207 protein-coding genes, 3 tRNA genes, 3 rRNA genes and 3 pseudogenes are annotated in these 230,686 nt (G+C 52.0%); 148 read left to right on the top strand and 68 right to left on the bottom strand.

The window, feature by feature from the left end:
- Positions 1-606 precede the first annotated feature (606 nt).
- The 23 genes from leuO (at position 607) to mutT (ending at position 27,855) form a co-directional block, all read left to right on the top strand.
- Entirely contained in the window at positions 607-1,554 is a 948-nt protein-coding gene (gene leuO / locus HV345_RS19520) for a transcriptional regulator LeuO (protein WP_016151687.1), read from the top strand.
- Between the two features lie 318 nt (positions 1,555-1,872).
- Positions 1,873-3,597, top strand: coding sequence for an acetolactate synthase 3 large subunit (gene ilvI, locus HV345_RS19515; protein ID WP_016151688.1), 1,725 nt, complete (start codon positions 1,873-1,875; stop codon positions 3,595-3,597).
- A 2-nt stretch (positions 3,598-3,599) separates the two neighbouring features.
- Positions 3,600-4,091 (top strand): acetolactate synthase small subunit, encoded by a 492-nt coding sequence (gene ilvN / locus HV345_RS19510; protein WP_003829566.1) that lies wholly within the window; start codon positions 3,600-3,602, stop codon positions 4,089-4,091.
- Positions 4,092-4,266: 175 nt separating this feature from the next.
- Entirely contained in the window at positions 4,267-5,271 is a 1,005-nt protein-coding gene (gene cra / locus HV345_RS19505) for a catabolite repressor/activator (protein WP_016151689.1), read from the top strand.
- 612 nt (positions 5,272-5,883) lie between these two features.
- On the top strand, positions 5,884-6,342 hold the full coding sequence (mraZ, locus tag HV345_RS19500) for a division/cell wall cluster transcriptional repressor MraZ (protein ID WP_005124560.1): 459 nt from the start codon (positions 5,884-5,886) through the stop codon (positions 6,340-6,342).
- A 1-nt stretch (position 6,343) separates the two neighbouring features.
- A complete protein-coding gene (rsmH, locus tag HV345_RS19495; RefSeq protein ID WP_016151690.1) occupies positions 6,344-7,285 on the top strand; it encodes a 16S rRNA (cytosine(1402)-N(4))-methyltransferase RsmH in 942 nt (313 codons plus the stop codon).
- On the top strand, positions 7,282-7,647 hold the full coding sequence (ftsL, locus tag HV345_RS19490; RefSeq protein ID WP_006686695.1) for a cell division protein FtsL: 366 nt from the start codon (positions 7,282-7,284) through the stop codon (positions 7,645-7,647). Before rsmH ends, ftsL begins: the two co-directional genes overlap by 4 nt.
- A 15-nt stretch (positions 7,648-7,662) precedes the next feature.
- Entirely contained in the window at positions 7,663-9,429 is a 1,767-nt protein-coding gene (gene ftsI, locus HV345_RS19485; protein ID WP_181635948.1) for a peptidoglycan glycosyltransferase FtsI, read from the top strand.
- Positions 9,416-10,903, top strand: coding sequence for a UDP-N-acetylmuramoyl-L-alanyl-D-glutamate--2,6-diaminopimelate ligase (gene murE / locus HV345_RS19480; RefSeq protein ID WP_016151692.1), 1,488 nt, complete (start codon positions 9,416-9,418; stop codon positions 10,901-10,903). The genes ftsI and murE overlap by 14 nt, the downstream gene beginning before the upstream one ends.
- Entirely contained in the window at positions 10,900-12,258 is a 1,359-nt protein-coding gene (murF, locus tag HV345_RS19475) for a UDP-N-acetylmuramoyl-tripeptide--D-alanyl-D-alanine ligase (RefSeq protein WP_181635947.1), read from the top strand. Before murE ends, murF begins: the two co-directional genes overlap by 4 nt.
- A complete protein-coding gene (gene mraY / locus HV345_RS19470; protein ID WP_016151694.1) occupies positions 12,252-13,334 on the top strand; it encodes a phospho-N-acetylmuramoyl-pentapeptide-transferase in 1,083 nt (360 codons plus the stop codon). Before murF ends, mraY begins: the two co-directional genes overlap by 7 nt.
- Before the next feature lie 2 nt (positions 13,335-13,336).
- Positions 13,337-14,653, top strand: coding sequence for a UDP-N-acetylmuramoyl-L-alanine--D-glutamate ligase (gene murD / locus HV345_RS19465; protein ID WP_016151695.1), 1,317 nt, complete (start codon positions 13,337-13,339; stop codon positions 14,651-14,653).
- On the top strand, positions 14,653-15,897 hold the full coding sequence (ftsW, locus tag HV345_RS19460) for a cell division protein FtsW (RefSeq protein WP_181635946.1): 1,245 nt from the start codon (positions 14,653-14,655) through the stop codon (positions 15,895-15,897). Before murD ends, ftsW begins: the two co-directional genes overlap by 1 nt.
- Entirely contained in the window at positions 15,894-16,961 is a 1,068-nt protein-coding gene (gene murG / locus HV345_RS19455; RefSeq protein WP_019078373.1) for an undecaprenyldiphospho-muramoylpentapeptide beta-N-acetylglucosaminyltransferase, read from the top strand. Before ftsW ends, murG begins: the two co-directional genes overlap by 4 nt.
- Before the next feature lie 51 nt (positions 16,962-17,012).
- Positions 17,013-18,488 carry a UDP-N-acetylmuramate--L-alanine ligase gene (murC, locus tag HV345_RS19450; RefSeq protein WP_046275372.1) on the top strand — a complete coding sequence of 492 codons (1,476 nt, stop codon included), beginning with the start codon at positions 17,013-17,015 and terminating at the stop codon, positions 18,486-18,488.
- On the top strand, positions 18,481-19,401 hold the full coding sequence (locus HV345_RS19445) for a D-alanine--D-alanine ligase (protein WP_103766831.1): 921 nt from the start codon (positions 18,481-18,483) through the stop codon (positions 19,399-19,401). The genes murC and HV345_RS19445 overlap by 8 nt, the downstream gene beginning before the upstream one ends.
- A 1-nt stretch (position 19,402) precedes the next feature.
- Entirely contained in the window at positions 19,403-20,236 is an 834-nt protein-coding gene (gene ftsQ / locus HV345_RS19440) for a cell division protein FtsQ (RefSeq protein WP_003018758.1), read from the top strand.
- Complete coding sequence (ftsA, locus tag HV345_RS19435; RefSeq protein WP_003018755.1) at positions 20,233-21,495, top strand: cell division protein FtsA; 1,263 nt, start codon at positions 20,233-20,235, stop codon at positions 21,493-21,495. Before ftsQ ends, ftsA begins: the two co-directional genes overlap by 4 nt.
- A 186-nt stretch (positions 21,496-21,681) precedes the next feature.
- A complete protein-coding gene (gene ftsZ, locus HV345_RS19430; RefSeq protein WP_003018753.1) occupies positions 21,682-22,833 on the top strand; it encodes a cell division protein FtsZ in 1,152 nt (383 codons plus the stop codon).
- Between the two features lie 100 nt (positions 22,834-22,933).
- Positions 22,934-23,851, top strand: a complete 918-nt coding sequence (gene lpxC / locus HV345_RS19425) for a UDP-3-O-acyl-N-acetylglucosamine deacetylase (RefSeq protein ID WP_006686706.1) — start codon at positions 22,934-22,936, stop codon at positions 23,849-23,851.
- Between the two features lie 285 nt (positions 23,852-24,136).
- Entirely contained in the window at positions 24,137-24,643 is a 507-nt protein-coding gene (gene secM, locus HV345_RS19420) for a secA translation cis-regulator SecM (RefSeq protein ID WP_094760769.1), read from the top strand.
- 60 nt (positions 24,644-24,703) lie between these two features.
- On the top strand, positions 24,704-27,409 hold the full coding sequence (gene secA / locus HV345_RS19415; protein ID WP_016151702.1) for a preprotein translocase subunit SecA: 2,706 nt from the start codon (positions 24,704-24,706) through the stop codon (positions 27,407-27,409).
- Positions 27,410-27,465: 56 nt separating this feature from the next.
- The gene (gene mutT, locus HV345_RS19410) at positions 27,466-27,855 is read left to right on the top strand and encodes an 8-oxo-dGTP diphosphatase MutT (protein WP_016155691.1); all 390 of its coding nucleotides are present in this window, start codon (positions 27,466-27,468) and stop codon (positions 27,853-27,855) included.
- An 88-nt stretch (positions 27,856-27,943) separates the two neighbouring features.
- Here the strand turns inward: mutT and yacG are convergent, their stop codons facing one another.
- The 3 genes from yacG to coaE are packed head-to-tail and all read right to left on the bottom strand — an operon-like array spanning position 27,944 to position 29,511.
- Complete coding sequence (yacG, locus tag HV345_RS19405) at positions 27,944-28,138, bottom strand: DNA gyrase inhibitor YacG (RefSeq protein WP_016151704.1); 195 nt, start codon at positions 28,136-28,138, stop codon at positions 27,944-27,946.
- A gap of 9 nt (positions 28,139-28,147) precedes the next feature.
- On the bottom strand, positions 28,148-28,891 hold the full coding sequence (gene zapD / locus HV345_RS19400; RefSeq protein WP_016151705.1) for a cell division protein ZapD: 744 nt from the start codon (positions 28,889-28,891) through the stop codon (positions 28,148-28,150).
- On the bottom strand, positions 28,891-29,511 hold the full coding sequence (gene coaE / locus HV345_RS19395; RefSeq protein ID WP_046275369.1) for a dephospho-CoA kinase: 621 nt from the start codon (positions 29,509-29,511) through the stop codon (positions 28,891-28,893). Before coaE ends, zapD begins: the two co-directional genes overlap by 1 nt.
- A gap of 225 nt (positions 29,512-29,736) precedes the next feature.
- Between coaE and HV345_RS19390 the strand changes: the two genes are divergently transcribed.
- A complete protein-coding gene (locus HV345_RS19390) occupies positions 29,737-30,780 on the top strand; it encodes a GMP reductase (protein ID WP_003829510.1) in 1,044 nt (347 codons plus the stop codon).
- 55 nt (positions 30,781-30,835) lie between these two features.
- On the opposite strand, the gene hofC is transcribed toward HV345_RS19390, so the two are convergent.
- The 4 genes from hofC to nadC all read right to left on the bottom strand — a co-directional run bounded on the left by hofC (position 30,836) and on the right by nadC (position 34,997).
- Positions 30,836-32,038, bottom strand: coding sequence for a protein transport protein HofC (gene hofC / locus HV345_RS19385; RefSeq protein WP_181635945.1), 1,203 nt, complete (start codon positions 32,036-32,038; stop codon positions 30,836-30,838).
- Positions 32,028-33,413 (bottom strand): type II secretion system protein GspE, encoded by a 1,386-nt coding sequence (gene gspE / locus HV345_RS19380; protein WP_181635944.1) that lies wholly within the window; start codon positions 33,411-33,413, stop codon positions 32,028-32,030. Before gspE ends, hofC begins: the two co-directional genes overlap by 11 nt.
- A 9-nt stretch (positions 33,414-33,422) precedes the next feature.
- Complete coding sequence (gene ppdD, locus HV345_RS19375) at positions 33,423-33,860, bottom strand: prepilin peptidase-dependent pilin (protein WP_016151710.1); 438 nt, start codon at positions 33,858-33,860, stop codon at positions 33,423-33,425.
- Between the two features lie 243 nt (positions 33,861-34,103).
- Complete coding sequence (gene nadC / locus HV345_RS19370; protein ID WP_016151711.1) at positions 34,104-34,997, bottom strand: carboxylating nicotinate-nucleotide diphosphorylase; 894 nt, start codon at positions 34,995-34,997, stop codon at positions 34,104-34,106.
- Between the two features lie 87 nt (positions 34,998-35,084).
- On the opposite strand from nadC, the gene ampD reads away from it, so the two are divergent.
- Positions 35,085-35,648 (top strand): 1,6-anhydro-N-acetylmuramyl-L-alanine amidase AmpD, encoded by a 564-nt coding sequence (gene ampD / locus HV345_RS19365; protein ID WP_016151712.1) that lies wholly within the window; start codon positions 35,085-35,087, stop codon positions 35,646-35,648.
- Entirely contained in the window at positions 35,645-36,499 is an 855-nt protein-coding gene (gene ampE / locus HV345_RS19360) for a beta-lactamase regulator AmpE (protein WP_016155697.1), read from the top strand. Before ampD ends, ampE begins: the two co-directional genes overlap by 4 nt.
- 81 nt (positions 36,500-36,580) lie before the next feature.
- Here ampE and HV345_RS19355 read toward each other — a convergent pair whose 3' ends face one another.
- The 3 genes from HV345_RS19355 to aroP form a co-directional block, all read right to left on the bottom strand.
- Positions 36,581-37,531 (bottom strand): family 43 glycosylhydrolase, encoded by a 951-nt coding sequence (locus HV345_RS19355; protein WP_181635943.1) that lies wholly within the window; start codon positions 37,529-37,531, stop codon positions 36,581-36,583.
- A complete protein-coding gene (locus tag HV345_RS19350) occupies positions 37,531-38,937 on the bottom strand; it encodes a glycoside-pentoside-hexuronide (GPH):cation symporter (RefSeq protein WP_016151715.1) in 1,407 nt (468 codons plus the stop codon). The genes HV345_RS19355 and HV345_RS19350 overlap by 1 nt, the downstream gene beginning before the upstream one ends.
- A gap of 157 nt (positions 38,938-39,094) precedes the next feature.
- On the bottom strand, positions 39,095-40,468 hold the full coding sequence (gene aroP, locus HV345_RS19345; protein WP_087121850.1) for an aromatic amino acid transporter AroP: 1,374 nt from the start codon (positions 40,466-40,468) through the stop codon (positions 39,095-39,097).
- Positions 40,469-41,032: 564 nt separating this feature from the next.
- Here aroP and pdhR point away from each other — a divergent pair.
- The 5 genes from pdhR to traT all read left to right on the top strand — a co-directional run bounded on the left by pdhR (position 41,033) and on the right by traT (position 49,057).
- Positions 41,033-41,797, top strand: coding sequence for a pyruvate dehydrogenase complex transcriptional repressor PdhR (pdhR, locus tag HV345_RS19340; protein WP_003018699.1), 765 nt, complete (start codon positions 41,033-41,035; stop codon positions 41,795-41,797).
- A gap of 162 nt (positions 41,798-41,959) precedes the next feature.
- Complete coding sequence (gene aceE, locus HV345_RS19335) at positions 41,960-44,623, top strand: pyruvate dehydrogenase (acetyl-transferring), homodimeric type (RefSeq protein ID WP_016151717.1); 2,664 nt, start codon at positions 41,960-41,962, stop codon at positions 44,621-44,623.
- Positions 44,624-44,637: 14 nt separating this feature from the next.
- A complete protein-coding gene (gene aceF, locus HV345_RS19330; protein WP_047417168.1) occupies positions 44,638-46,530 on the top strand; it encodes a pyruvate dehydrogenase complex dihydrolipoyllysine-residue acetyltransferase in 1,893 nt (630 codons plus the stop codon).
- A gap of 175 nt (positions 46,531-46,705) precedes the next feature.
- On the top strand, positions 46,706-48,130 hold the full coding sequence (lpdA, locus tag HV345_RS19325; protein WP_003018686.1) for a dihydrolipoyl dehydrogenase: 1,425 nt from the start codon (positions 46,706-46,708) through the stop codon (positions 48,128-48,130).
- 195 nt (positions 48,131-48,325) lie between these two features.
- The gene (gene traT / locus HV345_RS19320) at positions 48,326-49,057 is read left to right on the top strand and encodes a conjugal transfer complement resistance protein TraT (RefSeq protein WP_043018444.1); all 732 of its coding nucleotides are present in this window, start codon (positions 48,326-48,328) and stop codon (positions 49,055-49,057) included.
- Positions 49,058-49,117: 60 nt separating this feature from the next.
- On the opposite strand, the gene HV345_RS19315 is transcribed toward traT, so the two are convergent.
- Positions 49,118-49,912 (bottom strand): DUF2950 family protein, encoded by a 795-nt coding sequence (locus HV345_RS19315; protein WP_181635942.1) that lies wholly within the window; start codon positions 49,910-49,912, stop codon positions 49,118-49,120.
- Positions 49,913-49,922: 10 nt separating this feature from the next.
- The gene (locus tag HV345_RS19310; protein ID WP_181626508.1) at positions 49,923-51,524 is read right to left on the bottom strand and encodes a DUF3300 domain-containing protein; all 1,602 of its coding nucleotides are present in this window, start codon (positions 51,522-51,524) and stop codon (positions 49,923-49,925) included.
- A 447-nt stretch (positions 51,525-51,971) separates the two neighbouring features.
- Here HV345_RS19310 and acnB point away from each other — a divergent pair, with 447 nt between their 5' ends.
- The 3 genes from acnB to HV345_RS19295 all read left to right on the top strand — a co-directional run bounded on the left by acnB (position 51,972) and on the right by HV345_RS19295 (position 56,434).
- Positions 51,972-54,569 (top strand): bifunctional aconitate hydratase 2/2-methylisocitrate dehydratase, encoded by a 2,598-nt coding sequence (gene acnB / locus HV345_RS19305; RefSeq protein ID WP_016151723.1) that lies wholly within the window; start codon positions 51,972-51,974, stop codon positions 54,567-54,569.
- 174 nt (positions 54,570-54,743) lie between these two features.
- Complete coding sequence (yacL, locus tag HV345_RS19300) at positions 54,744-55,106, top strand: protein YacL (protein ID WP_016155706.1); 363 nt, start codon at positions 54,744-54,746, stop codon at positions 55,104-55,106.
- 113 nt (positions 55,107-55,219) lie between these two features.
- Entirely contained in the window at positions 55,220-56,434 is a 1,215-nt protein-coding gene (locus HV345_RS19295) for a rhomboid family intramembrane serine protease (protein WP_181635941.1), read from the top strand.
- 13 nt (positions 56,435-56,447) lie between these two features.
- Here HV345_RS19295 and HV345_RS26510 read toward each other — a convergent pair.
- A pseudogene (locus HV345_RS26510) lies at positions 56,448-56,663 on the bottom strand (hypothetical protein); the annotation flags it as partial.
- A gap of 279 nt (positions 56,664-56,942) precedes the next feature.
- Positions 56,943-57,290 carry a YacC family pilotin-like protein gene (locus HV345_RS19290; RefSeq protein WP_181635940.1) on the bottom strand — a complete coding sequence of 116 codons (348 nt, stop codon included), beginning with the start codon at positions 57,288-57,290 and terminating at the stop codon, positions 56,943-56,945.
- A gap of 153 nt (positions 57,291-57,443) precedes the next feature.
- Here HV345_RS19290 and cueO point away from each other — a divergent pair, with 153 nt between their 5' ends.
- Together cueO and HV345_RS19280 are read left to right on the top strand one after the other, a co-directional pair.
- Complete coding sequence (gene cueO / locus HV345_RS19285) at positions 57,444-59,060, top strand: multicopper oxidase CueO (protein WP_046275358.1); 1,617 nt, start codon at positions 57,444-57,446, stop codon at positions 59,058-59,060.
- A 121-nt stretch (positions 59,061-59,181) separates the two neighbouring features.
- Positions 59,182-59,703: a hypothetical protein gene (locus HV345_RS19280; RefSeq protein ID WP_080859360.1), complete on the top strand. Its 522-nt coding sequence runs from the start codon at positions 59,182-59,184 to the stop codon at positions 59,701-59,703.
- Between the two features lie 34 nt (positions 59,704-59,737).
- On the opposite strand, the gene HV345_RS19275 is transcribed toward HV345_RS19280, so the two are convergent.
- Positions 59,738-62,128 carry a glucose/quinate/shikimate family membrane-bound PQQ-dependent dehydrogenase gene (locus tag HV345_RS19275; RefSeq protein ID WP_181635939.1) on the bottom strand — a complete coding sequence of 797 codons (2,391 nt, stop codon included), beginning with the start codon at positions 62,126-62,128 and terminating at the stop codon, positions 59,738-59,740.
- Between the two features lie 203 nt (positions 62,129-62,331).
- Between HV345_RS19275 and hpt the strand changes: the two genes are divergently transcribed.
- Positions 62,332-62,868 carry a hypoxanthine phosphoribosyltransferase gene (hpt, locus tag HV345_RS19270; protein WP_016151732.1) on the top strand — a complete coding sequence of 179 codons (537 nt, stop codon included), beginning with the start codon at positions 62,332-62,334 and terminating at the stop codon, positions 62,866-62,868.
- Between the two features lie 70 nt (positions 62,869-62,938).
- Here hpt and can read toward each other — a convergent pair whose 3' ends face one another.
- Positions 62,939-63,628: a carbonate dehydratase gene (gene can, locus HV345_RS19265; RefSeq protein ID WP_016151733.1), complete on the bottom strand. Its 690-nt coding sequence runs from the start codon at positions 63,626-63,628 to the stop codon at positions 62,939-62,941.
- Between the two features lie 101 nt (positions 63,629-63,729).
- Between can and HV345_RS19260 the strand changes: the two genes are divergently transcribed.
- The 4 genes from HV345_RS19260 (at position 63,730) to HV345_RS19245 (ending at position 67,258) form a co-directional block, all read left to right on the top strand.
- Complete coding sequence (locus tag HV345_RS19260; RefSeq protein WP_046275357.1) at positions 63,730-64,656, top strand: ABC transporter ATP-binding protein; 927 nt, start codon at positions 63,730-63,732, stop codon at positions 64,654-64,656.
- On the top strand, positions 64,653-65,423 hold the full coding sequence (locus HV345_RS19255) for an ABC transporter permease (RefSeq protein ID WP_003829467.1): 771 nt from the start codon (positions 64,653-64,655) through the stop codon (positions 65,421-65,423). The genes HV345_RS19260 and HV345_RS19255 overlap by 4 nt, the downstream gene beginning before the upstream one ends.
- 103 nt (positions 65,424-65,526) lie before the next feature.
- The gene (locus HV345_RS19250) at positions 65,527-65,967 is read left to right on the top strand and encodes a PTS sugar transporter subunit IIA (RefSeq protein WP_181635938.1); all 441 of its coding nucleotides are present in this window, start codon (positions 65,527-65,529) and stop codon (positions 65,965-65,967) included.
- A gap of 61 nt (positions 65,968-66,028) precedes the next feature.
- Positions 66,029-67,258 (top strand): polysaccharide deacetylase family protein, encoded by a 1,230-nt coding sequence (locus HV345_RS19245; RefSeq protein ID WP_181635937.1) that lies wholly within the window; start codon positions 66,029-66,031, stop codon positions 67,256-67,258.
- Between the two features lie 6 nt (positions 67,259-67,264).
- On the opposite strand, the gene panD is transcribed toward HV345_RS19245, so the two are convergent.
- From panD to thpR, 9 genes are all read right to left on the bottom strand, one after another.
- Complete coding sequence (gene panD / locus HV345_RS19240) at positions 67,265-67,645, bottom strand: aspartate 1-decarboxylase (protein WP_000621526.1); 381 nt, start codon at positions 67,643-67,645, stop codon at positions 67,265-67,267.
- 95 nt (positions 67,646-67,740) lie between these two features.
- Positions 67,741-68,595, bottom strand: a complete 855-nt coding sequence (panC, locus tag HV345_RS19235) for a pantoate--beta-alanine ligase (protein WP_016151737.1) — start codon at positions 68,593-68,595, stop codon at positions 67,741-67,743.
- Between the two features lie 125 nt (positions 68,596-68,720).
- The gene (panB, locus tag HV345_RS19230) at positions 68,721-69,512 is read right to left on the bottom strand and encodes a 3-methyl-2-oxobutanoate hydroxymethyltransferase (RefSeq protein ID WP_003829230.1); all 792 of its coding nucleotides are present in this window, start codon (positions 69,510-69,512) and stop codon (positions 68,721-68,723) included.
- 120 nt (positions 69,513-69,632) lie between these two features.
- The gene (gene folK, locus HV345_RS19225) at positions 69,633-70,112 is read right to left on the bottom strand and encodes a 2-amino-4-hydroxy-6-hydroxymethyldihydropteridine diphosphokinase (RefSeq protein WP_049269196.1); all 480 of its coding nucleotides are present in this window, start codon (positions 70,110-70,112) and stop codon (positions 69,633-69,635) included.
- Positions 70,109-71,503, bottom strand: coding sequence for a polynucleotide adenylyltransferase PcnB (gene pcnB / locus HV345_RS19220; protein ID WP_203457720.1), 1,395 nt, complete (start codon positions 71,501-71,503; stop codon positions 70,109-70,111). The genes folK and pcnB overlap by 4 nt, the downstream gene beginning before the upstream one ends.
- A gap of 71 nt (positions 71,504-71,574) precedes the next feature.
- Complete coding sequence (gene gluQRS, locus HV345_RS19215; protein ID WP_181635936.1) at positions 71,575-72,471, bottom strand: tRNA glutamyl-Q(34) synthetase GluQRS; 897 nt, start codon at positions 72,469-72,471, stop codon at positions 71,575-71,577.
- A 70-nt stretch (positions 72,472-72,541) separates the two neighbouring features.
- Positions 72,542-72,997 carry an RNA polymerase-binding protein DksA gene (gene dksA, locus HV345_RS19210; protein WP_003018625.1) on the bottom strand — a complete coding sequence of 152 codons (456 nt, stop codon included), beginning with the start codon at positions 72,995-72,997 and terminating at the stop codon, positions 72,542-72,544.
- Between the two features lie 177 nt (positions 72,998-73,174).
- Positions 73,175-73,879 carry a DNA/RNA nuclease SfsA gene (gene sfsA, locus HV345_RS19205; RefSeq protein ID WP_181635935.1) on the bottom strand — a complete coding sequence of 235 codons (705 nt, stop codon included), beginning with the start codon at positions 73,877-73,879 and terminating at the stop codon, positions 73,175-73,177.
- A 15-nt stretch (positions 73,880-73,894) separates the two neighbouring features.
- On the bottom strand, positions 73,895-74,425 hold the full coding sequence (gene thpR, locus HV345_RS19200; protein WP_016155716.1) for an RNA 2',3'-cyclic phosphodiesterase: 531 nt from the start codon (positions 74,423-74,425) through the stop codon (positions 73,895-73,897).
- Positions 74,426-74,498: 73 nt separating this feature from the next.
- On the opposite strand from thpR, the gene hrpB reads away from it, so the two are divergent.
- The 6 genes from hrpB to fhuB all read left to right on the top strand — a co-directional run bounded on the left by hrpB (position 74,499) and on the right by fhuB (position 85,800).
- Positions 74,499-76,928: an ATP-dependent helicase HrpB gene (hrpB, locus tag HV345_RS19195; RefSeq protein WP_181635934.1), complete on the top strand. Its 2,430-nt coding sequence runs from the start codon at positions 74,499-74,501 to the stop codon at positions 76,926-76,928.
- A gap of 135 nt (positions 76,929-77,063) precedes the next feature.
- Positions 77,064-79,604 (top strand): bifunctional glycosyl transferase/transpeptidase, encoded by a 2,541-nt coding sequence (gene mrcB, locus HV345_RS19190; RefSeq protein WP_016151745.1) that lies wholly within the window; start codon positions 77,064-77,066, stop codon positions 79,602-79,604.
- A 232-nt stretch (positions 79,605-79,836) separates the two neighbouring features.
- Positions 79,837-82,086, top strand: coding sequence for a ferrichrome porin FhuA (fhuA, locus tag HV345_RS19185; protein ID WP_049269202.1), 2,250 nt, complete (start codon positions 79,837-79,839; stop codon positions 82,084-82,086).
- Positions 82,087-82,133: 47 nt separating this feature from the next.
- A complete protein-coding gene (gene fhuC, locus HV345_RS19180) occupies positions 82,134-82,931 on the top strand; it encodes a Fe3+-hydroxamate ABC transporter ATP-binding protein FhuC (RefSeq protein ID WP_101700737.1) in 798 nt (265 codons plus the stop codon).
- Positions 82,931-83,821 (top strand): Fe(3+)-hydroxamate ABC transporter substrate-binding protein FhuD, encoded by an 891-nt coding sequence (gene fhuD, locus HV345_RS19175; RefSeq protein ID WP_049042714.1) that lies wholly within the window; start codon positions 82,931-82,933, stop codon positions 83,819-83,821. The genes fhuC and fhuD overlap by 1 nt, the downstream gene beginning before the upstream one ends.
- Positions 83,818-85,800: a Fe(3+)-hydroxamate ABC transporter permease FhuB gene (fhuB, locus tag HV345_RS19170; protein ID WP_181635933.1), complete on the top strand. Its 1,983-nt coding sequence runs from the start codon at positions 83,818-83,820 to the stop codon at positions 85,798-85,800. Before fhuD ends, fhuB begins: the two co-directional genes overlap by 4 nt.
- Before the next feature lie 100 nt (positions 85,801-85,900).
- On the opposite strand, the gene hemL is transcribed toward fhuB, so the two are convergent.
- Positions 85,901-87,181 carry a glutamate-1-semialdehyde 2,1-aminomutase gene (gene hemL, locus HV345_RS19165; protein ID WP_016155721.1) on the bottom strand — a complete coding sequence of 427 codons (1,281 nt, stop codon included), beginning with the start codon at positions 87,179-87,181 and terminating at the stop codon, positions 85,901-85,903.
- A 168-nt stretch (positions 87,182-87,349) separates the two neighbouring features.
- Here hemL and clcA point away from each other — a divergent pair, with 168 nt between their 5' ends.
- The 3 genes and pseudogenes from clcA to erpA all read left to right on the top strand — a co-directional run bounded on the left by clcA (position 87,350) and on the right by erpA (position 89,197).
- Positions 87,350-88,771: a H(+)/Cl(-) exchange transporter ClcA gene (gene clcA / locus HV345_RS19160; RefSeq protein WP_181635932.1), complete on the top strand. Its 1,422-nt coding sequence runs from the start codon at positions 87,350-87,352 to the stop codon at positions 88,769-88,771.
- A gap of 23 nt (positions 88,772-88,794) precedes the next feature.
- Positions 88,795-88,860 (top strand): annotated as a pseudogene (gene yadW / locus HV345_RS26255) (small protein YadW).
- Entirely contained in the window at positions 88,853-89,197 is a 345-nt protein-coding gene (erpA, locus tag HV345_RS19155) for an iron-sulfur cluster insertion protein ErpA (RefSeq protein WP_003018581.1), read from the top strand. Before yadW ends, erpA begins: the two are co-directional and overlap by 8 nt.
- Positions 89,198-89,316: 119 nt before the next feature.
- On the opposite strand, the gene HV345_RS19150 is transcribed toward erpA, so the two are convergent.
- Genes HV345_RS19150 through mtnN form a run of 3 tightly spaced genes read right to left on the bottom strand, consistent with a single transcriptional unit; the run spans position 89,317 to position 91,469 of the window.
- Positions 89,317-89,940 (bottom strand): TRIC cation channel family protein, encoded by a 624-nt coding sequence (locus HV345_RS19150; RefSeq protein ID WP_006686772.1) that lies wholly within the window; start codon positions 89,938-89,940, stop codon positions 89,317-89,319.
- A gap of 37 nt (positions 89,941-89,977) precedes the next feature.
- Positions 89,978-90,778, bottom strand: a complete 801-nt coding sequence (gene btuF, locus HV345_RS19145; protein WP_016155723.1) for a vitamin B12 ABC transporter substrate-binding protein BtuF — start codon at positions 90,776-90,778, stop codon at positions 89,978-89,980.
- Entirely contained in the window at positions 90,771-91,469 is a 699-nt protein-coding gene (gene mtnN, locus HV345_RS19140; protein WP_016151752.1) for a 5'-methylthioadenosine/S-adenosylhomocysteine nucleosidase, read from the bottom strand. The genes btuF and mtnN overlap by 8 nt, the downstream gene beginning before the upstream one ends.
- Before the next feature lie 83 nt (positions 91,470-91,552).
- On the opposite strand from mtnN, the gene dgt reads away from it, so the two are divergent.
- The 3 genes from dgt to cdaR all read left to right on the top strand — a co-directional run bounded on the left by dgt (position 91,553) and on the right by cdaR (position 95,939).
- Entirely contained in the window at positions 91,553-93,070 is a 1,518-nt protein-coding gene (dgt, locus tag HV345_RS19135) for a dGTPase (RefSeq protein WP_046275348.1), read from the top strand.
- A gap of 129 nt (positions 93,071-93,199) precedes the next feature.
- Positions 93,200-94,633, top strand: a complete 1,434-nt coding sequence (gene degP, locus HV345_RS19130) for a serine endoprotease DegP (protein WP_016151754.1) — start codon at positions 93,200-93,202, stop codon at positions 94,631-94,633.
- Positions 94,634-94,781: 148 nt separating this feature from the next.
- The gene (gene cdaR, locus HV345_RS19125; RefSeq protein ID WP_016151755.1) at positions 94,782-95,939 is read left to right on the top strand and encodes a DNA-binding transcriptional regulator CdaR; all 1,158 of its coding nucleotides are present in this window, start codon (positions 94,782-94,784) and stop codon (positions 95,937-95,939) included.
- Positions 95,940-95,981: 42 nt separating this feature from the next.
- Here cdaR and HV345_RS19120 read toward each other — a convergent pair whose 3' ends face one another.
- The 4 genes from HV345_RS19120 to map all read right to left on the bottom strand — a co-directional run bounded on the left by HV345_RS19120 (position 95,982) and on the right by map (position 100,915).
- Entirely contained in the window at positions 95,982-96,368 is a 387-nt protein-coding gene (locus HV345_RS19120) for a DUF3461 family protein (protein ID WP_003018562.1), read from the bottom strand.
- Positions 96,369-96,477: 109 nt separating this feature from the next.
- Positions 96,478-97,302, bottom strand: a complete 825-nt coding sequence (dapD, locus tag HV345_RS19115) for a 2,3,4,5-tetrahydropyridine-2,6-dicarboxylate N-succinyltransferase (protein ID WP_003829186.1) — start codon at positions 97,300-97,302, stop codon at positions 96,478-96,480.
- A gap of 31 nt (positions 97,303-97,333) precedes the next feature.
- Entirely contained in the window at positions 97,334-100,006 is a 2,673-nt protein-coding gene (gene glnD / locus HV345_RS19110) for a bifunctional uridylyltransferase/uridylyl-removing protein GlnD (protein WP_016151756.1), read from the bottom strand.
- Positions 100,007-100,120: 114 nt separating this feature from the next.
- On the bottom strand, positions 100,121-100,915 hold the full coding sequence (map, locus tag HV345_RS19105) for a type I methionyl aminopeptidase (RefSeq protein ID WP_181635931.1): 795 nt from the start codon (positions 100,913-100,915) through the stop codon (positions 100,121-100,123).
- Between the two features lie 449 nt (positions 100,916-101,364).
- Between map and rpsB the strand changes: the two genes are divergently transcribed.
- The 20 genes from rpsB (at position 101,365) to tilS (ending at position 125,065) form a co-directional block, all read left to right on the top strand.
- Positions 101,365-102,090: a 30S ribosomal protein S2 gene (rpsB, locus tag HV345_RS19100; RefSeq protein ID WP_016151758.1), complete on the top strand. Its 726-nt coding sequence runs from the start codon at positions 101,365-101,367 to the stop codon at positions 102,088-102,090.
- A gap of 134 nt (positions 102,091-102,224) precedes the next feature.
- The gene (gene tsf / locus HV345_RS19095; RefSeq protein WP_016151759.1) at positions 102,225-103,076 is read left to right on the top strand and encodes a translation elongation factor Ts; all 852 of its coding nucleotides are present in this window, start codon (positions 102,225-102,227) and stop codon (positions 103,074-103,076) included.
- Between the two features lie 145 nt (positions 103,077-103,221).
- Positions 103,222-103,947: a UMP kinase gene (gene pyrH / locus HV345_RS19090; RefSeq protein WP_005132114.1), complete on the top strand. Its 726-nt coding sequence runs from the start codon at positions 103,222-103,224 to the stop codon at positions 103,945-103,947.
- A 139-nt stretch (positions 103,948-104,086) separates the two neighbouring features.
- The gene (frr, locus tag HV345_RS19085; RefSeq protein WP_016151760.1) at positions 104,087-104,644 is read left to right on the top strand and encodes a ribosome recycling factor; all 558 of its coding nucleotides are present in this window, start codon (positions 104,087-104,089) and stop codon (positions 104,642-104,644) included.
- Between the two features lie 219 nt (positions 104,645-104,863).
- Positions 104,864-106,060 carry a 1-deoxy-D-xylulose-5-phosphate reductoisomerase gene (ispC, locus tag HV345_RS19080; protein ID WP_046275346.1) on the top strand — a complete coding sequence of 399 codons (1,197 nt, stop codon included), beginning with the start codon at positions 104,864-104,866 and terminating at the stop codon, positions 106,058-106,060.
- A gap of 312 nt (positions 106,061-106,372) precedes the next feature.
- Positions 106,373-107,131, top strand: coding sequence for a (2E,6E)-farnesyl-diphosphate-specific ditrans,polycis-undecaprenyl-diphosphate synthase (ispU, locus tag HV345_RS19075; protein WP_181635930.1), 759 nt, complete (start codon positions 106,373-106,375; stop codon positions 107,129-107,131).
- A 12-nt stretch (positions 107,132-107,143) separates the two neighbouring features.
- A complete protein-coding gene (cdsA, locus tag HV345_RS19070; protein WP_016151762.1) occupies positions 107,144-108,001 on the top strand; it encodes a phosphatidate cytidylyltransferase in 858 nt (285 codons plus the stop codon).
- 11 nt (positions 108,002-108,012) lie between these two features.
- Entirely contained in the window at positions 108,013-109,365 is a 1,353-nt protein-coding gene (gene rseP, locus HV345_RS19065; protein ID WP_181635929.1) for a sigma E protease regulator RseP, read from the top strand.
- Positions 109,366-109,394: 29 nt separating this feature from the next.
- Positions 109,395-111,809 carry an outer membrane protein assembly factor BamA gene (gene bamA / locus HV345_RS19060; RefSeq protein WP_016151764.1) on the top strand — a complete coding sequence of 805 codons (2,415 nt, stop codon included), beginning with the start codon at positions 109,395-109,397 and terminating at the stop codon, positions 111,807-111,809.
- 122 nt (positions 111,810-111,931) lie between these two features.
- Complete coding sequence (skp, locus tag HV345_RS19055) at positions 111,932-112,417, top strand: molecular chaperone Skp (RefSeq protein WP_016151765.1); 486 nt, start codon at positions 111,932-111,934, stop codon at positions 112,415-112,417.
- Positions 112,418-112,420: 3 nt separating this feature from the next.
- Positions 112,421-113,446 carry a UDP-3-O-(3-hydroxymyristoyl)glucosamine N-acyltransferase gene (lpxD, locus tag HV345_RS19050; RefSeq protein WP_003018531.1) on the top strand — a complete coding sequence of 342 codons (1,026 nt, stop codon included), beginning with the start codon at positions 112,421-112,423 and terminating at the stop codon, positions 113,444-113,446.
- 103 nt (positions 113,447-113,549) lie between these two features.
- A complete protein-coding gene (gene fabZ / locus HV345_RS19045; RefSeq protein WP_003018528.1) occupies positions 113,550-114,005 on the top strand; it encodes a 3-hydroxyacyl-ACP dehydratase FabZ in 456 nt (151 codons plus the stop codon).
- Between the two features lie 3 nt (positions 114,006-114,008).
- Positions 114,009-114,797 (top strand): acyl-ACP--UDP-N-acetylglucosamine O-acyltransferase, encoded by a 789-nt coding sequence (lpxA, locus tag HV345_RS19040; protein ID WP_003018525.1) that lies wholly within the window; start codon positions 114,009-114,011, stop codon positions 114,795-114,797.
- The gene (lpxB, locus tag HV345_RS19035; protein WP_003829168.1) at positions 114,797-115,945 is read left to right on the top strand and encodes a lipid-A-disaccharide synthase; all 1,149 of its coding nucleotides are present in this window, start codon (positions 114,797-114,799) and stop codon (positions 115,943-115,945) included. The genes lpxA and lpxB overlap by 1 nt, the downstream gene beginning before the upstream one ends.
- The gene (gene rnhB / locus HV345_RS19030; protein ID WP_019078405.1) at positions 115,942-116,538 is read left to right on the top strand and encodes a ribonuclease HII; all 597 of its coding nucleotides are present in this window, start codon (positions 115,942-115,944) and stop codon (positions 116,536-116,538) included. The genes lpxB and rnhB overlap by 4 nt, the downstream gene beginning before the upstream one ends.
- Before the next feature lie 24 nt (positions 116,539-116,562).
- Positions 116,563-120,045 carry a DNA polymerase III subunit alpha gene (gene dnaE, locus HV345_RS19025; RefSeq protein ID WP_131347710.1) on the top strand — a complete coding sequence of 1,161 codons (3,483 nt, stop codon included), beginning with the start codon at positions 116,563-116,565 and terminating at the stop codon, positions 120,043-120,045.
- A gap of 12 nt (positions 120,046-120,057) precedes the next feature.
- Complete coding sequence (accA, locus tag HV345_RS19020; RefSeq protein ID WP_003018513.1) at positions 120,058-121,017, top strand: acetyl-CoA carboxylase carboxyl transferase subunit alpha; 960 nt, start codon at positions 120,058-120,060, stop codon at positions 121,015-121,017.
- Positions 121,018-121,116: 99 nt separating this feature from the next.
- Positions 121,117-123,255, top strand: a complete 2,139-nt coding sequence (gene ldcC / locus HV345_RS19015) for a lysine decarboxylase LdcC (RefSeq protein ID WP_181635928.1) — start codon at positions 121,117-121,119, stop codon at positions 123,253-123,255.
- Positions 123,256-123,321: 66 nt separating this feature from the next.
- Positions 123,322-123,711, top strand: a complete 390-nt coding sequence (locus HV345_RS19010; RefSeq protein WP_016151771.1) for a VOC family protein — start codon at positions 123,322-123,324, stop codon at positions 123,709-123,711.
- A 61-nt stretch (positions 123,712-123,772) separates the two neighbouring features.
- Positions 123,773-125,065, top strand: a complete 1,293-nt coding sequence (gene tilS, locus HV345_RS19005) for a tRNA lysidine(34) synthetase TilS (RefSeq protein WP_181635927.1) — start codon at positions 123,773-123,775, stop codon at positions 125,063-125,065.
- Positions 125,066-125,119: 54 nt separating this feature from the next.
- On the opposite strand, the gene rof is transcribed toward tilS, so the two are convergent.
- The gene (gene rof, locus HV345_RS19000) at positions 125,120-125,380 is read right to left on the bottom strand and encodes a Rho-binding antiterminator (protein WP_016151773.1); all 261 of its coding nucleotides are present in this window, start codon (positions 125,378-125,380) and stop codon (positions 125,120-125,122) included.
- Positions 125,367-125,567, bottom strand: coding sequence for a YaeP family protein (locus HV345_RS18995; RefSeq protein WP_003018499.1), 201 nt, complete (start codon positions 125,565-125,567; stop codon positions 125,367-125,369). Before HV345_RS18995 ends, rof begins: the two co-directional genes overlap by 14 nt.
- A gap of 188 nt (positions 125,568-125,755) precedes the next feature.
- Between HV345_RS18995 and HV345_RS18990 the strand changes: the two genes are divergently transcribed.
- The 3 genes from HV345_RS18990 to nlpE are packed head-to-tail and all read left to right on the top strand — an operon-like array spanning position 125,756 to position 127,452.
- Complete coding sequence (locus tag HV345_RS18990) at positions 125,756-126,298, top strand: YaeQ family protein (RefSeq protein WP_016151774.1); 543 nt, start codon at positions 125,756-125,758, stop codon at positions 126,296-126,298.
- Positions 126,298-126,720, top strand: a complete 423-nt coding sequence (gene arfB, locus HV345_RS18985; RefSeq protein WP_016151775.1) for an alternative ribosome rescue aminoacyl-tRNA hydrolase ArfB — start codon at positions 126,298-126,300, stop codon at positions 126,718-126,720. The genes HV345_RS18990 and arfB overlap by 1 nt, the downstream gene beginning before the upstream one ends.
- A gap of 30 nt (positions 126,721-126,750) precedes the next feature.
- Positions 126,751-127,452, top strand: a complete 702-nt coding sequence (gene nlpE / locus HV345_RS18980; RefSeq protein ID WP_087121852.1) for an envelope stress response activation lipoprotein NlpE — start codon at positions 126,751-126,753, stop codon at positions 127,450-127,452.
- A gap of 47 nt (positions 127,453-127,499) precedes the next feature.
- Here the strand turns inward: nlpE and HV345_RS18975 are convergent, their stop codons facing one another.
- The 7 genes from HV345_RS18975 to metN all read right to left on the bottom strand — a co-directional run bounded on the left by HV345_RS18975 (position 127,500) and on the right by metN (position 133,971).
- Positions 127,500-128,324, bottom strand: a complete 825-nt coding sequence (locus tag HV345_RS18975; RefSeq protein WP_016151777.1) for a YaeF family permuted papain-like enzyme — start codon at positions 128,322-128,324, stop codon at positions 127,500-127,502.
- Between the two features lie 52 nt (positions 128,325-128,376).
- Positions 128,377-130,095 (bottom strand): proline--tRNA ligase, encoded by a 1,719-nt coding sequence (gene proS, locus HV345_RS18970; RefSeq protein WP_080859349.1) that lies wholly within the window; start codon positions 130,093-130,095, stop codon positions 128,377-128,379.
- A gap of 113 nt (positions 130,096-130,208) precedes the next feature.
- Positions 130,209-130,916 carry a tRNA (N6-threonylcarbamoyladenosine(37)-N6)-methyltransferase TrmO gene (gene tsaA / locus HV345_RS18965; RefSeq protein WP_047417110.1) on the bottom strand — a complete coding sequence of 236 codons (708 nt, stop codon included), beginning with the start codon at positions 130,914-130,916 and terminating at the stop codon, positions 130,209-130,211.
- On the bottom strand, positions 130,913-131,317 hold the full coding sequence (gene rcsF, locus HV345_RS18960) for an Rcs stress response system protein RcsF (protein WP_016151780.1): 405 nt from the start codon (positions 131,315-131,317) through the stop codon (positions 130,913-130,915). Before rcsF ends, tsaA begins: the two co-directional genes overlap by 4 nt.
- 116 nt (positions 131,318-131,433) lie before the next feature.
- Entirely contained in the window at positions 131,434-132,249 is an 816-nt protein-coding gene (metQ, locus tag HV345_RS18955; protein WP_006686809.1) for a methionine ABC transporter substrate-binding lipoprotein MetQ, read from the bottom strand.
- Positions 132,250-132,293: 44 nt separating this feature from the next.
- Positions 132,294-132,947, bottom strand: coding sequence for a methionine ABC transporter permease MetI (locus HV345_RS18950; RefSeq protein WP_003018471.1), 654 nt, complete (start codon positions 132,945-132,947; stop codon positions 132,294-132,296).
- Positions 132,940-133,971: a methionine ABC transporter ATP-binding protein MetN gene (gene metN, locus HV345_RS18945; RefSeq protein ID WP_155574647.1), complete on the bottom strand. Its 1,032-nt coding sequence runs from the start codon at positions 133,969-133,971 to the stop codon at positions 132,940-132,942. Before metN ends, HV345_RS18950 begins: the two co-directional genes overlap by 8 nt.
- 189 nt (positions 133,972-134,160) lie before the next feature.
- Here metN and gmhB point away from each other — a divergent pair, with 189 nt between their 5' ends.
- The 7 genes from gmhB (at position 134,161) to dkgB (ending at position 141,231) form a co-directional block, all read left to right on the top strand.
- Positions 134,161-134,727, top strand: a complete 567-nt coding sequence (gene gmhB, locus HV345_RS18940) for a D-glycero-beta-D-manno-heptose 1,7-bisphosphate 7-phosphatase (RefSeq protein WP_181635926.1) — start codon at positions 134,161-134,163, stop codon at positions 134,725-134,727.
- Positions 134,728-135,091: 364 nt separating this feature from the next.
- Positions 135,092-136,633, top strand: a 16S ribosomal RNA gene (locus tag HV345_RS18935).
- Positions 136,634-136,718: 85 nt separating this feature from the next.
- Positions 136,719-136,794 (top strand) — tRNA-Glu (locus HV345_RS18930).
- A 220-nt stretch (positions 136,795-137,014) separates the two neighbouring features.
- Positions 137,015-139,921, top strand: a 23S ribosomal RNA gene (locus HV345_RS18925).
- Between the two features lie 94 nt (positions 139,922-140,015).
- A 5S ribosomal RNA gene (rrf, locus tag HV345_RS18920) occupies positions 140,016-140,131 on the top strand.
- Together the 16S, 23S and 5S rRNA genes with 2 tRNA genes alongside form the textbook arrangement of a ribosomal RNA operon.
- A 55-nt stretch (positions 140,132-140,186) precedes the next feature.
- Positions 140,187-140,263, top strand: a tRNA-Asp gene (locus HV345_RS18915).
- Positions 140,264-140,427: 164 nt separating this feature from the next.
- Positions 140,428-141,231, top strand: a complete 804-nt coding sequence (gene dkgB / locus HV345_RS18910) for a 2,5-didehydrogluconate reductase DkgB (protein ID WP_181635925.1) — start codon at positions 140,428-140,430, stop codon at positions 141,229-141,231.
- Between the two features lie 20 nt (positions 141,232-141,251).
- Here dkgB and yafC read toward each other — a convergent pair whose 3' ends face one another.
- Positions 141,252-142,166 (bottom strand): DNA-binding transcriptional regulator YafC, encoded by a 915-nt coding sequence (yafC, locus tag HV345_RS18905; protein ID WP_047498515.1) that lies wholly within the window; start codon positions 142,164-142,166, stop codon positions 141,252-141,254.
- Positions 142,167-142,270: 104 nt separating this feature from the next.
- On the opposite strand from yafC, the gene HV345_RS18900 reads away from it, so the two are divergent.
- The 3 genes from HV345_RS18900 to HV345_RS18890 all read left to right on the top strand — a co-directional run bounded on the left by HV345_RS18900 (position 142,271) and on the right by HV345_RS18890 (position 145,225).
- A complete protein-coding gene (locus tag HV345_RS18900) occupies positions 142,271-143,446 on the top strand; it encodes an MFS transporter (protein WP_103284442.1) in 1,176 nt (391 codons plus the stop codon).
- A gap of 131 nt (positions 143,447-143,577) precedes the next feature.
- Complete coding sequence (locus HV345_RS18895; RefSeq protein ID WP_029139415.1) at positions 143,578-144,378, top strand: endonuclease/exonuclease/phosphatase family protein; 801 nt, start codon at positions 143,578-143,580, stop codon at positions 144,376-144,378.
- 76 nt (positions 144,379-144,454) lie between these two features.
- Positions 144,455-145,225 carry a class I SAM-dependent methyltransferase gene (locus tag HV345_RS18890; RefSeq protein ID WP_181635924.1) on the top strand — a complete coding sequence of 257 codons (771 nt, stop codon included), beginning with the start codon at positions 144,455-144,457 and terminating at the stop codon, positions 145,223-145,225.
- A gap of 49 nt (positions 145,226-145,274) precedes the next feature.
- Here the strand turns inward: HV345_RS18890 and mltD are convergent, their stop codons facing one another.
- Both mltD and gloB read right to left on the bottom strand, forming a co-directional pair.
- The gene (mltD, locus tag HV345_RS18885; RefSeq protein ID WP_029139416.1) at positions 145,275-146,633 is read right to left on the bottom strand and encodes a murein transglycosylase D; all 1,359 of its coding nucleotides are present in this window, start codon (positions 146,631-146,633) and stop codon (positions 145,275-145,277) included.
- Positions 146,634-146,704: 71 nt separating this feature from the next.
- Positions 146,705-147,460: a hydroxyacylglutathione hydrolase gene (gene gloB / locus HV345_RS18880; protein ID WP_181635923.1), complete on the bottom strand. Its 756-nt coding sequence runs from the start codon at positions 147,458-147,460 to the stop codon at positions 146,705-146,707.
- A 33-nt stretch (positions 147,461-147,493) separates the two neighbouring features.
- On the opposite strand from gloB, the gene HV345_RS18875 reads away from it, so the two are divergent.
- Positions 147,494-148,216: a class I SAM-dependent methyltransferase gene (locus HV345_RS18875; RefSeq protein ID WP_046275000.1), complete on the top strand. Its 723-nt coding sequence runs from the start codon at positions 147,494-147,496 to the stop codon at positions 148,214-148,216.
- Here HV345_RS18875 and rnhA read toward each other — a convergent pair.
- Positions 148,213-148,680, bottom strand: coding sequence for a ribonuclease HI (gene rnhA, locus HV345_RS18870; RefSeq protein ID WP_016151805.1), 468 nt, complete (start codon positions 148,678-148,680; stop codon positions 148,213-148,215). The two genes, HV345_RS18875 and rnhA, sit on opposite strands and share 4 nt — an antisense overlap.
- Before the next feature lie 64 nt (positions 148,681-148,744).
- Here rnhA and dnaQ point away from each other — a divergent pair, with 64 nt between their 5' ends.
- Both dnaQ and HV345_RS18860 read left to right on the top strand, forming a co-directional pair.
- Positions 148,745-149,473, top strand: a complete 729-nt coding sequence (gene dnaQ / locus HV345_RS18865; RefSeq protein WP_029139417.1) for a DNA polymerase III subunit epsilon — start codon at positions 148,745-148,747, stop codon at positions 149,471-149,473.
- A 134-nt stretch (positions 149,474-149,607) separates the two neighbouring features.
- Positions 149,608-149,684 (top strand) — tRNA-Asp (locus tag HV345_RS18860).
- 156 nt (positions 149,685-149,840) lie between these two features.
- On the opposite strand, the gene HV345_RS18855 is transcribed toward HV345_RS18860, so the two are convergent.
- Positions 149,841-150,359 carry a hypothetical protein gene (locus HV345_RS18855; RefSeq protein WP_016155747.1) on the bottom strand — a complete coding sequence of 173 codons (519 nt, stop codon included), beginning with the start codon at positions 150,357-150,359 and terminating at the stop codon, positions 149,841-149,843.
- 1 nt (position 150,360) lies between these two features.
- The gene (locus tag HV345_RS18850; protein ID WP_223307926.1) at positions 150,361-151,044 is read right to left on the bottom strand and encodes a winged helix-turn-helix domain-containing protein; all 684 of its coding nucleotides are present in this window, start codon (positions 151,042-151,044) and stop codon (positions 150,361-150,363) included.
- Positions 151,045-151,794: 750 nt separating this feature from the next.
- Here HV345_RS18850 and HV345_RS18845 point away from each other — a divergent pair.
- The 9 genes from HV345_RS18845 to HV345_RS18805 all read left to right on the top strand — a co-directional run bounded on the left by HV345_RS18845 (position 151,795) and on the right by HV345_RS18805 (position 160,898).
- Positions 151,795-152,343 (top strand): fimbrial protein, encoded by a 549-nt coding sequence (locus HV345_RS18845; protein ID WP_016155749.1) that lies wholly within the window; start codon positions 151,795-151,797, stop codon positions 152,341-152,343.
- 69 nt (positions 152,344-152,412) lie between these two features.
- The gene (locus HV345_RS18840; RefSeq protein ID WP_181636707.1) at positions 152,413-152,961 is read left to right on the top strand and encodes a fimbrial protein; all 549 of its coding nucleotides are present in this window, start codon (positions 152,413-152,415) and stop codon (positions 152,959-152,961) included.
- Between the two features lie 41 nt (positions 152,962-153,002).
- Positions 153,003-155,474 (top strand): fimbria/pilus outer membrane usher protein, encoded by a 2,472-nt coding sequence (locus HV345_RS18835; RefSeq protein WP_016155751.1) that lies wholly within the window; start codon positions 153,003-153,005, stop codon positions 155,472-155,474.
- 26 nt (positions 155,475-155,500) lie between these two features.
- Positions 155,501-156,277, top strand: coding sequence for a molecular chaperone (locus HV345_RS18830; RefSeq protein ID WP_046275745.1), 777 nt, complete (start codon positions 155,501-155,503; stop codon positions 156,275-156,277).
- Positions 156,278-156,289: 12 nt separating this feature from the next.
- On the top strand, positions 156,290-156,895 hold the full coding sequence (locus HV345_RS18825; protein WP_181635922.1) for a fimbrial protein: 606 nt from the start codon (positions 156,290-156,292) through the stop codon (positions 156,893-156,895).
- Positions 156,892-157,956, top strand: coding sequence for a fimbrial protein (locus HV345_RS18820; protein WP_181635921.1), 1,065 nt, complete (start codon positions 156,892-156,894; stop codon positions 157,954-157,956). The genes HV345_RS18825 and HV345_RS18820 overlap by 4 nt, the downstream gene beginning before the upstream one ends.
- A 9-nt stretch (positions 157,957-157,965) precedes the next feature.
- A complete protein-coding gene (locus HV345_RS18815; RefSeq protein WP_181635920.1) occupies positions 157,966-158,508 on the top strand; it encodes a fimbrial protein in 543 nt (180 codons plus the stop codon).
- Position 158,509: 1 nt separating this feature from the next.
- The gene (locus HV345_RS18810; protein WP_181635919.1) at positions 158,510-160,177 is read left to right on the top strand and encodes an O-antigen ligase; all 1,668 of its coding nucleotides are present in this window, start codon (positions 158,510-158,512) and stop codon (positions 160,175-160,177) included.
- 1 nt (position 160,178) lies between these two features.
- Entirely contained in the window at positions 160,179-160,898 is a 720-nt protein-coding gene (locus HV345_RS18805; protein WP_181635918.1) for an EAL domain-containing protein, read from the top strand.
- A 15-nt stretch (positions 160,899-160,913) separates the two neighbouring features.
- Here the strand turns inward: HV345_RS18805 and HV345_RS18800 are convergent, their stop codons facing one another.
- The 3 genes from HV345_RS18800 to fadE all read right to left on the bottom strand — a co-directional run bounded on the left by HV345_RS18800 (position 160,914) and on the right by fadE (position 164,824).
- Positions 160,914-161,324: a Spy/CpxP family protein refolding chaperone gene (locus HV345_RS18800; RefSeq protein WP_016155758.1), complete on the bottom strand. Its 411-nt coding sequence runs from the start codon at positions 161,322-161,324 to the stop codon at positions 160,914-160,916.
- 177 nt (positions 161,325-161,501) lie between these two features.
- Complete coding sequence (locus HV345_RS18795; protein ID WP_016151813.1) at positions 161,502-162,269, bottom strand: amidohydrolase; 768 nt, start codon at positions 162,267-162,269, stop codon at positions 161,502-161,504.
- A gap of 110 nt (positions 162,270-162,379) precedes the next feature.
- Positions 162,380-164,824, bottom strand: coding sequence for an acyl-CoA dehydrogenase FadE (gene fadE, locus HV345_RS18790; RefSeq protein ID WP_016151814.1), 2,445 nt, complete (start codon positions 164,822-164,824; stop codon positions 162,380-162,382).
- Positions 164,825-165,063: 239 nt separating this feature from the next.
- Here fadE and lpcA point away from each other — a divergent pair, with 239 nt between their 5' ends.
- A complete protein-coding gene (gene lpcA / locus HV345_RS18785; protein ID WP_016151815.1) occupies positions 165,064-165,642 on the top strand; it encodes a D-sedoheptulose 7-phosphate isomerase in 579 nt (192 codons plus the stop codon).
- Positions 165,643-165,791: 149 nt separating this feature from the next.
- Positions 165,792-166,559, top strand: a complete 768-nt coding sequence (locus HV345_RS18780) for a class II glutamine amidotransferase (RefSeq protein WP_016151816.1) — start codon at positions 165,792-165,794, stop codon at positions 166,557-166,559.
- Here the strand turns inward: HV345_RS18780 and dpaA are convergent.
- Entirely contained in the window at positions 166,530-167,270 is a 741-nt protein-coding gene (dpaA, locus tag HV345_RS18775; RefSeq protein WP_016151817.1) for a peptidoglycan meso-diaminopimelic acid protein amidase, read from the bottom strand. The genes HV345_RS18780 and dpaA overlap by 30 nt on opposite strands.
- Before the next feature lie 349 nt (positions 167,271-167,619).
- Here dpaA and HV345_RS18770 point away from each other — a divergent pair, with 349 nt between their 5' ends.
- A complete protein-coding gene (locus tag HV345_RS18770; protein ID WP_370468716.1) occupies positions 167,620-167,814 on the top strand; it encodes a hypothetical protein in 195 nt (64 codons plus the stop codon).
- Positions 167,815-167,816: 2 nt separating this feature from the next.
- Here the strand turns inward: HV345_RS18770 and HV345_RS18765 are convergent, their stop codons facing one another.
- Positions 167,817-168,968, bottom strand: coding sequence for an IS30-like element IS30 family transposase (locus HV345_RS18765; RefSeq protein WP_001254932.1), 1,152 nt, complete (start codon positions 168,966-168,968; stop codon positions 167,817-167,819).
- A 51-nt stretch (positions 168,969-169,019) separates the two neighbouring features.
- Here HV345_RS18765 and HV345_RS18760 point away from each other — a divergent pair.
- Positions 169,020-169,604 (top strand): annotated as a pseudogene (locus HV345_RS18760) (C40 family peptidase); the annotation flags it as partial.
- Between the two features lie 38 nt (positions 169,605-169,642).
- On the opposite strand, the gene HV345_RS18755 reads toward HV345_RS18760, so the two are convergent.
- The 7 genes from HV345_RS18755 to HV345_RS18725 are packed head-to-tail and all read right to left on the bottom strand — an operon-like array spanning position 169,643 to position 175,900.
- Entirely contained in the window at positions 169,643-171,736 is a 2,094-nt protein-coding gene (locus HV345_RS18755; RefSeq protein ID WP_016151819.1) for a flagellar biosynthesis protein FlhA, read from the bottom strand.
- A complete protein-coding gene (flhB, locus tag HV345_RS18750) occupies positions 171,720-172,859 on the bottom strand; it encodes a flagellar biosynthesis protein FlhB (protein ID WP_181635917.1) in 1,140 nt (379 codons plus the stop codon). Before flhB ends, HV345_RS18755 begins: the two co-directional genes overlap by 17 nt.
- Complete coding sequence (gene fliR / locus HV345_RS18745) at positions 172,849-173,631, bottom strand: flagellar biosynthetic protein FliR (RefSeq protein ID WP_046275396.1); 783 nt, start codon at positions 173,629-173,631, stop codon at positions 172,849-172,851. Before fliR ends, flhB begins: the two co-directional genes overlap by 11 nt.
- 1 nt (position 173,632) lies before the next feature.
- The gene (locus tag HV345_RS18740; protein ID WP_016151822.1) at positions 173,633-173,905 is read right to left on the bottom strand and encodes a flagellar biosynthetic protein FliQ; all 273 of its coding nucleotides are present in this window, start codon (positions 173,903-173,905) and stop codon (positions 173,633-173,635) included.
- A gap of 12 nt (positions 173,906-173,917) precedes the next feature.
- Positions 173,918-174,676 carry a flagellar type III secretion system pore protein FliP gene (fliP, locus tag HV345_RS18735; protein WP_137384400.1) on the bottom strand — a complete coding sequence of 253 codons (759 nt, stop codon included), beginning with the start codon at positions 174,674-174,676 and terminating at the stop codon, positions 173,918-173,920.
- Positions 174,673-175,044: a FliM/FliN family flagellar motor switch protein gene (locus HV345_RS18730; protein ID WP_016151824.1), complete on the bottom strand. Its 372-nt coding sequence runs from the start codon at positions 175,042-175,044 to the stop codon at positions 174,673-174,675. Before HV345_RS18730 ends, fliP begins: the two co-directional genes overlap by 4 nt.
- Entirely contained in the window at positions 175,037-175,900 is an 864-nt protein-coding gene (locus HV345_RS18725; protein ID WP_019076071.1) for a FliM/FliN family flagellar motor switch protein, read from the bottom strand. Before HV345_RS18725 ends, HV345_RS18730 begins: the two co-directional genes overlap by 8 nt.
- Positions 175,901-176,494: 594 nt before the next feature.
- Between HV345_RS18725 and HV345_RS18720 the strand changes: the two genes are divergently transcribed.
- Genes HV345_RS18720 through HV345_RS18675 form a run of 10 tightly spaced genes read left to right on the top strand, consistent with a single transcriptional unit; the run spans position 176,495 to position 186,853 of the window.
- Positions 176,495-177,481 (top strand): sigma-54-dependent Fis family transcriptional regulator, encoded by a 987-nt coding sequence (locus HV345_RS18720; RefSeq protein WP_016151826.1) that lies wholly within the window; start codon positions 176,495-176,497, stop codon positions 177,479-177,481.
- Between the two features lie 47 nt (positions 177,482-177,528).
- The gene (locus HV345_RS18715; RefSeq protein ID WP_029139418.1) at positions 177,529-177,891 is read left to right on the top strand and encodes a flagellar hook-basal body complex protein FliE; all 363 of its coding nucleotides are present in this window, start codon (positions 177,529-177,531) and stop codon (positions 177,889-177,891) included.
- Between the two features lie 4 nt (positions 177,892-177,895).
- Positions 177,896-179,575, top strand: coding sequence for a flagellar basal-body MS-ring/collar protein FliF (fliF, locus tag HV345_RS18710; RefSeq protein WP_181635916.1), 1,680 nt, complete (start codon positions 177,896-177,898; stop codon positions 179,573-179,575).
- Positions 179,553-180,569, top strand: a complete 1,017-nt coding sequence (locus HV345_RS18705; protein ID WP_003838846.1) for a flagellar motor switch protein FliG — start codon at positions 179,553-179,555, stop codon at positions 180,567-180,569. The genes fliF and HV345_RS18705 overlap by 23 nt, the downstream gene beginning before the upstream one ends.
- Before the next feature lie 3 nt (positions 180,570-180,572).
- Positions 180,573-181,283, top strand: coding sequence for a flagellar assembly protein FliH (gene fliH, locus HV345_RS18700; protein WP_181635915.1), 711 nt, complete (start codon positions 180,573-180,575; stop codon positions 181,281-181,283).
- Positions 181,276-182,616, top strand: a complete 1,341-nt coding sequence (fliI, locus tag HV345_RS18695; protein WP_046275400.1) for a flagellar protein export ATPase FliI — start codon at positions 181,276-181,278, stop codon at positions 182,614-182,616. The genes fliH and fliI overlap by 8 nt, the downstream gene beginning before the upstream one ends.
- 2 nt (positions 182,617-182,618) lie before the next feature.
- Positions 182,619-183,062, top strand: a complete 444-nt coding sequence (locus HV345_RS18690; protein ID WP_019076076.1) for a flagellar FliJ family protein — start codon at positions 182,619-182,621, stop codon at positions 183,060-183,062.
- Complete coding sequence (locus tag HV345_RS18685; protein ID WP_016151832.1) at positions 183,059-183,463, top strand: adenylyltransferase/cytidyltransferase family protein; 405 nt, start codon at positions 183,059-183,061, stop codon at positions 183,461-183,463. The genes HV345_RS18690 and HV345_RS18685 overlap by 4 nt, the downstream gene beginning before the upstream one ends.
- Before the next feature lie 57 nt (positions 183,464-183,520).
- Positions 183,521-185,560, top strand: coding sequence for a glycosyltransferase family 9 protein (locus tag HV345_RS18680; protein WP_181635914.1), 2,040 nt, complete (start codon positions 183,521-183,523; stop codon positions 185,558-185,560).
- Between the two features lie 36 nt (positions 185,561-185,596).
- A complete protein-coding gene (locus HV345_RS18675) occupies positions 185,597-186,853 on the top strand; it encodes a class I SAM-dependent methyltransferase (protein WP_181635913.1) in 1,257 nt (418 codons plus the stop codon).
- A gap of 52 nt (positions 186,854-186,905) precedes the next feature.
- On the opposite strand, the gene HV345_RS18670 is transcribed toward HV345_RS18675, so the two are convergent.
- From HV345_RS18670 to flgA, 5 genes are all read right to left on the bottom strand, one after another.
- The gene (locus tag HV345_RS18670; RefSeq protein ID WP_181635912.1) at positions 186,906-189,467 is read right to left on the bottom strand and encodes a glycosyltransferase; all 2,562 of its coding nucleotides are present in this window, start codon (positions 189,465-189,467) and stop codon (positions 186,906-186,908) included.
- A 56-nt stretch (positions 189,468-189,523) separates the two neighbouring features.
- Positions 189,524-190,468: a hypothetical protein gene (locus tag HV345_RS18665; protein WP_019076083.1), complete on the bottom strand. Its 945-nt coding sequence runs from the start codon at positions 190,466-190,468 to the stop codon at positions 189,524-189,526.
- 135 nt (positions 190,469-190,603) lie between these two features.
- Entirely contained in the window at positions 190,604-191,032 is a 429-nt protein-coding gene (flgN, locus tag HV345_RS18660; RefSeq protein WP_046275405.1) for a flagellar protein FlgN, read from the bottom strand.
- A gap of 12 nt (positions 191,033-191,044) precedes the next feature.
- A complete protein-coding gene (gene flgM, locus HV345_RS18655) occupies positions 191,045-191,332 on the bottom strand; it encodes a flagellar biosynthesis anti-sigma factor FlgM (protein ID WP_016151838.1) in 288 nt (95 codons plus the stop codon).
- Positions 191,333-191,428: 96 nt separating this feature from the next.
- Positions 191,429-192,199 (bottom strand): flagellar basal body P-ring formation chaperone FlgA, encoded by a 771-nt coding sequence (gene flgA / locus HV345_RS18650; RefSeq protein WP_095715135.1) that lies wholly within the window; start codon positions 192,197-192,199, stop codon positions 191,429-191,431.
- 82 nt (positions 192,200-192,281) lie between these two features.
- Between flgA and flgB the strand changes: the two genes are divergently transcribed.
- The 12 genes from flgB to HV345_RS18590 all read left to right on the top strand — a co-directional run bounded on the left by flgB (position 192,282) and on the right by HV345_RS18590 (position 202,351).
- Positions 192,282-192,629, top strand: coding sequence for a flagellar basal body rod protein FlgB (gene flgB / locus HV345_RS18645; RefSeq protein WP_016151840.1), 348 nt, complete (start codon positions 192,282-192,284; stop codon positions 192,627-192,629).
- Positions 192,630-192,631: 2 nt separating this feature from the next.
- Positions 192,632-193,063 (top strand): flagellar basal body rod protein FlgC, encoded by a 432-nt coding sequence (gene flgC / locus HV345_RS18640; protein ID WP_016151841.1) that lies wholly within the window; start codon positions 192,632-192,634, stop codon positions 193,061-193,063.
- On the top strand, positions 193,063-193,929 hold the full coding sequence (locus HV345_RS18635; RefSeq protein WP_181635911.1) for a flagellar hook capping FlgD N-terminal domain-containing protein: 867 nt from the start codon (positions 193,063-193,065) through the stop codon (positions 193,927-193,929). The genes flgC and HV345_RS18635 overlap by 1 nt, the downstream gene beginning before the upstream one ends.
- 26 nt (positions 193,930-193,955) lie before the next feature.
- Entirely contained in the window at positions 193,956-195,158 is a 1,203-nt protein-coding gene (gene flgE, locus HV345_RS18630; protein ID WP_019076087.1) for a flagellar hook protein FlgE, read from the top strand.
- Positions 195,159-195,167: 9 nt separating this feature from the next.
- Positions 195,168-195,905: a flagellar basal body rod protein FlgF gene (locus tag HV345_RS18625; RefSeq protein WP_137379574.1), complete on the top strand. Its 738-nt coding sequence runs from the start codon at positions 195,168-195,170 to the stop codon at positions 195,903-195,905.
- Positions 195,906-195,935: 30 nt separating this feature from the next.
- Positions 195,936-196,721, top strand: coding sequence for a flagellar basal-body rod protein FlgG (gene flgG, locus HV345_RS18620; protein ID WP_181635910.1), 786 nt, complete (start codon positions 195,936-195,938; stop codon positions 196,719-196,721).
- Positions 196,722-196,789: 68 nt separating this feature from the next.
- Positions 196,790-197,455: a flagellar basal body L-ring protein FlgH gene (gene flgH, locus HV345_RS18615; protein ID WP_049040809.1), complete on the top strand. Its 666-nt coding sequence runs from the start codon at positions 196,790-196,792 to the stop codon at positions 197,453-197,455.
- A 14-nt stretch (positions 197,456-197,469) separates the two neighbouring features.
- Positions 197,470-198,591, top strand: coding sequence for a flagellar basal body P-ring protein FlgI (locus HV345_RS18610; RefSeq protein ID WP_016151847.1), 1,122 nt, complete (start codon positions 197,470-197,472; stop codon positions 198,589-198,591).
- Between the two features lie 8 nt (positions 198,592-198,599).
- Entirely contained in the window at positions 198,600-198,902 is a 303-nt protein-coding gene (locus tag HV345_RS18605) for a rod-binding protein (RefSeq protein ID WP_029139422.1), read from the top strand.
- A gap of 98 nt (positions 198,903-199,000) precedes the next feature.
- Complete coding sequence (gene flgK, locus HV345_RS18600) at positions 199,001-200,377, top strand: flagellar hook-associated protein FlgK (protein WP_047357628.1); 1,377 nt, start codon at positions 199,001-199,003, stop codon at positions 200,375-200,377.
- 17 nt (positions 200,378-200,394) lie between these two features.
- Positions 200,395-201,324 carry a flagellar hook-associated protein FlgL gene (gene flgL, locus HV345_RS18595; RefSeq protein ID WP_181635909.1) on the top strand — a complete coding sequence of 310 codons (930 nt, stop codon included), beginning with the start codon at positions 200,395-200,397 and terminating at the stop codon, positions 201,322-201,324.
- Positions 201,325-201,349: 25 nt separating this feature from the next.
- Positions 201,350-202,351, top strand: coding sequence for a flagellar hook-associated protein (locus HV345_RS18590; RefSeq protein WP_181635908.1), 1,002 nt, complete (start codon positions 201,350-201,352; stop codon positions 202,349-202,351).
- Positions 202,352-202,803: 452 nt separating this feature from the next.
- Here HV345_RS18590 and HV345_RS18585 read toward each other — a convergent pair whose 3' ends face one another.
- On the bottom strand, positions 202,804-203,754 hold the full coding sequence (locus HV345_RS18585; RefSeq protein ID WP_181635907.1) for a transcriptional regulator: 951 nt from the start codon (positions 203,752-203,754) through the stop codon (positions 202,804-202,806).
- Between the two features lie 555 nt (positions 203,755-204,309).
- On the opposite strand from HV345_RS18585, the gene lafA reads away from it, so the two are divergent.
- The 11 genes from lafA to dinB all read left to right on the top strand — a co-directional run bounded on the left by lafA (position 204,310) and on the right by dinB (position 213,594).
- Positions 204,310-205,224 (top strand): lateral flagellin LafA, encoded by a 915-nt coding sequence (gene lafA / locus HV345_RS18580; RefSeq protein ID WP_049040787.1) that lies wholly within the window; start codon positions 204,310-204,312, stop codon positions 205,222-205,224.
- A 196-nt stretch (positions 205,225-205,420) separates the two neighbouring features.
- Positions 205,421-206,746 (top strand): flagellar filament capping protein FliD, encoded by a 1,326-nt coding sequence (gene fliD, locus HV345_RS18575; RefSeq protein ID WP_137366598.1) that lies wholly within the window; start codon positions 205,421-205,423, stop codon positions 206,744-206,746.
- Positions 206,747-206,779: 33 nt separating this feature from the next.
- Positions 206,780-207,172, top strand: a complete 393-nt coding sequence (fliS, locus tag HV345_RS18570; protein WP_003843794.1) for a flagellar export chaperone FliS — start codon at positions 206,780-206,782, stop codon at positions 207,170-207,172.
- A 4-nt stretch (positions 207,173-207,176) separates the two neighbouring features.
- Entirely contained in the window at positions 207,177-207,494 is a 318-nt protein-coding gene (locus HV345_RS18565) for a hypothetical protein (RefSeq protein WP_016151855.1), read from the top strand.
- Positions 207,491-208,666 carry a flagellar hook-length control protein FliK gene (locus HV345_RS18560; protein WP_181632878.1) on the top strand — a complete coding sequence of 392 codons (1,176 nt, stop codon included), beginning with the start codon at positions 207,491-207,493 and terminating at the stop codon, positions 208,664-208,666. The genes HV345_RS18565 and HV345_RS18560 overlap by 4 nt, the downstream gene beginning before the upstream one ends.
- 7 nt (positions 208,667-208,673) lie before the next feature.
- Entirely contained in the window at positions 208,674-209,144 is a 471-nt protein-coding gene (gene fliL / locus HV345_RS18555; protein WP_016151857.1) for a flagellar basal body-associated protein FliL, read from the top strand.
- Positions 209,145-209,164: 20 nt separating this feature from the next.
- The gene (locus HV345_RS18550) at positions 209,165-209,881 is read left to right on the top strand and encodes a FliA/WhiG family RNA polymerase sigma factor (RefSeq protein WP_016151858.1); all 717 of its coding nucleotides are present in this window, start codon (positions 209,165-209,167) and stop codon (positions 209,879-209,881) included.
- Positions 209,882-209,910: 29 nt separating this feature from the next.
- Positions 209,911-210,774, top strand: coding sequence for a flagellar motor stator protein MotA (motA, locus tag HV345_RS18545; RefSeq protein WP_016151859.1), 864 nt, complete (start codon positions 209,911-209,913; stop codon positions 210,772-210,774).
- Between the two features lie 2 nt (positions 210,775-210,776).
- Positions 210,777-211,775, top strand: coding sequence for a putative lateral flagellar export/assembly protein LafU (gene lafU / locus HV345_RS18540; protein ID WP_016151860.1), 999 nt, complete (start codon positions 210,777-210,779; stop codon positions 211,773-211,775).
- Positions 211,776-211,830: 55 nt separating this feature from the next.
- The gene (locus HV345_RS18535) at positions 211,831-212,472 is read left to right on the top strand and encodes a DNA primase (protein WP_181635906.1); all 642 of its coding nucleotides are present in this window, start codon (positions 211,831-211,833) and stop codon (positions 212,470-212,472) included.
- A gap of 66 nt (positions 212,473-212,538) precedes the next feature.
- Complete coding sequence (gene dinB, locus HV345_RS18530) at positions 212,539-213,594, top strand: DNA polymerase IV (RefSeq protein WP_016155765.1); 1,056 nt, start codon at positions 212,539-212,541, stop codon at positions 213,592-213,594.
- Between the two features lie 53 nt (positions 213,595-213,647).
- Here dinB and pepD read toward each other — a convergent pair whose 3' ends face one another.
- A complete protein-coding gene (pepD, locus tag HV345_RS18525) occupies positions 213,648-215,105 on the bottom strand; it encodes a cytosol nonspecific dipeptidase (protein WP_016151863.1) in 1,458 nt (485 codons plus the stop codon).
- A gap of 261 nt (positions 215,106-215,366) precedes the next feature.
- On the opposite strand from pepD, the gene gpt reads away from it, so the two are divergent.
- The 3 genes from gpt (at position 215,367) to crl (ending at position 217,627) form a co-directional block, all read left to right on the top strand.
- The gene (gene gpt, locus HV345_RS18520; RefSeq protein ID WP_003031380.1) at positions 215,367-215,825 is read left to right on the top strand and encodes a xanthine phosphoribosyltransferase; all 459 of its coding nucleotides are present in this window, start codon (positions 215,367-215,369) and stop codon (positions 215,823-215,825) included.
- Positions 215,826-215,923: 98 nt separating this feature from the next.
- Positions 215,924-217,168, top strand: coding sequence for an esterase FrsA (gene frsA / locus HV345_RS18515; protein ID WP_181635905.1), 1,245 nt, complete (start codon positions 215,924-215,926; stop codon positions 217,166-217,168).
- A gap of 57 nt (positions 217,169-217,225) precedes the next feature.
- The gene (gene crl, locus HV345_RS18510; RefSeq protein WP_016151866.1) at positions 217,226-217,627 is read left to right on the top strand and encodes a sigma factor-binding protein Crl; all 402 of its coding nucleotides are present in this window, start codon (positions 217,226-217,228) and stop codon (positions 217,625-217,627) included.
- 57 nt (positions 217,628-217,684) lie between these two features.
- Here the strand turns inward: crl and phoE are convergent, their stop codons facing one another.
- Entirely contained in the window at positions 217,685-218,740 is a 1,056-nt protein-coding gene (phoE, locus tag HV345_RS18505) for a phosphoporin PhoE (RefSeq protein WP_016151867.1), read from the bottom strand.
- A 289-nt stretch (positions 218,741-219,029) separates the two neighbouring features.
- On the opposite strand from phoE, the gene proB reads away from it, so the two are divergent.
- The 10 genes from proB (at position 219,030) to HV345_RS18455 (ending at position 230,490) form a co-directional block, all read left to right on the top strand.
- A complete protein-coding gene (gene proB / locus HV345_RS18500) occupies positions 219,030-220,133 on the top strand; it encodes a glutamate 5-kinase (protein ID WP_003031373.1) in 1,104 nt (367 codons plus the stop codon).
- An 11-nt stretch (positions 220,134-220,144) separates the two neighbouring features.
- Positions 220,145-221,398, top strand: coding sequence for a glutamate-5-semialdehyde dehydrogenase (gene proA / locus HV345_RS18495; protein ID WP_151222924.1), 1,254 nt, complete (start codon positions 220,145-220,147; stop codon positions 221,396-221,398).
- Between the two features lie 281 nt (positions 221,399-221,679).
- Entirely contained in the window at positions 221,680-222,399 is a 720-nt protein-coding gene (locus HV345_RS18490; RefSeq protein WP_181635904.1) for a Crp/Fnr family transcriptional regulator, read from the top strand.
- Between the two features lie 595 nt (positions 222,400-222,994).
- Positions 222,995-223,582, top strand: coding sequence for a common pilus major fimbrillin subunit EcpA (locus tag HV345_RS18485; protein ID WP_181635903.1), 588 nt, complete (start codon positions 222,995-222,997; stop codon positions 223,580-223,582).
- A 53-nt stretch (positions 223,583-223,635) separates the two neighbouring features.
- Positions 223,636-224,313, top strand: coding sequence for a hypothetical protein (locus HV345_RS18480; protein WP_046276284.1), 678 nt, complete (start codon positions 223,636-223,638; stop codon positions 224,311-224,313).
- A 47-nt stretch (positions 224,314-224,360) separates the two neighbouring features.
- Positions 224,361-226,853, top strand: coding sequence for a CS1-pili formation C-terminal domain-containing protein (locus tag HV345_RS18475; RefSeq protein ID WP_047418406.1), 2,493 nt, complete (start codon positions 224,361-224,363; stop codon positions 226,851-226,853).
- A 4-nt stretch (positions 226,854-226,857) separates the two neighbouring features.
- Complete coding sequence (locus tag HV345_RS18470) at positions 226,858-228,474, top strand: fimbrial protein (protein ID WP_181635902.1); 1,617 nt, start codon at positions 226,858-226,860, stop codon at positions 228,472-228,474.
- Complete coding sequence (locus HV345_RS18465; RefSeq protein ID WP_047417050.1) at positions 228,471-229,166, top strand: fimbria/pilus periplasmic chaperone; 696 nt, start codon at positions 228,471-228,473, stop codon at positions 229,164-229,166. The genes HV345_RS18470 and HV345_RS18465 overlap by 4 nt, the downstream gene beginning before the upstream one ends.
- A 144-nt stretch (positions 229,167-229,310) precedes the next feature.
- Positions 229,311-230,042 (top strand): winged helix-turn-helix domain-containing protein, encoded by a 732-nt coding sequence (locus HV345_RS18460; protein ID WP_181635901.1) that lies wholly within the window; start codon positions 229,311-229,313, stop codon positions 230,040-230,042.
- Entirely contained in the window at positions 230,017-230,490 is a 474-nt protein-coding gene (locus tag HV345_RS18455) for a hypothetical protein (RefSeq protein WP_181635900.1), read from the top strand. Before HV345_RS18460 ends, HV345_RS18455 begins: the two co-directional genes overlap by 26 nt.
- Positions 230,491-230,686 lie beyond the last annotated feature (196 nt).

Below are 230,686 nucleotides of genomic sequence, written 5' to 3'. Positions count from 1 at the left end.
GAAGACTGATGTCAACCCCATTCCCTGCAAATGCTCCCGTTAAGGGGGAAAGTTTCTGATAAACTTAAGCGAATTGTGCTGAATTTCCCAGGGTATATAAAATTAATCATCTGATCGTTGAACATGTTTTTCACGGTTTGACATATTTAAGCATATTTATTTGCATTTATGGCAACGGAGAACTGAAGATAACGCCTCGTTTGGGATTTCATATCTTTATGATTTATCAGCTTTTATATTCATTCTGAATGGATGAAACCAATGTGTTACCCAATAATTGATAAATTAATGTTAACTTTTAATGTGTTAATAATAGAAATGTTTAATTAAAACTTAAATACGTATTCACTGTGCGTATGATTGTGTATTTGCCACGCTTATGGTTATATTGTTTTCGAAATTTAAACATATGAATCATCGCGCAGTGACATCTGCCGCACTACGCTTGTGGTGTTCTTTTGTACATTTAGATTTGTGCCTTTATGTTTTCCTAATTTTAATGTTTTTCCTTTTTCTTATTTTATATGCATGGTAAATCATATTAACGGAGATTATTTCTGCACTCCGTCTGGGAAAAGGGAGTTTAGAGTGACAGTGGAGTTAAATATGCCAGAAGTAAAAATAATAGATAAATCTAATCTCATAGAGATGGGGAAGCCACAGCTTCGCATGGTTGATCTTAATTTATTAACTGTTTTTGATGCGGTGATGCAGGAACAAAATATTACGCGTGCTGCACATACGCTGGGGATGTCGCAACCCGCTGTCAGTAATGCGGTCGCACGCCTGAAAGTCATGTTTAACGATGAGCTTTTTGTTCGTTATGGCCGTGGAATCCAGCCGACAGCAAGAGCCTTCCAGCTGTTTGGCTCCGTTCGTCAGGCATTGCAATTAGTGCAGAATGAACTGCCTGGTTCCGGCTTTGAACCTACCAGCAGCGAGCGTGTATTCAATCTTTGCGTATGCAGTCCATTGGATAATATTCTTACTTCGTTGATTTATAATCGAGTTGAACAAGTCGCGCCGAACATTAATGTCGTTTTTAAATCTTCACTAAATCTAAATACCGAGCACCAATTACGTTATCAGGAAACTGAGTTTGTTATTAGCTATGAAGAATTCCGTCGTCCGGAATTTACCAGTGTTCCGTTATTCAATGACGAAATGGTGTTAGTGGCAAGCAAAAAACATCCGCGCATTAGTGGCCCATTGCTGGAAAGCAATCTCTATCATGAACAGCATGCCGTGGTTTCGCTCGATCGCTTCGCCTCATTCAGCCAGCCGTGGTATGACACACCGGATAAACAATCCTGCGTGGCTTATCAGGGAATGGCATTAATCAGCGTGCTTAATATTGTGTCGCAAACGCACCTGGTCTCTATTGCGCCGCGTTGGTTGGCGGAAGAGTTCGCCGATTCTTTAGAACTGCAGATATTGCCTTTACCTTTAAAATTGAACAGCCGCACATGTTATCTTTCCTGGCATGAGGCTGCGGGGCGCGATAAAGGACATCAATGGATGGAAGAACTGTTGGTCTCCGTCTGTAAGAAGTAGCCGCTGGCAGAATAAATCGGGGAATACATCTGGTTTATTCTGCTTTTATCTTTATATCTAAAATTTTGTGCTGAACTCGACTTTTTACGTATGTCCGAAAGTGTAAAAAAATAGACTAATTGCTGTAAGTCCCCCTTTTTAAGCGATTATTTATCATATCAATTGCTTATGCTGGTTTAATTCTCCATTTATTCAATTCTTACCTCCGTTTTATTCTTATTTACTCCAGTGCCACCCCTTCGGAGTCAATTGCCATGCGTCATCGTCAGCGGTTAATGTGTTGTTAAACCGTAATTCATTATAAGAGTGAGGCAAGCCATGGAGATGTTGTCTGGAGCCGAGATGGTCGTCCGATCGCTTATCGATCAGGGTGTGAAGCAGGTATTCGGTTATCCCGGGGGGGCCGTCCTCGATATTTATGATGCATTGCATACGGTCGGCGGTATTGATCATGTGTTAGTCCGTCATGAGCAAGCCGCAGTACATATGGCTGATGGCCTGGCGCGTGCCACGGGAGAAGTGGGCGTCGTTTTGGTCACTTCCGGACCAGGGGCAACCAATGCGATCACCGGGATTGCAACGGCATATATGGATTCCATTCCGTTGGTGATCCTCTCTGGCCAGGTCGCCACCTCCCTGATTGGCTACGATGCCTTCCAGGAGTGCGACATGGTGGGTATATCCCGCCCGGTGGTAAAACACAGTTTTCTGGTTAAACAAACGGAAGATATCCCGCAGGTGCTGAAAAAAGCCTTCTGGCTGGCGGCAAGCGGTCGTCCGGGGCCGGTGGTGGTGGATTTGCCGAAAGATATTCTGAATCCGGCGAAAAAACTGCCTTATAGCTGGCCGGAGTCGGTGAGTATGCGTTCGTATAACCCGACAACGACCGGGCACAAAGGACAGATAAAACGTGCTTTGCAGACGCTGGTCGCGGCGAAGAAACCGGTTGTCTATGTTGGTGGTGGCGCGGTGAATGCCGCCTGTCACGAACAACTGGGGCAAATTGCCGAAGCACTTAATCTGCCGGTTGTCTCCTCGCTGATGGGGTTAGGCGCGTTTCCGGCCACGCATCGCCAGGCGCTGGGAATGTTGGGCATGCATGGTACTTACGAAGCGAATATGACCATGCATCATTCTGATGTGATCTTTGCCGTCGGCGTTCGTTTTGACGATCGAACGACCAATAATCTGGCAAAATATTGCCCGAATGCGACCGTGCTGCATATTGACATCGATCCGACCTCTATTTCAAAAACCGTCACTGCGGATATTCCGATTGTGGGCGATGCTCGCCTGGTGCTGGATCAGATGCTTGAACTGCTGCCGCAGGAGAAATCGCAGCAGCCGCTGGATGATAACCGTGACTGGTGGCAACAGATCGAACACTGGCGCGCTCGTCAGTGCCTGAAATACGACACGCAAAGTGAAAGTATTAAACCGCAGGCGGTGATTGAAACCATCTGGCGTCTGACGAAAGGGGATGCATACGTGACCTCTGACGTTGGCCAGCATCAAATGTTTGCCGCACTTTACTATCCGTTCGATAAACCACGCCGCTGGATTAACTCAGGCGGCCTCGGCACCATGGGATTCGGTTTACCCGCGGCGTTAGGGGTGAAAATGGCGCTGCCGGATGAAACAGTGGTGTGCGTCACCGGGGATGGCAGCATTCAGATGAACATCCAGGAACTGTCGACGGCGCTGCAATATGAGCTACCGGTACTGGTGCTCAACCTTAACAACCGCTATCTCGGCATGGTCAAACAGTGGCAGGACATGATTTACTCCGGGCGTCACTCCCAGTCTTACATGCAGTCGCTACCCGATTTTGTGCGCCTTGCTGAAGCTTATGGGCATATCGGTATCCAGATTAATCATCCAGGCGAACTGGAGAGCAAGCTGGGCGAAGCGCTGGAACATGTGCGTAACCATCGCCTGGTGTTTGTTGATGTCACCGTCGACGGCAGTGAGCATGTCTACCCGATGCAGATTCGTGGGGGCGGGATGGACGAAATGTGGTTAAGTAAAACGGAGAGGACCTGATTATGCGCCGGATATTATCAGTATTGCTGGAAAACGAGTCGGGTGCATTGTCACGTGTGATTGGCCTCTTCGCCCAGCGCGGATACAACATTGAAAGCCTGACCGTCGCGCCGACTGACGACCCGACCTTATCGCGGATGACGATTCAAACGGTAGGGGATGAGAAAGTCCTGGAGCAGATCGAAAAGCAGCTACACAAACTGGTGGATGTTCTGCGCGTCAGCGAACTGGGGCAGGGCGCCCACGTTGAAAGAGAAATCATGCTGGTGAAAATCCAGGCCAGCGGCTATGGCCGGGAAGAGGTGAAACGCAACACGGAGATATTCCGTGGGCAAATCATCGATGTTACGCCGTCGATCTACACCGTACAGCTGGCGGGCACCAGCGATAAGCTGGATGCGTTTCTGGCAACGCTACGGGAAGTCGCCAAAATCGTGGAAGTTGCACGTTCCGGCGTGGTGGGGCTTTCCCGCGGCGATAAAATTATGCGCTAACGCTTACCTGACCTACGCGAGATGCATTGGCTATCGGTTGCTTTTTTTTGCGAAATCAGCAGTAACCAGAGACAAAAGCGGTTGCCGCAGTCATTATTCTGCGCTTAGATGTTAAGAAGTTTAACCCATGCCATCTCAAAGGTTATGGTTTGTACATTTTACGCAAGGGGCAATTGTGAAACTGGATGAAATCGCTCGGTTGGCCGGCGTTTCGCGAACGACTGCAAGCTACGTTATTAACGGCAAAGCAAAGCAATACCGCGTAAGCGACAAAACGGTTGAAAAAGTCATGGCGGTGGTGCGTGAGCATAATTACCACCCGAATGCCGTGGCGGCCGGGCTGCGTGCTGGACGCACACGTTCTATCGGGCTGGTGATCCCGGATCTCGAGAACACGAGCTATACCCGGATTGCAAACTATCTGGAGCGCCAGGCGCGTCAGCGCGGGTATCAACTACTGATTGCCTGCTCTGAAGATCAGCCGGATAACGAAATGCGCTGTATTGAGCATCTTTTACAACGTCAGGTTGATGCCATTATCGTTTCGACTTCCTTGCCGCCTGAACATCCGTTTTATCAGCGCTGGGCGAACAGTTCATTCCCGATTGTGGCGCTGGATCGCGCGCTGGATCGTGAACATTTCACCAGCGTGGTGGGCGCAGACCAGGATGATGCGCAGATGCTGGCGGAGGAGTTACGTAAATTCCCTGCTGAAACCGTGCTCTATCTGGGGGCGCTTCCTGAATTGTCCGTCAGTTTCCTGCGCGAACAGGGTTTCCGTACCGCGTGGAAGGACGATCCGCGTGAAGTGCATTTTCTCTATGCCAACAGCTATGAGCGGGAGGCGGCCGCGCAGTTATTTGATAAATGGCTGGAAACGCATCCAATGCCTCAGGCGCTGTTTACCACGTCGTTTGCCCTGTTGCAGGGGGTGATGGATGTGACCCTGCGCCGCGACGGGCAGTTACCGTCTGATTTAGCGATTGCGACTTTTGGCGACCACGAGCTGCTCGACTTCCTGCAGTGCCCGGTTCTGGCGGTGGCGCAGCGCCATCGAGATGTCGCGGAACGCGTGCTGGAGATTGTGTTGGCAAGCCTGGATGAGCCGCGTAAACCCAAACCAGGTTTAACGCGTATACGGCGTAATTTGTACCGTCGCGGTATTCTAAGCCGTAACTAAGTTGCCTCAATTGATGATGTCGGCGGATAAGCCTCTGACATCATCAATTATCCCGTTCTCGGAAATAACCGCATTATAATTAAGAATATTCTTTAGAATTATCTGAAATTGATTCTTCTATTATGCCGAATTAAAAATGCAACTATCCATTTTTGGGTAATTGAGACGTAACGATGCGTTACGGTTGTATTATTTTGTTACAAGCATGTAGGGATTTGCCGAATTAACAAACACTTTACTGGTGTGTTGCGACAATCTCGCCCTTATCTCGCTCCTGTGCGGCGTACAGACTGATTAACTGGTACTGTTATCTCGCTGCATATTGTCCTAAAATGCCGCTCGCGTCGCAAACTGACACTTTATATTTTTCTTTTGATGATATTCAGTTGTTTTAAACAATCATGAGTTGTTGGATTTTTTCTTACAAATATTCATGACGTTAATTTGCTTCGTTTGCTGTACGGAATTTGTTCAACGCTGATATTAGCCGTAAACAATGGGTTTTTTGCTCCGCTAAGCGCCGTGACTTGCTTGACAAGGTTTTCCTCCGCTCCGTAAACTCCTTTAAGTGGGAATTTGTGGGATAAAGTGGTAATCGGGGGTGAGGCTGGCATGTTCCGGGGAGCAACGTTAGTTAATCTCGACAGTAAAGGGCGCTTATCTGTGCCTACCCGTTATCGGGATCAACTGCTCGAGAGCGCTACCGGTCAAATGGTTTGCACCATTGACATCCATCACCCGTGCCTGCTGCTGTACCCCCTGCCTGAATGGGAAATTATCGAGCAGAAGTTATCGCGTCTGTCGAGCATGAATCCAGTTGAGCGTCGCGTACAGCGCCTGTTGTTGGGTCATGCTAGCGAATGTCAGATGGATAGCGCTGGCCGATTATTGATAGCGCCCATTCTGCGGCAACACGCAGGGCTAACGAAAGAAGTGATGCTGGTTGGGCAGTTCAATAAGTTTGAGCTGTGGGATGAAACGACCTGGTATCAACAGGTCAAGGAAGATATCGACGCTGAGCAGTCTGTTACCGGCGCGCTGTCGGAACGATTGCAGGATTTGTCTCTATAAAATGATGGAAAATTATAAACATACAACGGTGTTGCTGGATGAAGCCGTAAACGGCCTGAATATTCGTCCAGACGGCATCTACATTGACGGGACATTTGGTCGCGGTGGTCACTCACGTCTGATCCTCTCGCAACTTGGCGAAGAGGGGCGTTTACTGGCCATCGATCGCGATCCGCAGGCGATTGCCGTTGCAAAGACGATTACCGATCCCCGTTTTTCCATCGTCCATGGTCCTTTTTCTGCGCTGGCTGATTATGTCGCCGAGCGCGGACTTACCGGTAAGATCGACGGGATTCTTCTCGATCTTGGGGTTTCTTCTCCACAGCTTGATGATGCTGAGCGCGGATTCTCATTTATGCGTGACGGTCCGTTAGATATGCGTATGGACCCAACACGCGGTCAGTCAGCGGCCGAATGGCTGCAAACCGCCGATGAAGCAGACATTGCCTGGGTGATTAAAACCTTTGGCGAAGAGCGCTTCGGCAAACGTATTGCTCGCGCCATCGTAGAGCGCAATCGCATCGAACCGATGACCCGCACTAAAGAGCTGGCGGAAGTGATTGCGGCGGCAATGCCGGTGAAAGACAAATTCAAACATCCCGCGACCCGTACCTTCCAGGCGGTGCGCATTTGGGTGAACAGTGAACTGGAGGAGATAGAGCAGGCGCTAAAAAGCTCGCTCAGCGTGCTGGCACCAGGTGGTCGCCTTTCGGTAATCAGTTTCCATTCGCTTGAAGATCGCATTGTGAAACGCTTTATGCGCGAACAAAGCCGTGGTCCTCAGGTTCCGGCTGGAATACCGATGACCGAAGCGCAGATCAAAAAGCTGGGCGGCCGTGAGTTAAGAGCACTAGGCAAGATGATGCCGGGTGAAGAAGAGGTAGCTGAAAATCCTCGTGCCCGTAGTTCAGTTCTGCGTATTGCAGAGAGGACGAACGCATGATCAGCAGAGTGACAGAAGCCCTCAGCAAAGTTAAAGGATCGATAGGAAGCAACGAGCGCCATGCCTTGCCTGGCGTGATCGGTGACGATCTTTTGCGGTATGGGAAGCTGCCACTCTGTCTGTTCATTTGCATTATTTTGACGGCGGTTACCGTCGTGACAACAGCACACCATACGCGGTTACTGACCGCGCAGCGTGAGCAGCTGGTTCTGGAGCGAGATGCGTTGGATATCGAATGGCGCAACTTGATCCTTGAGGAGAACGCGCTCGGCGACCATAGCCGTGTTGAACGGATCGCAACGGAAAAGCTGCAAATGCAGCATGTTGATCCCTCACAAGAAAATATCGTAGTACAAAAATAAGGATAAACGCGACGCATGAAAGCAGCGGCAAAAACGCACAAGCCAAAACGCCAGGAAGAACAAGCCAACTTTATCAGTTGGCGTTTTGCGTTACTGTGCGGCTGTATTTTGCTGGCACTGGGTTTTCTGCTGGGGCGCGTTGCCTGGCTGCAAATCATCGCGCCAGACATGCTGGTGCGTCAGGGCGACATGCGCTCTCTGCGCGTACAGGAAGTGTCCACATCGCGCGGGATGATTACCGACCGTTCAGGTCGTCCGCTGGCGGTGAGCGTTCCGGTTAAGGCGATTTGGGCCGACCCCAAAGAGGTGCATGACGCAGGCGGCGTAAGCGTTGGTGAACGCTGGAGAGCGCTGTCGACCGCGCTGAATCTCCCGCTCGATCAACTGGCTTCCCGCATTAACGCCAACCCGAAAGGGCGCTTTATCTATCTGGCGCGTCAGGTAAACCCTGAAGTGGCTGACTACATCAAAAAACTGAAGCTGCCAGGCATTCACCTGCGCGAAGAATCCCGCCGTTACTATCCTTCCGGAGAAGTGACCGCTCACCTTATCGGCTTTACTAACGTCGACAGCCAGGGGATTGAAGGCGTTGAGAAAAGCTTCGACAAATGGCTCACCGGGCAACCGGGCGAACGTATTGTACGTAAAGACCGTTATGGCCGCGTCATTGAGGATATTTCCTCTACCGACAGCCAGGCGGCGCATAACCTTGCGCTAAGTATCGATGAGCGTTTACAGGCGCTGGTCTACCGTGAACTGAATAACGCCGTGGCGTTTAACAAGGCGGAGTCAGGCAGTGCGGTACTGGTGGATGTGAACACCGGTGAAGTGCTGGCGATGGCCAACAGCCCGTCCTACAACCCGAACAATCTCACCGGTACGCCGAAGGATGCGATGCGTAACCGTACGATTACCGACGTGTTTGAACCGGGTTCCACCGTCAAACCGATGGTGGTGATGACGGCGCTGCAGCGTGGCGTGGTTCGCGAAAATACCGTACTTAACACTATCCCTTACCGAATTAATGGCCATGAAATCAAAGACGTGGCGCGTTATAGCGAATTGACCCTCACCGGGGTTTTGCAGAAGTCGAGTAACGTCGGTGTTTCCAAGCTGGCGTTAGCGATGCCGTCCTCAGCGTTAGTAGACACTTACTCACGTTTTGGGCTGGGAAAAGCGACCAATTTGGGGTTGGTCGGAGAACGCAGTGGCTTATATCCTCAAAAACAACGGTGGTCTGACATAGAGAGGGCCACCTTCTCTTTCGGCTATGGGCTAATGGTAACGCCGTTACAGTTAGCGCGAGTCTATGCAACGATCGGCAGCTATGGCGTTTATCGGCCACTGTCGATCACCAAAGTTGACCCTCCTGTTCCGGGCGAGCGTATCTTCCCGGAATCAACCGTGCGTACCGTAGTGCACATGATGGAAAGCGTGGCGCTGCCCGGCGGCGGCGGCGTGAAGGCGGCGATTAAAGGCTATCGTATCGCCATTAAAACCGGTACGGCGAAGAAAGTAGGGCCGGATGGCCGCTACATCAACAAATACATTGCTTATACCGCAGGCGTTGCGCCTGCGAGTCAGCCGCGCTTCGCGCTGGTTGTTGTTATCAACGATCCGCAGGCGGGTAAATACTACGGTGGCGCCGTTTCCGCGCCGGTCTTTGGTGCCATCATGGGCGGCGTACTGCGCACCATGAACATCGAGCCGGATGCGCTGACAACGGGCGATAAAAATGAATTTGTGAATAATCAAGGCGAGGCAACAGGTGGCAGATCGTAATTTGCGCGACCTTCTTGCTCCATGGGTGCCGGGTGCACCGGAGCGAGCACTGCGGGAGATGACGCTCGACAGCCGTATGGCTGCATCGGGCGATCTCTTTGTCGCAGTATTGGGTCATCAGGCGGACGGGCGTCGGTATATCCCGCAGGCGATAGCGCAAGGTGTGGCTGCCATTATTGCAGAAGCAAAAGATGAAGCTACTGACGGTGAAATCCGTGAAATGCACGGCGTTCCAGTTATCTATCTCAGTCAGCTTAACGAACGTTTATCTGCACTGGCGGGCCGCTTTTACCACGAGCCTTCTGAAAAAATGCGACTGGTCGGCGTGACCGGGACCAATGGTAAAACCACCACCACCCAATTGCTGGCACAGTGGAGCCAACTGCTTGGTGAAACCAGCGCGGTGATGGGAACAGTCGGCAATGGCCTGCTGGGCAAAGTGATCCCGACGGAAAATACCACCGGTTCAGCCGTAGATGTCCAGCATGTGCTGGCAGGGCTGGTTGCACAAGGCGCAACGGTTGGCGCGATGGAAGTGTCTTCACACGGTCTGGTTCAGCATCGCGTGGCGGCGCTGAAGTTTGCCGCATCAGTATTTACTAACTTAAGCCGTGACCATCTTGATTACCACGGCGACATGGAACATTACGAAGCCGCGAAATGGCTGCTGTATTCCACGCACCATTGCGGCCAGGCCATCGTTAATGCGGATGATGAAGTCGGTCGTCGCTGGTTGGCCAAACTTCCGGATGCGGTTGCCGTATCGATGGAAGACCACATCAACCCGAACTGTCACGGTCGTTGGTTAAAGGCGATTGACGTGAATTATCACGACAGCGGGGCAACGATTCGTTTTACCTCCTCATGGGGTGACGGCGAAATTGAAAGTCGCCTGATGGGCGCGTTTAACGTCAGCAATCTGCTGTTGGCGCTGGCAACGCTGCTGGCGTTGGGATATCCGTTAGCTGATTTACTGAAAACGGCGACACAATTACAGCCAGTTTGTGGGCGCATGGAAGTGTTCAGCGCGCCGGGTAAAACCACCGTTGTGGTTGATTATGCCCATACGCCAGATGCGCTGGAAAAAGCGCTGCAGGCGGCACGTCTGCACTGTACTGGCAAACTGTGGTGCGTCTTTGGCTGCGGCGGCGATCGCGACAAAGGCAAACGTCCGTTGATGGGCGCGATTGCCGAGCAGTTTGCTGATGTTGTCGTGGTGACCGATGACAACCCGCGTACCGAAGAGCCGCGCGCCATTATCAACGACATTCTGGCGGGTATGCTGGATGCCGGACAGGCGAAAGTGATGGAAGGTCGTGCAGAGGCTGTGACAAACGCCATTATGCAGGCGAAAGAAAACGACGTGGTGCTGGTGGCCGGGAAAGGTCACGAAGACTACCAGATCGTTGGCTCGCAACGCCTCGACTATTCTGACCGCGTCACGGCAGCGCGTCTGCTGGGAGTAATCGCATGATTAGCGTAACGCTCAGCCAACTGGCGGAGATCCTCCGTGGCGAACTGAAAGGAGCCGATCTGACTCTTGATGCGGTGACAACTGATACGCGTAAAGTTACGCCGGGTTGCCTGTTTGTCGCGCTGAAAGGCGAACGCTTTGATGCCCACGATTTCGCAGACAAGGCGCAAGAGAGCGGGGCGGGTGCGCTGCTGGTCAGCCGTCCGTTGGACACCAACCTGCCGCAGCTGATTGTTAAAGATACACGTCTGGCGTTTGGTGAACTGGCGGCATGGGTACGCGCCCAGGTTCCGGCGCGCGTTGTCGCGCTGACCGGCTCTTCCGGTAAAACGTCCGTCAAGGAGATGACCGCATCCATTCTGAGTCAGTGTGGCAACACCTTATATACCGCGGGCAACCTGAATAACGACATCGGCGTACCGATGACGCTGTTGCGCTTAAACAACGATTACGACTATGCCGTGATTGAGCTTGGCGCTAATCATCAGGGCGAAATCGCCTGGACTGTTGGCCTGACGCGTCCGGAAGCTGCGCTGGTGAACAACCTGGCAGCCGCGCATCTGGAAGGCTTTGGTTCACTGGCGGGCGTTGCGAAGGCAAAAGGTGAGATTTTTACCGGCCTGCCAGCGAACGGAATCGCCATTATGAATGCCGACAATAACGACTGGCTGAACTGGCAGAGCATTATCGGCGATCGCAAAGTCTGGCGCTTCTCCCCGAATGCGGCCAACAGCGACTTTTCGGCGGCCAATGTTCATGTGACTTCACACGGCACAGAGTTTTCTCTGCAAACGCCAACCGGAAGCATTGATGTTCTGCTGCCGCTGCCGGGTCGTCACAACATTGCTAACGCCCTGGCGGCGGCTGCGCTCTCTATGGCGGTAGGCGCGACGCACGAAGCGATTAAAGCGGGTCTGAAGGAGCTGCAAGCGGTACCGGGGCGTCTGTTCCCGATTCAACTGGCAGAAAATCAGCTACTGCTGGATGACTCCTATAACGCAAATGTCGGGTCAATGACCGCAGCGGTAAACGTGCTGTCCGAAATGCCGGGCTACCGCGTGCTGGTCGTTGGCGATATGGCAGAGCTTGGCGCGGAAAGCGAAGCATGCCACGTACAGGTGGGTGAAGCTGCGAAGGCTGCAGTTATCGACCGTGTGCTGAGTACAGGGAAACTGAGTCAGGCAATTAGCCATGCCAGCGGTGTGGGTGAGCATTTTGCGGATAAAACCGCGTTGACCGCGCATCTTAAGGCGCTGATTGCAGAACATCAGATTATGACGATTTTAGTGAAGGGTTCACGTAGTGCCGCCATGGAAGAGGTAGTACGCGCATTACAGGAGAATGGGACATGTTAGTTTGGCTGGCCGAACATTTGGTCAAATATTATTCCGGCTTTAACGTCTTTTCCTATCTGACGTTTCGCGCCATCGTCAGCCTGCTGACCGCGCTGTTCATCTCTTTGTGGATGGGCCCGCGCATGATCGCCCGCTTGCAAAAAATGTCCTTTGGACAGGTCGTGCGTAACGACGGTCCGGAATCACACTTCAGTAAACGCGGTACGCCGACGATGGGCGGGATTATGATCCTCACCGCGATTGTTATCTCCGTACTGCTGTGGGCATACCCGTCGAACCCGTACGTATGGTGCGTGCTGGTGGTATTGGTCGGTTACGGCATTATCGGTTTTGTCGATGACTACCGCAAAGTGGTACGCAAAGACACCAAGGGCCTGATCGCGCGCTGGAAATACTTCTGGATGTCGGTGATTGCGCTGGGCGTGGCCTTTGCCCTGTATCTGGCTGGTAAAGATACCCCGGCCACTGAGCTGGTGGTGCCGTTCTTTAAAGACGTGATGCCCCAGTTGGGGCTGTTCTACGTGCTGCTGGCGTACTTCGTGATTGTGGGTACTGGCAACGCGGTCAACCTCACCGATGGTCTGGATGGTCTGGCGATTATGCCGACCGTCTTTGTGGCCGCAGGTTTTGCGTTGGTAGCGTGGGCGACCGGTAACATGAACTTCGCCAACTATCTACATATTCCCTATTTACGTCATGCCGGCGAATTGGTGATCGTTTGTACGGCAATTGTCGGTGCGGGGTTAGGCTTCTTGTGGTTTAACACCTATCCGGCGCAGGTCTTTATGGGCGACGTCGGATCGCTGGCGCTGGGCGGCGCGCTGGGCATTATTGCCGTGCTGCTGCGTCAGGAGTTCCTGCTGGTGATCATGGGCGGTGTATTCGTCGTAGAAACACTGTCGGTCATTTTGCAGGTTGGCTCCTTTAAGCTGCGCGGACAGCGCATCTTCCGTATGGCGCCGATCCACCATCACTATGAACTGAAAGGCTGGCCGGAACCGCGCGTAATTGTGCGCTTCTGGATTATTTCGCTGATGCTGGTGCTGATTGGCCTGGCAACGCTGAAGGTACGTTAATCATGGCTGATTACCAGGGTAAAAAAGTCGTCATTATCGGTCTGGGTTTGACCGGGCTGTCCTGCGTGGATTTCTTCCTGGCGCGTGGCGTGACGCCGCGCGTAATGGATACCCGCGCGACGCCGCCGGGCCTGGACAAATTACCGGAAGCGGTTGAGCGTCATGTTGGCAGTCTGAATGATGACTGGCTGCTGGCCGCTGATCTTATTGTCGCCAGCCCTGGTATTGCCCTGGCGCATCCTTCGTTGAGCGCCGCCGCCGATGCGGGAATTGAAATTGTCGGCGACATTGAGCTGTTCTGTCGCGAAGCACAGGCACCGATCGTCGCAATCACCGGTTCCAACGGGAAAAGTACAGTCACTACGCTGGTAGGTGAGATGGCGAAAGCGGCCGGTGTGAACGTGGGGGTTGGCGGTAATATTGGCCTGCCCGCGCTGATGCTGCTGGATGACGAACGTGAGCTGTATGTTCTGGAATTGTCGAGCTTCCAACTGGAAACGACCTCCAGCTTACAAGCCGTAGCCGCTACCATTTTGAACGTCACTGAAGACCATATGGACAGATATCCGTTTGGCTTGCAGCAGTACCGTGCAGCCAAACTGCGCGTCTATGAAAACGCGAAAGTGTGTGTGGTCAACGCTGATGATGCGCTGACCATGCCGGTCCGCGGGGCGGATGAGCGTTGCGTGAGCTTTGGCATCAACATGGGTGACTATCACCTGAACCGTCAGCAGGGCGAAACCTGGCTGCGAGTGAAGGGTGAAAAAGTTCTTAACGTGAAAGAGATGACGCTTTCCGGTCAGCATAACTATACCAACGCCCTGGCTGCGCTGGCGCTGGCGGATGCTGCGGGTCTGCCGCGGGCGTCGAGCCTTAAAGCACTGACCACGTTTACCGGTCTGGCGCACCGTTTCCAGACTGTGCTTGAGCACAACGGCGTGCGCTGGATTAACGATTCTAAAGCCACCAACGTCGGCAGCACTGAAGCCGCGCTGAATGGCCTGCACGTGGACGGTACGTTGCACCTGCTGCTGGGTGGCGACGGGAAATCCGCTGACTTTACGCCGCTGCAACGATATCTGACCGGCGATAACATTCGTCTGTACTGCTTTGGTCGCGATGGCGCGCAGCTTGCCGCTCTGCGACCTGACGTTACGGAACAAACTGAAACCATGGAGCAGGCAATGCGTCTGCTCGCACCGCGCGTGAAGTCGGGCGATATGGTGCTACTGTCGCCCGCCTGCGCCAGCCTCGACCAGTTCAAGAACTTTGAGCAACGCGGTGACGTCTTTACCCGCCTGGCGAAGGAGTTGGGTTGATGCGCTTATCTCTCCCTCGTCTGAGAATGCCGCGCTTACCGGGACTGAGTATCCTGGCGTGGGTCTTCGCGGCACTTAAAGGCTGGGTGATGGCTTCGCGTGATAAAGACGCGGACAGCCTGATCATGTATGACCGCATGCTGCTGTGGTTGACCTTTGGTCTGGCAGCGATCGGTTTTGTGATGGTGACATCGGCATCGATGCCCGTAGGGCAACGCCTGGCGGGCGATCCTTTCCTGTTTGCTAAGCGTGATGCACTGTACATCTTCCTCGCCTTCTGCCTGGCGATGGTGACGCTGCGTCTGCCGATGGAGTTCTGGCAAAAGTACAGTACGACGATGCTGATAGCCTCGATCATCATGCTGCTGATTGTGCTGGTGGTGGGTAGCTCCGTTAACGGGGCGTCGCGCTGGATTGCGCTGGGGCCGCTGCGTATTCAGCCTGCGGAATTTACCAAGCTGTCGCTGTTCTGTTACCTCGCCAACTACCTGGTGCGTAAAGTTGATGAAGTGCGTAACAACCTGCGCGGTTTCTTAAAACCGATGGGCGTGATCCTGGTGCTGGCTATTTTACTGCTGGCACAGCCTGACCTTGGTACGGTGGTAGTGCTGTTTGTCACTACCCTGGCGATGCTGTTTCTCGCCGGAGCGAAACTGTGGCAGTTCATTGCCATTATCGGCATGGGGATTTCAGCGGTCGTGCTGCTGATCCTTGCCGAACCGTATCGTATTCGCCGCGTAACCTCCTTCTGGAACCCATGGGAAGATCCGTTCGGCAGTGGCTACCAGCTGACGCAATCCCTGATGGCATTTGGTCGCGGTGAGGTTTGGGGGCAGGGCTTAGGTAATTCAGTCCAAAAACTGGAGTATTTACCAGAAGCGCACACCGACTTCATCTTCGCCATCATTGGGGAAGAGCTGGGTTATATCGGTGTGGTATTGGCACTTTTAATGGTATTCTTCGTCGCTTTTCGCGCGATGTCGATTGGCCGTAAGGCGTTGGAAATTGACCACCGTTTTTCAGGCTTTTTAGCCTGCTCTATCGGAATCTGGTTTAGCTTCCAGGCACTGGTAAACGTCGGTGCGGCGGCGGGTATGCTGCCAACCAAAGGTCTGACGCTGCCGCTGATCAGTTATGGTGGTTCAAGTTTGTTGATTATGTCGACGGCCATCATGTTTTTGTTACGTATTGATTATGAAACGCGTCTGGAAAAAGCCCAGGCGTTTACACGAGGTGCACGATGAGTGGTCAACCGAAGCGGTTAATGGTGATGGCAGGCGGTACCGGCGGGCATGTATTCCCGGGGCTGGCGGTCGCGCACCATTTAATGGCCCAAGGCTGGCAGGTTCGTTGGCTGGGCACCGCCGATCGTATGGAAGCGGACTTAGTGCCGAAACACGGCATTGAAATTGACTTTATTCGTATCTCCGGTTTGCGTGGTAAAGGCGTCAATGCGCTGCTTGCCGCACCTGTGCGTATTTTTAATGCCTGGCGTCAGGCGCGCGCCATCATGAAGCAGTTTAAACCCGATGTGGTGCTGGGTATGGGCGGCTACGTGTCTGGCCCTGGCGGTCTGGCGGCCTGGTCATTAGGTATTCCGGTTGTACTGCATGAGCAGAACGGCATTGCGGGATTAACTAACAAATGGCTGGCGAAGATTGCCACTACGGTGATGCAGGCTTTTCCTGGTGCTTTCCCGAATGCGGAAGTGGTAGGTAACCCGGTGCGCACTGACGTGCTGGCGCTGCCGTTGCCAAAAGTGCGTCTGGCCGGGCGTGAAGGTCCGGTTCGTGTATTGGTCGTCGGGGGATCTCAGGGCGCACGCGTACTGAACCAGACGATGCCGCAGGTTGCCGCAAAGCTTGGCGGCGCGGTGACTATCTGGCATCAGAGCGGCAAAGGCGCGCAGCAGACCGTTGAACAGGCGTATGCCGACGCGGGACAACCGCAGCACAAGGTCACTGAGTTTATTGATGATATGGCAGCGGCCTACGCGTGGGCTGATGTCGTGGTTTGTCGCTCAGGCGCGCTGACGGTGAGCGAAATTGCCGCCGCAGGTTTGCCTGCGCTGTTTGTGCCGTTCCAGCACAAAGACAGACAGCAGTATTGGAATGCGCTGCCGCTGGAGAAAGCGGGCGCCGCCAAAATTCTGGAGCAGCCGCAGTTTACTGTGGATGCCGTCGCCAGCACCCTTGCCGGGTGGTCGCGAGAAACGTTATTAACCATGGCAGAACGTGCGCGCGCCGCATCCATACCGGATGCCACAGAGCGCGTTGCAAATGAAGTGAGCCGGGCTGCCCGGGCGTAATTGTGGTGATGCCTTTTGCATCGCATGAACTAAGAAGTTAATGGCTAAAGAATGAATACACAACAACTGGCAAAACTGCGTTCTATCGTGCCCGAAATGCGTCGCGTTCGGCACATTCACTTTGTCGGCATCGGTGGTGCTGGTATGGGCGGTATTGCCGAAGTTTTGGCCAATGAAGGTTATCAGATCAGCGGTTCTGACTTAGCGCCGAATCCTGTGACGCAGCAGTTGACGAATCTGGGTGCCACGATTTTCTTCAACCATCGCCCGGAAAACGTGCGCGATGCGAGCGTGGTGGTGGTATCCAGCGCTATTTCTGCGGATAACCCGGAAATTGTTGCAGCGCATGAAGCACGTATTCCGGTGATTCGTCGTGCTGAAATGCTGGCGGAGTTAATGCGTTTTCGTCACGGTATTGCTATTGCCGGGACGCACGGTAAAACCACGACCACGGCAATGGTCTCCAGCATCTACGCGGAAGCGGGTCTGGATCCCACTTTTGTCAACGGCGGTCTGGTGAAGGCCGCAGGCGTGCATGCGCGCCTGGGTCATAGCCGTTATTTGATTGCCGAAGCAGACGAGAGCGACGCGTCGTTCCTGCATTTGCAGCCAATGGTGGCGATTGTCACCAATATCGAAGCTGATCATATGGATACCTACCATGGCGACTTCGAAAATTTAAAGCAGACGTTTATTAATTTCCTGCATAACTTGCCGTTTTATGGTCGTGCGGTGATGTGCGTTGACGATCCGGTTATCCGCGAACTGTTACCGCGAGTTGGCCGTCAAACCACAACCTATGGTTTCAGTGATGATGCCGATGTGCGCGTTGAAGATTACCAGCAGATTGGCCCACAAGGACACTTCACGCTGGTGCGTCAGGGGATAGCCGATTTACGTGTTACGTTAAACGCGCCGGGTCGTCACAATGCACTGAACGCGGCGGCGGCAGTGGCGGTCGCGACGGAAGAAGGTATTGAAGACGACGCTATTCTGCGCGCGCTGGAAAGTTTCCAGGGTACCGGACGTCGTTTTGACTTCCTCGGCGAATTCCCGCTTGAGCCGGTGAACGGTAAAGCCGGGACCGCGATGCTGGTTGATGATTATGGCCACCACCCAACGGAAGTGGACGCTACGATTAAAGCCGCGCGCGCGGGTTGGCCGGACAAAAACCTGGTGATGCTGTTCCAGCCGCACCGGTTTACGCGTACTCGCGATCTGTACGACGACTTTGCCAACGTGCTGACCCAGGTCGATGCGCTGTTGATGCTGGATGTGTATGCCGCGGGCGAAGCCGCGATTCCGGGGGCCGACAGCCGCTCGTTGTGCCGTACGATTCGTGGCCGCGGTAAGATCGATCCGATTCTGGTATCCGATCCGGCCCAGGTGGCAGAAATGCTGGCACCCGTATTAACCGGCAACGATCTGATTTTGGTGCAGGGCGCTGGAAATATCGGCAAAATCGCGCGTTCCTTAGCTGAAATCAAACTGAAGCCGCAAAACCCGGAGGAAGAACAACATGGCTGATAAAATCGCGGTCCTGTTAGGGGGAACCTCCGCTGAACGTGAAGTATCGCTGAATTCAGGCGCGGCCGTATTGGCAGGGTTACGCGAAGGTGGTGTAGATGCCCATCCGGTTGACCCTAAAGAGGTCGATGTCACTCTTCTGAAATCTATGGGGTTTCAGAAGGTGTTTATTGCGCTGCATGGTCGTGGCGGTGAAGATGGCACATTGCAGGGCATGCTGGAGCTGATTGGCCTGCCGTATACCGGCAGCGGCGTCATGGCTTCCGCGATTTCCATGGACAAACTGCGCAGCAAGCTGCTGTGGCAGGGCGCAGGTTTACCCGTCGCCCCATGGGTTGCGCTGACCCGCGCTGAGTTCGAAAAAGGTCTTAGCGATGAAGCAGTTACAAAAATTTCTGCGTTAGGCTTGCCGCTGATTGTAAAGCCAAGCCGTGAAGGTTCCAGCGTAGGGATGTCAAAAGTTGAAGAAGAAAATGCTTTGCAGGGTGCATTAGCATTGGCTTTTCAGCATGATGAAGAAGTACTGATTGAAAAATGGCTCAGTGGCCCGGAATTTACAGTTGCGATACTTGGCGAAGAAATTTTACCGTCAATACGTATCCAACCCGCGGGAACCTTCTATGATTATGAGGCGAAGTATCTCTCTGATGAGACACAATATTTCTGCCCTGCTGGTCTGGAAGTCGAACAAGAGGCCCTTTTACAGGAATTAGTCCTGAAAGCGTGGACTGCATTGGGCTGTAAAGGTTGGGGTCGCATTGACGTCATGCTGGACAGCGATGGCCAGTTTTATCTGCTGGAAGCGAATACCTCTCCGGGTATGACCAGCCACAGCCTGGTGCCGATGGCGGCGCGTCAGGCGGGCCTGAGCTTCTCGCAGTTGGTGGTAAGAATTCTGGAGTTGGCGGACTGATATGTCGCAGGCTGCGCTGAACACGCGAAACGGTGATGAAGAAGAAGTAAACTCCTCACGCCGCAATAATGGAACGCGTCTTGCAGGAATACTGTTCCTGCTGACAGTGCTGTGCACCGTGTTTGTCAGCGGCTGGGTAGTGTTGGGATGGATGGAAGATGCGCAGCGCCTGCCATTGTCAAAACTGGTGTTAACCGGTGAACGGCATTACACGCGCAATGATGATATCCGTCAGTCCATCCTGGCGCTGGGCGCTCCGGGAACATTTATGACTCAGGATGTGAACATCATCCAGAGTCAGATTGAACGCCTCCCCTGGATCAAACAGGCGAGCGTCAGAAAGCAATGGCCTGATGAATTGAAGATTCATCTGGTTGAATATGTGCCAATAGCGCGTTGGAATGACCAACATATGGTGGATGCTGAAGGAAATACCTTCAGTGTCCCAACCGGTCGGGCCAATAAGCAGGTATTACCTATGTTGTACGGACCGGAAGGCAGCGCAAGTGAAGTGCTGCAAGGGTTCCGCGATATGGGGCAGGTGCTGGCTAAGGACAGATTCACCCTGAAGGAAGCGGCAATGACCGCTCGTCGTTCCTGGCAGTTGACGCTGAATAACGATATTAAGCTGAATCTGGGCAGGGGCGATACGATAAAACGTTTGGCTCGCTTTGTGGAACTCTACCCGGTTTTACAGCAGCAGGCGCAAACCGATGGCAAACGGATTAGCTACGTTGATTTGCGTTATGACTCAGGAGCGGCAGTAGGCTGGGTTCCCTTGCCTCCTGAGGAATCTAATCAGCAACAGAATCAGGCACAGGCAGAACAACAATGATCAAGGCGACGGACAGAAAACTGGTAGTTGGACTGGAGATTGGCACCGCGAAGGTAGCCGCTTTAGTAGGGGAAGTTCTGCCCGACGGTATGGTCAATATCATTGGCGTGGGCAGTTGCCCATCGCGAGGTATGGATAAAGGCGGGGTGAATGACCTTGAGTCAGTGGTGAAGTGCGTACAGCGCGCCATTGACCAGGCTGAACTGATGGCAGATTGCCAGATCTCTTCAGTGTATCTGGCGCTTTCCGGTAAACATATTAGCTGTCAGAATGAAATTGGTATGGTGCCCATTTCCGAAGAGGAAGTGACGCAGGAAGATGTGGAAAACGTGGTACATACGGCAAAATCCGTACGCGTTCGCGATGAACATCGTGTTCTGCACGTCATCCCGCAGGAATACGCCATCGACTACCAGGAAGGTATCAAAAATCCGGTCGGTCTTTCCGGTGTGCGTATGCAGGCAAAAGTCCATCTTATTACCTGCCACAACGACATGGCGAAGAATATTGTCAAAGCCGTTGAACGTTGTGGTCTGAAAGTTGACCAACTGATTTTTGCCGGGTTGGCAGCCAGTTATTCCGTATTGACGGAAGATGAACGTGAACTGGGTGTCTGCGTGGTGGATATTGGTGGTGGTACAATGGACATCGCCGTTTATACTGGCGGGGCGTTGCGCCACACTAAAGTTATCCCTTATGCAGGGAATGTCGTGACCAGCGATATCGCGTATGCCTTTGGTACGCCGCCGAGCGATGCTGAAGCCATCAAAGTGCGTCATGGCTGCGCACTGGGTTCCATCGTGGGTAAAGACGAGAGCGTTGAAGTGCCAAGCGTTGGTGGTCGTCCGCCGCGTAGCCTGCAACGTCAGACTCTGGCAGAGGTCATTGAGCCGCGTTATACCGAGCTGCTCAACCTGGTCAACGAAGAAATTTTGCAATTACAAGAACAGCTTCGCCAGCAGGGTGTGAAACATCATCTGGCGGCGGGGATTGTGTTAACCGGCGGTGCTGCGCAAATTGAAGGTCTTGCGGCCTGCGCACAGCGCGTGTTCCATACACAAGTACGTATTGGCGCACCGCTGAATATTACCGGTCTGACGGATTATGCCCAGGAGCCGTATTATTCAACGGCGGTGGGGCTGCTGCACTACGGGAAAGAATCCCATTTAAGTGGTGAGGCTGAAGTAGAAAAGCGCGTAACTGCCTCGGTCGGATCGTGGATCAAGCGACTGAATAGCTGGTTACGTAAAGAGTTTTAATTTTTAAAGAGACCGACGCAAATTAACGGTCTCAGGCGACAGGCACTACACAAAGTCATTCAAGTTGCATCGCGGCGGCAACTGAGCGAATCTCCTGGAGCATAGTTTACTATGTCACGGGAGTGAGTGAAGGCAGCCAACAAAGAGGCGGCTTGAAGGATGAAGTGTAAAACGGAGAGAGAAACTATGTTTGAACCTATGGAACTAACCAACGACGCGGTGATTAAAGTCATCGGCGTCGGTGGCGGCGGCGGTAATGCCGTTGAACACATGGTGCGTGAGCGCATCGAAGGTGTTGAATTCTTCGCGGTGAATACCGACGCTCAGGCGTTGCGTAAAACGGCGGTTGGACAGACCATTCAGATTGGTAGCGGCATCACCAAAGGTCTGGGCGCGGGTGCAAACCCGGAAGTCGGTCGTAATGCGGCAGACGAAGATCGCGAAGCTCTGCGCGCAGCGCTTGACGGCGCAGACATGGTGTTTATCGCAGCTGGCATGGGCGGCGGTACCGGTACCGGTGCAGCGCCAGTGGTAGCTGAAGTCGCAAAAGATTTAGGTATCCTGACCGTTGCTGTCGTGACTAAGCCTTTCAACTTTGAAGGCAAGAAGCGTATGGCATTCGCGGAGCAGGGTATCACCGAGCTGTCCAAACACGTGGACTCTCTGATCACTATCCCGAACGACAAGCTGCTGAAAGTACTGGGCCGTGGTATCTCCCTGCTGGATGCATTTGGCGCAGCGAACGACGTGCTGAAAGGCGCAGTCCAGGGTATCGCTGAACTGATTACTCGTCCGGGCCTGATGAACGTCGACTTTGCAGACGTGCGCACCGTGATGTCCGAAATGGGCTACGCGATGATGGGTTCTGGCGTGGCGAGCGGTGAAGACCGTGCAGAAGAAGCGGCTGAAATGGCTATCTCTTCTCCGCTGCTGGAAGATATCGATCTGTCCGGCGCACGCGGCGTGCTGGTTAACATTACTGCGGGCTTCGACCTGCGTCTGGATGAGTTCGAAACCGTGGGTAACACGATTCGTGCCTTTGCATCGGATAACGCGACCGTGGTTATCGGTACCTCTCTGGACCCGGATATGAACGACGAACTGCGCGTGACCGTTGTTGCGACTGGAATTGGTATGGACAAGCGTCCTGAAATCACTCTGGTGACCAACAAACAGGTACAGCAGCCGGTAATGGATCGTTACCAGCAGCACGGTATGGCGCCGTTGACGCAAGAGCAGAAACCGGTAGCGAAAGTGGTTAACGACAATACGCCGCAAACCACGAAAGAGCCGGATTATCTGGATATCCCTGCATTCCTGCGTAAGCAAGCTGATTAAGAATTAGCTGGAATTTGGGAATTGTGGCTCTTTGTGCTAAACTGGCCCACCGAATGTATAGTACACTTCGGTTGGATAGGTAATTTGGCGAGATTATACGATGATCAAACAAAGGACTCTTAAACGTATCGTTCAGGCGACTGGCGTCGGTTTGCATACCGGCAAAAAAGTCACCCTGACATTACGCCCTGCGCCGGCCAACACCGGGGTCATCTATCGTCGCACCGACTTGAATCCTCCGGTAGATTTCCCGGCCGATGCCAAATCTGTGCGTGATACCATGCTCTGTACGTGTCTGGTCAATGAGCATGATGTGCGGATTTCAACCGTAGAGCACCTTAATGCTGCTCTGGCGGGCTTAGGTATCGATAACATCGTTATTGAAGTTAACGCCCCGGAAATCCCGATTATGGATGGCAGTGCCGCTCCGTTCGTTTACTTGCTGCTTGATGCAGGTATTGAAGAACTGAGCAGCGCCAAAAAATTTGTTCGCATCAAAGAGACCGTTCGTGTCGAAGATGGCGATAAGTGGGCTGAGTTTAAGCCGTATAATGGTTTTACGTTGGATTTCACCATCGACTTTAACCATCCGGCGATCGACTCCAGCACGCAGCGCTACGCGATGAACTTCTCTGCGGATGCGTTCATGCGCCAGATCAGCCGCGCGCGTACTTTCGGCTTCATGCGTGATATCGAATATCTGCAGTCCCGCGGCCTGTGCCTGGGCGGCAGCTTCGATTGTGCCATCGTTGTTGACGATTATCGCGTATTGAACGAAGACGGCCTGCGTTTTGAAGACGAATTCGTTCGTCACAAAATGCTCGACGCGATTGGTGACTTGTTCATGTGTGGTCACAATATTATTGGTGCATTCACCGCGTATAAATCCGGTCATGCACTGAATAACAAACTGTTGCAGGCAGTCCTGGCAAAACAGGAAGCCTGGGAATATGTGACCTTCCAGGACGATGCAGAACTGCCGTTGGCGTTCAAAGCACCTTCGACTGTACTGGCATAACGACATACGCTGTCGCATAAATTCGACTGGTAAATCTGGCACTCTCTCCGGCCAGGTGAGCCAGTCGTTTTTTTATCTTCCGATTGCAAAACCACCTTATCTGAAGCGACTTTTTCCCCACCGACAGATTAAAACACCGTTCGATCGCTGCTTTCTTAAGCATATTTACCCGCGACTTGCTGTCATTACTGCTGTGGAGCGTACGCTTTAATGGTAATATTTATGCGCAAAAAAATGGTTTTGCATTTGTAACCCCAAACGCAGGGTATATCAGGTGGCAATAACGTGAGTGGAATACTGACGCGTTGGCGACAGATAGGCAGACGGTACTTCTGGCCGCATCTCCTGTTGGGGATGGTCGCGGCTAGTTTTGGCCTGCCTGCGCTCGGTAATGCTGCTGAACCTAATACTCCCGCGAAGGCGACCGCCAGCAATCACGATCAATCTGCCAAAGTTAACTTTAGCCAGCTTGCTTTGCTGGAGGCGACCAATCGCCGCCCGAATTTTACCGTTGACTACTGGCATCAGCATGCCATTCGTACGGTCATTCGCCATCTTTCTTTTGCCATGGCTCCTCAGGCGCTGCCTGTTGCCGAAGAGCCGTTGCCAATCCAGGCGCACCATCTTGCGTTACTGAATACGCTCAGCGCGATGCTGACGCAAGAAGGCAGACCGCCCGCGACCGTGAGTCGCGTGACATATGCCCATTTTACCTCTCAGGCCGCATTTAGCGTTCCGGTCTGGATCAGCCAGCTGCAGGGTATCCGCGCTGGCCCTCAACGCCTCAGCTAAAAAAGAACCTTCCAACTTATAATTTTTGACTCCGCACCGCGGGGCGTTTGAGATTTTATTATGCTAATCAAATTATTAACAAAAGTATTCGGTAGCCGTAACGAGCGTACGCTGCGTCGTATGCGTAAAGTGGTCAATGTCATCAATGCAATGGAACCGGAGATGGAAAAACTCTCCGATGATGAACTGAAAGCGAAGACCGCTGAATTCCGCGCCCGTCTGGAAAAAGGCGCCAGCGTTGAAAGCCTGATCCCGGAAGCGTTCGCGGTGGTCCGCGAAGCGAGTAAGCGTGTGTTCGGCATGCGTCATTTCGACGTACAGCTGCTGGGTGGTATGGTGCTTAACGATCGCTGCATCGCGGAAATGCGTACCGGTGAAGGTAAAACCCTTACCGCAACGCTGCCAGCCTACCTCAACGCCTTAAGCGGGAAGGGTGTACACGTGGTTACCGTGAACGACTACCTGGCTCAGCGTGACGCCGAAAATAACCGCCCGCTGTTTGAATTCCTCGGCATGACCGTGGGTATCAACATGTCTGGCCTGCCTGCGCCAGCCAAGCGTGAAGCCTACAATGCCGATATTACTTACGGTACTAACAACGAATACGGCTTTGACTACCTGCGCGACAACATGGCGTTTAGCCCGGAAGAGCGCGTTCAGCGTAAACTGCACTATGCGCTGGTTGATGAAGTCGACTCCATCCTGATCGATGAAGCGCGTACGCCGCTGATCATTTCCGGTCCGGCTGAAGACAGCTCGGAAATGTATAAAAAAGTGAATAAAATCATCCCGCACCTGATTCGTCAGGAGAAGGACGATTCCGACACGTTCCAGGGGGAAGGCCACTTCTCTGTTGATGAGAAAGCGCGCCAGGTCAACCTGACCGAACGTGGTCTGGTACTGATTGAAGAGCTGTTGGTTAACGAAGGCATTATGGATGAGGGCGAGTCGCTGTACTCTCCGGGCAACATTATGCTTATGCACCACGTGACTGCTGCACTGCGCGCGCACGTGTTGTTTACCCGCGACGTTGACTATATCGTGAAAGACGGCGAAGTTATCATCGTCGACGAACACACCGGTCGTACTATGCAGGGCCGCCGCTGGTCCGATGGTCTGCACCAGGCTGTTGAAGCCAAAGAAGGCGTAGATATCCAAAACGAGAACCAGACGCTGGCATCCATTACCTTCCAGAACTACTTCCGTTTGTACGAAAAACTGGCCGGTATGACCGGTACAGCAGATACTGAAGCCTTTGAATTCAGCTCCATTTACAAACTGGATACCGTTGTTGTGCCGACCAACCGCCCGATGATCCGTAAGGATTTACCGGATCTGGTGTACATGACTGAAGCGGAAAAAATTCAGGCGATCATTGAAGATATTAAAGAGCGTACCGCAAATGGCCAGCCGGTGCTGGTTGGTACTATCTCTATTGAAAAATCGGAAGTGGTTTCTAACGAGCTGAACAAGGCGGGTATCAAACACAACGTTCTGAACGCCAAGTTCCACGCCAACGAAGCCGCAATCGTCGCCCAGGCGGGTTATCCGTCCGCAGTGACTATCGCGACAAACATGGCAGGTCGTGGTACCGATATCGTGCTGGGTGGTAGCTGGCAGGCGGAAATTGCCGAGCTGGAGGACCCGACTCCAGAACAAATCGCGCAGATCAAAGCCGAGTGGCAGGTTCGCCATGATGCGGTGTTAGCTGCAGGCGGTTTACATATTATCGGTACCGAGCGTCACGAATCTCGTCGTATAGATAACCAGCTGCGTGGTCGTTCTGGTCGTCAGGGGGATGCGGGGTCTTCTCGTTTCTATCTGTCGATGGAAGATGCGCTGATGCGTATTTTTGCTTCTGACCGCGTGTCCGGCATGATGCGTAAACTGGGCATGAAGCCTGGTGAAGCGATTGAACACCCGTGGGTGACTAAAGCGATTGCAAACGCGCAGCGTAAAGTAGAAAGCCGCAACTTCGATATTCGTAAGCAACTGCTGGAATATGATGACGTTGCCAATGACCAGCGTCGCGCAATCTACACCCAGCGTAACGAACTGCTGGACGTAACTGACGTTAGCGAAACCATTAATAGCATCCGTGAGGATGTCTTCAAAGCGACGATTGATGCCTATATTCCGCCGCAGTCTCTGGAAGAAATGTGGGATATCCCGGGTCTGCAGGAACGTCTGAAAAACGACTTCGATCTGGAAATGCCTATTTCAGAGTGGCTGGATAAAGAGCCTGAGCTGCATGAGGAAACGCTGCGCGAACGTATTCTGGCAAACGCCATCGAAGTTTATCAGCGTAAAGAAGAAGTTGTGGGCGCGGAGATGATGCGTCACTTCGAAAAAGGCGTGATGCTGCAAACTCTCGATTCTCTGTGGAAAGAGCACCTTGCGGCGATGGACTACCTGCGTCAGGGTATCCACCTGCGTGGTTATGCGCAAAAAGATCCGAAGCAGGAATACAAGCGTGAATCCTTCTCTATGTTTGCATCAATGCTGGAATCACTGAAGTACGAAGTGATCAGCACCCTGAGCAAAGTTCAGGTACGTATGCCTGAAGAAGTAGAAGCGATGGAGCAGCAACGTCGTGAAGACGCTGAACGTTTAGCGCAGATGCAGCAGTTGAGCCATAAAGGTGACGATTCTGCCGCGGCAGAAGAGCTGGCAGCACAAACTGGCGATCGTAAAGTGGGTCGTAACGATCCGTGTCCTTGCGGTTCCGGCAAAAAGTACAAACAGTGCCATGGCCGCCTGAGTTAAGAAAATAACTTACTGAAAAGGCGCAGAATTCTGCGCCTTTTTTATGGACGATAAAGATGAAAATACTACAGATCGCCGTCGGGATTATTCGCAACCAGCACCATGAAATTTTTATTACCCAGCGTGCGGCTGATGCCCACATGGCAAATAAGCTGGAGTTCCCCGGCGGGAAAATTGAAGCGGGCGAAACGCCGGAGCAGGCGCTGATTCGCGAGTTACAGGAAGAAGTAGGCATTACGCCGACTCAAAGCTCACTGTTCGAAAAGCTGGAGTACCAGTTTCCGGACCGGCATATCACTCTGTGGTTCTGGCTGGTTGAAAGCTGGGAAGGCGAACCGTGGGGGAAAGAGGGGCAACCGGCGCAGTGGATTGCGCAAGATGCTCTGAATACAGAAGATTTTCCGCCTGCGAATGCGCCGGTAATTGAAAAGCTGATTGCTGGATAAAGGTGTTCGTAGGCCGGATTAGGCAACCCCACCATCCGGCAAATTAGGGCGGGGTCGCTACGCTTGCCCGCCCTACGTTTTAGCTGAATTACTTCTGCTCTTCACTCCAGTCGTCGTTTTCCGACAGATCACCAGAGCTTGGGATACGTTTCTCTTCTGCGGCCCACTCACCCAGATCGATTAACTGGCAGCGCTTGCTGCAGAATGGGCGAAACGGGCTGACTTCACCCCACACTACGGGTTTGCCGCAGGTTGGGCAGTTGACGATGGTTTGTTCAGACATGTTGACTCCTTAACAGCACGCCAGATCAAAATCGAGACGCTCAGGCACCTGGCCATTCTCGCTATCCAGCGGCATAAAGCGAATAGCAAAGCGGCTCTTATGACCAGAAATTTGCGGATAAAGCTGCGAATCAAGCGGCAGCTGCAAGCGAAGCAGATCGGCATCTTCGCCGTTGTCCTGATAAAAACCATTCAAGCTGGTTTGCTTACGGAATGGCGCAGAGTTGCGAATTAAATCCAGCACCAGCGACAGTGCCTGATTGAGCGGATTCAGACTTGCAAGCCAGGTTTCAACCTGCGCGTCGCGATGCGACTGCGGTAGATGTAACCAAATATGCAGGGTCGGCAGATCGAAGCTGCAGCATCCGCCAGGAATGCTTAAACGCTGACGTACAAGGCCAATCAGACGATCTTCGCGCAGCGTCTGTCCAATACGCGGAGCCGAAATAAGAATGCTGCCCGCGCTTTTTAACTGCTGGCGCAATGCGTCGATCCTGTTTTGATCGACGCCGGGAACTTCAACCCAGGCCTGGAGTTTACGCTGTTGTCTTTCCAGCTCTTTGAGGAGTTCGGTACGGACTTCGCCGCGTTCAAAGACATCCAGTAAGTCCCCGATGTTGCGGAAAAAATGCAGTGCGCCTGCATGGTCCGCTATGGGTACATTAACGGAGAGCTGTTGGATTAAAAACTCTATGCGCAGCCATGTACGCATCTTCTCATTGAGAGGGTGTTCAAAAAGGACCTGGGTGTGCATTACGGTTTTTCCTGTGAGACAAACTGCAACGCGCATTGCAGATAGAGCGCGTGCAGGCGGGCGACATCCGAGGCGATGGCCTCCGGTGCGCCATTATTATCAATAACATCGTCTGCCACGGCCAGACGCGCTTCGCGCGTTGCCTGGGCAGCAAGAATTTGTTCAACATGCTCACGCGTGACGTCATCGCGCTGCATAGTGCGTCTGAGCTGTGTCTCGGGAGTAACATCCACCACGAGTACGCGGTTGGCTTTTTTATACAGCGAATTTTCCACCAGCAAAGGTACAACCCACAACAGATAAGGGGAGGTTGCTTGCTGAAACTGGCGCTGCGTTTCCTGCTGAATAAGCGGATGGAGCAGGGCATTCAGCCAGCTTTTCTCCTCAGGACTGGAAAAAATGCGTTCGCGTAAAATGCGTCGCTGCAACGATCCGTCGGTAGCTATAACTTCGGTACCAAAATGTTCTTCGATCGCCTTAAGGGCTGGGGTACCGGGTTCAACCACCTGGCGCGCAATAATATCTGCATCAATGACGTTTATTCCGAGGTCAGCGAACGCATTTGCAACGGTACTTTTACCACTGCCAATGCCACCGGTTAAGGCTACCGTATACCTCATAGATGCAGATCCTGGAGTTTAAGTTTGATTATCAAACAGTTAAAAGTTAAGCGTGCGACGGCGAGGCTGCTGCAGGATTAACCTACTATTCGCCAGGTAAATTTATGGGATTGTAGCGTAAAAAAAGAGAATTTCGCAGTCTTGCGCGGCATTGATTAGTGCGTATGATAGCGTCACTGGAGTTGTGAGTTTCGATTTTTCGCCATTAACCCCAGGAATCCGCACATGCGTATCGAAGAAGATCTGAAGTTAGGTTTCAAAGACGTTCTTATCCGCCCTAAGCGTTCTACTCTCAAAAGCCGTTCCGATGTTGAGCTGGAACGTCAATTTACCTTTAAGCACTCAGGTCAGACCTGGTCCGGTGTACCCATTATTGCCGCAAACATGGACACTGTCGGGACGTTTGCCATGGCAACGGCGCTGGCATCCTTCGACATCCTGACTGCGGTACACAAACACTATTCTGTTGAAGACTGGGCTGCTTTCATCGCAGAGAGCTCTGCTGATGTGCTCAAACACGTAATGGTTTCAACCGGCACCTCTGACGCAGATTTCGAAAAAACCAAACAGATTCTGGCGCTCAACCCGGCGCTGAACTTTATCTGCATTGATGTGGCAAATGGCTACTCAGAGCATTTTGTTCAGTTTGTGTCGAAAGCGCGTGAAGCATGGCCGACAAAAACAATTTGTGCGGGCAATGTGGTTACTGGAGAAATGTGTGAAGAGCTGGTACTTTCCGGCGCGGACATTGTTAAAGTCGGCATTGGCCCGGGTTCTGTATGTACCACACGTGTAAAAACCGGCGTTGGCTACCCACAGCTTTCTGCGGTTATTGAATGTGCCGATGCAGCTCACGGTCTGGGCGGCATGATTGTCAGTGACGGCGGCTGCACAATGCCGGGTGACGTGGCAAAAGCGTTCGGCGGTGGCGCGGACTTCGTTATGCTCGGCGGTATGTTGGCCGGTCATGAAGAAAGCGGCGGCAAAATTGTTGAAGAGAACGGTGAGAAATTTATGCTGTTCTACGGCATGAGCTCTGAATCAGCCATGACGCGTCACGTTGGTGGTGTTGCACAATACCGCGCTGCGGAAGGTAAAACAGTTAAGTTGCCTCTGCGTGGCCCGGTTGATAACACTGCACGCGATATCCTTGGCGGCCTGCGTTCTGCCTGTACCTATGTCGGTGCATCTCGCCTGAAAGAACTGACCAAACGTACAACGTTTATTCGTGTACAGGAACAAGAAAACCGCGTTTTCAATAGCCTGTAAGAACAGGTAGGACTATGACATGCCGGATAAGCAGTGCGCTATCCGGCATTTGAATTTATCCCACCCCGCTCATCGCATCTCCTAAATGAAAAATCGGCAAATACATCGCAACGACCAGCGTACCGATTATCAGCCCCGTAATGACCAGTAACGCAGGCTCTAGTAGTGCAGCCAGATTCTCTGCCTGAGACAATGTTTTCTCGCCGTGGTGATGGGCGAGATTACGCAGCATTGTATCCAGCGAGCCGGAAGCCTCACCTGTTCTGACCAACTGTATGCACAATGGGCTGAATTCACCGCAATTTTTTAGCGCTAACCAGACCGGTTTTCCAGCGCTGATGTCGTGATGTACCTGCGCTAAGCGTTGTGACCAGAAAGGGTTGGCCAGCGTTTCAGTGACGCTCTCAAGACCTTGCAGAAAAGGAATACCTGCATTTTGCGTTAACGCCAGAACAGTGAAGATCTGCGTGAGTTTTTGCCCTCTCACCATCGGCCCTATGACCGGGAAGCCGAGCAGCAATTTCTGGCGCAGAGTGAGCCAGTATGGCTGCTGCTTCATCAGGTGATATGCTGCAACCGCTATCAGGCTGAATGCTCCCGCCAGCCATCCCCATTGGCTGCTAAAATGCGCGATGGCAATAATCCACTGAGTGAGTGCCGGTAGCGGGGTGTTAAACGACTGGTAAATGGCGGCAAACTCAGGGAGTACAAACTGCAGCATCGCGAACACCACCATCACCGCCATCGTGATAATGAAAATCGGATAGCGTAGGGCTTTTTTAACTTTATCCGCCAGCTGCTGTTGATTCTTCTGCTGGCGGGCGAGTTCAAAGCAGCAGTCGTCCAGCTTACCCGTAAGCTCTCCGGTACGGATCATTGCCTGATAAAGAGGCGGAAAAACGTGTTGCCACTGAGATAGCGAGGTGGAGAGAGAAATACCCTGTTCCATATCGTGAGCCAGCGTGCGCAGTAGCGCTTGCCATTGGCTGCTGGGATGCTGTTCAGCCAGCAAAGCTAAACTTGCCGAGAGTGTTAGCCCTGCTTTCAGCAACGTCGCCAGTTGATGTATGGTTTCAGCGCTTTTTTCACGGCTCCAGTGTGAGGCTTTGACACGCATACGATTAATGCGCAGCGGCGTGATATGCCGTTGCTCGAGAGCAAGCATCAATGAGGGGCGGGTATCGGCCCAAAGTACGCCTTCCAGTGGATTACCTTCGTTGCTAATACCCTGCCAGCGCCAAAGCAGTTTAGCTGACATGGGGCATGCCCAGTACGCGTACCAACTCTTCAAATGTTGTTAACCCTTGTTCGACGGCCTTGCAACCATTTTCGAAAAGCGTGCTCATCCCCAGTTGCTGAGCATTCGATTCCACTCCGTCTACGGACGTACCGTTGGCGATGCTCTGGCGCAATGCAGGTGTAACGGGGAGAACTTCAAACAATGCCGTACGGCCATAAAATCCGTGATAGCAATGTTGGCAGCCCGGAGCCTGCCAACGAGGCAGTGGCGTAGGCCAGATCGCTTCCGGGAGCATGATCGGCGTTTCCAGGCGTTGTCGGCAATGGGGACACAATTTTCTCACCAACCGCTGCGCAATAACGAGCGTCAGCGCGGAGGCGATCATCCAGCGTGCAACCCCCATTTGCTGCAAGCGTATTAGTGTTTCTGTGGTGGAATTGGTATGTAGTGTTGATAGAACCAGATGACCGGTTTGTGCGGCTTTAAGGGCTATTTCAGCCGTTTCGCCATCACGGATTTCACCCACCATGATAATGTCGGGATCCTGGCGCAGCAGCGCGCGCAATACTCCCTGAAAAGTGAGACCGGCACGTGGATGAATTTGTGTCTGGTTAAGACCTGCGATCGGGATCTCTACTGGATCTTCCACGCTACAGAGGTTAACGTCCGGAGTGTTTCGGGTCTGCAGCGCACTGTACAGCGTGACCGTTTTACCGCTTCCGGTCGGTCCGGTGACCAGAATCAGCCCCTGAGGCTGCTGCAACGCTTGTGAAAATGCTGCCAGCTGCGCGTCCTGCATTCCCAGCGCGGTGATTTCCAGCGCTTGATCGACCTGATGCAGTAGCCGTAGCACCACTTTTTCGCCAAAGCGACAGGGCAGGGTGGCGATGCGAAACGAGACCGGCTCTCCTGAAATTTCAACGGTAAATTGGCCGTCTTGCGCAAGTCGGTGCTCGGCAATATCCAGACTGCCTAAAACTTTTAGTCTGGCAGTGATGGCGATACCCATCTCGGTCGTGACGTCCGGTAAAGCATGCAGTACGCCATCCACACGTAATCTGATTCGATAGTGATTTTCCGCTGGTTCAAAATGAATATCAGAAGCCCGTTGCACCAGCGCGGATTGAAACGTCTGATTCAGCAAATCTGCTGCGCTGGCGCTGCTTTTCGTGACCACTGCCGGGAGCATTTTCTGTGGCGTATGCGTGTGGCCTTCCATTTGTTGATGCGTCCAGCAGACGATGTCGATACGTCGGGTGGTGGCAAAATGCAGTGCGTCCAGCAATTCGTGGGACGGAGCGTCCACGACGGCGATGTGCACCACTTCATTGTCTGCATCCAGTAATATTCCCTGATGACGTTGGCACAGCGCCGTAAGTTGGGTGGTATTCATCTCTTTTCCTTAATTGATATCGAAACGGAAAACGTCTTCACAGGCCTGTTGCAATGCGCTGTCATTCTGGATAACGCAGTTACGACTCCAGCCGGTAATACCGTTGGCATTGTCCCAACCCGGCGTCATGGTGATGCTTAACCCGTTCAGGCTTTCTTGTCCGCTGAGGCTGACCACCCCTTTTTCAACGCTCATGGCGGAGACATAACGGGTGGTGGCTGGAGAAGGGATGCCATTCGTTCCGGCATCACAGGTTGTTGTTCCGCCATGCTCCAGCGCACAGAGCTCAACCGCCGTGCGATAGGGAACAAAGGTTTGCAGCATGTCTGTTAACGCGGCTTTGCGCAGATAGTTTTGATAAGCCGGAATACCGATGGCGCTAAGGATGGCAATAATGCCAATGACCACCATGAGTTCGATAAGTGTGAAGCCTCGTTGCTTGTCCATCGTTCGCTCCTTGAGTTAGCTGGCGCTACTTTGGCAAACGCTCGGGGTCACGGCGAGAGGCAAAAAACAGAACGGGAAGGCGGGTTCCGAGGATTTTTATGAAATTACAGAGTCAGACAACGTATTTGCGAAGAGGCTCGAAGAAACAGCCGTATGGCGGCGTAAACGCTTATCCGGCCGATAGAAAAAACCGACGTGATGGGCCCGATAAGTGAAAGTACTATCGGGCTAAACCATCAGTAATTAGCGAAAACGCATAGAGAGATCGAGCGCGCGAACATGCTTGGTCAGCGCGCCAACAGAGATGAAATCCACGCCGGTTTCGGCAAATTCGCGCAGAGTTTCATGAGTGACGTTACCCGACACTTCCAGACGCGCCTGGCCGTTGGTGCGTTTTACCGCTTCCCGCATTTGGTCAGTTTCGAAGTTATCGAGCATGATGATGTCGGCCCCTGCTTTCAGCGCGTCGTCCAGTTCATCCAGGCTTTCTACTTCGACTTCAACCGGCACATCCGGGTGCAGCCAGAAGGCTTTTTCAACGGCCTGACGTACCGAACCTGAAGCAATAATGTGGTTTTCTTTAATCAGGAAAGCATCAGAAAGCCCCAGACGATGATTCGCGCCGCCGCCGCATAATACGGCGTATTTCAGCGCGGTACGCAGCCCCGGCAGAGTTTTACGTGTATCCAGCAGTTGGGTTTTTGTTCCCGCCAGCAGGTCGACATATTTACGCACCTCGCTCGCCACACCTGAAAGCGTCTGTACAAAATTAAGCGCGGTACGTTCGCCGGTTAGCAGCACGCGGGAAGGGCCGTCCAGTTCAAATAGCGGCTGATTGGCCTTAATGCTGTCGCCATCTTCGACATGCCAGGTGATGTTGACATCATCGCCAGCCAGTTGAATAAAGACCTCTTCTACCCAACGTTTTCCACAAAAAACGCCATCTTCGCGGGTGATCACGGTGGCGTGGGAGCGCATCTCCGCGGGTAAAAGCTGTGCGGTGATATCGTTATTGGCATCAACTTCTCCGCCTAAATCTTCACGCAGCGCCTGAGCTACAGCGGCAGGGATATCCAGATTTATGCGTTCCAACAGCGCGTCACGTCGGTAGTCAGGGTTATAGCGGCGAGGCGGCATGATAAAACTCCAAATTGCTAACGAATCATAAGGTGGAAACATGCTACCCTGAACCTGATATGAGCACCACCAATAAGGAGATTCTGCATGTTGTTAGACGAGGGCTGGCTGGCAGAGGCGCGACGCGTTCCCTCTCCTCATTACGATTGCCGCCCGGATGACGAAAACCCTTCTCTGCTGGTGGTGCATAATATCAGCCTGCCGCCTGGCGAGTTTGGCGGCCCGTGGATCGATGCGCTGTTTACGGGCACGATTGATCCCAATGCCCATCCTTATTTTGCCGGGATCGCCCATTTGCGCGTTTCGGCACATTGTTTAATTCGCCGTGACGGTGAAATCGTGCAGTATGTCCCCTTTGATAAACGCGCCTGGCATGCTGGCGTGTCGAACTATCAAGGCCGCGAACGCTGTAATGATTTCTCAATTGGTATTGAGCTGGAAGGGACGGATACGCTGGCTTATACCGATGCGCAGTATCAGCAACTGGCAGCCGTGACGAATGCCCTGATTACGCGTTATCCGGCCATTGCCAACAACATGACAGGACATTGCAATATTGCGCCCGAGCGTAAGACCGATCCCGGGCCCTCTTTTGACTGGGCAAGGTTTCGCGCCCTGGTCACCCCCTCGTCGCACAAGGAGATGACATGACGCTGTTTACAACATTACTGGTGTTGATTGTTGAACGCCTGTTTAAGCTGGGTGAGCACTGGCAGCTTGATCACCGGGTTGAAGCTTTTTTCCGCCGGGTGAAGCATTTTTCGATGATGCGTACGGTAGGCATGGCCCTTATTGCGATGGGGGTGACGTTCCTGCTGCTGCGCGCACTTCAAGGCCTGTTGTTTAACGTGCCTTTGCTGGTGGCGTGGATCTTAATTGGTTTGCTGTGCATCGGCGCTGGCAAGACGCGTCTTCATTATCATGCATATCTGAACGCGGCTGCTCGCGATGACGCTCACGCCCGTGAAGCGATGGCCAGCGAGCTGACCCTGATTCATGGGATTCCGCCTGAGTGCGATGAGCGTGAGTTCTTGCGCGAACTGCAGAACGCGCTGTTATGGAACAACTTTCGCTTTTATCTGGCGCCGTTATTCTGGCTGATTGTCGGTGGCCCGTGGGGACCGGTGACGCTGGTGGGTTATGCCTTTCTACGTGCCTGGCAGTCCTGGCTGGCGCGCTATCAGACGCCGCACCAGCGTTTACAATCAGGTATCGATGCGATCCTGCATGTGCTGGACTGGATCCCGGTGCGCCTGGCGGGTGTCGTCTATGCGCTGCTGGGGCACGGCGAGAAGGCGTTGCCTGCCTGGTTTGCGTCGCTGGCGGATCTGCATACTTCGCAATATCAGGTGCTTACTCGCCTTGCGCAGTTTTCTTTAGCGCGTGAACCACATACCGATAAAGTCGCAACGCCAAAAGCCGCGGTTTCGATGGCGAAGAAGACCTCGTTTGTGGTGGTGGTGGTCATTGCCGTGCTGACCATTTATGGAACATTAATTTAAGCCATTATTAGTGGATTGCGCTGCGCTTATCCGTCGAGGAAAAAAATTGGCCCGGTCGCTTTGTGCTTGCGGGCCAATCTTTCAAAGCGTATCAGCAGGTGGGATGCCAAAATCTGGCATCCCGTTTTCGTTCCAGCGTACCAGCTTCAGACGAGTGTGGCGGTTTGGGTCGTACAGCGGATCGCCCTCGATTTCAGTGTAATTTCTCGCGTGGTACACCAGCACATCTTCTCCTTCCGGCGTTTGCGTAAAGCTGTTGTGCCCCGGCCCGTATTGGCGGTTTTCGTAGCTGGTGGTAAAGACCGGGCGCGGCGATTTGTGCCAGTTCTGCGGGTTGAGCGGATCGGCATTGAGATCAATCCACAATAATCCCATACAGTAGTTCTCATCGGTGGCGCTGGCGGAATAGCTGATAAACAGCTTATCGCCGTGAACCATGACGGCCGGGCCTTCGTTGACCCAAAAACCCCGGCATTCCCAGTCATACTCTGGATGACTGAGCATTACCGGCTCGCCTTTAATCGTCCATGGATTTTCCAGTTCGGCGAGATAGATATTGGAGTTTCCGGCGATATCGGGGGATTTCTGCGCCCACAGATACCACTGTTTTCCCTGATGGTTAAAGGTGGTGGCATCGAGCGCGAAGGTATCAAACTGCGTTTTAATCTGCCCTTTCACTGTCCATTGGCCAGTCAGCGGATCGGCGTCTGCACATTCGAGCGCAAACATACGGTGCTGGAACATCCCCAGCTTGTCGAGCGCCTGTGTGTGGGCGGCGGCAAAATAGATGTACCACTTGCCTGCCAGATGATGGATCTCAGGCGCCCAGATCAGCTGGCTCATGGGGCCGTTTTCTGGTTTGCGCCAGACGACAACCGGGACGGCGGTGCGTAACCCTTCCAGCGAGTCTGCCCGGCGGATCTCCAGACGATCGTATTCGGGCACTGAAGCAATGAAATAGTAGTGGCTACCGTCACGTAAAATAAACGGGTCGGCACGCTGTTCAATAAAGGGGTTTGGCCACTGATTCATTAGGCTTTCCTTACGTTTTCAGTCGTTTTTATATCGTGGTACTCATTCAGTTCACGGTAGTTGGCGCGGCGTTTTTCTAAATCTGTCTGGATTTGTTGCATAAACTCGCGGTCAACTTTCAGCAGACGAACTACGCCTGCGGTAATCAGGTAGCCTACACCCGGTATGATGGTAAACAGCAGCATAATACCGTTAATGGCGGAGTCGCTTTGCGCTTTCGCCCCTGCGTCGTAGCCATACCAGGAGAGCAGGAAACCAACCATCGCTCCGGCAATCGCCAGGCCCAGTTTCAGGAAGAACAGGTTGCCGGAGAAGCTGATTCCGGTGATACGTTTACCGGTTTTCCACTCGCCGTAGTCATCGACATCTGCCATCAGCGACCAGTGCAGTGGGGATGGGATCTGATGCAGAATGTTGAGCAGGAAGTAAAGCACCATAATCATCATGGTGGCTTTAGGATCGAAGAAGTAAAACGCGCCGGAGAAAATCGCCAGGATGATATTGGTCCAAAAGAAGACTTTCAGTTTGCACCAGCGATCGGTTAACACCTTCGCCAGCATGCTGCCGATCATCATGCCCACAACGCCAAGGCTGATAAACAACGTTGCGAACTGCGTGCTTTGCTGCATAACCCAGGTTACGTAGTACATGGTGGCAGCCATGCGAATAAAGCCCGGACAGACGTTGCATAGGGTTAACAGCAGGATTTTTACCCACTGATCGTTCTTCCATACGTCTTTCAGGTCGGCTTTTAAATCGTCGTTAGTCGGGACGGCAGGACGTACGCGCTCACGGACGGTTGCAAAGCAAAACAGGAACATACACATGCCGATGAAGGCCAGCACTGCCATCGCCATCTGATAGCCTTTAGCTTTATCTTCCCCGCCAAACCAGTCCGCCATTGGCAGCAAGGTGAGGGAGAGCAGCAGGGTTGCAATTCCTACCAACACAAAGCGATATGACTGGCAGGCGACACGTTCCTTTGGATCGTTAGTGATGACGCTGCCGAGCGAGCAGTATGGGATGTTGATCGCTGTATAGGTGATAGAGAGCAGGAAGTAGGTGACGAACGCATAGATTACTTTGCTGTTATACGTCCACTCAGGGGTGGTAAACATGAGTACGCTAAATAATGCGTATGGGAAAGCCATCCACAAAAGCCATGGACGAAATCGACCATATTTGCTGCGGGTGCGGTCGGCCATCGCGCCCATAATAGGGTCGGTAACGGCATCTATAACGCGTACTGAGAGCAGTAACACGCCGACCAGGGCCGGTGCCAGGCCAAAAATATCTGTGTAAAAATAGTTAACAAACAACATGATGGCGCCAAAGATGATGTTGCATCCGGCGTCGCCCATTCCATAGCCGATCTTTTCTTTCACCGTGAGCTTACTGGTTTCCATCAACTGCACTCCATTAATAAGATATGGAGATAATTATTGTCTGGCAGAGGTGTTTTTGCGTTGCAGGATAACGCCAGTGATATGGACGAAACAGTCGTGAGTGGGAAAGTGTGAGGCAGGTAACAACCCCCACCTGATGCAGGTGGGGGAGGGAGAATTAATGCGCTTTAGCTACTTTGGCGGTTTTCTGTTTGCACAAATAGCCGATGCCAAGAATGGCAATCCATACCGGGATTAAGTACACCGAAATCGCCATGCCCGGCGTCATCAGCATAATCACCAGCACTGCAGCCATGAAAATCAGACATACCCAGTTACCAAGCGGATAGAGCAGCGCCGGGAAACGGGTGGTAACGCCTTGCTGCTGTTTGGCTTTGCGGAACTTCATGTGCGCCAGGCTAATCATTGCCCAGTTGATCACCAGTGCGGAAACCACCAGCGCCATAAGCAGGCCAAAGGCGGATTCCGGGGCCAGATAGTTGATCAGTACACACAGAGCCGTAACCAGCGCGGAGACCAGAATGGTGTTCACCGGTACGCCGCGTTTGTCGACGTTCATCAGCGCTTTTGGCGCGTTGCCCTGCTGTGCCAGACCGAACAGCATACGGCTGTTGCAGTATACGCAGCTGTTATAGACAGAAAGGGCAGCGGTCAGCACTACGATGTTCAGAGCATTGGCAACAAAGGTGTCGCCCAGCTCGTGGAAAATAAGGACAAACGGGCTGGTATCAGCCGTGACGCGCGTCCACGGCATCAGGGAAAGCAGAACAGCCAGCGAACCTACATAGAAAATGAGGATACGGTAGATAACCTGGTTGGTTGCTTTGGGAATGCTTTGCTCCGGGTTATCGGCTTCTGCTGCGGTGATCCCGACCAGCTCCAGCCCACCAAAAGAGAACATAATAATAGCCATCATCATCACCAGACCGGTGAAGCCGTGCGGCAGGAAGCCACCCTGACTCCACAGGTTACTGACGCTGGCCTGCGGGCCGCCGTTGCCGCTAAACAGCAACCAGCCGCCGAACAGAATCATCGCAACCACGGCAATGACTTTGATAATGGCGAACCAGAACTCCATTTCCCCAAACACTTTCACGTTGGTCAGGTTGATGGCGTTGATCAGCACGAAGAAGGCTGCAGCAGAAACCCAGGTGGGGATCTCCGGATACCAGAACTGGATGTATTTACCTACGGCAGTCAGTTCAGCCATGGCAACCAGGACGTACAGTACCCAATAGTTCCAGCCAGAAGAGAAGCCCGCAAAACCGCCCCAGTATTTATAAGCAAAGTGGCTAAAGGAGCCTGCAACCGGCTCTTCAACTACCATTTCACCTAATTGACGCATAATCAAAAAGGCGATAAAGCCGGCAATTGCGTAACCCAGAATAATACCCGGTCCTGCAGACTGGATAACGGATGCGCTACCGAGGAATAACCCGGTACCAATCGCGCCACCCAGCGCGATTAGCTGTATATGGCGGTTCTTAAGACCGCGCTTGAGCTGATCGCCATGCTGTTGACTTTCCATCATTAAACCTCGTGTGTGGTTTTACTCTTCATATTTCGAGTACTTATTTTTTGAACTACGCAGCAATGCGTGTGTAAGTTTGCAATTCCGTTTGTTGTATTTATTTGTTTACAGATGCTTTGGATAAAATGTTGCCTCAATGCTTTTGTCTTGATCAGAATAATGATATGCGAGCGCGAATGCACCTGCTTTATGCGGGCAAGATGACGAGTTGAATAAAAAGAAACCATTTGTAAATGCGAGTTTATCTACCACAAAATTTCCATTTTGAATTTTTATTCACTAATTGTGGCTAATGTGTCGATAAATAATCAGGTGAATCGGTTCAGATGAGATATTTTTTCGTTTCAATTCCGTTAAAACTACCCCGTGGTGGGTAAATTTAACATTTGTGCATAGTTACATGTTTGAAACGTTATTTCTGTAATGTTGTTAAAATATGCCCCCTTTACTGATTTCAATCAAAACCTGTATGGACAGAAGGTGAATACTTTGTTACTTTAGCGTCAAGAACATGAAATTGGTAAGACCAATTGACTCCGGGCAAATGGCTTAAGACAGGAAATCATGGCCTACAGCAAAATCCGCCAACCAAAACTCTCCGATGTGATTGAGCAGCAGCTGGAGTTTTTAATTCTTGAGGGGACACTTCGCCCCGGAGAAAAACTCCCACCGGAACGCGAGCTGGCAAAACAGTTCGACGTCTCCCGCCCCTCCTTACGCGAGGCGATCCAACGCCTTGAAGCGAAGGGGTTACTGCTTCGTCGTCAGGGCGGTGGCACTTTTGTTCAGAGCAGCCTGTGGCAGAGCTTTAGCGACCCACTGGTAGAGCTGCTCTCCGACCATCCTGAATCCCAGTTTGACCTGCTTGAGACGCGCCATGCGCTGGAAGGTATTGCAGCCTATTACGCTGCACTGCGCAGCACGGATGAAGACAAAACGCGTATCCGTGAACTCCACCATGCGATCGAGCTTGCTCAACAGTCCGGCGATCTTGACGGCGAATCTGACGCGGTACTCCAGTATCAAATTGCTGTCACCGAAGCGGCACATAATGTGGTGCTGCTCCATTTGCTAAGGTGTATGGAGCCGATGCTGGCCCAGAACGTTCGGCAAAACTTCGAATTGCTGTATGCGCGTCGCGAGATGCTGCCGCTGGTGAGCAGTCACCGTACCCGCATCTTTGAAGCAATTATCGCCGGGAAGCCTGAAGAAGCGCGTGAAGCGTCTCACCGTCACCTGGCGTTTATCGAAGAGATTCTGCTGGACAGGAGCCGTGAGGAAAGCCGTCGTGAACGCGCCTTACGCCGTCTGGAGCAACGAAAGAATTAGTGATTTTTCTGGCAGAACGTTAACCAGAAGATGTTGTAAATCAAGCGCTATCGAAAGGCGCGGCAACTAAACGCAGAACCTGTCTTATTACGCTCTCTGGTGAGAACGTAATGGGACAGGTTCCAGATAACTCAACGTATTAGATAGATAAGGAATACCCCCATGTCAGAACGTTTCCCAAATGACGTGGATCCGATCGAAACTCGCGACTGGCTACAGGCGATCGAATCGGTCATCCGTGAAGAAGGTGTTGAGCGTGCTCAGTATCTGATCGACCAACTGCTTTCAGAAGCTCGCAAAGGCGGCGTGAAAGTAGCGGCAGGTGCTGGGGCCAGCAATTATGTAAACACTATTGCCGTTGAAGATGAACCGGAATACCCGGGCAATCTGGAGCTGGAGCGTCGTATTCGTTCTGCTATCCGCTGGAACGCCATCATGACCGTACTGCGCGCGTCTAAAAAGGACCTTGAGCTGGGTGGCCACATGGCATCCTTCCAGTCCTCCGCAACGGTATATGATGTTTGCTTCAACCACTTCTTCCGTGCACGCAACGAGCAGGATGGCGGCGATCTGGTTTACTTCCAGGGCCACATCTCTCCGGGCATCTACGCTCGCGCATTCCTGGAAGGCCGTCTGACTGAAGAGCAGATGAACAACTTCCGTCAGGAAGTACATGGCAAAGGCCTGTCTTCCTACCCGCACCCGAAACTGATGCCGGAATTCTGGCAGTTCCCGACCGTATCTATGGGTCTGGGCCCAATCGGTGCAATCTACCAGGCTAAATTCCTGAAATATCTGGAACACCGTGGCCTGAAAGATACCTCTAAACAAACCGTTTACGCTTTCCTGGGCGACGGCGAAATGGATGAGCCAGAATCTAAGGGTGCAATCACCATCGCGACCCGTGAGAAACTGGACAACCTGGTCTTTGTTATCAACTGTAACCTGCAGCGTCTTGACGGTCCGGTCACCGGTAACGGCAAGATTGTTAACGAACTGGAAGGCATCTTCGCGGGCGCTGGCTGGAACGTTATCAAAGTCATGTGGGGCGGTCGTTGGGATGAGCTGCTGCGTAAAGATACCAGCGGTAAACTGATCCAACTGATGAACGAAACCGTTGACGGCGACTACCAGACCTTTAAATCCAAAGATGGCGCATACGTACGTGAGCACTTCTTCGGTAAATACCCGGAAACCGCAGCTCTGGTTGCTGACTGGACTGACGAGCAGATTTGGGCTCTGAACCGTGGTGGTCACGATCCGAAGAAAGTCTACGCTGCACTGAAGAAAGCGCAGGAAACCAAAGGCAAAGCAACTGTAATCCTGGCCCATACCATCAAAGGTTACGGCATGGGTGACACCGCCGAAGGTAAAAACATCGCTCACCAGGTTAAGAAAATGAACATGGACGGCGTGCGTTATATCCGCGACCGTTTCAACGTTCCTGTGACCGATGAGCAGGTTGAAAACCTGTCTTACATCACCTTCCCGGAAGGTTCTGAAGAGCACACTTATCTGCACGCTCAGCGTCAGAAACTGCACGGCTATCTGCCTGCTCGTCAGCCGAACTTCACCGAGAAGCTGGAACTGCCTGCTCTGGAAGACTTCGGTGCGCTGCTGGAAGAGCAGAACAAAGAAATCTCCACCACTATCGCTTTCGTTCGTGCCCTGAACGTGATGCTGAAGAACAAGTCGATCAAAGATCGTCTGGTTCCGATCATCGCTGACGAAGCGCGTACTTTCGGTATGGAAGGTCTGTTCCGTCAGATCGGTATCTACAGCCCGAACGGTCAGCAGTACACCCCGCAGGACCGTGAGCAGGTTGCTTACTATAAAGAAGACGAGAAAGGTCAGATCCTGCAGGAAGGCATCAACGAACTGGGTGCTGGCGCATCCTGGCTGGCTGCTGCGACCTCCTACAGCACCAACGATCTGCCGATGATTCCGTTCTACATCTACTACTCCATGTTCGGGTTCCAGCGTATCGGTGACCTTTGCTGGCAGGCAGGCGACCAACAGGCTCGCGGCTTCCTGGTAGGGGGAACTTCTGGTCGTACGACGCTGAACGGCGAAGGTCTGCAGCACGAAGATGGTCACAGCCATATTCAGTCTCTGACTATCCCGAACTGTATCTCTTACGATCCGTCTTACGCGTACGAAGTTGCGGTCATCATGCACGATGGTCTGGAGCGTATGTACGGTGAGAAACAAGAGAACGTTTACTACTACATCACCACGCTGAATGAAAACTACCACATGCCGGCAATGCCAGCAGGTGCCGAGGAAGGTATCCGTAAAGGTATCTACAAACTCGAAACCCTCGAAGGTAAGAAAGGTAAAGTTCAGCTGCTGGGCTCCGGTTCTATCCTGCGTCACGTGCGTGAAGCAGCACAGATCCTGGCGAACGACTACGGTGTAGGTTCTGACGTTTACAGCGTAACCTCCTTCACTGAACTGGCGCGTGATGGCCAGGATTGTGAACGCTGGAACATGCTGCACCCGATGGAAACTCCGCGCGTTCCGTACATCGCTCAGGTGATGAACGACGCTCCGGCAGTGGCATCTACTGACTATATGAAACTGTTTGCCGAACAGGTTCGTACTTATGTACCGGCTGATGATTATCGCGTACTGGGTACTGACGGCTTCGGTCGCTCTGACAGCCGTGAAAACCTGCGTCACCACTTCGAAGTTGATGCTTCTTATGTGGTTGTAGCGGCCCTGGGCGAACTGGCTAAACGTGGCGAAATCGATAAGAAAGTGGTTGCTGACGCAATCATCAAATTCAACATCGATGCAGATAAAGTTAACCCGCGTCTGGCGTAAGAGGTAAAAGAATAATGGCTATCGAAATCAATGTACCGGACATCGGGGCTGATGAAGTTGAAATCACCGAGATCCTGGTCAAAGTCGGCGACAAAGTTGAAGCTGAACAGTCGCTGATCACCGTAGAAGGCGACAAAGCCTCTATGGAAGTTCCGTCTCCTCAGGCAGGTATCGTTAAAGAGATCAAAGTCTCTGTTGGCGACAAAACTGAGACCGGCAAACTGATCATGATTTTCGATTCCGCCGATGGTGCAGCAGCCGCTGCACCTGCTCCGGCAGAAGAGAAGAAAGAAGCAGCTCCGGCAGCAGCACCTGCTGCTGCAGCGGCGAAAGAAGTACACGTACCGGACATCGGCGGTGACGAAGTCGAAGTTACCGAGGTTATGGTTAAAGTGGGCGACACCGTTGCGGCTGAACAGTCTCTGATCACCGTTGAAGGCGATAAAGCGTCTATGGAAGTTCCGGCGCCGTTCGCGGGCACCGTTAAAGAGATCAAAATCAACACGGGCGACAAAGTGTCTACCGGTTCTCTGATTATGGTCTTCGAAGTTGCAGGCGCAGCGCCTGCTGCAGCACCGGCTCAGGCGGCAGCTCCAGCAGCAGCGGCGGCTCCGGCAGCTTCTGGCTCGAAAGAGGTTAACGTTCCGGATATCGGCGGTGACGAAGTTGAAGTCACTGAAGTGATGGTTAAAGTGGGCGATAAAATTGCCGCTGAGCAGTCACTGATTACCGTTGAAGGCGATAAAGCGTCGATGGAAGTTCCGGCACCGTTCGCGGGCACCGTGAAAGAAATCAAAATCAGCACCGGCGACAAAGTCAAAACCGGTTCTCTGATTATGATCTTCGAAGTTGAAGGCGCAGCACCTGCTGCCGCTCCAGCTGCCGCGGCTGCTCCAGCCTCTGCAGCTGCACCGGCTCAGGCTGCTAAACCAGCCGCAGCTCCGGCCGCGAAAGCGGAAGGTAAATCTGAGTTCGCTGAGAACGACGCTTACGTTCATGCAACGCCGCTGATTCGTCGCCTGGCGCGCGAGTTCGGTGTAAACCTGGCGAAAGTGAAAGGTTCTGGCCGTAAAGGTCGTATCCTGCGTGAAGACGTTCAGGCTTACGTGAAAGACGCTATCAAGCGTGCTGAAGCTGCTCCGGTAGCAGCAGGCGGCGGTATTCCGGGCATGCTGCCTTGGCCGAAAGTGGACTTCAGCAAGTTTGGTGAAATCGAAGAAGTGGAACTGGGCCGTATCCAGAAAATCTCTGGTGCTAACCTGAGCCGTAACTGGGTGATGATCCCGCACGTTACTCACTTCGACAAGACCGATATCACCGATCTGGAAGCGTTCCGTAAACAGCAGAACGCCGAAGCTGAAAAACGTAAACTGGATGTGAAATTCACGCCAGTGGTCTTCATCATGAAAGCCGTTGCCGCCGCTCTGGAACAGATGCCGCGCTTCAACAGCTCTCTGTCTGAAGACGGTCAGCGTCTGACCCTGAAAAAATACATCAACATCGGTGTCGCGGTAGATACGCCGAATGGTCTGGTTGTTCCGGTCTTCAAAGACGTGAACAAGAAGAGCATTACCGAGCTGTCTCGTGAACTGACCACCATCTCCAAGAAAGCGCGTGATGGCAAGCTGACCGCTGGCGAAATGCAGGGCGGTTGCTTCACCATCTCCAGCATCGGTGGCCTGGGTACGACCCACTTCGCGCCGATTGTGAACGCGCCGGAAGTGGCTATCCTCGGTGTCTCCAAGTCCTCTATGGAGCCAGTGTGGAACGGTAAAGAGTTTATGCCGCGTCTGATGATGCCGATTTCGCTCTCCTTCGACCACCGCGTAATCGACGGTGCTGATGGTGCGCGCTTTATCACCATCATCAACAACATGCTGTCTGACATTCGCCGCCTGGTGATGTAAGCGAAAAAGCCGGCCCGACGGCCGGCTTTTTTCTGGTAATCTCATGAAGTCAGTGAGGTTATTGTGCGAAAGACAAATCGGTTGCCGTTTGTTGTTTCAAAATTGTTAACAATTTTGTAAAATACGGGCGGATAGAACGACCCGGTGGACGACGGGTATAAATTAAGAGGTCATGATGAGCACTGAAATCAAAACTCAGGTCGTGGTACTTGGGGCAGGCCCTGCAGGTTACTCTGCTGCCTTCCGTTGCGCAGATTTAGGTCTGGAGACCGTCATCGTAGAACGTTACAGCACCCTCGGTGGTGTTTGTCTGAACGTCGGCTGTATCCCTTCTAAAGCGCTGCTGCACGTAGCAAAAGTTATCGAAGAAGCCAAAGCGCTGGCTGAACACGGTATCGTTTTTGGCGAGCCGAAAACCGATATCGACAAGATTCGTACCTGGAAAGAAAAAGTTATCACTCAACTGACCGGCGGTCTGGCGGGTATGGCCAAAGGCCGTAAAGTGAAAGTGGTTAACGGTCTGGGTAAATTTACCGGGGCAAACACCCTGGAAGTTGAAGGTGAAAACGGCAAAACCGTGATCAACTTTGACAACGCGATCATCGCGGCGGGTTCCCGTCCGATCGAACTGCCATTCATTCCTCATGAAGATCCGCGCGTGTGGGATTCCACCGATGCACTGGAACTGAAAACTGTTCCTAAGCGCCTGCTGGTAATGGGCGGCGGTATCATCGGTCTGGAAATGGGTACCGTGTACCATGCGCTGGGTTCAGAGATCGACGTGGTTGAAATGTTCGACCAGGTTATCCCGGCTGCCGATAAAGACGTGGTTAAAGTCTTTACCAAACGCATCAGCAAGAAATTCAACCTGATGCTGGAAACCAAAGTAACCGCCGTTGAAGCGAAAGAAGACGGTATCTACGTTTCCATGGAAGGCAAAAAAGCGCCTGCTGAAGCTCAGCGTTACGATGCAGTGCTGGTGGCTATCGGTCGTGTACCGAACGGCAAAAACCTCGACGCGGGCAAAGCTGGCGTGGAAGTTGATGACCGTGGCTTCATCCGCGTTGACAAACAGCTGCGTACCAACGTGCCGCACATCTTTGCTATCGGCGATATCGTCGGTCAGCCGATGCTGGCGCACAAAGGTGTTCACGAAGGTCACGTTGCCGCTGAAGTTATCGCCGGTAAGAAACACTACTTCGATCCGAAAGTTATCCCATCCATCGCATACACTGAACCAGAAGTTGCATGGGTTGGCCTGACTGAGAAAGAAGCGAAAGAGAAAGGCATCAGCTACGAAACCGCCACCTTCCCGTGGGCTGCTTCTGGTCGTGCTATCGCTTCCGACTGCGCAGACGGTATGACTAAACTGATTTTCGACAAAGAATCTCACCGTGTTATCGGTGGTGCGATTGTCGGTACCAACGGCGGCGAGCTGCTGGGTGAAATCGGTCTGGCGATCGAAATGGGTTGTGATGCTGAAGACATCGCGCTGACCATCCACGCGCACCCGACTCTGCACGAGTCTGTGGGCCTGGCGGCAGAAGTGTTCGAAGGTAGCATCACCGACCTGCCAAACCCGAAAGCGAAGAAAAAGTAATCTTCCCGCTTTTGTGAAAACGCCTCTTCGGAGGCGTTTTTTTTGCCTGAAAGCTACCAGTTCTGGTAGTCATCTTATTGATATTTCCACTAAAAAAAATTGCGCAACTGCCGATACTTTTTTCGCCATTGTGTGGCTACTGGCCGCGCGGTTAAGAGGCTCTGGATTCTCTATTACACGAAAAAAGGAAATAACATGTCTTTAAAAAAAATCGCGGTTGTTGGCATGGTTGTCGCGACAATGACGCTGACTGGTTGTGGCGCGATGACCACCGCCGTTAAAAAACGTAATCTCGAAGTGAAAACGCAGATGAGTGAAACCATCTGGCTGGAGCCTTCCAGCGAGAAGACCGTCTACATTCAGGTAAAAAACACTTCTGATAAAGACATGAGCAACCTGCAAACCCTGCTGGCAAACGACCTGTCTGCGAAGGGCTATAAAGTGACCAGTTCACCAGACAGCGCTTACTACTGGGTGCAGGCGAACGTACTGAAAGCGGACAAAATGGATCTGCGTGAAGCTCAGGGCTTCCTGAAGACCGGCTATGAAGGGGCAGCGGTGGGGGCTGCGTTGGGAGCGGGCATCACTGCCTATAACAGCAACTCCTCCGGCGCGGCGCTGGGCGTTGGCCTGGCGGCGGGGCTGATCGGTATGGCCGCGGATGCCATGGTAGAAGACGTGAACTACACCATGGTCACTGACCTGCAAATCTCTGAGCGCAGCAAAGCGAAAGTGACAACGGATAACGTTGCCGCACTGCGCCAGGGCACGTCCGGTATCAAGCTGCAAACCAGCAGCGCGCAGGGCGATCGCGCAAAATACCAGACCCGCGTCGTGTCTAATGCCAACAAAGTGAACCTGAAGTTCGAAGAAGCGAAACCGGTTCTGGAAGCGCAGCTGGCGAAATCCGTCGCTAACATCCTGTAATCTCTCGTGAGTTGGCCGGAGGGGGGCGCTTCCCCGGCCAACTCACTATTTGACTGGCATTCAGGGCACTACGGGCTGCCAGTTTTTATCCAGATGATATGCGGTTAATGCCTCGGCTTTCTGTTGTGAATCAACGCCGAGATCGGCCTGATAGACTTTATCATCACCGTTAATCATAAAACTCATAACACCAGTGTGATCGTAGCTGACGGGCCAGGCAACCATCGCAAAGCCGCTGGTTTTATCGGGAAGGATACGGAAACGATAGCCGTGATAGCCCGTGCCAGGCTCCTGCGGACTAAAGGCCGGGCCAAGCGGGCTTGGCGCTTCGCCGGGCGAAACAGGCCAGTACAGACCATCTTTTTTCCCTTCAGAACTGACAATCTTTTGCGCGTATTTTTGGTTCATCGCAAAGTAGCTTTGCTGAGCATCTACATAGGCGTGTAATGCTTCAATAGCCGCAAGTTCGTTGCGCCCAATCTCACGGGTCAGGATCTCTTCAGCCGCTTCCTTGATATCAAATTGCCAGCCGGAAGCGGTTTTAACAACCGGGATCGGCAGTTGCCAGTCGCTGTCCCCGACCACCAGGTGTGCGGTATTGCCGTCGATGACGGTATTATGGCAGACCTTCCAGTCGCGCAGGAAGCGATCAACTGCATCAGGATCGACGCCTTCCGGTGGCAGAAACTCGCGCCAGTTTTCCCCGAGCAGGTTGTTCATCGCGCTTTCATTCTGCTCGCTTATCGCGGTTGCCAGGGCATCGGTCGCCTGGTCTGGTGTGCTGAAGGATTGCTGTGCCATCGCGGTGGTCGAAACCATGAATAACACCATTCCACTGAGTAGTTTATTTTTCATGTCGCTTCCCTTAACGATGACGGAATTCACGGTGTTCAGCACGGTCGCCGGATAGCTGGCGAGATGGCTGGTTGCGGGCGACCTGCCTGCTTTGAGCCCCTCGCTGCTGCTGCGCCTGCCAACTGGCGGAGCGACTGTCGTTGCCGCTCAGCGCATTGGCCCGCGGTTGGCTGGTCCGTTGTTGAAGATTGCGCTGCTGCACGTTGCGTTGCTGCGCTGGTTGCGTGACCCGTTTCTCTTGTCGCTGAGTGGCGGCCTGGCGATGTTCATGTTGCTGAGCGTTTGCCCGTTTTGCCGTTTGCGGTTTGGTATCGTAACCACGGTAGTTATTACGCTGGGAAATTTGCTTTAGTTGTTGGCTGGATGCCTGACGCTGGGCGTCTTTCGTTCCCGTACGCGCCGTCTGGGGGAAGGTTTTCCCCGTTGATTTTTCCATCTGGCTCAACGCGGCCTGACGCTGGCTATCACGGTTGACCGGTCTTTGCTGGGTTGAGCTTAGGCCCGTAGCCGTGTTAGTGGAGTGGAAGCGGTTATTGAGCTGGCTATTAGGGTACGGCACCCCTTCGCGATAGGCCGGGTTGTGCTGCCAGGTACGGTTGGCATCCGTCAGACGCTGTCCACTGATTTTATTGAAGTTATCTACGTTGATATTGATGTTGTTATCACCGTTGCGGTTATAGCCGCCATGGTTATCCCAGTCATCGTTATGATGGTGATCCCAGTCATCGTCGTCATCCCAGTCAATATTGCTGAAGATGGCATAAGTTGTGGCGACGCCGAGGCTGAAGCCTAAACCGTTAACGAAGCTGTTGCCAAACTGCTCGCCGGGCGTTGGCGGTAGATAGGTTGGCGGATAGGCGGTGTTCGGCCAGGTACCGTAAACCGTATTTGGGTTATAGGTGGGAACGTAAACTACCTGCGGGTCGGCGGATTCAATTTTGATTACCGTTGGGCTTGCTGAGGCGGCGGTCGTGGCTGTTGTGGTCGTTGACTCGCTGGTAACGGTTTTAGCCGGAGCTGCTTTGGCCACGGTGGTAACAGTCTGCTGCGGTGTTGATTGCAATGCTCCGGTCTGTTGCGCCAGCGCACGCAGGCGTTGAACGGAATCCATAACCTCTTTCGGCTGCGCAAGGAATGCATCGCCCAGGCTCTGTACCCACGGCGGATTTTCACCCATCAGCGACATCAGCTGCGGAAACGCCACCAGCGATTTCACGCTGGGATCCCAGGGTTGGCTGGCAACGGCCTGAATGGCGGCATCACCCTGCATTTTGGGATTGTCTTTTGACCACTGCGCGGCCTGGATGACGTTGGCCGGGTAGGTTGAGGCCATCAAAATTTGCGACAGCAGTGAATCCGGATAGAGCGCGATTGGCGCAACCCACTGATCGATTTGTGCCGATGTGTACGTAGGGGCTGCGGTGGGCGCTGGTTGATCGGCCGGGGCAGGGGCCGCTACGGGAGCTGGAGCCGGTGCGGACGGTTGCTGTGCGACGGGGGCTGGAGCTGCTGGCTCCGTTGCGCGACTTTTAACGAACATCACGCCAGAGGCGGCAAACAGCCCGGCACTGCACAGAAGGACAAGCAGATGTGGCTTAAAGGGCAACTTCATAAAATGACTCCAACGAGACAAGCGCTGTGCCGTGAGGCGTTCTGTTGCCGCGAGTATTATTCACCCGTGTTAGATAGTTTTGACTTTTATTGGGGATTCACCCGGCAGGTCCGGAAAAAGAGTGTGAAGATTTATTACACAATTATATCTGATGGCTGAAAAATCGCTGGAATATTCAGCATGTCGCGCTTGAAAATCAACCGTTTCACATCGTTTTTAGGGAGCCTAAATTACGCCCCGCCTTGTCGCTACACCATTCTTAACGATTCAGCCAATTTTTTATGTTGCTTTTTTGTAAACGGATTAACACTTAATGAAAATCCTGTTATTGTGCCTTACGCGGTACCGGGCATTTACCCTACTAACTACTGTCTCACAGGAGCGTGAAGAGAATCGCCCATCTACAAAAGCGCCGCATTATGACAATGAGAGCGAGGAGATATCGTCGTGCTAGAAGAATACCGTAAGCACGTAGCTGAGCGTGCTGCCCAGGGGATTGTGCCAAAACCGTTAGACGCAACCCAAATGGCCGCACTTGTCGAGCTGCTGAAGACCCCGCCTGTGGGCGAAGAAGAATTCCTGTTAGACCTGTTGATCAACCGCGTTCCTCCTGGCGTAGATGAAGCCGCTTATGTTAAAGCGGGTTTTCTCGCTGCCGTCGCGAAAGGCGACACCACCTCCCCGCTGGTGACTCCAGAAAAAGCCATTGAACTGCTGGGCACCATGCAGGGTGGTTACAACATTCATCCGCTGATCGACGCGCTTGACGACGCAAAACTGGCGCCGATTGCCGCCAAAGCGCTCTCTTCAACGCTGCTGATGTTCGATAACTTCTACGATGTAGAAGAAAAAGCCAAAGCGGGCAACGAATACGCGAAGCAGGTAATGCAGTCCTGGGCCGATGCCGAATGGTTCCTGAACCGTCCAGCTCTGGCTGAAAAAATCACCGTTACCGTGTTTAAAGTGACGGGTGAAACTAACACCGATGACCTCTCTCCGGCACCGGACGCATGGTCTCGCCCGGATATCCCTCTGCACGCGCTGGCGATGCTGAAAAATGCCCGTGAAGGTATCGAACCGGACCAGCCGGGCGCGGTAGGCCCGATCAAACAGATTGAAGAACTGCAGAAAAAAGGCTACCCGCTGGCTTATGTGGGTGACGTTGTTGGTACTGGCTCTTCGCGTAAATCTGCAACCAACTCCGTACTGTGGTTCATGGGCGATGATATCCCTCATGTACCGAACAAGCGTGGCGGCGGTCTGTGTCTCGGCGGCAAAATTGCACCGATCTTCTTCAATACCATGGAAGATGCGGGCGCACTGCCAATCGAAGTGGACGTCTCGAACATGAACATGGGCGACGTGATTGACGTTTACCCGTTCAAAGGAGAAGTGCGTAACCATGAAACCGGCGAATTGCTGGCAAGCTTTGAGCTGAAAACTGATGTGCTGATCGACGAAGTGCGCGCTGGTGGCCGTATTCCGCTGATCATCGGTCGTGGCCTGACCACCAAAGCGCGCGAAGCGCTGGGACTGCCGCACAGCGACGTATTCCGTCAGGCGAAAGACGTGGCGGAAAGCAGCCGCGGCTTCTCTCTGGCGCAGAAAATGGTGGGCCGCGCCTGCGGCGTGAAAGGTATCCGTCCGGGCGCGTACTGCGAACCGAAGATGACCTCTGTGGGTTCTCAGGATACCACCGGCCCGATGACCCGTGATGAACTGAAAGACCTGGCGTGCCTGGGCTTCTCTGCTGACCTGGTGATGCAGTCCTTCTGTCACACAGCGGCGTATCCAAAGCCGGTTGACGTGACCACGCACCACACTCTGCCGGACTTCATCATGAACCGTGGCGGCGTGTCGCTGCGTCCGGGCGATGGCGTAATCCACTCCTGGCTGAACCGCATGCTGTTGCCGGATACCGTCGGCACCGGCGGTGACTCCCATACTCGTTTCCCGATTGGCATCTCCTTCCCGGCGGGTTCTGGCCTGGTGGCGTTTGCTGCTGCGACCGGCGTGATGCCGCTGGATATGCCGGAATCCGTTCTGGTGCGTTTCAAAGGCAAAATGCAGCCGGGGATTACCCTGCGCGATCTGGTACACGCCATTCCGCTGTACGCGATCAAACAGGGTCTGCTGACCGTTGAGAAGAAAGGTAAGAAAAACATCTTCTCTGGCCGCATCCTCGAAATCGAAGGTCTGCCGGATCTGAAAGTGGAGCAGGCGTTCGAACTGACCGATGCCTCCGCTGAACGTTCCGCTGCCGGTTGTACCATCAAACTGAACAAAGAGCCGATCGTTGAGTATCTGAACTCTAACATCGTTCTGCTGAAGTGGATGATCGCTGAAGGTTACGGCGATCGCCGTACGCTGGAGCGTCGTGTGCAGGGGATGGAAAAATGGCTGGCGGATCCGCAATTGCTGGAAGCCGACGCTGACGCAGAATACGCGGCGGTGATCGACATCGATCTGGCGGATATCAAAGAGCCAATCCTGTGTGCACCGAACGATCCGGACGACGCGCGTCTGCTGTCTGACGTGCAGGGCGAGAAGATCGATGAAGTCTTCATTGGCTCCTGCATGACTAACATCGGCCACTTCCGTGCGGCGGGTAAACTGCTGGATGCACACAAAGGCCAGTTGCCGACGCGTCTGTGGGTGGCTCCGCCAACCCGTATGGATGCGGCGCAGCTGACCGAAGAAGGCTACTACAGCGTGTTTGGTAAGAGCGGTGCGCGTATTGAGATCCCTGGCTGTTCGCTGTGCATGGGTAACCAGGCGCGTGTGGCTGACGGCGCAACGGTGGTCTCGACCTCTACCCGTAACTTCCCGAACCGTTTAGGTACCGGGGCGAACGTCTACCTGGCTTCTGCGGAGCTGGCGGCGGTTGCGGCGCTGATTGGCAAACTGCCGACGGCGGAAGAGTATCAGACCTATGTGGCGCAGGTTGATAAGACGGCGGTGGATACTTACCGTTATCTGAACTTCGACCAGCTGTCTCAGTATACTGAGAAAGCCGATGGTGTGATTTTCCAGACCGCGGTGTAATACGCAAACGCGATTTGTGTAAAAACGCATCAATGCCCGGAGAAGTCTGCTTCTCCGGGCATTTTTATTTCTATTCCTTATACCCGCTACGCTTTTTTTCTGCCGCGCTGCTGCGATAATTACAGCAAGGCGCAATGCGGTATTGGCGCATTGCCAGGAGCAGAGGAAGACATTATGGATTACGAATTTCTGCGCGATATTACCGGAGTGGTAAAAGTGCGTATGTCCATGGGCCACGAGGTGGTGGGGCACTGGTTTAACGAAGAAGTGAAAGAGAACCTGGCCTTACTTGATGAAGTGGAACAGGCGGCGCATGCGGTGAAGGGCAGTGAGCGCTCCTGGCAGCGAGCAGGGCATGAATACACGCTCTGGCTGGATGGTGAAGAGGTGATGGTGCGCGCCAATCAGCTGGAATTCTCCGGAGATGAAATGGAAGAGGGGATGAGCTACTACGACGAAGAGAGCTTTTCACTTTGCGGCGTAGAGGACTTTCTTCAGGTCGTGGCGGCTTATCGTGAATTTTTAAAGCAAAAATGATCTTCTTAGGGTTGTGTAATTAACTGGGAGGTTTTAAATTTAGACATCTTGTGAATTAACAAGATGTCTAAATTTTATGGATGAAAGTAAATCAGAAACAGGGATTATCAATCATGAGTTATCTAAAGATAAGTGGGTTTAAAAATAGTAAATGGGCTGTTACTGCGGTTCTTGTTTTTGTTAATTTTGTTTTCTTTGTTTTTTCGGCTTATTTGGATTCGCGGGCGTTTAATTTATATCAAGCATCCTCATTCATCATTGCATGGGGAGGGAATGCGTCTCCGTTAACCCTATCAGGTGAATACTGGAGACTTTTAAGTAGCATGTTTATGCATTTAAGTGTTTTTCATTTTTTCTCTAATATGATTGCACTACTTGGGATTGGTTTTTTGTTTGAAAACATGTTTTCACGTAGGGTTTTTATTGCTGTCTATATGTTATCTGGTATCGCTGGAGGGATATTAAGTGCTGTAGTTCATCGATATGAGTTGATAGTTAGTTGTGGAGCATCAGGAGCCATTCTTGGTATTACCGGCTATTTGCTAGCTTTTGGATTGTGTAACAAGATCGAGCTTCCATTTTCTAAAATTTTCACCAATGTTATTATTGTAATATGTTTAGGATTATTTCTGCCTGTTGATAACATGGCACATTTGGGTGGTTTTGTTACTGGGTTCGTCTTAGGTGCCCTAAGTGTAGATGGGAAGACCCATTTTTTTAAAAAACCAGGCAAGGTTTCAATAATTCTGATCATGACAGTGTGTATAATTGAAGGTGCTGTGCTTGCTAAATATTCAATTCCTGAGAATATTAAGTTCGTTCGACTTTCTAGATTAGAGTTTATTGTGAAAGACATGCGAGAGGGTGCCCCAGACCAACCGATAGATTTTAGATTTTTTAACCAATGTGTTGATGCTAGTGTTGAAAGCGGAAGTATTGTTCGATCTGAACTAATCGACTGTGAAAAAATGAGGGGGTTGTTTTATAAATATGGCTTAAGAATTAAAGAGCGTATTGAAGAGGATTTGAATAATTGTATAAATATTACTGAGGATCTGCGTTCTGAAAAGATAAGTGAAACTGAAAAACATAGTATAGAAATAATTAGTAATTATTGCGTGGCCCGACAAAAACTTGTTAATATTTCTTTTAAAAATTATCCTAATTCATCTGTAGATATCAAAAAATATTTTGAAGCTGAACATCAATTTAACGAATCAGTGATCGTGAATGATAACTCTAGTAAAATATTTGAGAATATCCCTGAATTAATATTTAATGCTGTTTCTTTAGAGCGGTGCAGAGCTACAATTTGTCGTCGGTGGTAATAAACAATTTTTATCACAAGACCTGTGTTGAAAATCGGTGTCTGAATGTGAAGTTAGATAAAATTACTTGTATATTATGGGGGGAGTAGATTTCGCGTATCTCTCTCCAGAGCAGACCGGTGATGACATTAGGTTCCTCTTCTCTAAACTCTTTCGGTTCAGTATGGGACGTGCAGTGCTGAAGGTAGATTTCTTTCAGTAAAATCTTAGTATGAAAGATATTTTCCTTGTTCTCGTCGTAGGTGAAATCGCGAACGTGGTACTTCACTCGGTATAGCGTCGTCCCCCCTCCTGATAATCAGCATATTCCTGGCATGGCTATGGGCCAATACAGGAACGTGGGCCATCATTTCATGATTCATAAACTCATCGCGCTCGGTGATTTGCTCCACGCCATCCAGCAGCCAAAATCTTCGTTTTCAAAAATGATGTGATCTTGGTGATCCAAAGTAAACAATGACAGGGAATGCCCAGTCATTGTTTCAATAGACGTTTCAGTGGATAGAGGCTATTTAACGTAAGCCAACAGGCTCAGGGAGTCACGTGCCAGCGCTTTGCATTTCTTGGCCGTTGGGATGCTTATACCGCTGAGGTCGCGGTAGCTGTCTTCACCCAACGCTTTCATATTGAAGGTGTCGTAATTACTTAGGTCCCACTGGTTTTGCTGGGCAAAAAAGACCAGTGCGCGACGAATCTGCCCATTTGGCAAATTCTGGTATCCACAGTCATTTTTCAGAAAAACAAAAACTGCCGTTAAATCGGCCATATCTTCGGCTTCGGACTCACTAAGCGCGTAGCTGTTTGCGCATACGGCCATCAGGCTGCCGAACAAAACGGTTCTGAAAAACGTCTTCATTGCTTCTACCACTGCATCACGGAATTTAAACGTTAGCACACTGCGAGCGAAGCGACGACCTTTATTATTAGCCGTTTACTTGACCTTCCCGTAAGGGGAAGGCTTATGCTTAAAAGATAGCCTGCTTAAGCTGCTGAATATAAGGAAGTGATTATGCAACGTCGTGACTTTTTAAAGTACTCCGTGGCGCTGGGTGTCGCGTCAGCGTTACCTCTGTGGAGCCGGAGCGTATTTGCTGCAGACCGTCCCGCATTACCCATTCCAGACCTGTTAACCGCAGATGCCTCTAACCGTATGCAGCTGATCGTGCAAGCCGGACAGTCGAGTTTTGCAGGCAAAACAGCCACGACCTGGGGATATAACGGCAGTTTGCTCGGGCCGGCGGTCAAGCTGAGTAAAGGGCAATCGGTGACGGTGGATATCCATAACCAGCTTGCCGAAGAGACGACGTTGCACTGGCACGGGCTGGAAATCCCCGGTGAAGTCGACGGTGGCCCGCAAGGTATTATTCCGGCGGGTGGGAAACGTTCTGTGACCTTCACACCGGATCAGCGCGCGGCAACCTGCTGGTTCCACCCGCATCAGCATGGGAAGACTGGTCATCAGGTGGCGATGGGCCTTGCCGGACTGGTGCTGATTGAAGATGAAGAGATTCGCAAGCTGCTGCTGCCTAAGCAGTGGGGCATTGATGATGTGCCGGTGATTATTCAGGATAAACAGTTCTCTGCTGATGGTCAGGTTAACTATCAACTGGACATCATGACCGCTGCCGTCGGCTGGTTTGGCGATACGCTGCTGACCAATGGGGCGATTTATCCTCAGCATGCTGCACCGCGCGGTTGGCTGCGTCTGCGTCTGCTAAATGGTTGTAACGCACGCTCACTGAATATCGCGGCCAGCGACAATCGTCCTTTGTACGTTATTGCCAGCGACGGCGGACTGTTGGCGGAGCCAGTAAAAGTAACCGAACTTCCTATGCTGATGGGCGAACGCTTTGAAGTGCTGGTGGATGTGAGCGACGGTAAAGCGTTTGATCTGGTCACTCTGCCTGTGGGTCAGATGGGCATGGCGATTGCGCCATTTGATAAGCCGCATCCGGTGATGCGCGTTCAGCCGCTGCTGATTACCGCTTCCGGCACGTTGCCGGATACGCTGACATCCATGCCGGCGCTGCCATCGCTTGAGGGGCTGACGGTGCGCAAACTGCAATTATCGATGGACCCAATGCTCGACATGATGGGCATGCAAATGTTGATGAAGAAGTACGGCGCTCAGGCTATGGCGGGTATGGATCATGGGAAGATGATGGGCCATATGAATAATGACAATATGGGCCACGGGAACATGAAGCATGGCAATATGAACCACGGTGAGATGGGGAATATGCAGCATGGTGACATGGGCAACATGAAGCATGGAACATTCGATTTCCATAATGCCAACCGGATTAATGGTCAGGCGTTTGATATGAATAAACCGATGTTTGCCGCGGCGAAAGGTCAACACGAACGCTGGGTGATTTCCGGTCAGGGCGACATGATGCTGCATCCGTTCCACATTCACGGCACGCAGTTCCGTATTCTGTCTGAAAATGGCAAAGCGCCTGCTGCGCACCGCGCGGGATGGAAAGATACGGTGCGGGTAGAGGGCGGCGTGAGCGAGGTGCTGGTGAAATTTGACCACGACGCGCCAAAGGAACATGCCTATATGGCGCACTGCCATTTGTTAGAGCATGAAGACACCGGGATGATGCTCGGTTTTACCGTATAAACAGCGGCGGATAGCGGTGGCGCTATCCGCTAAATGTTTATTTCAAAAACGGATTATTACTCTATCGTCGAGTAAAGGCATTCATATACTGATGAGGTTAATCACTCATCACGAGGTATTCATGGCCCTTTTGCGTAAAGTACTGACGGCATCTTTTATTATGCTTCTGGCGGTTTCGGCACAGGCTGCGATGAAGATGGAACGCCAACAGATTTCAAAACTGAATTTAAGTCTCGAAATTCCGCAGACACTCACGCCGATGCCGGACGAAATGGCAAAAATCAAATACCCTTCTGAAAACCGTCCACAGGTGATTTACGGTGACGAACGCGGTAAAGCGTCTCTAGGTATTACCGCCGGGCGCAACGCGTTGCCTGCCGCTCAGTTGGATATGGCAAAGGATGCGACACTGAAGATGCTGACCAACTTCAAGCCGCAGGCGGAACCTGTCACGGTTGATGGGCATAAAGCGTGGCTGATTACTTTCCGTTCTCAAGCGCCGGATACTGAAATTCTCAATATGCTGCTGATTACCTCGCAAAACGAGAAAGCGGTGCAGGTCTCCTTCAATATGACCAAAGATCTGGTGGCTCAGTATCAGGAAGCCGCAAAAGCGTCGTTACTGTCACTGAAGTTTGAATAAAAAAACGCCCGCTGATTAGCGGGCATTTTCCATTTTACTTCGCGTCGTCCGGCAACGCGTATGCCACGATATAATCGCCCATCTTAGTGCCAAATGAGCCGTGGCCCCCGGCGGATATCACCACATACTGCTTACCGTTAACTTCATACGTCATCGGTGTTGCCTGGCCGCCTGCCGGAAGCCGACCCTGCCACAGTTTTTCACCGTTACTCATGTTGTATGCGCGCAGATAGTTATCGGCAGTCGCGGCTATAAACAGCACGTTACCCGCGGTGGAGATAGGTCCACCCAGCATCGGCATCCCCATATTGAACGGCACCGGAACCGGCATTGGGAATGGCATGCTGTCCTGTGGCGTGCCAATGCGTTTTTTCCATACCACTTGATTGGTTTTCAGATCTACGGCGGAAATGTAGCCCCATGCTGGCTGTTTACACGGCAGGCCAAATGGTGAAAGGAATGGATTAAGCGTTACGCCGAATGGTACGCCGTACTGCGGCTGAATACCGGACTCTGTGCCAGTACCTTTGGCATCTTTCGGCGGCTCCATCGGATTGCCGGGACCGCGTGGGATCAGCTTAGAAACGAACGGCAGCGCCATCGGGTTGGCAATGGCTACCTGACGGTTGGGATCAACGGAAATGCCGCCCCATTCGAACATGCCGAGGTTACCCGGGAACACCAGAGTGCCTTGCTCTGAAGGCGGGGTAAAAATGCCTTCATAGCGCAGCTGGTGGAACATTACGCGGCACACCAACTGGTCAAACATGGTTGCGCCCCACATATCCGCACCACTGAGATCTTTTTGCGGACGGAAACTGAGATCGGAGAACGGCTGGGTTTTGCTGACATAATCACCTTTGGCTGCACCTTGCGGCACCGGTTTTTCCGGGGCAGGCACCACCAGTTCACCATTACGGCGGTCGAGCACAAAGATATTACCGGTTTTTGCCGGGGCATAAATGACCGGAATTTTCTCTCCATTGACGTTGATATCCGCCAGGGTTGGCTGCGCCGGTAAGTCCATATCCCACAGATCGTGGTGAACGGTCTGATAGCTCCAGGCCAATTTCCCGGTCGTGGCATTTAACGCCAGAATGGCGCTGGCGTAACGTTCCTGTTCCGGTGTGCGGTTACCGCCCCAGATATCCGGCGTGGTAACGCCCATGGGCAGATACACCAGATCCAGCTTCGCGTCGTAGGCCGCGGGCGCCCAGGAGTTGGGTGAGTTAAAGGTGAAGGTATGTTCATCTGACGGGATGAAATTAGGATCCTTGGCACCGGGATCAAATGCCCACAGAAGCTTGCCGTTATTGACGTCAAAACCACGTATCACCCCGGATGTTTCGCGGGTTGAGTAGTTATCGGTTACCGACCCGGCAATAACGATAGTTTTATCGGTGATTATCGGGGGAGACGTCGGTTCGTACAGGCCCGGTGAGGTATCCGGCATATTGGTCTGCAGATTCAAAATACCTTTATTGGCGAAGGTTTCGCACAGCTTGCCGGTCTCGGCATTCAAGGCAAACAGTCGACCATCATTGACCGGCAAAAGGATGCGGCGCGGACAGTCGGCCATCACCTCTGCAGAAGCTGTATCCGGTCTGGCTTCATGATAAGAAACGCCGCGACAGGTTACGTGCTGGAAGCTGGTATTGGTATTGAGTTGGGGATCGAAATGCCACTTCTCTTTCCCGCTGGCCGCATCCAGGGCGAACAGCCGCTGGTGGGCGGTACACAGATAAAGAGTATCCCCTACTTTTATTGGCGTGACTTCATTGGTGATTTCACCGGGATCGTTGGGTTGTTTTAAATCCCCGGTACGAAATACCCAGGCTTCTTTCAACTGATGAACGTTGTCAGCGTTAATTTGTTTTAACGGTGAGTAGCGCTGACCTTCCTGATTGCGACCGTAAGCCGGCCAATCCTCGTCGGCAACCGCTGAGATTGCATCGGCCTGAGAGGTATCTGCACTCAGCGTGCCGTGAACCTCTTGTGGGTCGTTGAAGCCAGCCCAGGTCAGGATACCGCCGCTAATCAGCAGGGCCACCACCAGCGCCGCTACTGCGCCACTGGAAGGGATAATCAGGCGATGCCAGACGAAAGGCAGGATAAGCCAGATACCAAAGAAGACCAGGATGTCGCTACGCGGCGTCAGCGCCCAGAAATCAAAGCCGACTTCCCAGACGCCCCAAATCATGGTGGCGAGAAGCAGGGCGGCATACAGCCAAAGGGCGGATCGGTTACTGCGCCACAGCAGGAGAGCCACACCGAGCATGGCAAGGCCCGCGATCGGGTAATACCAGGAGCCACCGATGACGACCAGCCAGCCTCCACCAATCAGGAGATATAGTCCACAAAGTGCCGCAAACAGGGCGCTTAGGGTCACGATAAGCCGTTGAGAACGTACGTTGTTATTTGCCATAAAAAATACCATCACAGGTGTTATTTCTTTAATAGCAGTTAATTATAGGAGCTAAAACGCGTGATAAACGTCACATTATGAACTTTATCAACAGATGCCGCGTATGAATGCTTTTGCTGGTATACTGCGTGCCTTGCGCTTAGATGCTGACTTATTAAAAGTTAGCATTGAGTGATTTGTTTTTAAATCATATGGTTAGAGATATGAAACATACTGTTGAAGTCATGATCCCGGAAGCGGAGATCAAAGCGCGTATTGCTGAACTGGGACGTCAGATTAACGAACGTTACAAGGACAGCGGCAGCGATATGGTGCTGGTTGGTCTGTTACGCGGCTCATTTATGTTTATGGCCGACCTGTGCCGTGAAGTGCATGTCTCCCACGAAGTCGATTTCATGACTGCTTCCAGCTATGGCAGCGGAATGTCCACCACGCGCGATGTTAAAATCCTGAAAGACCTGGATGAAGACATTCGTGGCAAGGACGTGCTGATTGTCGAAGACATCATCGACTCCGGTAACACGTTGTCCAAAGTGCGTGAGATTCTGAGCCTGCGCGAGCCGAAATCCCTGGCTATTTGTACGCTGCTGGACAAACCTACCCGTCGTGAAGTAGATGTTCCGGTTGAGTTTATCGGATTCTCTATCCCAGATGAGTTTGTTGTCGGCTATGGCATTGACTATGCCCAGCGTTATCGCCATCTGCCGTACGTTGGCAAAGTGGTGCTGCTGGACGAGTAATGTCGGGAGCGCCTGATGGCGCTTTGCTTATTCGGCCTGCACGATACTTCCCCGCAGGCCGAAAAGCGACTTAAGCGTCGCTGCCGCTTGTTGGTATCTGCTTGTGATTGGTATGTTTCTGGCTGAGGTTAGACAGCCCCTGACGATAGCGCTGCTCCAGCGTTTCGCGACTGGTGGCGGTGACGTCCAGATCGCGCAGCAGGCCATCATGAATACCGTAAGCCCAGCCGTGAATGGTAACTTTCTGACCGCGCTTCCAGGCTGAACGCATGATGGTTGAGTGGCCCAAGTTGTAGACCTGCTCCATTACATTCAGTTCGCACAGGGTGTCAATGCGACGTTCCTGCGGCATTTCGCCCAGCAGTGAACTGTGTTTAAACCAGATATCGCGAATATGCAGTAACCAGTTATCAATCAGCCCCTGTTCTTTATTTTCAATAGCCGCCTGTACGCCACCACATCCATAGTGGCCGCAAATAATAATATGTTCCACTTCCAGCACATCCACCGCATACTGAACCACTGAGAGACAGTTCAGGTCGGTGTGAATAACCAGATTGGCAACATTACGGTGAACAAATAATTCACCCGGCTCAAGACCGGTTAAACGTTCTGCGGGAACGCGACTGTCGGAACATCCAATCCATAAAAAGCGCGGATTTTGTGCGTGAGTCAGCGTTTCAAAAAATCCGGGATCCTCTTCTACCAGCATCTTTGACCATAGCGCGTTGTTGCTGATGAGTGTATCTATGTCTTTCATGGAGGCTGTAACCAATTGAATTGCGTTGCGCTAATATAGGGTAACTCCTGATTTATTAAAACCAAATATCAAGCATTAGAATGTAAGGTAAGTAAAAAACCATGACCATTGCTCTGGAACTTCAACAACTTAAAAAAACCTATCCCGGTGGCGTTCAGGCGTTACGCGGAATAGATTTGCAAGTCGAAGCGGGGGATTTTTATGCGCTTTTGGGACCGAATGGCGCAGGCAAGTCCACCACCATCGGGATAATCAGCTCGCTGGTGAATAAAACCTCTGGGCGGGTGAGCGTCTTCGGATACGATCTTGAAAAAGATACCGTTAATGCGAAACGCCAGCTTGGTCTGGTACCGCAGGAGTTTAACTTTAACCCGTTTGAAACCGTGCAGCAGATCGTAGTCAACCAGGCGGGTTATTACGGCGTTGAGTATAAAGAGGCGGTCAAACGCAGCGAATTATATTTAAAGCAGCTCGATTTATGGGAAAAACGTAACGAGCGCGCGCGCATGCTCTCCGGCGGGATGAAACGCCGTCTGATGATTGCCCGCGCACTAATGCACGAGCCTAAATTACTTATCCTTGATGAACCGACGGCGGGGGTCGACATTGAGCTGCGTCGTTCAATGTGGGGTTTTTTAAAGGATTTAAACGACAAAGGCACCACGATTATTCTGACCACTCACTATCTCGAAGAAGCGGAAATGCTGTGTCGCAACATCGGCATTATTCAGCACGGCGAGCTGGTGGAAAACACCTCGATGAAGAGCCTGCTCTCTAAGCTGAAATCCGAGACCTTTATTCTCGATCTGGCGCCGAAAAGCCCGCTGCCAAAACTGGAGGGCTATCAATACCGGCTGGTGGATACCTCCACGCTGGAAGTGGAAGTACTGCGTGAACAGGGGGTCAACAGCGTGTTCTCACAGCTGAGCGCCCAGGGCATTCAGGTATTGAGTATGCGAAACAAAGCGAACCGACTGGAAGAACTGTTTGTTTCTCTGGTGCATGAAAAACAAGGAGATCGCGCATGATGCAGCTTTATTGGGTTGCGCTGAAAAGCATCTGGGCGAAAGAGATCCACCGCTTTATGCGAATCTGGGTCCAGACTCTGGTTCCTCCCGTCATTACTATGACGCTCTATTTTATTATCTTTGGTAACCTGATCGGCTCGCGTATCGGCGAAATGCATGGTTTTAGCTACATGCAGTTTATCGTGCCAGGGCTGATTATGATGGCGGTAATTACCAACTCGTACGCCAACGTGGCATCGTCATTCTTCAGCGCCAAGTTTCAACGCAACATTGAAGAGTTACTGGTCGCTCCGGTACCGACGCACGTGATCATCGCCGGTTTTGTTGGCGGCGGCGTGGCGCGTGGCCTGTGCGTAGGGATCCTGGTAACAGCGATTTCGCTGTTCTTTGTGCCGTTCCAGGTGCATTCCTGGGTCTTTGTGGCGCTTACGCTGGTGTTAACGGCGGTGCTGTTTTCGTTGGCCGGTCTGTTGAACGCGGTTTTCGCTAAAACCTTTGACGATATCAGCCTGATCCCAACCTTCGTGCTGACTCCGCTGACCTATCTGGGCGGCGTTTTCTATTCGTTAACGTTGCTGCCGCCGTTCTGGCAGGGACTGTCCCATCTGAACCCGATTGTCTACATGATTAGCGGTTTCCGTTACGGCTTCCTGGGGATCCATGATGTTCCGCTGGTCACCACCTTTGGCGTGCTGGTGGTGTTTATCGCAGCATTTTATTTGCTGTGCTGGTACCTGATTCAGCGCGGACGCGGCCTGCGCAGCTAAGTCTTTCTTCCTCTCCTTGCCCGGGAGAGGAAGACTTTTGATGCTTATCACCATTACGGATTTATCACCCTGATAAACTACTTGCCTGCTAAGGAGGTAGGCAATGCTAGGTTGGGTAATTACCTGTCATGATGATAAGGCACAGGATATGCTGCATCGTCTGGAGAAAAAGTACGGCCCGTTGGTTCAATGCCAGGCGGTGAGTTTTTGGCGTGGGCTTAGCTCGAATATGCTAAGCCGCATGATGTGCCATGCCCTGCATGCTACAGACTCTGGCGAGGGTGTGATATTCCTGACGGATATGGCCGGGGCTGCGCCTTACCGCGTGGCTTCGTTAATGAGCCATAAACATCCCCAGTGTGAAGTGATTTCAGGTATCAGTTATCCATTGCTTGAGCGAATGCTTTCGTCGCGGGAATCGATGAGCAGTTCTGAGTTTCGTGATAGCATCGTTGCGCTTGGCGGGCCCGAAGTCTCTAGCCTCTGGCATCAACAACAGAAAAATCCCCCCTTCGTGTTGAAGCATGATTTGTATGAGTATTAATCATTGGTATTGATGGCGCTTTTGCTACAATAGCCGGGGTTTCTCGCCTCGGTTATCTCATATGGTGATGCGCGTTCTGCTTGTTTTATTGCTCCTGTTTTCTGGCAGTATAGCTGCGGCTTTGCCTGCTCGCTACATGCAAACCACCGAAGCGGCCGCCGTGTGGGCGCAGATTGGCAACAAGATGGTGACGGTAGGAAATATTCGCGCCGGGCAGATCCTCGCCGTTGAGCCAATTGCGGCAGACTATTACGAATTTACCTTTGGTTTTGGTACCGGGTTTATTGATAAGGGGCATCTGGAGCCTGTGCAGGGGCGGCAGAAAGTCGATGATGGTCTGGGCGATCTCAATAAACCCCTCAGCAACCAAAGCCTGATCACCTGGAAAGATACGCCGGTTTATAACGCTCCGGATGTTGGTAGCGCCCCGTTTGGCGTGCTGGCGGATAATCTGCGTTATCCGGTTATCAGCAAGCTTAAAGACCGTCTCAACCAAACCTGGTACCAGATCCGTATTGGCGGCAGACTGGCCTATATCAGCGCTCTGGATGCGCAGGAAGACAACGGTATCCCGGTGTTAACCTATCACCATATTCTGCGCGATGAAGAGAATACCCGTTTTCGCCACACCTCTACGACAACCTCCGTACGCGCCTTCAGCAACCAGATGGCCTGGCTACAGGACCGCGGCTACACCACGTTGACGATGTACCAACTGGAAGGCTATGTTCGCAATAATATGAATCTCCCGGCGCGGGCGGTGGTGCTGACTTTTGATGATGGTCTGAAGTCGGTGAGTCGTTATGCTTACCCGATTCTGAAGCAGCACGGCATGAAGGCAACGGCGTTTATTATCTCCTCACGTATCAAGCGCCACCCGCAGAAGTGGGATCCGAAATCACTGCAGTTTATGAGCATCGCGGAACTGAATGAGATCAGGGACGTGTTCGACTTCCAGTCGCATACCCATTTTTTACATCGGGTTGATGTGAATCACCGGCCAATCCTGCTGAGTCGCAGCTATCATAATATTCTGTTTGATTTCGCCCGTTCGCGTCGGGCGTTGTCTCAGTTTAACCCTCACGTTCTTTATCTTTCTTACCCGTTTGGCGGCTATAACGCCACCGCAGTAAAAGCGGCAGGCGACGCGGGATTCCACATGGCGGTCACCACGGTGAGAGGGAAGGTTAAACCGGGGGATAATCCGTTCTTATTGAAAAGACTTTATATTTTAAGAACGGATTCGCTGGAGACGATGTCGCGGCTGATAAGTAATCAGCCGCAGGGGTAAGGGCTGTCAGGCAACCTGTACCGGAATGGCTTTCGCGGTGCGCTTCATTTCGTTGTCGCCTTCAAAGTAGGCCACTTTCGGACGCCAGGTGCGGGCTTCTTCATCAGACATGGTGACGAAGCTGGCGATAATCACAATGTCGCCGACTTCAGCACAGTGTGCCGCTGCGCCGTTCACCGAGATGATTCTGGAGCCGCGTTCAGCCGCAATCGCGTAGGTTGAGAAACGTTTACCGTTGGTCACGTTCCAGATATCAATAGCTTCGTTTTCCAGAATACCAGAGGCATCGAGGAAATCCTGGTCGATGGCGCAGGAGCCTTCGTAGTGCAGGTCCGCCTGCGTGACTTTTACGCGGTGGAGCTTGCCTTGCAGCATGGTGCGAATCATAACTTCTATACCCTGTCGTTTACCTTGGCTAAGCAGGCACTACTGGCCTGCTTTGAGAAATTCTCAGGCAGTATTGCCTGATTTTTAACCCCTGTCTACTGGGCTAATGTAACGCTTTGATTATCGATCAGACGTGCCTGACCCAGCCAGGCGGCGGCCAGAATCACCGCGCGTTTACTGGTTTCCGTCAGCTCCAGCAGCGTGTCGGCATCACGAATCTGAATATCGTCGGCACGGAAGCCTTTTTCATTCAGTTCCTGCTCGGCAATGGCAATAATCTCTTCCTGGTCACGATGGCCGGCAAGCAGCTTTTCAGCGATGCCGTTCATCACTTTGTGCAGACCCGGCGCAATTTTTCGCTGCTCTGCGGTCAGATAGCCGTTACGTGAGCTAAGCGCCAGACCGTCTTTGGCGCGAATAATCGGCACGCCAACGATCTCAATGTCATAACCCAGATCCGCCACCATTTTGCGGATCAGTGCGAGCTGCTGGAAATCTTTCTCGCCAAAGCAGGCGATATCTGGCTGGATCAGGTTGAACAGCTTGCTGACGATAGTGGAAACGCCACGGAAGTGGCCTGGACGGCTGGCGCCTTCCAGCATGGTGGAGAGACCGGGAACTTCAACGAACGTCTGGCCTTCCAGCCCCTGCGGGTAGATTTCCTCAACGGCTGGCGCAAAAACATAATCGACTTTACGCTTGTTCAGCTTTTCACAATCTTCCTGCAGCGTGCGTGGATAACGCACCAGATCGTCCGGTCGGTCAAACTGCATCGGGTTGACGAAAATGCTGACGATCACCACATCAGCCCGCGCTTTTGCCTCATCGACCAGCTTCATATGGCCGTCGTGCAGGTTGCCCATGGTGGGAACCAGAGCGACGCGTTTGCCTTCCTGACGCAGACGACGAATATGCTGGCGCAGCAGCGGCAGGGTTTCAATGATTAACACGACAAGACTCCTTGAGTTGCCTGAGGAACCGTAGGCCGGATAAGACGTTTACGCCGCCATCCGGCAACATGCAGCGAACCGCCTGATGGCGCTACGCTTTTCAGGCCGATATATGGCCTGAAAAATTAGTGGAAACTGTGTTCTTCGCCCGGATAAACGCCGGACTCCACTTCAGCCATATACTGCCGCACTGCGGCGCGCATGTCGCCTGCTTCATTGAGGAAATTCTTCGCAAATTTCGGGATGTGGCCACCGGTAATGCCAAAGGCATCGTGCATGACGAGGATTTGTCCATCGGTGACGTTACCAGCGCCGATACCGATAACCGGAATCGACAGCGCTTCGGTGACGCGCTTCGCCAGCTCAACCGGCACGCACTCCAGCACCAGCAACTGAGCGCCAGCGGCTTCTAAGGCCAGCGCGTCATCCAGCAATACCTGCCCGGCGTCGCCGCGGCCCTGAATTTTATAGCCGCCGAAAATATTCACCGACTGCGGTGTTAATCCCAGATGACCGCAAACCGGTACGGCGCGTTCGGTGAGCATTTTTACCGTATCCACCAGCCAGGCGCCGCCTTCAATTTTGACCATATTAGCGCCCGCCCGCATCACCACCGCGGCGTTTTCAAATGCTTGTTCCGGCGTGGCGTAAGCCATAAATGGCAGGTCGGAGAGCAGCAGACAGTTGGGAGCACCACGACGTACGGCACGAGTGTGGTAAGCAATATCTTCAACGGTGACCGGTAGGGTGGAGTCATGCCCCTGAATCGTCATGCCCAGTGAGTCGCCAACCAGCATCACATTAATGCCTTCGTCGGCAAATAACTTAGCGAAGCTGTAGTCGTAGGCTGTAATGGTCGCGAAGCGTTTTTTCTCTTGCTTGCATTTCTGCAGCAGTGAAATGGTGGTGGGTTTCATAACATTTCCTGATGATGAAAGTCATATTTATCGGCATTCTAACAGTCACATTCAGGGGGGCAATTGTTTTAAGCAACCGTTTGGCACTAAAGCAGTAAACGCTGGAGAGGAGGGGATACTTTACCAGTGTGCAGGTTTTGCGGCACCAAGATGGGTGAGGTGCTGATGCAGGCTGATACCCTCCGGGAAGATAAGCTCAGGTGCAATTTCAGCGAGCGGCCACAGCATAAAACCACGGTTTTTCATGTCGTAGTGCGGCACGGTCAGACGTTCGGTGTTAATTACTTCATTGCCAAACAGCATAATATCGAGGTCCAGAGTGCGCGGCCCCCAGCGTTCGGCTTTACGTACGCGTCCCTGTTGCAGCTCAATGCGTTGGGTATGATTAAGCAATTCTTCGGGAGCGAGAGTGGTTTCCAGCGCCACGGCAGCGTTCAGGTAATCTGGCTGATCCTGCGGGCCTAATGGCGGTGTGCGGTAAAAGGAGGAAACAGCGACGATACGGCTGTCGGGAATGTCGCCAATCGCTTTTACGGCAGCATTGACCTGCTCCAGAGGAGAGGCCAGATTACTGCCGAGAGCGATATAGGCGATGGTCACGCGGAACCTTCACGGCGCGGGGCGCGTTTACGCGGGCGACGATGACGACGGCGTTCCGGTTCTTCGTCGAGTTCGTTGAGCATGCCTTTTTGTTCCGGCGGTGCTGAAACCTGGAATTCTCCCCACCACTGCGCCAGACGCTGCAGCTCAGCGTTGTTTTCCACTTCGGCACGCAGGGCCAGCAGATCGTAAGCGGCGCGGAACTTCGGATGCTCCATCAGCTTCCAGGCGCGTTTGCCCTGGCGACGAGACATGCGTAGCTGCAACTGCCAGATATCACGGGTCAGCGAGGTCAGACGTTTCGGGATCGCCAGCGAGCGGCAGGCTTCATCCAGTACGTCGTTCATCGCCAGTGCGAAGGCATCGTAATAAGCCAGACCGCTTTCCTGGGCAATTTTCTGCGCAGCTTCCAGTAACGGATACCAGAACATGGCGGCGAACAAGAACGCCGGGTTAACGCGCATATCATTGTGGATGCGGTTATCGGTATTCTTCAGCACCTGAGCGATGATGCGTTCCATTGGGCTGTCACCGTCTTCGGTGAAATAGCGCGTAATGGTGGGGAACAGCGGCTGGAACAGGCTGTACTCACGCAGTTTTTTATAGGTTTCATACCCATAGCCCGCCTGTAACAGTTTGAGTGCTTCTTCAAACAGGCGTGCGGGGGGAATATCGTTAAGCAGTGTTGCCAGACGCGGGATTGGCTCAGCGGTTTCCGGGCTGATACGCATGTCGAGCTTGGCGGCAAAGCGCACGGCCCGCAGCATACGTACAGGGTCTTCGCGGTAGCGCGTTTCCGGATTACCGATCAGGCGAACGATGCCCTCTTCGAGATCCTGCATGCCACCAACGTAATCACGCACGGTGAAATCGGCCACGCTGTAATACAGGCTGTTAATCGTGAAGTCGCGACGCTGGGCATCTTCTTCGATGGAGCCGAAGATGTTGTCGCGCAGCAGCATACCGTTTTGTCCGCGCTGTGAGGTTGTGCGATCGGACTCGCTGCCTTCATGATGACCACGGAAAGTTGCCACTTCGATAATTTCCGGGCCAAACATGACATGGGCCAGACGGAAACGGCGACCAACCAGACGACAGTTACGAAACAGTTTTCGCACCTGATCTGGCGTGGCGTTAGTCGTGACATCAAAATCTTTCGGCTTTTTGCCCAGCAAAAGATCGCGTACGCCTCCGCCAACCAGCCATGCCTCGTATCCGGCCTTATTGAGCCTGTACATTACCTTCAGGGCATTTTCACTGATATCTTTGCGGGAGATAGAGTGCTGCTCACGCGGGATTACCGTCATATGTGGACGGGCGACGGCGAGCTCGGCCTCGCGCTCCTCGCGGCTTAGCACCTTGCGGCAAAAATTAGCGACTCGGGTAAAAATAGTGCACCTCGGTAGTGTCAAACTTCAATCAGAACAAGTGTTGCTGTGTAAAAATAGCGGCTAATCATAGCTCAGCATGATGCATTTGAGAATGGCGGATTTACGATCGCCGATTCTGGCACCGCTGTCAGACTCCAGTTTTCAATGGCAAACGTGAGAATCTGATCCATGCGCATCTCCTGCCACGGGATATCGGAGTGCTGGCCGAGAAAGCGCAGCGCAGCAACAATCACCGGGCGTGGATCGCCTTGCGGCAGTGCAGGTGCATGATTTTGTTTTGAAAGTTTAGCGCCTTGTTCGTTGAGCGCCAGCGGCAGATGAATATAGTCCGGCGCTTGCCAGCCGAACTGTTGATACAACGAAATTTGCCGTACCGTCGGTTCGATAAGATCGGCACCGCGCACAATTTCCGTCACGCCCTGGAAGTGGTCGTCCACCACCACCGCGAGGTTATAGGCAAACAGCCCGTCGCGACGGTGAATAATAAAATCTTCCTTCGCAAGCCGCGGATCAGCCAGAATCACACCGCGCAGTTGGTCCGTAAACTGCATCACCGGATGGCGTTGCTTAATGCGGACCGCCGCCTGTTCAGGCCCGTGGCGTAGTTCACGGCAATGACCGTCGTAAATACCGCCGACGCTTTGAATACGCGCGCGTGTACAGGTGCAGTAATAGCTCAGATCCTGCTGATGCAGCCAGGCCAGCGCCTCGCGGTAGGCGTCATGACGCTGGGATTGCCATAAAATATCGCCATCCCAGTGCAGCCCGTAATGTTCCAGCTGACGCAGAATCGTGTCTGCAGCACCGGGAACTTCACGAGGGGGGTCAATATCTTCAATGCGTACCCGCCAGATTCCGCGACGAGCACGGGCCTGCAGGTAACTCCCGAGGGCGGCAATCAGTGAACCAAAATGGAGTTCGCCAGAGGGGGAAGGGGCGAAGCGGCCAATATAATGTGAATCGCTCATTTTGCGGGCTAACAAATAATAAGGCGGGAGAAGCTCCCGCCTGTAGTAAACGTGGTAAAAATGACCGGAATTAACCTGCCATTTGTTTTTCGCGGATTTCTGCCAGCGTTTTACAGTCGATGCACAGATCGGCTGTCGGACGCGCTTCCAGACGGCGAATACCAATTTCTACGCCGCATGATTCGCAGTAGCCGAAATCTTCGTCTTCTACTTTCTTCAGCGTCTTCTCGATCTTTTTGATCAGTTTGCGCTCACGATCACGGTTACGCAGCTCAAGGCTGAATTCTTCTTCCTGTGCGGCGCGGTCCACCGGATCAGGGAAGTTAGCCGCTTCGTCTTGCATATGAGATACGGTGCGATCAACTTCATCCCTAAGTTGATTACGCCATGCCTCAAGAATACGCCTGAAGTGCGACAGCTGGGCTTCGTTCATATACTCTTCGCCCGGTTTCTCCTGGTACGGCTCCACCCCAGCGATGGCGAGAATACTCAGGGACGATGTTTTACGGTTTTGCCCTTCTTGCATGTTGCTTCTCCTTAACACGCACTATCGATCCCCATGTTCGGGGGAAAAATCAGGTCGCTATAAATAGCAGATGCTTTTCCGGATAGCAATTATCTAAACGTAACACTTGACAACCCTGTGAGGAAAAGCGTATTTGCCCACGCGCCCAGAATACTAATTAACCGAATATTTACACCATTACAAGGTAATGGGCAACGGCTCTTTAAGAGTCATACCATGGGCAGAAAGTTCCGCTTTATAAACCAGAATTTCTACCCCCTTAAGCTGTGCTTCAACTAATAATTGCGCATATTTTGCATCGATATGGCGCGCGGGTGAAAACCGTGTAATGGCTGAATGCAACACCGCGAAAAATATCACCGCGCGCTTGCCTTCGGCCGCTACGCTCATCAATTCCCGAAGATGTTTCTGACCTCGTTCAGTGATGGCATCGGGAAAATAACCCTGATCTTTTTCCGCCAACGTGACTGATTTCACTTCAATATAGCAGTCAGGTCGGGAATCCGCCTGTAACAAAAAGTCGATGCGGCTCCCTTCGGCGCCGTATTTTACTTCACTTTTCAAGGTGCTGTAGTCTGAAACTTCCGAAATTAACGAACGCTGAATAGCCTCTTTCGTTAATCTATTGGCCCACAGCGTGTTAACACAAATAAGTGTACCGGATTGGGTTTGCGTTAATTCCCAGGTATGTGGATATTTTCGTTTGGTATTTTCTGATGTCGAATACCAGACAGTATCTCCCGGCGTTGCGCAGCCGGTCATGGCTCCCGTATTGGGGCAGTGTAGCGTTAACGTTGTGCCATCCGGTGTGATCACATCCGCTAAAAAACGCTTATAGCGCTGAATGAGCGTTGCAGGTTGTAAAGGTGGAGAAAATTGCATGAACAGTTCCTTTGATTATTCAGTCAGCGTCCAGCGTTGCAACTGCGTGTAACGCGTGCGTCCTCGCATGAATGAGGAGGAATAAAGCCCAAACTCCGTTACCGGAAACGACCAGCCAAACCCTGGCGGAGGGATAGATACCGCGTGACCGGCGTCACGCAGCAGCGTGATATGCGGGTGAAACGGCTGCGGGCTCTGGTGGCACCCACTGCGTGCGGCTTGTGCCCGCAACATGTTCGCCAACTGCAGCAGCCCGCGCGGCGGCTGACGCATTCCCAACCACACGACTCGCGAGCGCAGCCATTGCCCGGCATCGTCGAGTTTGAGCGTAAAACCCGGCTGGCGAATACGCCCTGCAAGCTGCGTTAACGCATGCTGCTTCTCAGCGCTGACGTCGCCCAAAAAGGCGAGCGTCAGATGCAGATTATCGGCGGCGACGGGACGACCCGCTTCAGGGGGGAACTGCGCGGCCCGCCAGTGGATTAACTGCTCCCGAACCTCGCCAGGCAATTCAATCGCAAAGAACAGCCTTTTTGGCTCAGACATGATGGATACTCGGTTATGAATTAACGCGATGCTACAATGCAGCGCGAAGAATGTTAACCCTCTGGAGTCATTTGTGACGTCGTTGCCCGTTGCCGCCGTAGTGCCTGAACTAATTACCGCCCTTGATGCCTCGTCGCAGGTTTTGCTGACGGCGCCGACCGGTGCCGGGAAATCAACCTGGCTGCCGTTGCGACTCCTTGAACATCGCGGTATCAAGGGACGGATTATTTTGCTGGAGCCGCGGCGTCTGGCAGCACGCAATGTGGCGCAGCGGTTGGCGGAATTGCTGAATGAAAAGCCTGGCGAGACCGTGGGGTATCGCATGCGTGCGCAAAGCTGCGTAGGGCCGCTGACCCGTCTTGAGGTGGTGACGGAGGGGGTTCTGACACGCATGATCCAGCGCGACCCCGAATTGACGGGCGTTGGGCTGGTCATCCTCGACGAATTTCACGAGCGGAGTTTGCAGGCCGACCTGGCGCTGGCGCTGTTGCTGGATGTGCAGCAAGGGCTGCGTGACGATCTGAAACTGTTGATCATGTCTGCCACTTTGGACAACGGGCGTTTGCAGCAGATGTTGCCCGATGCGCCGACGATCGTTTCTGAAGGCCGCGCATTTCCCGTTGAGCGACGATATCAGCCGTTGGCGGCGCATCTGCGTTTTGCTGAAGCGGTAGCGGTAGCGACGGCAGAACTCCTGCGCCATGAAAGCGGGTCGCTGCTGCTGTTTTTACCGGGTGTAGGGGAAATCCAGCGCGTGCAGGAGCAACTGGCAACGCGTGTGGGCAGCGATGTGTTGTTGTGCCCACTGTACGGCGCGCTGACGCTTGCCGAGCAGCGTCAGGCGATTTTGCCCGCGCCGCAAGGCAAGCGCAAAGTGGTGCTGGCGACCAATATTGCCGAAACCAGCTTAACGATCGAAGGCATCCGGCTGGTGGTGGACAGCGCCCAGGAGCGCGTGGCGCGCTATGACGCGCGTACCGGTTTAACGCGACTGATTACCCAACGCATAAGCCAGGCCTCGATGACCCAGCGAGCGGGGCGCGCGGGCCGTCTGGAACCCGGTATCTGCCTACATTTGCTTGCCAAAGAGCAGGCGGAAAGAGCGGCGGCGCAGGGAGAACCGGAGATTTTACAGAGCGACCTGTCCGGACTGCTGATGGAGTTGCTGCAATGGGGATGCACCGACCCTGAGCAACTGAACTGGCTGGATACCCCGCCCGCCATCAACCTGCAGGCGGCAAAGCGGCTGCTGCAGATGCTGGGGGCGCTTGAGGGTGACAGGCTCAGCGCCAGGGGGCAGAAAATGGCGACGTTGGGTAACGACCCCCGTTTAGCGGCTATGCTGGTTAGCGCCAACAATGACAATGAAGCGGCAACGGCGGCAAAACTGGCTGCGATTCTGGAAGAGCCGCCGCGCGGTGGCAGTACCGATCTGGCTGTAGCGTTTTCACGAAATCAGCCCGCCTGGCAGCAGCGCAGCCAACAATTGCTGAAACGGCTTAACGTTCGCAGCGGACAGCCGGACAGCGCGCTGCTCCCCTCATTACTGGCGCAGGCGTTTGCCGATCGGATCGCGCGTCGGCGCGGGCAGGAAGGGCGCTATCAACTGGCGAATGGCATGGGGGCAATGCTGGATGCCGATGACGCCTCCGGACGCCATGAATGGCTGATTGCGCCGCTGTTACTGCAGGGCAGCGCTTCGCCGGATGCGCGTATTCTGCTGGCTCTGCCGCTGGATATCGAGGTGCTGATACAGGCATGCCCTGAACTGCTACAACAATCTGACACCATCGAATGGGATGAAACTCACGGAACGTTAAAAGCATTGCGTCGGTCGCGCATTGGCCAGCTAACGGTAAAAGTACAGGCGCTGGCCAAACCTTCGGAAGAGGAGTTGCATCTGGCGATGTTGAACGGCATTCGCGATAAAGGGCTAAGTGTGCTCAACTGGACGCCGGAAGCCGAGCAGTTTCGCCTGCGTCTGCAATGTGCGGCAAACTGGTTGCCAGAGTATAACTGGCCCGCGGTAGATGAGGATTCTCTGCTGGCGACGCTGGAGAGCTGGCTGCTGCCGCACATGAGCGGTGTGCACTCGTTACGTGCGTTAAAAGCGCTAAATGTGGGTCAGGCGTTGCGCGGTTTGCTGGATTGGTCAATGCTGCAACGTCTGGATAGTGAACTGCCAGCGCATTACACTGTGCCGACGGGAAGCCGGATTGCCATTCGCTATCATGAGGATAACCCTCCGGTATTGGCGGTTCGGATGCAGGAAATGTTTGGTGAAGCGAAGACCCCAACCATCGCCGATGGGCGCGTGCCGCTGGTGCTGGAACTGCTGTCTCCGGCCCAACGACCGCTGCAGGTAACGAGTGATTTGAGCGCGTTCTGGCAGGGATCGTACCGTGAGGTGCAAAAAGAGATGAAAGGGCGCTATCCCAAACATGTCTGGCCGGACGATCCGGCGAATACCGCGCCAACGCGGCGAACAAAGAAGTATTCGTAATGAAACTGTAGGCCGGATAAAGCGAAGCCGTCATCCGGTATAAACACGGCAGTAAATTGAGAGATTTCTTCTTCTGTTAACTGACGGAAGAACAGAGAATCGGGCCCTTGCGCCTGAATGTTGCGGAGAAAAAGCATGGCGGGGAATGACCGCGAGCCAATTGGACGTAAAGGGAAACCCTCGCGTCCGGTGAAACAAAAGGTGAGCCGTCGTCAACTCAGAGATGAAGAGTATGACGACGATTATGATGATGATGACTATGAGGATGAAGAACCGATGCCGCGTAAGGGTAAAGGCAAAGGGCGTAAGCCTCGTGGTAAACGCGGCTGGTTCTGGCTGCTGGTAAAACTGTCGATTGTTTTTTTGGTGCTGATCGCCATTTACGGCGTTTATCTGGACCAAAAAATCCGCAGCCGTATAGATGGTAAAGTCTGGCAGCTTCCTGCGGCAGTATATGGCCGTATGGTTAACCTTGAGCCAGAAATGCCGATCGGCAAGAACGAGATGGTGAAACTGCTGGAGGCTACGCAGTATCGTCAGGTGACGAAGATGACGCGCCCTGGCGAATTCACCGTGCAGGCGAAAAGCATCGAGATGATCCGTCGTCCGTTTGATTTTCCGGACAGTAAAGAAGGGCAGGTGCGCGCGCGTCTGACCTTTGATGGCGACCATCTGGATACTATCGAGAATATGGATAACAACCGCCAGTTCGGTTTCTTCCGTCTCGATCCGCGGCTGATTACCATGCTCTCTTCGCCTAACGGTGAGCAGCGCCTGTTTGTCCCGCGCAGTGGATTCCCGGATCTGCTGGTGGACACGCTGCTGGCGACCGAAGATCGTCACTTCTATGAGCATGACGGTATCAGCCTCTATTCCATTGGCCGTGCGGTGCTGGCGAACCTGACGGCGGGGCGCACGGTACAAGGGGCCAGTACGCTGACCCAGCAACTGGTGAAAAACCTGTTCCTGTCCAGCGAACGTTCCTATTGGCGTAAGGCCAACGAAGCCTATATGGCGCTGATCATGGATGCGCGTTACAGCAAAGACCGCATTCTTGAGCTGTACATGAACGAAGTCTATCTCGGTCAAAGCGGTGACAATGAGATCCGCGGCTTCCCGCTGGCGAGCCTCTACTACTTTGGCCGTCCGGTGGAAGAGCTGAGCCTCGACCAGCAGGCGCTGCTGGTAGGGATGGTTAAAGGAGCGTCAATCTATAACCCGTGGCGTAACCCGAAGCTGGCACTGGAGCGTCGTAACCTGGTGCTGCGTTTACTACAACAGCAGCAGATTATCGACCAGGATCTGTATGACATGCTGAGCGCGCGTCCGTTAGGCGTACAGCCGCGTGGTGGGGTGATCTCACCGCAGCCCGCCTTTATGCAGATGGTGCGCCAGGAGCTACAGGCAAAGCTGGGCGATAAAGTTAAAGACCTCTCCGGCGTGAAGATTTTCACCACCTTTGATTCCGTGGCGCAGGACGCTGCAGAAAAAGCGGCGGTGGAAGGTATTCCGGTGCTGAAGAAACAACGTAAGCTGAGCGATCTTGAGACCGCGATTGTGGTGGTCGACCGCTTTAGCGGCGAAGTGCGTGCCATGGTCGGTGGGGCAGAACCGCAGTTCGCTGGTTATAACCGTGCGATGCAGGCGCGTCGTTCGATTGGTTCTTTGGCTAAACCAGCGACCTATCTGACTGCGCTCAGCCAGCCGAAACTGTACCGTCTGAATACCTGGATTGCTGATGCCCCGATTGCGCTGCGCCAGCCTAACGGCCAGGTGTGGTCGCCGCAGAACGATGACCGTCGCTATAGCGAAAGCGGAAAAGTGATGCTGGTGGATGCGTTAACGCGCTCAATGAACGTGCCAACGGTAAATCTGGGGATGGCGCTGGGCCTGCCTGCCGTCACCGATACCTGGCTGAAGCTGGGCGCGCCGAAAGATCAGCTTAATCCGGTTCCAGCCATGCTGCTGGGGGCGTTGAACCTGACGCCGATCGAAGTGGCGCAGGCGTTCCAGACTATCGCCAGCGGCGGGAACCGCGCGCCGCTGTCGGCGCTGCGTTCGGTGATTGCCGAAGATGGGACGGTGCTGTATCAGAGCTTCCCGCAGGCCGAGCGTGCCGTTCCGGCGCAGGCGGCGTATATGACGCTGTGGACCATGCAACAGGTGGTTCAGCGTGGTACGGGCCGCCAGCTTGGCGCGAAATATCCTGGGCTTCATCTGGCAGGGAAAACCGGGACCACTAACAACAACGTGGATACCTGGTTTGCCGGGATCGACGGCAGCCAGGTAACCATCACCTGGGTGGGTCGTGATAACAACCAGCCAACCAAGCTGTACGGTGCCAGCGGTGCGATGTCGATTTATCAGCGTTATCTGGCTAACCAGACGCCAACACCGCTGGTGCTGACGCCGCCGGAAGATGTGGTGGATATGGGCGTGGACTACGACGGTAACTTCGTTTGTAGCGGGGGGATGCGTACGCTTCCGGTATGGACTACCGATCCTGATTCGCTGTGTCAGCAGGGTGAAATGATGCAACAGCCGACCGGGAATCCGTTCGATCAGTCAACGCCGCAGCAGCAGCCTCAACAGCAGCAGCAACAACCGGCGCAGCAGGAGAAGAAAGATAGCGACGGCGTCGCTGGCTGGATAAAGGATATGTTCGGCAGTAACTGATATTGCTCAAAACCCGCTTCGGCGGGTTTTTCTTCTTTGGTCCATTCTCAGGGCCGAATAACATTCCAGCCTAATTTATTAACCCTTTCTTTTCATCTGGTTATTTCTTAACCCCTCAGTTTTAGTAGGGACGCGTATTGCTTGCTATCTCGCCAGAGTTTCGAATATTATGCTGTCGTTATAATAATAATTCTCGTTTACGTTATCATTCACTTTCATCAGAGAAATACCAATGGCGCGTCTTAAAACTGCTCAGCCAAGTTCATCGCTGCGTAAAATCGCAGTAGTGGTAGCCACAGCGGTTAGCGGCATGTCTGTCTATGCACAGGCGGCGGTTGACCCGAAAGAAGAAACCATCACCGTAACTGCTGCTCCTGCCGCACAAGAAAGCGCATGGGGGCCAGCGGCAACCATCGCCGCACGACAGTCTGCTACGGCGACCAAAACCGACACCCCGATTCAAAAAGTTCCTCAGTCTATTTCAGTGGTCACCGCCGAAGAGATGGCGTTGCATCAGCCGAAATCAGTTAAAGAGGCGCTCAGCTACACGCCTGGCGTAGCCGTAGGTACCCGCGGCGCGTCTAACACCTATGACTACCTGATTATTCGCGGATTTGCCGCCGACGGCCAAAGTCAGAATAACTATCTGAATGGCCTGAAGATGCAGGGTAACTTCTACAACGATGCGGTAATCGACCCGTATATGCTGGAACGCGCTGAAGTGATGCGCGGTCCGGTTTCCGTTCTTTACGGAAAGAGTAACCCTGGCGGCTTGTTGAACATGGTCAGCAAACGCCCGACCACAGAGCCATTAAAAGAAATTCAGTTCAAGATGGGCACTGACAGCCTGTTCCAGACCGGTTTTGACTTCAGCGATGCGCTGGATGACGATGGTGTGTACTCATACCGCCTGACCGGCCTGGCGCGTTCCGCGAATGCGCAGCAGCAGGGCGCGGAAGAACAACGCTACGCCATCGCGCCATCTTTCACATGGCGTCCGGATGATAAAACGAACTTCACCTTCCTCTCCTACTTCCAGAACGAGCCGGAAACTGGCTATTACGGCTGGTTGCCGAAAGAGGGGACGGTGACTGAGCTGCCGAACGGCAAGCGTCTGCCTACCGATTTCAACGAAGGTGCGAACAACAATACCTACTCTCGTAACGAGAAGATGGTGGGCTACAGCTTCGACCACGAATTTAACGACACCTTTACCGTGCGTCAGAACCTGCGTTACGCGCAAAACAAGGTTTCGCAGAACAGCGTGTATGGCTACGGTATGTGCTCTGATCCGCTCTATACAAAGGATCCGGCTAACAGTCCTTGCGCCAGCGTTCCTCAGTCCGAGTGGGCTCACACGCTGACTCGTCAGTATGTTGACGATAATGAAAAATTGCAGAACTTCGCTGTTGATACCCAGTTGCAGAGCAAATTCGCTACCGGTTCCGTGGATCACACATTGCTGACCGGCGTTGACTATATGCGGATGCGTAACGATATCAACTCCTGGTTTGGTTGGGCTGGTTCGGTAGCGCCTTCAGATATTTATAACCTTGATCGCAGCGACTTTGATTTTGGGGCACATACTGGACCGGGTGCTCCCTACCGTGTTCTGAATAAACAGGAACAAACGGGCCTGTACGCTCAGGATCAGATGCAGTGGGATAAGGTGCTGGTCACTCTGGGTGGTCGTTACGACTGGGCTAAGCAGGACTCACTGAACCGTGTTTCTGGCGTGCTGGATTCCCGTGATGACAGACAGTTCACCTGGCGTGGCGGTGTTAACTACCTGTTCGACAACGGTGTGACTCCGTATTTCAGCTACAGCGAATCGTTTGAACCTAGTTCTCAGGTCGGGGAAAGCGGTAATATCTTTACTCCATCTAAAGGTAAGCAGTACGAAGCGGGCGTGAAGTATGTGCCGAGCGATCGTCCGATCGTGATCACCGGTGCTGTTTACCAGTTGACCAAAACCAACAACCTGATGGCCGACCCGAACGGATCATTCTGGTCAGTTGAAGGCGGTGAAATTCGCTCACGTGGTGTGGAAATTGAAGCGAAAGCGGCGCTGTCAGCCAGCGTTAACGTGGTCGGTTCTTATACCTATACCGATGCGGAATACACCACTGACACCAACTACAAAGGTAACACGCCTGCTCAGGTGCCAAAACATATGGCATCACTGTGGGGGGATTACACCCTTTATGACGGCGCGCTTTCCGGGCTGACGTTGGGTACGGGTGTTCGTTATACTGGCTCCAGCTATGGCGATCCAGCAAACTCCTTCAAAGTAGGGAGCTATACGCTGGTGGATGCGTTAGTACGTTACGATCTGGCGCGCGTCGGCATGGCGGGTTCCAACGTGGCGCTGCATGTGAACAACCTGTTTGACCGTGAGTACGTCGCCAGCTGCTTCAATACCTATGGCTGCTTCTGGGGCGCAGAACGTCAGGTCGTTGCAACCGCAACCTTCCGTTTCTAATTTCTTTTTGGGCACGCTTTGCGTGCCCGTTTTACAAGTTGGCTGCTATGCAGGAAAACAGATCCCATCCCGACACCACTTTCGCGTTGCGTAATGTCTCCTTTCGTGTGCCTGGCCGCACGCTTTTGCATCCTCTCTCATTAACTTTTCCGGTGGGGAAAGTAACCGGCCTTATCGGCCACAACGGGTCCGGAAAATCGACGTTATTGAAAATGCTGGGACGTCATCAGCCGCCGTCGGAAGGTGAAATCCTGCTCGACGAACAGCCGCTGGAGAACTGGAGCAGTAAAGCGTTTGCCCGCAAGGTCGCCTATCTGCCGCAGCAGTTGCCTCAGGCCGAAGGGATGACGGTGCGTGAACTGGTGGCGATTGGCCGCTATCCGTGGCACGGGGCGCTGGGACGTTTTGGCGTTGCCGACAGAGAGAAAGTAGAAGAAGCTATTTCGTTGGTCGGCTTAAAACCGCTGGCGCACCGCCTGGTGGATAGCCTGTCCGGCGGAGAACGCCAGCGTGCGTGGATTGCCATGCTGGTGGCACAGGACAGCCGCTGTCTGCTGCTTGATGAGCCGACTTCCGCGCTGGATATCGCTCATCAGGTTGACGTGCTGGCGCTGGTGCATCGCTTAAGCCAGCAGCGTGGGCTAACGGTGATTGCGGTGCTGCATGATATCAACATGGCGGCCCGCTACTGCGATTACTTAGTTGCGCTGCGCGGTGGTGAAATGATTGCGCAAGGAACGTCTGCTGAACTGATGCGCAGTGAAACTCTGGAACAGATTTACGGTATCCCGATGGGCATTTTGCCGCATCCGGCCGGTGCCGCACCCGTGAGTTTTGTCTATTAATGATTGAATTACATCATATTACCCGTCGGCGTCTGCTTACGGCGATGGCGCTCTCGCCGCTGCTGTGGCGGATGAATACGGCGTCCGCCGCGGCGATTGATCCGCAGCGTATTGTGGCGCTGGAATGGCTGCCGGTAGAGCTGTTGCTGGCGCTGGGTATTACGCCGTATGGCATTGCGGATATCCCTAACTACAAGCTGTGGGTCAGTGAGCCACCTCTACCGGACTCGGTGATTGATGTCGGGCTACGCACGGAACCCAATCTCGAACTGCTGACCGAAATGAAACCCTCGTTTCTGCTCTGGTCGGCAGGCTATGGTCCTTCCCCGGAAAAGCTGGCGCGTATTGCACCTGGTCGGGGATTTAACTTCAGCGACGGTAAAAAACCTCTGGTCGTTGCGCGACAATCGCTGCAGGAAATGGCGCAATTGTTCAATCTGCAGGACTCTGCTGAACGCCATCTGACTGAGTATGATCGTTTTATTGCCAGCCTGAAGCCGCGCTTCATTCAACGTGGTGCGCGCCCTGTGCTTCTCACCTCTCTGCTTGATTCGCGGCATATGCTGGTGTTTGGCCCAAACAGCCTGTTTCAGGACGTGCTGGATGAATATGGGATCCCCAACGCCTGGCAGGGAGAGACAAACTTTTGGGGCAGCACTGCCGTGAGTATTGACCGTCTGGCTGCTTTTCAGGATGTCGATGTATTGTGCTTTGATCACGGCAACGATAAAGAGATGGCTGCACTGATGTCTACGCCGTTGTGGCAGGCGATGCCCTTTGTTCGCAGCGGACGTTTTCAGCGCGTGCCGGCCGTCTGGTTCTATGGCGCAACGCTATCGGCCATGCATTTTGCCCGCATTCTGGATAATGCGCTGGGAGGCAAAGCGTGAGTAAACGTATCGCGCTGTTCCCCATTCTCCTGCTGGCGGTTCTGTTTGTTGCTGCCTGCTGGCTCACATGGGTTAACTTCTCCGTTGCGCTACCGCGCAACCAGTGGCAACAGGCTATCTGGTCACCGGATATCGATGCCATTAAACAGATGGTTTTCCACTACAGCCTGCTGCCGAGGCTGGCGATTTCGCTGTTGGTCGGTGCCGGGCTGGGACTGGTCGGCGTATTGTTTCAGCAGGTGCTGCGTAACCCACTGGCGGAGCCAACCACGCTAGGCGTTGCGACCGGTGCGCAGTTGGGCATTACCGTCACGACGCTGTGGGCTATTCCCGGTGCGCTCACCACGCAATTTGCTGCGCTGGCAGGTGCTTGTGTCGTTGGGGCGCTGGTGTTTGGCGTCGCCTGGGGCAAACGTCTTTCTCCGGTGACGTTAATCCTTGCCGGACTGGTGGTCAGCCTGTACTGCGGGGCGATTAACCAGTTGATGGTTATCTTCCATCACGATCAACTGCAAAGCATGTTTTTATGGAGCAGCGGCACGCTAACCCAAACCGACTGGAGCGGCGTACAGCGACTGTGGCCACAGCTGCTGGGCGGCGTGATGCTGACTCTGCTGCTGTTGCGTCCAATGACGCTGATGGGACTGGATGACGGCGTGGCGCGTAACCTCGGTCTGGCGTTGTCGCTGGCGCGCCTGGCGGCCTTATCGCTGGCGATTGTCATCAGCGCCTTGCTGGTTAACGCGGTTGGGATTATCGGCTTTATTGGCCTGTTTGCACCGCTGCTGGCGAAAATGCTCGGCGCGCGGCGTCTGTTGGCGCGTCTGATGCTGGCCCCGCTGATTGGTGCGTTGATCCTCTGGCTCTCTGACCAAATCATTCTGTGGCTGACCCGCGTATGGATGGAGGTTTCCACCGGTTCGGTGACGGCGCTGATTGGCGCGCCATTGCTGCTGTGGTTGTTGCCGCGCCTTAGAAGTATGAGCGCACCGGATATGAATGCCAGCAACCGTATCGCCGCGGAGCGTCAGAATGTACTGATGTTTGCGCTGGCGGGCGGGGTGGTTTTGCTGCTGGCTCTGGTGGTGGCGCTGTCGTTTGGCCGCGATGCGCACGGCTGGACATGGGCCAGCGGCGCGATGCTGGATGAACTGATGCCCTGGCGCTGGCCACGTATTCTGGCGGCGTTGATTGCCGGGGTGATGCTGGCGGTAGCGGGCTGTATTATTCAGCGTCTGACCGGAAACCCAATGGCTAGCCCGGAAGTTCTGGGCATTAGCTCCGGCGCGGCATTTGGCGTGGTGTTAATGCTGTTTCTGGTCCCCGGAAATGCCTTTGGCTGGCTGCTGCCCGCAGGGAGCCTCGGGGCTGCGGTCACCTTGCTTATCATTATGATTGCCGCCGGGCGCGGTGGTTTTTCGCCGCACCGTATGCTGCTGGCAGGGATGGCGCTCAGTACGGCGTTTACTATGTTGTTGATGATGCTGCAGGCCAGCGGCGATCCGCGTATGGCGGGCGTGCTGACCTGGATCTCCGGCTCAACCTATAACGCGACGGGCGAACAGGTACTGCGCACCGGGATTGTGATGGTTATCCTGCTGGCGCTGACACCGCTGTGCCGTCGTTGGCTGACGATTTTACCGCTCGGCGGCGATACGGCGCGTGCGGTGGGTATGGCGATCACGCCGTCACGCGTGGGGTTACTGCTGTTGGCTGCGGGACTGACGGCGACAGCAACCATGACCATTGGACCGTTGAGTTTTGTCGGGCTGATGGCTCCGCATATTTCCCGAATGATGGGTTTTCGTCGCGCGATGCCGCATATGCTGATTTCAGCGCTGGCGGGAGGTGTGCTGCTGGTCTTTGCTGACTGGTGCGGCAGGATGGTGCTGTTTCCGTATCAGATCCCGGCAGGATTACTGTCGACGTTTATTGGCGCGCCGTACTTTATCTATCTGCTACGTAAGCAGAGTCGCTGAGGTTTATCCCTTCTATCTAGGTTGCGTCGCCATTCGGCAATAAAAAAGCCGGGTGGCGGCTTCGCCTTACCCGGCCTACGTTATTTCTGGACGTTCTCTTTTACAATTTCGCAAACACCCGGCGCGCGGCGTCGATGGTGTTATTGATATCGTCTTCACTGTGCGCGACGGACATAAAGCCCGCTTCGAAGGCGGACGGCGCCAGGTAAATCCCTTCATCCAGCATCATGTGGAAGAAACGCTTGAAGCGTTCAACGTCGCATGCCATCACATCCTGATAGCAGGTCACGGTTTCTGCATCGGTGAAGAAAATCCCGAACATCCCGCCCACATGGTTAACCACCAGCGGAATATTCGTCTCTTCGGCGGCTTCCAGCAGACCTTCCGCCAGACGCGTCGTCAGTTCGTTCAGCGTTTCATGAATACCTGGCTGGGCCACTTCGTTCAGACAAGCAAAACCTGCTGCCATCGCAATCGGGTTACCTGAAAGCGTACCCGCCTGATAAACCGGACCGGTCGGCGCCAGCGCGTCCATCACATCACGGCGACCGCCGAATGCGCCAACGGGCATCCCGCCACCGATGATTTTGCCAAGGCAGGTCAGATCCGGAACGACGCCGTAATAATCCTGCGCACCGGCTAGCGCCACGCGGAAACCGGTCATGACTTCATCAATGATCAACAGTGCGCCAAACTCATCACACAGGGCACGCAGGCCCGGCAGGAATTCTGGCAGCGGCGGGATGCAGTTCATGTTGCCTGCGACCGGCTCAACGATAATGCAGGCGATCTCCTGCGGATACTGTTCAAATGCCGCACGAACTGAAGAGAGATCATTGTAGGTGCAGGTCAGGGTGTGTTTCGCGAAATCGGCTGGAACGCCCGGGGAGTTTGGCTGACCCAGCGTTAACGCGCCGGAACCAGCTTTAACCAGCAGGCAGTCGGCATGACCGTGATAGCAACCTTCAAATTTGATTATCTTATCGCGACCGGTGAAACCGCGCGCCAGACGGATTGCGCTCATCGTCGCTTCCGTACCGGAGTTCACCATACGCACCATATCCATGGTCGGCACAAGTTCAGTGACCAGCTCCGCCATTTTCACTTCCATCTCGGTCGGCGCGCCGAAGCTTAAACCGCGCTCTGCGGCTTCAATCACCGCATTGCGAATTGCCGGGTGGTTATGGCCCAGTACCATCGGTCCCCAGGAACCGACGTAATCGACATAGGCTTTACCATCGACATCGTACAGATACGCGCCGTCCGCTTTTTCGATAAACAGCGGAGTACCACCCACGCCAGTAAAGGCGCGAACGGGGGAGTTAACGCCGCCAGGGATAAGTTCGCGTGCTGCGCTGTAGAGATTTTCAGACTTACTCATGGATGGGGTCCTGGTTCGTAGAAAAAGTAAATGCCCGCTATTCTAGTTATTCAGAGAAGGTTATGAAAGTTTTACGCAATTGAAACAATGTGATTTGCAGGGGATTTTCGTGAAATGTGCGAGTAGAATGCCGATTCCGTATTTGTATTACCAATTAATGATCATCTGATGAAGACTGACTCTCCCTCTTTTGAAGCACAACAAATTGTGCGTTTACGCCGCAGGGATCAAATCCGTCGACTCCTGGAACGCGACAAAACGCCGTTGGCGATCCTGTTGATGGCCGCCGTTGTCGGTACCGTGACGGGGCTTGTTGGCGTGGCATTTGAGAAAGCGGTGACCTGGGTGCAAAATCAGCGCATTGGCGCCCTGGCCCAGGTTGCGGACCATGCCATTCTGCTGTGGCCGCTGGCGTTTATTCTCTCTGCATTGCTGGCGATGGTCGGCTATTTTCTGGTTCGTAAATTTGCGCCGGAAGCGGGAGGCTCGGGGATCCCTGAGATTGAAGGCGCGCTGGAAGAGCTACGACCTGTGCGCTGGTGGCGCGTTCTGCCGGTGAAATTTATTGGCGGCATGGGCACGCTGGGAGCCGGTATGGTGCTCGGGCGAGAAGGGCCGACAGTACAGATAGGCGGGAACATTGGGCGCATGGTGCTGGATATTTTCCGCATGCGTAGCGCCGAAGCGCGACATACCCTGCTGGCCACCGGTGCGGCTGCGGGTTTGTCGGCGGCGTTTAATGCGCCTCTGGCGGGGATCCTGTTCATTATTGAAGAGATGCGCCCGCAGTTTCGCTATAACCTCGTCTCGATCAAAGCCGTGTTTACCGGCGTTATTATGTCGAGCATCGTGTTTCGTGTGTTCAACGGTGAAGCACCGATTATTGAAGTCGGGAAGCTGTCTGATGCACCGGTAAATACGCTGTGGCTGTATCTTGTGCTGGGGCTTATTTTTGGCTGTGTCGGGCCGTTGTTCAACACCATGGTGTTGCGTACCCAGGATATGTTCCAGCGCTTCCACGGCGGTGAAATTAAAAAATGGGTGCTGATGGGCGGCGCGATTGGTGGCCTGTGCGGGATCCTGGGATTAATTAAACCGGAAGCGGCAGGCGGCGGGTTTAACCTGATTCCTATCGCCGCGGCGGGTAATTTTAGCGTCGATTTACTGCTGTTTATATTTATTACCCGGGTGATCACCACGCTGCTGTGCTTCTCGTCCGGCGCGCCCGGTGGGATTTTTGCCCCGATGCTGGCGCTGGGTACGTTACTTGGCACCGCGTTTGGTATGGCCGCGGCGGCCTCTTTTCCACAGTATCATCTGGAGGCCGGAACCTTTGCCATTGCCGGAATGGGGGCTTTGCTGGCGGCTTCGGTACGTGCACCGCTAACCGGTATTGTACTGGTGCTGGAGATGACCGATAACTATCAGCTCATTTTGCCAATGATTATTACCTGTCTTGGCGCAACACTATTAGCCCAATTTATGGGTGGAAAGCCGCTATACTCGACTATCCTTGCCCGCACGCTGGCAAAACAGGAAGCGGAGCAAGCGGCAAAAAGCCAGAGTACCGCCGCTGGCGAGAATACTTGAACGAAATACCAGGGTATTAGATAATGGCCTTAACCATTGGGTTATAATTTGCCCAATTGCCAATGTCGTTTGGAGCAAAATATGAGTGATGACGTAGCGCTGCCACTGCAATTTACTGAAGCAGCAGCCAATAAAGTAAAAAGCCTGATCGCTGACGAAGATAACCCGAATCTGAAATTACGCGTGTATATCACCGGCGGTGGTTGCAGCGGTTTCCAGTACGGTTTCACCTTTGATGATCAGGTGAACGATGGTGATATGACCATTGAGAAACAAGGTGTGGGTCTGGTGGTTGATCCGATGAGTCTGCAATATCTGGTGGGCGGCGCGGTTGACTATACCGAAGGTCTGGAAGGTTCCCGCTTCGTTGTGACTAACCCCAATGCGAAAAGCACCTGCGGGTGTGGTTCTTCTTTCAGCATCTGATTGCTGCCTGTAATACCGATGGTCTGATGGTGTAGGCCCGGTAAGCGTAGCGCCACCGGGCAATGTGCCGGTTGGCGGCGTAAACGCCTTATCCGGCCTACATGTTCTGCATCATCACATCAACGCCCGTTATCATCCAGAGCAAACGTCGGCAATTTCAAATGCCAGCGAATGGCGGCAAGCCTAATCAGCAGGGTGACGATCATCCCCATCATACTGGCGTTTTCCAGCGATACATTAAAGGTATAAAATGCCGTCGCATGCACGATCCCGCCGATAATACATGCCGTGGCGTAGATTTCGGTGCGCAGAATCATCGGGACTTCACGAGCTAACACATCGCGAATGATCCCGCCGCCGACACCGGTAATCACCCCCATACAGATCGCCACCAGGGGGCCCGTCCCTGCGAGAAATGCTTTATTGACGCCAATCCCCACGAACACAGCCAGGCCAACGGCATCCAGCACCGGAAGGATCCACTTCGGTAAACGTCGTGGCTGACGTACCAGCAGGATTGTCAGCATGCTGGTGATCATTGCCACCACCAGATCGGTGGGATCCTTAACCCAAAATACCGGCCCATGATCCAGCGCCATATCGCGGATCGTTCCGCCGCCAACGGCGGTAACCACCCCGAGGACCAGGACGCCAAACGGGTCCATTCGCAATTTTCCGGCCAGTAAGACGCCAGAGATAGCAAATACCGCGGTGCCGACAATATCCAGCCAATAGACGAGCATTTTTAAATCCTCACAACAGACCTGGTGGGGGCAGGCGCTAATTTATCTGTGAAAGCGCATTACAGAGTTGTTTTGCGGCGAGGATAATACGCGGGCTCGCGCGTTCGAACCAGTCACTATTAAGTGTAATAATGGGTATTTTTAGCTGGTTTCCCCAGTATTGTTCAATTTTCAGAGTTTCGCCTGGCCCTCCGGTTGCAACAATAGCCTGGGGCGCTCGTGCCAGGACCTGCTCACGGCTAACCTGCGGCCAGGGGACCCGACTGCCGGCAAAGATGTTTTCTCCACCGCATACCTCAAGAACTTCGTGCTGAATGGAGCCTTTTCCACTGGTAAACAGAGGATTTGCGCCAAACTGGAGAAACACGCGTTTTTTCGGTTTGTTGGCATACCGAGATTTTAGTAAAGCATAGTCATCAAGCATGGTTTGCGCCGCCTGTTTAGCCTGCTCAGGCTTTGGGCTCCACGCTGCCAGCTGGCGGAGCGCATCGGCGACCTGCTCGATGGTAACGGCGTCCACCCAGATGACCTTAATTCCCAGGGCGGTCAGCTGATTCACCTGCCGCTCAGCATTTCCCCCGCGCCAGGCGACGACTAAATCCGGTTTAAGCGCCACAATGCGTTCAAGGTTCATACCTTGCCAGGTGGAAACCTCCTCGATATTTTTGGCCGCTGGCGGGTAGTTTGAGTAGCTACTGACGCCTACGGGTGTAATGCCGGCGGCAAAGGCGAGTTCGGTATTGGCAGGAGAAAGCGTCACAACACGCGGTGCGGCGTACAGGAACGCCGGAAGAGTGAATAGCAGGGCGACCAGCGCCCTGGAGAGTAATTTAGCCATGCGCCAGTTTCTGTACCAGCGTTTCAACCATCAGACTTGACTGTTTCGCGGCAACAACCAGGAACTCGTCAAAGCTGAGATGGGACTGCTGATCGGCGACGTCAGAGATGGCGCGAACCACGACAAACGGCACATTGAAGTTATGGCAAACGTGCGCAATCGCGGTCGCTTCCATCTCAACGGCAATGGCCTGCGGGAAGTTATGCTTAATTTTAGCCAGACCCACGGAGCCATTAATGAAGGCATCGCCGCTGACGATTAGTCCGCGAACGGCGTTCAGATTGAGTTGCGCAATACAGGATTCTGCTGCAGCAATCAGCGCAGGATCGGCTTTAAAACCAGCCGGGCAGCCCGGTAACTGACCAAATTCATAGCCAAAGGCGGTAACGTCGGCATCGTGATAGCGCGCTTCGTCAGAAACCACAATATCGCCGACTTTCAGCGTAGAGGCCAGGCCGCCCGCGGAACCGGTGTTAATGATGGCATCCGGCTTGCAGCGTTCAAGCAGCAGCGTAGCGCCCAGCGCCGCCGCCACTTTACCGATACCTGATTTCAGTAGCGCAACCTCTGTACCGTTCAGTTGGCCGGTGTAAATTTCACAACCGCCGAGAGAGAGGGTCTGACGGTTTTCGATTTTGTCACGCAGCAGCGTAACTTCTTCTTCCATTGCACCAATGATGCCGATTTTCATAGATTTACTCGCGATAAGCCAGATTTGAGGGCATAGTCTATCATGCGCTTAAGGGGTAGCGCATTTCTCAGGCGGGAGAGGATATGGTACAGATCGATTTCCGAAAAAAAATAAACTGGCATCGTCGTTACCGTTCGCCGCAGGGCGTGAAGACGGAGCATGAGATCCTGCGTATTTTCGAAAGCGATCGTGGACGTATTATCAATTCTCCGGCTATTCGCCGACTGCAACAAAAAACCCAGGTTTTTCCGCTGGAGCGTAACGCGGCGGTGCGCACGCGCCTGACGCACTCGATGGAAGTTCAGCAAGTTGGGCGCTATATCGCTAAAGAGATCCTCAGCCGACTGAAAGAACTAAAACTGCTGGAGCAGTATGGTCTGGATGAACTGACGGGACCGTTTGAGAGTATTGTCGAAATGTCGTGCCTGATGCATGACATTGGCAATCCGCCGTTTGGTCATTTTGGTGAAGCGGCGATTAATGACTGGTTCCGCCAGCGGCTGTATCCCGCCGACGCGGAAAGTCAGCCCCTCAGCGATGACCGCTGCCTGGTGGCGGCGTTACGTTTGCGCGAAGGCGAAGAGTCGCTGAATGATATTCGCCGTAAGGTGCGCCAGGACCTGTGCCATTTTGAAGGTAATGCCCAAGGGATTCGTCTGGTGCATACTTTGATGCGTATGAATCTTACTTGGGCTCAGGTTGGCGGTATTTTAAAATATACCCGTCCGGCGTGGTGGCGTGGAAGTACGCCTACGACGCATAACTATTTGATGAAGAAACCGGGCTATTACCTTTCTGAAGAACCGTATATTGAACGGTTACGTAAAGAATTATCATTAGCGCCCTACAGTCGCTTTCCATTAACCTGGATAATGGAAGCTGCCGATGATATCTCTTATTGCGTGGCCGACCTGGAAGATGCCGTTGAGAAAAGAATCTTTAGCGTCGAGCAACTTTATCACCATCTGCATGAGGCGTGGGGGCATCACGAAAAAGGTTCCCTGTTTAGTCAGGTTGTTGAGAATGCCTGGGAGAAATCACGTTCAAATACATTAAGCCGGAGCACGGAAGATCAGTTCTTTATGTATTTACGCGTCAATACGCTGAATAAACTGGTGCCGTATGCAGCCCAGCGGTTTATTGATAATTTACCGCAGGTTTTTGACGGCAGCTTTAATCACGCGCTGTTAGAAGATGCCAGTAGCTTTAGTCAGTTGCTGGGGGTCTATAAAAATGTGGCGGTAAAACACGTATTTAGTCATCCGGACGTTGAGCAGTTGGAATTGCAGGGGTATCGGGTGATCAGCGGGTTGCTGGAGATCTATCAGCCTTTATTAAAAATGTCCCAGTCAGATTTTACTGAGCTGGTCGACAATGAAAGAGTTAAACGTTTTCCTATCGAATCACGATTATTTCAGAAGTTGTCTACTCGCCATCGTCTTGCTTATGTCGAGGCGGTTAGTAAAATATCAACGGGTTGCGCTGAGTTTTCGGTAATGGAATATTATTATCGCTGCCGGCTGATTCAGGATTATATCAGCGGGATGACCGATCTGTATGCCTGGGATGAATATCGTCGCTTGATGGCCGTAGAACAATAAATACTCATTTGTAAAGACGGCCAATAAAATTTTACTTTTTCCTTAAACTCAATTCTGGAACTTAGCGCTATAAAACGACTCTGACGTATACAGCAATTTTGCGTTACCTGTTAATCGAGAACGAAACACATGAAAAAAACCACATTAGCAATGAGTGCACTGGCTCTGAGTTTAGGTTTGGCGTTGTCCCCCCTGTCTGCCACAGCGGCTGAGACGTCGTCTTCAGCAATGACCGCCCAACAGATGCCAAGCCTGGCCCCGATGCTCGAAAAAGTGATGCCATCGGTGGTAAGCATTAACGTCGAGGGGAGCACGACGGTAAATACGCCGCGTATGCCGCGTAATTTCCAGCAGTTCTTCGGTGATAATTCACCATTCTGCCAGGACGGTTCACCGTTCCAGAGTTCACCGTTCTGCCAGGGCGGCGCGCCGGGCGCTGACAACGGCGGCGGCCAGCAGCAGAAATTTATGGCCCTGGGTTCCGGCGTAATTATTGATGCCGCGAAAGGGTATGTCGTGACCAACAACCACGTGGTGGATAACGCCACGGTGATTAAGGTTCAGTTGAGCGATGGCCGTAAATTTGATGCGAAGATTGTGGGTAAAGATCCGCGCTCCGATATCGCGCTGATCCAAATTCAGGATCCAAAAAACCTGACGGCGATTAAGCTGGCAGATTCCGACGCGCTGCGTGTGGGTGATTACACCGTAGCAATTGGTAACCCGTTTGGCCTCGGTGAGACCGTGACCTCCGGTATTGTTTCTGCGCTGGGCCGTAGCGGCCTGAACGCGGAAAACTACGAAAACTTTATTCAGACGGATGCCGCGATCAACCGGGGTAACTCCGGTGGCGCACTGGTTAACCTGAACGGTGAGCTGATCGGTATTAACACCGCGATCCTTGCGCCGGACGGCGGTAACATCGGTATCGGCTTTGCAATCCCGAGCAACATGGTGAAAAACCTGACGTCACAGATGGTTGAGTTTGGTCAGGTTAAACGCGGTGAGCTGGGTATTATGGGTACCGAGCTGAGCTCTGAGCTGGCGAAAGCGATGAAAGTTGATGCTCAGCGTGGCGCATTTGTCAGCCAGGTGATGCCGAACTCTTCCGCAGCGAAAGCAGGTATTAAAGCCGGGGATGTGATTACCTCCCTGAACGGTAAACCGATCAGCAGCTTCGCCGCCCTGCGTGCGCAGGTGGGTACGATGCCGGTAGGCAGCAAAATTAACCTTGGCCTGTTGCGTGACGGTAAGCCGGTCACTGTGAATCTGGAACTGCAGCAGAGCAGCCAGACTCAGGTTGATTCCAGCTCTATCTTCAAAGGCATTGAAGGGGCTGATATGAGCAACAAAGGCCAGGACAAAGGGGTCGTGGTCAGCGAGGTGAAAGCGAATTCTCCGGCTGCACGGATTGGCCTGAAGAAAGGGGATGTGATTATCGGTGCGAACCAGCAGCCGGTGAAAAATATCGCCGAACTGCGTAAAATCCTCGACAGCAAACCGGCTGTACTGGCGCTGAACATTCAGCGTGGTGACAGCTCCATCTATCTGTTGATGCAGTAATCTCACTAAACCCCTTCCTGCACAGGAAGGGGTTTCTTTTTGTGATACTTCCCACAACTCCATACTTCTCCCTCTCGCTTTGTGCAGTTGCACAATGCCGCCGCTTATTATCTTCCCTATGCTTGAGCTCTGCTCACAGGAGGGGTTTATGGCTGGCTGGCATCTTGATACCAAAATGGCGCAGGATATCGTAGCGCGAACCATGCGCATCATTGATACCAATATCAACGTAATGGATGCCCGCGGGCGGATCATTGGCAGCGGCGATCGCGAACGAATTGGTGAATTGCACGAAGGCGCGCTGCTGGTGCTTTCACAAGGTCGGGTGGTCGATATTGACGATGCGGTAGCCCGGCATTTACACGGCGTGCGTCAGGGGATAAACCTGCCGCTGCGTCTGGAAGGCGAAATCGTTGGCGTTATCGGTCTTACTGGCGAGCCGGAACATCTGCGCAAGTATGGCGAACTGGTGTGCATGACCGCCGAAATGATGCTGGAACAGTCGCGTCTGATGCATCTGTTAGCGCAGGATAGCCGTCTGCGTGAAGAGCTGGTGATGAACCTGATTCAGGCTGAAGAGAATACCCCGGCGCTGATGGAATGGGCACAGCGATTGGGCATTGATTTGAACCAGCCGCGCGTGGTGGCGGTAGTGGAGGTCGACAGCGGTCAGCTTGGCGTTGATAGTGCGATGGCGGAGCTACAGCAATTGCAGAACGCGTTGACTACACCCGAACGTAATAATCTGATTGCGATTGTTTCTCTGACCGAGATGGTGGTGCTGAAACCAGCGCTCAATCAGTTTGGCCGCTGGGACGCTGAAGATCATCGCAAGCGCGTTGAGCAACTGATTGCCCGCATGAAAGAGAATGGACAACTGCGTTTTCGCGTGTCGCTGGGCAACTATTTTACCGGGCCCGGCAGCATTGCCCGTTCGTATCGTACGGCGCGCACCACCATGATGGTCGGCAAGCAGCGGATGCCGGAAAGCCGGAGCTATTTCTATCAGGACTTGATGCTGCCGGTGCTGCTGGACAGCCTGCGCGGCGGCTGGCAGGCCAATGAGCTGGCGCGCCCGCTGGTAAGGCTGAAAGCGATGGATAACAACGGTTTGCTGCGTCGAACATTATCGGCATGGTTTCGACATAACGTTCAGCCGCTGGCGACCTCAAAAGCATTGTTTATTCACCGTAATACGCTGGAGTATCGCCTGAACCGTATTTCAGAGCTGACCGGGCTGGATCTGGGGAATTTTGACGATCGACTGCTGCTGTATGTGGCGTTGCAGCTGGATGAGCAGCATTGATTAATTGCCTGATAAGCGTAGCGCTATCAGGCAACAATCTACTTATTTGCGCGTCAGTTTTTCCAGATCGGCTTCAATCTCGCTGATCTTGTTGGTCACGACGCTTTCCAGGTGACGTAAATCATCGAGGATCTTGCGTTTAAGATCGACTTCGCTGCGATCTCGCTGGCAGATCTGATCCAGTTCGTCGATCACGTAGCGCAGGTTGGGACTGATCTCCTGCACTTCTTTGTAACCCTGGCCGACGCCATCGGCGACAACCGTTTTACGCTGACGGGGATATTTGAACTTCACGCTCTTGGCAAAAAACTCGCCTTTATCCTTCTGGAAATAGATTTTCAGGATATCGTTGTTGGCTTCTTGCCGCAGGCTGTAACGATCGATCTCTTCAGGATTAGTAATGCCCAGACTTTTCAGATTGTCATACATAGCGGTACCCTTAAGCTCACTATAACCATTGAATAATTAACGAAAAGCCTTGTTTATGCCACTCGCAGATGTAAAAAAAGCGGGCTAAGCCCGCTTTTTCAAATCGCTGTTAGTCGATGGTGCGTAACAGTTCGTTGATTCCCACTTTGCCACGCGTTTTGGCATCGACTTTCTTCACAATCACCGCACAGTACAGGCTGTATTTGCCATCTTTCGACGGCAGGTTGCCGGAGACGACCACGGAGCCCGCTGGAACGCGGCCGTAATGCACTTCGCCGGTTTCGCGATCGTAAATACGGGTGCTCTGGCCGATATACACACCCATCGAGATGACGGAGCCTTCTTCGACGATCACGCCTTCAACCACTTCAGAGCGCGCGCCGATGAAGCAGTTGTCTTCGATGATGGTCGGGTTAGCCTGCAACGGTTCCAGTACGCCACCAATACCAACGCCACCGGACAGGTGTACGTTCTTACCGATTTGCGCACAGGAACCCACGGTCGCCCAGGTATCAACCATCGTACCTTCATCAACATAAGCGCCGATGTTCACGTAAGACGGCATCAGCACGGTGTTACGGGCGATAAACGCGCCCTGACGCACTGCCGCAGGCGGAACCACGCGGAAACCTTCTTTCTGGAAGCGCGCTTCGTCGTAGTTGGCGAATTTCATCGGCACTTTATCGAAGTAACGGCTTTCCGCACCCTCGATAACCTGATTATCGTTAATACGGAAAGAGAGCAGGACCGCCTTTTTCAGCCACTGATGCGTGACCCACTGACCCTCAATCTTTTCTGCGACGCGCAGTGCACCGGAATCCAGTAAAGAAATAACCTGATTCACCGCTTCGCGGGTTACGGTATCTACATTTGCCGGAGTAATGTCGGCACGGCGCTCGAAAGCGGACTCAATAACGTTCTGTAACTGCTGCATTGTTAAACTCTTTCCATAATAAATAAAAACATTACCCTTTATCGTTTGGATTGAGGGCCTCTGTCAACCGTTGATGCACTTCCTGCTGCAGCTCATTATTAAGGGCGCGCCGGTCGGCGGTGGCGATTATGAATAAATCTTCTACTCGCTCGCCAATAGTTGTAATTCGGGCGCCATGCAGCGAAATTCCCAGATCGGCAAAAATCTGCCCGACCCGTGCCAGCAGTCCTGGCTGGTCGAGAGCGATAAGCTCAAGAAATGATTTTCGGTCGGTATGGGTCGGCAGAAAAGTGACCTCGGTATCGACGGTAAAGTGACGTAATTTTGCCGGCTGGCGACGCGGTTGCGGCGGCTGCCAGCTACGCTGGGTGATCGCCTGTTCAAGCCCAAAACGGATCGCTTCGTGTCGGTCTGACGACAGCGGGCTACCGTCTGGTTCCAGCACAATGAACGTATCCATCGCCATCCCATCGCGGGTGGTGAAAATCTGCGCATCGTGGACGCTAAGGTTGCGCCTGTCCAGTTCGGCGCAGACGGCAGCAAACAGGTAAGGGCGGTCAGGGCTCCAGATGAAAATTTCCGTCCCGCCTCGCGTGGCCTGCGGGCTGAGCAGGATCAGCGGCTTGCTGAGATCGTGTTGCAGCAGATGACGTGCATGCCAGGCCAGCTGATTTGGGCTGTGACGTACAAAATAGTTGGCGCGACAGCGCGACCAGATATGGTGTAGCGCTTCTTCATCAATGTTGTCCATGCGCAGTAGCGCCAGCGCCTGAAGCTGATGATGGCGTACGCGCTCACGCATATCCGGCGTGTTTTGCATTCCGCGGCGTAACTGTTTTTCCGTCGCGAAGTACAGCTCGCGCAGCAGGCTTTGCTTCCAGCTATTCCACAGCGTTTCGTTGGTGGCGCAAATATCTGCGACGGTCAGGCACACCAAAAAGCGCAGGCGATGTTCCGTTTGCACCTCTTCGGCGAATTGCTTAATGACTTCGGGATCCTGAATATCGCGGCGCTGAGCGGTAACCGACATCAGCAAATGCTGGCGCACCAGCCACACGATCAGTTGCGTTTCGCGGGAGTTCAGACCGTGCAGTTCGGCGAATTTGAGCACATCCTGGGCGCCGAGAACCGAGTGATCGCCGCCGCGACCTTTGGCGATATCGTGGAACAGCGCGGCAATCAGAATCAGCTCCGGCTGTCGCAGACGCGGCCACAGATCCACGCACAGCGGATGGCGCTGACGGGTCTCTTCGTTAGCAAAACTTTCCAGCTTGAGCATTACGCGAATAGTGTGTTCATCCACCGTATAGGCATGAAACAGGTCAAACTGCATTTGGCCGACAATATGCGACCATTGCGGCATATAGGCCCACAACACGCTGTGGCGATGCATAGGCAGCAGGCCGCGACTTACCGCGCCCGGATGGCGCAACATACTGAGAAACAGCGAACGCGCCTCCGGGATGTAGCACAGCGGCTGCGTTAAATGACGGCGGGCATGACGTAAATGGCGCAGCGTAGTGGAGTAAATTCCGCTGATCGCGCTATTACGCACCATGATGTAAAACATCCGCAATATCGCTTCGGGTTTGCGAATAAACAGGTCGTCGTCGCGCAGATCAATCAACGTGCCGCGCAGTTGAAAGTCGTCATCAATCGGACGTGGTTTTTCATCGGCGGGCAGGGCGAGGATCGCCTCGTCGAACAGTTGCAACAGCATGTGGTTCAGTTCGCTGACCCGTCGTGTGACGCGGAAATAGTCTTTCATCATCCGCTCGATAGGCTCATTGCCTTCACCGCCGTAGTTCAGGCGTTGCGCCACGCTGAGCTGACGATCAAACAGCAGACGGTTGTCGTAACGACTAACGACCAGATGCAGGGCAAAGCGAATGCGCCACAGGATATGCAAACATTCATTCAGCTCGGCACGTTCTGCCTGCGTCAAAAAGCCGAAACCGACCATTTCATCCAGTGAGGTGGCGCCAAAATGGCGGCGGGCCACCCATTGCAGGGTATGAATATCGCGCAGGCCGCCGGGGCTACTTTTGATATCCGGCTCCAGGTTGTAGCTGGTGCCGTGATAGCGCTGGTGGCGCTGATTCTGCTCTTCAACTTTGGCTGCGTAAAACTTATCGGATGGCCAGAAACCTTCGCTAAAAATATGCTTTTGTAGCTCAAGAAACAGCGCCACATCACCAATCAGCAGGCGTGTTTCAATCAGGTTGGTGGCGACGGTTAAATCTGACAATCCTTCCAGCAGACACTCTTCCAGCGTGCGCACGCTGTGCCCAACCTCGAGCCTCACGTCCCATAGCAGCGTTAACAGTTCGCCAACTTTTTCGGCCTGCGCGTCTGGTAGCTTTTTACGACTCAGGATCAGCAGGTCAATATCGGAAAGCGGATGCAGTTCGCCGCGCCCGTAACCGCCAACGGCAACCAGCGCCAGGTCGGCAATTTGACCGAAACCGGCTTCAATCCACAGACGTTGCAGTAACTGGTCAATAAACTCGGTGCGGGCCTCAATCAGCTGTTCTGCGGAAATCCCGCTGTCAAACGCGTCACCTAACCAGTGCTGGAAAGTGTCGATATGCGCTTTAATGCCGGGGCAATTGAGATCGTGCTGCGGCCAGGTTCCGGGGTTCTGCGGTTGGCCTGGCAGGGTGGGGAGGGCAGTATTTGCGTGTTGTTCAGGAAGAGTATTCATTATGCGCCACCCATTAAAAAAGCCGGATGACGGCGTGAACGCCTTACCCGGCCTACGAAGTAGTACAATTTGTAGGCCTGATAAGATGCGGGTGCATCGCCATCAGGCAAAACATTATTCGTCGTGTGTGATGATCGCCGGGATGGTGTCATCCTTGCGTGATGTCAGAATTTCACAGCCTTTTTCCGTCACCACAATAGTATGCTCGTACTGAGCAGACAAGCTCCGATCTTTAGTTTTCACCGTCCATCCGTCTTTCATGGTGCGGATGCGGTAATCACCGGCATTCAGCATGGGCTCTACGGTGAAGGTCATGCCCGGCTGCAGTACCACACCGCCGTCGTCTGCATCGTAGTGCAGAACCTGCGGCTCTTCATGGAAGCCGCGACCGATGCCGTGACCGCAATATTCACGAACCACAGAGAAGCCTTCGCCTTCCGCGTATTTTTGAATCGCAGCGCCCAGCGTGCGCAGGCGAATACCTGGTTTTACCATCCGCAGCGCCAGATACAGGCTTTCCTGCGTGACGCGGCACAAACGCTCGCCCAGAATGGTTGGTTTGCCGACGATGAACATTTTCGAGGTATCACCGTGGAACTCGTCTTTAATCACGGTTACGTCGATGTTGACGATATCGCCGTCTTTCAGGAGCTTGGCGTCGTCCGGGATCCCATGGCACACCACTTCATTAATAGAGATGCACACGGACTTCGGATAACCGTGATAGCCCAGGCAGGCGGAAATGGCCTGCTGCTCATTCACGATGTAGTCATTACAGATGCGATCCAGTTCGCCGGTGCTGACGCCTGGCTTAACAAACGGTTCGATCATTTCCAGTACATCGGCGGCCAGACGGCCAGCGACGCGCATTTTTTCGATTTCTTCAGGGGTCTTGATTGAGATAGCCATGAATTCTGTCCATCAGTGCCGATGATATCGGCAATAATTGTTTAAGTGGTGCCAATGGTATCAGTCCGGCATACATGCTGCCAAATTGAGAATCATTCTGAACTTCGCCTTTCGTGCCACAGGTGTGTTGGCTGTATTTGCTCACTCCAACCGCTTACTGCATGTAAGCGCCCGGAGATGCAAAAATTGGCTGCCTCCCTGTAACACGAAATTCATCGTTCATTCAGCACGCACCGCCAACAATTATTGGTGTCGGTAGCGTATTTGTGGTATAAAGCGCGCCGGACTTCCGATCCATTTGAAGACTACACACGATGGACGGGAGCGACAAATCTCACTTTGTGTAACAACACACACGTATCGGCACATATTCCGGGGTGCCCTTTGGGGTCGGTAATATGGGATGCGTGGAGGCTTAACCCCAACTTTTATATATAGAGGTTTTAATCATGGCAACTGTTTCCATGCGCGACATGCTCAAGGCTGGTGTTCACTTCGGTCACCAGACCCGTTACTGGAACCCGAAAATGAAGCCGTTCATCTTCGGTGCGCGTAACAAAGTTCACATCATCAACCTTGAGAAAACTGTACCGATGTTCAACGAAGCTCTGGCTGAACTGAACAAGATCTCTGCTCGTAAAGGTAAAATCCTTTTCGTTGGTACTAAACGCGCTGCAAGCGAAGCGGTGAAAGAAGCTGCTAACAACTGCGACCAGTTCTTCGTGAACCATCGCTGGTTGGGCGGCATGCTGACTAACTGGAAAACCGTTCGTCAGTCCATCAAACGTCTGAAAGATCTGGAAACTCAGTCTCAGGACGGTACTTTCGAAAAGCTGACCAAGAAAGAAGCGCTGATGCGTACTCGTGAGCTTGAGAAACTGGAAAACAGCCTGGGCGGTATCAAAGACATGGGCGGTCTGCCGGACGCTCTGTTCGTAATCGATGCTGACCACGAGCACATTGCTATCAAAGAAGCAAACAACCTGGGTATCCCAGTATTTGCTATCGTTGATACCAACTCTGATCCGGACGGTGTTGACTTCGTTATCCCGGGTAACGACGACGCAATCCGTGCTGTGACCCTGTACCTGGGCGCTGTAGCTACTACCGTTCGTGAAGGCCGTTCTCAGGATCTGGCTTCCCAGGCGGAAGAAAGCTTCGTAGAAGCTGAATAATAAGGCACGCTCGTTCGAGCCCCCTTATAAACCAGGTAGTATCACGTTTGGTTAGGGGCCCTTTAGGCCCCTTTTTCACTTTTAAATCTGTGCGGTTTCATGCCGGGCAGATCAAATCTTCCGAGGATTTTAGAATGGCTGAAATTACCGCATCCCTGGTAAAAGAGCTGCGTGAGCGTACTGGCGCAGGCATGATGGATTGCAAAAAAGCACTGACTGAAGCTAATGGCGACATCGAGCTGGCAATCGAAAACATGCGTAAGTCCGGCGCAATCAAAGCGGCGAAAAAAGCAGGCAACGTTGCTGCTGACGGCGTAATCAAAACCAAAATCGACGGCAACATCGCTTTCATTCTGGAAGTTAACTGCCAGACTGACTTCGTTGCTAAAGATGCTGGTTTCCAGGCATTTGCTGACAAAGTACTGGACGCTGCCGTTGCTGGCAAAATCACTGACGTTGAAGTTCTGAAAGCGCAGTTCGAAGAAGAACGTGTTGCTCTGGTTGCTAAAATCGGTGAGAACATCAACATCCGTCGCGTTGCTTCCCTGGAAGGCGAAGTTCTGGGTAACTACCAGCACGGTGCTCGTATCGGTGTTCTGGTTGCTGCAACTGGCGCTGACGAAGAGCTGGTTAAACAGCTGGCAATGCACGTTGCTGCAAGCAAGCCAGAATTCGTTAAGCCGGAAGACGTTTCTGCTGAAGTGGTAGAGAAAGAATACCAGGTTCAACTGGACATCGCGATGCAGTCTGGTAAGCCGAAAGAAATCGCAGAGAAAATGGTTGAAGGCCGTATGAAGAAATTCACCGGCGAAGTTTCTCTGACTGGTCAGCCTTTCGTTATGGATCCGAGCAAATCTGTTGGTCAGCTGCTGAAAGAGCACAACGCTGATGTAACAGGCTTCATCCGCTTTGAAGTGGGTGAAGGCATCGAGAAAGTTGAGACTGACTTTGCAGCAGAAGTTGCTGCGATGTCCAAGCAGTCTTAATTTTTAAAGGAGCCGCCTGAGGGCGGCTTCTTTTTGTGTCTGGCTTGTAAATTCAGCGAACCGCTATAGTGGTCATGCTGAAAAGCGACATACAATGTCGCCGGAATTAATTCATCTCATTCGTTGACAGTCTCAGGAAAGAAACATGGCTACCAATGCAAAACCCGTCTACAAACGTATTCTGCTTAAGTTAAGTGGCGAAGCTCTGCAAGGTTCAGAAGGCTTCGGTATTGATGCAAGCATCCTTGACCGTATGGCTCAGGAAATCAAAGAGCTGGTTGAGCTGGGTATCCAGGTTGGCGTAGTGATTGGTGGTGGTAACCTGTTCCGTGGCGCTGGTCTGGCGAAAGCAGGGATGAACCGCGTTGTGGGCGACCACATGGGCATGTTAGCCACCGTCATGAACGGTCTGGCGATGCGCGATGCGCTTCACCGCGCCTATGTGAACGCTCGCTTGATGTCCGCAATTCCTCTGAATGGCGTGTGTGATAACTACAGCTGGGCGGAAGCAATCAGCCTGCTGCGTAACAACCGCGTTGTTATTTTGTCTGCGGGTACTGGCAATCCGTTCTTCACTACCGACTCTGCGGCTTGCCTGCGTGGTATTGAAATTGAAGCGGATGTGGTACTGAAAGCCACCAAAGTCGATGGCGTATTTACGGCTGACCCGGCTAAAGATCCAACGGCGACTATGTACGAACAGTTGACCTATGCTGAAGTACTGGATAAAGAGCTGAAAGTGATGGATCTTGCGGCGTTTACGCTGGCTCGTGACCACAAATTACCGATTCGTGTCTTTAACATGAACAAACCGGGTGCACTGCGCCGTGTTGTTATGGGTGAAAAAGAAGGCACGTTAATCACGGAATAATTCCCGTTGCGGCTAAATGCAGGTAATATTCCGCTTTAATGTCGCGGGATACGTCCCTCAAAATTAATCAAGACTATACTTGTCACATCTTGCGTGGTGGGTATGGTCTGACTGAAACAAGCTTTCAAGGATTCGTAACGTGATCAACGATATCAGAAAAGATGCTGAAGTACGCATGGACAAATGCGTCGAAGCGTTCAAAAACCAAATCAGCAAAATTCGCACGGGCCGTGCTTCTCCTAGCCTGCTGGATGGTATTGTCGTGGAATATTACGGCACACCGACCCCGCTGCGCCAGCTGGCAAGCGTAACGGTTGAAGATTCCCGTACCCTGAAAATCAACGTGTTCGACCGTTCTATGGGGCCAGCCGTTGAGAAAGCAATTATGGCTTCCGACCTCGGTCTGAATCCAAGCTCTGCGGGTTCCGACATCCGCGTTCCGCTGCCGCCGCTGACTGAAGAACGTCGTAAAGATCTGACCAAGATCGTGCGTGGCGAAGCTGAAGGCGCGCGCGTTGCCGTACGTAACGTACGCCGCGATGCCAACGACAAAGTGAAAGCGTTGTTGAAAGAAAAAGAGATCAGCGAAGATGACGATCGCCGTTCTCAGGACGACGTACAGAAACTGACTGACGCAGCTATCAAGAAAGTTGATGCGGCGCTGGCAGAGAAAGAAACGGAACTGATGCAGTTCTGATTCGCCTGTACGCTAAAAACGCCGCTTAGAAGGCCTGAGAAGGCTGGATGGCGGCGTTTTGCTTTTTTCTGTCTATATACTCTAAATAATTCGAGTTGCAGGAAGGCGGCGACGCAGGGCATCCCCGGGAGCGTACACCCGTGCGTGACAGGGGTGTACGAGGAGAGCCAACGTACATGCAACTTGAAGTATGACGAGTAAAATTCTTCTGGATGTCTGATGAAGCAATTAACCATCCTGGGATCAACCGGTTCCATTGGTTGTAGTACGCTGGATGTAGTACGCCATAACCCGGAAAAATTTCGCGTTGCTGCGTTGGTGGCGGGTAAAAATGTCGTCCGTATGGTTGAGCAATGTCTGGAATTTTCTCCTCGCTATGCGGTAATGGACGATGAAAAAAGCGCTGCGTTGGTAAAAGCAGCTTTGCTGGAGCAGGGTAGTCGTACTGAGGTTATGAGCGGGCAGCAGGCTGCCTGTGATATGGCTGCGCTGGATGATGTTGATCAGGTTATGGCGGCGATTGTCGGCGCGGCGGGCTTGCTACCGACGCTGGCGGCAATCCGCGCGGGCAAAAGCATTTTGCTGGCGAATAAAGAGTCTCTGGTGACCTGCGGGCGTCTGTTTATGGACGACGTGCAACGCCACAAAGCACAGCTTTTGCCGGTAGATAGCGAACATAACGCGATTTTTCAGAGTTTACCGCAACCTATCCAACACAATCTGGGATACGCTGACCTTGAGCAAAATGGCGTCATTTCAGTTTTGCTTACCGGGTCTGGTGGCCCTTTCCGTGAAACGCCATTGCGCGATCTGGTTTCTATGACCCCCGATCAGGCATGTCGTCATCCGAATTGGTCGATGGGACGAAAAATCTCTGTCGATTCAGCCACCATGATGAATAAAGGTCTGGAATACATTGAAGCGCGTTGGTTATTTAATGCCAATGCAAGCCAGATGGAAGTGCTGATTCACCCGCAGTCGGTTATTCATTCGATGGTGCGTTATCAGGATGGTAGCGTTCTGGCGCAGTTGGGGGAACCTGATATGCGTACACCTATTGCTCATACGATGGCATGGCCAGAACGAGTGACGTCCGGCGTTAAGCCTGTCGACTTTTGCAAGCTCAGTGCGTTGACGTTTTCCGCACCTGATTACCAGCGTTATCCATGCCTGAAACTGGCGATGGACGCGTTTGAGCAAGGGCAGGCGGCGACGACCGCTTTGAACGCAGCGAATGAAATTACCGTTGCCGCATTCCTGGCGCAGCAGATCCGATTTACCGATATTGCTGACCTGAATTTATCCGTACTGGATAAGATGGATTTGCAGGAGCCACAGAGCGTTGATGACGTGCTGAAGGTTGATGCTATCGCGCGGGAAGTCGCCAGAAAAGAAGTGATGCGACGCTCGAGCTGATGATAATCCCTCCACGGAGAATCGCGCTATTTGTTAGCGTTGGGCTTCAGTGATATAGTCTGCGCCACTCGATCGCGGGTATTTGTTTTTTTTCGGTCGGGTAACCCGTGGTTTGACACGGCTTTTTTGTGGATGCACAAAATCATTCAGGTTGCATCAAGGTGGCAAGTGGATGAGTCCGCTGGAACATACAAAGAGTATGTGACTGGGGCGAAGATCACAGCCAACGAAGGAGCAGCCTGAAGGATGAAGCGCAAAAGGCTTCAGTATTCCTGAGTACCGTATAATCCTTTCAGGGACTAAAAACGCGTTATGTTGTCTGCAACTAAACCATTAAGCGAAAATTTGCCAGCACATGGTTGTCGCCATGTAGCAATTATCATGGATGGCAATGGCCGCTGGGCGAAAAAGCAAGGGAAGATTCGCGCCTTTGGACATAAGGCCGGAGCAAAGTCCGTCCGCCGGGCTGTCTCTTTTGCTGCCAATAACGGTATTGATGCGTTAACGCTGTATGCCTTTAGCAGTGAGAACTGGAACCGACCTGCGCAGGAAGTGAGCGCGTTAATGGAGCTGTTTGTGTGGGCGCTTGATAGCGAAGTGAAAAACCTGCATCGCCATAACGTACGTCTGCGTATTATCGGGGATATCAGTCGATTTAACTCACGTTTGCAAGAACGGATTCGCAAATCAGAAGCGATTACCGCCCAGAATACCGGGTTGACGCTAAATATTGCAGCGAATTACGGTGGACGGTGGGATATAGTCCAGGGAGTCAGACAACTGGCACAACAGGTGCAGGATGGTCTGCTGCGTCCAGAGCAAATCGATGAAGAGATGCTGGGGCAGCAAATTTGTATGCATGAACTGGCTCCTGTGGATTTAGTGATAAGGACTGGGGGAGAGCATCGAATTAGTAATTTTCTGTTGTGGCAAATTGCCTATACCGAACTTTACTTTACAGATGTTCTCTGGCCCGATTTCGATGAACAAGACTTTGAAGGTGCGCTGCATGCCTTTGCTAATCGTGAGCGTCGTTTCGGCGGCACCGAGCCCGGTGATGAAAAAGCCTGATGGGGGTCGCTTTTGCTGAAGTATCGCCTGATTTCTGCTTTTGTTTTAATACCCGTTGTCATCGCGGCGCTGTTTTTGCTGCCGCCGGTGGGGTTCGCCATTGTTACGCTGGCCGTCTGTATGCTGGCCGCCTGGGAATGGGGACAGTTAAGCGGTTTTACCACGCGTACGCAGCGAGTCTGGCTGGCTGTTTTGTGCGGGCTATTGCTGGCACTGATGCTATTTTTGTTGCCGGAATACCATCGCAATATTCATCAGCCGCTGGTTGAAGTATCGCTGTGGGCGTCGCTGGGCTGGTGGGTCGTGGCGCTGTTACTGGTGCTGTTTTATCCCGGCTCTGCGTCGGTCTGGCGTAATTCCAAAACATTACGCATAATTTTCGGCGTGTTAACCATAGTCCCTTTCTTTTGGGGAATGCTGGCGCTACGTGCATGGCACTATGATGAGAATCATTATAGTGGCGCGCTATGGCTGCTGTATGTCATGATCCTCGTCTGGGGAGCGGACTCGGGTGCCTATATGTTTGGTAAGCTGTTTGGCAAACATAAGCTGGCGCCGAAGGTTTCTCCTGGTAAAACCTGGCAGGGTTTTATTGGCGGACTCGCTACTGCTGCCGTGATCTCATGGGGTTATGGCATGTGGGCGAATCTTGAGGTTGCGCCTGTCACCTTGCTTATTTGCTCTATCGTTGCAGCCCTGGCCTCCGTGCTGGGTGACCTGACCGAGAGTATGTTTAAGCGTGAAGCAGGTATTAAGGACAGTGGTCACTTAATACCAGGACACGGCGGTATTTTGGATCGTATTGATAGCCTGACGGCTGCGGTACCGGTCTTTGCCTGCCTGTTGTTACTGGTATTCAGGACGCTCTAACGGATGGTCTTATGCTGAGTATTCTCTGGAATCTGGCTGCATTCATCGTTGCACTTGGTGTGCTTATCACCGTGCATGAATTTGGTCATTTCTGGGTTGCACGGCGCTGCGGAGTCCGCGTCGAACGCTTTTCCATTGGCTTTGGAAAAGCGCTTTGGCGGCGTACCGATAAATCAGGTACGGAATACGTCATCGCCCTGATTCCCCTCGGCGGTTACGTCAAAATGCTGGATGAGCGCGCTGAACCGGTCGCACCGGAGCTGCGCCATTACGCTTTCAACAATAAAACGGTTGGACAACGCGCAGCCATCATCGCCGCAGGTCCGATTGCCAACTTCCTTTTTGCTATTTTCGCGTATTGGCTGGTGTTTATCATCGGTGTCCCTGGCGTTCGTCCGGTTGTTGGTGAAATAACACCCAACTCGATTGCCGCACAGGCGCAAATTCAGCCGGGTACGGAACTAAAAGCGGTTGATGGTATCGAAACCCCTGATTGGGATGCCGTGCGATTACAACTGGTATCCAAAATTGGCGATGAACATACGACTCTCAGCATGGCGCAGTTTGGCAGCAACCAGCGGCAGGACAAAACGCTGGATTTACGCCATTGGGCATTTGAGCCAGACAAAGAGGATCCTGTTTCCAGTTTAGGGATTCGCCCACGCGGTCCGCAGATTGAATCGGTGCTGTCAGAAGTGCAGGTAAACTCCGCTGCAAGTAAGGCGGGTTTGCAAGCTGGCGACAGGATCGTTAAAGTCAATGGTCAGCCGCTGACGCAATGGATGACGTTCGTGACGCTGGTGCGCGATAATCCGGATAAGCCGTTAGCGCTAGATATTGAAAGACAAGGAAGTTCCTTGTCTTTAACGTTAACCCCAGATTCAAAACAGGTTAACGGGAAGGCAGAGGGTTTTGCGGGCGTGGTGCCTAAAGTTATTCCTCTGCCTGATGAGTATAAGACTGTACGCCAGTATGGGCCATTCAGCGCCATCCTCGAAGCCTCGGATAAAACGTGGCAGTTGATGAAGCTGACGGTCAGTATGCTGGGAAAATTGATTACCGGTGATGTAAAACTGAACAACCTCAGTGGGCCGATTTCTATCGCCCAGGGGGCTGGGATGTCAGCGGAGTTCGGGGTTATTTATTACCTGATGTTCCTTGCGCTTATCAGCGTGAACTTAGGGATAATCAACCTGTTTCCGTTGCCCGTTCTTGACGGGGGGCATCTGCTGTTCCTGGCGATTGAAAAGCTGAAGGGCGGTCCGGTATCCGAGCGGGTTCAAGACTTTAGTTATCGCATTGGCTCTATCTTGCTGGTGTTGTTAATGGGGCTTGCACTTTTCAATGATTTCTCTCGGTTGTAAGAGAGTGTTAGGAAGAACGCATAATAACGATGGCGATGAAAAAGTTGCTCATAGCGTCGCTGCTGTTTAGCAGCGCCACCGTATACGGTGCTGAAGGGTTCGTAGTGAAGGACATTCATTTCGAAGGCCTACAGCGAGTCGCCGTTGGTGCGGCTCTCCTCAGTATGCCGGTGCGCACAGGCGACACGGTTAATGATGAAGACATCAGTAATACCATTCGTGCTCTGTTCGCCACCGGTAACTTTGAGGATGTCCGCGTCCTGCGCGATGGTGATACCCTTCTGGTTCAGGTAAAAGAACGTCCGACGATTGCCAGCATTACTTTCTCCGGTAACAAATCGGTGAAAGATGACATGCTCAAGCAAAACCTCGAGGCTTCTGGTGTGCGTGTTGGCGAGTCTCTGGATCGCACCACGCTAGCCGATATCGAAAAAGGGCTGGAAGATTTCTACTATAGCGTCGGTAAGTACAGCGCCAGTGTGAAAGCGGTGGTAACGCCGTTGCCGCGTAACCGCGTTGACCTCAAGCTGGTCTTCCAGGAAGGCGTTTCGGCGAAGATCCAACAGATCAATATCGTCGGCAACCATGCTTTCTCGACCGACGAACTGATCTCTCACTTCCAACTGCGTGATGAAGTGCCGTGGTGGAACGTGGTGGGCGATCGTAAATACCAGAAACAGAAACTGGCGGGCGATCTTGAAACCTTGCGCAGCTACTATCTGGATCGCGGTTATGCTCGCTTCAATATCGATTCCACCCAGGTTAGCCTGACGCCGGATAAAAAAGGTATCTACATTACCGTTAACATCACTGAAGGCGATCAATACAAGCTTTCAGGGGTACAGGTGAGCGGTAACCTGGCTGGGCACTCCGCCGAAATTGAGACCCTGACCAAAATCGAGCCAGGCGAACTCTATAACGGCACCAAAGTGACCAAAATGGAAGATGATATCAAGAAGCTTCTGGGTCGCTATGGCTATGCCTATCCGCGCGTACAGTCGCAACCTGAAATCAACGACGCCGACAAAACCGTTAAATTACGCGTAAACGTGGATGCAGGTAACCGTTTCTACGTGCGTAAGATTCGTTTTGAAGGGAACGACACCTCTAAAGATTCCGTTCTGCGTCGCGAAATGCGCCAGATGGAAGGGGCCTGGTTGGGTAGCGATCTGGTCGATCAGGGTAAAGAGCGTCTGAACCGTCTGGGTTACTTTGAAACCGTCGATACCGATACTCAGCGTGTACCGGGTAGCCCGGATCAGGTTGATGTGGTCTATAAGGTTAAAGAGCGTAACACCGGTAGCTTTAACTTCGGCGTTGGTTACGGTACTGAAAGCGGCGTGAGCTTCCAGGCTGGCGTTCAGCAAGATAACTGGTTAGGTACCGGTTATTCAGTCGGGATTAACGGCACCAAAAACGACTATCAGACCTATACTGAGTTGTCTGTCACCAACCCATATTTCACCGTTGATGGGGTGAGCCTTGGTGGTCGCGTTTTCTACAATGACTTTAAAGCGGATGATGCAGACCTGTCCGACTATACCAACAAAAGTTATGGTACTGACGCAACGCTCGGCTTCCCGATCAACGAATACAACACCTTGCGTGCGGGTGTGGGTTATGTGCATAACTCCTTGTCTAACATGGATCCACAGGTTGCAATGCAACGTTATCTGGTTTCAATGGGTAAGGATCCTGACGCTGATAGCTTTAAATCAGACGATTTCACCTTCAACTATGGGTGGACATATAACAAGCTGGACCGTGGGTACTTCCCAACGGAAGGTACGCGTGTCAACCTGAACGGTAAAGTAACCATTCCGGGTTCTGACAACGAATACTACAAAGCGACGTTGGATACCGCGACCTATGTGCCGATCGATGACGATCACAAATGGGTTGTTCTGGGTCGCACGAAGTGGGGCTATGGTGACGGCATCGGCAGCAAAGAGATGCCGTTCTACGAGAACTTCTATGCGGGTGGTTCCAGCACCGTGCGTGGTTTCCAGTCCAACACCATCGGTCCAAAGGCTGTCTATTTACCGGCTAATCGTTATAACAACGATAGCGATTACGATAACGAATGTGACGCCACCAATACTTCACCGTGTAAATCGGATGATGCGGTGGGCGGTAACGCCATGGCTGTCGCCAGCCTGGAATTTATTACCCCGACGCCGTTTATCAGCGACAAGTATGCCAACTCGGTCCGTACCTCGTTCTTCTGGGATATGGGTACCGTTTGGGATACGAACTGGGATTCAGCTAAGTACTCTGGTTATCCGGACTACAGCGATCCGAACAATATCCGTATGTCAGCGGGTATCGCTTTACAATGGATGTCCCCATTGGGGCCGTTGGTTTTCTCCTACGCCCAGCCGTTCAAGAAGTACGATGGAGACAAAGCGGAACAGTTCCAGTTTAACATTGGTAAAACCTGGTAATTGTTCTTCGCAAAGGAATGTAGTGGTAGTGTAGCGATGACTTTAGGCGATCTTGCATGGGATCGCCTGGCCACGCAAAGAACTGTACCTTCGGGTGCAAATGGGATGGTAAGGAGTTAATTGTGAAAAAGTGGTTATTAGCTGCAGGTCTCGGTTTAGCGATGGCAACGTCCGCACAGGCTGCTGACAAAATTGCAATCGTCAACATGGGTAGCTTGTTCCAACAGGTTGCACAGAAGACGGGCGTTTCTGCTACGCTGGAAAACGAGTTCAAAGGCCGTGCCAGCGAACTGCAGCGTATGGAATCTGATCTGCAATCTAAAATGCAGCGTCTGCAATCCATGAAAGCGGGTAGCGATCGTACCAAGCTGGAAAAAGACGTCATGGCTCAGCGTCAGACTTTCTCTCAGAAAGCTCAGGCTTTTGAGCAGGATCGTGCGCGTCGTTCCAACGAAGAACGTGGCAAACTGGTTACTCGTATCCAGACAGCGGTGAAATCTGTTGCTAACAGTCAGAGCATCGATCTGGTTGTTGACGCAAACACCGTTGCATACAACAGCAGCGATGTAAAAGACATCACCGCTGACGTACTGAAACAGGTTAAATAAGTAATGCCTTCAATTCGACTGGCTGATTTAGCAGAGCAGTTGGATGCAGAATTACACGGTGATGGCGATATCGTCATCACCGGCGTAGCGTCCATGCAATCTGCGCAAACTGGCAATATCACGTTCATGGTGAATCCTAAGTACCGTGAACACTTAGGCGTATGCCAGGCCTCTGCCGTTGTGATGACGCAGGACGATCTTCCTTTTGCTAAGAGTGCTGCGCTGGTAGTGAAGAATCCCTACCTGACCTATGCACGTATGGCGCAAATCTTAGATACCACGCCGCAGCCCGCACAAAACATTGCACCGAGTGCAGTGATCGATGCGACGGCGAAGCTGGGTAATAATGTTTCTGTGGGCGCAAATGCGGTCATTGAGTCTGGCGTAGAACTGGGCGATAACGTCGTTATCGGCGCAGGCTGCTTCGTCGGAAAAAATACTAAAATCGGCGCAGGTTCACGCTTGTGGGCGAATGTGACGATTTACCACGACATTCAGATCGGTGAGAATTGCCTGATCCAGTCCAGCACTGTCGTCGGATCTGATGGATTTGGTTACGCGAACGATCGCGGTAACTGGGTGAAGATCCCGCAGCTTGGTCGCGTGATTATTGGCGATCGCGTCGAGATCGGCGCTTGTACCACCATTGATCGTGGTGCGCTGGACGATACTGTGATCGGTAATGGTGTTATCATTGATAACCAGTGCCAGATTGCGCATAACGTTGTGATTGGCGACAATACGGCGGTAGCCGGTGGCGTCATTATGGCGGGTAGCCTGAAGATTGGCCGTTACTGCATGATTGGCGGCGCCAGCGTGATCAATGGGCATATGGAAATATGCGATAAAGTCACGGTTACTGGCATGGGTATGGTGATGCGTCCTATCACCGAACCTGGCGTCTATTCCTCAGGCATTCCGCTACAGCCCAATAAGGTATGGCGTAAAACAGCTGCACTGGTGATGAATATTGATGATATGAGCAAGCGTCTCAAAGCGATTGAGCGCAAGGTTAATCAACAAGACTAAAGCACCGTTTTTGCATGTCTGACTTTTCGGCCTGTCCCATTCATACGATTGCGACAGGCCGTGTTATTATTGCCTTTTAGTATATTTTGACAGGAAGAGTATTTTGACTACTAACACTCATACTCTGCATATTGAAGAGATTTTAGAACTTCTGCCGCACCGTTTTCCGTTTCTGCTGGTTGACCGCGTGCTGGATTTTGAAGAAGGTCGTTTTCTGCGCGCAGTGAAAAATGTATCTGTTAACGAGCCTTTCTTCCAGGGCCACTTCCCGGGTAAACCTATTTTCCCAGGCGTACTGATTCTGGAAGCAATGGCGCAGGCCACCGGTATCCTCGCGTTTAAAAGCGTAGGGAAACTGGAACCAGGTGAACTGTACTATTTTGCGGGTATTGACGAAGCGCGCTTTAAGCGTCCTGTCGTGCCAGGCGATCAGATGATCATGGAAGTGACTTTCGAGAAAACGCGCCGCGGCCTGACCCGTTTTAAAGGGGTTGCGCTGGTCGACGGTAAAGTTGTGTGCGAAGCAACGATGATGTGTGCCCGTAGCCGGGAGGCCTGATACGTGATTGATAAATCCGCCTTTATTCACCCAACTGCCATTGTGGAAGAAGGCGCCAGCATTGGCGCTAACGCTCACATTGGCCCATTTTGTATTGTTGGACCCCATGTTGAAATTGGTGAGGGTACCGTACTGAAGTCTCACGTTGTCGTGAATGGCCATACAAAAATTGGTCGCGATAACGAGATCTATCAGTTTGCCTCCATCGGTGAAGTTAACCAGGATCTGAAATATGCTGGCGAACCGACCCGCGTGGAAATTGGCGATCGCAACCGCATCCGCGAAAGCGTTACCATTCATCGTGGCACAGTGCAGGGCGGTGGAGTGACGAAGGTGGGCAGCGATAACTTACTGATGATTAATGCGCACGTAGCGCATGATTGTACGGTAGGCAACCGCTGTATTCTGGCGAATAACGCCACGCTTGCCGGGCATGTATCGCTGGATGATTTTGTTATCATCGGCGGCATGACTGCGGTGCATCAGTTCTGCATCATCGGCGCGCATGTGATGGTTGGCGGCTGTTCTGGCGTTGCTCAGGACGTGCCTCCATACGTTATCGCCCAGGGCAACCACGCAACGCCATTTGGCGTCAATATCGAAGGTCTGAAGCGTCGTGGGTTCACCCGCGAAGCGATTACCGCGATTCGTAATGCCTACAAAGCGTTGTACCGTAGTGGTAAAACGCTGGAAGAAGTGAAACCGGAAATCGCGGAACTGGCGAAACAGTACCCTGAAGTTCAGGCTTTCAGCGACTTTTTTGAGCGCTCAACGCGTGGTCTGATTCGTTAATGACTGAGCAGCGTCCTTTAACGATTGCCCTCGTCGCCGGAGAAACCTCCGGCGATATTCTTGGTGCAGGGTTAATTCGTGCACTCAAGGCTCGCGTTCCCAATGCGCGTTTTGTTGGCGTGGCGGGTCCGCTGATGCAGGCCGAAGGCTGTGAAGCCTGGTACGAAATGGAAGAGCTGGCGGTAATGGGCATTGTTGAAGTGCTCGGACGCCTGCGCCGTTTACTGCATATTCGCGCCGATCTCACTCGCCGATTTACCGACTTAAAGCCGGATGTTTTCGTCGGTATTGATGCGCCTGATTTCAATATTACCCTCGAAGGGAATTTGAAAAAGCAGGGCATTAAAACCATTCATTACGTCAGCCCCTCTGTGTGGGCCTGGCGACAGAAACGCGTTTTCAAAATAGGCAGATCCACCAATATGGTGCTGGCCTTTCTGCCTTTCGAAAAAGCGTTTTATGACAAATTTAACGTCCCGTGCCGCTTTATCGGTCATACCATGGCAGATGCCATGCCGTTGGACCCGGATAAAAACGCGGCTCGCGATGTTCTGGGTATTCCCCATGACGCTCACTGCCTGGCGCTATTGCCAGGAAGCCGTGGCGCAGAAGTGGAGATGCTCAGCGCCGATTTTCTGAAAACGGCGCAGTTGTTACGCCAGCATTATCCAGATCTCGAAGTGGTAGTGCCGTTGGTGAATGCCAAACGTCGCGAGCAGTTTGAGCGCATTAAAGCTGAAGTTGCGCCGGAGCTTTCCGTACATCTGCTTAATGGAATGGGACGTGAAGCGATGGTTGCCAGCGATGCCGCACTGCTGGCTTCCGGCACCGCTGCGCTGGAATGTATGCTGGCAAAATGCCCGATGGTGGTTGGCTATCGTATGAAACCTTTCACCTTTTGGCTGGCAAAGCGTCTGGTGAAGACCGATTACGTTTCGCTACCTAACCTGCTGGCGGGAAGAGAACTGGTTAAAGAGCTGTTGCAGGAAGAGTGCGAACCGCAGGCGCTGTCGCAAGCGCTGTTGCCGTTGCTGGCGAATGGCAAAACCAGCCATGCGATGCACGACACATTCCGTGAACTGCATCAGCAGATCCGTTGCAACGCTGATGAGCAGGCGGCGGATGCGGTCCTGGAGTTAGCGCAATGATTGAATTTGTATATCCGCATACGCATTTAGTGGCGGGTGTAGATGAAGTTGGACGTGGTCCTTTAGTCGGCGCGGTCGTCACTGCCGCCGTCATTCTGGATCCGGCTCGCCCTATTATCGGTCTTAACGACTCAAAAAAACTGTCGGAAAAACGTCGCCTGGCGCTATTCGATGAGATTAAAGAAAAAGCGTTAAGCTGGAGCCTGGGGCGTGCGGAACCACATGAAATCGACGAGTTGAATATTTTACATGCCACTATGCTGGCCATGCAGCGTGCGGTTGCGGGTCTGCATATAGCGCCGGAATACGTACTGATCGACGGCAATCGTTGCCCGGCATTACCGGTGCCATCGCTGGCGGTGGTAAAAGGTGATAGCCGTGTGGCGGAGATTAGCGCGGCGTCGATACTGGCAAAAGTTACACGTGATGCTGAAATGGCGGCCCTGGATACGGTGTTCCCGCAGTATGGCTTTGCACAGCACAAAGGCTATCCAACCGCTTTTCATCTGGAAAAGTTGGCAATGCATGGCGCAACAGAGCACCATCGCCGTAGTTTTGGCCCCGTCAAACGCGCACTGGGACTCACGTCCTGATTCTTGTGTCGAAGGAATCTGAAGATGTCTGAACCTCGTTTCGTCCACCTGCGGGTGCACAGCGACTACTCCATGATCGATGGGCTGGCGAAAACCGGGCCGCTAGTGAAAAAGGCGGCCGCGTTAGGCATGCCTGCACTGGCGATCACCGATTTTACCAACCTGTGTGGTCTGGTGAAGTTTTACGGAGCGGGTCACGGTGCGGGTATCAAGCCGATAGTTGGCGCAGATTTTCATGTCCGTAGCGAGCTGCTGGGCGATGAACTCACGCAGCTCACCGTGCTGGCCGCAAACAATACTGGCTATCAGAACCTGACGTTGTTGATATCGAAAGCCTATCAGCGTGGTTATGGCGCAGAAGGGCCGGTCATCGACCGGGATTGGCTGGCCGAGTTAAAAGAAGGTTTGATTTTGCTCTCCGGCGGCCGCATGGGCGACGTTGGGCGCAGCCTGCTGCGCGGTAATAGCGCACTGGTTGATGAGTGCGTAGCGTTTTACGAAGAACATTTTCCAAATTGTTACTTCCTCGAGCTTATCCGCACCGGCAGGCAAGATGAAGAAAATTATCTGCATGCAGCGGTAGAACTGGCGGAAAGGCGTGGTCTTCCGGTGGTGGCGACCAACGATGTTCGTTTCCTTGAAACCAGTGATTTTGACGCGCATGAAATCCGCGTGGCAATCCATGACGGGTTCACCCTTGACGACCCGAAACGCCCGCGTAATTATTCGCCGCAGCAGTACATGCGTAGCGAAGATGAGATGTGCGAGCTGTTTTCCGATATTCCGGAAGCGCTGCAAAACACCGTTGAGATAGCTAAGCGCTGTAACGTGACGGTACGTCTGGGTGAGTATTTCCTGCCACAGTTCCCGACCGGTGATATGACCACCGAGGATTTCCTCGTGGCGAAATCGCGCGAAGGTCTGGAAGAGCGTCTGGCGTTTTTGTTCCCGGACCCTGAAGTTCGCGCCCAGAAGCGCCCGCCTTATGACGAACGTCTGGAAGTTGAACTGAAAGTTATCAACCAGATGGGATTCCCTGGCTACTTCCTGATCGTGATGGAATTTATCCAGTGGTCGAAAGATAACGGCGTACCGGTAGGCCCTGGACGTGGTTCCGGTGCCGGCTCGCTTGTCGCCTATGCGCTGAAAATTACCGACCTGGATCCGCTGGAATTTGACCTGCTGTTCGAACGATTCCTGAACCCGGAACGTGTCTCAATGCCCGACTTCGACGTTGACTTCTGTATGGAGAAACGCGACCGGGTAATTGAACACGTGGCGGAAATGTACGGTCGTGATGCGGTTTCGCAGATTATTACCTTCGGTACGATGGCGGCCAAAGCGGTTATCCGCGACGTGGGGCGCGTGCTGGGACACCCGTACGGCTTCGTTGACCGTATTTCGAAACTGGTGCCGCCCGACCCGGGCATGACGCTGGCAAAAGCCTTTGAAGCCGAACCCCAACTGCCGGAAATCTATGAGGCAGATGAAGAGGTTAAAGCGCTGATCGATATGGCGCGTAAGCTGGAAGGCGTCACGCGTAACGCCGGTAAACACGCCGGTGGTGTAGTTATCGCGCCGACCAAAATTACCGATTTTGCGCCGCTATACTGCGATGAACAGGGGCTGCACCCGGTTACTCAGTTTGATAAGAACGACGTGGAATATGCCGGCCTTGTGAAGTTCGACTTCCTCGGCCTGCGTACGCTCACCATCATCAACTGGGCGCTGGAAATGATTAACGCGCGCCGTGAAAAGAACGGCGAGCCGCCGCTGGATATCGCCGCTATCCCGCTGGATGACAAGAAAAGCTTCGACATGCTGCAACGCTCGGAAACCACGGCGGTCTTCCAGCTAGAATCCCGCGGCATGAAAGATCTTATCAAACGGCTGCAGCCTGACTGCTTCGAAGATATGATCGCCCTGGTGGCCCTGTTCCGTCCTGGTCCGCTACAGTCGGGGATGGTAGATAACTTTATCGACCGTAAGCATGGTCGCGAAGAGATTTCCTACCCGGACGTACAATGGCAGCATGAGTGTCTGAAACCGGTACTGGAGCCGACCTACGGCATTATCCTGTATCAGGAACAGGTTATGCAGATTGCCCAGGAGCTGTCCGGATATACCCTTGGCGGTGCGGACATGTTGCGTCGTGCGATGGGTAAGAAAAAGCCGGAAGAGATGGCTAAGCAGCGCGGCACCTTTGAAGAAGGGGCGAAAAAGCGCGGCGTCGACGGCGAACTGGCGATGAAAATCTTTGACCTGGTGGAGAAATTCGCCGGTTACGGATTTAACAAATCGCACTCCGCTGCCTATGCGCTGGTCTCTTACCAGACGCTATGGCTGAAGGCGCATTACCCCGCCGAGTTTATGGCGGCGGTAATGACCGCCGATATGGATAACACCGAGAAAGTGGTCGGCCTGGTGGATGAATGCTGGCGTATGGGGCTCAAAATCCTGCCGCCGGACATCAACTCCGGGCTTTATCATTTTCACGTGAATGATGATGGCGAAATTGTCTATGGCATCGGCGCGATAAAAGGCGTGGGTGAAGGGCCAATTGAAGCTATTATTGAGGCGCGCAACGAAGGCGGTTACTTCCGCGAGCTGTTTGATCTCTGTGCGCGCACGGACATCAAAAAACTCAACCGCCGGGTGCTGGAAAAGTTAATCATGTCCGGGGCGTTTGACCGCCTTGGCCCGCATCGTGCGGCGCTGATGAATTCGCTCAACGATGCGCTAAAAGCCGCCGATCAGCATGCGAAAGCCGAGGCAACGGGTCAGGCGGACATGTTTGGCGTGCTGGCTGAAGAGCCGGAACAAATTGAACAGTCTTATGCTAACTGTACACCGTGGCCGGAGCAGGTGGTATTAGAAGGGGAACGTGAAACGTTAGGGCTTTACCTGACGGGACACCCCATCAACCAGTATTTAAAAGAAATTGAGCGCTATGTTGGAGGCCACAGGCTGAAAGACATGCATCCGACAGAACGTGGTAAAGTCACCACGGCTGCGGGGCTCGTCATTGCTGCGCGGGTAATGGTCACCAAGCGCGGCAATCGTATCGGCATCTGTACCCTAGATGACCGTTCCGGGCGTCTGGAAGTTATGTTGTTTACCGATGCCCTGGATAAATACCAGCAATTGCTGGAAAAAGACCGCATACTTATCGTCAGCGGACAGGTCAGCTTTGATGACTTCAGCGGCGGGCTTAAAATGATGGCCCGTGAAGTCATGGATATTGACGAAGCCCGGGAAAAATATGCTCGCGGGCTTGCTATCTCGCTGACGGACAGGCAAATTGATGACCAGCTTTTAAACCGACTCCGTCAGTCTCTGGAACCCCACCGCTCGGGGACAATTCCAGTACATCTCTACTATCAGAGGGCGGATGCACGTGCGCGATTGCGTTTTGGCGCAACGTGGCGTGTCTCTCCGAGCGATCGTTTGCTAAACGATCTCCGTGGCCTTATTGGTTCGGAGCAGGTGGAACTGGAGTTTGACTAATACAGGAATACTATGAGTCTGAATTTCCTTGATTTTGAACAGCCGATTGCAGAGCTGGAAGCAAAAATCGATTCTCTGACTGCGGTTAGCCGTCAGGATGAGAAACTGGATATTAACATCGATGAAGAAGTGCATCGTCTGCGTGAAAAAAGCGTAGAGCTGACGCGTAAAATCTTCGCCGATCTTGGCGCATGGCAGGTAGCCCAGCTGGCGCGCCATCCACAGCGTCCGTACACCCTGGATTATGTCCGCCTGGCATTTGATGAATTTGATGAGCTGGCGGGCGATCGTGCCTATGCGGATGATAAAGCTATTGTCGGCGGCATCGCGCGTCTGGATGGCCGTCCGGTGATGATCATTGGTCATCAGAAAGGCCGTGAGACCAAAGAAAAAATTCGTCGTAATTTCGGCATGCCGGCACCGGAAGGCTATCGCAAAGCGCTGCGTCTGATGGAAATGGCCGAGCGTTTCAATATGCCGATCATTACCTTCATCGACACCCCAGGGGCTTATCCGGGAGTGGGCGCGGAAGAACGTGGTCAGTCTGAAGCGATTGCGCGCAACCTGCGCGAAATGTCGCGTCTGAGCGTACCGGTAATCTGCACCGTTATTGGTGAAGGTGGTTCCGGCGGCGCGCTGGCGATCGGCGTAGGCGATAAAGTGAATATGCTGCAATACAGCACCTATTCCGTTATCTCCCCGGAAGGTTGTGCCTCCATTCTGTGGAAAAGCGCCGACAAAGCGCCGCTGGCCGCAGAAGCAATGGGGATTATCGCGCCGCGTCTGAAAGAGCTGAAGCTTATCGACTCTATCATCCCGGAACCGCTGGGCGGCGCGCACCGCAACCCGGAAGTGATGGCTGCGTCCCTGAAAGCACAACTGCTGGCCGATCTCGCCGATCTCGACGTGTTAAGCAAAGATGATTTGAAAAACCGTCGTTACCAGCGTTTGATGAGCTACGGTTACGCGTAAACTGCATTAATTCTGAAAAGGGCCACAACGCTGTGGCCCTTTTTTTTACCTGTGGTTTCACCAGGCTATGATTAACTAAGGTTTTTCCAGGAGGAACGCATGAATATCATTGCCATCATGGGACCGCATGGCGTCTTTTATAAAGATGAGCCCATCAAGGAACTTGAGCGTGCGCTGCAACAGCAGGGGTTTCAGATTATCTGGCCGCAGAATAGCGTCGACCTACTTAAGTTTATCGAACATAACCCACGAATTTGCGGTGTCATTTTTGACTGGGATGAATACAGCCTGGATCTGTGCAGTGACATCAACCAGCTCAACGAGTATCTCCCGCTCTACGCCTTTATTAATACCCATTCGACGATGGATGTCAGCGCGCACGACCTGCGCATGGCACTGTGGTTTTTTGAGTATGCGCTGGGCCAGTCTGAAGATATTGCAACCCGCATCCGTCAGTACACCAGCGAATACCTCGATAACATCACCCCTCCTTTCACCAAGGCGCTGTTTACCTATGTGAAGGAAGGAAAGTACACCTTCTGCACGCCCGGACATATGGCGGGAACGGCGTATCAGAAAAGCCCGGTCGGCTGCCTGTTCTATGATTTCTTTGGCGGCAATACTCTGAAGGCCGACGTGTCTATTTCCGTGACTGAACTGGGTTCGCTGCTGGATCATACCGGCCCGCATCTGGAAGCGGAGGAGTATATCGCGCGCACCTTTGGCGCCGAGCAGAGCTATATGGTGACCAACGGCACCTCGACGTCGAACAAGATTGTCGGCATGTATGCCGCGCCTTCAGGCAGTACGCTACTGATTGATCGCAACTGTCATAAGTCGCTGGCGCATTTGCTAATGATGAGCGATGTGGTGCCAATCTGGCTGAAGCCTACGCGCAATGCGCTGGGGATCCTCGGCGGTATACCTCGTCGGGAATTCACCCGCGCAAGCATTGAACGCAAGGTAGAAGAGACCCCTCAGGCGCTATGGCCGGTACACGCGGTGATCACCAATTCCACCTATGACGGCCTGTTGTATAACACCAACTGGATCAAGCAAACCCTGGATGTGCCCTCCATTCATTTTGATTCTGCCTGGGTGCCGTATACCCATTTTCACCCGATCTATCAGGGGAAAAGCGGGATGAGCGGCGAACGGGTGCCGGGGAAAGTGATTTTTGAAACCCAGTCAACCCACAAGATGTTGGCGGCACTATCACAGGCTTCTCTGATCCACATTAAGGGCGACTACGACGAAGAGACGTTCAACGAAGCCTTTATGATGCACACTTCCACTTCCCCGAGCTACCCGATTGTCGCGTCGATAGAAACGGCGGCGGCAATGCTGCGTGGCAATTCAGGCAAGCGGTTAATCAATCGTTCGGTGGATCGGGCGCTGCATTTCCGTAAAGAAGTGCAGCGGCTACGCGAAGAGTCGGATGGCTGGTTCTTTGATATCTGGCAGCCGGAAAGGGTAGATGAGGCGGAGTGCTGGCCGGTAGCGCCTGGTGAAGACTGGCACGGATTTGTTGATGCTGACGCCGACCATATGTTCCTCGACCCGGTGAAGGTCACCATTCTTACGCCGGGAATGGATGAACAGGGAAATATGAGTGAAGAGGGGATCCCTGCGGCGCTGGTGGCGAAATTCCTTGATGAGCGCGGTGTCGTTGTCGAGAAAACGGGACCGTATAATCTGTTGTTCCTGTTCAGTATTGGCATTGATAAAACCCGGGCGATGGGGCTACTGCGCGGCCTGACGGAATTTAAACGCTCGTACGATCTGAATTTACGCGTGAAAAATATGCTGCCGGATCTGTATGCCGAGGATCCCGATTTCTATCGTAATATGCGTATTCAGGATCTGGCGCAGGGGATCCATAAGCTGATCCGCCAGCACGATCTCTCCGGGCTGATGCTGCGGGCATTTGATACCTTACCGGAAATGAAAATGACCCCGCACCAGGCCTGGCAGCGGCAGATCAAAGGTGAGGTCGAAACGGTGGCGCTCGATCAACTGGTGGGGCGCATTTCTGCCAATATGATTCTGCCTTATCCTCCCGGTGTGCCGCTCTTGATGCCCGGGGAAATGATCACGGCCAAAAGTCGGGCTGTACTCGATTTTCTGCTGATGTTGTGTTCAGTGGGCCATCACTATCCTGGATTTGAAACCGATATCCATGGCGCTAAACTGGGTGAAGATGGCGTGTATCGCGTGCGAGTCCTAAAAATGGCATGACGACTTGCGTGAACCCATTACGCACGAGTAACGTGCTGGCAGAAAAACGAAAGAGGCGATGACGCTATGCTGGGATTAAAACAGGTTCACCATATTGCCATTATTGCGACGGACTACGCGGCGAGTAAGGCATTTTACTGTGATGTGCTGGGCTTTACGCTAATCAGCGAAGCCTACCGGGAAGAACGTGACTCGTGGAAGGGTGATCTGGCATTGAACGGTCAGTATGTGATTGAGCTTTTTTCTTTTCCATTTCCGCCTTGCCGTCCGAGCCGACCGGAAGCCTGCGGTTTACGCCATCTGGCGTTCAGCGTAGATGACGTGGAAAAAGCGATCGCGCATCTGGAAGCTCACCACGTGAAGTGCGAATCCGTGCGTATCGATCCGTTTACCGGCAAACGCTTTACGTTTTTTAACGATCCGGACGGATTACCGCTCGAACTGTACGAGCTGTAAGTCTTATCATTGTGGCATTAGCCTGGCAATGTGCCGGGCAATGCCCTTGTAAGTAACCATCATGACGACACTCACGCTGAACACTTCACTGCTGAATTCTCAATCGATTCTGGTCGCCTTTAGCGGCGGGCTGGATTCCACCGTGCTGCTGCATCAGCTGGTACTGTGGCGAGCGCAAAATCCTGAGGTTGCCTTGCGTGCAATCCATATTCATCACGGATTAAGCCCGCAGGCAGACAGTTGGGTGCAACACTGTGAGTCGGTATGCGCACAGTGGCAGGTGCCGCTGGTGGTTGAACGGGTCCATCTTGAGGATGATGGTTTGGGCATCGAAGCTCAGGCGCGACGCGCGCGCTATCAGGCATTTGCGCAGACCTTACTACCGGGTGAAGTGCTGATGACCGCCCAGCATCTCGACGACCAGTGTGAAACCTTTCTACTGGCGCTTAAGCGCGGCAGTGGTCCTGCCGGGCTTTCCGCCATGGGCGAAAGCTCACCATTTGCCGGAACCCAACTGATTCGACCGCTGCTGGCGCAAACGCGAGAGGCGCTTGAAGCATGGGCGCGACAGCATGAATTATGCTGGATCGAAGATGAAAGTAATCAGGATGATGCCTACGATCGCAATTTTCTCAGATTGCGCGTTACCCCCTTGCTCCAACAACGATGGCCGCACTTCGCGCAAGCCGCAGCCCGTAGCGCCGCGCTGTGCGCCGAGCAGGAGAGTTTACTGGATGAACTGCTGGCCAATGATTTAGCCGACTGCGTGACTGCCCAAGGCACACTGTTACTGGCACCGTTAATGATGATGAGTGGCGTGCGGCGTGCCGCTCTGCTTCGTCGCTGGTTGGCGGGGGTAAATGCGCCGATGCCTTCCCGGGACGGGCTGGAACGTATCTGGCAGGAAGTGGCGTTGGCGCGAGAAGATGCTTCCCCCTGTTTTCGTCTGGGAGAATATGAGGTCCGTCGCTATCAGTCACAGCTATGGTGGGTTAAATCGGTCGACGGGCAAAGCGAAACAGTCATCCCGTGGTCATGCCGGGAAACGCCGTTGACGCTGCCAGCTGGGTTAGGCTCGGTGCAGCTAATCTCTGCTGGCGAATTGCGCATGCCGCAAGCAGGTGAAGCCATCAGTATTCGTTTTAAAGCGCCAGGCGTATTGCATATTGTCGGGCGTAACGGTGGACGTAAATTAAAGAAAATCTGGCAGGAGCAGGGGATCCCGCCCTGGCGACGAGATACCACGCCGTTGTTGTTTTACGGTGAAACCTTGATTGCGGCTGCGGGTGTTTTTGTGACGCGTGAGGGTGCGGCGGTAGATGAAGAAGGTATTAGTCTGATTTGGCATGCCTGATGGCGCTGCGATTATCAGGCCTGGTCATTTAGGCCTGATAAGGTGCAAGAAAAGTTAAGATTCGCTGACGACCACGGTACCGATTTGCGGGTGGCTGAAGCTGGCAATTTTATCGAGACGAAGCTCCCGGATTTCACCTGCGACATCTGCGACCAGATACTCCACGTTTTTGCGTGAAACCAGGTCATTCGCTTTCGCCTGCAAAACTTCGCCATCTTTTAGCGCCAGCGTCAGTAACAAATGGTTCTGGCAGGCGAGTTCAAGATTGTCGTAATCATCACAATTGATGGGTTGATACGTTTCATTCATTGACATAATCGCTCACCAGTAAGTTGGCGGCAGCATAGGCCGCTTTTTCCCTGACCGACTCTGGAAGGGCGCTGTCTGCCGCCACTTCATTAAGCACCTTCAATACGCAACCCAGCGCATCCGGGATATACCCTAAGTCTCCGCTGGCGATTTCCGCGTACCGCTTGCGTATTAACTCACAATATTTTTCCACATGCCCTCCTGTCAGCACTCTGACTTAACCGTGGATGCAAGTCTAAGCCTACGAAGATAAACTCTGTTTAGCAAGGTGACTATACCATACTCATTCAAGCAATATCAGCGCCTTGATTGAGGAGCTGTTAGCAGCCTTTTGCCGCAGTTTTCGCTACAATGAGCGCCTGATTCGAAAGGAGTTCTCTCATGGCGCTTAAAGCGACAATTTATAAAGCCGTCGTCAACGTAGCGGATCTCGACCGCAACCAGTTCCTTGACGCGGCCTTGACGCTGGCGCGTCATCCCTCTGAAACCCAGGAGCGCATGATGCTGCGCCTGCTGGCCTGGATTAAATATGCCGATGAACGGCTGCAGTTCACGCGTGGCCTGAGTGCTGAAGACGAGCCTGAAGCATGGCTGCGTAACGATCATCTGGGCATCGATCTCTGGATTGAACTGGGTCTGCCGGATGAGCGTCGTATTAAAAAAGCCTGTACCCAGTCTGGTGAGGTTGCTCTGTTTACTTACAACAGCCGTGCGGCCCAGATCTGGTGGCAGCAAAACCAGAACAAGTGTGCGCAGTTTAAAAATCTCACCGTGTGGTATCTGGATGATGAACAGCTGGCGCAACTGAGTGATTTTGCTGGTCGTACAATGGCGCTGCAGGCAACTATCCAGGATGGCGCTATCTGGCTGTCTGATTCTCAGAACAATCTGGAAATTCATCTGACCGCGTGGCAGCCGCGTTGATGATTGTTATCTCCCGAAACGTCTCTATCCCTGACAGTGAGCTGGAAATCACGGCGATTCGGGCACAGGGCGCGGGCGGTCAGCACGTTAACAAGACCTCCACGGCTATCCATTTGCGCTTTGACATTCGGGCCTCAGGCCTGCCAGAGTATTACAAGGAACGTCTGCTGGCCGCCAGCCATCATCTGATTAGCAGCGATGGCGTTATTATCATAAAGGCGCAGGAATACCGTAGCCAGGAGCTAAATCGGGAAGCGGCAATCTCCCGACTGGTGGCGGTGATAAAAGAATTAACCGCGGTGCAAAAAAGCCGACAGGCAACACGTCCTACGCGCGCCTCGAAAGAGCGCAGGTTGTCATCGAAGGCGCAAAAATCCACAGTGAAAGCACTGCGTGGGAGAGTTCGTCGAACGCAAGACTGACGAGCGGGAATAAAAAATTATAAGGAATTCATAGTGAAAACAGCAATATTGTCCGTGGTCGCTGCATGCACGCTTTTTTCCTTGATCGGCTGTAACAACCGTACTGAAGTCGATGTACTACAGCCGACGCGGGCGGCAGAATTAAAACCGATGCAGCAAAGCTGGCGTGGCATTTTGCCTTGCGCGGACTGCGAAGGAATTGAAACCTCTCTGTTCCTGGAAAAAGACGGCACATGGGTGATGAACGAACGCTATCAGGGCGTGCGAGATGAACCGTCCTCCTTTGCTTCTTATGGTACATGGGCGCGCACTGCCGATAAGCTGGTGCTGACTGACAGCAAAGGTGAAAAGTCGTACTACCGGGCAAAAGGTGAAGCGCTGGAGATGCTGGATCGTGAAGGTAACCCGATTGAGTCACAGTTCAACTACACGCTTGAGCCAGTTTCTGCCAGCTTACCGGTGACGCCAATGCCGATGCGGGGGATGTACTTCTATATGGCTGACGCGGCAACCTTCACTGATTGTGCGACGGGTAAAAGAGTCTCTGTCGCGAACAATGCACAACTGGAGCGAGATTATCTGACTGCGCGTGGTGCAACGGATAAGGCAGTTCTGCTTACTGTGGAAGGGCACTTCACGATGGAAGAAAATCCTGATACGGGCACACCAGTGAAAACCTTAAGAGCGGATAAAGAAATTAAGTTTATCCCTGGCCAGAGTTGCGATGATTAATCTGCAGCTTATAAAAACTGTCCGGGCGATCACCGGACAGTTTTTCCTTATCGGATCAATCCAACAAAACGGCTGGTTTTGATATAAATCCCTAACTTCAGGTGGCCGATATACTGTAGCTGCGTTTCAGACTTAAACGCGGAAATGTCACCTTCGCGCATATGCATCAGGTCGGAAGGGCTAATCCAACCCGGCTGCGCCATTGTTAGCGGATGCCCGGCTGTGGCAAACGCATCGGTTACAAATTCGGAGCAAAACCACGCCTTCTTTTCTCCTTCACTGGTATTGTTCAACTGTGCTTTTGCCAGCCCGCTGACGCATTGCTGGCGAAAATCCTCTGAGAAAGGATTCAATGAACATATTTGCCGGGTCACCATAAACGGAATAAATTCGACGATGCCGCGGTAGTTATAGCCGCTATCTTTGATTTTATAAGCGAATGTTTTGATTTCTTCGGCCTGCTGCGGTGTGAGGTTGGGGACCCGCAGAGCAAAAAGCTTATCGCTGTGATTTTCAGCCTTTTTGAGCGAAATGATTTGTACTCCCGCCCCGGTCGCTTCGGCAACTTCATTATCGCCAAGGTAAACGGCGACATGGCTGACAGAAGAGGTGCTGAACGCGCGAATACCAAATGAGGTCACCCCAAGACTAGAGGAAAACAGCAGGTCGCCCGGCCTGAGGTCGGTATCCGTAATTTCATGCAGCGCTTGATCGGTAAATGAACTTTGATGCTGGAGTTTTACCTCCCATTTCTTTGCCTGGGCATCAACAGCCGTTGCTGATGAATTTTGCTGACTGACGTCAATCGTGCAGGCTGAAAGCAGAAGACCGAAGGGGAGGAGCAGGCAGTAATACGCCGTTGGTTTAGCCATTTTATACAATCCATGTAAAAAAGGCCCTGATCCTCAGGGCCTTGTGCTGGTATTAGCCTTTAATAGCTTTGACCAGGTAGTCGACGATGTCGCCGGTTTTAATCAGCTCTTTCTCGCCGTTACGACGGTATTTGTATTCGATATCGTCGTTGTCGAGGTTACGGTCGCCCAGCACGATGGTATGCGGAATACCGATGAGCTCCATATCAGCAAACATCACGCCTGGACGCTCTTTACGATCGTCCATCAACACTTCAATACCCTGCGCGCGCAGCTCCGCGTACAGCTTCTCAGCCAGCTCCTGCACACGGTAGGATTTGTGCATGTTCATCGGCAGAATAGCAACCTGGAACGGGGCAATGGCGTCTGGCCATACAATGCCGCGATCGTCGTAGTTCTGTTCAATCGCGGCAGCCACAACGCGAGTGACCCCGATACCGTAGCAGCCCATGGTCAGCGTCTGGTTACGACCATCTTCTCCCTGAACGGCGGCTTTCATCGCTTCAGAGTACTTGGTACCCAACTGGAAGATATGGCCCACTTCGATACCGCGTTTGATCATCAGCGTACCTTTGCCATCCGGGCTTGGATCGCCGGCGACCACGTTACGAATGTCAGCCACTTCCGGGGTGGCCACGTCACGATCCCAGTTGATACCGAAATAGTGTTTACCGTCGATGTTGGCACCGGCAGCAAAATCGCTCATTACCGCAACGGTACGGTCGATAACCACCGGAATCGGCATGTTCACCGGACCCAGAGATCCTGGACCTGCTTTAACCAGCGCACGAATTTCTTCTTCGGTGGCGAAGGTCAGCGGGCTGGCAACCTGCGGCAGTTTTTCCGCCTTGACTTCGTTCAGCTCGTGATCGCCACGAACCAGCAGCGCAACCAGCGGGTAGCTGCTGCCTTCAATCGCTTTCACCAGCAGGGTTTTCACGGTTTTCTCGATAGGCAGGTTGAATTGTTCAACCAGCTCGGCGATGGTTTTAGCGTTCGGTGTATCAACCAGCGTCATTTCCTGTGTTGCAGCGGCGCGCGGTTCTTTCGGTGCAACAGCTTCGGCAAACTCGATGTTTGCCGCATAGTCGGAAGAGTCAGAGAAGATCACATCGTCTTCACCGCTCTGCGCCAGCACCTGGAATTCGTGAGAGGCGCTGCCGCCGATAGAACCGGTATCCGCTTGTACCGCACGGAAATCCAGCCCCATACGGCTGAAGATTTTGCTGTACGCAGCGTACATCGCGTCGTAGGTTTCCTGCAGAGATTCCTGAGAAGTGTGGAAAGAGTAGGCATCTTTCATCAGGAATTCGCGGGAACGCATCACGCCGAAGCGCGGACGCACTTCGTCACGGAATTTGGTCTGGATCTGATAGAAGTTCAGCGGCAGCTGTTTGTAAGAGCTCAGCTCATTACGGATCAGGTCGGTGATCACTTCTTCATGCGTTGGGCCGAGTACGAACGAACGATCGCCACGGTCAGCAATACGCAGCAGTTCCGGGCCGTATTGTTCCCAACGGCCGCTCTCTTCCCACAGTTCAGAAGGCTGAACGACCGGCATCAACACCTCGATCGCACCGGCGTTGTTCATCTCTTCACGCACGATGTTTTCGACTTTTTTCAGGACGCGCACGCCGGTCGGCAGCCAGGTATATAACCCGGAGGCCAGCTTGCGGATCATCCCGGCGCGCAGCATCAGCTGGTGGCTGATGACCTCGGCGTCGGCAGGTGTCTCCTTCAGAGTGGAGAGCAGATATTGGCTAGTACGCATGTTGTTACGGTTCCAGTTGAACGATCGAACAGGCTCAAAATGAGCCTGGCACAAAACAAAAGTGGTTTAGTTTACCAGCGAGAAGGGGATGTCAAAAGAGTACGCGATGCAAATTAGCGGGCTTCCAGAGCAAAGACCTCAAATCCTGACGGCGTCACGCGCCAGCGGACGTTAAAGTCCAGCAACCAGACGGCATAGGTTTTGCCTTCTTCCTCGTTTTTACGGTAGGCAGGACGCGGATCCTGCGCCAGCACTTCGGCAATAAACTGACGAAGATGCGGGTAACGCTGTTCGAGCTTTGGGAGTTGCTCAGCGAGCTCTTCACTGAACGTCACGTCTACACTGGCCTGCGGCGCGTCCTGAGCATAGCTGGCGCGAGCATCAGGCAGCGATTCGGCAAACGGCAGATACGGTTTTATATCCACTACCGGCGTGCCATCAACAAGATCCAGCCCGCCGAGCTCAAGGATTACGTGCTCTTTATGGCAACGGATGCCCCGCAGCTCAACCAACGACATGCCAACAGGGTTCGGACGAAACGTTGAACGCGTGGCAAAGACGCCCATTCTGGCATTGCCGCCAAGACGGGGAGGGCGCACGGTTGGACGCCATCCACCTTCCATTGTCTGGTGAAAAACAAAAATCACCCACAAATGGCTGAAGGCTTCCAGGCCGCGAACGGCATCGGCCTGGTTATAAGGTGCGAGCAAATGCAGTTCACCGCTGGCACTTTTCACCAGACCTGGCTGGCGTGGAACGGCGAACTTTTCTTTATAAGGTGAGCGGATAACGCCTATTTGCTCGAACTGAAAATGGCTCATTTCGCCGAAATGTTCAGTGCAGAACCGATGCAAACCGCCTGGCGATAGCAACCCGGCGTTCCGCTGGTTACTTCACAACTGTGCAGCAATACCGCATTTGCTTTCATTTTAGATGCGTTAATCTGCATGCGTTTGCGTGCGGTTGGAATGCTCGGCGGTGAATCCTGGTTGGATGCCTGGCAGGATTCGCCGCTGACTTCGCCGAGATCGCGGAACGGTTTGCCAACTAAATCTTCAGCGTTAGTAATGATTCTTACCGGCGCCGCGCGCGGTGCTTTGGGTTTTTCCGGCTCCGCTTTAGGCGGGGTAGCGGTGCTTTGAACGGGTTCAACAGGGGATCTGCTTAACATAGAACAGCCGCTCAGCATGAGTGCTACTAAACAGATCGGTAAAGCACGCATAATATTTCCTCAATGAATGATCTAAACGTCAGATATTGAATCAGGTGCTTGCATAAATGACAAGACGGGCAAGCGCCCGTCCTGATGATATTACAGATTCTGGAAACAGCCTAAAATTACCAGCCCTTAACAGCTCCGCCGTTGAAGACTTTGTTTGCTGCTTCGTACACTTCGTCAGACTGGTATGCCTGAACGAATTTCTTCACATTCTCAGCATCTTTATTGTCTTCACGAGTCACGATCAGGTTTACGTACGGAGAATCTTTATCTTCAACAAAGATACCGTCTTTAGCCGGGGTCAGGCCGATCTGGCTGGCGTAGGTCGTGTTGATGACCGCCAGTGCGATTTGTGCATCGTCCAGGGAACGCGGCAACTGCGGCGCTTCCAGTTCAACCAGCTTCAGGTTTTTCGGGTTTTCAATCACGTCCAGCGCGGTCGGCAGCAGACCAACACCGTCTTTCAGTTTGATTAAGCCCACTTTTTGCAGCAGCAGCAGGGAGCGGCCAAGGTTAGTCGGATCGTTTGGAATCGCGACCTGAGAACCTTCCTGCAACTCATCCAGTGATTTGATTTTTTTAGAGTAGCCCGCAATCGGGTAAACAAAAGTATTACCTGCGGCAACCAGTTTGTAGCCGCGATCTTTGATCTGTTGATCCAGGTACGGTTTGTGCTGGAAGGCGTTAGCATCGATATCGCCTTTGCTCAGCGCTTCGTTAGGCAGGACGTAATCGTTAAACGTGACCAGCTCAACGTCCAGACCGTATTTTTCTTTAGCCACTTTCTGCGCGACTTCTGCGACCTGCTGCTCTGCGCCAACAATAACGCCCACTTTGATGTGGTTAGGATCTTTTTCATCCTGACCGCAACCCACAAGTGCCAGAGAACCGATCAGGGCTCCAACTGCCGCAAAGGTTTTGAATTTGAACGCCATGCTTATTTCCTTTTCTTAATGAGTTTTTAGTGTTGTGTGCAACGTTATTTGTGCGTGACAGCCCGGACGATGCGATCGCCGGATAACTGAATTAAATAAACCAGAACGACGAGCAATACCAGCACTGTATTCATGACGGTAGCGTTGTAGCCAATATAACCGTACTGATAACCAATCTGGCCAAGACCACCGGCACCGACGGCACCGCCCATCGCGGAATAACCCACCAGCGTGATAAGGGTGATGGTGGCCGCATTGACCAGTCCAGGCAGTGCTTCTGGTAGTAATACCTTACGTACAATTTGCAGCGGCGTGGCACCCATTGCCCGGGAGGCCTCAATCAGCCCGGTCGGGATTTCGAGCAGCGCGTTTTCCACCATACGGGCGATAAACGGCGCGGCGCCGACGGTCAGCGGGACGATAGCGGCCTGCAGCCCAATAGAGGTGCCAACGATCATGCGGGTGAACGGAATCATCCACACCAGCAAGATAATGAACGGGATGGAACGGAAAATATTCACCAGTGCAGAGAGCGTGCGGTAGAGCTTCGCGTTCTCAATGATTTGCCCCGGCCGCGTTACATACAGCAACACGCCAACCGGCAGGCCAATCACAAAACCAAAAAAACCGGACACAAAGGTCATTGCCAGCGTTTCCCATACGCCGCGAACCAGTAGCCACATCATCGGCTCAGACATAACCCAGTACCTCTACTTTTACATGGTGTTCCTGCAACCAGTTAATGGCTTCTTGTGTATCTTCCTGTGTGCCGTGCATTTCAGTCAGCATGATGCCGAACTTCACGCCGCCGGCGTAATCCATCTGCGCGCTAATAATGTTGTTATTCACGTTAAAACGACGGGCCGTCTCCGAAAGTAATGGCGCATCAACCGAATGACCGGTGAATTCCATGCGCAGCATTGGCACGCTGTCGGCTTCTGGCTTTGCTTTTAAACGTTCCAGATAATCTTCCGGGATATCCAGGTGTAGCGTGGACTGGATAAATTTCTGTGCCAGCGGCGTTTTCGGGTGGGAGAACACTTCGCTGACGGTGTCCTGCTCAATCAGCTCACCATTACTGATGACCGCCACGCAGTCACAAATGCGTTTTACAACGTCCATCTCATGGGTAATCAGCAGAATGGTGAGTCCCAAACGACGGTTAATGTCTTTCAATAATTCCAGAATCGAGCGGGTTGTTGCCGGATCAAGTGCGCTGGTGGCTTCATCACACAGCAACACTTTTGGATTGCTGGCCAGCGCACGCGCAATCGCCACTCGCTGTTTTTGTCCGCCGGAAAGGTTGGCCGGGTAGCTGTCGTGCTTGTCGCCAAGGCCGACTAAATCCAGCAGTTCTGTTACACGGCGTTTGATCTCTTCCTTTGGCGTATTATCCAGTTCCAGCGGCAGCGCGACGTTGCCAAACACGGTACGGGAAGAGAGCAGGTTAAAGTGTTGGAAAATCATGCCGATTTGACGGCGAGCTTTGGTCAGCTCGGATTCAGAAAGCGTCGTCAGCTCCTGGCCGCCAACCTGAACACTGCCTTCGGTTGGGCGTTCAAGTAAGTTAACGCAGCGAATGAGCGTACTTTTACCGGCACCGGAGGCGCCAATGACGCCATAAATCTGCCCGGCAGGAACGTGCAGGCTGACTTTATTTAGCGCCTGAATGGTGCGAGTCCCCTGCTGGAACACTTTGGTGATATTCGAAAGTTTAATCATTGGTTATTTATTATCGTAATTAAGTTAGCCGTGGCATTTTCGTCTGTCTGGGACGGTCGAAGCCGTCAACAAGATGGATGTTAAGGCATCCAGACGTCTAAATCAATCTAGCTTTGCACGATGAGCACTTTCTTGCCCGCCGAAACATGCGATACTAGAGCCACATGCCTTATTCAGGAGCTATAAAAGGTGGCAAAATCTGTACCCGCAATTTTTCTCGACCGCGACGGCACCATTAATGTGGACCACGGTTACGTACATGAGATTGACGAGTTCGAGTTTATCGACGGCGTTATTGATGCCATGCGTGAACTTAAAAATATGGGTTACGCGCTCATTATCGTGACAAACCAGTCTGGTATCGCTCGTGGCAAATTTACTGAGGCACAGTTTGAGACGTTGACCGAATGGATGGACTGGTCGCTGGCCGATCGCGACGTTGATTTGGATGGTATCTACTATTGCCCGCATCATCCGCAGGGCACAGTAGAAGAGTATCGTCAGGTCTGCGACTGTCGTAAACCGTATCCTGGAATGTTGATCTCCGCCCGAGACTTCCTGCATATCGATATGGCCGCTTCCTATATGGTAGGCGACAAGATAGAAGATATGCAGGCAGCGGCAGCGGCGAGTGTTGGAACGAAGGTTCTGGTGCGCACGGGTAAACCTGTTACGCCGGAAGCAGAAAATGCGGCAGATTTGGTCATAAACAGTCTGGCAGACCTGCCAATGGCGATAAAAAAGCAGCAAAAGTAAGCGCAATGGATAAAAGGTGAGCGGTTGAAACAAAAATGCATTTTTCCGCTTGTCTTCCTGAGTCGACTCCCTATAATGCGCCTCCATCGACACGGCAGATGTGAATCACTTCACACAAACAGCCGGTTCGGTTGAAGAGAAAAACCTGAAAATGAGGGTTGACTCTGAAAGAGGAAAGCGTAATATACGCCACCTCGCGACAGAGCGCTAAAGCGCGTCGCAACTGCTCTTTAACAATTTATCAGACAATCTGTGTGGGCGCTCGAAGATACGGATTCTTAACGTCGCAAGACGAAAAATGAATACCAAGTCTCTGAGTGAACACGTAATTCATTACGAAGTTTAATTCACGAGCATCAAACTTAAATTGAAGAGTTTGATCATGGCTCAGATTGAACGCTGGCGGCAGGCCTAACACATGCAAGTCGAACGGTAGCACAGAGGAGCTTGCTCCTTGGGTGACGAGTGGCGGACGGGTGAGTAATGTCTGGGAAACTGCCCGATGGAGGGGGATAACTACTGGAAACGGTAGCTAATACCGCATAACGTCGCAAGACCAAAGAGGGGGACCTTCAGGCCTCTTGCCATCGGATGTGCCCAGATGGGATTAGCTAGTAGGTGGGGTAACGGCTCACCTAGGCGACGATCCCTAGCTGGTCTGAGAGGATGACCAGCCACACTGGAACTGAGACACGGTCCAGACTCCTACGGGAGGCAGCAGTGGGGAATATTGCACAATGGGCGCAAGCCTGATGCAGCCATGCCGCGTGTATGAAGAAGGCCTTCGGGTTGTAAAGTACTTTCAGCGAGGAGGAAGGTGTTGTGGTTAATAACCGCAGCAATTGACGTTACTCGCAGAAGAAGCACCGGCTAACTCCGTGCCAGCAGCCGCGGTAATACGGAGGGTGCAAGCGTTAATCGGAATTACTGGGCGTAAAGCGCACGCAGGCGGTCTGTCAAGTCGGATGTGAAATCCCCGGGCTCAACCTGGGAACTGCATCCGAAACTGGCAGGCTAGAGTCTTGTAGAGGGGGGTAGAATTCCAGGTGTAGCGGTGAAATGCGTAGAGATCTGGAGGAATACCGGTGGCGAAGGCGGCCCCCTGGACAAAGACTGACGCTCAGGTGCGAAAGCGTGGGGAGCAAACAGGATTAGATACCCTGGTAGTCCACGCCGTAAACGATGTCGACTTGGAGGTTGTGCCCTTGAGGCGTGGCTTCCGGAGCTAACGCGTTAAGTCGACCGCCTGGGGAGTACGGCCGCAAGGTTAAAACTCAAATGAATTGACGGGGGCCCGCACAAGCGGTGGAGCATGTGGTTTAATTCGATGCAACGCGAAGAACCTTACCTACTCTTGACATCCAGAGAACTTAGCAGAGATGCTTTGGTGCCTTCGGGAACTCTGAGACAGGTGCTGCATGGCTGTCGTCAGCTCGTGTTGTGAAATGTTGGGTTAAGTCCCGCAACGAGCGCAACCCTTATCCTTTGTTGCCAGCGATTCGGTCGGGAACTCAAAGGAGACTGCCAGTGATAAACTGGAGGAAGGTGGGGATGACGTCAAGTCATCATGGCCCTTACGAGTAGGGCTACACACGTGCTACAATGGCATATACAAAGAGAAGCGACCTCGCGAGAGCAAGCGGACCTCATAAAGTATGTCGTAGTCCGGATTGGAGTCTGCAACTCGACTCCATGAAGTCGGAATCGCTAGTAATCGTGGATCAGAATGCCACGGTGAATACGTTCCCGGGCCTTGTACACACCGCCCGTCACACCATGGGAGTGGGTTGCAAAAGAAGTAGGTAGCTTAACCTTCGGGAGGGCGCTTACCACTTTGTGATTCATGACTGGGGTGAAGTCGTAACAAGGTAACCGTAGGGGAACCTGCGGTTGGATCACCTCCTTACCTTAAAGAAACGTTCTTTGTAGTGCTCACACAGATTGTCTGATGAAAAGTAAATAGCAAGGCGTCTTGCGATTGAGACTTCAGTGTCCCCTTCGTCTAGAGGCCCAGGACACCGCCCTTTCACGGCGGTAACAGGGGTTCGAATCCCCTAGGGGACGCCACTTGCTGGTATGTGTGAGTGAAAGTCGCCGACCGAAGTATCTCAAAACAGACTTTCGAGTCTCGTTTGAGATATTTGCTCTTTAAAAATCTGGATCAAGCTGAAAATTGAAACGACACACTGTTTCATTTCTCCGTAAACAAGAAATGAAAAGCGGTGTGTTCGAGTCTCTCAAATTTTCGCAATACTGAAGTGTTTTACGAAACATCTTCGGGTTGTGAGGTTAAGCGACTAAGCGTACACGGTGGATGCCCTGGCAGTCAGAGGCGATGAAGGACGTGCTAATCTGCGATAAGCGTCGGTAAGGTGATATGAACCGTTATAACCGGCGATTTCCGAATGGGGAAACCCAGTGTGATTCGTCACACTATCATTACGTGAATACATAGCGTAATGAAGCGAACCGGGGGAACTGAAACATCTAAGTACCCCGAGGAAAAGAAATCAACCGAGATTCCCCCAGTAGCGGCGAGCGAACGGGGAGCAGCCCAGAGTCTGAATCAGCATGTGTGGTAGTGGAACGGTCTGGAAAGTCCGGCGATACAGGGTGACAGCCCCGTACACAAAAGTGCATATGTTGTGAACTCGAAGAGTAGGGCGGGACACGTGGTATCCTGTCTGAATATGGGGGGACCATCCTCCAAGGCTAAATACTCCTGACTGACCGATAGTGAACCAGTACCGTGAGGGAAAGGCGAAAAGAACCCCGGCGAGGGGAGTGAAAAAGAACCTGAAACCGTGTACGTACAAGCAGTGGGAGCCTCTTTATGGGGTGACTGCGTACCTTTTGTATAATGGGTCAGCGACTTATATTCTGTAGCAAGGTTAACCGAATAGGGGAGCCGAAGGGAAACCGAGTCTTAACTGGGCGTTAAGTTGCAGGGTATAGACCCGAAACCCGGTGATCTAGCCATGGGCAGGTTGAAGGTTGGGTAACACTAACTGGAGGACCGAACCGACTAATGTTGAAAAATTAGCGGATGACTTGTGGCTGGGGGTGAAAGGCCAATCAAACCGGGAGATAGCTGGTTCTCCCCGAAAGCTATTTAGGTAGCGCCTCGTGAACTCATCTTCGGGGGTAGAGCACTGTTTCGGCTAGGGGGTCATCCCGACTTACCAACCCGATGCAAACTGCGAATACCGAAGAATGTTATCACGGGAGACACACGGCGGGTGCTAACGTCCGTCGTGAAGAGGGAAACAACCCAGACCGCCAGCTAAGGTCCCAAAGTCATGGTTAAGTGGGAAACGATGTGGGAAGGCACAGACAGCCAGGATGTTGGCTTAGAAGCAGCCATCATTTAAAGAAAGCGTAATAGCTCACTGGTCGAGTCGGCCTGCGCGGAAGATGTAACGGGGCTAAACCATGCACCGAAGCTGCGGCAGCGACACTATGTGTTGTTGGGTAGGGGAGCGTTCTGTAAGCCGTTGAAGGTGTGCTGTGAGGCATGCTGGAGGTATCAGAAGTGCGAATGCTGACATAAGTAACGATAATGCGGGTGAAAAACCCGCACGCCGGAAGACCAAGGGTTCCTGTCCAACGTTAATCGGGGCAGGGTGAGTCGACCCCTAAGGCGAGGCCGAAAGGCGTAGTCGATGGGAAACAGGTTAATATTCCTGTACTTGGTGTTACTGCGAAGGGGGGACGGAGAAGGCTATGTTAGCCGGGCGACGGTTGTCCCGGTTTAAGCATGTAGGCGGAGATTCCAGGTAAATCCGGAGTCTTGCTAACGCTGAGGTGTGATGACGAGGCACTACGGTGCTGAAGTAACAAATGCCCTGCTTCCAGGAAAAGCCTCTAAGCATCAGGTAACACGAAATCGTACCCCAAACCGACACAGGTGGTCAGGTAGAGAATACCAAGGCGCTTGAGAGAACTCGGGTGAAGGAACTAGGCAAAATGGTGCCGTAACTTCGGGAGAAGGCACGCTGATATGTAGGTGAAGTGATTTACTCATGGAGCTGAAATCAGTCGAAGATACCAGCTGGCTGCAACTGTTTATTAAAAACACAGCACTGTGCAAACACGAAAGTGGACGTATACGGTGTGACGCCTGCCCGGTGCCGGAAGGTTAATTGATGGGGTTATCCGTAAGGAGAAGCTCTTGATCGAAGCCCCGGTAAACGGCGGCCGTAACTATAACGGTCCTAAGGTAGCGAAATTCCTTGTCGGGTAAGTTCCGACCTGCACGAATGGCGTAATGATGGCCAGGCTGTCTCCACCCGAGACTCAGTGAAATTGAACTCGCTGTGAAGATGCAGTGTACCCGCGGCAAGACGGAAAGACCCCGTGAACCTTTACTATAGCTTGACACTGAACACTGGTCCTTGATGTGTAGGATAGGTGGGAGGCTTTGAAGTGTGGACGCCAGTCTGCATGGAGCCAACCTTGAAATACCACCCTTTAATGGCTGGTGTTCTAACGTAGACCCGTGATCCGGGTTGCGGACAGTGTCTGGTGGGTAGTTTGACTGGGGCGGTCTCCTCCTAAAGAGTAACGGAGGAGCACGAAGGTTAGCTAATCCTGGTCGGACATCAGGAGGTTAGTGCAAAGGCATAAGCTAGCTTGACTGCGAGAGTGACGGCTCGAGCAGGTGCGAAAGCAGGTCTTAGTGATCCGGTGGTTCTGAATGGAAGGGCCATCGCTCAACGGATAAAAGGTACTCCGGGGATAACAGGCTGATACCGCCCAAGAGTTCATATCGACGGCGGTGTTTGGCACCTCGATGTCGGCTCATCACATCCTGGGGCTGAAGTAGGTCCCAAGGGTATGGCTGTTCGCCATTTAAAGTGGTACGCGAGCTGGGTTTAGAACGTCGTGAGACAGTTCGGTCCCTATCTGCCGTGGGCGCTGGAGAATTGAGGGGGGCTGCTCCTAGTACGAGAGGACCGGAGTGGACGCATCACTGGTGTTCGGGTTGTCATGCCAATGGCATTGCCCGGTAGCTAAATGCGGAAGAGATAAGTGCTGAAAGCATCTAAGCACGAAACTTGCCCCGAGATGAGTTCTCCCTGACCCTTTAAGGGTCCTGAAGGAACGTTGAAGACGACGACGTTGATAGGTCGGGTGTGTAAGCGTAGCGATACGTTGAGCTAACCGATACTAATGAACCGTGAGGCTTAACCTTACAACGCCGAAGATGTTTTGGCGAAAGAGACACGAAATTCAGCTTGATGACAGATGACATCGACATGCGAAAAGCGTGTTGATAACAGAATTTGCCTGGCGGCTGTAGCGCGGTGGTCCCACCTGACCCCATGCCGAACTCAGAAGTGAAACGCCGTAGCGCCGATGGTAGTGTGGGGTCTCCCCATGCGAGAGTAGGGAACTGCCAGGCATCAAATTGCAGTAAACCGGGATGAATAATCCGGGTAGTGACAAAGAAATTCGGTGGAGCGGTAGTTCAGTTGGTTAGAATACCTGCCTGTCACGCAGGGGGTCGCGGGTTCGAGTCCCGTCCGTTCCGCCACTTATTAAGAGCCCTGAGCTAACGCTCAGGGCTTTTTCTTTTCCAGCGATTTAATTATTGCTGAATCCGCAAAAATCCTCTGCATTTTTCACTCTTTTTTGACAAAGAACTGATGGTCATAATCCTCTCAGTTAACGAACATAGTGATTAAAAAGAGGAATTCTATGACTATACCTGCATTTGGTTTAGGTACGTTTCGCCTGAAAGACGACGTGGTTATCGCTTCTGTCAAAACGGCGCTTGAGCTGGGCTACCGTGCTGTCGACACTGCGCAAATCTATGAAAATGAAGCGGCTGTTGGTCAGGCGATTGCCGAAAGTGGCGTACCGCGTAACGAGTTGTACATCACCACCAAGATCTGGATTGAAAATCTCAGCAAAGACAAACTGATCCCAAGTCTGAAAGAAAGTCTGAAGAAACTGCGTACGGATTATGTCGATCTGACGCTGATCCACTGGCTATCTCCGGGCGATGCGGTATCCGTTGAAGAATTTATGCAGGCGCTGCTTGAAGCGAAAGAGCAGGGGCTGACTCGCGAAATTGGTGTCTCAAATTTCACTATTCCACTGATGGAAAAAGCCATTGCTACAGTAGGTGCAGACAATATCGCGACCAACCAGATTGAGCTGTCTCCGTATCTGCAGAGTCGTAAGGTGGTTGACTGGGCTAAAGCGCACGGTATCCACATCACCTCTTACATGACGCTAGCTTACGGTAAGGCACTAAAAGATGAAGTGATTGCGCGCATTGGCGCTAAACATAACGCGACCCCAGCGCAGGTTATTCTGGCATGGGCAATGGATGAAGGTTACTCCGTGATCCCTTCATCTACCAAGCGTGAAAACCTTGCAAGCAACTTGCTGGCGCTGGACCTGCATCTGGATACTGAAGATAAAAAAGCGATCGCGGCACTGGACTGCAACGATCGTCTGGTCAGCCCGGAAGGCCTGGCCCCTGATTGGGATTAATTGCCCGACCCTCTGTACCTTTAACCCTCTTTCACAGCTCCTTCGGGAGCTGTTCTTATATATTCACTTAAAAAGTCTATAAATGCCCGAATGCGTGTACTGACCGCACGATCGCTGTAGTAAACGGCGCTGAAAGGCATTTCTACCGGCAGACGTTTATCGGCCAGCAGCTCCACCAGTTCTCCCCGCGCGATCTCTTTATCAATCATATAATCTGAAAGACATGCGATACCATTGCCGCTCAGGCAAAGCTGTTTTAACGTTTCCCCGCTGTTGGAAGAAAGCCCACATTCGACCTCATGGAGCTGTCCGTCGCTACGGGCAATCGGCCAGGTATTGAGTGAAACGGGTTCGGAAAACCCCAGACACAGATGCTGCTTTAACTGTTCGACGGTCTCGGGCTTGCCAAAACGGGCAATATAGTCCGGTGAGGCAATAATCTTACGATAGCTGGTAAACAACGGACGCGCACGCAGGCTCGAGTCAGTCAGCGTACCTGCTCGTATCGCGACATCCACTTTTCGTTCAATAAGATTGATGAACGTTTCCGAGGAGACAAGAGACAATGTCATCTCAGGATATCGCTCACGGAACGGTCTGATTAGCGGCATCAGGAAATGCAGCATCACCGGCGTTGCCGCGTCGATACGCAGCAGGCCGCGCGGGGTATTGCGTGACTCCATGATTTCCGTTTCTGCTGCTGCCATCTCTTGCAGTATCTGCTGCACACGCCTGAAGTAGCGTTCTCCTTCTTCTGTCAGGCTTAGCTGTCGGGTCGTTCGATTAAGCAGACTCACACCCAATTTCATCTCCAGCTTTTTTACTGCCCGACTGACTGCGGAATTAGCCTGACCGAGTTGTTCTGCCGCCCGGCTGAAGCTGCCGCTTTCCACAACGGCCACAAAAATCGCAAGTTCTTCAGAGGTTGCTTTCATTTTTGCACCTGACGCAAAATTATATTGAGATTTTGAATATTTTTGTTATTAAAACATCCCGGCATACTGCGTGTCATCTGATTACTGATGTTACGGAGTTATTTATGCCTCTCGCTTTATTTGCACTAACAATAAGTGCCTTCGCTATTGGCACGACTGAGTTTGTGATTGTTGGCCTGGTGCCGACCATCGCTCAACAACTGGCAATCTCGTTACCTTCAGCCGGGATGCTGGTTTCAATCTATGCGCTGGGTGTGGCGATTGGCGCACCAGTGCTGACCGCTCTGACCGGAAGCCTGCCACGTAAAAAGTTGCTTGTCGCGCTGATGGTCCTGTTTACGGCGGGGAATTTACTGGCATGGCAGGCACCCGGGTATATGACACTTATTGTCGCCCGTCTGCTGACGGGGCTGGCTCACGGCGTATTCTTCTCGATTGGTTCCACTATCGCGACAAGTCTGGTGCCAAAAGAAAAAGCGGCTTCCGCTATCGCTATTATGTTCGGTGGCTTAACCGTTGCGTTGGTCACGGGCGTGCCGCTGGGTACGTTTATCGGCCAGCACTTTGGCTGGCGTGAGACTTTCCTGGCAGTATCAATGTTAGGCGTGATTGCGCTGATTAGTAGCCAACTACTGATCCCGGCTAACATTCCTGGTCGAGCGGCCGCCAGCATTCGCGACCAGGTGAAAGTGCTGACTCATCCTCGTCTGTTGCTGATTTACGCCGTTACGGCATTGGGCTACGGTGGTGTGTTCACAGCTTTCACCTTCCTGGCACCGATGATGCAGGATCTGGCGGGCTTCTCCCCGGCAGCGGTGAGCTGGATCTTACTGGGTTACGGCGTATCAGTCGCTATCGGCAATATCTGGGGCGGTAAGCTGGCGGATAAGCATGGTGCGGTTCCTGCATTGAAATTCATTTTTGCCGCGCTGTTTGTTCTGCTGATGGTCTTCCAACTGACGGCTTCCACGCAGTACGCCGCGCTGGCTACCATTCTGGTGATGGGGATCTTTGCCTTCGGTAACGTACCGGGGTTGCAGGTCTACGTGGTACAGAAAGCGGAACAATTTACGCCCAATGCTGTTGATGTGGCGTCAGGGCTGAACATTGCAGCGTTTAACATTGGTATTGCACTGGGTTCCGTGATTGGCGGACAAACGGTCGAACATTATGGGTTGGCGCAGACACCATGGATTGGCGCACTTATTGTTCTGGTGGCTTTCCTGCTGATGGGGCTGAGCGGCCGTCTTGATAAGCCCACGCACGTTGCTCTGGGGTAAATCATTGATGTAAGCGCCCACTTACAAAACAAACTGCAATTGTTCGTTGAAAGTGAGTGCTAAAATCCCTATAACAGAAGAACCAGTCCGGCTGCGGACTGGTTGACGTTACAGAGGTTTGAAAGTCTAAAGTGCGAAAAAACACCTATGCCATGCGTTATGTTGCCGGTCAACCCGCCGAGCGGATTTTACCGCCGGGCTCGTTTGCGCATATTGGCCAGGCATTACCCGCAGGCGTACCGTTGAGCAGTGAAGATCGCATTCGCGTGCTGGTATGGAATATTTTTAAACAGCAGCGAGCAGAATGGCAGTCGGTGCTGAAGAATTTTGGTAAAGACGCGCATCTGGTGTTATTGCAGGAAGCGCAAACCACACCAGAACTGGTGCAGTTTGCGACCACTAACTATCTCGCTGCCGACCAGGTTCCCGCCTTTGTGCTGCCTCAGCACCCCTCTGGCGTTATGACACTCTCCTCCGCCCATCCAGTTTACTGCTGCCCATTGCGCGAGCGTGAGCCTATTTTACGGCTGGCGAAATCGGCGCTGGTGACGGTGTACCCGTTGCCTGACACTCGGTTGTTAATGGTGGTGAATATCCACGCGGTTAACTTTAGCCTTGGCGTTGATGTCTATAGTAAGCAGTTACTTCCCATTGGCGATCAGATTGCTCATCACAGCGGTCCGGTGATTATGGCCGGCGATTTTAATGCCTGGAGCCGTCGACGGATGAATGCGCTGTACCGCTTTGCGCGTGAAATGTCGCTGCGCCAGGTGCGCTTTACCGACGATCAGCGCCGCCGCGCGTTTGGTCGTCCTCTCGATTTTGTGTTCTATCGCGGTCTGAACGTGAGTGAGGCCTCTGTGCTGGTCACCCGCGCCTCCGACCACAACCCGCTACTCGTTGAATTCAGTCCCGGCAAACCTGAACAATAACGGTGTGTCAGGTCTGCCGTAGGGCAGGCCTGTGATGGTTGCCCTTCATATTTCACAACAACCGAAGGACAACACAATGACAACACGCTCTCATCATGACAACGTCGAAAAACAGTTTGGCTCTCAGGCTAATGCCTACTTAACCAGTGCGGTGCACGCCTCTGGTCGTGACTTGCAACGTCTGGGGGAAAGGTTGTTGGCATTTCCGCAGGCCCGCGTGTTGGATATGGGATGCGGAGCGGGGCACGCCAGCTTTGTGGCCGCGCAATACGCAAAGCAGGTAGTGGCATATGATTTATCGTCGCAGATGCTTGACGTGGTCACTGAAGCGGCAAAGGACAGAGGTCTGGAGAATATCGCCACACGGCAGGGTTATGCTGAAAGCCTGCCGTTTGAAGATAACGTATTTGACGTGGTGATTAGCCGCTATTCCGCGCATCACTGGCATGATGTCGGGCGTGCGTTGCGAGAAGTGAACCGCATTCTCAGGCCCGGCGGCGTGTTGATTGTGATGGATGTGATGTCGCCAGGCCATCCTGTACGTGATATCTGGTTGCAAACTGTGGAGGCGTTACGCGATACCTCGCACGTGCGCAACTATTCCAGCGGAGAATGGCTGTCGTTAATCAATGACGCCAATCTGATTGCCGATACCTTGTTAACCGATCGTCTGCCGTTGGAGTTCAGTTCGTGGGTGGCGCGGATGCGCACGTCTGCAGCATTGAGCGACGCGATCCGTACATACCAACAAAGTGCTTCTGCGGAAGTGAAAGCCTATTTTGCGTTACAGGAAGATGGCTCGTTTACCAGCGACACGATAATGGTTGAAGCACATAAAGCGGGATAAATAAAAAAGGCACTGGGGGGAAACCAGTGCCTTCATTTCTACAATGCTATCAGGAGTCCGGCATACCGCTGTTTTTCACAAACAACGTTAGCTGATCGCCTGGCTGCAGATTGTTCGTATCGCTGTTCCAGCGCATCACATCCTTGATGTTAACCCCGTGGCGTTTGGCAATGCTCGAGAGCGAGTCGCCTTTACGCACACGATAGGTGATGCTATCGCTGTTGTTCGCCAGTCGCTGTGCGCTGGTACCAGCGCCCACCGTCAGATTTTGGCCTACTTTCAGCGATGACCCGCGCAGATTATTCCACTGCTTAAGGTCATTGGTGCTCACGCCAAGACGTGAAGCGACGCCAGAAAGCGTATCGCCAGAGCGAACTTTGTAGCTACGGCTGTTCAGCGGCGTGTTATCCGCAACCAACGTTGACTGCACGGCTGCAATTTCGCCTGAGGCCAGAGACTCACGCAGCTTCTCTGCATGCTTCTTTGGCACCATCACATATTGCGGACCGCTGGCACCCAACGTGGAGCCTTTCACGCCTGCATTGAAGGTTTTCAGCTTGCTGACGGAAATACCTGCCATATCGGCAACCTGAGCCATTTCAACCGGGCTACTCAGGCGAACACGTGCCAACGCGCGGCTTTCGTCTGTTGTTGGCAGACGCACGCCATAGCGTTTGCTGTTTTTGAGTATATCGCTCAATGCCAGCATTTTTGGCACATATAGCTTCGTTTCCTGAGGCAATGGCAACGACCAGAAGTCAGTGGGTTTACCACGGGCTTTGTTCGTTTTAATTGCCTTCATGACACGACCTTCACCGCTATTATAAGCAGCAACGGTCAGCAGCCAGTCGCCATCAAACATTTTGTTCAGACGCTGCATCATGTCCAGTGCGGCGGTGGTGGAAGCCACAACGTCGCGACGTGCATCATAATTGCGGGTCTGTTTTAAACCATAATTGCGCCCCGTGCTCGGAATGATCTGCCAAATACCTGCGGCATTGGCGCCAGACGTTGCGTGAGGATCAAAAGCGCTCTCCACTATGGGTAGTAGTACCAGTTCCATTGGCATGTTACGTTTCTTAACCTGCCCGGCTATCCAGTACATATACGGCTCTGCCCGTAAAGTTACATCGTGGAGATAGCTCTTATTGCGTAAATACTTCTGTTTCTGTTCGCGAATCCGGTTGTTTTCCGGAATTCCCATCTTTAGCTCGTCACCAATGAAAGCCCACAAATCTTGATCAGCAGCGATAGATGTTCCGTCGTCCATCCATCGCGCCTGACTTGTAAACTTTCCTGCTTCCCCTTGACCAGCTGCAGAAAGGCTCTGTGCGTGTTGTTGGACGTTACCAGTATTCTGGCACCCAACAAGCAGGACAGAGGCGAGTAATATCGCTTTTGCCTTCATGTGTGTGTCAATAGTTGCTTAAAAGACGACCGATCATAACGGCGAAGTTTTCAAAAGGCAACCCGCAATTGTCAGAACGTATCTTTCTTTGACCTTAACCAGGCAAAACGCTCTTCAGGTTGTTGCAATATTGTTTTTTTATTTATTTTATTAATTAAATCAATATCTTCCGTTCTTAAAAAAAGATTATTTCGTCGCTCATTTTTCAGAATTACGGGCAGTGTCATTTGTTTTTTTACGCGTAACTCATTAACTTTACGATAATATTCATTTATGAACGGATCGTGCGGAAGAATGCTTAAGGCAAACTTCATGTTTGCTAATGTGTACTCATGTGCGCAACAAATCAATGTATCGTCAGGAAGTGCGTTTAGTTTTTTAAGTGATTGATACATTTGAGATGCTGTGCCTTCAAAAAGCCGACCGCAGCCACCGGAGAAGAGCGTGTCGCCGCAAAACAGGTAAGGGTGGCTAAAGTAACAGATATGTCCTAAAGTGTGACCCGGCGTAGCAATTACCGTAAATTCATGCCCCAAAACGAGTGCAATATCGCCATCTTCGACTATATGCGTCGTTCCCTTATCTTGCGTCTCAGCCGGTCCGTATACCGCTATTTGTGGGAAATGTTGCAGAAGTCCTTTCACGCCGCCCACGTGATCCTGATGATGATGTGTCAGCAGAATGGCCTCGGGAACCCAGTTATGTTCTGCAATAGCTTTCAGAACAGGTTCTGCTTCACCCGGGTCCACAATCAGACAATGTTTATCATTATTCGACAGGACCCAGATGTAATTGTCCTGAAATGCAGGAATACTGTTAAGATTCATAGATTACCTCTCAATGCGTAACGGAAGGTTGTGATGAAACCGGCAAGGATCCCTCAAACTGTCGTAGCGCCCGTTAGTTGGGATGATTTGCCCTGGGGCGAACACTATCGTCAGGCGCTGGAGCATCAGCTTAACCCGTGGTTCGCAAAAATGTACGGATTTCATCTGCTTAAGATTGGTAATTTAAGCGCAGAAATCAATTCTGAAGCGTGCGCGGTTTCTCATCAGGTAAATGTTTCTTTGCAAGGCGCTCCCATGCAGGTGACTGCCGATCCTTTACATCTGCCCTTTGCCGATAAGTCCGTGGATGTTTGTTTGTTGGCTCATACGCTGCCGTGGTGTTCCGATCCACATCGCTTACTGCATGAAGCCGATCGCGTGCTTATTGATGACGGTTGGTTGATTCTGAGCGGCTTTAACCCGGTAAGTCTGATGGGATTGCGTAAACTGGTGCCCGTATTGCGTAAAACATCGCCCTACAACAGCCGGATGTTTACCCTCATGCGGCAGTTGGACTGGCTCTCATTGCTGAATTTTGAAGTACTGCACTACAGCCGTTTTCATGTCCTGCCCTGGAACAAGAAGGGCGGGAAAATGTTAAGCGCCCATATCCCTGCGCTGGGCTGTTTGCAACTGGTGGTTGCGCGTAAGCGAACCATTCCGCTTACGCTCAACCCGATGAAACAAAATAAAAGCAAAACGCCTATCCGCCAGGCCGTTGGCGCAACCCGGCAATACCGTAAACCGGACGCTTAAGCCTCCGCCTGATACCCAATATCATCCTGAGTGGGACGCATTGCAGCAGCGCGCGCAAGCTCATCACAGCGTTCGTTTTCCGGATGGCCCGCATGGCCTTTAACCCATTCCCATTTGATTTGATGCGGCCCCAGCGCGGTATCCAGACGTTTCCACAGATCGACGTTCTTCACTGGTTTTTTATCTGCTGTTTTCCAGCCGCGCTTCTTCCAGTTGTGGATCCACTGCGTAATGCCCTGGCGCACATACTGGCTGTCCGTGCTGAGTATCACTTCACACTGTTCTTTCAGGGCTTCCAGCGCAACGATTGCCGCCATCAGCTCCATGCGATTATTGGTGGTGAGGTTGTAGCCTTCGCTAAAGGTTTTTTCGCGCCCGCGATAGCGTAAAATCGCCCCATAACCACCTGGCCCTGGATTTCCCAGGCAAGAACCATCGGTGAAAATCTCTACCTGTTTAAGCATCTCTGGTAGACTTCCTGTTTTAGCAAATCGAAATCAAACGATAAGTCTGACATAAATGACCGTTATGAGCACTGGAATTACACGACAGATCGTCCTCGATACCGAAACCACCGGTATGAACCAGATTGGCGCCCACTACGAAGGCCACAAGATCATTGAGATCGGTGCGGTTGAAGTGGTGAACCGCCGCCTGACCGGGAATAACTTCCACGTTTACCTGAAACCGGATCGGCTGGTGGACCCGGAAGCGTTTGGTGTACACGGAATCGCAGACGAATTCCTGCTTGATAAACCTACGTTTGCCGATGTGGCCGATGAGTTTCTCGACTACATCCGCGGTGCGGAGCTGGTCATCCATAACGCATCGTTTGATATCGGCTTTATGGATTACGAATTCGCTAAGCTCAGGCGGGATATTCCGAAGACAAACGAATTCTGCAAAATTACCGATAGCCTGGCGCTGGCGAGGAAAATGTTTCCTGGCAAGCGCAACAGCCTTGATGCGTTATGCTCACGCTATGAAATAGACAACAGTAAGCGAACCCTGCACGGCGCATTGCTCGATGCCCAGATTCTGGCCGACGTTTATCTGATGATGACCGGTGGGCAGACCACGATGGCGTTCTCAATGGAAGGTGACAGCCAGCAGCAGAATGACACGGGGATCCAGCGTATTGTGCGACAGTCCAGCAAACTACGCGTTGTTTTCGCCACTGATGAAGAGTTAGCGGCCCATGAGTCGCGCCTTGACCTGGTGCAGAAGAAAGGCGGAAGTTGCCTCTGGCGGGCATAGTTTGTACGTTTTCCGTATGGAAATGACCATTCGGGTGATTTTTGCAGCAAACGATTAAAAAACGTGAGAAAAAGCGTTGACGAGGCGTGAGGCAATCCGTAATATTCGCTTCGTTCCCAAGTGGAACACAACGCGGAGTGGTAGTTCAGTTGGTTAGAATACCTGCCTGTCACGCAGGGGGTCGCGGGTTCGAGTCCCGTCCATTCCGCCACTATTCAGAAAGCCTGAATCAGAAATGATTCAGGCTTTCGTCGTTTTAGCCCGCCAACAATAATAATCTCATCATCACACTTTATCGACCACGTCCGTGCTATCGGGCAGGCAACACATCAGGTCATCCTTAACCCGACGCATATCCAGGGGCAGATCAACCTGCGAAGTGATTCATCACGCAGGCGAAGCGGGGTGAAAAGTTATCGCCGATAAGCACCGTTTCTTCATTCAAGTGCTTTAGCATATACAGCTTGTCGGCACGTTCGTAAGCGTCGAAGAAGAGATAATCGACAGCATCCGTTGCTTCATCATCGGGGGATTTTTCACGTCCGTTGGGAGTGAGCATGAAAACACCGGCGGTATGGCCGAGTGGTCGGGCATAGCGAAAGAACAGTTTTCGGTTCACAGCAAACTCGCCATCATCACTTTTGAGTTTCCCTTGTACTGACAATGAAAGGTGTCCGGAGTTGTAGCTGGTAATCAGCATTATTCCATGGAGTACCTTTTTTGTATCCTGGATGTCGAGTATCGACGTGAATTCCGAGGAGCAGGAAAAACTGATTTCTTGTTTTTTCGCATTCCCGGCGATAATAAAAAAAGCGATAGCCGCCAGCCCAAAAATGGCAATCACGACTGACCATAGTAAAGGAGAGTGATCGCTTTCTTGCTTCATATCATTCCTCATGATGGCGATACTGGCTGATGCAATGGTAATAGCCGAGGTTCAGCCCGCATTCAGCGGCAAACGACCACTCAACCAGATTATGGTTGCTCGCCCAGGTATTGAGATACAGATCTTTTGGGTACGAACAGTCGGGGTTAATGCCCACGGACTTGAAAATATCCAGCGCTTTCTTTTCGGTTATGGTATCGGTGAGGGCGTTTCCTAATATATGTACACGGCATTGTTCATAGTCGATAGTCCGCAGGATAGTCGCGTCCGTCATGGCGATTTCATTGGGAATCCATGTTAACCACGCTGTCGCCAGCACGGCGATACCGGTAATTAACGCGGTTATCGCCACAGGCCAACGGCTTTGTTTCTTTTTGTTGAGCGTCGATGCAACATTGGCAATTCTGGCGGGAGCTTGCGCTTCTTCCAGTTGCTGAATATTGATATTAGCGTCGCCCATCCGAAATCCCATCCGCGGAATTGTGACGATGAGTTCTGCAGGATGACCCGTAGACGTTATTGCTTTGCGCAGAAATGAAATGTGCTGATTGAGATTCGCATCCGTCGCTCTGGCGCCATTATGCTGAAAAACATTCAGCAGAATTTCATCACGCGAGGATATCTCTTTACCATTTTGCAACAAATAGAGCAGTAATTGTGTTGCCACATTATTTAATGTGGCCATTTCACCAGATGCCAGGTCTTTTAGGGTATTTTTATGTGGTCTGAAAACTAAGCCATCACCAATAATTACGGATTTAATTTTGTTTATTGGTATATGAGAAATCACTGATGTCTCCTTTAAAGCAGGATATCTCGCATTCGAGTGGGTGAAGCAATAGCATAACATAATTCATTTATAAAAAATGGTTGTACCATAGATCGCTTTATTAATATTTATATAACAATATTTTAATATCTCTTATAGAATCCTCTTTTCTCCTTCCTCTCTTTCACTATCTTATTGTCATTACTCGCTTTTGATATCCAATTTCATTTTTACAAAAATTTCATAAATACATTTTGCCTGTTGTTCTGGCTAAATAAAAAAATAGTTGATAGATAAAAACTCTATAAAAATGCTGAATAATAGATATTAACACTGACTATGTCGTGATTTTTGGCGGTTTTTTAGGTAAACGATCGCTGTGCAGACAGTGTTACAACATGATTCCCTGAGTTTGATTAATACCGGATTTTTGCATTGTGTCATTTTCCCGTCGACTTAATATAAGCCCCGAAACAGCGTAAACAACTGTGGACGGTATTTCGGATGGAATACCAATGAAGTTCAAAATACGGGGCGGCTTGAGATGGATTGTTTGCAAGGATATGCGCTACCGCCACCTGCAGATCAGGATTTTCCGGACATAAATTATCTGCGGAAATAGATCTTCGGAATAACTAAAAAACAGATATAAGGTTAAGTAGTAATATGAAAATGAAAAACGTGGCTGTGGCCTGTGCGCTGATGGCGGGAATGACTTTTACTGCCTCTTCTGCTTTTGCTGCAAAAAATGTCGAACCGACTAACGGTAAAATTCACTTCACCGGTTCTCTGGTTAATTCCGCATGTGGTCTGGCACCAGAATCCAGCCCGGTACAGGTTAATTTTGGTGAGATCCCAACTTCCCAGTTAAAAGACAACCAACGTGCTGGCGTTAAGCATGCCAAAATCGTTCTGCAGGGCTGTGATACGACCGTCGCGAAAACAGCCACTGTGACTTATACCCCGGCAACGATTGATACAGACAACAACGCACTAGCTGCGTTTACCTCTGGTACTGCAAAGGGCGCGGGCATCGGTATGATTGACAGTGGCAACCAGGACGTGGAATGGGGTCAAGCCGCCTCTCAGGTCAACATTACCGATGGTGAAACCGACATTGATTTCGTCGCTTACCTGCAGGCAAACAACGCATCTGCCGCGGTAACCCCAGGTGATTTCGAATCTACCGTTAATTTCCAGATCGACTACCAGTAACGATCTGCAGCAGGCGCATTAACGCGCCTGCTTAACCCTTCCTGCGAATAACTGAAAGGAAATGCGGTGATGCCTGGATGGCGAATTTTACTGCTTTTTATCTTCATATCGCCTGCATGGGTTTTGGCTGACACCAATCGTCTTGTCAGTACGCCTGGCAAAATGCGCATGCACGGAAATATTATTGAGGCTGCCTGTTATGTCGATCCACGCGACCGGTCGCTACTGGTTGAATTTGATGATCTCTCAGCCAGAGATATTTCCGGAAAACCAGAGAAAGTATCAGCGCATGATTTCAGCATTCATTTGTTGGGATGTTCATTAGGGGATTCTCAACACCCCGGGAATCTGTTTCAACGTGCCAATATTACCTTTTCTGGCGCACCGGATAGTGACAATCCAGATTATCTAAGCGTGCAATCGGAAACTGAAAATTTAGCGATAGAAATATATGACAGCAACGGACAGCAAATTCATCTGGGTGAGCCATCACCGGACTATGTGCTTAATCCAGGGAAAAACACGCTCAATTTTACGGCTTATTTGATCTCCCGCGACGGAAGAATGACATCTGGCGAATTTACTGCGGTCACGCATTTTGTTGTGAATTATCTCTGAGCTGCACTGCAATTCGGGTATCTGAAGGTTTGCGAACGAAAATGATCACGCTGAAAACAGATAAAAAACGTCTGGCGCTTTTTATTGCTCTGGTCTGTGCCTCTTCATGGGCTGAAGCGGATGAGGCCATTGAATTTAATACCGACGTACTGGATGCCAGCGACAGGCACAATGTCGATTTGCAGCGTTTTTCCGAAGGCAACTTTGTGACTCCCGGAGAATATCTGCTGGATGTTCGTATTAACAGCCAGGAGATTCCACAGCAGTCGATCCGTTATATCGTCGATCCTGCCAACCCGCATAAATCCATGGCATGTCTGACCCCGCAACAACTCGAATTACTGGCGCTCAAAGAAGAAGCGCTGGCCTATATTCATCCGATTAGCGCGACCTGCTATGACATTTCCCGCCTGCCGGGTGTGGCGTTGAATAATAGCGCAGGCGTACTGGACATTATCGTGCCTCAGGCGTGGATGAAATATACCGATCCAGACTGGACGCCACCGGAACGCTGGGATAACGGCGTCGCGGGGCTGATTTTTGACTACAGCGTCTCGGGCCAGGCCACACATTATGAACAGGGCGGCGATCGTTATCGCTCTCTGTCTGGCTATGGGCAGACAGGTTTTAACCTCGGCGCGTGGCGATTTCGTGGCCAGTATCAGGCCAATTACGCTTCGGATGATAATCGCGGCCGTATCGACTGGGATCAGATCTATGCCTATCGACCGTTGCCGATGCAGGCTGCAAAACTGACGGTCGGCGAAATCTACCTGAATTCCCAGGTTTTTGATTCGGTGCGTTTCACCGGGGCTAACCTCGCCAGCGACGAGCGTATGTTGCCACCGAATTTGCAGGGCTATGCGCCTGAAGTGCACGGCATCGCCCGCAGCAATGCGAAGGTTACCGTCAGTCAGCAGGGCCGTGTTATCTATCAAACCACCGTTCCTGCAGGGCCATTTAATATTCAGGATCTGCACGGTTCGGTACGCGGCACGCTGGATGTTCGCGTCGAGGAGCAGGATGGCAGCGTACACACTTTTCAGGTCAATACAGCCGATATTCCTTATCTGACGCGCCCAGGCTATGTGCGCTACAACGCCGCGGTCGGGAAGCCATCGCGTTATAACCACGACGTTCAGGGGCCTGCGTTTTATAGCGGTGATTTTTCATGGGGGGTCAGCAATGCATGGTCGCTGTACGGCGGCGCGCTGCTGACTGGCGATCGCTATAACGCCTGGTCGATGGGGATTGGGCGGGACTTGAGCTGGCTGGGGGCGCTGTCGGCTGATGCGACGCAATCCGTGAGTCGGGTAAAGCATCAGGCTGAACAAAAAGGCATGTCTTTTAAGCTCAGCTACGCCAAAACTTTTGATGAGTACAACAGCGCCATCACCTTTGCCGGTTACCGCTTCTCACAGCGTAACTTCCGCACTTTCTCGCAGTTTCTCGACGAGCAGTATGAAAATAACAACAGTGCCGGCAACGAAAAAGAGATGTACACCATCACCGGCAACAAAACCTTCTTTGCTGACGATCCACTATTAGCGACCACGTTGTACCTGACCTATACCCACCAGAACTATTGGGATCGCGGTTCCCAGGATCGTTACGGATTATCGATGGGGCACAGCTTTTCATTTGCTGGCATCCAGGGGATCAGCGCCAACGTTGCGGCTTACCGCTCTGAGTATCAGGGCAAACGAGACGACAGTCTTTCGCTTTCAATCTCGGTGCCATGGAGCGATGGCCGCTCTATGGATTACGAATTGCAGAACAGCGGCAACCAGACCAGCCAGATGGTTTCGTATTCCGATAACCGCGACCGTAACAATCCGTGGCGTTTGCGCACAGGGGTTTCCGGTGAAGGGCGTACGGCGTTTGATGGCTATTACAAGCACCGCAGCATGATGGCGGAACTGGAATCTAACGTCAGCTGGCAGCAATCACGTTATTTCTCCGTGGGCGGCACGATGCGCGGCGGCTTTACCGCGACGCGTCACGGTGCGGCGCTGCACAACAGCCAGGCGTCGATGAATACCGCCAGAGTGATGGTTGATACCGACGGGGTGGCGAACGTGCCGCTGAACGGCGAACAGGCGCACTCAAACCGCTTCGGTATTGCCGTCGTACCGGACGTCGTTAGCTATCACAGCTTTGATACCCGTATCGATGTGGACGCAATGGACGAGGACATTTCCGCGACTAAAGCCATCGTGACCAACACCCTGACGGAAGGTGCGATTGGCTACCAGCATTTTGCCGTGGCGCAGGGGCAAAAAATGATGGCGCTGCTGCGCCTGAAGGATGGTTCGGTACCGCCGTTTGGCGCCGAAGTGTTTAACGCTAACGGCGTTAGCGTCGCCATGGTAATGGAAAACGGTATGGCCTGGATTGCGGGTGTGAATCCGGCTGAGCGTCTTTCCGTTGCCTGGGCTGGCCGTGCGCAGTGCCACTTACAGGTGCCACAACAAATCAACCCGGAAGGTAACGTGCTGTTGCCTTGTGAATAATTTCAATAACCTGAATGAATTTTGTCATGAATAATCAAGCTTTTTACTCCGTGCAGCGTTGGCTTAAACCCGTGGCCTGTGGCCTGCTTTTGATTGCCGAGATCAACACCTCATGGGCGGGTATTGCGCTCGACCGTACCCGCATGATCATCACTGGTGATGCGCGCTCAGTTAGTGCGAACTTAACCAATACCAGCCCGAGCATTCCGTTTCTGGCTCAGTCGTGGGTGGAAGATGCCAACGGAACAAAAATTACCTCGCCGCTAATGGTCTTACCGCCGCTGCAACGAATTAACGGCGGGCAAAAGGGAATTGCCCGCGTGACGAAAACCAGCGGGATCAACGCTCTGCCGCAGGATCGCGAGAGCTTGTTCTACCTGAACGTACGTGAAATTCCGCCTAAACCGGATAAGCCGAACGTGCTGCAACTGGCGATGCAGTCGCGCATCAAATTGTTCTACCGTCCGGCCGCCATTGTGCCGGAAACGCCGGGCGCCGTGTGGCAAAACCAACTGGTCTTTCACAAGCAGGGCCAGCGCTGGAGTGTGGATAACCCAACGCCTTACTTCGTCACCTTAATCGGCTTAAGCCGCAAGCCAGAAGCGCAGGGAGGCGGCAGATTGACCGACTTCCCCGGCGTTATGGTCTCACCAAAATCCTCTCTCGATTTCAGCGTCACGGACGGCAGCGTCAGCCAGTTCAGCATGATGTACGTGAACGATTTTGGCGGTCATCCCGAACTGAAATTCAGCTGCACAGGCAATGTATGTAAAGCATTGCCGATGGAGCAACAGCCCCGGTAACAGGAATCGTAAATGAAAAAGATGCTTTGCGCCCTGCTGATGGCGGGCATGGCCTGGCAGGTTCAGGCCACCAGCGGCCGCCAGGATATGAGCAACGTGTCCGGTGAGTATGGCAACGTCCGCTTTCACGGCCGGGTCTACGTGTCGCCGTGCGTGCTGGATATGGCCTCACGCGATCAGACCATCAATCTTGGTGATATTTCCGCCAGTCGGTTTCGCCAGGGCGGCGATCGCAGCGAACCGGTGTTGGTCACGCTGTACCTGAACGGCTGCTTAAAGGGCTCTGGTCATACCCTGAGGGATTTCCCCGGGCAGACCAGCGAAATGCCTGAGCTGGCGCACAGCACGGTGGAACGTGGCGTTTCGATGACGCTGATGGCCGAAGGCGCGCCGGAAAACAGTGACCTGGGGCGTATTCGTGGTGATGTGCGCGGCGCGGGCATTCGGCTACTGACCGAGCGTAATCAGCTGATCCATCTGAACCAACCGCAACGTATGTGGATCCTCAAACCAGGCGATAACGCCATTCACTTTCTGGCCACGCTGGAATCTTTTGGGCGAGAGGTGACTGCCGGAGAATTTAACGGCCTGGTGAGACTTAAGCTGGAGTATCTATGAGCGTATTACGCAAAGCGCTGTTGTGGGTTGCCCTGGCTGGCTGTCCACTGGCCGGGCAGGCATTTACACAGGGGGAAGGTGAGCCGGAGGGCGGGTCGCCGCATCAGTACGATATCGAATTGAGCTCGCTGGATGTCAGTAAAAACCACGTGGGTGGCAGAACGGATCCGTTTACCTGGAACCTGGGCAGTTGGTATGTGGTGAATTTCTATTGCGAGCAGGCTGACATCTCCCGGTCGCCGATTTACTACACTACCACGACTACGATGCCGCCTTCAAATCAGGGGGCGAACCGTTTTCGGCTAAATGAGTATCTGGATGTAGAAGTGCAGGTGTGGGTTGCCGGGGGCTATAAACAGTATGTTCAGGCGCCTTTTACCAACGTTTCAAACCGCAACAGCAATAACACTTGCAAAAAGCGCAAGGGCTACACGCGCGCCACTAACGTTGAAAGTGGTTCAAAAGGGAAAGTGACGTTTATTGTCACTAAACCCATTATCAACGGCATCAATATCACTTCCCAATCGCTGGTGGAGGTAGCCGGGCGCATGGGGAGCGCGGGACCTACGCCCACTACGGCGATTTCCCGTGTGGTGATTAAATCCGGGCTGATTACCGTACCGGATAAATGCACCTTCAACCGGGGAGACAAAATCAGTATTGAGTTTGGCGATCTGCCAGGATCCGCTGCCCGGCTCAATGGCACTAACTACAGCAAGTCGATCCCCATTCATGTTGTTTGTGAAGGCGGCAGCTTCGATCAGGGCGCGCTGAACATTAATCTTGGCGTGCAAACTACCACGGCGTCAGGCACGGCGGGGTTCAACGATCATCTCATCGGCACGCTGAGCGGCGGACAAAAGCGCGACGATCTCGGCATTATGCTTAAAGACGAGAGCGGTGGCACCGTCGTGCCCAATCAATTCTATAACGTGAAAGGTTTTTACCAGAATCAGGGCGACTGGAATCTCACCGCTGCACCGGTGGCAAAGCCGGGCGTGGGAAGCGTTAAGGAAGGTGAGTTTGAAGCCTCTGCCACCGTTGTTGCGCAGTTTCAGTAGGGGGATGCCATGAGATGTTCGGCGTTATTCGCGATCGGTGTGTTACTGCTTGGCCGCATGGCGCAGGCCGACACCAAACTGGTCGGCGGTGATATGTATTTTCACGGCACTATCAGAGCGCTGGCCTGCAGCCTGGCACCAGGAGGTGACAAAATCGAGGTCGATTTCGGGCAAATCGCGACGCAGGATCTCTATCTTTCGGGGCGCAGTAAGCCGGAAAAATTCAGCATTCAGCTACGCGACTGCAACCCCGAGGTTTTTCGCGGGATCTCGGTCACTTTCAGTGGTAGTGAGGATGCTGAACTGGACGATCATCTGGCGCTGGATAGCAGTCAACAGGGCGGCGCGACAGGGATCGGTATTGGGATGAGCGAAGAGGACGGCACGGCAATTCGCCTTGATGAGAGCACGTCAGTCAAAGAGATAACTGCAGGCTCGATGACGCTAAATTTTTGGGCGTGGGTCGCAGCAGAGCCGTCGGCGATAAAAAATCAGTCTCTCGAATACGGTCCGTTCAGCGCCAGCGGAACCTGGACACTGAACTACCAGTAGCATGATGAACGCACTGAATCGTATTGCCCCGTTGCCAGCGCAGAAATTATTGCTCGTTATTAGTCTGTTTTTCTGGTGTGGGGTAATGCATCTCTACTGGCCGAATAACGGCGGCAGCGGTCTGTCGTTGCCGCTTAATATTACGAGCTGGATTTATGCCGTTGTGCTGGCTGCAAGCGCATCAGTGCTGGTGCCTCGTCAACGCTGGCGCATCACTGTCCCCGCCACAGTTTTTTCGATGGGGGCGCTCATCCTGACGCTGCTTTGTCTGCTGACGCCTGGCGTCTGGCAGTTCGAGGCGCAGCTGGTCGCAGGGGCGCTGCTGGGAGGCGTGCTCGTCTATCTGGTGACATTGCAGATTCCGCTTGCGGCAAACACCCTGACGGTACTGCTGACCCTGCTATGGGGCGCGAGCGTCATCGAATGTCTGGCGTTTTTGTATCAGTACTGGCATTTGCCGGGAGTTGATTACTGGGAGTTTGCCTGGCGACGCGGTACGCGGCCCTACGGTATTTTTCAGCAGGTCAATCTGATGGCCAGCTTCACTGCATCTGGTGTGCTGCTGTCAGCTCCGCTCTTTTTACGGCTACGCGACAGATATCGAATTGTCATAGGGGTTGCTCTGGTGATGATGGGCTTTGTGCTGCATGAATCCCAGTCGCAAACCGGCTATGTGTCTGTGGTGGTAGGTGAAGTCTTGCTGCTGGTGGTTTTCCCGGCGCAACGCCGTATGTTGTTGCTACTTCTGCTGCCGCTGGCGTTAGGCATGGTGGCGGGCACGCTCGCTCGCCATTTTTTGTCCGTTGCTACAGTCGATCACCTGACCACTTCCCAGGTGCGCTGGACGGCGCTTAAAACGTCACTGGCATTATTTGCCGAACGCCCGTGGACGGGGTGGGGCGTGGGCAGTTTTGCCGCCGTGTTTCTCGAACGCGCGGGGCCGTTGGGGCTGAGCAGCATCTCGCATCCGCACAATGAGCTGGTGCTGTGGCTGGTGGAGGGCGGCCTGGTTGGGCTGGCGGGGGCGCTGTGCTTTATTACGGGAGGCTTCTGGCTGTGGATGCACGGAAATCGCTGGCGTCGCGCCTGTCTGGTGGCGGCGCTGCCGGTGGTCATTCATATGTTGACGGAATACCCCGTCAGGCAGTCAACACCACATTGGTTACTGCTGATCCTGCTGCTTCGTTGTGCAGATAGCCCGCTAAAAGTGGCTCGCCTGACGCTTACGTCGACGTCGCTGATTCGTGCGCTGGCATTGATCTCGTTTTTAACCTTCACGCCATTGTTGCTTCTCTCACTGCACACGCAACAGCAGTTGACGCTGGCGGAGCGACAATCAGCGCAGTGGCGTCTGGCCGAGTCGCTCCCGGTAGGAGGCTGGCTCCTTGCCCCTCGCTACCGGTTTGATGTTCAGATGGGGTATCTGCAACGGTATCAGCGTTCCCGGGACGCTCGCTGGCTGGAAGCGGTTCGCCGCTGGGCGCCTGACTATGTGCGTGTTCACCCAGACCCGAATGTCTCCTTCACGCAAATCTTGCTGGCGTTACAGCAGCGCGACCTACCTGAGGCGCATCGTCTGGCGACGCGCTTTTACCTGACATACCCGAACGATCGCCGTATCCCGTGGCTGCGGGATGTACGACGTCCTTTCAATCAAAAAATGGAATGATATGAACAGATTCAGCGAACAGACCCGCCCTGGGCCAGAGCTTCCCCGCAACGCCGAGCTGCTGCGGATCACCGGGATCCGTTTGCAGCGCATCCATTTTTTTGATGATGCATCGCTGGATGTATGTGAGGTGTTAAGTCAGGTACGCACGCCGCTACCGCTCGATCTTTTTTTCAAGCACCTTTCCATCACCGCAAAACAGCAGCTATTTCTGTGGCAAATGCGGCAGGTACTGGCACTCTCAGGAAGTTATTCGCTGAATTTATCCGTCAGGATGCTGACCTGTCTGTCGTGGATTGCGCAGCTCGCCCGACAGGCGCATCAGGGGCGGATTGTTATCGAAATACAGGATCCGGGCACCATGATGCGACTGGAAAAGGCAGAACAGCAGGCTGTATGCATTGCCGTCAAAACCCTGGTGCGTCACGGGTTTCGCGTGTGGCTGGATGATGTTTCGCCTGAGCTATTTTTTGTCTGGCGACTGTCTGGCATCCGTTTCGATGCCATCAAAATTGAAAGCGGAATGTTTCATCAGTTCAGGACGTCGGAGTGGCAGTTGAGGGTACTGGTCAATCAATTTCGCGGGCTGGGAGAACGGGTTGTGATCGAGGGGGTGGAAACGCCGCAGGATTACGCCATTTGCCGTATGAGCGGCGCAGATGCTGTGCAGGGATTTTTGTTCGAGCAGGAAGTATTACCGAAAGGCCTGAATCATTGCTGATTCAGGCCATGGTCATTATTCGCTCAGCGTCTGTGCGATATCTTTTTGCACCTGCTGGCGCTGTTCTGGGGTCAATACTTTGTTCAGGTCGAAATAGTATTTCACGCGGTAATAACGCGCCTGCTGTTCAATATTGCTGAACGCGGAAAGCTGTTTTTTGACGGCGGCTTCATCCCATTTCCCGGACTTGATGACGTCAATCAACGCGCCGTCTTTAACATCCTTCACCGATATCTGGCTAACGTTGGTTTCAAGCTGCTGGTGCAGTTTTTTAATCTGCGCAACCTGGTCAGTGCTCAGTTTAAGGTGCTGAACTACCGGGTCCTGAGCTGGTGCGGGTACATTGGATACGTTTGCTGCAAGCGTGCTAAAAGAAGCGCCAGCCACGGTTGCCGCCAGCAAAGTCATGCGTACGAAGTTCTTCATTTCGGGATCCTGATAAGGGAATTATTAACATTGTCTGTCACTCGCTGGAGACGAGTGATTATCCTTTGCAGAATACGATGCCCGAAGCATGTCGCCACGCGAATTTGTTTTGCGGTTGGTTACGGAGTGAAACAATCCCGCTACGGAAAACGTTGTGCAGCGGGAAGAAGGCGATATCTACAGCGTGAACGGGTCAGCGTCCTGCCAGGCGGGGAATTTCTCGCGGTACTCGCGCAGCGCCGAGAGTGACAGTTCAGCGTCAATGCGCGTAGCCTGATGTGGCTCGGCGGTGGCAATAATCTCACCCTGTGGATTAATCACCCGGCTGTCACCGCGATAATGATGGCCGTTACCGTCAGTACCCACGCGGTTACATCCTGCTACATAAGCCTGGTTCTCAATTGCCCGCGCGGTGAGCAGAACCTGCCAGTGTAGCGAACGAGGCGCCGGCCAGTTGGCGACATACAATGCCAGGTCGTAATCGTTGCGGTTGCGCGACCATACCGGAAAACGCAGGTCATAACAGACCAACGGCAGAATGCGCCAGCCGCGCCATTCAAAAATAACCCGCGCGTCACCCGCCTGATAATGTTGATGTTCATCCGCCATGCGGAACAGGTGGCGCTTGTCATAGAAATGGACATTACCTTCGGGTTCGACCAGCAAAAAGCGGTTTACCGGGCCACGTTCAGACAAGAGAGCGGCGCTGCCTGCTATAAGGGCGTTCGTCTGTTGCGCCTTAGTGCGCATCCAACTGACAACCTCTTCCTGCGGCAGCGATTTGCTTGCCGCTTCCATGGCAAATCCGCTGGTAAACATTTCAGGTAACACAATGACATCACGTCCGGTGACGGTTTCCAGTTGGCGGTCGAAATGGCGCAGGTTAGCCGGGCCATCCATCCAGATCAGCGGTTGTTGCAGCAGAGTAATTTTCAAACCGGGCACGATCGAGGCTCCTCATTGAACAACATTTTGACACTGTAGCATGAGCTCTAACGGAAATGTGGCAATAAAAAGCCCCGCATTAAGCGGGGCTAAACGTTGTGCGTGTGTCGTTACGCGGCTTCGACTTTACGCACTTTCTCTGGCAGCTTTACCGGCTGAGTCGCCAGCGCCTCGGGTTCAAAGTCATCCACGTTGATGCTACGCAGACGACTCGCTTCGGCTTTCACCAGAATTGCGGCTTCGTCTTTATCAATCAGCCCTTTAGCCAGCGCATTGTGCGCCAGTTCATCCAGGCGGGTAAACGGCAGGTTTTTACCCAGCTCTTTGCAGATCCGCTGGTGGATAGGGTCGGCTGCAATCACATCCAGCAAAGCCTCTTCCAGCAAACCTACCGGGTTATGCTCGCTCGGCGTCAGGTATTGACCGCGGCCAAGGCGAGAACGAGTGGCGCTCGGAACCTGCAGAATCTTCGCGACTTTATGATCCAGCTTGTCAGACGGTGCATGGTAGTGGCGACCGGTAGGGAAGATAACCACATTCAGCAGGCCCGCGACCAGTCGGTTCGGGAAGTTTTTCAGCAGGTCGTCCATCGCCTGTTCCGCTTTGTACAACGCATCCTGAACACCCCAGTGAACCAACGGCAGGTCTGCTTCATTACGGCCTTCATCGTCATAACGCTTCAGTACCGCAGAGGCCAGATACAGCTGACTTAATACATCGCCCAGACGCGCGGAGATACGTTCACGGCGCTTCAGGCTACCGCCCAGTACGGCCATGGAGACATCCGAAAGCAGTGCCAGGTTAGCGCTCAGACGGTTCAGATGCTGGTAGTAACGTTTGGTCGCATCGCCGGTTGGCGTGCTGCTGGTTAAGCCGCGCGTCAGGCCCAACCAGAAGCTGCGCACTTTGTTACTGCCGACGTGGCCGATGTGTTTGAACAGCAGCTTGTCGAACGCATTCACATCGTTACTCTGTGCCGCGGCCATCTCTTCCAGAACGTACGGATGGCAGCGAATCGCCCCCTGACCGAAGATCATCATGCTCCGGGTCAGAATGTTGGCACCTTCAACGGTAATGGCGATAGGCGCGCCCTGATAAGCACGGGCGAGGAAGTTGCTTTCGCCAAGCATAATGCCTTTACCGCCAGTAATATCCATTGCATCGATGATTGACTGCTGTCCACGGTGGGTACAGTGATACTTCACGATGGCCGACAGCACCGCCGGTTTTTCACCCAGCATAATACCGTAGGTAATCAGCGACGCCGCTGCATCCATCACGTACGCGTTACCCGCAATACGTGCCAACGGCTCTTCAATACCTTCCATCTTACCGATAGAGATTTTGAACTGGCGACGAATATGCGCATACGCGCCGGTTGCCATTGCGACCGATTTCACGCCGCCCGTCGAGTTAGACGGCAGGGTAATACCGCGTCCCACGGACAGACATTCCACCAGCATGCGCCAGCCCTGACCGGCCATTTTTGGGCCACCGATGATGTAATCAATCGGCACGAAGACATCTTTGCCCAGCGTCGGACCGTTCTGGAACGGTACGTTCAGCGGGAAGTGTCGACGCCCAATTTGTACGCCTGGCGTTGACGTTGGGATCAGCGCACAGGTAATGCCGAGATCTTCTTCACCACCCAGCAGTTTTTCCGGGTCGGAGAGTTTAAATGCCAGACCCAGTACGGTAGCGATAGGCGCCAGGGTGATATAACGCTTATTCCAGGTCAGGCGCATACCCAGCACCTGCTGGCCCTGCCAGTCGCCCATACAAACCACGCCGGTATCAGGGATCGCGCCTGCGTCGGAGCCCGCTTCCGGGCTGGTCAGAGCAAAGCAGGGGATCTCCTGACCACGAGCCAGACGCGGCAGGTAATGATTCTTCTGCTCTTCGGTGCCGTAATGCTGCAGCAGTTCACCAGGGCCTAAGGAGTTAGGTACGCCAACGGTGATCGCCAGGATCCCGGAAACGCCGGAGAGTTTCTGCAGAACGCGAGCCTGAGCATACGCGGAGAATTCCAGCCCGCCGTACTCTTTCTTAATGATCATCGCGAAGAAGCGGTGCTCTTTCAGATACGCCCACAGTTCCGGCGGCAGATCCGCGAGTTCATGGGTGATCTGGAAGTCATTCGCCATGCGGCAGGCTTCTTCCACCGGGCCGTCAATAAACGCTTGTTCTTCAGCTGTCAGATGCGGCTGAGGATAGTTATGCAGTTTTTTCCAGTCTGGCTTGCCCTGGAACAGGTCGCCTTCCCACCAGGTTGTACCGGCATCAATCGCCTCTTTCTCAGTGCGCGACATCGGCGGCATGACTTTACGGAAACCGCGGAACACTGGCGCAGAGATCATGGATTTGCGCATTGGCGTAAAGTTAAACGGTACGAGGAGAATGGCCAGAGGAACCAGCAGCCAGATTGACCACAGGCCAACCACGCCAAGCGCAGCTGTCCAGGCGAGCAAAATTAAGCTGCTGAGGAATAAGCTCACGCGGTGATAAAACAGAACGCTGAGCAGAACAACCGTAGCGATAATACTCAAAATCATCATAACGAAAAGCTCCCTTGCTTGTAGGAGGTCTGACCACTTGTGATGATATGGTTGTAGTGGATGTAAATTCTTTTAGCAATGTGTTTACAAAATAATTACAACAAAGCTCACATTGTTGCTGTTTTAACCGGCACAAAAAATCAAAAGCCGCAGCCATTCCTGTGGCTTGTACTTCTCGCTGGTAGCGCTATCCGGTACACTGCATCTTGTCATTTACATTCATGCTGAAGGATATCCTCATGTACCAGGATCTTATTCGTAACGAACTGAGCGAAGCGGCGGAAACGCTGGCTAATTTTCTTAAAGATGACGCCAATATTCACGCCATTCAGCGCGCGGCGGTCCTGTTGGCAGACAGCTTTAAAGCTGGCGGTAAGGTACTTTCTTGCGGTAACGGCGGTTCCCATTGCGACGCGATGCACTTCGCCGAAGAGCTGACCGGACGTTATCGCGAAAACCGTCCAGGCTACCCGGCGATCGCTATCTCTGATGTCAGCCATATCTCCTGCGTCAGCAACGATTTCGGTTACGATTATGTCTTCTCCCGCTACGTTGAAGCCGTGGGGCGCGAAGGCGATGTCCTGTTAGGCATCTCTACTTCGGGTAACTCCGGTAACGTGATTAAAGCGATTGCCGCAGCGCGTGAGAAAGGGATGAAAGTCATCACCCTGACTGGTAAAGATGGCGGCAAAATGGCGGGCAGCGCGGATATCGAAATTCGCGTGCCGCACTTTGGCTATGCTGACCGCATTCAGGAAATTCATATCAAAGTGATCCATATCCTGATCCAGTTGATCGAAAAAGAGATGGTGAAGTAAGAAGGCTATTTTATTTGCCATTTTGAATCCGGGCAGTGCCCGAAATCCTCACGTACTACGTGTACGCTCCGGTTTCTGCGCGCTGTCCGAATCTAAACTGGCTGCAACAATTACGCCTTCCCGCTTAAAGGCGTTTGTGGAGGTGATGTATGTGCGAACTGCTCGGGATGAGCGCCAATGTGCCAACCGATATCTGCTTTAGCTTCACCGGGCTGGTTCAGCGCGGCGGAGGTACCGGGCCGCACAAAGACGGCTGGGGTATTACGTTTTATGAAGGTAAGGGCTGCCGTACGTTTAAAGATCCGCAACCCAGCTTTAATTCGCCTATCGCCAAACTGGTACAAGACTATCCCATCAAATCCTGTTCCGTGATTGCCCATATTCGTCAGGCGAATCGTGGCGAAGTGGCATTGGAAAACACCCATCCATTTACGCGTGAACTGTGGGGACGTAACTGGACGTACGCTCATAATGGACAGCTCAGCGGCTATAAATCGCTGGAAACCGGTAATTTCCGCCCGGTCGGGGAAACCGACAGCGAAAAAGCTTTCTGCTGGCTGCTTCACAAGCTGACTGAACGGTATCCGCGTACGCCTGGCAATATGACGGCAGTATTTAAATATATCGCGATGCTGGCAGGAGAATTGCGTGAGAAGGGCGTCTTCAACATGCTGTTGTCTGACGGGCGTTATGTGATGGCTTTCTGTTCGACCAACCTGTTTTGGATCACCCGTCGTGCGCCGTTTGGCGTGGCGACACTGCTGGATCAGGATGTGGAAATCGATTTTAGCTCAGAGACCACACCCAATGATGTGGTCACCGTGATTGCCACTCAGCCGCTAACCGGCAATGAAACCTGGCAAAAGATTATGCCAGGCGAGTGGGCGTTATTTTGTCTCGGGGAGCGTATAGTTTGATGCCAGTTGCGGCTGAACCACTTCGTGACTCAACGGCTTGCTGATAACGTAACGGCCATCGACGACGGAAACGGTCGGTGGCTTACGCGTTTGTTCAAAGTAATCGTAGCCAGGCTTTAGCTGCGCCCAGAATTCTTTGTAATACGAGAACTTATGGCGCTGCATGTTGGCATCGGTCATGCGGAATGGATAAATGCTAACCTGCACGCTGGACTGCCCAAACACCAGTGCGCCGGTGACAAACTGGAAAATCTCATCAATGCCGTTGTCGGTCATTGCGTAGCAGCCGACGGAAACGCAGGCGCCGTGGATCATCAGGTATTTACCTTCATAACCGTGTGCGCGGTCATAGGCGTTAGGGAAACCAATGTTAATCGCTTTATAAAAGCGGCTATCCGGTTTCAGCTGTCCGCGCTGTACGCTGTAAAACCCTTCCGGGCTTTTGAAATCGCCCTGACGCTGTTTCGGACCTAAGCCGCCGGAATAATTGCAGATCTTATAGCTGTCGAGCAATTGATACTGTTCGCCCATCTTGACGTACAGATCCAGCGTTCGCTCTTCTTTGAAGATCTGGATATAGACGGGGGAGCCCATTAATTGCTGCTTATATTCTTTGCTGACAGGCGTAGTCGGGCTGCTGCTGCTCAGCAAACCGGCAAATGAAACGCACGGCAATAAAAGCATCGCAAGAAAAAATGCGATTTTACGCATACTGCTTATTCCTTGATAAAACGATTACACACGCCAGGACGGCAAAAAGAGTTCCCAAATCGGATAAATCTGGATCTGGAGCGCTCACATTATCACCCAGAGAGTTTTTCGCAAGTCTCTCGTGCGGCGTTTACACTTTAGATTTTCTTTATACGGAAAATTGTGCTTAAAGGCAGTCAGACACTGACGTATTTTGTGGGTTAGCGCACGTCATTAAGTCTTCTGAGTGCAGAATTCCTAATATATTGAATTTAAAAAATTAATAATTTAATAATCGAATATTAAAATGGAATGCCCGCCAATAGCGGTAGACTGCGGCGAACGTGTTTGATTAGGTAGTGTTGTTTTCATGTCTTTTGCCTCTGCGCCCCGACGCTTTTTGCCGGGTCTGCTGTCTTTGTGTGTTGTGTTGTCCTCGCCGTCTGTCGCCAAAGTTCAGCCCCTCTTATCTGACGCCCATTTAAGCTATGCGGCGCAATTACGCATGCGTAACCGCGCCCGGCTGCTGAAGCAGTACCACGCGCAGGTAAAAAAGCAGTTGTAGATTCAATCTGTCAATGCAACACCCCTTTCAATTATCTCTTTCGGTGTTTTGAACTTCAGTGTCTTTCTCGGTCTGTTGTTTAGCTGAGCAGCAACCAGATCTAGTTCATGTTGAGTATATTGGGCAAGACATGTCTTTTTAGGAAAGTACTGCCGAATTAGCCCATTTGTGTTCTCATTTGTTCCCCGCTGCCAAGGACTCTGAGGATCGCAGAAGTAAACTTTAACGCCGGTGCTGACAGTAAATTCTAGATGTCTGGCCAGTTCCATTCCTCTGTCCCATGTCAGTGATTTTCTGAGTTCTGACGGTAAACTCAGGAATTTGTCGGTAAGAGCCTGATTTACTGAGACAGAATCTTTGCCCCTGAGTCTAAGGATGATCGTATAACGTGATTTTCGGTCTACAAGTGTGGCTATATGAGAGTTTTTTGTACCTGAGACTAAATCGCCCTCCCAATGCCCCAGAGAGCGTCTGTTATCGATATTTCGGGAACGTTCGTGAATTGGTGTTCCGTTCACTATGTTAATCGTACCTCTTTCGCCTTTGCGGGTATGACGCCTGCCATGGCGAAGGCTATGCGACCGTCGCAGATGCTGTATATTCAGGTGGTGTAGCGCTTCACGGCTACGAAAGTACAGCGTTTTATAAATTGTCTCAGGTGATATTCGCAGCGTTTTTTGACGTGGTTTTGTTCGCCTTAACCATCCTGATATTTGCTCTGGAGACCATTTCATCTCCAGCTTTTCCAGAACAAGCTTTCGCAATGGCAAATTTTGATCCAGTAAGCACGGTTTTGGCCTTTTCGCCATTCTGTTGGCTCGGTTATTAGCATCAACAGCTTTGTAATAGCGTCTGCCCCGATTACGCTGAACTTCACGTGAGATCGTCGAAGGACTGCGATTCAGCGCAGTAGCTATCGCACGAATGCTCATTTTGGCTGACAAACCAGCTCGTATCTCCTCGCGCTCAGACAGTGTCAGGTGAGCTACAGCCCGCTTACGCTCATGGGGTTTTATGCCGCCAGTATCCCTTAACATAGTGAAGATCGTTCCGGGTTTTGAACCCAGGATATTCGCTATTTCACTGAAGCCTGTTCCGTTCTTCCATAGTTCAAAAACAGAGGCTTTTTCCTCTGCTGTAAATGTTCGTCTCATTCAAAAAACCTCCGCAACCCCATGTTTTCACATAACTGTTGCGTTGACCAATTGAATCTACAGGCAAGTTATGTGGTGGAAGGTAATGCGCAAAGTAAAAGCGCGCTGCGCCAGCAAAACAGGACGCTGATTAAACAGCACCCGGAGTGGTTCCCGGGGCCACTAAAAGCGAGCGATCAACGCTGGCAGGAGCTGGCTGAGAATGACCATTTTCTCAGTAGCGATCATCTGCACAACATAACCGAAGTGGCAATCCACCGTCTTGAGCAGCAGTTAGGTAAACCCTATTTGTGGGGCGGGACCAGCCCGGAACAAGGCTTTGACTGTAGCGGGCTGATCTTTTATGCCTACAACAAAATTCTGGCAGCAAAATTGCCACGTACGGCGAATGAAATGTATCACTATCGGCGGGCGACCATCGTCGCTAATCGCGACCTTCGTCGTGGTGATTTATTGTTCTTTCATATTCACAGTCGGGATATTGCCGATCATATGGGCGTCTATTTGGGGCAGGGACAATTTATTGAATCGCCGCGTACGGGAGAAACGATTCGGGTGAGCAATTTATCCGATGACTTCTGGCAGGATCATTATCTCGGCGCTCGTCGTATTCTGACGGAAAATACCATTCTGTAATCAAAAAGGCGGTGCGAATGGCACCGCCTCGTCAGGGGTTAACTCAACGCCCCCATGATCTTTAATTCCAGCTCATCCGGAACTTCGTTATATGACAACACCTGTAAGCCTGGTGCAAACAGGCGCGCATAGCGCGCAAGCAGAGGACGTAGCTGCGGTGCGACCAGCAGTACCGGCTCTTTACCCGCGGCTTTCATCTGTTCTTTAATCTGCGGCATATTGGTCTGGAACTGATTCAGCATATTAGGATCGACCGGTACGCTATCGAGCACCACTTTTCCACTTTGCTGAGCCTGATTCACTACATTAGCCAGCAGATTCTCCAGCTCATTATTCAGCGTGTAGACCGCCAGCTCATCTTTGCGCACAAACGGATGGGTAATGCTGCGACGGAGCGCCAGACGCACATCTGCCGTCAACAGAATATGATCTTTAGTGACGGCGCTACTGGCGACCAGTACGGTGGCAATGGTAACGATATCGCGCAGCGGCACGCCTTCGACCAGCAGCGCCCGATAAACCTTCAAGAGCTGGCTGTAATTCAGCGCCGCGCTCAGATCTTCCGCCAGACGGGGGGCCATCGAAGAGAGGCGGTTATGCAGTTGGGTAATATCATCGTAGTTAAACAGGTCGGGAATAAAGTTGCGAATGACCTTATTCACATGTGTCGCAATGACGCTGGCACTATCAATGACCTGATACCCCATATTTAGCGCTTTGGCTTTTTGCGCCGGGACAATCCACGTCACCGGCATACCGTAGGCCGGATCGTGGCCTAAAACACCATCGATCTCGCCATACGTTTCACTGGAGGGCAGCGCCATCAGCTTATCTGAGGGAATATCGGCCTCATCAGCCTTGATCCCATTGATAAAAATGGCGTACTGGGTCGGTTTTAGACGGAAGTTTTCGCGGATGCGAATTTCCGGGAGCAGCACGCCGTTAGTGTCTGAGATAACCTGCCGTACACCGCGAATACGTTGGGTGAGCGGATTCCCTTTGGATTTGTCTACCAGCGACACCAGCTTGTACCCCAGGCTCAGGCTGATTGGCTCGATCAAAGGGATAGTTTCCCAACTGACCTGTTGCTCAGTAGTTTCAACGATGGTTTTGGTCAGCGTCTCAAGATTTTTCTCTTCAGTTTCAGCCACCTTCGGGCGCTTGCTCATACGCCAGGCGGTGAACCCCATCAGGGCGCTGAACACCAGGAACGGGAAATGCGGCATTCCCGGTACCACCGCCAGTACAAACATAATGCTGGTGGCGGTATAGAGTACGGAGGGGCTGGCCAGCAGTTGGCTACGCACGTCTGTGGCGATATCACCGCTGTCGCTCACGCGAGTAACGATAATCGCCGCCGCCGTCGACAGCAGCAGAGATGGGATCTGGGCGACCAGACCGTCGCCGATGGTCATCAGTACGTATTGCTGGAAGGCGGCTTCGGCGCTTAAATCGTATTTGAAAATACCGATACAGACGCCGCCTATCAGGTTGATGGCCAGGATCATCATCCCGGCGATGGCATCACCGCGTACGAACTTCGACGCACCGTCCATTGCGCCATAGAAGTCCGCTTCGCCCGCCACATCTTTACGTCGCGCCTGCGCCTGGGCCTGATTAATCAGGCCTGCGTTCAGATCGGCATCGATCGCCATCTGCTTCCCGGGCATAGCGTCCAGCGTAAAGCGGGCCGAAACCTCGGAGATACGCTCGGCACCCTTGGTAACCACGATAAAGTTGATGATCATCAGGATGATGAACACCACAAAACCGACGACAAAGTTACCGCCGATCACCACCTGACCAAAGGACTCAATCACCTTACCGGCAGCGCCTGCGCCCATATGGCCGTGCAGTAACACCACGCGCGTTGATGCTACGTTCAGCGTCAAGCGCATTAAGGTGGTGATCAGCAAAATGGTCGGGAACAGGCTGAATTCGAGCGGGCGTTTCGCGGAAACGGCCACCAACAGCACCATCACCGCCAGCACGATGTTAAAGGTGAACAGAATATCCAGCACGGCCGGTGGTAATGGCAGGATCACCATCGCCAGGATAGACAGTATGACCAGCGGAATGCCGATGTTACCGTTACGCAGCAGCGCGAGGAATTGTTTAGTTGTTTTCGGCATCCAGTTTAAGAACCTCTTTTGGAATGGAAATATGTCTGTTCAGCGAAGGGCGAGCTTGTGAACCGTCACGCCAGTGCTTCATTTGCAGTACATAGGTCAGGACGTGTGCTATCGCCCGATAAAGTTGAAATGGGATCTGTTGATTGACCTGGGTGGTGTAATAAACGGAGCGCGCCAGCTTAGGAAATTCAACAATCTCAATATTGCTCTCCGCCGCCACCTGACGGATATACAGTGCGATTTCATCGGTGCCTTTGGCGACAACGAAGGGCGCGGTGGCGCGCGACTGGTCATACTGTAGCGCCACGGCATAGTGGGTTGGGTTGGTGATCACCACATCGGCTTTTGGCACCACCTTGCGAATTTGCCCCATCGCCATTTGCCGTTGCAGGCGACGGATCCTGGCCCGTACCTCCGGCTTACCTTCCTGATTTTTATACTCTTCCTTCACTTCCTGTTTGGTCATCTTCAACCCTTTGGTGAACATTTTTTTCGCCAGAGGAACATCAATCAGAGCGAAAAAAATAAACAGGATGACAAAGTTGCGCATGATGCTGCTGTACAGCGCCAGGCCATCGCTGACGGCCTGTTTGAAATACAGCTCCTGTAGCCCCAGAAAGGCGGCAACGTTATTGCGTACGCTAATCCACAGCATCACCAGCAGTACCATCGCTTTGAGCGTCATCTTGCCGGTGTCCACCAGATGGTCGGTGGAAAACAGACGGCCAATCCCTTTGAGCGGGCTTAATTTGCTAAAGTCCGGCAAAATTTTCTTCGGCAGGAACAGCCAGCCTCCGGGAATCAGCGAGGCAAACAGCGCGGCAACCGGCATGGGTAACAGCGTCAGGATGAACTTGGCTAAAATCAGCAGATGGTGCTCAAGGAACTGGCCGATAATGTCCGGATCATTAATGTTCTGCGCATACTGATGCACACTGATAAAGCTTTCGCGGACAAAATCTTCATACCAGGGGAAGCTGCTGGAGATCACCATAAACGCGGCAAACAGACTGGCGGCAAGCCCCATATCTTTTGAGCGCGGAATTTGCCCCTCTTGCCTGGCTTTGCGAAGTTTTTGCGCCGAGGGTTTTTCTGTTTTTTCTTCGCTGCTGCTATCCGCCATAGTGCCCCTTGAGCGCGTCAAGTTGCTGCAAAACGAAATTTGCCAGGTGCAAATAGTGGTCGGGCAGGTTGTAAAGCAGAGTCGCAAAGCAGACAAGACCCGCCAGCATGTTGATCGGAAAACCTAACGAGTACAGGTTGAGCGGAGGCGCAATGCGGTTCAACAGGCCAAAGCAGCCCTGGACAATCAACATGATAAAGGTTGTCGGTAGCGCCAGCAGGGTGGCCGCGGCAAACACCCAGCCCAGCCCCAGGGAAATGGTGCGCAAAGATTGTGGATGCAGCGCATTGCCAATCGGCCAGTAAGTAAAGCCTTTGAATAAAATGCTCACCAGCAGCAAATGCCCATCCATCGCAAAGAACAGGATCACCGCGTAGATGTTGATCATCTCCGCCAGTACCGTCGTTGATGCGCCGCTGCTCGGGTCGTTCATCACCGCCATGCTCATCCCCATATTGAAAGAGAGGATCTGGCCGGCCAGCTGCAGCGCTAAAAATAAAAACTGCAGCATCAGGCCGAAAAGCATGCCCCACAGAAACTGCTCTGCGGTCAAAATAATGCTGTTGATCGACAGCAGGCTGTCAGGAACCGGATGGGGAATAAGCGGCGTAATGATAAAGGCCAGCGCCAGGGACAAAATAATGCGTATTCGCACCGTGAGCGCCGCGTTATCCAGTACCGGCGCGTAGTGAATAAACGCCATAATGCGCACGAATGGAAACCACATGCCCAGTATCAGGTTACTTAACTGTGTAACGTCTGTTTCGCGCATGTCAGTGCACCAGAATGGCGGCCTGAGTGAACAGATGCACGCAGAGATCGCTTAACTGGACGATCATCCATTTTCCGCTAATGCCCAAAACTGCGAGGGTGACGATAAGCCTGGGCAAAAAGCTGAGCGTTTGTTCGTTAATCTGCGTAACGGCCTGAAAAATGCTGACCAGCATCCCCACCAGCAGGCTGGGAACGACCAACACGCAGACTAAAATGATCACGACTTTTATGCCGCTGGCGACGATATCTGCGGCTACATCAATGGTTAACATATCCGATCTCCGTTAGCCCAGTCCCAGACCGCGAATACTGGAGGTCAGCGTACCGACGGTCAGCGCCCAACCGTCAATAAGCACAAACAGCATCAGCTTAAAGGGGAGGGAAACGATCAGCGGGGACAGCATCATCATCCCCATCGCCATCAGCACGCTGGCGACGATCAGGTCGATCACCAGGAACGGGATGTAAATCATGAAGCCTATCTGGAAGGCGGTTTTAAGTTCGCTCAGCACATACGCCGGGACGATAATGGAGAGATCCTGATCGGCTGCATTACCTTTCGCGTTGGCGATCGTCATGATCTGCGCAATCGCTTTTTTGTTGGTCTGCGCCAGCATAAAGCGCTTCAAGGGCGAGGCGGCGGTGCTCAGGGCGTCAGGGAGTGTGATTTGATCGTTTTCAAAAGGCACAACCGCGTGGTCGTAAATGTTGATCCAGACCGGACGCATTACCAGCATGGTTAACGACAGCGCAATGCCTATTAGTATGCGGTTGGGTGGCGTTTGCTGTAGCCCCAACGCCTGGCGCAGCAGGGAGAGAACAATAATAAAACGCGTAAAGCAGGTCATCATCAGCACCAGGGTTGGCAGAATGCCCACCAGGGTCATCAGGAGCAGGACCTGGATTTTTACGCTGTATTCCTGGCTATTACCGTGTGAAATCACATTCAGCAACGGGATATCTCCCCCTTGCGCGCAGGCAAAGGGAGAAAGGATGAGTAATGAGATACCCAGTATGAGCGTGAGGGTTGGTGCGCGTTTCATGGTGCCAGGTCGTTGATTTCATGCGTGTTGAATTCAAGGACGCGCAGGCCATATTTTTCATTGACCACCACCACTTCAGCCTTGCCCAGCAGGATGTTATTAACCTTAATATCCAGTGGTTCACCGGCAAGCTTGTCCATCTCAATGACGGTGTCGTCATCAATGTTCAGCAGATCGGACAGCATCACTTCCACGGATGACACTTCCAGCGTTAGCGTGACCGGAATACGTTTGAGTAATGACATCGACTCGGAAAAGCGGTCTTCTAAACGCGCCACCAACGTTTCTGTTGCCGACGGTGCCGTTGGCGTGGTTGTTTCGGGCGCTAACTCGAAACCTTGCTCTAAAATATCTTCTGGCTTACTCATAGGATTTCTCCGTCTTGCTCGTTAATTCGGATAAAAACAGTTTGTCTTTGTCCTCTACGATCAGGGCATTAAATAATTCGGATTTCCCAATATAAACAGGGAAAGTTTCAGGCATTGCGATAGGTAAAATATCCCCGGGTTTAATTGTCGTCAGGTCGGCGACATTGAGGGGAATTTCTGCAATCTTGACGTTCATGGTCAGCGGCAGCGTATGAATGATTTCTTTAATCAGCGTTTTTTTACGCATCTCAACGTTGGCTTTATCAACCTGCTTTTTCTTCTCGCCGTGCTCGCTACGGCGGATTAAATTCAGAATGTAATCGGTATGGGAATCGTCCAGTAAGATGCGGAAACTGCAATTCTCCTCATCACCTAAAACAAAAGTGAGCTGATAAGCCCAATGTGTTTGTACGGTACTGCTGTCAGGTTTAAGCGTCAGCGGAATGCCTGATATGTTTTTATTAAAGATGATATTGCTAATATCCAGCGCCAGCCTGCTTCTCAGCCGGGTTTCCGTCTTGGTTGGTAAATCATCTTCTGAATTTTCGTCCGCAAGCGATGAAGTCAGGCCATAAAAGTTACCTAATAACATTAACAATAATGCGCGATCGATATCAAAAGCCAAATGTCCAACCTGCGAGACTAATAACTCAGCGCTTTTATTGATAACGTCCATCTCACATTGTATTTTTCTGAGTGTTATATTTGTGCGATGTTTTTTCAGAAAATAGTTTCCGAGATGTGATTCAATTGTATCAAAATTACCCGTAAACATAGTCGGCAGACGATGATAAGGACGCCCAAGCCGGTTGCCTTCAAGTTTAAATATTCCGGGCGTTTGACTATATTTCAGCATGGTACGCTTTCTCAGCTGTAATTTCTGGGGCGGATGAGTTGATATCAAATCCCGCGGTTATAAATGAAAATACTACTCCATTTAATTTATGGTTCATCCTTGACGCTTTCTCATATTGTTGAAGTCCATTAGATATGAAATGCAGTACCTACTCTCGTCTCTGATGTAGGGCTGGACATTAGATATTTTACCTCTCTCCTCTGCAAGTTATTAATGGTGTCAGGTTATAATTAAAAAATAATTAATTACGTATACGTGATGCTCCCCGCTAATCCTCTTACCTTGGTAAGGCACGTCTTGTGTGCCTTGGTTTCATACCTCTAAATCCATAACTTGTTTTTTTTTATGGAATAATAATTTTATTATCTTTTAATTTAAGATTGTTAAAGGCACCGGTGTTACTATTTTTTTAGGAAAAACCCTATTTTGAAATAGTCTTCGATAGGGCTGCCCTTTGATGGGGCGGTAAAACATGAGCAAGGATGGGATTAAAACATGGCACGGGCGATATCTATTATTCGATGATTGTGCTTTGGAATGATTTGTATATTTCTCGTAACGGATGTTAACTTTACTTCTAAGTGTAAAATAATCATGTTTGAACTTATTGCCGAAGCAGCCTCCAGTATCAATGTTTTTTCAATGGCAAGGCGTATTGCTGCGTTTAATGTTCCAGTGCTTATCCATGGTGAAACCGGTACTGGTAAAGAATGTATCGCCAAATTTATCCATTCAATTACGTTTGCGCAGGAGCCACAGGCCCCCTATATCGGGGTGAACTGTGCCGCTATCCCTGAAAATATGCTCGAAGCCACGTTGTTTGGTTATGACAAAGGGGCATTCACCGGAGCAGTGGCGACCGTGCCGGGGAAAATGGAATTAGCCAATAACGGTACATTATTACTGGATGAGATTGGCGATATGCCTTTAGCGCTACAGGCTAAAATATTGCGTGTATTGCAGGAGCAACAGGTTGAGCGCTTAGGCAGTAATCGTTTAATCAAACTGAACTTCCGTTTAATTGCCTGTACCAATAAAAATCTTGAAGAAGAAGTGGCTGCAGGACGCTTCAGAGAAGATCTCTATTATCGGTTGTCAGTTATTCCGTTGACGATGCCGCCGCTGCGCGAGCGTATGGAAGACATTATTCCGCTGGCGGAGTCGTTTATCAAAAAATACTCCACGGTACTGGTTAAAAATATCAAGCTTTCTGAATCATCACGCCGGGCGTTACTCAGCTACGAATGGCCGGGGAACGTGCGTCAACTTGAGAACGCTATCCAACGGGGAATGATCCTGAATCGTGATGGTGTCATTTATCCCGATACCTTAGGTCTGCCATCCATTGAATCTGATTCCTGGAGCGAACCGCAATGGCAGCCAAAGCCCAGTATGCCAATAACGACCAGCGATAATCTGGGTCAGCATGGCCGTAGCGCGCAGTATCAATATATCGCTGACCTGATGCGTAAATATCAGGGTAATAAAACCAAAATTGCTGATTTATTAGGCATTACCCCACGCGCGCTTCGTTATCGTCTGGCGTCAATGCGAAAACAGGGAATAGAGATCTTTTCCTGAATCAGTCTGTGGTAGCGAGAACGCTTTTTTAATTTTAAGAGTAGGTCATGAGCATAAATACGATAGCCCCAGCCAGTACGATGCAGACGCAAATGATGCAGGACATGCAGCAGATGAAAGCGGTCGCTCAGGCGCCTGTCCTTTCGCCGATGCAGATTAACGCCGTGGGCGCCCAGTCGGCATCATCTCCGGTCTCGTTCGACCACGTCATGCAAGGCGCGCTGAATCATGTTGATCAATTTCAGCAGGTCGCGGAGCAAAAACAAACGGCCATTGAGATGGGGAAAAGCGACGACCTGGCGGGGGCCATGATTGCCAGTCAGCAGGCATCGTTATCGTTTTCTGCTCTGGTTCAGGTCAGAAATAAAGTCGCTTCCGGATTCAATGACCTGATGAGCATGTCAGTCTAACGCTATGAATGAATTAATAAAAAAACTCACTCAGTTTTTACCCTCGTTCTCTTTTCGCCTGGATGGAAATAAACGTCTGGCGTTACTGGCGGCAGCGGCCATTGCGGCGACTGCCATTATTGTCAGCGTGCTGTGGAACAGCAATCACGGCTATGTTTCGCTGTACGGTAGTCAGGAACATCTCCCGGTTTCACAAATAGTCACCGTGCTGGATGGTGAAAAGCTGGAATATCGTATCGACCCGCAAAGCGGGCAAATTCTGGTTCCGGAAGAGGCGCTGTCGAAAACGCGGATGACGCTGGCGGCGAAAGGCGTGCAAGCCATGCTGCCCAGCGGCTACGAGCTGATGGATAAAGACGAAGTGCTGGGCGCCAGTCAGTTTGTGCAGAACGTCCGCTATAAGCGGAGCCTGGAAGGTGAACTGGCGCAGAGCATCATGACGCTGGACGCCGTTGAGAGTGCCCGCGTGCATCTGGCGCTGAATGAAGAGAGTTCATTTGTCGTCAGCGATGAGCCGCAAAACAGCGCTTCAGTAGTGGTGCGTCTGCATTATGGCAGCAAGCTGGATATGGACCAGGTAAATGCCATTGTGCATCTGGTGTCCGGCAGTGTGCCCAATTTGAATGCCTCGAAGGTTAGCGTTGTCGACCAGGCGGGGAATTTACTGTCCGACGGTATTGGCGCGGGAGAAGCCGTTTCTGCGGCGACGCGTAAGCGCGACCAGATCCTCAAAGATATTCAGGATAAGACCCGCGCCAGTCTCGCCAATGTCCTCGACTCGCTGGTCGGAACCGGCAATTACCGCGTGAGCGTGATGCCGGATCTCGATCTGAGCAATATCGATGAAACCCAGGAGCATTACGGTGACACGCCGAAAGTGAATCGTGAAGAAACGGTACTCGATAGTGATACCAACCAAATCGCCATGGGGATCCCCGGCTCGCTGAGCAATCGTCCACCGTTGGCGGCAAACCAGGCGGGAAATGGCGCCACAGGGACGACGCCTGAGGATTCACGCCAGCCAGCCGCGCTGTCAAAACATAGCGAGAACAAACGCGACTACTCCTGGGACCGTAGCGTTGAACATATCCAGCACCCTGGATTCGACATCAAACGTTTAAATGTGGCCATAGTCCTCAACCAGAGCGCGCCGGCATTAAAGAACTGGAAACCGGAACAAACCACGCAGCTGACGGCGCTGTTGAATAACGCTGCCGGGATTGATGCAAAGCGTGGCGACAATCTGTCCTTATCCCTGCTCAACTTTGTGCCGCAGTCGATCCCCGTCGAGCCGACGCTGCCTTTATGGAAGGATGACAGCATTCTGGCCTGGGTTCGCTTAATTGGCTGTGGCCTGCTGGCGTTACTGCTGCTGCTGTTTGTCGTGCGCCCGGTCATGAAACGTTTGACTGTCGAGCGCAGCCGGACCTCTACGCCTGAACTGGCGCTGGACGCCGCACCGATCGCGATCCCTGCGGACAAGCCCCATTTTGCGGCTGCTGAAGATGAACGCAAAAATATTGAACTGCCTTCTTTCCCTGGTGACGACAGCCTGCCTTCGCAGAGTTCCGGTCTGGAAGTGAAGCTGGAGTTCCTGCAAAAACTGGCGATGAGCGACACCGATCGCGTAGCTGAAGTTCTCAGACAATGGATTACCAGCAATGAGCGAATTGACAATAAATAACGGCAGTAACAACAGCTACCTGGAACAGGCCGCAATTTTATTGCTGTGTCTGGGCGAGGAGGCGGCAGCCACGGTGATGCAAAAGCTCAGCCGTGAAGAGGTGGTTCGTCTGAGTGAAAACATGGCGCGTCTGTCTGGCGTGAAAACCAGCATGGCGAAAAAAGTGATCAATAACTTTTTTGATGAGTTCCGCGAGCAGAGCGGCATCAACGGTGCCTCGCGTTCCATGCTGCAAGGGATCCTCAATAAAGCGTTGGGAACAGAAATCGCCAGCAGCGTGATCAACGGCATTTATGGTGATGAGATCCGCTCGCGGATGGCGCGTTTACAGTGGGTGGAACCGCGCCAGTTGGCGATACTGATCTCAGAAGAACATTTGCAATTGCAGGCCGTCTTCCTTGCCTTCCTGACGCCGGAGATCTCGGCCACGGTACTGTCTTACATGAATGAGTCGGTGCAAAACGAGATCCTCTATCGGGTTGCCAAGCTCAACGATGTGAATCGCGATGTTGTGGATGAACTGGATCGGTTGATCGAACGTGGGCTGTCGGTGCTGTCCGAACATGGTTCGAAAGTGAAGGGGATCAAGCAGGCCGCGGATATCGTTAACCGCTTCCAGGGTAATCAACAGGTGATCCTCGATCAGCTGCGTGAACGCGATGAAGATGTTCTTGAGCAGTTGCAGGACGAAATGTACGACTTCTTTATCCTGAGCCGCCAAAGTGATGAGGTGCGCCGTCGTCTCCTTGATGAAGTACCGATGGAAGACTGGGCTGTGGCGCTGAAAGGTACCGAAGCGCTGTTGCGCCGGTCGATTTATGCCGTGATGCCTAAGCGTCAGGTACAACAGCTGGAGGCGATAACGTCGCGCCTGGGTCCGGTTCCGGTGAGCCGTATTGAACAGATCCGCCGTGAAATCATGGGGATTGCCCGCGAGCTTGAGGAAGCGGGTGAAATTCAGCTACAGCTGTTTGCTGAACAGACGGCGGAGTAACACATGGCGATTGAAACCATTCGTGGTCGTTACCGACTGCACCGCTTTCCTCCTCGCCAGCGCCATTTGCAGGCTGAACAGCTCACGCCGGGGATCACGCCTGCGGATTATCAGCGCCAACTGATGGACGGCTTCCAGGAAGGCCTGCAAAAAGGCTTTGAACAGGGGATGACGGAAGGTCAGGAGCAGGGCTTTCAGGAAGGCCATCAGAAGGGGCACGATGAAGGCCGTCGTCAGGGATACACTGAAGGCTGCCTGGCCGGGCAGCAGGAAGGGCGTAAGCAGTTTGAGCAAGCAGCGCAACCGCTGGAAGCCATCACTGGCAAAGTGAACGACTACCTGGCGCACATTCAGCGTAAACAGCGGGAAGACCTGCTGCAACTGGTTGAAAAGGTCACTCGCCAGGTGATTCGTTGCGAGCTGGCGCTGCAACCGACGCAGTTACTGTCGCTGGTTGAAGAGGCGATTTCGGCCTTTCCTGCGATGCCTGAGTCGCTACAGGTCCTGCTAAGTCATGAAGAATTTAACCGCATTAAAGATGCAGCCCCGGAGAAGGTCACTGAATGGGGGCTGACCCCATCACCCGATCTGCAGGCGGGCGAGTGTCGGGTGATTACCGATAAATCCGAGCTGGATATTGGCTGCGAACATCGACTCGACCAGTGTATGTCGGCGCTCAAAGAGTCGCTTCTGCCGGAGCCGACGGGTGAGTGACCTGTCCAGCGTTGACAACGCGCTGCGTTCCATTGAGTCGATCCCTTTAGCCCGGGTTGCCGGGCGACTGGTGCGCGTAAACGGCATTTTGCTGGAGAGCGTGGGCTGTCCGCTGGCGACCGGCCAGCTGTGCCGCGTCGAAAGCGCCGACCATACGTTGATCGACGCGCAGGCGGTGGGGTTTAACCGCGATATCACCTACCTGATGCCCTTCAAGCATCCCGTCGGACTGATGGCGGGTGCGCGCGTTTTCCCCGAAGAAAAAACCCAGGAGATCCTGATTAGCGAAAGCTGGCTGGGGCGGGTAGTTAATGGCCTGGGCGAACCGCTGGATGCCAAAGGGCGTCTGACGGGCAATGACGTATTGCCGCCTCAGGCACCTTCCATTAACCCCCTCACGCGTCGGTCGGTGAACCAACCGCTGGATGTTGGCGTTAAAGCAATCAACGGTCTGCTAACTATCGGCAAAGGCCAGCGCGTGGGCTTGATGGCCGGCAGCGGCGTGGGAAAAAGCGTACTGCTGGGGATGATCACCCGCCAGACCAAGGCCGACATCGTGGTGGTGGGGTTAATTGGCGAGCGTGGCCGCGAGGTGAAGGAGTTTATCGATCACGCTCTGGGCGCGGAAGGGTTGGCAAAATCAATTATCGTGGCGGCGCCTGCGGATGAGTCGCCGTTAATGCGTTTGAAAGCCACCGAGCTTTGCCACTCTATTGCCGCCTGGTTTCGCGATCGCGGACATCACGTTTTGCTGCTGGTGGATTCGTTAACCCGTTATGCCATGGCGCAGCGCGAGATTGCGTTGTCACTGGGTGAACCTCCGGCGACGAAAGGCTATCCACCGTCGGCGTTCGGCATGATCCCAAAGCTTGTGGAAAGCGCTGGCAACAGTGAAAGCGATGGGTCAATGACCGCCATTTATACGGTGCTGGCGGAAGGAGACGATCAGCAGGATCCGATCGTCGACTGCGCGCGTGCGGTGCTGGACGGGCACATTGTTCTGACCCGTAAGCTGGCGGAGGCCGGACATTATCCGGCTATTGATATCGGGCAGTCGATCAGTCGATGCATGACCCAGGTAACGCCCCACGCGCACCAGCAGTCGGCCCGCCTGCTCAAACAGAACTATGCCGCCTATATGGAAATTAAGCCGCTGATCCCGTTGGGCGGATATGTTGCAGGAGCCGATCCCGGCGTGGATAAGGCCGTCAAAGTGTTCCCCGCCATTGAGCGTTTTCTGCGCCAGGAAGTCAGTGAACCGGCCTCTCTGGAGCTGGTGCAAAGCCGCTTACAGGCCCTTTTCCCGCAGGCAAAGAAAACGGAAGGTAAATAATCATGCGGCAAATTATCGATACCCTGGCGCAACTGCAGCGCCTGCGGGATAAATCAGTCAAAGACATGACGGTACAGCTGGCTAAACAGCAACAAGTTTGCATCGGTTTTGACAATAATATCAAAGCGCTGGGCTACCTGATTCAAAAAACCGGCACCGGCGTGGAGGTGCCTTGCGTTGAATCACTCAAAAATGTGACCGGATACAAAGGCACGCTGCGCACGGTTATTGCCTGGCAAGAGCAGGAGAAAACGCTGGCTAAAATCAAAGAACAGCGTATTCAGAAAAACCTGGTGTCAGCGGCATGTGAAGAGAAAATTGTCGCCATGACGCTCGATGATAAGCGCGATGAACTGAGCAATGAGGCACTGGTTAAAGAGCAAAAAGCTGTAGATGAAATTGCCGCACAATGCTGGCTAAGACAGAAGACGCTGGGAGTGGTATGAAAACGATCATTACTTTCGGCACCTTTGATGTTTTTCATATCGGGCATTTGCGTATTCTGCAACGTGCCGGACAGTTGGGGGAGCGACTGATCGTCGGTATCTCTTCAGATGCGCTAAATATGCAGAAAAAAGGTCGGATGCCGGTTTACAGCCAAAGCGATCGCATGGGGATTGTTGCCGGGCTGAAATGTGTGGACAGCGTGTTTCTCGAAGAGTCGCTGGAGAAAAAAGCGGACTATATTCGCCAGTTTAACGCCGATACGCTGGTGATGGGCGATGACTGGGCAGGGCGCTTTGATAGTTTGTCGTACCTGTGCGAAGTGGTCTATTTTCCCAGAACGCCATCGATATCCACCACCTCGATTATTGAGGTAATTACCAACCAAAATCAAAACCTGTAAAATAATATGAAAATAAGACTATTCATTGAAACTAAAGAAGTTACGCTGCCGCTTCAAATGTCTAATTTTATTCAAGATATGGATGGAGTAGTTAATATATTATTTATTTGTTCTGATAAATTGAGTGAAAAATGGCTGGAAAAGAATTCAAATATTGTTTTTAAATATAATGAATCCACACTACTGCCTGCGCTGGATAAAATATCACATGTACTAACTAAGCTCTCGCCAACAGCACTAGATATCCATGCGGCGCTGGCTGAAAGCTATGACTTACTTATTCCGTTGTTGATGAGATTAAACTCTCTTCGGTCGCTAATCCATCTTCATGTTTATGAAGGAGAGATAGCCGAGCTAGTTGCTGCTTCTGCACTTGAAAAAATCCCAGTAAATTTATTTAATAAATTGGTCACTGGATATGGTAATACCATAAGTATGGCATTAAATAATAATCATAACATGCCAAAAGATGAGTGGAATATTGCCGCCGGATATGCCTGGCATAAAGTGTTAACAACAACTTATTATCTACAAGAGAATAGCTCATTCAAAAATTCAAAGAAATTGCCTTGTGGTAATGTACCGGCAATCGATGAAAATAAAATAACGGATTTTCTGGAACTATTCAAGATACCAAATGGTATTTATTCTCAATTACGAAAGATAAGCTCGTCATCTCTACTATTACTCAGCACCTCACCTCGCTTTCCCTCGCTGAAAAAACAACATCAAGAAGCGCTTGTGGACGTTATTCAGCATGCAATCAATGAATTTGCAATTTCTGAAGAGAAAATCCTTCTCTTCCGCGAAAAGAAAGAGGGTGAAGTCGATGGTGAAATATTACGTCAGTTGGGATGCAAGGCTATCAAACTCCCTGAGTTAATCACTCTTAATTTTTTAAAGGTTCTACAAATATTACCTTTAGCCATTGCCGGATATTTTTCAGATGAACTATATCAAGCGCCAGAGAAAAGTATTCTATTTTTTCTAACAACAGAGTTACCAGAAGATACTGATAAGTACGCTGGTCACATCAACTTTAGCAATAAGAAAATTTATCATGTAAATGAGTTAGTTGGTGTTAAATCCGGTTCGTTTAAGAAAAGGGTATTTTATTGTCCTGGGTCGATGGGGGACGCGATCTACGCGTTGGGTTGCCTCACTGCATTTAGAGAATGTCATGATGAGGATTTTATCTTTATTGCACACAAATTGTATCATGACCTTATCGCTTCAAGTCCTGTGGTGGCACAGTATTGGGATATCAATGCGCTGACAGAAGATGCTTATATTGATATTGCGATTGCGCATCAGGAAAATAAATTTCATTTCCTTGGCCACTGGGAGGATATAGTAGCATCTGAACATATGACGGATGCTTTTATCGGTGATAGTATTCATAATCATTCCTTGTGTAATAAGCAGCCTATGATTTCATTGGCTTCATTGGATAAGGAAAACGTCAATGATTTTATTCATAATCATCATTTGCAGAAAGAAAAAACAGTCTTATTACATCCCAATATAGGCTCTCCAAACCGGACGTGGACCGAAAAGGGATGGAATCAACTCGCGAAATACTTTATTGCTGCAGGCTGGAAAGTTGTCATTATTGGCAGCGATAATAATAAGTATCAAGAGAAGAAGATGATGGATATAGATATCCCGGAGGCTATCAATTGCATTAATCAGTTCTCTATGCTTGAGATGATTTATTTGATGGAGCGGTGTCAGCTACTGGTTGCTTGTGATTCTGGTCCTGTCGCACTTGCTGGACTCACTTCAATTGCTATTTGCGCGTTGTACTCTATTATTCCGGCCAGTTACCGATTGCCCTACAGGAATGGTCGGTATGGGTGGAATGCTATGGGTATTGATACAGAATGTCAGTTTGGTCAATGCGGTCACCTTATCATGAGTCCGCAATTCGTTAAAAACAAACTTGGCAAAGAATTTACACGTCCACGAGGTGATGAATTTTCTGTCTGGTGTCCGAATGATAAAAAATATCGGTGCATGAAGAAGGTTACCGCCGAATATTTTTGGCATCAGATTCAATTATTTTTGAGTTCTGATGATTATGTGAAAAATTCTTAAGTATTTCTATGATTAAATATTCTAAATGGAGTGGTTATGGGGTTTTTAGGTCGTTTTCCTTTACGCAAAATAGTTGAAAAATACCAGGTGACGCATTTGGTTGAAACTGGGTATGGTATTGGTAACTCATGTCGTATGGCATTGTCGGCAGGTTTTCACCATGCGTTGTCCTGTGAGATATATCAGCGATTGTATGAAAAAGCACTACAAGAAAAAAATGAAAATATTACAGTTTGTCCGGATGATAGCTTATCATTTCTGAACTCGGAAGCGGTCAATGATATTTTGAGGAGCCGCCGTAGTCTCATTTTTCTGGATGCTCATTATCCTGGTTCAGATTACTGCAATGAACACTATCGCAGTGACGAATGGGATAAAGATATTCGCTTGCCACTAATTAACGAGTTGCGAATTCTGGAAGGCAAAATTGATAATGCGATCGTTATTATTGATGATTGCAGAATATATTTGAAAGACTTTGCCGTGACAAGTGGTACTTTACCAGAATATGCCGATCATGGGTTTGATCGTGCTAATGAATTTATTGGACTATTAGAGAGTTTTGCCGATACACACTCCTTGCACTGGTATCCTGAAGATACTGGATACGCAGTTTTATGGCCTCATAGTTTAGCTGGTGAAGCGATTAAACCACTCATTTTACCTGGGGATGTTACCAGTAAGTTTCTGATTAACCGGGGCGTTGTGGGGACGACCAGTATGTCTGTAAATCGTCGACTTATGGATGCAAGGTTTACTTCTCGTTGGTTTGTTGGCGCTGGTTTGGATATAGGTGGAGGACCGGACAGTATTGGGATTTACCACTCGCTTTTCCCTCTAATGAGAACGGTGACGGTCTATGACTTACCGCAAGGTGATGCCCAATACTTAGATAATGTTAGTGATGATAGTTTTGATTTTGTGTATTCTGCACACTGTCTGGAACATGTGGTTGACCCGTTCATTGCTATCAATAACTGGATGCGAGTGCTTAAACCAAATGGTCATCTCATTATTACTGTTCCTGACGAAGATATGTATGAACAAAAAGTATGGCCATCGACTTTTAATACCGATCACAAGCATACTTTCAGTATCTTCAAGAAAAGTAGTTGGTCACCGGTATCGATAAATGTATTGGAATTGATTCAGACGATAACCGCAAATCATGACGTTCAGAAAATTGAATTACTAAATCATAGCTATTTGTCTGGTCTCCCTCGGTTTGATCAAACTCGCACACCATTTGCGGAAAGTGGTATCGAGATTGTTATAAAAAAACGACCACAATAAAATTAAAACCACCGGTTTAACGGTGGTTTTATCGCCAATTCATATCAGAAATTTAGCTAAAAAGTTTTCTCTGTAGACTATGTAATAGCGTATTACTGTGGGCATTCTCTGTTTCCGTAAGCAAAGCGGCGACCTCCTGAGCCGCCCGTTTCCCCGCCTGACCATCCCTAAACGCATCGCAATAATGGTGGCGAATCTCCTCCAGTGGCGCTTCCAGCGCAGCCCAGTCAAATGCGGATGACAGGGCGTGGCGCAACGTCTGTATATCCTGTGCCACCGGGAGAACATCGCGAATACGCTGATCAGCGCTGTCAGGAGTAGAGAAACTTTGTTGACCATCGAGCAGCAAGGGCATCTCTGGCCAGCTCAGTAAAATGACGCGTTTATTCATATGAATGGCGTCAAAAATAAAGCCGCTGCTGTCTGTCAGGACGTAATCCGCCTGCGCGATAAGCGCCAGCAGATGCTGTGGATCGTCAATTCGGTTTTTTAAATAGCGCTGCGCCAGCGCCAGAGAGGCGGCTTCTTCCGGTCTGTGCAGGGTGCCATGATGTAGTTTGGTGACGACATTGTATTCATGACTTAACCGGCTGAGCTGTTCCGCCCAGTGAGGGAGAGAGCTTAGCGCGCCATAGGTTGGCGCATACAGGATGGTCTGCTTTTTCGCATTCAGCTTCAGGCTGTTGGGCAGCGCAGTATCGTAAGTGTGATTATGCCACTCATCGAAACGGGGATTGCCCACCACTTTGGCGCTGCCACCGATATCAAGCGCGTGCTGGCTATAGTGGCTGTAACACAGGATGCGGTGATAAAAGGCGTTCCACCAGGCATGATTCCACTCTTCTTTCGCCAGGCCATACAGGGTGCGTACATGGGTATCCGCCAGCCCGTTCAGCAGTGGCGTGTAGTAAGGGCTGACCAGGCACCGGAAGCGCTGACGGTTCTCAATGACCGCTGAAAGACGCGTACCGCCGAGCGCAGGGTCGTTGATGGCTTTAATCGTCGCGGTCATCTCATCCAGAAACGATTTAGGTATTTTGTCACTGACCAGCAGCGAGCAGGTATGGCCCATCGCCTGAAGCGCGGTAATGATAGGGCGGTAGACCGCGTAGTGCAGCGAGGTTTCCATATAGAAGCCAATGGCATCTATCTGAGTGGATGCCGTAGGAAGCGGGTTGCTTACCAGCGTGCTGACGGTGGCGGGCTTCTTATTGATTTTGTTGAAGTAGTAGCCGATGTTATCGGTTTCTTTATTCTCAATATCGCTGTATCCCGCGCGCTGATAGCAGATGCTCGGATAACAGGAGAGCCATTTCCCTTCACGCAGCAGCGGCTGCCATTGCCCTTCGAGCGTATCTGAGAGGTCATGCTCCATCTGCTGAACCAGCACCGGGTAATAGCTGCTGTTGACCAGATAGGCGCAAACCTTATTGCAGTCGCGGGCATGGATCATGCCATTGAGGCTTTTGAGTTCGCGGCCTTGTTTAATTTCCCCGCCGAGGATAACCACTTCCCACGGAAAGCCAGGCAACGCGTTCAGAAGCGAGTTGAGTACCCGGATATGCTTATCCTGCTTCAGGATCACGCTATCGTCTTCAAGTAGCAGGTAGTTTTTCCAGCCGTTACGCTGTGCCAGTTGCAGCGCCTGCAGATGGGACTGGCGGCGACCAGCCTGGCCGTTAGTGGCAACGGATGCTGCAAGGCGGGTGATCTTTTGCGTCGGGAAATTGAGAAACGCCAGCTCTTGCTGGATGTGGGCTAAACGATCCGGGCGTGAGTCCAGATTCACGATCACCACCTGATCGATGTAATCCCACTGGATCGGCTGATGATGGGTGGCGTTATGCAGACTTTGATACCAGTTTTTCAGCATCGGGTCTGTAATCGCCTGTGCCAGCGAGGTTTCCAGCGGCTCGCTGCTGCCCAGCACAAAGTCTTTATCGAACGTATTTTGACTGTGCGAGATACAAATAATGGTGCGCTCGCCCGGCAATTGCAGCGGGTTTGCGGTGAATTGATTAGTGAATCCTTCCTCTTCGCCTAAGTTACATTCATCATCGTAACGGTGCTTTTTTAAATAATTGCGGTGGTAGCAAAAGGTGCCGTTGAGAATGTTCTGCGGGCCAAAGCTGCGGCTTTTGAACACGCGGTTGATATGGCTATACCAGATGGGGATCTGATCGGAACCTGAAATCAACGCCCGGTGGCGCTGCATCATGTCGATGGTGTAGGAGATCTTATCCGCCGGATAATAATCATCGTCATCCATACAGAGAATATATTCGCCTAACGCCAGCGCATTGAGCATGTTGCGCTTTTTTCCCAGCGTCAGTTTTTCCGCATGGTAGATATAACGAATATTGAATTTCTCCGGGTGATTCTGCGTCAGCCTGTCAATGATTGACTGATGGCTTTGTGGGGAATCATCCAGGATCACCAGCTCCCGGCGGTCGGCAGGGTAGTCCTGATAGCGGAACATATACAGCAAATAGGGTAAGAAAGCGCCGCGGTTCCACGTGGGGGTAATGACGCTGACAAACGGTTTTTCGCGGCCAGTGTCGAGCGTTTTAACGATGCCGGTCAGGGCGGAACGTGCTTTGGAGGATTCAGACATGGTGATGTGTATTCGCGATTCGAAAAAGGACCGGGTATGCACCCGGCCAACAGGCGCTAACGTGTGATCAGGGAAAACGCCGAGAGCAGAGGATCTCCCGGCAGCATATCCAGAATATGCAGACGCAACGAGCGGGCATTCTCGCTGTTGCGCCACGCTTCAAACAGCGCGAAAAGGGCGTAGATTTCGTCATGGCTCAGCGTGGAATCATCCATTGTCCACAGGCAAAATAGGGTGCGAAGCATAAAGATGTCAGCCACCAGCCAGAAGAAGCGCTGCAGCGCGCTTTCACTCTCGTGCTGCGGGAAGGTATCGTGATACAGGCGATAAATCAGATAGTTACTGAATATCCATGCGTCATGGGCAAAGTAGCGCTCATAGGTATTTAACCACTGATCCTGCAACTGCTGCTGAAGCATAGCTTCACTGTTTGCATCCTGGAGCATCAGCAGACTTACCTGCAGAGGTAAGGTCAGCTTGCGCGTGCTTTCCGGCAACAGATCCCAATTGAACTCACAACTGCCCATTTGGGTGATCAGCTCCCGCTGCAGTTGGGGCAGGCTGGGCAGTTGCACGAACTGCTCCTGCAGTTTTCCGCTTTGCGCGTGGGCGGCCAGAACCTGCGGCAGCGAGGCCAGTTTTTCAAGCATAGGATCGCTGTCGCCAGGGCATTTCTCGGAAAAAGAGAGCATGATGCCCAGCGCATACAAGCGCAGTTCCGGTGACAAACCGGGGAGCGTGATGGTATGCAGAGCAGATTGATTAAGTACCTGATCGCGTGGAGATAACGCCGGGCTGTCCGCATCGGCTGCACATTGCGAGGTATGCAGCACAAAGGCGTTGGGATCGCCTAACGCAGCCTGACAGCTGGCCGGATCGGTTAATACCAGACTCTGACGTACTTCCGTTTTCCAGCGCATTTCGGCCAGTAAAGCGGAATCCGGATGGTGGGATAAAAACAACCGGACAAAGTCAGGTTCATAACAATCAATCATACTCATAATGTGTTCTCAGCAATCCCTAAATTCAAAATCTGGCTACATCATTGCAATATCCATGCCTGAATTTTTATTGTATTTATATCAATTAGTTAGGGTGTGCGCGGAAAGTCGTTTTCCGCGTCAGGGAAGGAAGGTTTAGCGCTGGTAAATAAAATCCGGCTCGGTGCCTAAAAAAGTCTGAATAAATTCATACTGGCGGATCAGCAACTCGCCGTTTTTTTCGTTGTACGCCTTGCAGCGTTTCGCTTTTTGCTCAAGGCTCTGCCACCAACCCTCTGCGGCACTTTTTTGTAAGCCTGGCAACCAGCTAAATACCTGTTCCATCCCTGCACGATCAACGCTTACGCCCAGCAATTGCAGGATTGAGCGGCGCTGCTGGCTGCTGTTATTCAACTGCTCATAATGCTGTTGAATCGTCTCATTGACCGCCAACAGCTCTTCACTGGCGCGACGGATCATGCACAGACGTTGTTGTTCTAACTGATGTCTGAGCGCGTCATATCGCGTCCCGTCCTCCCGGATACCCTGAAGCAGCGTTTTCACCTGCTGTAGCCTGGTACTCACAATTTTGGCCTCTTATTTCTGGAAAAAGCTGAGCATGTCACCAGCCAGTTGCTGGGTATCAACCTGCATGTCGCCTGCGGCCAGCATGGCCTGCATTTGCGCCACTTTGTCGTAATCAACGTCGCTTTGCGGATCGCTGTTCAGCGTTTGCTGCGCCGTTTGCAATCCCGCCTGAGTAATATCGTCGGCGGAAAGCGTCGCGGCGCTGGAGGTAGTGGTCTGCGTGCTGCTCTTGTCTGAACGCGTCTGCCCGGTTGTAGATGCAGGGCGATCGCCTGGCAGAGTCGGGGTAATTTTCATAGCAACCTCGTACATATTTCGTTGGGTTGGTTATCTGTTATTGGCTAAAAGCGACGGTAAGAGAGGAAAACTTTAATCCCATCACAAAAAATCCCTTCACTGCTCGGCCGTCAGCGTGGTGACCACGCCGATATCGTCCACCATCCCGCTAATGATCCGCTGGCTGCTGCTGTTGCGAATTTTTATCACATCCCCTTTGCGCCCGTTCTTCAACGCCACGCCCGGCATCGAGGCGGTAATTCCGGCCGTATGGGAGACGATCATCACCGGTTGGTCGCGTTTGACCAGCACCGGTTGAACCAGTTCGCTCCGGGTAATCGGTTTGCCCGGTTGCAGGGCGCGCTTGCTGGTGAGACCAATCGCCTCATCCATATTTGTCATTAACCCTTCCCGCTGGTTGCTGATATTGAATTTTTTAAGCTGCAGGTCGTTGACCGTAATTACCGTATCTCGGGCAATCAACGACTTTGGCATCACTACCGGCACCGACACGTCGGGGCGTACCGCAACGTTAAATTGCCAGCCCGCGCTGCCCGGACAACTCACCACAAAGTTCATTCGCGTCAGGGCCATTCCTGGGGATGTGCTGGAGGTGATCTGGGGCGCTGTTGCGCATAGCGCGCTGGTGCTCACCGTTGAGGGAATATAGACGTTGAACGTGTAGCGATAGTCCTGCCACTGCTGTTTTTTCGCCAGCGCGTCAATTTCATGACCGGCGGCAGTTATGACCCGCGCGTTGATCTGTTCCCGGGCGCTGTGCTGAATGGGATGGACGGCGGCATGTGCGGGTAAGACACAGCATAACGCCAGCATTATTTCCGCGGCAAAGGGGAAAGAAGGCTTCCTTATGTCGAAGGGGAATTTCATAAAGTCATTTCTCATCAATCACTTAAAAGTTGGCATACATATTGCTAATAACAGCGATATCTACGCAGGAGTGATGTAAGAAATGGGAATCAGTTTTCAGCAGGCATTGGGTGTACATCCGCAGGCAGTGAAGTTACGTCTTGAGAGGACCGAGCTACTGACTGCGAATCTGGCAAACGTCGATACACCAAATTTCAAAGCTAAAGATATTGATTTTGCCGCTGAGATGCAACGGGCAAGTCGCACAAATGTGCTGCCCGAGGCTGACGTGAAATACCGTGTGCCGATGCAGCCCTCAGAGGATGGCAATACCGTAGAGCTGAATACCGAGCAGGCCCGGTTTTCACAAAATAGTATGGATTATCAAAGCAGTCTGACCTTTTTGAACCTGCAACTTAGCGGTATCAAAGAGGCCATCGAAGGGAAATAACCATGTCGTTTACTGATATTTACCAGATTTCCGGCTCGGCGATGACGGCGCAAACCATCCGTCTGAATACCGTTGCCAGCAACATGGCGAATGCGGAATCTCCCGCCAGCAGCGAGGCGCAGGCCTATAAGGCGCGCAGCCCGGTTTTTGCCGCGGTTTACCACAATAGCCTGATGGGTGGGCATAACCGCCATGCCATTGATGGTGCCAGCGTACAGGTACAGGACGTCATGCAAAGCGGCGGGGCGGTGAAGCGTTATGAGCCACACCATCCGATGGCGGACCAGAACGGTTTCGTCTGGTATCCGGATGTCAATGTGGTCGAGCAAATGGCCGACATGATGTCCGCCTCACGTGATTTTGAAACCGACGTTGATGTGCTGAATAACGTCAAAAGTATGCAGCAAAGCTTACTCAAACTGGGAGAAGTGTAATGAATACCCTGACTCTGTATGCCCAATCTCAGGCGCAGGCTCCTTCTTCGGAGAATACGGCGGTGGCTGAAAATAACGTCGGCGCCACGGCGCAAAGCAGCAATCTGGGAGACAGCAGTTCTTCCTCAACGTCGTCAACAACGAATACCAGCGGGACAAGCGGTACTCCAACCACGACAACGTCCACCGAAACGTCCGCGGTTGATACGTTTTTGACGCTGTTCGTGGCTGAAATTGAAAACCAGGACCCGACCGATCCAACCGATCCTACGGCCTATATCGATCAGCTCGCCTCCATGGCGCAGGTTGCCATGATGGAAGAGATGAGCGTTGAGGCAAACACTAACGCCGTACTGATGAGCAACATTCAGGTGATGGCGCTGGGGAATATGGTCGGCGACGACATCATGGTGCAAACCACCTCGCTGGATATCGAAGACAACAGCAAAGAAATCCAGGGACGCGTGACGCTGGATGACAGTTGTACCGATGTGGATCTGCACTTTACCGATGAAGCCGGTGATGACTACACCGTGTCGCTGATCCCGGAAGGTGGAACCTCCGTCGGGCCCGGCCAGGTGGATTTCGACATCAATCCTGCGGATTACGGCATCCCGCCGGGCGATTACAGCGTATCCGTGGTGACCAATACCGGAGAAGAGGAAGTGCCGATTGAGGTGACCGGAACGGTGGAAGATGTGCGTATTCCGCTCGATGGCAGCACGCCGGTGCTCAACGTTGACGGCGTTGGCGAAGTGCCTTTCACCATGATCACCCAGTTTGGCGTACCGGACGGCACTGATGACATCACGCCGCCGGATACTGACGACGGCGGCGATAACGCCGACAGCAACACCGTGATCTGATCTCGTTTACATTACAGGAAGAAACAATGAGTTATGAAATTGCAGCGACGGGACTGAACGCCGTCAACGAACAGCTTGATGGCATCAGTAACAACATCGCAAACTCCGGGACGGTCGGGTATAAATCGATGACCACCCAGTTCTCCGCCATGTATGCCGGAACGCAGGCGATGGGCGTGAGCGTGGCGGGTTCGGCACAAAGCATCTCCACCGGCGGCTCTATGGTTTCAACCGGTAATGCGCTGGATCTGGCGATCAACGACGATGGTTTTTTTGTGATGTGCGACAGCGCCGGGAACATCTCCTATACCCGCGCGGGTTCCTTCGTGACGGACAAAAACGGCTATATCGTCAATGCGTCCGGCGATTACCTGCAGGGCTATCCGGTTGATGACAGCGGCACGCTGCAAACCGGTACCGTTACCGATATCCAGATTAAAACCGGCAACATCCCGGCGCAGGCCACAGACAGCATGACCTTCACGGCAAACTTTGACGCCAGTGATGAAACAATCGATCGCGCAACCGTGCCGTTTGATGCCAACAACAGCGATACCTACACCGACAGCTACACCACCACCGTGTATGACTCGCTGGGTAATGAGCACTCGGTTAGCCAGTACTTTACTAAAACGGCGGATAACACCTGGGAAGTGCAATACACCTTTGATGGTGAAGCGCAGAGCGGTGTACCGCCGACTACGCTGACCTTCGACCCAAATACCGGCAAGCTGACGGCTCCAACCACGCCGCAAACCATCACCTTCACCACCGATGAAGCCGCACCGATTTCAATGACGATTGACTACTCCGATTGTACTCAGTACGGCTCTGATTTCTCGGTCACCACCAATTCCGCGACCGGATACGCATCGGCAACGCAAAACGGCGTGCAGGTGGATGACGACGGTAAAGTGTACGCCACCTACAGCAACGGTGAGCGCATGCTGCAGGGCCAGGTTGTACTCGCCACCTTCCCGGATGAGAACGGACTGGAAGCAGTGAGCGGTACTGCCTGGGTACAGACGGGCGAATCCGGTACGCCGCTGATAGGTACGCCTGGCTCCGGCTCCTGCGGCACGCTCTCCTCCGGCATGCTCGAAAGCTCTAACGTGGATATCACCAACGAACTGGTCAATCTCATGACCGCCCAGCGTAACTACCAGGCGAACACCAAAGTGATTTCCACCAGTACGCAGCTGGATCAGGCTCTCTTCCAGGCGATGTAAGGCTAAGAAATGGATCGGTTGATTTATACCGCGCTGAGCGGCGCCACCCAGACGTTGCAAGAGCAGCAAATTAGCGCCAACAACCTCGCCAACGTCAACACCAATGGTTTTCGCGCGGATATGGCGATGGCGAGTAATGACAAAGTGAAGGGCGGTGGTTTTGATACGCGTTTTATGGCGAAGGAAAGCCCCAGCGGCGTCAATGACAGCACCGGCGTGGCGGAAAAAACCGAGCGCCCGCTGGACGTCGCCATTCAGGGGACGGGCTATATCGCCGTGCAGGATAAAGCCGGAAACGAGGTCTATACCCGCAACGGCAATATTCAGCAAGACGATCAGGGTCAGCTGACCATCGACGGTAACGTGGTGCTCGGAGATAACGGCCCGATTATTTTGCCGCCGAACGCGATTGCCTCTTTCGGCAGCGACGGCACGCTCTCGGTTACACCTGACGACGGTGATGTTACCGCCACGATGGATATCGATCGGCTGAAGCTGGTGGATATCCCGGTCGCCAATCTGGCGAAAAACAGCGAGGGAATGCTGGTGACGGCGGATGGCTTACCGGCCCAGCGCGATGAAAACATCAAAGTAAGCGGCGGCTTTCTGGAAGGCAGTAACGTGTCTGCGGTAAGCGAAATGATGTCGTCCATTGCGATGAACCGCCAGTTTGAAGCGCAAATCAAGATGATGAAAACCGCTGAAGATCTCAGCGACTCCGGCAACAGGCTGCTACGCGGCTCCTGAGTCGTAGCCTTTAATCAGGGATAAAGTTTTATGAACGCAGCGTTATGGATCAGTAAAACCGGCCTGTCGGCGCAGGATGCTGAGATGAGTGCGATTGCCAACAACATCGCCAACGTCAACACCACGGGCTTTAAGCGTGACCGCGTGATGTTCCAGGATCTGTTTTATCAGACTCAGGAAGCACCGGGCGCCATGCTCGATCAAAACAACATCATGCCGACCGGAATGCAGTTCGGTAGCGGTGTGCGCATCGTTGGAACCCAAAAAACCTTCACCGAAGGGAATGTGGAAACCACCGATAATGCGATGAACGTGGCCATCATGGGGCAGGGGTTCTGGCAGGTGCAAAAGGCCAACGGGGATATTGCGTATACCCGTGACGGCAATATGCAGATTAACGCCGACGGCGTGCTAACCAACGCCCAGGGCTTGCCGCTGCAACCGGAAATTGATGTTCCCGCTGGCGCGACCAACGTGGCATTTGGCGAAGATGGCACCGTGACGGCGATCCTGCCCGGCGACAGCGATCCGACCGAACTGGGGCAACTGACGCTGGTGAACTTCGCCAACCCGGCGGGGCTTTCAGCCGAAGGCGACAACCTGTATCTGGAAACGGTAGCCAGCGGTCAACCGACGGAAGGTATTCCGGGGGAAGATGGTCTGGGCACCTTGCAGGACAGCGCGCTGGAAGGCTCGAATGTGGATATTGTCAACGAAATGGTGGCGATGATTAACGTGCAGCGCGCCTATGAGATGAACGCCAAAATGGTCTCTGCGGCAGACGATATGCTGCAGTTTATTAGTCAGACGCTGTAATTCAAGAATGTGAAATGCCGGATAACGGCTTCGCCTTATCCGGCAAATTTAAAGTAAACAGGCAGAACGTGAAAAATTATCTCTGGCTGGTGGTACTGCTGTCCCTGTTAAGCGGGTGCGAATCGCAGGCCCTCCTGGTCAAAAAAAATGACGAATTCTTTGCTCCTCCCAAAACCGAGTTGCCGCCAACGGCGGATGGTCGCGCGGGAGGGGTGTTCGAAACGGGTTACAAGTGGTCGCTGACGGCAGACCGCCGCGCCTATCGGGTGGGCGACATCCTGACCGTGATGCTGGAAGAATCCACCCAGTCGAGCAAACAGGCGAAAACCAATTTCGGCAAGAACAATACCGTTGATATCGGTGCACCGACTCTTTTTGGGCATACCAAAGATAATCTTTCCGCTTCCGTGGACGCCAATCGCGACTTCAACGGGACGGCGACCTCGCAGCAGCAAAACAGTTTGCGTGGCGAAATTACGGTGTCGGTGCACTCGGTACAGTCGAACGGCATTCTGGAAATTCGCGGTGAAAAATGGCTCACCCTCAACCAGGGGGATGAGTACATTCGCCTGAGTGGTCTGGTACGTGCCGATGATATTCAAAACGACAACTCCGTCTCATCGCAGCGTATTGCCGATGCGCGTATCTCCTATGCGGGCCGTGGCGCATTGAGCGATGCCAATGCGGCGGGCTGGCTGACGCGTCTGTTTAACCATCCTCTCTTCCCGATCTAATGCAGGATTTTAATATGCAACACATAAGCGGGCGCTGGATGAAGGCGTTAAATGGCATCGTTATCGCCCTGAGCCTGGTGCTGCCCGGCACTACGCAGGCGCAATCTCTGGAGTCGCTGGTCAACGTCCAGGGGATCAGGGAAAACCAACTTGTTGGCTACAGCCTGGTGGTGGGGCTGGACGGAACCGGGGATAAAAACCAGGTCAAATTCACGAACCAAACTATTACCAACATGCTGCGCCAGTTCGGGGTACAACTGCCGGGTAAAATCGATCCGAAGGTGAAAAACGTCGCGGCGGTAGCGGTCAGCGCGATGCTGCCGCCAATGTACTCGCGTGGGCAGACCATTGATGTCACGGTCTCGTCGATTGGCGATGCCAAAAGCCTGCGCGGCGGTACGTTATTGCTCACCCAGCTACACGGCGCAGATGGGGAGGTTTATGCCCTTGCACAAGGGAGCGTGGTGGTGGGTGGGATGAACGCGACCGGGGCTAGCGGCTCCAGCGTGACCGTGAATACCCCCACAGCCGGACTGATACCGAATGGCGCGTCGGTCGAACGTGAAATTCCCAGCGATTTCCAGATGGGTGACACCATTACGCTTAATCTGAAACGTCCCTCCTTTAAAGATGCCAATAACATTGCGGCGGCGATCAACGCTTCGTTTGGCGGCATTGCTACGGCACAAAGCTCGACCAACGTCAGCGTCCGCGCGCCAACCAGCCCAGGCGCGCGCGTTGCCTTTATGTCTCAGTTAGATGACGTCCAGGTTCAGGCAGAAAAAGTACGCGCCCGCGTGGTGTTTAACTCGCGTACCGGTACGGTGGTGATGGGGGATGGCATTGCCCTGCACGCGGCGGCGGTATCGCATGGCAGCCTGACGGTTTCCATCAATGAAAGCAGCAACGTCAGCCAGCCGAATGCCTTTGCCGGTGGTCGTACGGCGGTGACGCCGCAGAGCAATATTTCGGTGAATCACGCCCGACCGGGGATGATTACGCTGCCTGAATCCAGCAGCCTGAAAACGCTGGTTAATGCGCTCAACAGTCTCGGGGCCACGCCGGACGACATTATGTCCATTTTACAGGCCCTGCATGAAGCCGGGGCGCTGGATGCCGATCTGGAGGTCATTTAATGGCCGACATCAAAGTGAATCATAGCGGGGGCATTGACGGTAGCGATGCGTTAATGGGCCCGAAAATTAAAGATAACGATTTGCAGAAAGCCGCCCAGCAGTTTGAAGCCATTTTCTTACGCAACATGCTGAAAGAAATGCGTAAAACCAATGAGATCTTCGACTCCAAAGATAACCCGTTTAACAGCGACTCGGTGCGCATGATGCAGGGGTTTTACGACGATCAGTTATGTAACAGCCTGGCCCAGCAGCACGGTATTGGGATTGCGGCGATGATCGTTAAACAGCTCTCCCCGCATCACAAAGGATAAAGGTTGCGCGGCGGCTTAAGAACTGAGGTTTTTTCGCCGCTTTTAATCGGCAAGGTTGTTAACGACAGACCGGGGAACTGACCGGCGAGGACTCTTTGATGGACATGATTAACATTGGCTACAGCGGCGCATCTACTGCGCAGGTGGAGCTTAACGTAACGGCGCAAAACACGGCGAACGCCATGACCGACGGTTATACCCGGCAGGTGGCTGTCACCAGTACTATTGGCGCAAGCTCAGGCTCGGCGAACAGTGCGGGTAACGGTGTGCAGGTGGACAGTATTCGCCGGGTATCCAACCAGTATCAGGTGAACCAGGTCTGGTATGCCGCCAGCGATTACGGCTATTACAACACCCAGCAGACGTATTTAACTCAGCTGGAAACCGTGCTCAGCGATGATAACAGCAGCCTGAGCGGCGGCTTTGACAACTTTTTTGCCGCGCTAAACGCAGCTACCACCAGTCCGGATGACTCTGCTCTGCGTGAGCAGGTGATCAGCGAGTCCGGCGCGCTGGCGCTGCGCGTGGATAACACCCTCGATTATATCGATTCGCAAAGCAGTGAAATCGTTAGTCAGGAGCAGGCGATGGTGGCGCAGGTGAATACGCTTACCAGCGGTATTGCCAGCTACAACCAGCAGATCACTGAAGCCGAAGCCAACGGGGATAACGCGTCTGCGCTCTACGATGCCCGCGACCAGATGGTGGAAGAACTGAGCGGCATTATGGATGTTCAGGTCAATATTGATGATGAAGGTAACTACAACGTCACGCTGCAAAACGGTCAGCCGTTGGTGAGCGGGCAAGAGAGTTCCACCCTCGAACTGGAGACCAACGCCGACGGCACGCAGAGCATGTCGCTGACGTTCGCCGGAACCACGTCATCCATGAACACCGATACCGGCGGCTCGCTGGGCGCGCTGTTTGATTATCAGAATGAGGTACTGACGCCACTGACGGGGACGATTAACAGCATGGCAGAGCAGTTTGCCGATGCGGTTAACACCCAACTGGCGCAGGGCTACGACCTGAACGGAAATCCCGGCGAGCCGCTGTTTATTTATGACGAAAACTCCTCGGATGGCCCGCTGGAAGTGAACCCCGATATCACCGCCGATGAGCTGGCGTTTTCCAGTTCGCCGGATGAAAGCGGCAACAGCGATAACCTGCAGGCGCTGATCAACCTCTCAACCGAACCGTTAGATATCGAGGGGCTTGGTAGCGTAACCGTGGGCGAAGCCTGTTCATCAATCATCAGTAACATCGGTATTTACAGCCAGCAAAACCAGACGGAAGCGCAAGCGGCAGCGAACGTGTACTCCGAAGCACAGAACCAGCAGAGCAGCGTCAGCGGCGTCAGCATGGATGAAGAAGCGGTGAACCTCATTACCTACCAGCAAATTTACGAGGCCAACCTCAAAGTTATCTCAACGGGCGCAGATATTTTCGACTCTGTGCTGGAAATGTGTAGTTAATCTGGAGGGCTATTATCATGCGCGTGTCTACCCAACAATCCTATGTGTCTATGGCGCAGAGTTTTAACGACCTTTCCAGCGATCTTTCCCACGTTGTCACGCAGATGGCGACAGGGAAAAGTATTCTGCTGCCGTCAGACGATCCTATCGCTGCGACACGAATCACCCAGCTTAACCGCCAGCAATCGGCTCTCGATCAGTATCAAACTAATATTGATTCCGCCTCGGCGGGGATGAGCCAGCAGGAGTCTATTCTGGATGGCGTGAATAACGATCTGTTAGCGATTCGCGACGATCTGCTGGAGGCCGCCAACGGCACCAACACCGCCGAGTCGTTATCCAGCCTGGGGCAGGATATTCAGTCGATGACCGAAGCGATGGTCTCGGCGCTGAATTATCAGGATGAAGACGGTCACTATGTGTTTGGCGGGACGGTGAACGATCAACCGCCCATTGTCGCGGTTGATGAGGACGGTGACGGGGTGACCGACAGTTATACCTATCAGGGTAACGACGATCATCGCCAGACCACGGTGTCCAATGGCGTTGAGGTTGATACCAATGTGGCAGTCAGCGATTTCTTCGGCGATAGCCTCGACGTTCTGAACACTCTGACGTCGCTGTCGAAAGAGTTACAGGATCCGTCGGTTGACCCTGCCGATCCACAGGTGCAAAGCGATATTCAAAATGCCATTGATACGGTGGATGTGGCCTCTGACGCGCTCAACGCCTCTATAGCCACCATTGGTGAAACGCAGAATACGATGAGCATGCTGAGCAGTGCTCAGACGGATATCACTACCTCCAACGATCAGCTTATCAGTCAGCTGAGCGATCTGGATTATGGCCCAGCCTCCATTACCTTTACCGGTCTGGAAATGGCGATGGAAGCCACTTTAAAAACCTACTCCAAAGTGAGTGAGTTAAACCTTTTCAGTGTGATTTAACAGTTAGCAGTAGCTCAGGAATAGTATGCAGGTCGGTTTAAATACAACATCACTCTCCGGTAGCGGAGCGCTTAATCCTTCTGTGCAGCAGCATACCGTTGCGCAGAATGCCCCTGTCCGTCAAAAGTTACCCGCAACGGCGAGTGATTACCCGGCCTCACCCCTTATTACTACCCGGCCTCAGCGCTACAGCGTGCAGCTTAACGATCAGCTCACCACGCTGCAGCAAGCTGACCACTACCTGGGTCAACTGGAGCAGCATTTGCTGGACTTTCGTCACGCTTCTCGCCGCGGCGGACAGGCGCTGCAGCAGAAGGGGGCTGAACTAACTCAGTGGCTGGAAAAACGGCCAGCATTGTCCGGTGATGCGGTCGACAGGCAGTTGCGTCCGGTTTTACAGGGTGAGGCACGCGTCACTTTTCACTCGCCTGAACTGGCGCAGATGCTGCAAAAAAACGCGATAAGTTCACGCATGTTCAGTGTTTCTGACGGGCGGCAGACGCAGCACTCTGCGGTGGTGGTGGGCGAGGACCTGGATCCTGGTCAATACAAAATGATGATGAGCAACGCGCTGCGCCGTGTCGGTGTACAGGTGCACGATCAGCAGGGGGCGCTGAGCTTTTCCACGACGGAGAAGCAATGGCAGCAGATCCAACAAACCCTGAGCGTACGTGATGTTGACGCGAAGTCCTCGGCGTTTACTCTGCTAAAGACATTTGCCGATCCCTCTCGTTCAGATGAGCTTCTGCAACATATAGCGCAGGGCAGTTCCCGCACTCAGGATGGGTTACAGCAGGCGCTGGATGTGATTGGCGATCAGCGCGCGCAAATGGCGGCGCAGCAGGAGAAGGCCCGGCAGCTGATTGACGGTATGGCGCGTTTTCCACAGGCAGAAAGTGCGGTTAAAGCATCTGAATCACTGGGCGGGGTACTGGATCATGCTAATCACAATTATCAGGTTTTAGCCCAGGCGGTCAACGGACAAGCCCGGCTTTCCAGCCAGACTGTCCGTAGCTTATTAAGTTAATTCTGCTGACAAGATGTTGTCGAAAAGGTAAATGCCGAGGGTCTGTGATTAACAGGCCTCCTACATCCTGAGTGAAGAGCAAATTTTGCTGCGGGTTTAAATGAATCCACCACGTATGAAGGTTATGCTCAACAATAAAGGAACTGAAATTGGATAAGCGGAGATCGTTATTATCCGCTTTCGCATCGCTAAAATGAAGCTCACCTTGTTGAGATGATTCTGTAGAACGATTAAGGCAAGTGGAGATCTCGAATACTGAAGGAACCTGGTTATTATGTTCCAAAGGGATGAGCGTAAGGGCCGTATCCTTGTGCTGTGGGCTCAGAATAAGTTGGTAATGTGCATTCCTTCCGGCGTTAAGATCATAATAGGCAATAACCGTGTGCTCAATGTGGGCATGGGCCAGAAAACTAAAAAATAGGGAGGAAATAGCCAGGATATAAAAAGCGTAATTATTTGCATTTTGGCATTTCATTTAACATTTTCTCCACTTCTTTAATTAAAATACCATTCATTTCGTTATCTTTATTTAGCCAGTTATCAAAGCTTAGTGCTAACTGCCAGCTATCATTGCATTGATTGCTCATCACAATATCAAGTGCGAGTTTGTTCAACGAGACCCGATAATAAAGGGTCATCGAGGCGCTATGCGCGACCAACAGTTGATTGATTTGCTCTATACCAGGAAGAATATGTTTTGAAACAAGCGATAACGATTTCTTATTCTCACCTGGATCGTAAAGTTGATAGACCGTAATACGGTTGGCATTTTCAAGCGTTTCTTTAACCAGTTGTGGAGTTTCTTCCGTTTTAGTGGCTGATGGCGCTTTAAAATAAGAGATCAGTGCAAACAGCGACAGAGCGACAACGATAACGGGCAAGGTAATCAGAACAGCCCGATAAGGATGATGTTTGGTTGCCAGTTTTTTCTTGCTGGCTTCATGTAATGAACTGTTATTTAAAGTTATTTTTTCTGTTGTTGTTGATGGCAGTTGCTCCTCAGACGCGAGGATTTCAACTACCTCAGCATTCTCTTCGGTTACCTCACTGGCGCTGTCATCAACCTTATTTTCATTAGGAGCAATGATTTCAGTTAGATAGAGTTTATTAAAAAAATACCCTTTTTTTGGTATGGTTTTTATAATTTCTTGTTGTTTACCATCATCATCAATAGCGACGCGCAGGGCGTGAACGGCTGTCGGCAGACTATTTCCACCGACGATGCGATTCTTCCAGACAGCGGTCATTAAAAATGAACGAGATAAAACAACATCGGCATTTTTAGCTAATGTCTCTAACAGAATAAAATGGTATTCGCCCAGGCGACGTATCTCACCTGTTTCACAGTGGATTAACGCATTAAGCGAAGAGTCCATCCGCCAATTGTTGACTACAATACTCATGGTTTATTATACCCGCGCAAGATTTTTATATCCCTGGTGTCACACCGTTAAAAATCAGTGCATTAAAATTCTGGAGAAATTGAGATGTCTTCTGCCTGAGAAACAGCAGGTAAATCGGTATTGAGTGTTTTTTATGCTGTGCAAAAGAGGATTGGAAATGTAGCGAAAGTGTCTGAGACTCACAATATAAAAATACAGGGCATTTGCAACCAAATGTAAAATAAAGTTATAACCAGGCTCTTTAAAACATTTTTATCTAAGCATAATCTTATTTTTATCATAAGGTTAACATAGCAGGTGCGTAATCGATCGGGTCGTTATTAGATATTTCTAATAATCTTTTAATTAAATCTTGATTGAGATCTTCCTTATGCAGTGATTGTTTTGGTGAGGAGCACGGAAAGCTAAAATAGAGGTGGGAGACGTTTTATCTCTCGCGTTAACGATGTTGTGCAAGGCGTAAAAAATTTTTCTGCAGCGCTTTAAGTTTTCCGAAGGGGTGGTCGTTTTTACAGAGTATCGAAACGAAAACGATTATTCCCAAGGAGCAGTACCATGTTATCGATTAATACTAATACCGCATCAATGTCCGCTGTTAACGCTATCAACAAAAGCAGCGCATCACTGTCTACTTCTATGGAACGTCTGGCGACAGGTAACCGTATTAACTCTTCTGCAGATGATGCTGCGGGCAAACAGATTGCCAACCGTCTGACTGCGCAGTCCAGCGGTATGGGCGTTGCGCTGAGCAACATTCAGGACGCGACTGCGATGCTGCAAACTGCAGACAGCATGTTTGACGAAATGACCGACGTACTGGGCCGTATGAAAGACCTGTCCACTCAGGCAGCGAACGGAACCTACAGCGACGAAGATTTGCAGGCGATGCAGGACGAATACGACGAACTGGGTCAGCAGATGTCCGATATGCTGCAGAACACCACTTACGGCGGCACCAACCTGTTCGGTGTTTCCGGTACCAGCAACACCGGCAAAGACGGTCTGTTCCAGGGGGCGGTAACCTTCCAGGTTGGTGCTGAATCTTCTGACACCATGACCGTTGATATCTCCAGCCAACTGGACTCTCTGGTTACCGATTTAAAAAGCGTTAGCAACTCTTTCGAAGCTGATCAGTTAGATGCGACCGGTACTGCAGGCATTTCCGGTGGTACTGAGCTGACCGCTTCTGGTTCTGCAAACCAGATGATCACTACTATCCAGACTGCAATGGACGACGTGTCTAAGATCCAGTCCAAACTGGGTGCATCTATCAACCGTCTGAACGATACCGCCGCTAACCTGACCAGCATGCAGGACAACACTGAAGTGGCGATCGGTAACATTATGGATACCGACTACGCGACGGAAGCGTCCAACATGACCCAGCAACAGGTGCTGATGCAAACCGGCATCACCATGCTGAAGCAGTCCAACAGCATGTCCAGCATGGTTTCCAGCCTGCTGCAGTAATTCCTGACTTAACGTCATTTACAACACCGCCACCCGGCGGTGTTGTGCTTTCAGCGACCTGGCTTTTACCTGGAAACCTTCCTGGGGAAGGGAAAAATCATTTCCGCCATTAAGTTAACTCACTGAATTTTAATTATAAAAATTATTGGCATGCATTTTGCTTTTACATTAATAACGTTGCACGGAGTCATTGATCATGAGCTATACGAGTCCGATCCAAAAATTAGCACAACAATTTGCCTACGCCGATATTGCCACCCAGGCGACGAATCTGCAGAACCAACAGAACGAGTTGAATGCTGAGAGCAGCGGTCTGGACTCGCTAAGTACCGCGCTGACTGATTTTCAGACGGCAATCGATGCGCTGAACAGCGACACCGACGGCCCACTGACGTTTTCCGCCACCACAAATAATGAGTCGAATACGGTGTCGGCTAACTCGCAGGCACAGGCGGGGACCTATTCATTTTATGTTTCGCAGTTAGCTCAGGGGCAACAAACCACGTTCAGCATGAGCGACGATACTTACGCCGCGACGGGGTCATTTGAGATAACCATGGATGACGGTACAACCATGGATATTGACCTGTCTACGGTCGATGAGGATGGCGATAACTGTGTTGATGCCAGTGAACTGGTTGATGCGATTAATAACTCGGACGATAACCCAGGCGTTTCGGCGGCATTGGTTAAGACCGACGGCACGACCACCATCATGCTGACCTCTGATACCACCGGTGAGCAAAGCGGTTTTTCGGTGAGCGTTTCGGGTAACACCGATCTGGCTACGGCGGAATCCTCCAGTGAACAACCGATAACGCAAGCGCAGGACGCCATTATTCACCTCGGTAACGAGGATGGCCCTGCGATCACCAGCAGCACCAATACCTTTGACGATGTGATCCCCGGCGTGACGATGACTTTTTCTGAGGTTAGCGATCCTGATGATCCTAACGATGTGACCACTTTTACCGTCGCGGAAGACTCCAGCGGATCGCAGGCCAAAGTACAGACCTTTGTTGATGCCTACAACACCTTGGTCGACACCATCGATTCACTGACCAGCTACGGCGATGACGACACGGCGTCCGGAGTTTTTGCGGGTGACGCCGGGATGAATTCGCTGGCAAATCAGATGGATGATATTGCTCACGCGTCTTACGGTGGCGTGTCGATTGTTGATTATGGCATCACGCTGGATTCCGACGGTCACTTACAAATTGACTCCACTCAGTTCAGTGAAGCAATGGAAGAAAACCCGGACGGTTTGACCGCTATTTTTGTCGGGGAGGACAGCATGGTCGCGCAGATGGACGACCTGATGGAAAGCTATCTGGATTCCAGCAACGGCATCATCGCCCTGCGCCAGGAAAACATTGATGACCAGCAGAGCAAAATTCAGGACGAAAGCGATCAGCTGACTGAAACCTATAACACCAACTACGAGCGCTATGTGGAAGAGTACACCAATACGCTGGTGGAAACGTACACCATGAAAATGAGTATGGCCGCGTTTATGTAACCGGCTGATTTAAGAGAAGGATTGAGAATCAACATGTACGACACGCAGGATGGTTATTCGCAATACAAAGAGATGGATCTTGCTGCGCGTACCGCAGCAGCATCGCCATTAGAGCTGGTGCTGGTGCTGTTTTCGGGGCTGATGGACGAGCTGGAACGCGCCAAAAGCCACATTGAGAACAAACGCTATGAGCGCAAGGCGCAAAGCATCAACAAATGCATCGATATTCTCAACGCCTTAACCAGCTCGCTGGAGTTTGAAACGGGCGGCGAGTTGGTGGTGAATTTGTCCCGGCTGTATGACCACTGCGTCTACCGCCTGTATGAAGCCAGCGGCGAATTGTCGCTGGAAAAAATTGATGAAGTGATCCTCATCCTGACCAATCTACGCACAGGCTGGGAAGGTCTGTCGGCAAAGCTGGGATAAGACGATGGAAAGAGAGCGTCAGCAACAGCAGCTTTATGCCCTGGTAAAAGAGATGAACGAGGCGCTGGATCGAAAGCGTTGGCGCCGATTACCCGGCCTGCATCAGCAGGTGATGCGCGTTTTTCATGATTATGCCGCCTGGGAAACCGATGCCACCGCGTTGCGAGAGGTCAAAGACACCCTGCATGCGGCGTTTGAGGTGCTGATTGCCCGACGAACGCAGCGTGCGGAAGAACTCAAAGCGCGCATGGATCAACATCAGCAAAACCAGGAAGGAATGTTGGCGTACTCAATGGTTAATTTAATTTCGGAGAAGGCATGAATCCTGTATTACTGGCCTCGGCCAGTGCGTTGGCAGAGGCCACACCGGAAAAGGCGGCTATTTCGGCCCCAACAACGTCAACGAGCGGCAGCACGTTTTCTTTACCGCAGGCCGGGCTTAACGCGGTGGCTGAACGTTTGATCGGCACAAAAATAAACCAACAGCAGGCGTCGTTGCCTGAGCATCAACGCGATGATGCAGATCCTGCGGCCATGCAGGCATTGCTGGCGATGTTACTGGCGCAACCGGCACAGCCGTTAACGCCTGCGGCGGCGCAGAAGCAGCCTGACGGTGAGATGCTGAAAATGCTGACGCAGGCGCAAACTACGGGGGCGGGGTCTGCGCTTTTGCGCCAACTGGCGAGCGCGATGGCCGGGCAAGGAAAACAATCCATGCCGTCGGCTGAGCAGCACGCCACGGATTTATCGTCACTGTCGCCAAAGCTGCAAACGTTACTGGCATCGATCACCGAGAATTTGCCCCAGGCAACCCCGGATCAGCAGGCCAAACTGGCGACATTCTCCGCCCAGGATCTGCGCGCGATCGCGCCTGAACCTGTCTCGCTTTCGACCTCACAGCAAATTTCCGCCCGGGTGAAGTCAGCGGATCACGCCGTTCCTCGCCCGATGGCGGTGAGAAAAACGGATAGCGTAACGGTTAACCCATCGCTTGCGTCGCAAAGTTTGCTCAATACGGCGGTGCAGGGAACTCAGCCGGTAAATGCCCTGAGCGACCACAACGTGGTGTCGACGCAAGTTTCCGCGCCTACCACGCTGTCAACAGAGGAGCTCGGCGAGAAGCTCACCGCGCTGCTCAAAGACAGAATTCAATTCCAGTTGGGTCAGCAACAGCAGGTGTCGACCATTCGTCTAGACCCGCCATCGCTGGGCAAACTGGAAATTGCCGTGCAGCTGGACGCAGGAAAGCTGATGGTGCACATCGGCGCAAATCAGAGCGATGTCTGCCGCTCGTTGCAGCAATTTAGCGAGAACTTACGCCAGCACCTCACGGCGCAGAACTTCATGGAAGTGAATGTTCAGGTCTCTTCCGAGGGACAATCGCAACAGCAACAACAGCAGTCAGGCCATCAACAGGACGAGGTGACGTCGGCGCTAACGCTTAACGACGAACCTCAATTTCAACAGAACGAATCCGTTCTGATCAAAGTGTAAAAGCAAGATGAAGAAAATTGTTATTGCGTGTGTGATCAGCTCTGTCGTTGCTCTGGGTATTGCTGGTGGGGCTGGATGGGGTATTTATCATTTTATGAATAAAGGTGCGACAGCTAAGGCAGCAAAACCCGCTGAGATACCCGAAGAAAATCAGGATGAGAGCAGCAGCATTTTTGTCTCTCTGCCGGAAACGGTGGTTACGCTTCATGATAGTGAAGGGGCAGACCGATACATGGTGGCAGAGCTGGTAATGGTCGTTGATTCAGAGAAAGACGCTGAAAAAATTAAGAAAGACGAACCGCTCTATCAAAGTATTACGGTAGATGAACTCTCGAATATGAAATATGAAGAGATTCGGGCGCTGAAGATCTCCGATATCAGAAAGAAAGTTTTTGAAAATCTGAAAATTGAATTAGCGAAACGCAAAATGGCGACACCGTATAAGGACATATTGGTGAAAAAAGTCGTGTTTCAATAAGCGACAAGCCAGGAAATAACATGATCCAGGATGCTTACGAGTCAGAAGATTTTAATGCGACGCCCGTGCTAACGCCAAAGCAAGAGAGCCATTATTTACAGGCTTATCTTCCTTTGGTGCGCAAAGTGGTGCGTCAACTTGCGCCGCAATGTACCTGCGTTATGGACAGGCAGGATATGGAGCAAACGGCGCTGATGGGATTGCTGAATGCGATTCGTCGCTATGGTCAACCGGATGAGGGCTTTGCCGGTTATGCCGTCCATCGTATCCGCGGAGCCATACTCGATGAGCTGCGCAGCCTCGACTGGCGGCCTCGTCAGCTACGACAAAAATACCATCAGATTAAAGATTTGATTCGTGATGCGCGTACTCAGCTCGGGCATGAACCCTCATGGGAGGAGCTTTCCCTGTTGGGTTTGTCGTCTGAAGATTATCAGGAATATCAACAGCTGGAAGGTGCTGAATCGCTGGCCAGCCTGGATGAATTACTGAATGGCGATATACCGATTGCGCCGCTCGAAGGGCGGGGGCTTGAAGAACAATTCGTCACGCAGGAAATGCTGGGTTATGCCCTGAGCCAACTCAGCGAAAAGGAGGGACTGGTGCTCTCAATGTATTACCAGCACGATATGAATTTAAAAGAAATCGCGCTGGTATTAGGGCTGACTGAAGCTCGAATTTGTCAAATGAATAAAAAAATCACGCACAAGATTCGTGATTGTTTATATCCAGATTAACAATTCCGAATCAATATGCGGAGGACGTAATGCAAAAGATTTTTGGTTTATTGGTGGTTTTAGGCTGCGTATTTGGTGGCTACTTTGAGGCTGGCGGACAGTTAATTGCTATCTGGCAGCCGGCAGAAATTATTATTATCGTGGGGGCCGGTCTGGGGGCGATGATTATCGGTAACCCAATGCATGTGCTTAAAGAGATTGCTCACCAGATCAAAGGCGTGGTCAGCAAAAAGAAAATGGGGCCGGAGTTCCAGCGTCAGCTGCTGATGTGCCTGTATGAACTGCTGGAAATGGTGCAAAACGGCGGTCTGCGTATGTTAGATCAGCATATCGAACAGCCGGAAGAGAGTACCATTTTCCAGAAATACCCGCTGGTACTGACCCAGAAACGACTGGTGACCTTTATCGCCGATAATTTCCGTCTGATGGCGATGGGGAAAATTGATGCCCATGAGCTGGAAGGGATCCTCGATCAGGAACTGGATACCGCGGAAGAATCGCTGTTAACCCCTTCGCGCTCTCTGCAGCGTACCGCTGAGGCGATGCCTGGCTTCGGCATTTGCGCGGCGGTGCTGGGTATCATCATCACCATGCAGTCAATCGATGGTTCCATTGCGCTTATCGGCCTGAAAGTGGCGGCGGCGCTGGTGGGGACATTCTTAGGGGTCTTCATCTGTTATTGCGTGATGGATCCGCTGGCAAACGCCATGGAACAGCAGGCGCGGGCGGAACATTCGCTGCTCGAATGTGTACGTACCGTGCTGGTGGCGCAAGCGGGCGGTAAGCCGACGCTGCTGGCGGTTGATGCGGGACGTAAACTTCTTCATCTGGCTTCCAAACCCACATTCGCCAATCTGGATGCGTGGGTGAATGCGATGCTGGAGCAAGAATAAGCATGAGGAAGGGGCCAAATCGTCGCGATCGCGGCGCGAAAACCACCATTATCCGCCGACAAATCAAAAAGAATCATGCAGGTCATCATGGGGGAGCGTGGAAGGTGGCATTTGCTGACTTTACGCTGGCGATGATGGCGTTGTTTATGACGTTGTGGATTGTGAACAGCGTCAGTAAAGCTGACCGCGAAAATATCGTGGCGGCGCTGCATGGTCAGTCAATCTTTAACGGTGGCGGTATGGCGCCGTTAAATAAGCTGGGCAAGCAGCCGATAGCGCCGGGAGCGCAGAAGAAAAACGTCACGCGCAACAAACTCGATAAAACCGTCAACCCGCAGGAGACGGCGAAAATTACGGAAGAGAACGCGAAAAAGGCGCTGGATGTGAATGAAAAAGCGGTGCTGCTGAAACAAAAATCAGCCCGCGAATTGGGCGAACTGGCGACCGACATTAACGTTATCGCCCGCAATGCGCATATGGAAACTAACCTCGAGATGGAGATTGTTCCTCAGGGGCTGCGCGTACTGATTAAAGATGACCAAAATCGCAATATGTTTGAGCGCGGTAGCGCCAGGATTATGCCGTTCTTTAAATCGCTGCTGGTTGAACTGACTCCCGTGTTTGACTCGCTTGATAACAAGATAATCATCACCGGGCATACAGACGCGATGAGCTATAAGAGTAACATTTACAACAACTGGAACCTCTCCGGCGACCGCGCTTTGTCGGCGCGACGCGTGCTGGAGGATGCCGGAATGCCGCAGAATAAAGTCATGCAGGTCAGCGCGATGGCGGACCAAATGCTGCTGGATGCGAAAAACCCGGAAAGTGCCGGGAACCGTCGCATTGAGATCATGGTGCTGACGCAAAGCGCTTCCGATACGTTGTATCAATATTTTGGCCAGCAGGGAGAGAAGGTTGTGCAACCGCTGGTGGATAAGCTGGACAAGCAAAAGCAGGTGACTTCTTTACGTCAACAATCTGCTCCCGTCACTCATTAATTCTGTTCCCGTCCCCCACGCAACGTGGGGGCAATTTATTCCTCAGGAAGGCAATGTGATAGATGTAACCCATATTATTCCATTGGAGATTCATACTGATAACGTCACCGATGTAGCCTGTCAGGGGGCGCATTTCGACAAGGTCTCAGGTATCTGGTACACCGAACCCCACGAGCTAAACGGGGCGCTTCGTGACTATGTCTACGACACCGACAATTTTAATATTGTCGCGCCGTACTATCTGGTTATTACCTCGAAGATGCACTGCTGGAGCTGCCACCAAATTACCCGCATCCATGGCGTGATGTTTACCCGCTTTATTAAGAAAAATCAGGATGGTCAGGGCTGGCAGTCGGTCAGGCGTAACAGCTTTTTGTTCCACATTAATTCTCTGCCTGAAGAGATAAAAAAGAACATCAAAGCCAGCAATTACTACCTCGATAAAAGTAAAACCACCGGGCTACGTTACTGGATGAATCACTGTGAAATTTGTGGTGAACGTCTGGGCGACTACGAGCTTTTCTGCGTTGAAAATGATGCCTTCCGCCTGATGACAATCGAAAAACTGCTGCGGGCAAATGTTCGCAAAGTGAATAAACTGTTTGTCAGTACGGCGGGGAATCCCGTAGAACATACGAAAAAGGATATTGTGCGTTACCTGTGCGATGCCCGCTTCGTCATGAATGGTCCGGCGTAAGGAATAATCATACTTCTCACACTATAAAAATACTGTATACTTAAACAGTGTTGTGGGAGGCGAGTAATGCGCAAAATCATACATGTTGATATGGACTGCTTTTTCGCAGCGGTGGAAATGCGCGATAACCCCGCTCTGCGTGACATTCCCATTGCCATCGGCGGCAGCCGGGAGCGCCGGGGGGTTATCAGTACAGCCAATTACCCGGCGCGCAAATTTGGCGTGCGTAGCGCGATGCCAACGGGAATGGCGTTAAAGCTATGCCCGCATCTTACCTTATTACCCGGTCGCTACGAGGCCTACAAAGAAGCCTCCCGCCAGATTCAGGCGATTTTCTCCCGCTATACCTCGCTGATTGAACCCCTGTCGCTGGATGAAGCCTATCTGGATGTAACCGACAGCACCCACTGCCACGGTTCTGCCACGCTGATCGCCCAGGAGATCCGCCAGACGATTTTTAACGAGCTGCAGCTAACCGCCTCCGCCGGGATTGCGCCGGTTAAATTTCTGGCAAAAATAGCCTCCGATCTCAACAAGCCCAACGGGCAATATGTAATTACCCCTGCCGATGTTCCTGAATTTCTCAAAACGTTACCGCTCGGCAAAATTCCTGGCGTCGGCAAAGTCTCCGCCGCGAAGCTGGAATCAATGGGATTGCGTACCTGCGAGGATGTTCAAAAATACGACCTGGCAATGCTGCTCAAACGTTTTGGTAAGTTTGGTCGCGTGCTGTGGGAGCGAAGCCAGGGCATTGACGAGCGGGACGTTAACAACGACAGACTGCGCAAATCCGTCGGCGTGGAGCGCACGCTGGCGGAAGATATTCATGAGTGGTCAGAATGCGAGGCGATTATTGAGCGGCTTTATCCCGAACTGGAACGGCGTCTGGCCAAGGTAAAGCCGGATCTCCTTATCGCTCGCCAGGGGATAAAACTCAAGTTTAATGATTTTCAGCAGACCACGCAGGAGCACGTCTGGCCGCGCTTAAATAAAGATGACTTAATTGCGACGGCGCGTAAAACCTGGGAAGAACGTCGGGGAGGGCGAGGCGTGAGGCTGGTGGGATTACACGTCACGCTGCTGGATCCCCAACTGGAAAGACAGCTGCTGTTGGGGCTGTGACTCTGATGGATTGCCGGATAAGCGCAGCGCTATCCGGCATTTAGCGCAGAATCTTACTTCGCCGGAATCGACTTCAGCAGTTCAGTCAGCAGCGTCCAGTAGTGGCCAACGCTTTCGATATGAACCTGCTCATCCGGGGAGTGTGGACCGGTGATGGTTGGCCCGATGGAAACCATGTCCATTTCCGGATACGGTTTCTTGAACAGGCCACATTCCAGACCGGCGTGAATGATCTGGATGTTTGGCGTTTTGTTGAACAGACGCTGGTAGGTTTCGCGAACCAGGTGCATAACCGGAGAGTTAGCATCCGGCTGCCAGCCAGGGTATCCGCCTTTGGCCTGGGTTTTCGCGCCAGCCAGTTTACCCAGTGAATCCAGCATGCTCACCACGTAGTCTTTACCGCTGTCGATCAGGGAACGGATCAGGCAGTGAATTTCAACGTTGTCGTCAGTCATGGTTACAACGCCGACGTTCAGGGAGGTTTCTACCACGCCTTTGGCTACGTCGGAATTGCGGATAACACCGTTCGGGGTGGCGTTCAGCAGACGTACGAAGCTGTCGCGAGACTGAGTGGTCAGCGCGGCTTTGTCGTGAGTCACGGCATCCAGCAGCAGAGCCAGGTTCTTCTCTTTGGCTTCCAGTTCGTTTTTCAGGATTTCCTGGTAGGTGTTGACCAGCGCTTTTAACGCATCAACTTTATCTGCCGCCACGGCGAGGGTGGCAAAGGCTTCACGCGGAATTGCGTTGCGCAGCGTACCGCCGTTGAAATCAACCAGACGCAGATCCAGCTCTTCAGCGTGACCCGCCAGGAAGCGTACCAGCAGCTTGTTAGCGTTACCGAGACCAACGTGGATTTCGCCACCGGAGTGACCGCCTTTCAGGCCTTTCAATGTCAGCTTAAAGCTCTGGAAGCCAGCCGGGATTGCTTCACGGGACAGCGGCAGGTTAGAGGTAAAGTCGATACCGCCTGCGCAACCCATATAGATCTCACCTTCTTCTTCAGAGTCGGTGTTGATCAGGATATCTGCCTGCAGCCAGTTAGCCTGCAGACCAAACGCGCCATCCATACCTGCTTCTTCGGTCATGGTCAGCAGCACTTCGAGCGGACCGTGTACCACGTTGTCATCAGCCAGAACGGCCAGTGCGGACGCCATACCGATGCCGTTATCCGCACCCAGCGTGGTGCCACGGGCTTTTACCCATTCGCCGTCAATATAAGGCTGGATAGGATCTTTAGTGAAGTCGTGCACGGTGTCGTTATTTTTCTGCGGGACCATATCCAGGTGCGCTTGCAGAACGACCGGCTTGCGGTTTTCCATTCCTGCGGTAGCGGGTTTGCGAATCAGGATATTACCGACCTGATCGCGCTCGACGTGGAAACCTTTCTCTTGGGCCCAGCTCAGAATGTGTTCAGCGAGCTGCTCTTCATGGTAGGACGGATGAGGAATAGAACAGATTTTGGCAAAAATATCCCACAGCGGTTGCGGGGATAACTGAGACAGTTCAGACACGTTGAGTCTCCTTGGCGATGTCCTACAAAACTTGCTTGCAGGCCACAGGGTTAGCAGAATTAAAAACATCACAAGTCAGGCTTGCGCGATGCGATTGAGAATACCACTTTCTCCGCTGACGGCTAGCATAAAGCATGCAAAAAGAGGCGCGGATTCCGCGAAACACTGGTTTTTAGTGCGTCAGATCTCTATAATCTCGCGCAACCTATTTCCCCCTCGAACACTTTTTAAGCCGTAGATAAACAGGCTGGGACACTTCACATGAGCGAAAAATACGTCGTCACCTGGGACATGTTGCAGATCCATGCACGTAAACTGGCAAGCCGCCTGATGCCTTCTGAACAATGGAAAGGCATTATTGCCGTTAGCCGTGGTGGTCTGGTGCCGGGCGCATTGCTGGCGCGTGAATTGGGTATTCGTCATGTCGATACCGTATGCATCTCCAGCTACGATCACGACAACCAGCGCGAACTGAAAGTGCTGAAGCGTGCCGAAGGCGACGGTGAAGGTTTCATCGTAATTGATGACCTGGTTGACACCGGTGGTACCGCCGTAGCGATCCGCGAAATGTACCCTAAAGCGCATTTCGTCACTATTTTCGCTAAGCCGGCAGGTCGCCCGCTGGTGAATGATTATGTTGTTGATATCCCTCAGGATACCTGGATTGAGCAGCCGTGGGATATGGGCGTAGTGTTCGTTCCGCCGATCTCGGGTCGCTAATCTAAAAAGTTTTCAACGCCCGCACTGTCGGGCGTTGTTCTTTTTGTGCTGTGTCAGGTTACACTATGCCTTAGTGAGTACTCATGGAGGCTGCAATCATGTCACAGGCTAACCTCAGCGAAGTCCTGTTTAAACCCCGCTTCAAACACCCTGAAACGTCAACGCTGGTTCGTCGTTTTAATCACGGCGCGCAGCCGTCCGTACAATCGACCCTGGATGGCAAAACCATCCCGCACTGGTACCGTATGGTGAACCGCCTGATGTGGATCTGGCGTGGCGTCGATCCGCGCGAAATCCTCGAAGTGCAGGCACGTATCGTCATGAGCGAAGCCGAACGCACCGATAAAGAGCTTTACGACACGGTTATCGGCTATCGCGGCGGAAACTGGATTTACGAGTGGGCGAAGCAGGCGATGGACTGGCAACAGAAAGCCTCTATGGAAGAGGATCCGCAGGTGAGCGGACGCCACTGGCTGCATGCTTCCACGCTCTACAACATCGCTGCTTATCCGCACTTAAAAGGCGATGAGCTGGCAGAGCAGGCGCAGGCTCTGGCCAATCGCGCCTATGAAGAGGCCGCACAGCGTCTGCCGGGCACGCTGCGTGAGATGGAATTTGCCGTTACCGGCGGCGCGCCGATTACCGGCTTCCTGCATATGCCAAAAGGCGACGGTCCGTTCCCGACGGTGCTGATGTGCGGAGGCCTCGATTCCATGCAAACGGATTATTACACTCTGTATGAGCGCTACTTTGCCCCGCGCGGTATTGCCATGCTGACGCTGGATATGCCGTCGGTCGGGTTCTCGTCAAAATGGAAACTGACCCAGGACTCCAGCCTGCTGCACCAGCACGTATTAAAAGCTCTGCCGAATGTTCCATGGGTGGATCACACCCGTGTGGCGGCCTTCGGCTTCCGCTTTGGCGCCAACGTAGCGGTACGCCTTGCGTATCTGGAATCATCACGTCTGAAGGCGGTGGCCTGTTTGGGGCCGGTGGTTCATGCGCTGCTTAGCGACCCGCAGCGCCAGGCAAGCGTCCCGGAAATGTACCTTGACGTTCTGGCCAGTCGTTTGGGAATGCACGACGCATCCGATGAAGCGTTGCGCGTTGAGCTTAATCGCTATTCATTAAAAGTGCAGGGCCTGCTGGGCCGACGCTGCCCAACGCCAATGCTGTCGGGGTTCTGGAAAAACGATCCGTTTAGCCCGGAAGAGGAGTCGCGTTTAATCACATCTTCATCTTCTGACGGTAAGCTGCTGGAGGTTCCATTCAACCCGGTGTATCGCAATTTTGACAAAGGGCTGCAGGAAATAACCGGTTGGATCAATCAGAGATTGTGTTAAAAGTTTGCTAAATTTTATCGATTTGGTAAAACAGGTGCTTCACCTAAGGAGATCGTAATGACGTTACCGAGTGGGCATCCGAAAAGTAGATTGATCAAGAAATTCACCGCGCTTGGCCCGTACATCCGGGAAGGGCAGTGCGAAGATAATCGGTTTTTTTTCGATTGTCTGGCTGTTTGCGTCAATGTGAAACCCGCCCCAGAGAAACGTGAGTTTTGGGGCTGGTGGATGGAACTGGAGGCGCAGGAAAAACGCTTCACGTACAGCTACCAGTTTGGCTTGTTCGATAAAGACGGGAACTGGACTGCGGTGCCGGTGAAAGAGACTGAAGTGGTAGAGCGACTGGAATACACCTTACGTGAATTTCATGAAAAATTACGTGGGTTGTTAACGTCGCTGAATCTGGCGCTGGAGCCTGCTGACGATTTTAACGATGAACCGGTTAAATTAACGGCATAATGAACAGTAAAATGCAGGATGGCGGCGCAACCCCATCCGGCATTTTTTTATGCTACATCAGAACTGATAAACCATACCGACAGCAACGATATCATCATTGTTGATGCCCAGTTTATTGTCGCTATCGAGCTGGTTGATTTTATAATCGACAAACGCGGACATATTTTTGTTGAAATAGTATGTTGCGCCAACGTCGATATAATTCACCAGATCCTCATTGCCTACGCCTTCAATATCTTTCCCTTTTGACAGCACATAACCCAGTGACGGACGCAGACCAAAGTCAAACTGGTACTGAACTACCGCTTCGAAGTTCTGTGTTTTATTAGCGAAGCCACCGGAAATTGGCGTCATATTGCGCGTTTCAGAATAGAACGTCGCAATATAAATATCGTTAGCATCATATTTTAAACCGGTTGCCCAGGCTTCTGCTTTATCGCCAGTCCCACGCGTTTGCAGATTCTGCTGGTTGGTACGATCGGAGTTGGTATACGCACCGCTCACCGCGAAATCGCTGCCGCCAAAATCATAGGTAACGGAAGTACCAAAACCGTCGCCGTTTTGTTTTTTCACATCGCGGTCCTGATTTTTCCCCTGGTATTGCAGGGTGAGATCCAGACCATCCACGACGCCGAAGAAGTCGGTGTTACGGTAGGTCGCCAGGCCGCTGGCGCGTTTGGTCATAAAGTTATCGGTCTGCGCGGAGGAGTCGCCGCCGAATTCCGGGAACATATCGGTCCACGCTTCCACGTCGTACAGCGCGCCGAGGTTACGACCGTAATCAAACGAGCCAAGGTTTTTTAATTTCAGACCGGCAAAGGCCAGACGGGTTTTTTGCTGGTTTGAGTCGCTTTCGGCTTTATTGCCGGCGAACTCTGCTTCCCAGCGGCCATATCCCGTCAGTTCATCGTTAATTTGCGTTTCGCCTTTAAAACCTAAACGGATATAGCTCTGGTCGCCGTCTTTGCTGTCATAATCCGTCATGTAATGCATGGCTTTTACTTTGCCGTACAGGTCCAGTTTATTACCGTTCTTGTTATACACTTCCGCTGCCTGTACGGATGCCGACGCAGTAATACCCATCACCACTAATGCCAGAGTGCTCTTTTTCATTTTCATTCCTGATTAAAAGTACGCGCTAATATTCACTGGGTGTGATCCCCGTTAAAAGACAGGAGGGTTTTTAACGTCTGGTAATGAACGTTTTATGACAAAGTAAGAATATTTTTAAAAAAGGATGTTTTTTTGTTTCTGTAATAAATGCGTCAAAATCTGCCGCTACGCTTGCTGATCCTGCGCAATAAAATTTCATGCTTTGTGCGCTGGTTGTTGGCAACCGGGGCCAGTCCTGCTAAAACGTTCGTTTGATATCATTTTCCCCAATTTTGAATGGCAGAGAATCATGAGTGACAGCCAGACGCTGGTGGTAAAACTTGGCACCAGTGTGTTAACGGGCGGATCGCGCCGCCTGAACCGCGCCCACATCGTAGAACTGGTTCGCCAGTGCGCGCAGCTCCATGCCGCAGGGCATCGTATTGTTATCGTTACCTCGGGCGCGATTGCCGCCGGACGTGAGCATCTGGGATACCCTGAGCTCCCGGCAACGATAGCCTCGAAACAGCTGTTGGCGGCGGTAGGGCAGAGCCGATTGATTCAACTGTGGGAACAGTTGTTCTCGATTTACGGTATTCACATCGGACAGATGCTGCTAACGCGTGCGGATATGGAAGACAGAGAGCGCTTCCTTAACGCCCGCGATACGCTACGCGCGCTGCTGGATAACAACATCGTTCCTGTCATTAATGAGAACGACGCCGTAGCGACCGCCGAAATTAAAGTCGGTGATAACGACAACCTTTCAGCGCTGGCGGCGATTCTGGCCGGGGCCGATAAGCTGCTGCTGCTGACCGATCAGCAAGGGCTGTTTACCGCCGATCCGCGCACCAACCCGCAGGCTGAGCTGATCAAAGACGTTCACGGTATTGATGATGCGCTGCGCGCCATTGCCGGTGATAGCGTCTCGGGTCTGGGAACCGGCGGTATGGGGACTAAACTGCAGGCCGCTGATGTTGCATGCCGCGCCGGGATTGACACCATTATTGCCGCAGGCAGCAAGCCGGGCGTAATTGGCGACGTGATGGAAGGCGTTTCCGTTGGGACGCGTTTCCATGCACAGGCCTCTCCGCTGGAGAACCGTAAACGCTGGATCTTCGGCGCACCGCCTGCCGGGGAAATTACCGTTGATGAGGGGGCGACCGCAGCGATTCTGGAGCGTGGCAGTTCATTACTGCCAAAAGGCATTAAAAGCGTGACAGGCAACTTCTCTCGTGGTGAAGTGATCCGCATCTGCAATCTCGAAGGGCGCGATATTGCCCACGGCGTTACCCGCTATAACAGCGATGCGCTGCGCCGTATTGCCGGACATCACTCACAACAGATCGACACCATCCTGGGCTACGAATACGGTCCGGTTGCTGTCCATCGCGACGACATGATTACCCGTTAAGGAACAGGCATATGCTGGAACAAATGGGCATTGCTGCCAAAGCTGCGTCATACAAGCTGGCGCTGCTCTCCAGTCGCGAAAAAAACCGCGTACTGGAAACGATTGCTGATGAGCTGGAAGCGCAAACGGAAAGCATCCTCAGCGCGAACGTACAAGATGTTGAGCAAGCGCGAGCCAACGGCCTGAGCGAAGCGATGCTCGACCGCCTGGCGCTGACTCCGGCGCGTCTGAAAGCGATTGCCGACGATGTGCGTCAGGTATGTAATCTCGCCGACCCGGTCGGGCAGGTGATTGACGGCGGTCTGCTGGATAGCGGCCTGCGTCTCGAACGTCGTCGCGTTCCGCTGGGCGTGATTGGCGTGATTTATGAAGCGCGTCCAAATGTCACCGTTGACGTGGCTTCCCTGTGCCTGAAAACCGGTAATGCGGCGATCCTGCGCGGTGGGAAAGAGACGTACCGGACGAATGCTGCAACCGTGGCGGTTATCCAAAAGGCGCTGGAAGCCTGTGGTTTACCCGCTGCAGCCGTGCAGTCGATAGATAACCCGGACCGCGCGCTGGTCGCTGAAATGCTGCGTATGGATAAGTACATTGATATGCTGATCCCTCGCGGTGGCGCGGGTCTGCATAAGCTGTGCCGTGAGCAGTCGACTATCCCGGTCATCACCGGCGGCATTGGGGTCTGTCATATTTATGTTGATGATAGCGCGGAGATCGACCCGGCGCTGAAGATTATCGTCAACGCCAAAACCCAGCGTCCGAGCACCTGTAACACCGTAGAAACCCTGCTGGTGCATCAGGATATCGCTGCGCGTTTTCTGCCTGCGCTGAGCCAGCAGATGGCACAAAGCGGCGTCACGCTGCATGCCGACGACACCGCGCTGGCCACATTGCAGGCAGGGCCCGCTAACGTGGTTGCGGTGAAAACCGAAGAGTATGACGACGAGTTTCTGTCGTTGGATCTGAACGTGAAAATCGTTACCGATCTGGACGATGCTATCACCCACATTCGCGAGCATGGGACCCAGCATTCCGATGCCATCCTGACGCGCACCCTGCGTAACGCCGATCGTTTCGTGAATGAAGTGGACTCTTCTGCCGTGTACGTTAACGCCTCTACTCGTTTTACCGATGGCGGCCAGTTCGGACTGGGGGCGGAAGTGGCTGTGAGTACGCAAAAACTGCACGCGCGCGGCCCAATGGGTCTGGAAGCACTGACCACCTATAAGTGGGTTGGCTTCGGTGACGACACGATTCGTGCGTAATTGAAAACGGGCGATGCCATAATAGGTCTATGATTTTCAGGTCTGTTAAGGCATTGCCCGGTTAATTCTACTCTTTACCCCGCTACCGCATTTGTTTTCTATCCTGTGTTTTATCATCATCCGCATCAGTCTGGTTTTTAGCCATGCGCTCCCCGGCGTCGAAAAGGCGACGTATCACAGAATTTTCCCTACCAGCATGAATTTTCTGGGTCTGCGGCTCACGTATTGTTCCTATGGTCCAATCTATTAGAATCAGTCTCATTTTTATGAGGAGTTGTTGCGTGAAATCGGATATTCACAAACATAGCATTCCTGTTGTGCCGCTCGGCAACCCGTTTCCCCCCCGCCATTGTTCACTGTGTCCAAAGGGCGCGGCGATTGATCGTGATAATCAATACCGATTAATAGACAAAAGAAGGAAGTTTAAAGCGGGGGAGATACTCGCCCGCCAGGATGGAGCCGCGGACATGCTTTTTGTTATTCACGAGGGGTACTGCACGTCCAGCGTGGAATGTGGTGATAACGATTTTATCAGTCGCTTTTATGTTCCGGGAGACATCATGGCGCTGGATGCTGTTGAAGGGGGTAAGTATCTGACAACGATCAAGGCTGCAACGGCTGCGGAGGTATGTCATATCGATATTGCGCGGTTGTTCAAGGCAGCAGAAAAGGAGCCGTCGGTTGCAGCGGCAGTCATCAAGTTTCTCTGCAGGGACAATGGATTCATTGTTGAAAAACTACGGCGTTATGCGAATAAACATGCTGAGGCCAGAATCGCTGCTTTCCTCGTGGAGTTTTACGAAATGCATTTACGTATTGGCAGGCCTGAAACGACGCTTCGCTTGCCATTCTCGCGGGAGGAAATTGCCAGTTATCTCGATCTTAAAATTGAAACCGTTAGCCGCTCATTAAAATCCCTCGAACATCAAAAGTTTATTAGCTTACATCGGGTCCGTACGGTAACAATTAATAGTTATTTGGGGTTAAAAGGTTTCAGCTAACCCTATCTTTGCCGTGCGTTATTTATCTCTTGATATTCCAGGAATATTCATTTTATATGGAAAATTCCTGGTTTTATTTATGTGGAATAATTATCAATTCGAATGATAATCCTACAGGTCAGCGCTATTTTTATAAGAATATTCCCTCTTAAATAAATATTTCATGAGAATTTTCTTGTGAAGTTAAAAAATTAGCATAATTGCAACAAATAATAAGCATTACAGAGAGAGTATGTGGATGTTAATTATCTTTATGTTTTTTAAGGGTTTTACTCCTGGGCTATTTGTATGATCTTTTTGATATTTATCAAAAACATAAAAAAGATGAATTGTTTGGTTTTTATTGTTCGTGTGGATAATAATTCTAAAAATGTACGTATTTTAAGTGATTATATCTTAGGAAACTTCTTAGATAATGTTTTTTATAGGAAAATTCTTAGTTTTTTGTAATTTTTACGTTTCAGGGTTTGTTGAGATGTTACTTAATCCAAATGATAATTTTTTGGCGCGGCAATTCTGGCTCGCAATTAATGGAACCGCTGGAGTGACTTAATAATAAGACTCGGTGGTGAGTTTGTTCTTAGGAGAAGATAAAATGAAAAAAATATTATTAGTAACATCTCTGGCTTCTGTATTTGTTGCAGCAAATGCAATGGCAGATGTTACTGCTTCTGCAACAGCCTCGTGGGACGCGACGGCAACGAAAGATACCACCAGCATGTTGGTTGTCACCCCGCTGAACTCTTTAACTTTCCAGTATGCTGAAGGGCTGAATGCCTTCAACTCTCAGGACGGTGCTTTTGATGTGACGATTCAGGGTCAGGAGACGGCAACTGATTTTGAGCTGACTGCTCAGATTATTAGTAACACTCTGATCAACGCCAGTGGTGATGCTTCTACCCTGAACGTAGGGGTGGCATGGAATGGCACTGCGCTGACTAATTCATCAGATACTGTCCTTGTTAACTCCAGCTCCACTTCTGGTCTTGAAAGCTTGATGGCTGATGGCGCTTATAACGGTGCCGATCGTGTCAGCGATCAATCCAACTTCAAATTCACCATCGCGTCAGCGACTTCTGATGGTAGTCAGACAGTAGCAGATTACTCTGCACTGCCAGACGACTATTGGACTGGCGATGTAAAAGTACAGTTCAATGCAACCAGGACGACTCCGTCTGCCTAAGTAATAAAAAATTCGGGAGAATTTGTTCTCCCGAATTTATCAGGAATGGTGTCATGAAAAAATATTTACCGGCAGCGATGTTGGTAGGGTTAGTAGCATCTTTTCCCGGATGGGCAATTAATGTTGGTGAAATCACATCGATCATGACTTCTGCTGAGAGTTCATTATCGAAAGAAATTATCAATACGACAGATGCGGCGCGTTATGTCAGTGTTTCGGTAAAACAATTGTCATCACCTTTGGCGGGGGGAATCGAAATAAAGCCCGTTAATTCCGGAGAATTACTCTCTACACCTGCCAATCTTATTCTTCCTGGCCAGGCGAAGGATGTATTTCGTTTCTTTTATAAAGGACCTGCAGATGATGTCGAGCGTTATTATCGTCTGCAATGGATAGATGAGCCGGTCACCGAGAGCGCGGAAACCCGGGCGAATAAAATGGCTGTTGCAACAGCGTCGGCTGAAATTGGCACTATTTTGGTAGTCGCGCCGCGCAAGGAGCGTTTTGAATATAGCCGAAATGGCGATGTTATTACTAATACCGGCAATGTATCGTTTCGTGTGATCGCCTATGGGGCTTGTAAAGATAAGGCTCGCGATCGGGGACGAGGCTGTCGCGAACGTTATTACATTATGCCGGGTACAAAAATAAAATTACAGTTTACCGACATTAGTAATAGCCGTTCACGCATCGGTATCTGGCACGGTAAGCAGTTTATTACAGTGAAGTGATGGTCAATAGCAGGGATAAATAAAATTACCGGAATGTAAGGATGCAGATGACAACAACAAATATTGTCGGCGGTAGCATTTGTCTTTTTCTTGCGCTGACACCAGGATTTTCACATGCAGCCCCAGTAAAAGTGGGTAATTACGTTATCCCCAGCGCTTTCGCCCGTTCACTGGAGCAGGGAATGACGGTGCCGGTATATATTCGTTACAACGAGACTGACGAGAAAAGTCAGCAAAAAGTTGCCGATGCGGTGATTTCCCTTGTTGATGGCAATATTACGGTTAAAGCCCTGACTCTTGCTGAATTGCCCAATAATGCCGTGTTATCTGGAAAAACTCGCGCGTTGGTGGAAAAAATTCGTGATGTGAAGTTTCACGATAACACCAACATCGAGCTATCGAATGATGCACGTCTGCAACTCAACGTCTCCTCATTTCACCTGGAGATGATTGTCAGCAAAGATGCGTTAACTGAAGCGATTGTCGCACGCAGTAGCCTGCTTGGACCTTCCAGCGTGGAGACTCTCTCTAACGTCCTGAACTATAACTTTGGCACCTACTACAACGATTATCATAACGGCAGCAGTACCCGCAGCTATCTGACGATGGACAATACAACATCGCTGCGTGAACACCATGTCAACATTAACGGTTCGTTTTACGGCATAGGCGACAGCAACAGCACCAGTAAACTCTATCGCGCGATGTATGAGCGTGATTATGACGGATATCGACTGGCGCTCGGGATGCTCGACACCTGGAATGTCCAGTCTATTGCCAGCCTGAATGCGCTGAATGGTGGGAAAATTTACGGCGTAAGCTACGGAAACAAAGGAAGTACGGTTGTTGAGAATACCTCGCTTTCGCTCACGCCAATTACCGTATTTTTGCCAGCCGCTGGCGAGGTTCATGTATTTCGTGACGGACGTTTGCTCAGCGTACAGAACTTTAATATGGGCAGTTATGAAATTGATACCAGTCGTTTTCCGTATGGTGTTTATGATGTCACGGTAGATATCGTGGTCAATGGTCGGACAATTAATAGTCGTATCAGTCGGGTTAATAAAATCTTTGCCCGCCAACAGGCAGCCGGAATTGATCAGCTCTCATGGCAACTGTTTGGTGGCTCACTGGATTATGACCGTGTGAGTTATAAGCGAAACCACTATCAGGATTTAGGCAATGAGCAGACCTGGATTGCCGGCGGTGCCGCATCGGTGACGCTGGCGATATTGTCGGGGCTGGGCCTGAAATCTACGCTCTACGGTTTTGGCAACAATACGGTTAATGAAACGGATGTTACGCTCAATGTGAATGAATACGTAAGCATTGGCAATCAGACGCTGGTAGCGAACGATTCGTCATGGCGAAACATCAGTAATATCAATCTCAATATCCCCGAGGGATATGGTTCCCTTTGGGCATCTCGTGAAGACAGTAAAATTGGCGACCGTCTGCCCATGCAGGAGCGTGACAATTATTCCATTGGTGGCACTCTTAACCTCGGGAAGTTTATTCCTCACGGCGGCTCGCTTACCGTGAGCCAGACGGAGAATCGCTACTCGGGAAATAAATACCGTAACCTGGACTACAGCACGAACCTTTATTCAGGCAAGTATGCCACGGTTGGGTTGCGCGCAGGTATTCAGCGTTATTACTACAACAACCGGAATGACGATGGGCGACAGGAACGTTATGTCAGCCTGGATTTATCGTTGCCGTTGGCGTCCTGGATGAGCATGGGCGTCTCCCGGGATCGCTATGGCAGCACTCAGGGTAATCTCAGCGCGCGCAAGCAGTATGCTGAAGGCCCCATTAAATCGGTCGGATTGTCGGCTTCGACACGCCTGAGTGGCGAGCAGTATTACGACAATAATTACTCGGTAAACGGCAATCTGAGTTATGACACGAAATATAACGCCGGCACCGTATCGGTAACGCGTTCTGCGGACAACTCCACCAATATGAACTTCTCTTCTCAAGGTTCCCTGGCGTGGGCAGGAAAAGATTTCGGTCTGAGTAAAGAGAGGCAAAGGTCAGGCATTATTGTGAAAACCGATTTGACCGGCGAAGGGAAACTGGCTGCGAAGATTAATAACCGAAATTATCTTCTCAGCGGTAAATCAAATTTCATTGCACTGCCGCCTTATGCTCAGTACAAGCTGGAGATCCTCAATGATAAAAACTCTGAAGACAGCTTTGATATTGTTTCAGGGCGCAAACAGGAACTGACGCTATATCCGGGTAACGTGGGTGTTATCAACCCTGAAGTGAAAAGTATGGTCACCGTATTCGGGCGTATTCGTTATCCCGATGGGCAGTTAGCTGCAAACACCGATATTCATAATCACATCGGTAAAACGCGTACGGATGAAAAAGGGGAGTTTGCTATCGATATCGATAAGAAGTATCCAGTCATCACGTTAATTTCAGCCAATGGCAGCCTATGCGAAGCCGATCTCGATTTGGAAAAAGCACGCGGCGCAGCGTGGGTTGGTGATGTGAAATGTGCCACGCAAACCACGATGGCGCAGAGGTAATAAAATGAAAGTATTAATTAAAGTAGCTACTGTAATCTGTGCCGTGGGGAGTTTCACGCCTGCGCCTGCTTTGGCTTTAAATGCAGTATCTTCCGGCTCAGTCAGTAATAACTATTTGTTTATTGAAAATGCCATTGATAGTGAATACTTTATCACCCCCTCCGCACTCGATCCGCGTTTCAGCGGGTCAAACACGTGGATAAAATACGGTACCTCTCAGGTGAGTCTCGGGTATTTAGGTTTTGTCATCTGGACTGCGCCAGGAAATTATTATCAGGACATGTGGATTGATAATTCCCCGATTAACGGGCCTTTTCGGGGGATCCGTTGTTATAGCGGCAGCCAGTGTCCATCAACTGGATTTATTGCCGGGCAAGGCACTGATAAAAACGGTTTTTATCATGCGCAGGTGGGATCTGTCGCAGGTGTTATTGGTGGCGCCTACGGATTCGCTTCCCTGACGGATACTGCCTATGAGTACTTTCGCAATGTGCCTACCGGTAGCAGCGAAACCTATGTGTTCAACCGTTGTTATACTTCCGTGGATTATGATTATTCTTCCGGGCAACGTTGCAAAGATCAATCGAAAGGATTATGGAATTACGTCAATTATACGTTAACCAAACGTGGTCATCTGTCACTGGTATCGACTAATGCATTTCAGGAGCTTTGGGTTGCCAGCGACGGTACGCCGAGCATCACCAAAGACACTGGTTATTGCGAGCTTGGCGTGGTTAACGGCGAAGACGGCGTGATTTGCAAAATGGTAAATTATAACCTGCAACAAACCGCCAATCTGACCGCCTCTCTGACGTTTCGCGCTTATGTCGACACGGCGATGCTTGGTTTTACGCCTGGACCGGCCACCGTGAAATACTCCGGGAATGGTTCAAACTGGTATAACTATGGTACTTCAACTGCTTATTACAACGTTTTCACGACCTCTGGAGAGTACATATATATTTTTCTGTCAAAAGTATTCCTGAAAAAACTCGTCGATTCAGGAATCAGCATTACTAACACTCAACCGTTTACCTTCGGTTTTTATAATGGCTTAACACCTGAGTCAGGGCACTACCAGTTTACGCCTTCGCTACAGATCAATATTGTGCCGAAGGAGTATGGGATCAGTATCGTCTCTTCAGACAACACAGCTTCTGCGAGCGGCAGTGGCACGATTGGCGACGCCGCTCCTATAGAAATAGATTACACCGTGACAGTCTCCGGTCCTCGTCAGGCTGATAGCATTACCGCGCAAGTTATCGGAGAAAGTACGACGATAAACAGTGTGTCTTACTGTCTGTTTACCTCCCCTCAAGGCGGGCTGTCAGTCCCAATCCCCGCCTTTCTGCAGTACAACAGTCAGTCGGGGGGCGTGGTGAAGAAACGAAATAGCTGTAGTGAAGCAGCAATCAATATGAGCGATGCGCAGTGGCAACAGACGCCCTGGGACGCAAATAACAATGATGATGGAAGCTATTATGCTACTGATTTGAAATTGCTTTTCCCAATGAATGATTCACGGTCGATGTTAACTGTTTCCGGAACAGATTGGGAAGGTGTCGTCAGTGCCAGTGGAGAGATAAAAGTCACGGCGAATTGGGTGGGAGTGACGCCATGAACCGCTGCCGTTTGGTGTTTAGATGGGTATTTATCTTACTTTCCGGGCTGACTATATTCTCCGCACAGGCTGTCTACCTGGAGTCGACCATTTATGAGATGCCATCGGATAAATCATTTATCAGCAAACGGATCTATAACGATAGCCAGAAACAGAATTTGTACAGTATTGGCGCAGTAAAAATTGATAAGCCTGGACCGGGAGGTGAAAACAGAAGTGCCATTGCTGAAGGCGAACTTCTGTTTACGCCGCTGAATTTTTCACTGGCTCCGCAGGCGAGTGAGTTTTTTAAGATTTTCTACCGTGGACCGCAGGATGATAAAGAACGCTATTACCGAATTCTGTTTCGTGAAATGCCGATAACGCTGTTTACCGAGCGTAATCAAGGGAAAGGAGGGCAGGCTCTCCCGGTGATCGCTATGGACACCATATTGGTTGTTCGCCCGAGAAAAATGAATCTGGCCTACACCATTGATGAGGCAAACGGAACACTGAAAAACACCGGGAATACTTTTTTTAAAATCATCGTACATCTGGGGTGCAACTCAACTGATGATGAAGCCACCATGCGTTATGTGTTGCCGGGTGAAACCTGGCGTAGTAGCGAATTGAAATCAAAAAACCGGAAATTTATCGTTGCATTGCAGAAATACATACCAGTAGGTCAGGGGTGCTTCAAACTCAATCAATAGTAAGCATTAAGTCTGATCCGATATGTCATGGTTAGATATCGAACCTATACTGTAACTATCTTTATACAATGCAGTGAGCAGCTCGGAACAGATGAAATTTTAGTCATTTGCACTCAACGTCACGGTAATTAAGAGTCAGGTAGTATGAACAGTATAATTAATGAACAGGTTGTGTATGATTCCACCAGAAAAAGCCTGAAACATCGCGATACGACAATAATTCTTTCGGCGTCTACCGCGAGACTACTTGAGCTATTCATTGCCCATAAAAATCAACAAGTCCACCGCGAGTTTATCATTGAAGAAGTTTGGAAAAAGCATGGCATGGCCCCATCGGGTCATAGTCTTAATAAAAGCATCAGTATTTTGCGAAAAGCATTTAGTGAGCTGGGGGCGGGTAATCCCATTGAAACGCTGCCTCGGCAGGGATTTTTGTTCCATGCTTCGATCAGCGATGAATCGTCATCTTCCTGTGAAGATGAAACTGTGCGTTCGGTAACTGAGACGGTGAACTCATCCGTAAGACCAAAACGTAAAAATATTATTCTGTTCATTTTATTATTTGCATTTCTTGGAAGCGCTATTTTTATATTTTCAGCACTTAATTCAAGTTCCAAAAATTTTATCTATATCAGGGCAATAGATGATTGTGAACTTTATACTGCCGATGACAATAATGCTGATAAAACGAAAGCATTTTTATCATCTGATATGTGGCGAAAAGTAAATGCGGCTTGTCATGATGGCAAGAAAACAATTGTTTTTTATGATGATAATAATTTATCAGCCGGCAATGATCTTAGAGTGAATTTGCTTGGGATTTGTACGTTAGAGAAAGGAGGGGTTGTCCGTGAATGTGAAAATTTTGTTTATTAGTGGAGCAATCTTTCTTGCAGCGATAACAGCATATTTTTTATATCGCCATCAAGAACCTGAGACGCTGACCTGCTCGGCAAAAACTTACCTGCATCTGGAGGCGCAAACTCAGGGTGTAAAAATTGAAGGTGAAGTTCTGCTGGTTTTTCGTATTTCTTCTGCTACCGAAGGGCGGGTATCTCAGGTAGGAAGCCTCAATATTCAGGGTGAAAATTATGCTGTAGATCGTAATGTTATCCTGAATTTTATTGGTAAAGATCGTGATGGTTACCTGCAGACCCGTCGTGTAGCTATTGTTAAAAATAAAAATGATAATGCTCCTGATGACGTTACCGAACAACTCATGTCACGACAGGAAATTTTTTATTATAAGATCATCCATATCGCCAAAAATGTCTATGCGATCAGAGATCTGCGACGTACGTTAATGGTTTGTCGGGCAGCATAAGTAACAATAATATGTTATCCTTACGGTTTTAGTAGTTTTATATTTTGTCGTTTTTAGTGTTCGTGGTTTTTTGTTTTGTCTTACAGTGAAAATGAGCAATAGGATTTGTATTGATGAAGAATTAGGATTTTTCCTTTTTCAATAATTAAAATGGCCTTAACATTTAATGGTAATATTCATATGGATAATCGTGATT

The organism is Citrobacter sp. RHBSTW-00986, assembly GCF_013783065.1.
Taxonomy (GTDB): Bacteria; Pseudomonadota; Gammaproteobacteria; order Enterobacterales; family Enterobacteriaceae; genus Citrobacter; species Citrobacter braakii.
Note: the sequence above shows the minus strand (reverse complement) of the source record. Positions and strands in the feature narration are given on the sequence as shown.

What these genes read in the sequence shown, in the direction of transcription:
- HV345_RS18805 (WP_181635918.1), top strand. Translation starts at nt 160,179, where the DNA reads ATGAACAGATTCAGCGAACAGACCCGCCCTGGGCCAGAGCTTCCCCGC.
- flgE (WP_019076087.1), top strand. Translation starts at nt 193,956, where the DNA reads ATGAGTTATGAAATTGCAGCGACGGGACTGAACGCCGTCAACGAACAG.
- coaE (WP_046275369.1), bottom strand. Translation starts at nt 29,511, where the DNA reads ATGAGGTATACGGTAGCCTTAACCGGTGGCATTGGCAGTGGTAAAAGT.
- ilvI (WP_016151688.1), top strand. Translation starts at nt 1,873, where the DNA reads ATGGAGATGTTGTCTGGAGCCGAGATGGTCGTCCGATCGCTTATCGAT.
- HV345_RS19120 (WP_003018562.1), bottom strand. Translation starts at nt 96,368, where the DNA reads ATGTATGACAATCTGAAAAGTCTGGGCATTACTAATCCTGAAGAGATC.
- yacG (WP_016151704.1), bottom strand. Translation starts at nt 28,138, where the DNA reads ATGTCTGAACAAACCATCGTCAACTGCCCAACCTGCGGCAAACCCGTA.
- HV345_RS18770 (WP_370468716.1), top strand. Translation starts at nt 167,620, where the DNA reads ATGTCTTTTGCCTCTGCGCCCCGACGCTTTTTGCCGGGTCTGCTGTCT.
- zapD (WP_016151705.1), bottom strand. Translation starts at nt 28,891, where the DNA reads ATGCACACCCAGGTCCTTTTTGAACACCCTCTCAATGAGAAGATGCGT.
- mrcB (WP_016151745.1), top strand. Translation starts at nt 77,064, where the DNA reads ATGGCGGGGAATGACCGCGAGCCAATTGGACGTAAAGGGAAACCCTCG.
- lpxC (WP_006686706.1), top strand. Translation starts at nt 22,934, where the DNA reads ATGATCAAACAAAGGACTCTTAAACGTATCGTTCAGGCGACTGGCGTC.
- HV345_RS19245 (WP_181635937.1), top strand. Translation starts at nt 66,029, where the DNA reads ATGGTGATGCGCGTTCTGCTTGTTTTATTGCTCCTGTTTTCTGGCAGT.
- traT (WP_043018444.1), top strand. Translation starts at nt 48,326, where the DNA reads ATGTCTTTAAAAAAAATCGCGGTTGTTGGCATGGTTGTCGCGACAATG.
- HV345_RS19295 (WP_181635941.1), top strand. Translation starts at nt 55,220, where the DNA reads ATGAGTTATCTAAAGATAAGTGGGTTTAAAAATAGTAAATGGGCTGTT.
- flhB (WP_181635917.1), bottom strand. Translation starts at nt 172,859, where the DNA reads ATGGCGGATAGCAGCAGCGAAGAAAAAACAGAAAAACCCTCGGCGCAA.
- fliR (WP_046275396.1), bottom strand. Translation starts at nt 173,631, where the DNA reads ATGCGCGAAACAGACGTTACACAGTTAAGTAACCTGATACTGGGCATG.
- rpsB (WP_016151758.1), top strand. Translation starts at nt 101,365, where the DNA reads ATGGCAACTGTTTCCATGCGCGACATGCTCAAGGCTGGTGTTCACTTC.
- HV345_RS18815 (WP_181635920.1), top strand. Translation starts at nt 157,966, where the DNA reads ATGAGATGTTCGGCGTTATTCGCGATCGGTGTGTTACTGCTTGGCCGC.
- dapD (WP_003829186.1), bottom strand. Translation starts at nt 97,302, where the DNA reads ATGCAGCAGTTACAGAACGTTATTGAGTCCGCTTTCGAGCGCCGTGCC.
- lafA (WP_049040787.1), top strand. Translation starts at nt 204,310, where the DNA reads ATGTTATCGATTAATACTAATACCGCATCAATGTCCGCTGTTAACGCT.
- panD (WP_000621526.1), bottom strand. Translation starts at nt 67,645, where the DNA reads ATGATTCGCACCATGCTGCAAGGCAAGCTCCACCGCGTAAAAGTCACG.
- lpcA (WP_016151815.1), top strand. Translation starts at nt 165,064, where the DNA reads ATGTACCAGGATCTTATTCGTAACGAACTGAGCGAAGCGGCGGAAACG.
- HV345_RS18625 (WP_137379574.1), top strand. Translation starts at nt 195,168, where the DNA reads ATGGATCGGTTGATTTATACCGCGCTGAGCGGCGCCACCCAGACGTTG.
- yafC (WP_047498515.1), bottom strand. Translation starts at nt 142,166, where the DNA reads ATGAAAGCAACCTCTGAAGAACTTGCGATTTTTGTGGCCGTTGTGGAA.
- lafU (WP_016151860.1), top strand. Translation starts at nt 210,777, where the DNA reads ATGAGGAAGGGGCCAAATCGTCGCGATCGCGGCGCGAAAACCACCATT.
- HV345_RS18475 (WP_047418406.1), top strand. Translation starts at nt 224,361, where the DNA reads ATGACAACAACAAATATTGTCGGCGGTAGCATTTGTCTTTTTCTTGCG.
- HV345_RS18990 (WP_016151774.1), top strand. Translation starts at nt 125,756, where the DNA reads ATGGCGCTTAAAGCGACAATTTATAAAGCCGTCGTCAACGTAGCGGAT.
- aceE (WP_016151717.1), top strand. Translation starts at nt 41,960, where the DNA reads ATGTCAGAACGTTTCCCAAATGACGTGGATCCGATCGAAACTCGCGAC.
- HV345_RS18765 (WP_001254932.1), bottom strand. Translation starts at nt 168,968, where the DNA reads ATGAGACGAACATTTACAGCAGAGGAAAAAGCCTCTGTTTTTGAACTA.
- HV345_RS18665 (WP_019076083.1), bottom strand. Translation starts at nt 190,468, where the DNA reads ATGAGTATGATTGATTGTTATGAACCTGACTTTGTCCGGTTGTTTTTA.
- frsA (WP_181635905.1), top strand. Translation starts at nt 215,924, where the DNA reads ATGTCACAGGCTAACCTCAGCGAAGTCCTGTTTAAACCCCGCTTCAAA.
- pyrH (WP_005132114.1), top strand. Translation starts at nt 103,222, where the DNA reads ATGGCTACCAATGCAAAACCCGTCTACAAACGTATTCTGCTTAAGTTA.
- lpxD (WP_003018531.1), top strand. Translation starts at nt 112,421, where the DNA reads ATGCCTTCAATTCGACTGGCTGATTTAGCAGAGCAGTTGGATGCAGAA.
- murD (WP_016151695.1), top strand. Translation starts at nt 13,337, where the DNA reads ATGGCTGATTACCAGGGTAAAAAAGTCGTCATTATCGGTCTGGGTTTG.
- gluQRS (WP_181635936.1), bottom strand. Translation starts at nt 72,471, where the DNA reads ATGAGCGATTCACATTATATTGGCCGCTTCGCCCCTTCCCCCTCTGGC.
- HV345_RS18480 (WP_046276284.1), top strand. Translation starts at nt 223,636, where the DNA reads ATGAAAAAATATTTACCGGCAGCGATGTTGGTAGGGTTAGTAGCATCT.
- HV345_RS18780 (WP_016151816.1), top strand. Translation starts at nt 165,792, where the DNA reads ATGTGCGAACTGCTCGGGATGAGCGCCAATGTGCCAACCGATATCTGC.
- HV345_RS18715 (WP_029139418.1), top strand. Translation starts at nt 177,529, where the DNA reads ATGAGCATAAATACGATAGCCCCAGCCAGTACGATGCAGACGCAAATG.
- HV345_RS18550 (WP_016151858.1), top strand. Translation starts at nt 209,165, where the DNA reads ATGATCCAGGATGCTTACGAGTCAGAAGATTTTAATGCGACGCCCGTG.
- ldcC (WP_181635928.1), top strand. Translation starts at nt 121,117, where the DNA reads ATGAATATCATTGCCATCATGGGACCGCATGGCGTCTTTTATAAAGAT.
- HV345_RS18725 (WP_019076071.1), bottom strand. Translation starts at nt 175,900, where the DNA reads ATGCTGAAATATAGTCAAACGCCCGGAATATTTAAACTTGAAGGCAAC.
- mraY (WP_016151694.1), top strand. Translation starts at nt 12,252, where the DNA reads ATGTTAGTTTGGCTGGCCGAACATTTGGTCAAATATTATTCCGGCTTT.
- ftsQ (WP_003018758.1), top strand. Translation starts at nt 19,403, where the DNA reads ATGTCGCAGGCTGCGCTGAACACGCGAAACGGTGATGAAGAAGAAGTA.
- ftsI (WP_181635948.1), top strand. Translation starts at nt 7,663, where the DNA reads ATGAAAGCAGCGGCAAAAACGCACAAGCCAAAACGCCAGGAAGAACAA.
- phoE (WP_016151867.1), bottom strand. Translation starts at nt 218,740, where the DNA reads ATGAAAAAGAGCACTCTGGCATTAGTGGTGATGGGTATTACTGCGTCG.
- gspE (WP_181635944.1), bottom strand. Translation starts at nt 33,413, where the DNA reads ATGAATACCACCCAACTTACGGCGCTGTGCCAACGTCATCAGGGAATA.
- HV345_RS18470 (WP_181635902.1), top strand. Translation starts at nt 226,858, where the DNA reads ATGAAAGTATTAATTAAAGTAGCTACTGTAATCTGTGCCGTGGGGAGT.
- ftsL (WP_006686695.1), top strand. Translation starts at nt 7,282, where the DNA reads ATGATCAGCAGAGTGACAGAAGCCCTCAGCAAAGTTAAAGGATCGATA.
- dksA (WP_003018625.1), bottom strand. Translation starts at nt 72,997, where the DNA reads ATGCAAGAAGGGCAAAACCGTAAAACATCGTCCCTGAGTATTCTCGCC.
- HV345_RS19315 (WP_181635942.1), bottom strand. Translation starts at nt 49,912, where the DNA reads ATGAAAAATAAACTACTCAGTGGAATGGTGTTATTCATGGTTTCGACC.
- HV345_RS18855 (WP_016155747.1), bottom strand. Translation starts at nt 150,359, where the DNA reads ATGAAGCAAGAAAGCGATCACTCTCCTTTACTATGGTCAGTCGTGATT.
- HV345_RS18755 (WP_016151819.1), bottom strand. Translation starts at nt 171,736, where the DNA reads ATGCCGAAAACAACTAAACAATTCCTCGCGCTGCTGCGTAACGGTAAC.
- HV345_RS18670 (WP_181635912.1), bottom strand. Translation starts at nt 189,467, where the DNA reads ATGTCTGAATCCTCCAAAGCACGTTCCGCCCTGACCGGCATCGTTAAA.
- btuF (WP_016155723.1), bottom strand. Translation starts at nt 90,778, where the DNA reads ATGGCTAAATTACTCTCCAGGGCGCTGGTCGCCCTGCTATTCACTCTT.
- HV345_RS18460 (WP_181635901.1), top strand. Translation starts at nt 229,311, where the DNA reads ATGAACAGTATAATTAATGAACAGGTTGTGTATGATTCCACCAGAAAA.
- yacL (WP_016155706.1), top strand. Translation starts at nt 54,744, where the DNA reads ATGGATTACGAATTTCTGCGCGATATTACCGGAGTGGTAAAAGTGCGT.
- cdaR (WP_016151755.1), top strand. Translation starts at nt 94,782, where the DNA reads ATGGCTGGCTGGCATCTTGATACCAAAATGGCGCAGGATATCGTAGCG.
- mltD (WP_029139416.1), bottom strand. Translation starts at nt 146,633, where the DNA reads ATGAAGGCAAAAGCGATATTACTCGCCTCTGTCCTGCTTGTTGGGTGC.
- HV345_RS18635 (WP_181635911.1), top strand. Translation starts at nt 193,063, where the DNA reads ATGAATACCCTGACTCTGTATGCCCAATCTCAGGCGCAGGCTCCTTCT.
- fliS (WP_003843794.1), top strand. Translation starts at nt 206,780, where the DNA reads ATGTACGACACGCAGGATGGTTATTCGCAATACAAAGAGATGGATCTT.
- murF (WP_181635947.1), top strand. Translation starts at nt 10,900, where the DNA reads ATGATTAGCGTAACGCTCAGCCAACTGGCGGAGATCCTCCGTGGCGAA.
- rnhB (WP_019078405.1), top strand. Translation starts at nt 115,942, where the DNA reads ATGATTGAATTTGTATATCCGCATACGCATTTAGTGGCGGGTGTAGAT.
- nadC (WP_016151711.1), bottom strand. Translation starts at nt 34,997, where the DNA reads ATGCCGCCTCGCCGCTATAACCCTGACTACCGACGTGACGCGCTGTTG.
- tilS (WP_181635927.1), top strand. Translation starts at nt 123,773, where the DNA reads ATGACGACACTCACGCTGAACACTTCACTGCTGAATTCTCAATCGATT.
- ftsZ (WP_003018753.1), top strand. Translation starts at nt 21,682, where the DNA reads ATGTTTGAACCTATGGAACTAACCAACGACGCGGTGATTAAAGTCATC.
- hpt (WP_016151732.1), top strand. Translation starts at nt 62,332, where the DNA reads ATGAAACATACTGTTGAAGTCATGATCCCGGAAGCGGAGATCAAAGCG.
- HV345_RS18800 (WP_016155758.1), bottom strand. Translation starts at nt 161,324, where the DNA reads ATGAAGAACTTCGTACGCATGACTTTGCTGGCGGCAACCGTGGCTGGC.
- ftsW (WP_181635946.1), top strand. Translation starts at nt 14,653, where the DNA reads ATGCGCTTATCTCTCCCTCGTCTGAGAATGCCGCGCTTACCGGGACTG.
- HV345_RS18900 (WP_103284442.1), top strand. Translation starts at nt 142,271, where the DNA reads ATGCCTCTCGCTTTATTTGCACTAACAATAAGTGCCTTCGCTATTGGC.
- fliF (WP_181635916.1), top strand. Translation starts at nt 177,896, where the DNA reads ATGAATGAATTAATAAAAAAACTCACTCAGTTTTTACCCTCGTTCTCT.
- murC (WP_046275372.1), top strand. Translation starts at nt 17,013, where the DNA reads ATGAATACACAACAACTGGCAAAACTGCGTTCTATCGTGCCCGAAATG.
- HV345_RS18565 (WP_016151855.1), top strand. Translation starts at nt 207,177, where the DNA reads ATGGAAAGAGAGCGTCAGCAACAGCAGCTTTATGCCCTGGTAAAAGAG.
- HV345_RS19350 (WP_016151715.1), bottom strand. Translation starts at nt 38,937, where the DNA reads ATGGAAACCAGTAAGCTCACGGTGAAAGAAAAGATCGGCTATGGAATG.
- HV345_RS18680 (WP_181635914.1), top strand. Translation starts at nt 183,521, where the DNA reads ATGTCTAATTTTATTCAAGATATGGATGGAGTAGTTAATATATTATTT.
- map (WP_181635931.1), bottom strand. Translation starts at nt 100,915, where the DNA reads ATGGCTATCTCAATCAAGACCCCTGAAGAAATCGAAAAAATGCGCGTC.
- HV345_RS18950 (WP_003018471.1), bottom strand. Translation starts at nt 132,947, where the DNA reads ATGTCTGAGCCGATGATGTGGCTACTGGTTCGCGGCGTATGGGAAACG.
- HV345_RS18590 (WP_181635908.1), top strand. Translation starts at nt 201,350, where the DNA reads ATGCAGGTCGGTTTAAATACAACATCACTCTCCGGTAGCGGAGCGCTT.
- flgK (WP_047357628.1), top strand. Translation starts at nt 199,001, where the DNA reads ATGGACATGATTAACATTGGCTACAGCGGCGCATCTACTGCGCAGGTG.
- metQ (WP_006686809.1), bottom strand. Translation starts at nt 132,249, where the DNA reads ATGGCGTTCAAATTCAAAACCTTTGCGGCAGTTGGAGCCCTGATCGGT.
- rsmH (WP_016151690.1), top strand. Translation starts at nt 6,344, where the DNA reads ATGATGGAAAATTATAAACATACAACGGTGTTGCTGGATGAAGCCGTA.
- gpt (WP_003031380.1), top strand. Translation starts at nt 215,367, where the DNA reads ATGAGCGAAAAATACGTCGTCACCTGGGACATGTTGCAGATCCATGCA.
- HV345_RS18875 (WP_046275000.1), top strand. Translation starts at nt 147,494, where the DNA reads ATGAAACCGGCAAGGATCCCTCAAACTGTCGTAGCGCCCGTTAGTTGG.
- HV345_RS18485 (WP_181635903.1), top strand. Translation starts at nt 222,995, where the DNA reads ATGAAAAAAATATTATTAGTAACATCTCTGGCTTCTGTATTTGTTGCA.
- proB (WP_003031373.1), top strand. Translation starts at nt 219,030, where the DNA reads ATGAGTGACAGCCAGACGCTGGTGGTAAAACTTGGCACCAGTGTGTTA.
- HV345_RS19260 (WP_046275357.1), top strand. Translation starts at nt 63,730, where the DNA reads ATGACCATTGCTCTGGAACTTCAACAACTTAAAAAAACCTATCCCGGT.
- fadE (WP_016151814.1), bottom strand. Translation starts at nt 164,824, where the DNA reads ATGATGATTTTGAGTATTATCGCTACGGTTGTTCTGCTCAGCGTTCTG.
- cueO (WP_046275358.1), top strand. Translation starts at nt 57,444, where the DNA reads ATGCAACGTCGTGACTTTTTAAAGTACTCCGTGGCGCTGGGTGTCGCG.
- aroP (WP_087121850.1), bottom strand. Translation starts at nt 40,468, where the DNA reads ATGATGGAAAGTCAACAGCATGGCGATCAGCTCAAGCGCGGTCTTAAG.
- ispC (WP_046275346.1), top strand. Translation starts at nt 104,864, where the DNA reads ATGAAGCAATTAACCATCCTGGGATCAACCGGTTCCATTGGTTGTAGT.
- bamA (WP_016151764.1), top strand. Translation starts at nt 109,395, where the DNA reads ATGGCGATGAAAAAGTTGCTCATAGCGTCGCTGCTGTTTAGCAGCGCC.
- panB (WP_003829230.1), bottom strand. Translation starts at nt 69,512, where the DNA reads ATGAAACCCACCACCATTTCACTGCTGCAGAAATGCAAGCAAGAGAAA.
- HV345_RS19290 (WP_181635940.1), bottom strand. Translation starts at nt 57,290, where the DNA reads ATGAAGACGTTTTTCAGAACCGTTTTGTTCGGCAGCCTGATGGCCGTA.
- clcA (WP_181635932.1), top strand. Translation starts at nt 87,350, where the DNA reads ATGAAGACTGACTCTCCCTCTTTTGAAGCACAACAAATTGTGCGTTTA.
- HV345_RS19250 (WP_181635938.1), top strand. Translation starts at nt 65,527, where the DNA reads ATGCTAGGTTGGGTAATTACCTGTCATGATGATAAGGCACAGGATATG.
- tsaA (WP_047417110.1), bottom strand. Translation starts at nt 130,916, where the DNA reads ATGAGCCATTTTCAGTTCGAGCAAATAGGCGTTATCCGCTCACCTTAT.
- HV345_RS19010 (WP_016151771.1), top strand. Translation starts at nt 123,322, where the DNA reads ATGCTGGGATTAAAACAGGTTCACCATATTGCCATTATTGCGACGGAC.
- HV345_RS19280 (WP_080859360.1), top strand. Translation starts at nt 59,182, where the DNA reads ATGGCCCTTTTGCGTAAAGTACTGACGGCATCTTTTATTATGCTTCTG.
- flgB (WP_016151840.1), top strand. Translation starts at nt 192,282, where the DNA reads ATGGGAATCAGTTTTCAGCAGGCATTGGGTGTACATCCGCAGGCAGTG.
- proA (WP_151222924.1), top strand. Translation starts at nt 220,145, where the DNA reads ATGCTGGAACAAATGGGCATTGCTGCCAAAGCTGCGTCATACAAGCTG.
- can (WP_016151733.1), bottom strand. Translation starts at nt 63,628, where the DNA reads ATGAAAGACATAGATACACTCATCAGCAACAACGCGCTATGGTCAAAG.
- aceF (WP_047417168.1), top strand. Translation starts at nt 44,638, where the DNA reads ATGGCTATCGAAATCAATGTACCGGACATCGGGGCTGATGAAGTTGAA.
- HV345_RS18585 (WP_181635907.1), bottom strand. Translation starts at nt 203,754, where the DNA reads ATGAGTATTGTAGTCAACAATTGGCGGATGGACTCTTCGCTTAATGCG.
- ampE (WP_016155697.1), top strand. Translation starts at nt 35,645, where the DNA reads ATGACGCTGTTTACAACATTACTGGTGTTGATTGTTGAACGCCTGTTT.
- HV345_RS19275 (WP_181635939.1), bottom strand. Translation starts at nt 62,128, where the DNA reads ATGGCAAATAACAACGTACGTTCTCAACGGCTTATCGTGACCCTAAGC.
- HV345_RS18825 (WP_181635922.1), top strand. Translation starts at nt 156,290, where the DNA reads ATGAAAAAGATGCTTTGCGCCCTGCTGATGGCGGGCATGGCCTGGCAG.
- proS (WP_080859349.1), bottom strand. Translation starts at nt 130,095, where the DNA reads ATGCGTACTAGCCAATATCTGCTCTCCACTCTGAAGGAGACACCTGCC.
- lpdA (WP_003018686.1), top strand. Translation starts at nt 46,706, where the DNA reads ATGAGCACTGAAATCAAAACTCAGGTCGTGGTACTTGGGGCAGGCCCT.
- ampD (WP_016151712.1), top strand. Translation starts at nt 35,085, where the DNA reads ATGTTGTTAGACGAGGGCTGGCTGGCAGAGGCGCGACGCGTTCCCTCT.
- dkgB (WP_181635925.1), top strand. Translation starts at nt 140,428, where the DNA reads ATGACTATACCTGCATTTGGTTTAGGTACGTTTCGCCTGAAAGACGAC.
- dgt (WP_046275348.1), top strand. Translation starts at nt 91,553, where the DNA reads ATGGTACAGATCGATTTCCGAAAAAAAATAAACTGGCATCGTCGTTAC.
- HV345_RS18705 (WP_003838846.1), top strand. Translation starts at nt 179,553, where the DNA reads ATGAGCGAATTGACAATAAATAACGGCAGTAACAACAGCTACCTGGAA.
- glnD (WP_016151756.1), bottom strand. Translation starts at nt 100,006, where the DNA reads ATGAATACTCTTCCTGAACAACACGCAAATACTGCCCTCCCCACCCTG.
- lpxB (WP_003829168.1), top strand. Translation starts at nt 114,797, where the DNA reads ATGACTGAGCAGCGTCCTTTAACGATTGCCCTCGTCGCCGGAGAAACC.
- accA (WP_003018513.1), top strand. Translation starts at nt 120,058, where the DNA reads ATGAGTCTGAATTTCCTTGATTTTGAACAGCCGATTGCAGAGCTGGAA.
- HV345_RS18675 (WP_181635913.1), top strand. Translation starts at nt 185,597, where the DNA reads ATGGGGTTTTTAGGTCGTTTTCCTTTACGCAAAATAGTTGAAAAATAC.
- HV345_RS18610 (WP_016151847.1), top strand. Translation starts at nt 197,470, where the DNA reads ATGCAACACATAAGCGGGCGCTGGATGAAGGCGTTAAATGGCATCGTT.
- flgA (WP_095715135.1), bottom strand. Translation starts at nt 192,199, where the DNA reads ATGAAATTCCCCTTCGACATAAGGAAGCCTTCTTTCCCCTTTGCCGCG.
- HV345_RS19150 (WP_006686772.1), bottom strand. Translation starts at nt 89,940, where the DNA reads ATGCTCGTCTATTGGCTGGATATTGTCGGCACCGCGGTATTTGCTATC.
- fliP (WP_137384400.1), bottom strand. Translation starts at nt 174,676, where the DNA reads ATGAAACGCGCACCAACCCTCACGCTCATACTGGGTATCTCATTACTC.
- HV345_RS18720 (WP_016151826.1), top strand. Translation starts at nt 176,495, where the DNA reads ATGTTTGAACTTATTGCCGAAGCAGCCTCCAGTATCAATGTTTTTTCA.
- thpR (WP_016155716.1), bottom strand. Translation starts at nt 74,425, where the DNA reads ATGTCTGAGCCAAAAAGGCTGTTCTTTGCGATTGAATTGCCTGGCGAG.
- ftsA (WP_003018755.1), top strand. Translation starts at nt 20,233, where the DNA reads ATGATCAAGGCGACGGACAGAAAACTGGTAGTTGGACTGGAGATTGGC.
- mutT (WP_016155691.1), top strand. Translation starts at nt 27,466, where the DNA reads ATGAAAATACTACAGATCGCCGTCGGGATTATTCGCAACCAGCACCAT.
- dinB (WP_016155765.1), top strand. Translation starts at nt 212,539, where the DNA reads ATGCGCAAAATCATACATGTTGATATGGACTGCTTTTTCGCAGCGGTG.
- HV345_RS19255 (WP_003829467.1), top strand. Translation starts at nt 64,653, where the DNA reads ATGATGCAGCTTTATTGGGTTGCGCTGAAAAGCATCTGGGCGAAAGAG.
- murG (WP_019078373.1), top strand. Translation starts at nt 15,894, where the DNA reads ATGAGTGGTCAACCGAAGCGGTTAATGGTGATGGCAGGCGGTACCGGC.
- HV345_RS18685 (WP_016151832.1), top strand. Translation starts at nt 183,059, where the DNA reads ATGAAAACGATCATTACTTTCGGCACCTTTGATGTTTTTCATATCGGG.
- mraZ (WP_005124560.1), top strand. Translation starts at nt 5,884, where the DNA reads ATGTTCCGGGGAGCAACGTTAGTTAATCTCGACAGTAAAGGGCGCTTA.
- HV345_RS19390 (WP_003829510.1), top strand. Translation starts at nt 29,737, where the DNA reads ATGCGTATCGAAGAAGATCTGAAGTTAGGTTTCAAAGACGTTCTTATC.
- HV345_RS19445 (WP_103766831.1), top strand. Translation starts at nt 18,481, where the DNA reads ATGGCTGATAAAATCGCGGTCCTGTTAGGGGGAACCTCCGCTGAACGT.
- secA (WP_016151702.1), top strand. Translation starts at nt 24,704, where the DNA reads ATGCTAATCAAATTATTAACAAAAGTATTCGGTAGCCGTAACGAGCGT.
- fliD (WP_137366598.1), top strand. Translation starts at nt 205,421, where the DNA reads ATGAGCTATACGAGTCCGATCCAAAAATTAGCACAACAATTTGCCTAC.
- HV345_RS18730 (WP_016151824.1), bottom strand. Translation starts at nt 175,044, where the DNA reads ATGAGTAAGCCAGAAGATATTTTAGAGCAAGGTTTCGAGTTAGCGCCC.
- fhuC (WP_101700737.1), top strand. Translation starts at nt 82,134, where the DNA reads ATGCAGGAAAACAGATCCCATCCCGACACCACTTTCGCGTTGCGTAAT.
- HV345_RS19355 (WP_181635943.1), bottom strand. Translation starts at nt 37,531, where the DNA reads ATGAATCAGTGGCCAAACCCCTTTATTGAACAGCGTGCCGACCCGTTT.
- fhuA (WP_049269202.1), top strand. Translation starts at nt 79,837, where the DNA reads ATGGCGCGTCTTAAAACTGCTCAGCCAAGTTCATCGCTGCGTAAAATC.
- leuO (WP_016151687.1), top strand. Translation starts at nt 607, where the DNA reads ATGCCAGAAGTAAAAATAATAGATAAATCTAATCTCATAGAGATGGGG.
- metN (WP_155574647.1), bottom strand. Translation starts at nt 133,971, where the DNA reads ATGATTAAACTTTCGAATATCACCAAAGTGTTCCAGCAGGGGACTCGC.
- fhuD (WP_049042714.1), top strand. Translation starts at nt 82,931, where the DNA reads ATGATTGAATTACATCATATTACCCGTCGGCGTCTGCTTACGGCGATG.
- rcsF (WP_016151780.1), bottom strand. Translation starts at nt 131,317, where the DNA reads ATGCGTGCTTTACCGATCTGTTTAGTAGCACTCATGCTGAGCGGCTGT.
- arfB (WP_016151775.1), top strand. Translation starts at nt 126,298, where the DNA reads ATGATTGTTATCTCCCGAAACGTCTCTATCCCTGACAGTGAGCTGGAA.
- dnaE (WP_131347710.1), top strand. Translation starts at nt 116,563, where the DNA reads ATGTCTGAACCTCGTTTCGTCCACCTGCGGGTGCACAGCGACTACTCC.
- ispU (WP_181635930.1), top strand. Translation starts at nt 106,373, where the DNA reads ATGTTGTCTGCAACTAAACCATTAAGCGAAAATTTGCCAGCACATGGT.
- fliH (WP_181635915.1), top strand. Translation starts at nt 180,573, where the DNA reads ATGGCGATTGAAACCATTCGTGGTCGTTACCGACTGCACCGCTTTCCT.
- HV345_RS18845 (WP_016155749.1), top strand. Translation starts at nt 151,795, where the DNA reads ATGAAAATGAAAAACGTGGCTGTGGCCTGTGCGCTGATGGCGGGAATG.
- hofC (WP_181635945.1), bottom strand. Translation starts at nt 32,038, where the DNA reads ATGTCAGCTAAACTGCTTTGGCGCTGGCAGGGTATTAGCAACGAAGGT.
- mtnN (WP_016151752.1), bottom strand. Translation starts at nt 91,469, where the DNA reads ATGAAAATCGGCATCATTGGTGCAATGGAAGAAGAAGTTACGCTGCTG.
- sfsA (WP_181635935.1), bottom strand. Translation starts at nt 73,879, where the DNA reads ATGCAATTTTCTCCACCTTTACAACCTGCAACGCTCATTCAGCGCTAT.
- HV345_RS18975 (WP_016151777.1), bottom strand. Translation starts at nt 128,324, where the DNA reads ATGGCTAAACCAACGGCGTATTACTGCCTGCTCCTCCCCTTCGGTCTT.
- crl (WP_016151866.1), top strand. Translation starts at nt 217,226, where the DNA reads ATGACGTTACCGAGTGGGCATCCGAAAAGTAGATTGATCAAGAAATTC.
- HV345_RS18835 (WP_016155751.1), top strand. Translation starts at nt 153,003, where the DNA reads ATGATCACGCTGAAAACAGATAAAAAACGTCTGGCGCTTTTTATTGCT.
- HV345_RS18560 (WP_181632878.1), top strand. Translation starts at nt 207,491, where the DNA reads ATGAATCCTGTATTACTGGCCTCGGCCAGTGCGTTGGCAGAGGCCACA.
- dnaQ (WP_029139417.1), top strand. Translation starts at nt 148,745, where the DNA reads ATGAGCACTGGAATTACACGACAGATCGTCCTCGATACCGAAACCACC.
- fliL (WP_016151857.1), top strand. Translation starts at nt 208,674, where the DNA reads ATGAAGAAAATTGTTATTGCGTGTGTGATCAGCTCTGTCGTTGCTCTG.
- HV345_RS18465 (WP_047417050.1), top strand. Translation starts at nt 228,471, where the DNA reads ATGAACCGCTGCCGTTTGGTGTTTAGATGGGTATTTATCTTACTTTCC.
- motA (WP_016151859.1), top strand. Translation starts at nt 209,911, where the DNA reads ATGCAAAAGATTTTTGGTTTATTGGTGGTTTTAGGCTGCGTATTTGGT.
- flgM (WP_016151838.1), bottom strand. Translation starts at nt 191,332, where the DNA reads ATGAAAATTACCCCGACTCTGCCAGGCGATCGCCCTGCATCTACAACC.
- gloB (WP_181635923.1), bottom strand. Translation starts at nt 147,460, where the DNA reads ATGAATCTTAACAGTATTCCTGCATTTCAGGACAATTACATCTGGGTC.
- rseP (WP_181635929.1), top strand. Translation starts at nt 108,013, where the DNA reads ATGCTGAGTATTCTCTGGAATCTGGCTGCATTCATCGTTGCACTTGGT.
- HV345_RS18820 (WP_181635921.1), top strand. Translation starts at nt 156,892, where the DNA reads ATGAGCGTATTACGCAAAGCGCTGTTGTGGGTTGCCCTGGCTGGCTGT.
- HV345_RS18740 (WP_016151822.1), bottom strand. Translation starts at nt 173,905, where the DNA reads ATGTTAACCATTGATGTAGCCGCAGATATCGTCGCCAGCGGCATAAAA.
- HV345_RS19310 (WP_181626508.1), bottom strand. Translation starts at nt 51,524, where the DNA reads ATGAAGTTGCCCTTTAAGCCACATCTGCTTGTCCTTCTGTGCAGTGCC.
- hemL (WP_016155721.1), bottom strand. Translation starts at nt 87,181, where the DNA reads ATGAGTAAGTCTGAAAATCTCTACAGCGCAGCACGCGAACTTATCCCT.
- HV345_RS18690 (WP_019076076.1), top strand. Translation starts at nt 182,619, where the DNA reads ATGCGGCAAATTATCGATACCCTGGCGCAACTGCAGCGCCTGCGGGAT.
- HV345_RS18810 (WP_181635919.1), top strand. Translation starts at nt 158,510, where the DNA reads ATGATGAACGCACTGAATCGTATTGCCCCGTTGCCAGCGCAGAAATTA.
- HV345_RS18890 (WP_181635924.1), top strand. Translation starts at nt 144,455, where the DNA reads ATGACAACACGCTCTCATCATGACAACGTCGAAAAACAGTTTGGCTCT.
- tsf (WP_016151759.1), top strand. Translation starts at nt 102,225, where the DNA reads ATGGCTGAAATTACCGCATCCCTGGTAAAAGAGCTGCGTGAGCGTACT.
- dpaA (WP_016151817.1), bottom strand. Translation starts at nt 167,270, where the DNA reads ATGCGTAAAATCGCATTTTTTCTTGCGATGCTTTTATTGCCGTGCGTT.
- ilvN (WP_003829566.1), top strand. Translation starts at nt 3,600, where the DNA reads ATGCGCCGGATATTATCAGTATTGCTGGAAAACGAGTCGGGTGCATTG.
- flgL (WP_181635909.1), top strand. Translation starts at nt 200,395, where the DNA reads ATGCGCGTGTCTACCCAACAATCCTATGTGTCTATGGCGCAGAGTTTT.
- rof (WP_016151773.1), bottom strand. Translation starts at nt 125,380, where the DNA reads ATGTCAATGAATGAAACGTATCAACCCATCAATTGTGATGATTACGAC.
- HV345_RS18830 (WP_046275745.1), top strand. Translation starts at nt 155,501, where the DNA reads ATGAATAATCAAGCTTTTTACTCCGTGCAGCGTTGGCTTAAACCCGTG.
- erpA (WP_003018581.1), top strand. Translation starts at nt 88,853, where the DNA reads ATGAGTGATGACGTAGCGCTGCCACTGCAATTTACTGAAGCAGCAGCC.
- degP (WP_016151754.1), top strand. Translation starts at nt 93,200, where the DNA reads ATGAAAAAAACCACATTAGCAATGAGTGCACTGGCTCTGAGTTTAGGT.
- flgC (WP_016151841.1), top strand. Translation starts at nt 192,632, where the DNA reads ATGTCGTTTACTGATATTTACCAGATTTCCGGCTCGGCGATGACGGCG.
- rnhA (WP_016151805.1), bottom strand. Translation starts at nt 148,680, where the DNA reads ATGCTTAAACAGGTAGAGATTTTCACCGATGGTTCTTGCCTGGGAAAT.
- flgG (WP_181635910.1), top strand. Translation starts at nt 195,936, where the DNA reads ATGAACGCAGCGTTATGGATCAGTAAAACCGGCCTGTCGGCGCAGGAT.
- HV345_RS18840 (WP_181636707.1), top strand. Translation starts at nt 152,413, where the DNA reads ATGCCTGGATGGCGAATTTTACTGCTTTTTATCTTCATATCGCCTGCA.
- HV345_RS18850 (WP_223307926.1), bottom strand. Translation starts at nt 151,044, where the DNA reads ATGGCCACATTAAATAATGTGGCAACACAATTACTGCTCTATTTGTTG.
- ppdD (WP_016151710.1), bottom strand. Translation starts at nt 33,860, where the DNA reads ATGGACAAGCAACGAGGCTTCACACTTATCGAACTCATGGTGGTCATT.
- pdhR (WP_003018699.1), top strand. Translation starts at nt 41,033, where the DNA reads ATGGCCTACAGCAAAATCCGCCAACCAAAACTCTCCGATGTGATTGAG.